Source organism: Halomonas litopenaei (assembly GCF_017303055.1).
In the GTDB taxonomy this organism is placed as follows: domain Bacteria; phylum Pseudomonadota; class Gammaproteobacteria; order Pseudomonadales; family Halomonadaceae; genus Halomonas; species Halomonas litopenaei_A.
The window spans coordinates 1-230,686 of the sequence record NZ_JAEKJT010000004.1; the positions used below are offsets into that span (position 1 = coordinate 1).

Here is a 230,686-nt window from a genome sequence, read left to right on the forward strand (position 1 = left end):
TGCACCACCAGGGAGGTGGAGCCAAACACTTCCGCCTGCAGGGCGTCATCCTTGAGGAAGTCCTGGGCGTCGGCCACGAACAGCCCTGCCTGACACTGGTTGGGACCGTCGCCTGCCGGGCCGCGCGCCACTTCCCGGGCACTCTGGCTATCCGCCAGGGTCTTCACGCCCTGGGTGTAGGCGTCATGAATGCCGGGGGTCAGCATGGTCTGGGCGGAGGCCGACCGGATCGTCTCGGCGGCGGCCTCGACGAAGCCGTCCAGCGCCGGGCCCTTGACCGCGATGACCAGGCCTGGATTGGTGCAGAACTGGCCGGCGCCCATGGTCAGTGAACCGATAAAGGCCTCGCCCAGCTCCCGGCCACGGGCCTTGAGGGCCTCGGGCAGCAGGAACACCGGGTTGATCGAGCTCATCTCGGCGTAGACGGGAATCGGCTCGGGGCGTGCCTGCGCGGTCTGCATCAGCGCGGTACCGCCACTGCGGGAACCGGTGAAGCCCACGGCCTTGATCCGCGGATCGCTGACCAGGCCCTGACCCACTTCACGACCGGAGCCATAGAGCAGCGAGAACACGCCTTCGGGCAGCTCGCAGCGGGCCACCGCCTTTTGCACCGCGCGACCAACCAGCTCGGAAGTGCCGGGGTGGGCCGAGTGGGCCTTGACGATGACCGGGCAGCCAGCGGCCAGGGCCGAGGCGGTATCACCACCGGCCACCGAGAAGGCCAGCGGGAAGTTGGAGGCGCCGAATACCGCCACCGGCCCCAGCGGGATCTGGCGTTGACGCAGGTCGATCCGGGGCAGCGGCTGACGCTCGGGCAGGGCCGGATCATGGCGCACGTCCAGCCATTCGCCGGCACGCACGACGGAGGCGAACAGCCTGAGCTGGCCGCAGGTGCGTCCGCGCTCGCCGTTCAGGCGGGCCTGGGGCAGGCCGGACTCCTGCATGGCGCGTTCGATCAGGGCATCGCCGAGGGCTTCGATTTCATCGGCGACGGTCTCGAGGAAGGTCGCACGGGTCTCGAGGCTGGTCTCGCGATAGCGATCGAAGGCGGCCCAGGCCAGCTCGCAGGCCTGGTCGACTTCGGCCTTCGAGCCGGCGGCGTAGCCGGGCTCCAGGGTCTCGCCGGTAGCCGGATTGATGGCATGGATGGCCTTGCCGCTGGCCGCCACAGCCTGGCTGCCAATGAGTTGCTTGCCTTGCAGAGTCATGAAAAGGTCTCCTGTGATGGGTCGCGTGCGCGCTGACAGCGGACTATCAACGCGCTGTCAGCGGACTATCAGCGCGCTATCAACGCACTATCAGCGGACTAAGGCCGGGCGCTTGGGATCAAACTCCCAGCCGTCGATCAGATACTGCATGGCCATGGCATCGTTACGGCTGGTGACATCCAGACGCTGGTACTTTTGGTGGGCTTCCATCAGCTTGTCATCATCAATCTCGACGCCAAGGCCTGGGGTGGTCGGGACCTTCAGCTTGCCGCCCTCGATCTTGAACGGGTGCTTGGTGATACGCTGCCCGTCCTGCCAGATCCAGTGTGTATCAATGGCCGTGATGTTGCCGGGGCACGCCGCCGCAACGTGGGTCATCATGGCCAGCGAGACATCGAAATGGTTGTTGCTGTGGGAGCCCCAGGTCATGCCCCACTCATGGCACAGCTCACCCACCGCTACCGCTCCCTGCATGGTCCAGAAGTGGCAGTCCGCCAGCGGAATGTCGACCGCGTTAAGCTGCACCGCCAGCTTCAATTGGCGATAGTCGGTGGCGATCATGTTGGTCGCGGTGGCAAGACCGGTACGACGCTTGAACTCGGCCATGGTCTCGCGCCCGGAGTAGCTGCCTTCCTGACCGCAGGGGTCTTCAGCATAGCTCAGGATATCCTTGATCGGCTCAAGCACGCGTACCGCCTCCTCCAGCGACCAGGCGCCGTTGGGGTCCAGGGTCAGACGTGCGTCAGGGAAGGCCTCGTGCAGGGCTCGGATGCAGTCGGCCTCTTCTTCGCCGCGCAGCACCCCGCCCTTCAGCTTGAAGTCCTTGAAGCCGTAGCGGTCGTAAGCCGCCTTGGCCAGATTCGCCACCGCCTCAGGGGTCATCGCCTTCTGGTAGCGCACCTCATCCCAGGCGTCTACCGGGTCAGCCACCTTGGGATAGGGCAAGTCGGTCTTGTCTGGGTCCCCCAGCAGGAACAGATAGCCCAGTGCCTCGACCTCATCACGCTGGCGCCCGTACTGGCCCAGCAGATCCGCCACCGGCATCCCGAGTGCCTGACCGAACAGGTCATAGAGCGCCGACTCGATGGCGGTGATCACGTGCACTGCCACCCGCAGGTCGAAGGTCTGACGACCGCGCTCTTCCGGGCCATTGCGAGACAGCACCTGGCGAGCCTGGCTCAGTACCTGCTTGACCTCATTGACTCGGGCCCCTTCCACCAGGGAGCGACACTGCTCGAGCCCCTTGAGGATACCGTCGCTGGAGGGAATCTCCCCCACCCCGCGATTGCCTGAGGCGTCTTCCAGCACCAGCACGCAGCGAATGAACCAGGGCGCATGTCCGCCGCTCAGGTTCAGCAAAAAACCGTCTTTACCGGCAACCGGCACGATGTTCATCTTGGTGATCTTGGGGAACATGACTACATGGCCTCTTGGTCGTTCGAATCGAAAAGGATGAAGCGCTCAGGTCACCGGCGCAGGGTTGAACAGCACCAGGTCGTTGTAGAGTCCCAGGCGGTCAGCGGCGACCTGGTGGCGTCCGCTGGCGACCTCGAGGATCAACTCGAACAGCTCCCAGCCGATGTCCTCGATGCTGGCCTCGCCGGTGGCAATGCGCCCGGCATCCAGGTCAATCAGGTCGTGCCAGCGCCGTCCCAGCGTGGAGTTGGTGGACACCTTGATCACCGGCGTCATCGCCAGGTTGTAGGGCGTTCCACGCCCGGTGGTGAACACCTGAAGATTCATGCCTGCCGCCGCCTGCAGGGTGCCGCAGATAAAATCGCTGGCGGGAGTGGCGGCAAAGGTCAGGCCGCGCTTGCGCAGGCGCTCGCCAGGGCCGATGACGTCCACAATGGGGGAGTTTCCGGACTTGATCACCGACCCCAGCGCCTTCTCGACGATGTTACTGAGCCCACCTTTCTTGTTGCCCGGTGATGGGTTGGCGCTGCGGTCTGCCTGGCCTTGGGCGAGATAGTCGTCGTACCACGCCATCTGGTCGATCAGCGCCTGACCAACCTGGCGGTCGACGGCTCTCGGCGTCAACAGGTGGATGGCATCACGCACCTCGGTCACTTCGGAGAACATCACACTACCGCCGGCCCTTACGATAAGGTCCGTGGCAAAGCCTACCGCCGGATTGGCGGTCACCCCGGAAAACGCATCACTGCCGCCACACTGCATGCCCACCGTCAGCTCGGACACCGGGCAGGTTTCGCGACGACGCCGGTTCAGGCGTTCAAGGTGACGCTCGGCCATTTCCATGATGCCTTCGACCATCTCGCCGAAGCCCTCGAAGGACTCGTGCTGCAGGCTAAGCACGTTGGCATCGTCGTTGGTCTCGTCGTGCGTCAAGGCATCGGCGCTGCGCTCGAAGATCTTGACCGGCGCATCGTCGATCAGGGTCGAGGGCTGAAGCTTCTCGCAGCCCAGGCCGATGACCATCACCTCGCCACCAAAATTGGGGTTGCGCGCCAGGTTCTTGAGCGTGCGAATCGGCACTATCGCGGCAGGCGCGCCGATGGCAACGCCACAGCCGTAGCTGTGGTTAAGCCCGACCACGTCATCGACATGGGGAAAGCGCGGCAACAGTTCGCGCTTGATCCTGGCCACCACGTGATCCACCGTTCCCGCCACGCACTGCACGCTGGTGGTGATTCCCAGCACATTGCGTGTGCCGACGCTGCCATCGGGATTGCGAAACCCTTCGAAGGTATAGCCTTCCAGTGGCTCCACGGGGGGCGCTTCACGGGTCGCCAGCGGCAGTTCATCAAGGGTTGGCGGGATCGGCAGGCGGACGTTGTTCTCGTTGACATGGCCACCACGAGCAATGGCTGACAGCGCCGTGCCGATGACCTCGTTGTAGCGAATGATCCGCTCGCCCTCGCCGATGTCGGTCAGCGCCACCTTGTGGCCCTGGGGGATATCCACCCCCAGCACCACTCCGTCGTCCAGTCGCGTACCGGCAGGCAAGCCGCCCTGGCCGACCACAATCGCCACGTTATCGCTGGGATGGACGCGGATGACACGGCTTTGATTCACCTGGTTGTTAGCCGTCATGGCGATCTCCTTGCTGGGTGCTGCCGGTGACCTGGCTCAGCTCCATCTTCTGGCGCGCACGACTCTTCAGTCCGAGCACGATGGAGAAGCCAATCGACGCCGCGATCAACAGCCACAGCACGACCGCAATGGGGCTCTTGGTAAAGAAGATGGAGTAGGTGCCGAAGGACTCGAGGCTCTTGACGAAGTAGACCTCGGCGGAGCTACCCAGGATAAAGCCGATGATCAGCGGCGCGACCTCCAGTCCAATCTTCTCGATCAGATAGCCAAAGATGCCGAAGATCAGCAGCGTCCAGACATCGAACATGATGCCGTAGTTGATCGCGTAAGCGCCCACCACACACATCATCACGATAATGGGATACAGGATGTACTTGGGCACCAGTACCACCCTGGCGATGTACTTGATGGCGTAGAACATCAGGAAAAACATGACGACGTTGGCAAACACCAGCGCGATCATCATCACCGTCCAGGTATCCTGGTTTTCAGGAATGAACAGCGGCCCGACCTGGATCCCCTGAAGGGTGAAGGCACCAATCAGCACCGCCGTAGTGGAGTCGCCGGGAATCCCCAGGGACAACAGCGGTATCAGTGCGCCACCGGTGAGTGCATTGTTGGCCGACTCCGAGGCAATCAACCCCTGGGGAGCGCCCTTGCCCATCTCGCTCGAGTCCCGAGACAGGTTCTTTTCCTGGGTGTAGGCCAGTACCGAAGCAGCGCTGCCGCCGACTCCCGGCAGCATGCCAACGAAGGTGCCGATAAACGAGGAGCGTGTCAGGTTGGTAAGGCGCCCCTTGAACAGCCCAAGGGAAAAACCACCGCCTTTACCCATGTCGAGCTTGGCGCCGGACAGGCCGCTTTTCACGCCCTTTTCCGCTTCCAGCAGGATCGTCGAGATACCAAAGATCCCGATCAATACCGGCAGCAGCGAGAAGCCATCCACCAGGTAGGGCTCAAGAGCATCAAACATCAAGCGGGTCTTGCCGTTGCCGCCATCAGACAGGCTGTAGGTACCGATCAGACTGAGCCAGATACCGATAACGCCGCTGAAGATGCCAATCAGCATGTTGCTCGACATCGACGCAATCACCGTCAGCGCCAGCAAGATAATCAGAAACTTCTCGACATAGGAGAACTTGATCGAGAATTCCGCCAGCAGCGGGGCAAAGAAGAACAGTACCATTGCACTGATCAGCCCCCCCACCAGGGAAGACACCACGCAGACGCGCAGCGCCATTTCCCCCAGCCCCTTCTGGGCCATGGGATAACCATCGAATGTCGTGGTGATGGAGGACGGCGTTCCCGGAATATTGAGCAGCACGGCAGGTACCATGCCGCCGGAAATGCCGCCGACATAGAGACCAAGCAACAGCGCCAGGCCGTGCTCCAGTCCGAGGGCATAGGTCAGCGGCAGGCACACCGCCACCGCCATGGTCGCGGTCATGCCGGGTATGGCGCCGAAGATGATACCAATCAGCGTGCCGATCGATGCCAGCAAGAAAAAGGTGATATCGAGGTAGGACAGGATTTCCATGGGTCAACGCTCCCCTACGGCAAGGTGATGTAGAACAGCTTGGCGAAGATCAGCCAGGCCAGGGATGGCGCCACCACGGCATTGATGGCGGCGGTGATCACCTTGCGGCGGGTTCGGGTATGCATGTACATCATCGACATCAGAAACAGAAAGACGATGGACACGAACAAGAAGCCATAGCCGGTGTAGGGAAACAGGTTGCCCACCACTGACATCAGCGCGAAATAGCCGACAATCAGCACCAGCGTGCCGAAGAAACGAACTCCATCCATGCACTCGCCGATGATCGGCAGCGTCTTTTCTCCGCGCTTGACCGCGGCGAGAAAGGGCACAAGACGAAACACCACGACCAGGGCAAACAGCAGTGCCAGCGCCCAATGAATGATCGTGGGAAAAAACAGATGAGACGAGTCGAAGTCGATCGACACACTCAGCGGGGAGGTTTCCATAGCGGCTCCTTGAAGGCCTGTCGGGAGAGCCTTGCAAGATGAGGTGACAGTGAAGGCGCCGGCGACGGGTCGCCGCCGGCCCTTCTCGATCGGTCAGCAGATCACGGCTTGATGCTGTCGATGATCTCGGCGTAACGATCTGCCTTTTCGCGCAGGTGAGCCTGGGCTTCGTCGGACGGCATGAAGTCGGGGATAAAGAACGACTGCTTTTGGGTTTCCTGGATCTCGCCCTCGGCGTAGATCTCGGCCAGGGTGGCGTCGATCTGCTCGACGATTTCGGGATTCATGTCCTTGTTGTAAAGGAAGAAGAATTCCTTATCGAAGGCGAAGTTCCCGGCGTCGCCCATAGTCACCTCGACGTTGGGCTCGACGAACTGAAGCAGGGTCTCGCGATCGGTCTGACCCAGTCCCTCTTCATGGGCTTGCTGCAGCGTGTCGTGACGCGCCGTCAGCCAGACAAAGCGCATCGCCTTCTGGTCATCTTCTGGCAGGCGGGTGTACTGCTCGTTGGCCTGCACCGAGCCATTGATCAGGTCAGCCTGGTCATCAAACAACAGCTGGTTCTTATCTGCCTGGGAGCCGGTGTTCACCGCTACCAGGTTCTCCTCACTACCAGGGTGCTCGATGCGAATCGCATTCTTCAGCGCGGTGTAGCCGATCTCCGAGACGCCACCCGGTTGAATGGCCACACGTACCGTCTCGCCGCTGCCTACCGCCTCGATGATGTCGTCCAGGCTTTGGTACGGCGAGTCCTTCGGTACCAGGTAGGCGTTGCCGGGATTGATGGCGATGGTCGGCCCGATGATGTAGTTCTCGAACGGATCCTTGTAGCCCTCGACCCCATACTGATGTCCCAGATAGGCCTGATCGTGGAAGATCATCAGGGTATTGCCACGGGGGTCACGATCCAGGGCTCGATAGGCGGCACTGACACCCACCGCGTCAACCTTCATGTTCAGGTCCAGCGCCTCGGACAGCTGGTCGACCACGATGGCGGAATTCTGGTAGGTATCGCCCCCGGTGGAGCTCGAGCCGATGACCACGCGAATGTTGCCGCGCAGCGGGCCGTCAGCGGCCAGTGCCACGCTGCTCGACAGGGCCATGGAGGCCGCCAGAGCGGTGGTGGCCAGGGTAATGGAGAGTCTTGGCATGCTCATGGAGTCACCTGATTGAAATGGTTGTGGGTGGCTTCGTGCTTGGCCCTGCAAGCAGGGCCGGGGGCGGATATTCCGCCAGGAGAATCAGAAGGAACGGGCGCGCTCGATCAGCTGTTCGAGCTGCTTGCGCTCGTCCGCCGTCGGCATCTCGAGCGGCGCACGCACAGAGCCGGACGAACGGCCGATCAGGTCGGTGCCGGCCTTGATCAGGCTGACCGCGTAGCCAGCCTTGTTGTCACGCAGGGCAACGAATGGCAGGAAGAACTCGCGGGAGATCTTGCGCACAGTGTCGGTATCACCGCCGCGCAGTGCCTTGTAGAAGGTCACCGCCATGTCCGGCACGAAGTTGAACACCGCACTGGAATAGGTATTCACCCCCATGGCCAGGTAAGACTCGGCGATGATCTCGGCAGTCGGCACTCCGCCCACGTAGGCCAGGCGTTCGCCGACGGTCTTGATCACCCGGTTGAGCGCCTGCATGTCGCCCTTGCCGTCCTTGAGCCCTACCAGATTGGGATGGGCATCGGCCAGACGCTTCACCGACTGAGGGTTCAGCACCCCATTGCCACGGTTGTAGTAGATCACGCTGATGCTGGTAGACGCACAAATCTGTCCGGCATACTCCACCAGGCCGTCCTGGGGACACTCGGTCAGGTAAGGAGGCATCAGCAGAATGCCGTCGGCTCCCTCTTCTTCTGCAATGCGGGCGAATTCACTCCCGGTCGCCACGCTGAGGCCTGCGCTGGCAATCACCGGCAGCTTGCCGTCAACCACTTCCACTGCCAGCCGCACAATCTCACGAAACTCCTGGATCGAGAGATTGAAGAACTCTCCCGTGCCGCCAGCCACGAATACCGCCGAAATCTCGTGGCTGATAAACCACTCAAGGCGCTGACGATAGCTGTCGGCGTCAAAGCGGCCCTGGTCATCAAAATCGGTGACGGGAAATGACAGCAGACCATCGCTGATCGCCTGCTTGACCTGTGCATGGGTAAATTTCACCGGGACGTCCTCCTGTCTTCATGTCGTTGCGTCTTCGCAACACCTGTCGCATCACACTTCACATGGCGAGACGTGAGGGTCTCGACGCCCTCAAGTCATACATCATACAAAGTACAAGCTAGACACTTGCGTCCTGACTGACAAGAGGCGTTATGGTAGATTGAGACCAAAGTTCAAGGCGCGCACCCAGCTCCGTCGTGGGACATCTCATGGACGAATCAGCGCCTGACACGGAGGCTTTCAAGCGCACCCATGACCCTGCTCGACGTCTTTGTCTCGACGCTGAACATCAGCCTGCCGGTATTCGCCATGGTGTTTATCGGTATCGGCCTGAAGCGCCTGGGCTGGATCGACCAGTCCTTCGTCAACACCGCCTCTCGGCTGGTCTTCCGCGGCACCCTGCCGGTCATGCTGTTCCTCAGCCTGATTCATACCGACATCGCCCAGACCCTCAACCCCTGGATGCTGCTCTATTTCGGCCTGGCCACCTTGGCGAGCTTCATCCTCAGCTGGGGCTATGCCGCGCTCAGGGTCAAGCGCCATCGGCGTGGCGTCTACGTGCAAGGCGCCTTCCGCGGCAACTGCGGGGTGGTGGGGCTCGCGCTTGCCGCCGGCATGTACGGTGATGTCGGGCTGTCGTTGGGCAGCTTGCTGCTGAGCGTGGTGATCTTGAGCTACAACATCCTGTCGGTCGTGGTACTGGCTGCCTACCAGCTGGATGAGCATGGCGAGCGTCGGGCCATCGACTGGAAGAGCATTCTCCGCCACATCCTGACCAACCCACTGATCCTGGCCGTGGTGGCGGCATTACCGCTGGCGGCCCTGGGCATTCAATTGCCCGCCTGGCTCGAAACCAGCGGTGACTACTTTGCTTCCTTGACGCTGCCCCTGGCCCTGATCTGTATCGGCGCCACCATCTCGACCCGAGCGCTGAAAAACAGTTACCGTACCGCCGTCAGCGCGAGCCTGGCGAAGATGGTGGTGATTCCCCTCCTGGCAACCCTGGGGGCCATGGCGGCAGGGTTTCGCGGGCCAGAGCTCGGCGTGCTGTTTCTGTACTTCGCCAGCCCCACCGCCGCCGCCGCCTTCGTCATGGCCAAGGCCATGGGCGGCGACGAGACGCTGACCGCCAACATCATTGCCTTGACCACCCTGATGGCCAGCATCAGCGTGACGCTAGGCGTGTTTATCCTGCGGATCAATGGGCTGATTTAATTCAGGAGCTGGCTCAGGGGCTGGCTCAGGAGCTGGCTCAGGAGCTGGCTTAGCGGCTGGCCTGCGTGCCCTCGACCACCTCGAACTGCTCGATGCCTCCGCCCTCGCGGGTCGCTTCTGCGGGCAGCGGATTGGCGTGGGCGCGCTTGAAGTCATCGCTGCCGACCCAGGCACGAAAGGCGGCCTGGCTTTCCCACTCGGTTTCCACCACGTATGGCGCCTGGTTACCGAGTGGGCGCAGCACACGCATGGCAATGAAGCCTGGCTGCGCGTCGATCTCACCGGCTCGACGGCGAAAGCGCTCTTCAAACTCCGCCTCGAAACCCTCGTTGACATAGATACGATTGTTGACGATAAAACTCATGGTCATTCCTGTGGCGAGAAAGTGAGCCGCCCAAGGCGGCAGACGTACGCAAGGACATCAGGCAAGCGAAGCCGGGTGGGTCATGGACACCAAGCGCGCACAGCCCGCGGCATAGATATCCGCCTCCAGCTCCGCTATCGCGGCAGTGGCAAAGCCCACTCCGGCCTGCTCTCGACCCTCGACCAGCAGCCCCGTCAGGCATGCCACCAGCGGCATATGGCTGACCAGCAACAGCGGCGCCTCACCGGCGTTGAGGGTCAGCCAGTCCACCGCTGCCTCGGGCGGGTCATCCGGCGTGATGATCTCCAGGGTATCCATGCTGATGTTGCCCGGTAGCATCTCCATCACCAGCGCCGCCGTCTGCTGGGCGCGGACGAACGGGCTCACCAGGACCCGCAGGTTCGCCACATCGATATCGCTGCGGTCAGCCAGCCAGCGACCCATGGCACGTGCCTCATCTTCTCCGCGCTCGGTCAGACGTCGCTCGTGATCAGGATAGCCAGGGGCGGCCTCACCGTGACGCATGATCAACAGCTCAGCCATGACGAGCCTCCGTGTCACGACGGTCCTGCTTGACGTCTTCCCGCGGAAGCACAAACTCGACGTCGCTGCTCTGCTCGTTGCGCATCAAGAGCTTGGCCATGTCTCTGGCCGGAACACCGCGGAACAACACCTGATACAGGCCCTCCGCCAACGGCATGTAGACCCCTTCGGCATCGGCCTTGTCACGTACCAGCTTCACGGTATTGACGCCTTCGGCCACCTGGCCAAGGGATGCCACCGCATCATCGAGGGACTGCCCCTTGCCCAGGGCAAAGCCAACGCGATAGTTGCGCGACAGCTCCGATGAACAGGTCACGATCAGGTCACCCACTCCAGCGAGCCCCAGGAACGTCATGGGATTGGCCCCCTGAGACACCGCGAAGCGGCTCATCTCGGCCAGCGCCCGGGTCATCAGCATGCTGCGGGTGTTTTCCCCCATGCCCAGCGCCGCGGCCATGCCGGCGGCGATGGCATAGATGTTTTTCAGCGCGCCGCCAAGCTCCACGCCATAGCGATCATTGCTGGCATAGACACGGAAATAGTCGCAGCCAAGCACCGCTTGAACACGGGCACGGGTCTCGGCGTCGTGGCTGGCAATCACGGTGGCGGTCAGCTGTTTCTGAGCCACCTCCGATGCCAGATTGGGTCCAGACAGGACGCCTACATGGGTAAAGCCGGTCTCATCCTCGAGAATCTGGCTCATCAGCTTGAAGCCTTCTTCCTGGATGCCCTTGGTGGTGCTGACCAGGATCTGCTCCGGCGTCAGAAAGGCACGAGCTTGTCTCACGACATCGGCAAACGCCTTGGAAGGAATCGCTACCAGCACCAGGGAGGCCCCCTCCAGCACCCACTCAAGCTGCGTGGACGCCTCTACCCGAGGATTGATGGCATAGTCGGGCAAGTAGCGGGGATTGCGATGATCGCGGTTGATGCTGTCTACCAGCGAGGCATCCCTGAGCCACTGGCGCACCTGACAGCCGTTATCGGCCGCGATACTGGCCAGCGCCGTGCCAAAACTGCCCCCTCCCAGCACCGCTACCCGGGTGTCCTTGTCGGTCATGCTCGCTCCGCAGTCGATGAGTCCACAAGGATTGTACCGAATAATAGACCCGCAGCGAGACGCATCATCCAGACCTTGCCTACCCCATACCGAAAAACGACAACGCCCCTTCAACAGGGGCGTCGGCGGGCCCCTCAAACAAAGAGGGGCGTCGGCGGGCCCCTCAAACAAACAGGGGCGTCGGCGGGCCCCTCAAACAAACAGGGGCGTCGGCGGGCCCCTCAAACAAACAGGGGCGGCAGCGGGCCTCTCAAACAAAGAGGGGCGTCGGCGGGCCCCTCAAACAAAGAGGGGCGTCGGCGGGCCCCTCAAACAAAGAGGGGCAGCAGCGGGCCCCTTAAGCAACAGGGGCGTCGGCGGACCCCTGAAGCAGCAGGGGCCTCTCAGATCAATCGATCAACGGTACCAGCGAATCAATGCTGGCTCGTGCATCGCCGTAGAACATCCGCGTGTTTTCCTTGTAGAACAGCGGATTCTCGATACCGGAATAGCCGGTACCCTGGCCACGCTTGCACACGAACACCTGCTTGGCTTCCCACACCCTGAGTACCGGCATGCCGGCAATGGGGCTATTGGGATCTTCCTGAGCCGCCGGGTTCACGATGTCGTTGGAGCCAATGATGATCACCACATCGGTAGAAGCGAAGTCATCATTGATTTCGTCCATCTCCAGCACGATGTCGTAAGGCACCTTGGCCTCAGCCAGCAGCACGTTCATGTGGCCAGGCAGACGTCCGGCTACCGGGTGGATGCCAAAGCGCACTTCCTTGCCGGCAGCACGCAGCTTGCGTACCAGCTCGCTGACGGCATTCTGCGCCTGGGCCACCGCCATGCCGTAGCCCGGCACGATGATGACGCTGTCGGCATCATTGAGGGCACTACCCACGCCGCCCGCATCAATGGCGATCTGCTCGCCCTCGATCTCCTGAGCCGGCCCCTGAGTGCCACCGAAGCCCCCCAGGATGACGCTGACGAAGTTGCGGTTCATCGCCTTGCACATGATGTACGAGAGGATGGCACCGGAAGAGCCGACCAGGGCACCGGTAACGATCAGCAGATCATTGGACAGGGTGAAGCCGATGGCGGCCGCGGCCCAGCCCGAGTAGCTGTTGAGCATCGACACCACCACCGGCATGTCCGCACCGCCGATCCCGAGGATCAGGTGCCAGCCGATGAAGAACGCCAGGGCAGCGATCAGCAGCAGCGTCCAGAAGCCCGCACCATTGAGGTAGGCAATGGCCAGTACCAGCGAGAGTGCAGCAGCACCGGCGTTAAGCGCATGGCCGCCGGGATACTTCTTGGGCTTGCCGTCGATCTTGCCGGACAGCTTGCCAAAGGCGATCACCGAGCCGGTAAAGGTTACCGCACCGATAAACACCCCCAGCACCACCTCGACCTGGAGAAAGGTCAGCTCCGCCGCGGTCTTGTGGGCCAGGGTGGCAGCAAAGGCGGACAGACCGTCGAGGGACTCGCCTGCGGCCTTGAGATCCAGCACTCGGGCGCGCTCCATTTCGGCGTTCCAGCCGACGAACACCGCCGCCAGACCGACGAAGGAGTGAAGAGCCGCCACCAGCTGCGGCATCTGTGTCATCTCGACCCGCTTGGCCACCAGCGTGCCGACGACGGCACCGATGATCATCATCGGAATCATCAGCCAATAGTTGCCGATGTTCGGGCCCAGCATGACCGAAAACACGGCCAGCGCCATGCCGACGATGCCATACCACACCGCGCGCTTGGCCTTCTCCTGGTTGCTGAGTCCCCCCAGCGAAAGGATAAACAGCACACTCGCCGCGATCGCCGCGGCGGTTACGAATTGTTGTCCTAGCATTTCGTCTCTCCGCGGTTCAGGACTTCTGGAACATGGCCAGCATCCGGCGTGTCACCAGAAAGCCACCCACGACGTTGATGGAAGCGATCAATACCGAGATGGCTGCCAGCAGGGCGACCAGCCAGCTGCCGGATCCCACCTGAAGCACGGCGCCGAGAATGATGATCCCGGAGATCGCGTTGGTCACCGCCATCAGCGGCGTGTGCAGAGAATGACTGACGTTCCAGATCACCTGGAAACCGACGAAACACGACAGCGCGAAGACGATGAAGTGCTGCATGAAAGAGGCCGGTGCCACCAGACCCAGCAAGCCCATGATGACGCCGCCGACCACCAGCATGGCGACCTGGCTCTTGGTCTGCTTCATGAAGGCAGCGTGCTCAGCAGCCTTGCGCTCTTCCGGAGTCGGCTCCTTTTCCTTCGGCTTGGGCTTGGCCGCAGCAATCGCCTTGACCTTGGGCGGCGGCGGCGGAAAGGTGACCTCGCCCTGGTGGGTCACGGTGGCCCCACGGATGACATCATCTTCCATGTCATGAACGATCTGCCCGTCCTTCTCCGGGGTCAGGTCGGTCAGCATGTGGCGGATGTTGGTGGCATACAGCAGCGATGACTGGGTGGCCATGCGCGACGGGAAGTCGGTATAACCAACCACGATAACGCCGTTATCGGTGACAACGCGCTCGTCGGCCACGGTCAGGTCACAGTTGCCCCCCTTCTCGGCGGCCAGATCGACCACCACCGAGCCGGGCTTCATGGCCTTGACCATATCCTCGAGCCACAGCTTGGGCGCTGGGCGTCCAGGAATCAGGGCGGTGGTGATGACGATGTCCACCTCGGGTGCCTGCGCCCGGAACAGCTCCAGCTGCTTCTCGCGGAACTCGGGGCTCGAGGGGGCAGCGTAGCCACCGCTTTCGGAGCCATCCTGGGAGTCCTCGAAGTCGAGAAACAGGAATTCCGCGCCCATGGACTCGATCTGCTCGGACACTTCCGGACGGACGTCGAACGCTCGCACCACGGCACCCAGGCTGGTGGCGGTACCGATGGCAGCAAGACCCGCGACACCGGCACCGATGATCAGCACCTTGGCCGGCGGCACTTTGCCGGCGGCGGTCACCTGGCCGGTAAAGAAGCGGCCAAACTGATTGCCCGCCTCGATCACGGCGCGATAACCCGCAATGTTGGCCGTGGAAGACAGGGCATCCATCTTCTGGGCGCGGGAAATCCGCGGCACCATGTCCATGGCAATGACGCTGGCGCCCTTGTCCTTGCAGGTGTTCAGCATGTCTTCGTTCTGGGCCGGCCAGAAGAAGCTGATCAGCGTCTGGCCAGAGCGCAGCAGATCGGATTCCTGCTGCTGAGGCTCCCTCACCTTGACGACCACATCGGCCTGCTCGAACACCGCCTCCATGCTGTCGACGATGGTGACGCCAGCCGCTTCATAGGCCGCATCATTGAATCCGGCCGGCTCACCCGCGCCTGTCTCGATCAGGCATTCGTGCCCCAGCTTCTGAATGTGTCCGGCGCTTTCGGGCGTCAGCGCTACCCGCGCCTCGCCCTTGTGCCGTTCCCTCGGTGCTCCAATCTTCACAATGGATCTCCCATGTGGCCAACGTTATAGCGATTGCTTGTTATGGGTTCTTGTTATTGTCGTTTGCACCAGTGTTACCTCTACTGGCCGGTCTGCACAAGAGGGCAACGACAGTAAATTGTGCAGTGCAGCGTTAAAGCAAGCACCTGAATCCATTAAGAGAACCGGCGGCATGCGGGGTGTAAGCTTATGCCCTGCCGAGCGTCGAAGCCCGCCCTGTTCGGCGGCGTGGCGTGATCACACCACCTCTTGCGACAGTGCCTGCTACCCCGCGGGAGGTACCCTCATCACCACGATGCGACTTTCGTCGCACACCCCGCACCGAGTCGGAGCGGCTCAGGGGTGCAGGATGATCTTGGCGGCACCGGTGCGTCCATTGGCCAGTGCATGGAAGGCGTCGCCCCCCTCGCTGAGGGACCGATGCTCCACCCAGCTCAGCTCTCCCAGCGCCGACGCGTCCAACAGCGCTACCGCAGCATGCAGATCCTCGAGGCTGTAGGTGTAGGCCCCCAGAAAGCTGAGCTCCTTCAGGGTGATGGCACGGGTGTCGGTGACGCCTGCATTATCCTGAAGCCCCAGGTGCATGATCGCTCCGCCAGGACGGGTACAGGCCACCGCCATCTGGCGAGTCGGCCCCGCCCCCACGCAGTCGAAGACGGCCTCCACGGAGTTTTCGCCTGGCGCGGCTGAGAGTGGATCCAGCGCCTCGAGTCCCGCTCTTTCCGCCGTCTCGCGCCGCAGTGGGTTGAGGTCAGCGATGCGCAGGGAGCGCACCCCACGTCCGCGCAGTACCAGTGCGGTGATCAGCCCGATGGCTCCGGCACCGATGACCAGTACGCTGGACTCGGCCAACGGCCGATCGAGCACTCGCTCAAGACGGTGAATGCCGTGCAATGCCGTTGCCACGGGCTCGGTCATGGCCGCTACCTCGGCACTCAAGGTGGCAGGCAGCTCGATCAGGCTGCTGTCGGCGATAGTGACCGACTCGGCAAAGCTTCCCGGCCGGTTCATGCCAATCATGCTGCGGTTCTCGCACAGATTCTGGCGCCCAGAGCGACAGTAGCGACAATGTCCGCACACGATCAGCGGATTCATGGTGACTCGTCGCCCCTTCCAGGCACCTTCGACCACCCTTCCGGCCGCCTCGTGGCCCAGAATCATCGGCGGAACACGGCGCGGATCATGGCCATGATAAGCATGCAGGTCCGACCCGCAGATACCGGTTGCTTCAACCTGCACCCGTGACTCGCCCGGCGCCAGGGGCTGAAGTTCCGCCTGCTGCAGCGCCATGCGCTCATGCCCGGTATAGAACAAGGCTTGCATCCTGTTTCTCCTGGTTTACTTGGCGGTGAAACCGCCATCGACATGCAAGATCTGCCCGGTGACATAGGCCGATGCCGGTGATGCCAGAAAGACTGCCGGCCCCGCGATGTCCTCGAGCCGCCCGTTGCGTCCAATGGCGGTCTGGCGTGCCAACGCCTCGGATCGTTCAGCGTCGCCGAATACCGGCGAGGTGAGTTCGGTGGGGAAGAAGCCAGGCGCCAGCGCGTTGGCGTTGACCCCATGCCGCGACCAGGCCTCCGCCATGGCGCGCGTCAGCTGGGCAATTCCCCCCTTGGCCGCGCCATAGGGGGCGCTGTCGGGAAAGGCGCGACTCGACTGCAACGAGGCCAGGTTGATGATGCGGCCGTAGCCTGCCCGGCGCATGCCAGGCACCAGGGCTCGGGACAGGAAGAACGGGGTTCCCAGGTGCAACTGCAGCGTCAGTTCCCAGGCGGCAAGATCGACCTCGCCCATCGGCTGGCGCAGGTTGACCCCTGCCGCATTGACCAGAATGGTGGGCTCGCCGAAGGGTTCAGCGGCACGCCGCGCCACCTCGTCAAGCCCATGCGGGTCGGCCAGATCGGCAGCAAGAGCGGCCGCCTGGCCGCCCTCCCGACAGATCACATCAACGCCGTCGGCCAACGCCTCTGCTCGCCTGGCCGTCAACACGACCCGAGCACCACTCGCCGCCAGTGCTTCACCGATGGCGCGCCCCAGACCACTACTGCCCCCAGTGACCAGCGCCACCCGACCGGCTAGATGGAAGTCAGGACGCATGCTCATACCTCGTCTTCTACCGCCAGCTGGAAGGTTTCGTCGGGATAGTACTTGGCCAGACGGATGTCGCCGGTACGCGCGTGCCCCTCCATGCCCTCACAGCGGGAAAGTCGCGCGGCGGTGGCGGCAACGGTACGCGTGGCCTCACGGCTCTGACGCTGGTAGGTCACGATCTTGAGGAACTTCTGGGCGCACAGCCCGCCGGTGTAGCGCGCAGCACCCTTGGTCGGCAGGATGTGGTTGGTGCCAGAACACTTGTCACCAAAGGCCACCGACGCTTCCTCCCCCACGAACAGCGACCCGTAGCTGTTCAATCTCGCCATCCACCAGTCCAGGTCCTCGACCTGCAGCTCCAGGTGCTCGGAGGCATAGCGATCGCTGACCTCGACCGCCTCTTCACGGCTGTCGCATATGATGATTTCGCCGTAGTCGCGCCAGGCGGCATCCGCAGCCTTGCGCTGGGTGTCAGGCAACGCATCGATACGTGTCTGGATCCGCGCATCCACCGCTTCGGCCAGACGTCGGGACGTCGTGAACAGCCAGGCGGGGGAATCCGGGCCATGCTCTGCCTGGCCCACCAGGTCCTCCACCACGATGTCGGGGTCGGCGCTGTCATCGGCAATGATGCCGATCTCGGTAGGCCCGGCAAACATGTCGATGCCACAGCGGCCAAACAGCTGGCGCTTGGACTCTGCCACGAAGCGATTGCCGGGACCGACAAGGATGTCGGCAGGCTTGCCGGTGAACAGACCAAAGGCCATGGAGGCAATGCCTTGAACGCCACCCATCTGCAGAATGACGTCCGCTCCGGCCAGATCCATGGCATACAGGATCGCCGGATGAATGCCGTTCTCGTCACGGGGCACCGAACAGGCCACCACATTCTTGACGCCAGCCACCTTGGCCGTCGCCACGCTCATGATCGCCGAGGCGATATGGGCGTAACGTCCCCCTGGTACGTAGCAACCGGCCGTTTCCATGGGAATCAGCTTCTGGCCGGCAAACAAGCCGGGCGACAACTCGGTCTCGAACCCTTGAATGCTGTCACGCTGGGCAGCGGCGAAGCGGCTGACTCGCTCGTAGGCGAAGTGAATATCCTGCTTGAGCTGTTCTGGCACCTTTTCCTTGGCCGCTTCGATCTGGTCACGGCCGACGATCACATCACCGCTCCAACCATCGAGTTCGCGACAGTACTCCCGCGCCTTGTCCTCTCCTCCCGCTTCAATCTCGGCGAGCATGCGCGACACCACCTCGCGGGTCTGGTCGTCGTTGCTGGAGGCATTCTTGTCGGCTTGCTTGTAGTAATGAATTGCCATGATGTTTCTCCTAGAGGTGATCGGCCAATGTGGATCACCGCGCCTGCCTGGGCATGCGCAGCTCCAAGTAGGTGCCACCGGCTCGGCCGTCTAAGCCAGTGGCGTTGCTCACGTTGTGACGCATCAAGTCGTTGCGCTGCGGTACGTCGCATCCAATGTAAGCGCTTACAAATGACGCCTTAAAAGAGGGAGGCACAGGCGTCCTCCCTCGTCCATGTCGCTGTACCGTTATCCCAGCGCCCAGGTGGACAGCCACGGCAGATAGGCAATCATCAACACGACGATCAACATGCCGAGCACGAAGGGCACCGCGTAACGGGCAATCGCCAGCACCGAGCAGCGGGTCAGTCCTGACACCACGAACAGGTTGAGCCCCAGCGGTGGCGTGATAAAGCCAAGCCCCAGGGTGGTGACCATCAAGATGGCAAAGTGGAAGTCGTTCATGCCGGCCTCCTGAGCGACCGGCAACAGCAGCGGCGCCAGGATGACGATGTTGGGGGTGGTCTCCATGACACATCCCGCCAGTACCAGAATGCCGATCATCAGCAGGATCATCAGCCATGGTGCATCGGTGAGTCCGCTGATGCCGCTTACCAGCGTCTGGGGAATATCGAGACTGGCCAGGCTCTGCGCCAGCGGCAGCGATACCGCGATGATGGGCACGATGACGCCGCACACCCTGGCCGAGCTTTCCAGCATGCGCGGGATATCTCCCAGCGTCAGCCGCCCCTGGCGCAGACCGATGATGACCACTACCACCACGGCCACTGCGGCCGCTTCGGTAGGGGTGAAGATACCGGTATAGATGCCGCCCAGGATGACCACCGGCACAAACAGTGCCCAACGGGCATCCCATACGGTGTCGAGCCAGCGCTTCCAGGAAAATCGCTCTCGATCGCCTTCGAAGCCATAGCGCCGATTGAGCACCATATTGGTCGCCATGACCGAGATCATGACCATGACCCCGGGAATGGCCGCAGCCAGAAACAGCGTCGACGCCGACATGCCAAGTACCAGCCCCATGACGATGTAGGCAATCGAGGGAGGAATCAAAATGCCGGTACAGGCTCCCGAGGCGACCAGCGCACAGGCCGCCGGGAGCGGGTAGCCCCGCTCCACCAGGCGAGGAATGGTCATGCGGCCAACCGCCGCCGCGCCTGCCGCATCGGAGCCTGAGATACAGGCGAAAAAGCCGCAGCCCAGGGTGGTGGAGTTGCCAAGGCCCGTCTTGAGCCCTCCGACACTGGCCTCCGCCACATCGAGCAGTTTGCCGGACAGCCCTGAGCGCACCAAGGCGTCACCGGTGAGGATAAACAGCGGCACCGCAATCAGCGCGAAGGCATTGATCCCCTCGAACAGTGACTCACCGAAGACGGACAGTGGCAATGCCTCGGTGAAGGTCAACATGCCAAGCGTCCCGAGCCCTATGGCCACCCAGATGGGCACGCCAACCAGAATCATCACGACCAGGGCGGTCAGCGGCGCGTAGAAGGTCCAGTCAAGCGAGGCCGCAGCCTGCTGAAGTTCCATGAATTCCATGACGCATCACCTCAGTCGAAGAGCTTCTGGCCATCGAACACGGGATCACCGCGCTGCATCCGACGGACATCGGCCAGCATGCACTGGATCACCCGCCAGGCGATCAGCAGGAAGCCCATGGGAATGGCGGCGAGAAACAGCGCCTGGGACACCCGCAGGCCCGGCGTCACCGATCCGAACTGGATGGACGTCAGGACCGGTGCGACAGACAGGTAGAGCGCCCATACGGCCAGTACCAGCGTGCACACGTCGGTGATCCACCATCCCAATCGCTTCATCCTTGGGCCGCCCAGATTGATCAAGACGTCGATGCGAATATGGGCACGGTCACGCACCGCCGCCGCTGCGGCCAGCCAAGCAAGATAGATGAAGGCATAGCGGGCCAGCTCTTCGCCCCACACCGAGGAGTAGTTGAGGACAAAGCGGCGGATGACTTCCACCGCGATAGTCAGGATGATCAGCGCATAAAAGGTCAGCAGCAGCCAGCGCTCGGTGCGCCGATCAACGGCATCCCAGCGCAGTCTGAGCGCGTGCCAGCGGTTGTCCTTAGGCGTTGCTGTCGACGTAATAGCCATTTGACACCTCCGCAGCTTCCAGCAATGAATCAAAGGCCTCCAGTGAACCGGCCAGCTCGCGCTTGGTCGCATCCCAGGCCGCCAGCTGGTGGCCACACTTCTCCTTCCACTGGCTGCGCTCATCCTCATCCGGGATATAGACCTCCACTCCCGCCTGGCGCATCTGGTCGTAGGCATAGGCTCGCGCCGCCGGCACCTTGGCCAGATTCTCGCGGAAGGTCACATCGGCTGCCGCCAGCACGCTTTCCTGCAGTGCCGCATCCAGCCCATCGAACCAGGCCTTGTTGCAGGTATAGACCTGGGCGTCGGGTACCGACTGGATAGTGGAGATGCTCGACAGCACATCGGTAAACCCGAATACCAGCAATGCCTGCACGCTGGGATCCAGGGCATCGGCCACGCCCTGCTTGATGGCAGAGGAGGTTTCGCCCCAGGCCACCGGCGTGGGGTTGGCACCGGCCAGACGATAGACCTGCTGAAGAATCTGGGAAGACGGCACGCGGAACTTGATACCGGCAATGTCGTCGGGTACGCGCACGGGACCGTCGAGCAAGCCCTCACGCACGGCAACGGTGCGCGGGTCGATACAGATGTACGACAGCACCTTGAAACCGCGCTCCTCCACCTTGTGATGGACCACCTCACGCCATGCATCAGAAGTGACCAGGTTGACCAGCCGCTGGTTGTCACCGCACCAGTAGGGGATATTGATCAGGTCGACCTCGGGGGCAAAGGCTGAGAGGTTGGACAGCGAATGCTGGGCCATGGCGATGGTGCCATTCTGGACCTTGGTGATCAGACCTCCCCCGGCGCCCAGCTGACCACCGGGCGCCAACTTCACGTACAGGCGACCGCCGGAGAAGTTCTGCAGGTTCTCCTTGAAGTTGAGTTGCATGATGGGATACGCCCGGGATGCCCCCAGCGTGTAGCCGGTGGCCATGACCAGGGTCATCTCCGCGGCAGATTCCCGCTCGGACTCTTCCTTGGCGGTGGCCGCCATGGCGCGCTCGGAGAACAGTGTTCCTCCCACCGCGCCGATAATGGCAGCAGTGAAGCCGAAACGCGCAACGCTGCCCAGGAAGTGGCGTCGTTCCGGCTGGCTGGGCGCTCCGTCGGCCGTGGTGTCGAAGTGGCGTGCAAGCATGATTATTGTCCTTGTTGTTGTGCGGTAGACGTCGCCTCCGCCTCCGCCTTCATGCCAGCCTCGAACTTGAGGCAGGCCGATACGAAGGTGGCGGTGGCAGCAGCGAGCAGAATGCCCTCCTCCGCCGCCCCCATGGTCCATAGGCCCGGCAGATAGCGTTGGATGGCAACGTTGATGAAGAACGCGGCGAATAAAAGAATGGCTAGCCAAAGCAGTGGCTTGGCAGCAGATGACGACCTGGACATAAGAGGCGGCTCCGGTCTTTCGTTGGCGTTGTGTCGAGTGTTGGCCAGCGCTCCAAACGACGTCAGCAGCCATGGACACTCGGTGCTACACTTTGGTCAGATTATTTTTGTAAGCGCTTACAAAGCGTACTACTCAAGGTAGATTCCTCTATAGGACCTGTCCAGCAAAAAGTCCTCTATAGGACTAAAGGCCAAACCGGCTATACCACCGAGCGAGGACACCAGATGAGTGAGCGCCAGCGAAGAACCCTACTGGAAGACGTCGCCCGGGAAGCCGGCGTGTCCACCGCGTCGGTATCGCGCGTGCTCAACCAGGCCCCCCACGTCAGCGAGCGACTCAAGGCCAAGGTCGAGTCTGCAGTGGCTCGGCTGGGTTACGTGCCGGATGGCTCGGCCCGGGCACTGGCATCGCGGCGCATAGGGGCAATCGGCGCGCTGGTGCCCACGCTCGACAACCCGATCTTCGGCACCATGGCCGACAACCTCGAGCGCCAGCTCAAGGGACATGACTGTCGCCTTTTGCTGGCGACCTATCGTTACGACCTGGATGACGAGCTGCAGGCACTGCGCACGCTGGTCCAGCATGGGGTCGACGGTATCGTGCTGATTGGCCACGAGCATCACGATCAGACATATGCACTGCTACAGCAACGACAACTGCCCTTCGTGACCTCCTGGCAGACCTCTACCACGGCCCAGGGGCCATGTATCGGCTTCGATAATGCCGCAGCCGCCCGCCAGCTGGTCCAGCATCTGCTTGGCCTGGGCCACCGACGCTTTGGCATTATCACGGCCCCCTTCGGCCAGAACGACCGCGCCAGGGCACGTCTTCAGGGGTTTACCGACACCCTGACCGCTGCGGGATGCCCGGCACCTCAGATAGAGGTCGTGGACTATGGCATTGCTGAGGGCGCGGCGGCCTGCGCGCGTCTGCTGACGTCCGACCGCCCACCCAGCGCTCTGCTGTGTGGCAATGACACCCTGGCGTTAGGGGCCTTGCTGGAAGCACAGCGCCGTGGTGTCAGGGTGCCCGATGCCCTCTCCATCACCGGCTTTGATGACCTGCCCCAGGCGGCGTTCATGACGCCCGCCTTGACCACCGTCTCGGTTCCCGCCAAGGACATCGGCATCCAGGCGGCCGATGCGCTGATGGGGTGGATACGCCACGGACATCGACCAGCGGATATCACCCTGGAGGCGCAGGTGAAGCTGCGCCAATCGACGGGGCCTGTTCCTGACTAGTACATCCCTAGCCCCCGGAGAAGCTCCTGGCGATGTCTGAAAGCTCTGCCACCAACCCGGCGGGCAAGGAAATGCGGTCTCCACCCTGCTGCCGAAGCTGGCGGCGGCGGTCACCTGGCAAGCGCACCCCCGGCTGGTCGAGCATCGCCGCAAACAGGGTTTCACAACGCGACAGCACGTTGGGCGCAAAGCGAGCCGCATCGAACAGCAGAATCAGGTGGCCCACTTCGGGGGGCTCACCTTCGGCTTCAAAGAACGACCCCGCCTCAAACCCGAAGCGACTGCCGGAAAGGCCCGCGCAGAGCAGTTCGACCATCATCGCCAGCGCTGCACCCTTGGCATCTCCGGCGGGCACCATGCTGCCCTGAATGGCCAGGTCCGGGTCCGTGGTCGGCAGGCCATCGGGCCCGACCGCCCAGCCCTCGGGGATAGGTTGCCCGGCCTTGCGGGCCAGCATGACCTTGCCTCTGGCCACCTTGGACAGGGACAGGTCGAGCACCATCGGTGGGCCAGAGCATCGCGGACAGGCGAAGGCGATCGGGTTGGTGCCAAACAGTGGCTTGTGACCGCCCCAGGGCGCCATGGCCGAAGGTGCGTTGCTGAAGGCCAGTGCCATGAAGCCGTCCATGGCAGCGCTCTCCACCGGAGCGCCAGCGACACCGAAATGGTGTGAGCGTCCAACGGAGACAGCGCAGACACCCAACTCGGCAGCCACCTTCTGGCCTTCTTCAAGGCCGCGAGCCACCGCAGGAAAGGCGAGCCCCTGATCAGCATCTACCCGCACGACGGCCCCGTCTCGCGTCACCCGGGGCACCGCCCTGGCGTTGACCTTGCCGGTGGCGGCTTGATCGAGATAGAACGGCAGTCGCGACAGGCCGTGAGACGGCAAGCCGTCGCGCTCGGCGTCCAGCAATGCTGTTACCGTCAGCGTCGCCTCGCGCTCGGCAAAGCCTCTGGCCAGCATTGCCTGCATGGCGAGGTGGCCGGCCTGCTCCCGGCTCAGCGCGGTGGTCTGCGGCAGCGCTCCCTCGCTGGGTTGTTCAGCTTGCTTCATGACACCTCCTCAGACGTCAGCATGATGGCCACGTTCTCTGCCGTCATCTGACTGATACGCTGATTGGATTCCTCCGTCACTCCGGCAATGTGCGGTGTCAGGATCAGGTTGGGCGCCCCCTCCAGCACCGACCCCGCCGCCAGAGGTTCCTGTTCGAAGACGTCCAGCATGGCGCCCGCCAGATGACCGCTCGTCAGCGCTTCCGCCAGGGCAGCTTCGTCGACCACGCCACCCCGCGCCGCATTGATCAGCACGGACTGGGGTTTCATGCAGAAAAGCCGCTCGCGATCCAGCAGGTGGCGCGTCTGATCCACCAGCGGTACATGCAGACTGAGCACATCGGCACGCCCGAGCAGATCGTTCAGCGTTTCGCACCGATCTATCGTCTGCCACACGGGGTCACTGGCCGGCACATGCGGATCGTAAGCCTGTACCTGCATGCCCAATCCCATGGCGAGTCGAGCGGTCGCCCGGGCAATCACTCCAAGCCCGACCAACCCCATGACTGCGCCCTTCACCTCGCAGCCCATCAGTGCCTGACGGGGCCACTGGCCTTGCAGCATCGCCTCAGTGGACGCGTACGCCCGGCGTCTCAACATCAAGGCGCCGGTCACCACGTACTCGGCCACCGAATCGGCGTTTCCGCCCTGAGCGGGCTTGACCTCGATCCCGCGCCTTGCGCACTCGTCCAGGGCGATGTTGTCGAGTCCCACCCCGAGGCGTCCCACCACCTTGAGATGGGGGGCTGCCGCCAGCAGCGCACTATCCACCTGGGTGCGGTTGCGAACGATCAGCGCCTCGCACTGGCTGACGGCTTCCCGCAGTTGCTCGGGCTGATCCACCAGCTGAGGGTCCATCACCACGTCATGCTGTTGAGCGAGCCAGGCCACCGCCCGCTCGTCCATGAACTCCGAAATCACGATCCTGGCCATGACGATCTTCTCCTTGTTGCCTGCCCCCCCCTGCTGCGGACATCTCGCCCGCCACAGGGGACGACAGGGTGTGGGTGGGGTCATGCCGCAAGCCAGCGTCCCGTAGGTAGCGGCACGTTGAGTACCACGGCGAAGAGCACGTAGAAGAACGCCACCAGCAGACAGCCGGCCAACAGGTGTCCGGCCAAGCGCTTGCGCGTCCATTGCTGATACTGCGCTACCGCCATCAAGGCCACGAAGCTGCCAAGGCCGGTCAGCACAAACCCGAGCCATGGCAGAGCCAGGGCCCACACCGACATGACCCCGACCAGCGCCAGGCGTCGAGGCCTGGAACCTCCCCCCGCCGGGCTTCCCGCGATCACCCCGCGCAGCAGTAGCTGCGCCAGCCGCAGTGCTGCGGCTACCATCACCCCTGCGGAGATGACCGCAGGAAACACTGCGCCCAACTGGCTCATCTGGCGGGTTTCCCACAGGCAAAGGCCAGCGCCCACCATAAACAGCACGGGCAACAGCACCTCACTGGCGCGAGAGCGGGCGGCCGGTACGGCACGCATCGACTTGTCAGCCGTCATGACGACACCTCCTCGTTAAGGCTGTTGTTGCCTTGCCGCTTGGCGACGCGGCGCGCCTTGACCAACGGGTAGAAGACGCTCAACAGCGATAGCGCGATGATGGTCAGGCTGATCGGCCCTCCGAAGAAGGTGCCGACCACGGAGCCGCTGGCACGTCCCATCAAAAACCCCTGGACAAATCCCTGCTCGGCGATGGGGCCCAGAATCAGTCCCAGCACAATGGGTGAGGGCCGAAAGCCATAGCGGTTCAGCACCCACCCCACCACGCCCAGGCAAAGCATGATCATGACGTCGCTGGCGCTGTTGCGTATGGCGTAGGTCCCGATCACCGTCATGAAGGCAATGGTGGGTACCAGCAGCGCCTTGGGAATGGCGATGATCGACTTGAAGGCGTAGCGCCCGATCAACAGGCCCAATGGCAGCAACAGGCAGGTCGCCAGGAACAGCCCCGCCACAAAGGTGTAGGTGATGCCGGCGTTGGTGGTGAACAGCTCCGGCCCGGTACGAAATCCCTGCACCAGCAAGGCCCCCAGGATCACCGCATCCGGCGGCGTGCCGGGAATGCCCAGAACCAGCGTAGGAATGAACCCTCCGCCCACGGTGGCATTGTTGGCAGACTCGGTCGCCAGCACGCCCTGTGGGTTGCCCTTGCCGAAGGAGCCTGGGTCCTTGGCCACGCGACGCGCCTCGGAGTAGGACACCAGACTGGCGATGGAGCCACCGGCACCAGGCAGGATCGCCACGCCGGTGCCGATGGTCGCAGAGCGCAGCAGGTTCCACTTGCCCCTGATCGCCTCACCCAGGCCCTCGCGGAAGCGTACGCCGCGGGATGCGTCGTCGACTTTGAGGTGAGCCGCTGGGGTCGCCACCAGGTCGATCAGTACCGGAATACAGTAGAGTCCGATCAGCGCCGACACGGTCTCGATGCCGCCGAGCAACACCGGCATCCCGTAGGTGTAGCGGATATCACCACCAATCACCGCGACGCCGACCGTGGACAGCAATAGTCCCAGGCCAGCCCCCATGAAGCCCTTCAGGGTCGAGTCCTCGGACAGCGCAGAGATCAGGGTGAGCCCGAAGATCGCCAGCCAGAAATACTCGACCGGGCCAAAGCTGAGAGCCACCTGGGCCAGCAAGGGGGCCAGCAGCAATAGCGCCAGCACCCCCACCAGCCCCCCCACCACCGAGGCAATGGTCGACAGCGTGACGGCCAGATCACCATCACCCCGCTGCGCCATGGGGTAGCCGTCGAAAGTGGTGGCAATCGCCGAGGGTGTCCCAGGCGTGTTCACCAGAATGGCGGAATAGGAGCCGCCGTAGATGGCGCCGGTATAGATGGCACCCAGCATGATCAGCGCGGACTCAGGTGCCATGCCGAAGGTGACAGGGACCAGCACGGCCACCGCCATGGTGGCAGATAGCCCCGGCAGCGCGCCGATCACGATGCCGGCGGTGACGCCCAGCAAGGCCAGCGCAAGATTCAGCGGCGACAGCGCGCCGAGAGCATGAGTGATGAGCTCCATGATCGTAACCTCAATCGATCAAGCCGAGTTCTCGTGCACTGGTCTCGTACTGGGCGCTCTGTTCCACCAGAAAATCCGCTACCTCATCATTGCCGACGTCCAGCAGGACGAACCCCAGATCCTCCATTTCCTGGCGGAACTGCGGGTTCTGATTGATCTCGCCGAAGATCTGCGACAGCTTGGCCGTGACCGCGTCGGGGGTGCCAGCAGGCACCGCCATGCCACGATAGGCACCGCCTACCATGTCGTAGCCCAGTTCCTGAAAGGTCGGAACATCGGGGAACAGCGGATGCCGCTCGTCGGCCGCGACCGCCAGCATGCGCACCTTGTCCTGATGATTGGCGGCGACCGTGGTGTAGCCCCATTCCGCCTGCACCTGGCCACCGAGCAGCGCGGTGACCGCAGCGCCGGTGCCCTTGAAGGGAATATAGGTGGTGGTCACGTCCGCCAGCTGCTGAAAACGCGTATTGGCCACGTCATTGGCGCTGTAGGTGCCGCTGCCCGAAAAGGTCACGGCGCCAGGGGCCTGGCGCGCCGCTTCGACCAGCTCTTCAAGGGTCTGATAAGGGCTGTCGGCATTGACCAGAATGGCATCCGGCGAATAGTGGAAGAAGGTGAAGTTATGGATGTCCTGGGTAGCGAATCCAGCATCCTTGCCCATGGGTTTGAGCACAATATGGGGCAGGTTGGTCCCCATGATGGTATAGCCATCGGCAGACATGTCATTGAGCTGCGACCAGCCGACCGCTCCGCCGCCTCCGGGCATGTACTGGATGACCAGTTGCTCGCCGGTCAGCTCCTGAAAGTACTTTTGCTGCAGGCGGGCGCTGATATCGGACTCGCCCCCGGGACCAAAGGGAATGACATACTGGATATCCTTCGACGGAAAGTCCTCGGCTTCCGCCATCGCCAGCGGAGCGACAAGGGAGGATGCTGCCAGCATCGCAGTCAGTGTGAAGGTAGTGGAAAGGCGCATGACGTGACTCCTGATATTGTCGTTATGGGGTGGTCAGGATCTAAGTGGCGAGCCCACATCGCTCGCCGTTCTTGCACAACTTTCTTTTCCAAACGCGTCGAACCTCCCGACTACTGCCGGGAGGACCTTGCACTAGCAGTGTCGCGGTCTCAGGCGCTTTCGTAGAGACGCGTCAACACGAACTCCCGATGACCCAGCGCTTCGGCGGCGGTATGTCGGCCGTTGGCCGTGCGCACCATCATCTCGAGCAGCTGATCACCCGCTTCTTCCATGTTGATCTCGCGCTTGAGGATGGAGGACACATCCACGTCGATATGCTCGCTCATGGTGCGCACCGTGCGCGGGTTGGCGCAGATCTTGACGACCGGCAGGATGGGATTGCCGATCACGTTGCCCTGGCCGGTCGGGAAGAAGTGAACAACGTAACCAGCAGCCGCGCACAGCGTGACCATTTCGGCGGCCGCGGACGAAGAATCCATGAACCATAGCCCCGGCTTGTCCGGGGTCTCGGCCTTGTCGAGCACACCATCGACCTTGCAGCGACGACCGATCTTCTGAATGTTGCCCAGCGCCTTCTCTTCGATAGTGGTCAGGCCGCCCTCGATGTTGCCCTTGGTCGGCTGGGACTCAGACAGGTCACTGGTCTTGTGACGATCAATCATGGCGCTGTAGCGATCGAACATGGCCTGGAACTGCTGGCGTACTTCCGGCGTTGCGCAGCGCTCGGCCACCAGGTGTTCACCACCAGTCAGCTCTGACGTTTCACCGAACACCAAGGTGCAGCCCGCGTCATACAGCTTGTCGAACGCATCACCGACGGTAGGGTTGGCACCGCAGCCGGAGGTGGTGTCCGATTCGCCGCACTTGGTGGACACCCACAGCTCGCTGATGTCGCACTCTTCACGCTGGATCTCGCTGGCGTACTGGACGAATTCCTTGGCCTTCTTGGAGGCGGCGCAGATGGTGTTGTGATCGCCATTCTGCTCGATCCAGAAGCCCTCGACCGGCTTGCCGGTGGTCTTGATGCCATCCACCACCTTGTTGGTCCAGCCCGGCTCGATGCCGATGACGATCACCGCTGCCACGTTGGGGTTGCAGCCTGTACCAATCAGCGTGCGAAAGTGGAGATCCAGGTCAGCACCGAACTGCAGTCGGCCATAAGGGTGCGGCAGCGCCAGCGCGCCCTTGATGTTATTGGCCACGGCCTCGGCGGCAGCGTTGGAAATATCATCCACCGGCAGCACGATCACGTGGTTACGTACGCCCACCCGGCCATTCTCGCGACGATATCCCTGAAACTTGCGTCCCTTGATTTCCATGCTTACCACCTCTTGGTTTTGACGTTGTGGACGTGAAGGTGCTCACCCTGCTTGATCGGCTTGACCACCCGACCGATGTCCACCCCGTACTTGATCACGGTGTCGCCCTCGGCCAGATCTCGCGTGGCCAGCTTGTGGCCAATTGGAATGTCATTGCTGACGGCAAAGGTCACGGTCTGGTCCTGGTGCATCACCCAGCCGGTCAGGGTTTGCCCTGCCTTGATTCCCTCCACCACCACGACCCCGACGCTGTCGTCGGCATCGTGAACCACAAAATCGATGCTCATGCTGTGCTCTCCTGAACGAATGTTATTGACGTTGTGATATCGCCAGCTGACCGGACGGCCTGATCATGGCCGGGTGGTCTCGGGCGACGCTTGCCGCCCTCACAACTCATGTATAGGACATAGGATATAGTACAGTCAAGTATCATCTACAGGTGGCCACCGCTATACTGTCCAGCAAGCACCGGACCTCGCGGAACGAAGAAAGGACATCCGATGGAACAACCCAACCTCAGCTATCGCCCGCTCTATCAGCAGATCAAGGACGTCCTGCTGCAACGCATCGTGTCCGGCGAATGGGCGCCCGGCACGTTTATTCCCAGCGAATCCGCGCTCGCCAACGAGTACAAGGTCAGCGTGGGCACACTACGCAAGGCACTGGACTCCCTGGCCAGCGACAATGTGGTCATTCGCTATCAGGGCAAGGGAACCGTGGTCGCCACCCACGATCAGGACAGCTCGCTATTTCGCTTCTTCCACCTCACACGACTGGACGGCACACGATCCCTACCGACGTCGCGAATCCTGATCAGAACGAAGCGCCAGGCAAGCGAACAAGAACGTGAGGCACTGGCACTCGCCCATGGCGCTGAGGTCATTCACATTCAACGGGTACGAGAGCTCGAAGGCACCCCCGCACTGCTTGAGGATGTGGTGGTATGTGCCGAGCGATTTGCCACGCTGGACAGCCATCCGGAAACCCTGCCCAACACGCTGTACCAGCTGTATCAGCAGCGCTTTGGCAGCAACGTAAGCCACGCCGAGGAGCGCCTGTTTGCGGTGGCGGCAAGCAAGGATGAGCAGACCCATCTGGGCATTGCGGAAGGAACACCGATTCTGGAGATTCGGCGCATTGCCAAGGATATTCAGGACCAGGCACTGGAATACCGCGTATCCCGTTGCGAGACACGCCATCACTGTTACTTCAATGAGTTGTAGAGTGGCTAACGGCAGCTAATGGGCGGGTCAGAAACAAAAAAAGGCCGGCATCATTGCCGGCCTTTTACGGTCTTGCTGCTTATGCCCCGAAAGGATTACGCAGGACGATGGTCTCGTTGCGATCCGGGCCGGTGGAGATGATGTCGATAGAGGTACCGACCTGCTCCTCGAGGAAGCTGATGTAAGCACGAGCAGCACTGGGCAGGTCTTCGACGCGCTTGACGCCGAGGGTGGACTCGCTCCAGCCGGGCAGGTCCTGGTAGACCGGTTCGACGGCCTCGTAGCCCTCGGAGTCCACCGGGTTATCGAGCACGTCGCCGTCCTTGCTGCGGTAGCCGACGCAGACACGGATGTTCTCGAGGCCATCGAGCACGTCCAGCTTGGTCAGGCAGATGCCGGAGACGGAGTTGATCTGTACCGCATGGCGCAGGGCCACGGCGTCAAACCAGCCGCAACGACGGGCACGACCGGTGGTCGCACCAAACTCGTGGCCCTTCTCGGCCAGGTGACGGCCATGCTCATCGAACAGCTCGGTCGGGAAAGGACCGGAACCCACGCGAGTCGTGTAGGCCTTGGTAATACCCAGCACGTAGTCCAGGTACAGCGGACCAACGCCGGAGCCGGTGGCCGTTCCACCCGCGGTGGTGTTGGAGCTGGTGACGTAGGGGTAGGTGCCGTGGTCGATGTCCAGCAGCGAGCCCTGGGCGCCCTCGAACAGGATGTTTTCGCCATCCTTGCGCAGGTCGTGAACCAGGCTGACGGTGTCGGCCACCATCGGACGCAGCTCTTCAGCCATCTGCATGGCGCTCTCGAGCGTCGCCTGGAAGTCCACCGGCTCTTCACCGTGATACTTGGTCAGCACGAAGTTGTGATAGTCCAGCACTTCGCCCAGCTTGGAGGCGAATCGCTCGCGGTGCAGCATATCACCCAGGCGCAGGCCGCGACGGGCAACCTTGTCTTCGTAGGCCGGACCAATGCCGCGACCGGTGGTGCCGATCTTGGCAATGCCGCGCGCTTTCTCGCGGGCCTGGTCAAGGCGCACATGGTAGTCGAGGATCAGCGGACAGGCTGGCGACAGGCGCAGACGCTCGCGCACGGGCACGCCCTTGCTCTCGAGCTCACGGATTTCCTTGATCAGCGCTTCAGGAGACAGCACCACGCCGTTGCCGATGACGCAGGTCTTGTCTTCGCGCAGAACGCCGGACGGAATCAGGTGGAGGACCGTTTTCTCACCGTCGATCACCAGCGTATGGCCGGCATTGTGACCGCCTTGAAAACGCACCACGGCGGAGGCAGATTCGGTCAGCAGGTCAACGACCTTGCCCTTGCCCTCATCGCCCCATTGGGTACCCAGTACGACTACGTTCTTGCCCATTGCTCTTCTCGTCTCTCTTGGTTGCGCCTTGGGGAAACACTGCACAGCTCGCGAATCGCGACTGGAGACAGCGTTTGCGTGGCGCCACTGTCGGTGTCAGCGCCAGACCCCGGCGCCCCGATTCGGCCTTCGTGAGAAGGCATCACCTTACTCTGGCGTTACGTGGTGAGGGGTTCTAGCACCCACTCCTGTCCTCTAGCGACCAGCTGCTCGCTGCAGTCGTGCCCTGGAGCACGCTGTCCCGGCAGGCCCTGGATCACACGGCGGCCCTGTCGCCTAAGCGTCTGTACCGCCTCGTCGAGCCCTGGAGCGCCCTCATCAGCAGGCGCCCACACGCTGTCTCCGGCCGGATCCTTGGTGGCCAGGGTAGCCAGCAGCTTGAGGTCCATGGAGAAGCCTGTCGCCGGACGGGCGCGGCCAAAGGCACGACCGGTATCGTCATAGCGACCGCCCTTGGCCAGTGCCTGACCATATCCCGGCACATACGCGGCAAACATCATGCCCGTGTGGTACTGATAGCCACGCAGCTCAGCCAGATCAAAGTAGCAGTCTACCTCGGGATGCTCGCGCTGCACGCCCTGGTACAGGTCATAGAGCTTGTCGAGGGCATCGTTGACGGCCTGCGGCGCCTCGGCAAAGGCTTCGCGGGCCTGATCGAGGACCTCGGGGCCGCCGTGCAGTTCGCCGAGGGTACGAAACATGGTGGCCAGCGCCGGATCGCTGACGGTGCGCGCGACCTCGGCTTCCAGCTGACCGGGTGACTTGAGCGCCAGGGCCGCGGAAATCGCATACTCCGCCTCCGCATCCAAGCCAGCCACTTCCACTAGATTACGGTAGATACCCACATGGCCCAGCGCCAGGTGAACTTCACCGGCACCCGAGGCCTCCAGGCTTTCCAGCGCCAGGCGCAGAATCTCGAGGTCAGCGGCCAGGCTGGCACTGCCGAACAGCTCGACACCAACCTGCACCGGGCTACGTCCGCCCTGATGCTTGTCGGCCTTGGCGCGCAGCACATTGGTGCAATAGCAAAGGCGTACCGGCCCCTCGCGTTTCAGCGAGTGCGCGTCGATCCGCGCGACCTGTGGCGTGACGTCCGCCGTCACCCCCATCATGCGGCCGGTGAGCTGGTCGGTAAGCTTGAAGGTCTGGAGATCCAGGTCCGTGCCGGTACCCGTCAACAGGGAGTCGAGAAACTCCACGGGAGGCGGCATCACCTGGTCGTAGCCCCAGAGATGAAAGAGGTCGAGCAGCGCCCGGCGCAGCTCCTCCATCCGGCTGGCCTGAGGAGGAAGCACCTCGTCCATGCCGTCGGGCAGAAGCCAGCGGTCAGCGATGGTCATGTCGATATCCTGCCTGGTCGATATCTTGCTGTGACGTTTTGCCTGTCCCGCACGCACGCCAAACCTCGCGCACAGATGAATTCCGGTGATTCGTCTTGGAACAAGAATCAAGGACTTCGGCGTGCAGGCGAACGCGTTGAACTCGGCGATGTCGGGGAATGTCGGCCACAAAAAAACCGGGCCACGCCCGGTTGACGGATTCTATCACGTTTGGCCGCCAGTTGAACCCCGCAGGGGCGTCTTTCGCCCCTGCGAGTCGCAGCCATCTGATCTAGTTCACCACCCGAGGCGTACTGCCAGCATCGGGATTGGCGCTTTTCAGGTAACGGAAGAAGTCACTGGACGGGTCCAGCACCATCATGTTGCCGTCACCTTCCGCGAAGGAATCACGGTAGGCATTGAGGCTGCGCCAGAAGCGGTAGAACTCGGTGTCGCCCTGATATGCCTGGGAGTAGATCGCGGCGGCTTCAGCGTCACCTTCACCGCGCAGTGTCTCGGCACGCTCGTTGGCCTGGGCCAGCAGCACCTGACGGCGACGATCGGCGTTGGCGCGAATGCGCTCGGACTCTTCCTGACCCTGAGCGCGCCATTCCCGCGCCTCGCGCTCACGCTCGGAGCGCATACGGTCGTACACCGCGGAAGACACATCCTCCGGCAGATCGATACGCTTCACGCGAACGTCGAGAATGGCGACACCCAGCTCGTCCTGCATCAGGGTATCGAGCTCTTCGGTGGGGCCAGACATCAGCTCATCACGCTTTTCAGAGATGATCTGCTGCAGATTCAGCTGACCGAATTCGTTACGCAGGCTCTCGTCGACACGGGGCTGGATCAGGCGCACCGCCATCAGCTCATCCCCTGCCGTCGCCTCGTAGTAGCGGGTGGGGTTGACCACCTGCCACTTCACGTAGGAATCCACGATCACCGCCTTCTGTTCCTGGGTCAGATAACGGCTGGCATCCGTATCCAGCGTCAGCACCCGGGTATCGAACTTGCGGATGGTCTGGGTGATCGGCACCTTGAAGTGCAGACCCGGCTGAATGTTTTCCTCGATGACTTCACCGAAGCGCAGCTTGACCGCACGTTCGGTCTCGTCGACCACGTACAGGCTGTTGCTGGCTAGCCAGGCCACGGCGGCCAGGCCACCGACGATGAGCAGGGATCGGTTATTGATCATTTAGCGACCCTCCCGCTGAATACCACTGTCGCGGCCGCTGCGACTGGAACTTGAATTGGCGCTCGAAGAGCCGCTCTCGGCGCGAAGGCGCTCCAGCACCTGCGGATCGAGCGAGCTGGCGCTTTCGGATGAGGACTGGCTGCTGCCGCCACGACCAAGGCGGTCCATCGGCAGTACCATCAACGGACTGTTCTGATCGACGTCCACCAGTACCTTGCTGGTCTGGCCGAGCACCTCGGAGATGGTGTCGAGGTACAGGCGCTCACGCATGACCTCAGGCGCATCACGATATTGGGTCAGCAACGCCGTGAAGCGGTTGGCCTGACCGCGGGCCTCGGCAACCACCGACTCACGATAGCCCTGGCCCTGCTCAACGATACGCTGCGCCTGACCCTGTGCTTCCGGGATGATGGCATTGGCGTAGGCCATGGCCTGGTTGATCGTACGCTGACGATCCTCACGCGCCCGGATGACGTCATCGAAGGCATCTTGCACCGCATCGGGGGGCGAGGTGGACTCGACGTTCAAGGTCACCAGACGGATACCCGTGCCATAGTTGTCCAGGTAGGTCTGCAGACGACTGGCCACGGCGCTGCCGAGAATCTCACGACCGGAGGTCAGGATGTCGATCATGTCGGTGCCGCCGACCACATGGCGCAGGGCCGAGTCGAGGGCATTTTCCAGCGACAGCTCCGGATCACGCACGTTCAGCACGTAATCGCGGGGATCTGCGACCTGGTACTGGGCCGACATTTCCACGGACACGATGTTTTCGTCTTGTGTCAGCATGGACTGGGTCTGGCTGACAGAGCGCACGCGGGTCACGTTGACCATGCGCACATCGTCGATCAACGGCGGATTCCACTGCAGACCCGGCGTCACGACTTCCTGGAACTTGCCGAAGCGCAGAACCACGCCACGCTCGGACTGGTCTACCAGATAGAAGCCACTGGCCGCCCAGACAGCCAGACCGATAACGATCAGCAGGCCCGGCAGCGCAAAGGTGTTGCGCGGACGATTGCCGCCGCCCTTGCCACCGCTGCCACCGCCACGCTTGCCGCCTCGGCCACCCAGCATGCCATTGAGCTTGTCCTGAAACTTCTTCAGGGCTTCATCCAGATCAGGTGGTCCCTGGTTATCGCCGCCACGGTTGTCACCGCCGCGGTTACCGCCACCATTGCCGCCTCGACGCCCCCCGCCACTCCAGGGATCGTGCTGGTTGCCGTTGCCGCCACCAGGCTCATTCCAGGCCATACGTCGTCTCCACTCTGTGCCCCCGCGTCACGAGGCGCATCGATTGCGATCCTTGGGTCACGCTGCACAGACCTCTGCGCTCGACGTCCATCCAGCGTTTCCCTTGTGGCGTCGCCATCCGGGCGACGCTCTAGCCGACCCGTCTGACGGATCGGTTCACGCTTCCCAGACGTCACGCTCCTTGAGTGCGTCGGGAAGGTAATCATTAACACGCTCACCCAGGCGAGCCATCAACTGATTGAAATCGCGCCGCGGCAAGCGAATCTCCAGCTGAGTCCTGCCCTGTTCATCGAAGGACTCTTCCCGCACCGCGTTCACCTCGTGCAAGGCGGCGCGCAGCTTGCCCTGCTCCGGCGTCAGGGTCAGGGAAAAGTCGATGATGTCCTCAGCCAATCGCTCGGTCAGGGCCTGCGTCAACAGGTCCAGCCCCAACCCCTTCTGGGCAGACAGCCATACGGTCTGAGGCACACCATGCTCATCACGCTCGATGCGCGGCGAGCTGTCGAACAGGTCAATCTTGTTCATCACCTTCAGTGACGGCACATCCAGCGCACCAATCTCGTCGAGCACGGCGTCCACCTGGGTGACGTTGAGCTCGCGATCCGGGTCCGCCGAGTCGATGACATGCACCAGCAGGCTGGCCTCGGCGGCCTCCTGCAGGGTGGCCTGGAAGGCTTCCACCAGCTTGTGCGGCAGGTGCCGGATAAAGCCGACCGTGTCCGCCAGTACCACCGGCCCCACGTCCTCGACGTTCAAGCGCCGCAGCGTAGGGTCGAGAGTAGCGAACAGCTGATCCGCCGCATAGACCTCAGACGCCGTCAAGCTGTTGAAAAGCGTTGATTTACCGGCGTTGGTATAACCCACAAGCGAGACGCTCGGGATTTCCGCACGAGAACGTGCCCGCCGATTTTGCGTGCGCTGACTGCGCACCTTGTCCAGCCGCTTGTGAATCGACTTGATCCGTGCCCGCAACAGGCGACGGTCAGTCTCGAGCTGGGTCTCACCCGGGCCACGCAGGCCGATACCCCCTTTCTGACGCTCAAGGTGCGTCCAGCCTCGCACCAGCCGCGTGGACATGTACTCCAGCTGGGCCAGCTCCACCTGCAGCTTGCCTTCGTGGGTACGTGCGCGCTGAGCGAAGATATCAAGGATCAGGCCCGTGCGATCGAGCACCCGGCACTTGAGTGCCTGCTCGACGTTACGCTCCTGAGAGGGGCTGAGCGCGTGATTGAAGATCACCAGTTCCGCCTTGTGCACTGCCAAGGCCTCGCCGATCTCCTCCAGCTTGCCCGACCCCACGAAACTCTTGGGGTCAGGACGCTTCCGCGAGCCGGTGACGAGCGTCGCGGGCTCGGCACCCGCAGACCTCACCAGCTCGTGGAACTCACCGGGATCTTCGCGCTCCTTCTCGTCCTGAAAATCAATGTGGACGAGTACCGCCGTTTCACCGGCGTCGGGACGTTCAAAAAACAATCAATACCTCACGAAATATCAGCTCTCCGGCTGCGCCGCAGGATCCTGGGCCGGCAGACGCACGTTGCGTGACGGCACCACCGTGGAGATAGCGTGCTTGTACACCATCTGGCTGACGGTGTTGCGCAGCAGGATGACAAATTGGTCAAAGGATTCGATCTGGCCCTGGAGCTTGATGCCGTTGACCAGGAAAATCGATACCGGAATGCGCTCCTTGCGCAGAATGTTCAGGTACGGGTCTTGAAGGGACTGCCCTTTGGACATGTTGCTCTCCCTGAAGGTGTCTTAGGGTTTTAGGTTATGGTGGCGCCCGCTCCTGCCTTCAAGGCGACGGACATCACAGTATTCTGCGGGACCCTGAAAGCGGCCACACGAAATCGTTATCTTACGCTAAGTCCCAGCGCTGCGCACGAGTTTCAGGAGCCGCTCGGCGGGCTTGCCCGCCAGCGGATCCACCCATGTCAGTTCAGGCCAACTCCGCAGCCAGGTCAATTGACGCTTGGCCAATTGACGGGTGGCGACGACGCCCCGGTGGACGAAGGTGTCACGATCAAATTCGCCGTCCAGGTACTGCCAGGCCTGACGGTAGCCGACGCTCTTCATCGAAGGCATCGACAGCGACAGGTCTCCTCGTGCCTTCAAGGCGGCGACTTCGTCGAGGAAACCCGCATCCAGCATGAGCGAAAAACGGCGCTCGATTCGCTGGTGCAGCACCGAACGGTCGGCAGGAGCGAGACCTATGGACAACAGCCGAAAAGGAAAGGTTTCACGGCGCTGTTCACGCCACAGCTCACTCATTGGCCGACCCGCCAACGCGTAGACCTCCAGGGCACGCATCAAACGCTGGGGGTCGTTGGGATGGATCCGCGCCGCCGAGGCCGGGTCCACCTCTGCCAGACGCCGATGCAACGCCTCCAGCCCCTCACGCTCAGCGTCTTGCTGCAGCTGGCGTCGCACATCGTCGTCCGCCGCCGGCAAGTTGGCCACGCCCTCGACCAGGCGCTTGTAATACATCATGGTGCCCCCCACCAGCAGCGGCAGCTTGCCGTGGGCCGCGATATCGTGCATTTCGGCCAGGGCATCGTCGCGAAACTGCGCCGCGGAGTAAGACTCGGCAGGGTCACAGATGTCGATCAGGCGGTGGGGCGCCCGCGCCAGCTCCTGCGCAGACGGCTTGGCCGACCCGATATCCATGTCGCGGTAGATCATGGCCGAATCGACGCTGATGATCTCTCCGTCGAGACGCTCGCGAATATCGATGGCCAGGTCGGTCTTGCCCGCCGCGGTGGGGCCCATCAGCAGCACTGCCAGCGGCCGCTGGTCCACTGTCGCGGCCGCTTCTGCGGCCATGTCATTGCTCATCATTGGCCTCGCAGGAACAGCTTGTCCAGATCCTTGAGGCTCATCTGGGTCCAGGTGGGACGGCCGTGATTGCACTGACCGCTGCGCTCAGTGCGCTCCATGTCCCGCAGCAGCGCATTCATCTCGGCGACGGTGAGCTGACGATTGGCGCGCACGCTACCGTGGCAGGCCATGGTCGACAGCATTTCGTTGATATGCGCCTCGATCCTGTCCGAGCGGCCATAGCGCTCCAGGTCAGACAGCATTTCACGCACCAGCGGCTCGACATCCGCATCGGCCAGCAGCGCCGGCACCTGGCGTACCAGCAGGGTCTCAGGACCGGCGGCATCCAGCTCCACCCCCAGCCGCACAAAGGCGTCACGCTCTCGCTCCGCGGTCTCCGCCTCGGCCCCGCTGACCGCCAGTGACACCGGCACCAGCAGCGGCTGGGCATCCAGCGCCCCACCGTGTACCTGGGTCTTCATGCGTTCGTAGACAATCCGCTCATGGGCGGCGTGCATGTCCACCAGCACCAGACCCTGGGCGTTCTGCGCCAGAATGTAGATACCGTGCAGCTGCGCCATGGCATAGCCCAGCGGCGGCGCCTGGGTGGCGTCTTCCTCGGGCATCTGCGGGGCGTTCATCCCATGCTGTCCGGCGACCTGGCCATCGCGAGGCATGCTGATCGGTTCAGGCCTGCGTCTTTCGGCCAGCGCTGTCTCGGCGGCCATCCCCCCTGCGCCTGGGGCACCAGGCTGCGGGTTCAACAGGCTCTCTTCATGCTCGGGATGGAGCTTGCGATAACCGTCCATGAACGCCCGCACCCGATCCGGGGTCACGTTCGACTCTCCCTCTTCCCTGCGCGGGTGCAGCGCCATGGGCTGCTGCTGCCAGGAGGGCGACGACGCCTCGGCTGACCTGGCCTGGGAGGATGCTGCAGCTGGTTCGCGAATCTCGCCGGTCTCCGGGTCAACGTCCAGGCCATCATCGCGTTTGGCGTAGCCCTGGTCGTGTCCCTCGGCGCCTCCATCGCGCTGGCCAGCACGAGCTTCTCCCAGCGCGCGATGCAAGCTCGAGAACAGAAAATCGTGCACCATGCGACCGTCGCGAAAACGCACTTCGTGCTTGGTCGGGTGAACATTGACGTCCACCACGGTCGGGTCGACGTCGAGATACAGCACGAACACCGGATGACGGCCATTGAACAGCACGTCGCGGTAGGCCTGGCGAATGGCGTGAGCCACCAGACGGTCTCGCACCACACGTCCATTGACGAAGAAGTACTGCTGATCCGCCTGGGCCCGCGAATGGGTCGGCAAGCCAACCCAGCCCCACAGCCTGAGACTGCCGGTGGCAATATCAAGCGTCAGGGCGTTGTCCAGGAAGTTCTTGCCCAATAGCGAGGACAGGCGTCGCTCCACCGAGTGATCGTCCCGTGCCACCGGCAACTGGTGGATCGTCTTCTGGTTGTGGCGAAGCGTCCAGCCGATATCAAAGCGCGATAACGCCTGACGCCGAAACGCCTCTTCCACATGATTGAATTCGGTTTTCTCGGTGCGCAGGAACTTGCGCCGGGCCGGCGTATTGAAGAACAGATCCCGCACCGCGACCGATGTCCCCCTGGGGTGCGGCGCCGGTGTCACGCGGGGTTCCATGCGGCGGCCCTCAGCCACCACACGCCAGCCACCCTGGGGGTCGTCCTGTACATTCGAGGTCAGCTCGAGCCGTGACACCGAGCTGATCGATGCCAGCGCCTCCCCACGGAATCCCAGGCTGGCCACGCCTTCCAGCTCTTCCAGCGAAAGAATCTTGCTGGTGGCATGCCGCGACAGCGCCAGCGGCAGATCGTCCTCCCCGATGCCGGACCCATTGTCGCGAATGCGGATCAGCCGCGCACCGCCCGACTCGATATCCACTTCGATGCGGGAGCTTCCCGCATCGATGGCGTTCTCGATCAGTTCCTTGACCACGGACGCTGGCCGCTCGACCACCTCACCGGCGGCAATCTGGTTCGCCAGGCGCGGATCGAGGATCTGGATACGCCGGCGGGCATCCTGCTGTGCCTCCGGGTCGCTCAAGCGATGCCCAGCGCCCGGGGTCTCGTCCTGGGCACCACGGCGACCGCCATCGTTGCTGGATACGTGCTGGGGATCATTCATGAACTGGGAATCCTCAATACCTGCCCCACACGAATCACGTCGCCAGACAGCTCATTGACCTGCTTGAGCGCATTCAACGCCACGCCATGACGCGAGGCGATGGCCGACAGAGTGTCGCCGGGCTGAATACGGTACTCGTTGGACGCCGTCGAGCGCCCCTGGTCACGCTGCCAGGCCAGCAGGCTGGCCGGCGGCGGGTTACGCTCGAAGTGCGCGCGGATCCCGCCGAAGACAGCGCTCATCATGCGCTGCTGGTAGGCGCCATCCCGCAGTCGCCGCTCTTCTTCCGGGTTGGAGATGAAGCCTGTCTCCACCAGCAGCGAGGGAATGTCCGGCGACTTCAGCACCACGAAGCCAGCCTGCTCGACGCGGGGCTTGTGAAGGTCGTTGATGCGACCAATACGGCTCAGCACCTCATCGCCGATCGTCAGCGAATCATTCAGCGTCGCTGTCATGGTCAGGTCCAGCAGCACCCCGCGCAGCACCTGGTCCTTGTCATCCAGCGACAGGCTGCCATCGACACCGCCGATGAGGTCGGAACGGTTCTCGGCAGCGGCCAGCCACTTCGCCGTCTCCGACGTCGCGCCACTCTGGGACAGCGCAAACACCGAGCTGCCATGGGGCCTGGGGCTATTGAAGGCATCGGCATGAATCGACACAAAGAAGTCCGCTTTCTGCTCCCGGGCGATCAAGGTGCGCTGGCGCAGCCCGACGTAGTAATCGCCGTCACGAATCATCACCGCCTTGAAGCCGGGAGTGTCGTTGAACTGGCGGGCCAGGCGATCCGCCATCTGCAACACGACATCCTTCTCGCGGGTGCCACTGGGGCCCATCGCGCCAGGATCCTCGCCGCCGTGGCCTGCGTCCACCGCGATGATAATGTCACGCTTGGGGTGCGGCTGGGCGGCATCCACCACCGGCGCAGCGGCCACCGGATCGCGCCCTTCCGCCACCGCTACGGTCTTGGCACGTTCCGCGGCGATTTCCTGCTCACGGATCATCGACTCGATCGGGTCGATGGGGTCTTCCACCGCACTTTCGCCCGGATATTCGAGATCCACCACCAGGCGGTGGCCATACTGATTGTTCGGCGCCAGCGAGAAGTGACGCGGCTCGATGGCACGGCTCAATTCAAGCACCACGCGCAGATCGTTGCCTTCGCGCACGCCGGTGCGTACAGCGCTGATCGCGCTGTTCGACAGGTCCATGCTGTTGGGATCGGCCGCCAGGCTGGTATCCCCCAGGTCGATGACCAGCCGGCGCGGGTTGTCGAGCTCGAATACATTGGCGGTGGCCGCGGCAGACAGGTCAAACACCAGACGCGAATGGTCCGGCGCCGCCCATAGACGCATGTTATCGACGCTGGCGGCATGGGTCGCCGCGCAGACCACGGCAAGCCCCAGCCCCCCGACCAGAGTCAACAGCTGACGCATCATGCCTTGCCCCCTGCCAACCGCACGTCACCACTGATCTGCTGCGCCAGGCGTTCGAGCACCTCGCTGCCATAGGCGGTCAGCGCGCTGATGTGGGCCCGTCGCCCCCGGGGCTCCGCGTGGCTCAACGCCACCTCCAGGTCCGGCGGGGTCAGCCAGCCTTCACCGCGCTCGGCCCATTCGACCAGGCACAGGTTGCCCTCGGCGAACAGGTCCCTGCCACCAATGAATTCCAGCTCTTCAGGATCGCCAAGGCGATACAGATCGAAGTGATAGAGGGTAAGAGGCTCCTCCCCGAGCGCCAGCTCGTAGGGTTCTACCAGCGTGTAGGTCGGACTCTTCACCGCGCCTTGATGGCCGTAGGCGCGCAGCACGCCACGTGCCAGCGTGGTCTTGCCGGCGCCAAGCTCTCCCGACAGGTGGACACGCCCACGCCCATCCAGGGCTCGTCCCAGGCATTCCCCCAGTGCGACCTGGCGGTCTTCATCATCGAGTCGCAGCTGCATCTTCCTCGCCCATCGTCGGATTGACTAATTTTCGTGCACAGGATGCCAGATCGCTGGCCAACAGACCACGCTCGCCGCCCTCTCGCGCTGCCATATCCCCGGCCAGGGCATGCACCAGCACTCCCACTCTCGCGGCACGCTCGAGTGACCAATGGAGCGAGGGACCCTGGGCAACCAGGCCAGCAATGATGCCGGTCAGCGTGTCGCCCATGCCACCACTGGCCATGCCGGGGTTGCCGAAGGGACACAGCGCGAGTCCCTGGGGACCAGCGATCAGGGTGCCGGCCCCCTTGAGCACTACCACCCCGCCCCAGCGTTCACGCAGGGCCCGTGCGGCGCCCGGGCGATCCGCTTCAATCTCGGCCACGCTGCACCCGAGCAGGCGTGCTGCCTCCCCCGGATGCGGCGTCAATATCCAGTCATCGCGGCGCTGACCGGAGAAGCGCGAGACCAGCAGATTAAGCGCATCGGCATCCAGGACCAGCGGAATGGAGCGCCCCAGCGCGGTCTGCAGCACCGACTGGCCCCAGCTGCCCTGGCCAAGCCCCGGACCTACCGCCAGCACCGTCAAGCGCTCCAACAGTTCGTCCAGTTCACTGGCATGGGTCACACCCCGCGCCATCACCTCAGGACAGCGCACCAGACTGGCACCGACATGCTCGGGAGCTGTCGCCAGCAGCACTCTGCCCGCTCCGACACGGGCACAGCACTGTGCCGCCAGTAGCGCAGCACCGCCCAGGCCGGGCGCACCGCCGAAGATGCCGGCGAAGCCCGCAGCGCCCTTGTGCATGTCACGCTCTCTCGGCGGCAGCGCCGACTCGATCAGGCTGGACTGCAGTCGCCAGGCGGTCGGCTCTATGTCGTCATGAGCCAGCGCATCGACACCAAGGGGCTCCACGACCACCTCGCCGGCCAACGCCGCGCCGCGGCCAGTGTGCAGGCCCAGCTTGTCGCCGATAAAGGTCACGGTCATCACTGCCTTGACGGCGAGACTCGGCTCGGCACCACCATCGGCGGTAATTCCCGATGGAATATCCACCGCCAGCACCGGCCGCCCACTGGCATTGATCGAGGCAATGCAAGCGGCGTAGTCGGCCCTGAGCTGTCCGGTAAAGCCGGTGCCCAACAGCGCATCGACCACTACCTCACCGTCCACCAAGAGCTCGTCACTCCATTCAACAAAGGCCACGCCGGCATCATCTGCCATTTGCGCCGCACGCAAGGCGTCTCCTTTCAGCTGCCCACGTGGACACATCGACACCCGCTGCACCTGGCGCCCCTCGGTGGCCGCCAAGGCTGCCAGTACATGACCATCGCCACCGTTGTTACCGCCGCCACACAGCACGCTCAGCGACTTGGTGGCTGGCCAGCGCGCCTTCAACCAGCGCCAGGCGACACCGGAGGCGCGATGCATCAAGGCAAAGCCGTCCGTTTCTCCGGCAATCGCACGCCGGTCGAGCTCACGTACCTGTTCGGCGGTGTACAGCGGCGTCTGACCTGGCTCAGGCGTGCCGACGTCGACGTTATCCATGCGGTTCTCCCTACGATCCGGATGCTTTACCATGGCGACCCTTCTTCCAGTCTAAGCGGTTCCCGTGCTGAGCAAAGCTCGGTGGCCCGCCGCTACGCCATCTTGCCAGGGTTGTCCTCATTCATGTCCGCATCGTCTCCGCGCGCCGACGTCGATTTTCACGAGCTGGCAGCCCGCATCCGCACCTGGGGGCGCGAGCTGGGATTTCAGCAGCTCGGTATCACCGATGTGGACCTCAGCGAAGACGAGGCCTATCTGGAGCGCTGGCTGGCGGCTGGCTACCACGGCGAAATGGGCTTCATGGCCAAACACGGTACCAAGCGTACCCGGCCTGCGGAACTGGAGCCCGGAACCATCCGCGTTATAAGTGTACGCCTGGACTACCTGCCGCCGGAGGTCGAGACCACCAAGGTGCTTGGCCAGCCTGACCGGGCCTACGTGTCACGCTATGCGACTGGGCGCGACTACCACAAGCTGATGCGCAAGCGCCTGCAGCGCCTGGCGAAGATGATCGAAGCAGAAGTCGGCACCTTCGGTTATCGCGCCTTTGTCGACTCAGCCCCGGTGATGGAGCGTGCCCTGGCCCGCAAGGCAGGTCTGGGCTGGTTCGGCAAGAACGCCATGCTGCTCAACCCCAAGGCGGGGTCGATGTTCTTTCTGGGCGAGCTGTATACCGACCTGCCGCTACCGCTGGATGCGCCCTTCGAGCAGGAGCACTGTGGCAGCTGCAGCGCCTGCCGTAGCGCCTGTCCCACTGGCGCCATCGTCGACGACAAGGTGGTCGACGCCCGAGCCTGTATTTCCTACCTGACCATCGAGCTCCACGGTGCCATTCCTGAACGCTTTCGGGCCGATATGGGCAACCGGGTGTTTGGCTGCGATGACTGCCAGCTGGTCTGTCCGTTCACCCGCTTCACCCGAGTCAGCCGCGAAGCAGACTTCGCCCCGCGCCATGACCTCGACAGGGTCTCGCTACTGAGCCTGTTCGGCTGGAGCGAGGAGCAGTTTCTCGAGCGTACCGCCGGCAGCCCGATTCGCCGCATCGGCTACGAACGCTGGCTGCGCAACCTGGCCGTGGGGCTTGGCAATGCGCCATGGAGTTCCGCCATCGAAAGTGCGCTACTGGTGCGCCTGTCCTACCCCTCCGAGCTGGTGCGCGAGCATGTGCGCTGGGCGCTGGATCGTCAGCGCCGTCAACGCCCAGCGCTGATTCCGACCCAGTAACCCGTGCCGCTGGCACGCCCTTGTGGTTGGCCGAGCACACCAGCGAATCACGCCGGCGTCGTCAAAGCCCCCTGAGCGGTTCAGTCGTTGATGTTCGCCTTGAGGAAGGTCTTGCGATAGTGCGCAAGCTCCGCGATGGATTCCTTGATGTCATCCATGGCCAGGTGCACGTTGCGCTTGGAGAATCCTTCAAGGGCCTCGGGGTTCCAGCGCTTGGCCAGTTCCTTGAGGGTCGAGACATCCAGATTGCGGTAGTGGAAAAAGGCCCAGAGTTCGGGCATTTCACGCTCCAGAAATCGCCGATCCTGGTGGATCGAATTGCCGCACATGGGCGAGCTGCCCGGGGCGACATGGGCCGCCAGAAAGGCCAGCGTCTGGCGTTCGGCCTCGGCGGTGTCGACGGTGCTCTTGCGCACGCGCTCCACCAGCCCGGACTCACCGTGGGTGCGGGTATTCCACTCGTCCATGCCGGCCAGCAGCGCCTCACTCTGGTTGACCGCGATGACAGGCCCCTCAGCGATGACATTGAGATCGCCATCGGTGATCAGCGTCGCCACCTCGATGATCCGCTCTCGCTGCGGATCCAATCCGGTCATTTCCAGGTCAATCCAGATCAGCAGATCGCTTCGCGGTGTGGTGGGAGCCTGTGCGGCAGATGCATCAGCCATGATCGTTTCCTTGCGTCGTAGGGCGCCCGCTGTCGGGACAGGGGGCGTCCGGGTAGGTACAATGCCGCCCATTGTACCGACCATCAGGTGCTCATGAGCAAACGCAAGTTGAGCCGTCAGCAACGCTGGCGCATCGAGAAGATCCAGGCCGAACGTGCCGAGCGAGCCGCCAAGAAGGCTGGGCGGGACGACGAGAAGTTGGCGGCTGGCGAATACGGCGCGGAACGCGACGGCCGAGTGATTGCTCACTTCGGACGCACGCTGGATGTCGCTGAGCGGGCCGGTGATACCCCGACTCGCTGCCATCTGCGAGCCAACCTCGAGGGGTTGGTCACCGGAGACCGTGTCATCTGGCGCGCCGGCGAGGACGGTAGCGGTGTGGTGGTCGCCAGGGGCGAGCGCGACAATGTGCTTGAGCGCCCGGACATGCGCGGGCTGCTGAAGCCGGTGGCCGCCAACATCGACCAGATCCTGATCGTCTTCGCGGTAGAGCCCGAGCCCCACGCCGGACTCATCGACCGCTACCTGGTCGCCGCCGAAGCCACCGGCATTACGCCGGTGCTGGTTCTCAACAAGACCGATCTGCTGCCCGAGCAAGGCGGTGAGCTACGCGCACTGCTCGACCGCTACCGCCATATTGGTTATCAGGTGGTCGCCACGACCACCGCTCACGCGGGTGGACTGGACGATCTGTATGCTCAGCTCGCCGACCGCACCTCCGTATTTGTCGGGCAAAGCGGGGTTGGCAAGTCCTCGCTGATCGATCGGCTGCTACCGGATGAGGAGCTGCGTATCGGCGCCCTCTCCGAGGACTCTCGCAAGGGCCGGCACACCACCACAACGGCCCAGCTCTATCGCCTTCCGCCACCCAGCGACAGCCTTGCCGCGGGAGAGCTGATCGACTCCCCCGGTATACGCGAGTTTGGCTTGACGCACCTGGACGAGCGCCAAGTGACCGAGGGCTTTATCGAGTTCGCACCCTACCTCGGCCTGTGTCGCTTCCGCGATTGTCGCCACCGGCAGGAACCGGGCTGTGCGCTGCTCGATGCTGTCGATGCTGGCGCTATTCACCCCGATCGCTTTGCCAGTTATCGTCGCATCGTCGATAGTCTGGATAGCCCGACCTAAATCCGCCGCCGCTATCGTCCGGATGATCCAGAAGGAGACCCCCATGAGCTCAGAAGACAATCTGCTGCCCCTGATCGCCGAGCCAGAGGACCTGGCGAGCGTGCTGGATCACGAGGATATTCTGGTGATCGACGTGCCGCTCAAGGCCGACAGCTACGCCCAGGGCCATGTCCCAGGGGCGATCTTCCTGGACCACCGCCGACTGCTGAAAGGCAGTGGCGACGTGCCCAACGACGTACCCGACGTTGAGGCCTTGTCAGCCCTGTTCTCGTCGCTCGGGCTGACCCGCGACACCCACGTGGTGGCTTACGACGACGAAGGGGGTGGCTGGGCCGGGCGCCTGCTGTGGACGCTTGAGCTGATCGGCCATCGCCGCTACTCCTATCTCAATGGCGGGATTCATGCCTGGCGGGCCGAGGGGCTGCCCCAGTCCACCGAGGAGCACGCCGCCACCGCCTCCGACTACCAGGCCGAGATCCTTAACCCCGAGGTCGCCATTGACCGGCTCGAACTGCAGGAGCGACTGGGCAGCGACCACTTCGCTATCTGGGATGCCCGCTCCGTGGGCGAGTTCGAGGGCACCAAAGGCGACAACAAGCGCCGTGGTCACCTGCCCGGTGCGGTCAACATGGAGTGGACGGATGCCATGGATCGTGAGCGTTCACTTCGTCTGCGCGACTATGCGGAGCTGATCACCGAGTTGGACGCCATGGGCATCACGCCAGACATGGAAGTGGTCACTCACTGTCAGAGCCATCACCGCAGCGGCTTTACCTGGCTGGTGGCCAAGGCACTGGGCTTCGAGCGCATCCGCGCCTATCCCGGCTCATGGAAGGAATGGGGCAACCGCGACGATACGCCGATCGAGGGCTGACGCCGCCGCCTCATTGCGCCAGAGCCACCCGCACGTCTCACACGCTCAGGCTCACCGCCACGGTGGCCTGAGCCTGTTCCAACCCGTTTATCCGGAGCCGTCATTTCGTGACCCTCGCCAAGCTGTTTGCCCTGATCCAGTACCCGATCCCCCAACACCTGCTGTCCAGGCTGGTGGGTCGTCTCGCCGACTGCCGTATCGGCTGGCTCAAGAACCTGTTGATCCGTGCCTTCATCAAGCGCTTCAACGTCGACATGAGCCAGGCCGTCGAGAGCGATCCTGGTGTCTACCCAAGCTTCAACGCCTTCTTCACCCGAGCGCTGACCGCCGACGCTCGCCCGCTGGAGGACGGACTGCTGTGTCCCGCCGACGGCACGCTGTCACAGTGGGGCGCCATTGATCGTGGTCGCCTGGTGCAGGCCAAGGGGCATCGCTTCAGCGTCTCCGAGCTGCTGGGGGGCGATCCGCTGTCCGCAGCGCGCTATCAGGACGGTAGCTTCGCCACCGTGTATCTGTCTCCCAAGGACTACCATCGCGTGCACATGCCGCTGGCGGGCACCCTGACCGAGATGGTCTACGTCCCTGGACGGCTGTTCTCGGTCAATGACGCTACCACCCGCCACGTGCCTGGCCTGTTTGCACGCAACGAGCGCCTGGTTTGTCATTTCGATACCGAGCAGGGGCCGATGGTGATGGTCCTGGTCGGGGCGATGATCGTCGCCGCCATCGAGACCGTCTGGGCAGGCCAGGTTACGCCTCAGTCCGGCCGAGTCGAACGCATACGCTTCGACCGCCCGGTACATCTGGAAAAAGGTGCGGAAATGGGGCGTTTCAAGCTGGGCTCCACGGTGGTGATGGCCTTTGCCGAAAAGGTCGACTTCGACGCCCTGAGCGGCAAAGGGGGCAACGCCGTACCGGTTCGCATGGGTCAGCGCCTGGGGGCACACCCCGGTCAGCAGGCAACTCCAGCACCGCAAGACGCCAGCGAGGCGAAGGCAGAGGACCAGCCCGGCGCGGCAACAGACGGCGCTGAATGATACTAAGGGAAGTGGCAGTGGCCCCGGTCAGCACCGGGGCGTGGCAAAGGCCATGACCTCATCAATACGCGACTTGCCGAGCGCCAGCTGAATCAGCCGGTCGAGGCCCAGGGCTACACCGCTGCCCTCGGGCATACCGGCCTCCAGGGCCGCCAACAGGCGCTGGTCGACATCCACCTCCGGCAAGCCCGCCTGGGCTCGAGCGCGATTGTCTTCGGCAAAGCGCGCTCGCTGCTCCTGAGCATCAGTCAGCTCATCGTAGCCGTTGGCCAGTTCGAGTCCCTGCAGGTACACCTCGAAGCGTGAGGCGACCCAGGCGCCATCCTCGGGATCCCGATGGCGCCTGGCCAGGGCTGCCTGGCTCGCCGGATAGTCCAGCACTACATCGATGCCGTCGCGGCCAAGCGTCGGCTCGATGACCAGGCTCATCAGCAGGTCCAGGCAGTCATCGCGCTCCGCCGTGCTCATGTCCAGTCCGCCGGTCGCGGAGGCCAGCCTGCGCAGTGCATCCAGCTCGACCACGAAGGGATCGATCGACAGCTCACGTGCAAACAGCGCTCGGTATCGATGACGCTGGGTAGGGCCAGGATCGTCTGGCAGCAGGGTGCGAATCAGCTGCTGGGTCTCCTCGATCAGTTGATCCAGTGACCAGCCAGGGCGATACCACTCGAGCATGCTGAATTCGATGTTATGACGCCGCCCGACTTCACCATCACGGAAGCTGCGGGCAATCTGAAAGACAGGGCCTGCCCCTGCCGCCAGCAAACGCTTCATATGGAATTCTGGTGATGTCTGCAGCCACAGCGTTTCAGCACCCGCGGGAGTGCGGGCCTGGCAGGACAACGAGGCCAGGTGCACATCGGTACTGCCAGCATGCCCCAGGATAGGCGTCTCCACTTCCAGCACATCACGCTCGGTAAAGAACGCACGCACCCTTGCCAGCAGAGCCGCACGGCGCCGCAGCGTGTCTAGCGTGGCGGAAGGTTGCCAATCGTTCATGCTTGCCTACCTTGGGTAAAAGACGAAGGGCCACGCGATCGCGTGGCCCTCGTTTAGCTATCGATCACTGCAATCGATCACTGCAATCGATCGCTGCAATCGATCGCTGCTGTCGATCGACGGCGTTCGCCCCGCCTCAGGCGCGGGAGACGTACTCGCCCTTGCGGGTATCGATCTTCAGCACTTCGCCCTGGTTGATGAACAGCGGCACGCGGACCACCGCACCAGAGGACAGCGTCGCCGGCTTGGAACCGCCCTGGGCCGTATCGCCCTTCAGGCCCGGATCGGTCTCGACCACTTCCAGCTCGATGAAGTTGGGCGGGGTAACGGAGATGGCGTTGTCGTTCCACAGGGTAATGGTGTAAACCACCTGCTCCTTGAGCCACTTGTCGCTGTCACCCAGTGCCTTCTTCTCCACCGCATACTGCTCGAAGGAACCATCGGTCTTCATGAAGTGCCACATGTCACCGTCGGTGTACAGGTACTCCATGTCCAGATCCATGACATCGGCGCTTTCCAGGGAGTCGCCGGACTTGAAGGTACGCTCCCACACGCGGCCAGTCATCAGATTGCGCAGCTTGACGCGGTTGAAGGCCTGGCCCTTGCCGGGCTTCACGTATTCGTTCTCGACGATGGCGCAGGGGTCGCCGTCGAGCATCACCTTCAGACCGCCCTTGAATTCGTTGGTAGAATAGTTCGCCATGAAATCTGTTCCCTTTTGGTGCCCGTCCCGGCCATCGGCCCCGGTCGGCACACGACTGACATTCCACGAGGGCCAGCCCCTCGCGCCTATCGATGGATGGCCCGCATGATAACCCGAAGCCCGTCGCTTTTGCATTGCTCTGCCCCGGATGAGCCGGACCTTCCCGCCCCCGGTGGCTGGCAGCGCCAGCTGGCCGGAGCCATTCGCGACCCTGCCGAGCTATGCCGCCGCCTTGGCCTGGATGCCAGCCTGGTGCCTGGCGCCGAGGCCGGCCACGCCCTGTTCGAGGTGCGCGTTCCCGAGGCCTTTGCCGCCAGAATGCGTCACGCTGACCCGCAGGACCCCCTGTTGCGCCAGGTACTGCCCCTGTCCGACGAACAGTCGACGCCATCAGGCTACGTCACGGACCCGCTGCAGGAGGCGCAGCACACCGCCAGACGCGGACTGATCCACAAGTACGCTGGCCGGGTACTGCTCATCACCAGTCCCGCCTGCGCGGTCAACTGCCGCTACTGCTTCCGTCGCCATTTTCCCTATCAGGACAATGCGCCTTCACGCTCTCAGTGGGACGATACCCTCGACTACCTGCGCGACGATGTCAGCCTGCGAGAGGCCATTCTGTCCGGCGGCGATCCCCTGGCCGCCAGTGACCGCCAACTGTCCTGGCTGGTCGAACGGCTGGACGCCATCAGCCATCTCAAGCGCCTCCGGATGCACACCCGGCTGCCGGTAGTGATCCCCGATCGGGTCGACGGACCGCTGCTCGACTGGCTTGGCAAGACGCGCCTGCAGAAGGTAATGGTGCTGCATATCAACCACGCCAACGAGATCGACGACGCGGTGATTCGCGCCTGCCAGCGACTGGCTCGAAGCGGCGTCACCCTGCTCAACCAGAGCGTGATCCTGAAGGGCGTGAACGACTCGGTCGATGCCCTGGAGGCCTTGTCAGAACGGCTGTTCGAGGCGGGTATCCTGCCCTACTACCTGCATGCCTTCGATCCCGTGGTCGGCGCCGCCCATTTCGATGTCAGTGACCCGCGGGCCGATGCCCTGGTCGATGAGCTACGCACTCGACTCCCCGGCTTCCTCATGCCAACGCTGGTGCGTGAGATACCCGGCGAGGCCAGCAAGACACCGCTGTAATAACAAGAGAAAAAGCGAACGGAAAGGAAAGCGAGGAAAGCGAGGAAAGCGAGAAGGGAGAAGAGCAAGGAACGGGGATCGGTGACACCCGGGCGCCAGTGCCCGGGCCAAGGAAAAGGCCCCCGCCGCAGGGAAGCTGCGGCGGGGGCCTCGTCATCGCGCCTGGCGGCGCTTAGGCTTAGGCCACGCTATCGGCGGTGACGTTGGGTGCCACCTCCTCGGTAGACAGGCAGCGGTTCACCGCACTCATCACCCCCTTGATCGAGGCACTGGTGATGCTCTCGTCGGTACCTACCCCAAACACGGCTTCTCCCTTCACCCGCACTTCAACGTAGGCGATGGCTTCTGCGTCGGCGCCCTGGCCACGGGAGTGCTCGTGATAATCGATGATTTCGATGTCATGGCCCTCACCGCGCAATGCCTTGACGAAGGCCGCCAGGGGGCCATTGCCCTCACCGCTGATGGTGTGGCGCTGACCGTCCTTGGCAATGCAGGCCTCAAGCATCACCGTCGGACTGTCCGGCTCGGACGACAGACGGTGACTGACCAGGCTGTAGGGCTCGGTCTTGGCCAGGTACTCGTCGACGAAGGTCTGGTAGATCATCGCCGAGGTAATCTCCTTGCCGACCCGATCGGCCACCTCCTGCACCACCAGGCTGAACTCCATGGACAGCCGGCGCGGCAGTTCGATGCCGTGCTCCTGCTCGAGCAGGTAGCTGACGCCGCCCTTGCCGGACTGGCTGTTGACGCGGATCACCGCTTCGTAGCTGCGGCCCACGTCCAACGGGTCGATGGGCAGGTAGGGCACTTCCCAGACGCTGTCAGGGTTTTCCTTGCGCAGCGCCATGCCTTTCTTGATGGCGTCCTGGTGAGAGCCGGAGAAGGCCGTGAACACCAGATCACCCACGTAGGGGTGGCGCGGATGCACCGGCAGCTGGTTGCAGTGCTCGACCTCGCGCATGATCGGGGTGATGTTCGAGAAATCGAGCCCCGGATGCACACCCTGGGTGTAGAGGTTCATCGCCAGGGTGACGATGTCGACATTACCGGTACGCTCGCCGTTGCCGAACAGGGTGCCTTCGACCCGGTCGGCGCCAGCCATCACCGTCAGTTCAGCGGCAGCCACGCCGGTTCCCCGGTCATTGTGGGGATGCACGCTGACGATCAGGTGATCACGGTGCTCGACATTGCGGCAGAACCACTCGATCTGATCGGCATAGTTATTGGGGGTCGCGCACTCTACCGTCGCCGGCAGGTTGACGATCATCTTGTTGTCGGCGCTTGCACCGTAGGTCTCGCGCACCGCATTGACGACTTCAACAGCAAAGTCCATCTCGGTGGTGGTGAACAGCTCCGGTGAATACTGGAAGGTCCACTGGGTGTCGGGCGCCGCCTTCATCAGGTCGCGAATCTGGGTGGTGGCGTCAACCGCAATCTGGATGCACTCGGCCTTGTTGACGTTGAACACCACACGACGGAATACCGGATCCGTGGCGTTGTACACGTGCACGATAGCCTTCTTGGCGCCCTTCAGGGCCTCGAAGGTGCGCTCGATCAAGTGCGGACGTGCCTGAGTCAGCACCTGAATGGTCACATCGTCCGGCACCTTGTTGTCTTCGATCAGGCTGCGCACGAAGTCGAAGTCAGTCTGGGACGCTGACGGGAAACCCACTTCGATTTCCTTGAAGCCAATCTTCAGCAGCAGGTCAAAGAAACGCTGCTTGCGTTCCTGGTCCATCGGATCGATCAAGGCCTGATTACCGTCGCGCAGGTCGACGCTGCACCACTTCGGCGCGGCCTCGATACGCTGGTTGGGCCACTGCCGATCAGGCAGGTCCACGGCGACGAAGGGACGGTACTTGCTGGAAGGATCGTTGAGCATCATGGCGAATTCTCCGGATACGGGCTGTGTCTAGCGATCGTTGGTACGATCTTGCTCGCGGTATTGTCGAGCTATTGTTGGCAGGCCTGACGTGCGCCTTATGGGCTGTGGCCAGGCATAAACGGCGACGCCCCGCTCACCAAAGGAGAGCGGGGCGTCATAAGTCGTAGCGCAGTGACATCAATATCGGCACCCACACATACCGTGACGATCCTCGGCTCATGACGAGCACAGGCACCTGAGCGAGCAGGGGCATGCTGATCCATCACAGGACGATCCATACCAACGCTATCGAGGGCTGGGCGGTCGGTGCCGGGGCGATTCGTGGAGGGGTAAGAGACACTGACTAACATGGTTCAACCTCGATTCGACTAACTCTTGGCAACAAGCTCCAGGCGATGAAGGCGGCTCGGGAAGAGCCAGGGCAGGCGCCATCGCCACGCGCATTTACACGCGTAGTAGTAGTCGTAGGTCGAGGAGTCGAAGTGTCATGTTCATGCACCTAGAAAATCAGTCTTGGCTGCCCTTGTCAACCATTCGCCTGAATGACCCTGCCTGCAACGCAGCGGCCAAGCCCCCTGCCATCCCTCGCAGAAGCGGCGCCAGCGGTACGCGCGAACGACGCTTTTCTGCTGATTTGCTGCCCTATCTCACTGTCACGCATTTGTCCTCTACGGCGTCTAGAGTAGGTGTTAGGTCACAGGTCCCGATAGGCCCGCAAGCCACGGACAAGGCGGCACGCCACCGGTTGTCTCCCGGCCGCGGCTTTACGGTCCCTACACCCTATCTGGACGATTTCGGGACGCCACGCCTCGCACCCAAGGCCATTCAATCCCCCACGTCATTCCTACACTGCTGGAGACACAAGATGGTTGCGCTGAACCACAGCACCCCACTTGCTATTACGCGATATCGCACACCAACCGCCCCCCAGGACCGCAGTCCCCACAGGCCCCGTCACGCCGTTCTGAGCACAGCCCTGTGCTTGAGCGTTGGCATCAGCCTGCTGACGATGGCCCTGTCTTCCTCGGCGGTGGCAGCATCCGACTCCACCAGCGCATCGACCTCTCTACCGGTCAGCGTCGGCCCGCGGCCCTACTTCCTGATCGACGACATGGATGAGGACAACGCTCAGTCCGCCGAGCTCAAGGCCACACTTCAGCAGTGTGCGTCGTCCCTGGACCAGCTTGAGCCCAGCGACTTTTCGATTGGCCATCGCGGTGCGCCTCTCATGTTCCCGGAGCACACGAAAGAGTCCTACCTGGCGGCGGCAAGAATGGGTGCAGGGGTGCTCGAGTGTGACGTGGCCTTCACCGAAGACAAGGAGCTGGTGTGCCGCCACTCCCAGTGTGACCTGCATGGCACCACCAACATTCTGGAAACCGAACTGGCCAGCCAGTGCAGCGTGCCGCCAGCCTTCAATGCCGATGGCACCCTGAGCAACGCCAGCGATATCCAGTGTTGTACCAGCGATATCACCCTGGCCGAGTTCAAGACCCTGGAAGGACGCATGGATGGCGTCGACACCAGTGCCGACACCCTGGAAGCCTATCTGGCTGGCAACCCCCGCTGGCGCACAGAGCTCTACGCCGATCGCGGCACCCTGATGAGCCATGCCGAAAGCATCGCGCTGTTCCAGCAGCTCGGGGTCAAGATGACGCCGGAGCTGAAGACGCCTAGCGTGGAGATGCCCTTCGACGGCATGAGCCAGCAGGACTACGCGCAGAAGCTGCTCGATGAGTACGCCGAGGCAGGCGTGGCGCCAGCCGACGTCTTTCCGCAGTCATTCCTGCTGGACGACGTGCGCTACTGGGTCGATAACACCGAGTTTGGAGATACCGCCGTCTATCTGGACGACCGCTATGACGTGGAAGGCTTTGACGTGACCGACCCCAGCACCTGGCAACCGTCCATGCAGGAGCTGGCGGATATGGGCGTCAAGATTCTGGCCCCGCCGATGTGGATGCTGCTGGCCGCCGGCGACGACCCTGACAAGCCCATCGTGCCATCGGTCTACGCCGAAGAGGCCAAGCAGGCGGGACTTGAACTGGTCGCCTGGTCCTTTGAGCGCTCGGCACCCTTGACCCGGGATGGCGCCTGGTACCACCAGACCATTGATGACGTGGTAGACAACGATGGCGACAAGATGGTCGCGCTGGACGTCATGGCCAGGGATATCGGCGTCAAGGCAGTGTTCTCGGACTGGCCCGCGGCGGTCACCCTGTACGCCAACTGCATGGCGGACGAGCTGGCGCCCTAGGCTCTCGGCAAGAAGATTAGCGCCCACCACGTAAAAACGGCCGGGTGGCAAGCCACCCGGCCAGAACGCCTTCCGTGGCGTTGGCGCCCCTAACGCCATTCCGAGGGTTCCATCCTAACGACCCTGCCTGGCTGCGGCGCTCCCCCATCGGCGGTACCCAGCCCCCCTCAGACGAGGGGACCACCAGCGGCACTGCCATCTCGCCAAGTCCGTCACCAGCCAGGGGCACTCCCTTGCGGCAAGCCATTCAGGCGAAGGACAAGCCCTGCGCCTCAGCAGTAATGCGGGTGCCGGCACGTCCCGCCACGATGGCCTCGATATCAGCGAGTGCTCCGATCACCGCCGTCTTGCCGCTGGCTCGCACAAACTCACAGGCCGCCTGCACCTTGGGGCCCATGGACCCGCTAGCGAAGTCGAGCGCTTCCAGGCTGTCAGGATCGGCCTCCGCCACCCGCCGGCTCTGGGGCGTTCCCCAATCCAGATAGACACCGTCAACATCCGTGGCGATGATCAGCAGATCACTGGCGAGCTCTCGAGACAGCAGCGACGAGCACATGTCCTTGTCGATGACGGCCTCGATGCCCTGAAGCTTGCCGTCCTCAGCGTACACGGTGGGAATCCCACCGCCGCCGGCACAGATCACCACCGTGCCCCGCTCGAGAAGCCAGCGCAGTGGGCGAATCTCGAAGATCCTTTTGGGCCTGGGACTCGGCACCACCCGGCGATAATGATCACCGTCCTTGGCCATGGCCCAGCCCTTGAGCTCCGCCAGACGGCTGGCCTCTTCCTTCGAGTAGATGGGACCGATCGGCTTGGTAGGATGAGCAAAGGCCGGGTCAGCGGCATCGACTTCCACCTGAGTCAACAGCGAGGCGAACGGCACGTCGCCAGGCAACAGATTGCCCAGCTCCTGCTCGATCATGTAGCCGATCATGCCCTCGGTCTCGGCCCCCAGCACATCCAGCGGGAAGGCATTGTCCTCGTCATAGGCCGCCCCCTGCAGGGCCAGCAGCCCGACCTGAGGGCCGTTGCCGTGGGCAATGATCAACTCGTTGCCCGGCGCCACCCGTGCGATCTGCTCACAGGCGATACGAATGTTGGCGCGCTGGGCGTCCCCATTCATGACTTCGCCTCGTCGCAGCAGTGCATTACCGCCAAGCGCTATGGTGATACGCATACGCTACTCTCCCGGTTCAGGTTGGCGAGCGGCACCAGGCCACTCGCCAGGTTCAGCCCAACATCGACGCCAGCGACTCACACATCTCCCAGCGTCGACACCATTACCGCCTTGATGGTGTGCATGCGGTTTTCCGCCTGCTCGAAGGCAATGCAGGCCGGGGATTCGAACACCTCCTCGGTGACTTCAATACCGTTCTTAAGGACCGGATACTGCTCGGCGACCTGACGCCCCACCTTGGTGTCGCAGTTGTGGAAGGCGGGCAGACAGTGCATGAACTTGACCCGGGGGTTGCCCGACGCCGCCAGCAAGGCCTGGTTGACCTGATAGGGCAGCAGCTGGTCGATGCGCTCGGCCCAGGCCTCCACCGGCTCACCCATGGAGACCCACACATCGGTGTGTATGAAGTCGACGCCCTTGACCGCTTCCTGAGGATCTTCGGTCAGGCAGAGTCGTGCCCCACTCTGCTCGGCAAAGCGACGACAGTTGGCCAGGTGCTCTTCATCCGGCCAGAGCGCCCTTGGCGCGGCGATACGCACGTCCATGCCCAGCTTGGCGCCGATCAGCAGCAGCGAGTTGCCCATGTTGTTGCGCGCATCCCCCAGATAGGCGAAGGAGATCTCGTGCAGCGGCTTCTCCGCGTGCTCACGCATGGTCAGCACGTCAGCGATCATCTGGGTCGGGTGGTACTCATCGGTCAGCCCGTTGTAGACCGGCACCCCAGAGAAGGCCGCCAGCTCCTCCACCACCTCCTGGCTGAAGCCGCGATACTCGATGGCGTCATACATGCGTCCCAGGACCCGAGCGGTATCACGCATGGACTCCTTGTGACCGATCTGGGACGAGGTCGGGTCGATGTAGGTCACATTGGCGCCCTGGTCATAGGCGGCCACTTCAAACGCACAGCGGGTACGGGTGGAGGTCTTCTCGAAGATCAGCGCAATGTTCTTGCCCTTCAGCCGCTGGGTCTCGCAGCCGCTGTACTTGGCGCGCTTGAGATCACGAGACAGGTCCAGCAGGTAGCGCAGCTCGCGCTCGGAGTGATGCATCAGTGACAGCAGGTGACGATGGTGGATGTTGAACGCCATGAGTGTCTCCTTGACGGCTGCCTGGCAGCCGTCGATGGGAAGCCAAAAGAGAAAAAGACGGTTCCGCTGACGTCAGCGGTCGACGTCACAAGCCGGTATCAGTAGTCGACGGCATCGCGGGAAATGGGGCAGGTCATGCAGTGACCGCCACCACGTCCGCGCCCCAGTTCGCTGGCACTGATGGTGATGACCTCGACGCCCGCCTTGCGCAGCAAGGTGTTGGTGTAGGTATTACGGTCATAGCCGACCACCACACCGGGCTCGAGGGCGACCACATTGTTGCCGTCATCCCACTGCTCGCGCTCGGCCTCGTAGCTGTCGCCGCCGGTCTCCACCACACGCAGCTTGGGCAGACCAAGGGCCTCGGCCACGACCTCGATGAAGCCTTGATTCTCGCGTCGCACGTCGATGCCACTGGGCTTGCTCTCGTCCGGGCGCAGGCTGAACGGCACGATATCCTTGACCACCTCCGGGAAGACCGTGACCAGATCGCGATCACAGAAGCTGAACACCGTATCCAGATGCATCGCGGCACGAGAACGCGGCAAGCCCGCCACGATGACCCGTTCGGCTTCACCCGCCCGGAACAAGGCGCTGGCCACCTGGCCGATAGCCTGATGCGAGGTACGCTCCCCCATACCGATCAACACGACGCCGTTGCCCACCGGCATGACATCGCCACCTTCCAGCGTTGCAGCACCGTGGTCCTGATCAGGGTTGCCGTACCACACCTTGAAGTCGGCGCCGACAAACCTCGGGTTGAAGCGATAGATGGCTGACGTCAGCAAGGTTTCCTGGCGCCTGGCTGGCCAGTACATGGGGTTGAGGGTGACGCCACCGTAAATCCAGCAGGTGGTATCGCGAGTGAACAGGGTGTTGGGCAACGGCGGCAGCACAAAGCTCGAGCGCCCCAGGTAGTCACGGAAGGTCTTGAGGGTCTCGCCACCATGACTCTCGGTGATATCGGCCCAGGACACCCCGCCGATCAGAAAGTCGGCTAGACGCCGAGGCTCAAGGTCGGTCAGCCAGGCGCGAACTTCATCCGCAAGCCCATGGCCGACCAGGTTGGAGGTGATCTTGCGGTCCAGAACCCAGCGCACCGCGTCACGATTTTCCAGTGTTTCGGTCAGCAGATTGTGCATCTCGAGCACTTCGACATCACGCTCACGCATCTTGGTCACGAAGTCGAAATGATCACGCTTCGCCTGATTGGTCCAGAGCACATCATCGAATAACAGCTCGTCGCAATTACTGGGCGTCAGCCTGAGGTGAGCAAGCCCCGGTGAACACACCATGACCTTGCGAAGCTTACCCACTTCCGAGTACACACCCAATCGATAACCGCCTGTCTTCATCGCTTTTCTCCTTCCCCTATAAACAAGGGAATTCGTATCAGAAAGTCACTCTCCAGAACCTCTTTCACCTACTCTATTCGACTCCCCCTAGAGGCTTAACCACCCCTGATAAAGACCTGCTACTGCCAAGGCAAAAGCACCGACAGTCGCCATAAAAATGATCATCTCGTAGCGCTTGAAGACGGCCTCACCGCGCTCACGCTTAGCCCAGATAAACAGGATCGCGCCTGGCGTGTAGAGAAGCGCCGAGAGCAGCAGATACTGGATACCTCCCGCATACAGAAGCCAAAGGGCATACAGCGTGGCCAAGCCACTGATGAAAGCATCCTTCAGGCGATCTTCCGGGGAGCCCTCGTACCCCTCGCCCTTCAACGTCAGCATGAGGGCATAGGCAGCGGACCATAGGTAAGGCACCAGAATCATCGAGCTGGCGAGATACAAGAGACTGAGATAGGTCGACTCGCTGAGCAGCGTGAGCAGAAGAAACACCTGGATCAGGCCATTGGATAGCCATAGCGCTTTGACCGGCACCTTGTTGACGTTTTCCCTGCTCAAGGCCGCGGGCATGGTGCCGTCACTGGAAGCGGCACGAAGTATCTCGGCGCACAGTAGCGTCCACGACAGCAAGGCTCCCAATAGCGAGATCGCCAAGCCTGCGCTGATCAGGTATCCCCCCCAGGGACCCACCACATGGCTGAGTACCAGCGCCATGGAAGGGTTCTTAAGACCCGCGAGTTCAGGCTGGGACATGATGCCCATGGACAGGACGTTGACCATGACCAACAGCAGCAGTACACCGAGAAAGCCGAGCACAGTGGCCCGCCCCACATCGCGACGTTCCCGAGCCTTCGAGGAATAGATGCTCGCGCCCTCGACGCCGATGAACACCCACACCGTCACCAGCATCATGTTGCGCACCTGATCCATCACGTTGCCAAGATCAGGGTTGGCCTGCCCCCAGATATCCAGAGTAAAGACGTCCAGCCGAAACCCAATCGACGCCAGCACGATGAACATCACCAGCGGAACCACCTTGGCGACGGTGGTCACGATATTGATATATGCCGCCTGCTGAATGCCCCTCGAGACAAGCCAGTGAACGCTCCATAGCAGCATTGAGGCGCACAGCACCGCGAGCGGCGTATTGCCATCACCGAAAGCGGGAAAGAAGAAACCGAGGGTACTGAAAAGAAGAACGAAATAACTGACATTTCCGAGCCAGGCGCTGATCCAGTAGCCCCAGGCAGAAGAGAAACCAAGGTAGTCACCGAACCCCGCCTTGGCGTAGGCATAGATACCGGCATCCAGTTCCGGCTTTCGATTGGCCAGCGTCTGAAAGACGAACACCAGCGCCAACATGCCGACCGCCGTAATACTCCATCCGATCAGCATCGCTCCAGGAGATGCACTTGCCGCCATGTTTTGCGGCAGTGAAAAGATTCCTCCACCAATCATCGAACCAACGACCAGCGCAAGCAGTGCACAAAGCCCGAGCTTATGTCTGGGTGTTTCCATCGAGGCTTCCTCGCAGGAAAAAAGTTTGCCGATTCAGCCTACGCTCTTTTTTCTCCGCGATAACGCCCCAAACCGAGGTATTCCCTTCTTCGGTGACTCGTATCAACAGCGTGAAGTAAGACGAATTTATTCGACATCGATCATGAAATGCGGCTCCGCAACCCATCATTGATCTGCATGCCTGGACGGCAACGATAGCCACCTCATGTGACCACCACTTGGGTCAAGTATTGAGCACTTTCACGAACGTCCACTCCTCTGCCTCAGGACGCCATAAAAAGAGACACCTGCACCAGAAAGCCGCCCAAAAGAAGTCGTAAACAGAACAACACACAGCATGAGAGAACGCGCAGAGCATACGAGAACGCACCGAGACACGGCGAACACGCAGGGAGAAAGCACAGGAAAAACGAAAAAGAGGAGTCCGAAGACTCCCCTTTCGAGTGTGCTGGCATGGTGCCCCATCCAGCGTGATGTCCTTTCCGGTCAGTCTTGGCCGATCAGTCTTGGCCGGTCAGTCTTGGCCGGTCAGTCTTGGCCGGTCAGTCTTGCTCCAAATCCGCCTGGCGATAGCCGATCAGGTACAGCACGGCATCAAGACCAAGGGTCGAGATACTCTGTCTCGCCTGGGCTCTGACCATGGGCTTGGCCCTGAAGGCAATTCCCAGGCCGGCTGCCGCCAGCATCTTGAGATCGTTGGCACCATCTCCCACGGCGATGGTCTGCTCCATGGAGATGCCCTCGCGCTGGGCGATCTCGCGCAGCAACAGCGCCTTGCGATCGGCGTCCACAATCGGCTCACGCACCTCACCGGTGACCTTGCCGTTCTCGATGACCAGCTCATTGGCGTGGATTTCATCGAAGCCTAGGCGTTGCTGGAGATAGCGCGCGAAGTAGGTAAAGCCACCGGACAGGATAGCGGTGCGATAGCCCAAGCGCTTAAGCTGAGCCATCAGTGTCTCGACGCCGTCCATTAACGGCAGCTCAGCGGCGATCTCGGCCAGCACGGACTCATCCAGCCCCTTGAGCTTGGACATGCGTTCGCGGAAGCTCTCCTGGAAGTCCAGCTCACCGCGCATGGCCCGCTCGGTGACCTCCGCCACTTCGTCATAGACACCGTGACGCCTGGCCAGCTCATCGATGACCTCGGCCTTGATCAGGGTCGAATCCATGTCGAAACACACCAGACGACGGTGAGTACGCCAGATCGAGTCTTCCTGCAGCGCGATATCCACCCCGTGGGCCGCGCCCAGGGCCAGGGCCTTCTCGCGCAGCGACTCGAGATCGATCTGTTCGCCGCGCAGCCAGCATTCGACGCAGCTGCCCTGGGCCGGTGCCTCGCCGTCCAGCGGCTCGCGTCCGGACAGGCGATGCATCAACTCCACCGTCAGGCCATGCTCTGCCGTCAGCGCCCCCACTTCGGCCAGGATGCCGGCAGGCAGTCGCGGCGCCAGCAAGGTCATGATCCAGCGCGGCTGACCCGCGGTCTGGCTCCAGCGATGGTACTCCTCGGCGCTGATCTGGATTGCCTGCACATCGAGCCCGAGCTCGTCGCCGGTGTGGGCCAGCGCACCTTCCAGGTCCGCCTCGTGATCCAGCGCCACCAGGGCCTCCAGCGAGACGATGCCAAAGGTCACGCTTTGGTTGATATCGAGAAGTCTTGCCCCGCTGCGGGCCAGCGCCTTGCCAAGTCCGGCCAGCTGGCCAGGACGAGCCTGGCCGGTGGCACGCATCAAGATTCTTCTGGTCATGTAGTCTGTCCTGTAACCTCACCGCCTTGTATGGGGTGGCGACAACGTGAACCCCCACCGAGGATCAGGCCTCGACGCGCTCCAGCCGATCAACCTTCTGCAGACCGCGCGGCAGCTTGCTGCCCCGACGCCCGCGTTCGCCGCGATAGTAGTCGAGTTCGCCATTCTTGAGCGATAGCTTACGTTTGCCAGCATGGACCACCAGGGTATCTCCTGGGGCCAACACGACCAGTCCACGCACGAATTCTTCACGCCGGGCGGCCCGGGCGCCAGGAATGTCGAGCATCTTGTTGCCCTTGCCCTTGGACATCTCCGGCAACTGCTCCAGCGGGAACAGCAGCAGCCGCCCCTCGTTGGATACCGTGGCCACGGTCAGCTCTTCGGCCGCCGGCAGCTCCACCGGGGGCAGCACGTTGCAGCCCTTGGGCAGTGACAGCACCGCCTTGCCGGAGCGATTCTTGCCGGTCAGGTCCTCGAGTCGCGCAACAAAGCCATAGCCGCCGTCGGAGGCCAGCAGGTAGCGGGAGTCGCCGGGTGCCAGCATGACCCCGGCCATATGCGCACCGGCCACCACGTTGACCTTGCCGGTCACCGGTTCGCCCTGGCCACGGGCGCTGGGCAACTGATGGGCCGGTAAGGTGTAGGCACGGCCGGTATCGTCCAGCAGTACCAGCGGCTGGTTGGTCTTGCCCCGGGCGGCGAGATGGAAGGCATCTCCCGCCTTGTAGGACAAGCTAGCCGGATCGATATCGTGGCCCTTGGCCGCGCGAATCCAGCCCTTCTCGGACAGCACCACGGTGACCGGGTCGGCACCGACCAGCTCGACTTCGGACAGCGCCTTGGCTTCGCCACGCTCGACGATGGGCGAGCGACGCTCATCGCCGTGTTCTTCCGCCGCCTGTCTGAGCTCCTGCTCGATCAGATCGGTCATGGCCTCGTCGCTGCCCAGCAGCTCCTCGAGCCGCTTGCGCTCCGCCTCGAGCTCACTCTGCTCGGTGCGGATCTTCATTTCCTCCAGCTTGGCCAGATGACGCAGGCGCAGCTCCAGGATGGCCTCGGCCTGACGGTCGCTGAGACCGAAGGCCTCGATCAGGGCGCTCTTGGGCTCATCCTCTTCACGGATGATCCGGATCACCTCATCGATATTGAGGTAGGCGATCAACAGACCTTCCAGCAGGTGCAGGCGATCGTTCACCTTGCCCAGCCGATGCTCCAACCGCCGGCGTACCGTGGTACGGCGGAAATCGAGCCATTCGCCCAAAAGCTCCGGCAGTGGCATCACCCGCGGACGGCCGTCGAGACCGATCACGTTGAGGTTGACCCTGACGTTCTTCTCGAGGTCGGTGGTGGCAAACAGGTGCGCCATCATCGCCTCGATGTCGACCCGATTGGAGCGGGGCTCGATCACCAGACGGGTCGGCTCCTCATGGGTGGACTCATCGCGCAGGTCGGCCACCATCGGCAGCTTCTTGGCCTGCATCTGGGCAGCGATCTGCTCGAGCACCTTGGCCCCGCTGACCTGATACGGCAGCGCGTTGATGATGACCTGGCTTTCTTCCTTGTCGAACTCGTAGCGGGCGCGCATCTTGACGCTGCCACGGCCACTTTCATAGATCTTTCTGAGATCGGCGCGGGGAGTGATGATCTCCGCCTGGGTGGGAAAGTCCGGTCCCGGCAAGTGCGCCATCAGATCCGCCGTCGTCACCGAGGGGTTACGCAGCACCTGGCAGGTGGCCTCGACCACCTCGCGCACGTTATGGGGCGGAATATCCGTGGCCATACCCACGGCAATCCCGGTGCCGCCATTGAGCAGCACGTGAGGCAGCCGTGCCGGGAGCACCACTGGCTCATTCATGGTGCCATCGAAGTTGGGCGCCCAGTCCACGGTGCCCTGACCCAGCTCACTGAGCAGGACCTCGGCAAACTTCGACAGCCTGGCTTCGGTGTAGCGCATCGCCGCGAAGGACTTGGGATCGTCGGGGCTGCCCCAGTTGCCCTGGCCATCGACCAGCGGATAGCGATAGCTGAACGGCTGCGCCATCAGCACCATGGCTTCATAGCAGGCGCTATCGCCATGGGGATGAAACTTACCCAGCACGTCACCGACGGTACGCGCAGACTTCTTGTACTTGGCATTGGCGTTCAGCGACAGTTCACGCATGGCGTAGACGATGCGCCGCTGTACCGGCTTCATGCCGTCGCCAATATGGGGCAATGCCCGGTCGAGAATGACGTACATCGAATAGTCGAGGTAGGCCTTCTCGGTGTATTCGCGCAGGGACAGTCGCTCGACGTCGCCCTCCGCCACCTCAATGTCCAGAGTCATGTTCCCTCGTTCTCATCCTGGTCGCCGCAAGCGACGACATGGTATTCCCAGGCGCAACCGGCGCCGCCCGCTCTGCCTCGGCCGGATCAGACGTCGATATCGGCCAGGTTGCCGTAGTCTTCAAGCCAGCTCTTGCGGTCCGAGGCGCGCTTCTTGGCCAGCAGCATGTCCATCATCTCCAGCGTGCCGTCGCCATCTTCCCGGGTCAGCTGCACCAGGCGGCGCGTCTCTGGCGCCATGGTCGTCTCGCGCAGCTGCAGCGGACTCATCTCACCCAGGCCCTTGAAGCGCTGAACATTGGGTGTCCCGCGCTTGCCTTCCAGAGAACGCAGAATGGCGGCCTTCTCGCTCTCGTCCAGGGCGTAGAAGACCTCCTTGCCCAGATCGATGCGGTACAGCGGCGGCATGGCGACAAACACATGGCCGGCGTCGACCAGCGAGGGGAAGTGGCGCACGAACAGCGCGCACAGCAGCGTGGCGATGTGCAGCCCGTCAGAGTCAGCGTCGGCGAGGATGCAGATCTTGTGATAGCGCAGCTTGGACAGGTCGGCGCTGGCCGGGTCGGCACCGATGGCCACGGCAATGTCGTGGACCTCCTGGGAGCCGTAGATATCATGGGAGTCGACCTCCCAGGTATTAAGGATCTTGCCGCGCAGCGGCAGGATCGCCTGGGTCTCGCGGTTGCGTGCCTGCTTGGCGCTGCCGCCGGCGCTGTCGCCCTCGACCAGGAACAGCTCGCTCATGGCGGGGTCCTGACCGCTGCAGTCGGCCAGCTTCCCGGGCAGTGCAGGACCAGAGGTCACCTTCTTGCGGGCCACCTTCTTGGAGCTCTTCTGGCGCCGCTGAGCCGCGCTGATGACCAGCTCCGCCAAGGCCTCTGCCTGATCCACATGGTGGTTGAGCCACAGCGAGAAGGCGTCCTTGACCACCCCGGACACGAAGCCCGCCACGGTGCGCGACGACAGCCGCTCCTTGGTCTGTCCGGCGAACTGCGGATCCAGCATCTTCACCGACAGCACGTAGGCGACGCGCTCCCACAGGTCTTCGGCGGTCAGCTTGACGCCACGGGGCAGCAGGCTGCGGTACTCGCAGAATTCCTTGAGCGCGTCGAGCAGGCCGGAGCGCAACCCATTCACATGGGTGCCACCCTGGGCGGTGGGGATCAGGTTGACGTAGCTTTCCATCAACGAGTCGCCGCCCTCGGGAAGCCACTGGATCGCCCAGTCCACCGCCTGCTCGTCGTCGGCAAAGTGACCGACGAAGGGCGAGCTTGGCAGGACCTCGTAGCCGTCCGTGGTCTGGGCCAGGTAGTCGCGCAGACCGTCCTCGAATTGCCAGGTGGTGGCGGTGCCATCGGCCTCGACCAGCTCCACCTTGAGCCCGGGGCACAGCACTGCCTTGGCGCGCAGCAGGTGCTTGAGTCGGCCCACGGCCAGATTGGGACTATCGAAATAGCTGACGTCCGGCCAGAATCGCACCACCGTGCCCTTGGCCCGCTTGGCCGCAGTACCGATGACGTGTAGATCCTCGACCTTGTCGCCGTGCTCGAAGGCCATGGCGTGGCGCTCGCCATCGCGCAGCACTTCCACTTCCAGGCGCCTGGACAGGGCGTTGACCACGGATACCCCGACACCGTGAAGACCGCCGGAAAAGCGATAGCTCGATGAGGAGAACTTACCGCCTGCGTGCAGGCGCGTCATGATCAGCTCGATCCCCGACACTCCGTGCTCGGGGTGCACGTCGATGGGCATGCCACGACCGTTGTCCGACACCTCGATACCGCCATCATCGCGCACCACCACGCGAATCTCGTTGGCGTGCTCGGCGAGGGCCTCGTCGACACTGTTGTCGATGACCTCCTGCACCAGGTGATTCGGGCGGGAGGTGTCGGTGTACATGCCGGGGCGCTTGCGAACGGGCTCCAGCCCGGAAAGCACCTCGATCGAACTGGCACTGTATTGGGTCATGCGTGGTCCATCATCAGGATGACTGGAATCGTCTCTTTTCTGCCTTGGCGCCAGTCGCGAGGGCCTGCGCCTAGTCCATCACCGGCGCCATCACGCCTGGTTCAAGGCGATGCCCGGCGTGGGCGAACACCGCTGGCAGGTAATCGGCCAGGGCATTGAAGCCGTGCTCCCCTCCGGGATGCAGCACCGCTCTGGCGCCGCGATAGGCCTCGAACGCATCGTGACTGTTCAATGTCTCGTCCTGGGTCACCAGCAGCAGCAGGTAACGCCACGGGGTCACGCTCTCGGGCGTCAGCTGGGCCACCTGGTCACGATGCCCCTGCTCGACCACGAAGCGTTCTCCGGTATAGGCGTTCACAAAGCTCTGGCCCAGCATAGTATCGACCAGCCGCGCCGGGCGCACCGCCGGATTGACCAATACCGCCTTGAGCCCGTGTCGCTCGGCCAATACCGTGGCCAGAAAGCCACCCATGGAACTGCCCATGACCAGCGGCTGCGGCCCGAGACGCGACGTCAAGGACTCGCCCAGCGCCAGCGCATCGACGGCGCGCGACGGCAGATCCGGGGTCTCGCAGGGCAGGTCCAGTGCGTCGCAGGCGGCCTTGACCAGGCGTGCCTTTGGCGACGCCCCGGCGCTATTGAACCCGTGCAGGTACAAGATGCCGGTGGCGACTGGCGACGTCTGAGGCGTCATGGGGCTCAGCATAACGGAAAACCTGTATAAATGGCCAGTTTGCTGACAGGACCGCCCCGCTGACCCACTGCGGGAGGCAGGGAGCCAGCGGGAACTGTGATCGCTTCAGCGCTCCCGCGAGGCCTGCCAGGTTGCCTCGATCAGGCCTCGGGTGGAATCGTCCATATCATCAAGACCCTGACGGCCTTCAATGATGTCACGGGTCTCGTTGGCGATCTTCTTGCCCAGTTCAACGCCCCACTGGTCGAAGGGATTGATGCCCCAGATGGTCGCCTGCACAAACACCTTGTGCTCGTACAGCGCAATCAAGGCGCCCAGGGTTTCCGGCGTCAACCGCTCCAGCAGCAAGGTGGTGGAGGGCTGATTGCCACGATAACGCTTGTGCTCGGGCCGTGGGCCGTCCTCGGCGATGGCGTCATCACCCAGCATCAACACGCGCGACTGGGCAAAGCAGTTGGCCAGAGTCAGGCGGTGCTGACCCATCAGGTGCTCACGGGTGGCCGGATCCTCGACATCCTCGTAGCGCGCCAGGGGCGCAATGAAGTCACACTCCACCGCCTGGGTGCCCTGGTGCAGCAACTGGTAGAACGCATGCTGGGCGTTGGGACCGAGCTGTCCCCACAGCACCGGGCAGGTGGAATAGTCCACCGTGTCACCGTCATTGGTGACCGACTTGCCGTTGGACTCCATCTCAAGCTGTTCGAGATAGGCGGCGAAGTACTCCAGTCGGCCGTCGTAGGGCAAGATCGAGTGGGCTCGGATGTCCAGGAAGTTGTTGTTCCAGATACCGGCCAGGGCCAGCAGCACCGGCAGATTGTCGGCCAAGGGCGCCTTCTGGAAATGCACGTCCATGGTATGGGCACCGGCCAACAGGGCACGGAAGCCCTCCATCCCGATCACCAGTGCGATGGGCAGACCAATGCCCCCCCACAGCGAGTAGCGCCCACCGACCCACTCCCAGAATTCGAGCTGGTGATCACAGGCGATGCCCCACTCGGCCATCTTCTCGGGACTGGCGGATACGCCGATGAAGTGCTGACGCAGTACCAGCTCATGGTCGACGCCTTCCTGGCGCGAGCCCACCAGCCGGGACAGCAGCCAGTCCCGCGCCGTATTAGCGTTGGACAGGGTGTCGATCGTGGTGAACGATTTTGACGACAGCACGAATAGCGTGGTTTCAGGATCGAAGCGCGTCAGGTAGTCGACCAGCTGCGAGCCGTCCATGGTCGAGGCGAAATGGACCTCCACCGGATGAGTCCCCTGAGGACGATAGTCGGCCAGGGCGTGGGTCACCATCAGCGGCCCGAGGTCGGAGCCGCCCACCCCCAGGTTGACCACATCACGAATCGGCTTGCCGGTAGCGCCGCGCCACTGCCCCGAGTGGAAGCGCTCGACCATGGTGGCCATCTTGTCCAGGGTGGCATGCACCGCCGGCACCAGGTCTTCCCCCTCGACCACCAGCGTCGCATCGGCGGGCAGACGCAAGGCGGTATGCAAGGCAGGCCGATCCTCGCTGATATTGACCTTCTCGCCGGCCAGCAGACGCTGAGTGGCTGCCGGCACCCCTGCCTCCTCGGCAAGGCGCAGCAAATCCGCGAGGGTGTCCTGATCCCAACGCTGCTTCGACAGGTCCAGCTTGAGGCCAGCCGCTTCCCGGCTGAAGGTGGCGAAACGCCCCTGGTCCTGACGGAACATGTCGCACAGGTGGCGCTGTCCTACCTGTTGGGCCTTGTCCTGCAGGGACCGCCAGGCCTGGGTTTGGTCGATCGTCGGCATCTATCCTCTCCTTGGGCATAGTCTGGGGAGCGGCAGCCTTGGCTGCATCCATGTCACGTCTGCGACGGTTCCCCAGGTCAAAGGTGTGACGGGTCAGCGACGGCAGCTGCCTCATCGTGCAGCACGGGCCCAGGACGCGTACAATCACAGCCCCCGAGCCCGACAACACTGGCAATCCATGAGTGACGCATCTTACCGTGACGCCATCTTTTCCACACCCCTGGACAAGGTAGCGCGCTTTTCGTTCGACGAGCGTGTCGTCGCCTGCTTCCCCGACATGATCCGCAGGTCCGTTCCCGGCTACGGCCAGATCCTTGGCATGCTGGGCGTGCTGGCCGAGCGCCATCTACGCCACGGCGCCCACGTCTACGACCTTGGCTGCTCGCTGGGCGCCGTAGGCCTGGCGCTGGCCGGCCAGCTTCCGCGGGACGCCTTCACCCTGACCGGCATCGACCTGTCCCCGGCCATGGTGGAACGGGCACGTCAGACCCTGGCAGAGGAGTGTCCCGAGCACGCCATCGAGGTCATCGAAGGGGACATCCGTCACATCGATTACCGCCCCAGCGGCATGATCGTGCTCAATTTCACGCTGCAGTTCCTGGCACCGGAAGATCGCAACGACCTGCTGGCACGGCTGTATCAGGCGCTGGAGCCCGGCGGCGTGCTGGTGCTGTCGGAGAAGATCAAGTCCGGCGACGAGCAGGACAACGCCTGGCTGGTGGAGCGCTACCATGATTTCAAGCGGGCCAACGGCTACAGCGACATGGAAATCAGCCAGAAACGCAACGCCCTCGAGAACGTGCTGATTCCCGATACCCTTGAGCAGCATCATCAGCGCCTGGCAGATGCTGGCTTCGGCCGCTCGCTGACCTGGTTTCAGTACCTGAACTTCGCCTCCATGATTGCCTTCAAGGAGGCTTGAGTGATCCCCGAGCATCAGCGTGACCTGTATCGCGCCTTCCTTGAACACTCCTTTCGCCACGCCGGCATGGGCACCTGGCTTGCCAGACTGCCCGAACAGTTTGCCAGCGGTCTGGACCGTCAGCGTCATGGTGACCTTCCCGCCTGGGAAAAGGCCGTGGCCAAGCTCCCGGCGCTACCCGACAAACGCCAGGTCCACCTTGACCAGGACACCGTCGAGGTATCACTTGAGCTGGATGAGAGCCGTCAGCGTCAAAGCGAGAACCTGCTTCGGGCGCTGATCCCTTGGCGCAAGGGGCCCTACCGGCTGGCTGGCATCACCATTGATACCGAATGGCGCTCGGACTGGAAATGGCAGCGCCTGGCGCCGTACCTGGCGCCGCTGCGGGGCCGCAAGGTGCTCGACGTCGGTGGAGGCAATGGCTACCACGCCTGGCGCATGGCCGGGGCCGGGGCCGACTTCGTGCTGGTCATTGATCCATCGCCGCGCTTCTACTGGCAGTTCCAGGCCGTCAAGCACTTCGTCGGCGAGGCCGATGGCGGACGCACCCATTTCCTGCCGGTCGGTATCGAAGACGTCCCTGATCGGCTCGGCTTCTTCGACACGGTGTTTTCCATGGGCGTGCTCTACCACCGTCCATCACCGCTGGAACACTTGATACAGCTACGGGACGCCCTGCGTCGCGGTGGCGAGCTGGTGCTGGAAACCCTGGTGGTCGAGGGCGATGAAACCCGCGTGCTGGTGCCGGGAGACCGCTACGCCGCGATGCCCAACGTCTACTTCCTGCCGTCGTCCAAGGCCTTGGTTGGCTGGCTTGAAAAGGTCGGATTCTGTGACGTGCGCGTTGTCGATGAAGGCCCCACCAGCCTGGACGAACAGCGCGCGACGGACTGGATGACCTTTCAATCACTGAATGATTTTCTTGATCCAGAGAACCCCCAACTCACCCGAGAGGGACATCCGGCACCACGGCGTGCGGTGATCATCGCCACCCGGCCAGCATGACCGACGGCAAGACGCCCTGCCGAGTCTATCGGCAGGGCGTCGTCATTCAGCACGCCATCGCGACTGCAGGTGTCAGACGAAGTCCAGCACCATGAAGTGAGGGTTGTCGACCAGCACCTCCATGCGGGTGATGTCATTGAGCACCACCAGCCGGTCACCTCCTTCGGTGCGTAGCGACAAGCACTCCTCATGGTCCTCGTTGAACGAGGTGTCTACCGCTTCCCCCTGTTTTTCGACCCCACCCTTCAAGGAAAGCTTGACCGGAAAATGGTACAAGCAAGCAAGTTCAATATTATCGTAGAGATGGCAAGCCACCATGCTCATGCCCTCCCCTGTTAATCAACTCACTCAGGTGTTCACTCACCTAGGTAACAACTCACCTAGCTATCAACTCGCCTAAGTATTAACTCACCAGTGTCGAGATCTGTGGATCACGTTGAGATTGCCGATATGCGTCGCCCTGTCGATGCCGTGACATGTGACATATCTCACATGCGAGGCATCCTGCCTTTGGTCTAGCCCAGATACCAGCGCGGCACCATTTGGCTGCACAAACCGCGTTAGTTTCACCGAAAAGCACGAGCCTTGCCGCTCAGAAAGAGCGCTGGTATTGCGCCAATTCGAGCTACCATTCCTGATCCAGCGGATGCTTCCATCGGCTATCCAGAACGGCCATCCCCGCACATAACAAAGGCTCCTGCGTCAGCACGCAGGAGCCTTGTTCGCACTGCCTTGACGGCGTCAGCGGTTCAGCAGGTCACGTACATCCTTGGCTTCCCAGTGGGGAAAGTACTTGCGAACCAGGGCGTTGAGCTCCAGCTCGAAACCTGCCCAGTCGACTTCCCCGACAGACGCGCCCTCGGCACTGGCGGCACCCCGAATCATGCCGGCGCCGACGGTGACGTTGGTCAGACGATCGATGACGATAAAGCTGCCGGTGCCGGCAATCTTCGCATAGTCGTCGATCGGCACTTCGGCTGTCAGCGCTACCCGGCAGCGAGCGATGGCATTGAGCTCAAGCTGCTGCGCCTGGTGACGCTCCAGGGTGTTGACGTCGACCTGGTAGTGAATCGCCTCGACCTGTCCGGACACGGCACGCCCGGCCATGCGGATATCGTATTGGCGACCAGGCACCAGCGCGTCGTCATGCATCCACACGATATCGGCGTCGAAGGCACTCGACAGGGTGATGTCGGCATCGGCTGCCACCAGCCAGTCGCCGCGAGAGATGTCGATCTCGTCTTCCAGGGTCACGGTGATCGCCTGCCCCGGATAAGCGTCATCCAGGTCGCCGTCGAAGGTCACGATGCGCTCGACCTTGCTGAGCTTGTTGGACGGCAACACCTTGACCGACTGGCCAGGGCGAAGGATGCCCGCCTCCAGGGTGCCTGCATACCCCCGGAAATCGAGGTTCGGACGATTGACGTACTGCACCGGGAAACGCAGGTCACTGAGGTTCTGGTCGCGGCTGACTTCCACCGTTTCCAGCAGCTCGAGCAGGGCCGGGCCCTGGTACCAGTTCAGGTTGTCGCCGCGCTCGACCACGTTGTCGCCCTTGAGGGCAGACAGCGGTACGAAACGAATGTCCGACGCCGACAGCTGCTCGGCAAAGGCCCGATACTCGGCGACGATCTCGTCGAAGCGCTCCTCGGCGTAGTCGACCAGGTCCATCTTGTTGACCGCGATGACCAGGTGCTGAATGCCCAGCAGGTCAGCGATAAAGCTGTGACGACGGGTCTGGGTCTGCACGCCGTAACGGGCGTCGATCAGAATCACCGCCAGGCCCGCGGTGGAGGCACCGGTGGCCATGTTGCGGGTGTACTGCTCGTGCCCCGGGGTGTCGGCGATGATGAACTTGCGCTTGTCGGTGGAGAAGAAGCGATAGGCCACATCGATGGTGATGCCCTGCTCGCGCTCCGACTGCAGACCATCGACCAGCAGCGCCAGATCCACCTCCTCGCCGGTGGTGCCCTTGGTCTTGGAGGCCTGGGTGATGGCCGCCAACTGGTCATCGAAGATCATTTTGGAATCGTGCAGCAGGCGACCGATCAGGGTCGACTTGCCGTCATCGACGCTCCCGCAGGTGATGAACCTGAGCAGGTCCTTGTTTTCGTGCTCGTGCAGATACTGCTCGATGTTGTCAGCAATCAGACTGGACTGGTGAGACATGCTGTACCCCTATGGGTGACCCGACGTCGCGCTGGACGTCCGGCCCTTGATCTGTCATCTGCGTCCTTGTCCCCGGTCACTGTCGGCCGGGGCAAGGCGCGTGGCTGAGTGCGGTCGGTGCCGTCGTCAGAAGTAGCCTTCGCGCTTCTTCTTCTCCATGGAGCCGGCCTGATCGTGGTCGATGGCGCGGCCGGAGCGCTCGCTGGTACGGGTCAGCAGCATCTCCTGGATGATCTCAGGCAGGGTCTGGGCCTTCGACTCCACCGCACCGGTCAGCGGGTAGCAGCCCAGGGTCCTGAAGCGCACCCACTTTTCCTCGGGCTGCTCGCCCTCGGCCAGGGGCATGCGCTCGTCGTCGACCATGATCTGCATGCCGTCACGCTCGACCACCGGACGCGGGGCCGAAAAGTACAGCGGCACGATGTCGATGTTTTCGAGATAGATGTACTGCCAGATGTCCAGCTCGGTCCAGTTGGACAGCGGGAAAGCGCGAATCGACTCGCCCTTGTTGATGCGAGCGTTGTACAGGTTCCAGAGCTCGGGGCGCTGATTCTTAGGGTCCCAGCGGTGATGCTTGTCACGGAACGAGAACACGCGCTCCTTGGCCCGGCTGGCCTCTTCATCACGGCGGGCACCACCGAAGGCAGCGTCGAACCCGTACTTGTCCAGCGCCTGCTTCAGCGCCTGGGTCTTCATCACGTCGGTGTAACCGCTGGACCCATGGTCGAACGGGTTGATCCCGGCAGCCTTGCCTTCCTGGTTGGTATGGACGATCAGCTCCATGCCCGCCTCTTCGGCCATACGGTCGCGGAAGGCGATCATCTCGCGGAACTTCCAGGTGGTGTCCACGTGCATCAACGGGAACGGCGGCGGCCCCGGATAGAAGGCCTTGCGCGCCAGGTGCAGCATCACCGAAGAATCCTTGCCGATCGAGTACAGCATCACCGGGTTGGAAAACTCGGCGGCCACCTCACGGATAATGTGGATGGACTCGGCCTCAAGCTGCTTGAGGTGAGTCAGTCGCTTCGGCGTAAGAGAAGCCTGAGCGGCTCTCTCGCGGGCTGGTGCGGAAAGGCTGGTCATGACCGGGACACCTCGCATGACGGAAATAAGGAAGATGCCAGCGAGGATACTGCGAAGGGAATAATAACGTAAAAGAATTAATAACTATCTTTTTAGAACCATAAGAACTTTTGCCCAAGCGCACACAACGACCAACTACGTCCAACGACCCTCCGCGCCCAACAACCATCAGTGCCCAAGCAAGGGGCACCGGACGTGGGCGCAGGTATGTCAGCAGCGCTTGGCTACAGCTCGACCCGTTCCACCCAGGTCAGCCACTCCCCCCCTCGCTTCAGGTCCACCACGCGATAGCCTGGCCGGGACGCCTCATCCACGGCGAACTCATCGCTGCCAGGCAGAAACTGATCCGAGGTAGCCGGACAGGCATACACCTCTACCTGACCATCAGGCAGTGCCCTGGTGCCATGGAAGGCCTGGTGCACATGACCGCACAGGACCATCTTTACCTGCGGATATCGTCCCACCACGTCCCAGAAGTCATCGGCATCCTCAAGCCCCAGGGCGTCGATCCAGGCACTGCCCACGACCATGGGGGGATGGTGCATGACGATCACGGTGGGACGAAGCTCCTGGCCTAGCCGCTGGTCGAGCGCAGCCAGGGCATCCTCGCCCACCCGGCCGCTGGCCTCGCCCGGTATCTGGGTATTGAGCTTGAGCACTCGCCAGGCTCCCGCGTCGACCTCTGCCAGCACCTCTCGCTCTGCACTCATCAGCGCCAGGTCATCATGATTGCCGGGCAGCCAGAACCACGGACAGTCCAGCGCTGCCAGACGCTCTGTGGCCAGGCGGTACGCGCCTTCGGATTCATCCTGGGCGATGTCACCGGTCACCATCACCAGGTCTGGCCGGTCCAGATCCACCGCGGCGATGACCGCCTCGAGCTGGCGAGCGGGCAGGCCCCGTCGGGAGCGAGCCATGGGATCGGCATACAGGTGGCAATCGCTAAGCTGGATCAAACGCATGGCAATGTCTCGACAGCCCAAACCAAGGAAAGCCCTCCGCCAGGAGGGCCAGCGCAGGGTCAGGGTATCGCAGACAGCGTCGAGCGCAAGCGATCGAGATCAGAGGTTGGGCCCGGAGCTGAGGTCAGGGCAGCTGAGGAAGGTCCAGGGAGTGGCCATGGGCCAAGCCGTGATCCAGCCATTCGCCGAGGAAGCGATTGATCTGCAGCTTTTCATCCGGCTGATGCATGTGCGCGTTGGGATAGCGATAGCGCCCATCGAAATGCCGCCGACGCTGAAAGTCGGTGACTTCTGCCATGCGCACGTCGTGGTACAGGTGCACTCGCATGCGCGGGCTGTCGATGACGCTGTCGAGAACGCCTTCCTGGGTCACGCGAACAATGGTGGTGTAAGGAGCCAACTCTTCGACGTGCAGACGCAGCGCGCCCAGGCGCCGCTCACCATTGCGCAGCTCGACGTCGCGAATCTCGCCCTCCTCCAGGTCACCCAGAAGCCGAGACAGACGGATGTAATTGGCGGTGCACTCGCTTTGCAGGGTGCGCAAGTCCGTTACATAAGCGCTGCGATGGGTCACGTTACCTCCTTGCTCTCAACGATGCGCGTTCGGCAGCCAACCAATGGAAACCGATCAGGCACATGGCGTTATCGAGTCGTCCCTGGCCGAGAAGTTCCCAGGCCCGCTGGAAGGGCAACACATGCACGCGAATATCTTCATGCTCTTCATCAAGGCCATGCACCCCGCCCAGCCCACGGGTGTCGACCAGCCCGCAGAACAGCGTCACGCGTTCGTCGCAGGCACCAGGACTAGGATAGTAGCTATGCAGCAGGATGAGGTCACCGACCTCGCAGCCCGCCTCTTCCAACGCTTCGCGACGAGCCACATCTTCCAGCGACTCATCCTTGTCAACCAGCCCGGCCACGCATTCCAGCTTCCACGGGGTATGGGGGTCTTGCAGCGCTCCCGCGCGAATCTGCTCCACCAGCACGACGCTGTCGCGCTCGGGATCATAAAGCATGACGCCCACCGCATCGTGACGACTGTGGACTTCCCTCACCACGGGCTCGCTCCAGCCGCCTTCGAACTTGCGATGGCGGTAGGTCAGCTTGTCCAGGCGAAAGAATCCCTGGTACAGGCAGTCCCGTGACACCAGCTCGACATCCTGAACGGTGAAGGGGGCATCAATGTGGCTCGTTTCCGGCATGGGGGCCTCCGCTGACAGATCGGACCATTATCCGGATCGGTCATGGGCCCCACAAGGCGAGTCCAGGTGGGGCCTCCTGTCAAGGCGGAAAACAACAGGGAAGTCGGCGGGGGTCAGAGCTCGTTGAGCAGTGCGCGCGCCTCGGCCTTGAGCGCCTGGTCCGAGGCCTCGCGACCGGCGCGAACCGCGCCATTGATGGCCTTCTCCGCGTGCTGGCGGGCCTCGGCGTCGCGGCCTTCATCGGCCAGGTAAGCGGCATAGTAGTAGTTGACGTCCACCCCACCCGGGCGAATCGCCAGCGCGCGCTTGAACATCTCCTCGGCCTTGTCGTCATCGCCAAAGGCGACCGGCCAGCCCGGCGCGCGGTCGTACAGTGCTCCCAGGGTCACGTAGGCCGAGCCTTCGAGGCCGTTGGCATCCAGTGCGATGGCCCGCTCCAGCGCGCGGCGCGCTGCCTTGGCGTTGTCCAGCGCGCCGAGTCCGCCCTTGGCCTTGGCCAGCGACGCCTCGATGATGCCCTCCCACACCAGCAGTTCGCTGACGTTGGGATTGGCCGAACTCAACGCCCGGGCCTCGGCGGCCAGCGCCGTCAACGGGGCTTCCTGGGCCGACAGGGCGCTCGAGGTGGTAACGCTCTCCCAGCGATTCTTAATCTGGTCGAGCTCACCCTGCCAGGCCAGCGCCACACCACTGGCGAGGCAAGCGGACAGGGTGACAAGCGTCAGCGCCGTTGTGGCCAGCAGCCGACGCGGACGTTGGCGCAAGGACACGGATGGAACATCAGGCGAGGTGGAAAACAGAGTTCGTGACATTTGGCGGCTCCGGATACTGTTATTGTGATGCACCCTGATGCTGGGTGGTCATGGTGGGCGGCCGAACTGAGCGATCAGGCCCAGCATTCAGACCCAGCAATCAGGCCAAGCAATCAGGCCAAGCAATGCCGGGTACTGACCGGCCGGGGTGTAGCCCGATACGAGAAACCACATCGCGTTCTGGCGCCCTCCTCGAAATGTAACGAACGTTTGATTTATTCGCCAGTCGCATTCTGGCTGAACGATCACTGCATCGCTCCCCCGGCCTTTCCCCCACCACCCAAGGCGCTTGCGCAGCGGCCCAAGTCGCGGCACCCTCGTGGACCTTGTCTGTTTCAACGACTCACCGAGGATCGCCATGAAAGGCCGCAACATGACACGTTGGCGTGACCCGGCCAAGGACCCGCGCCAGGAACCCAAGAGCAACCTGATCACTCAGGAAGGCGCTGATCGCCTCAGGGGAATCCTTGACCACCTCAGCCGGGTCAAGCGACCACAGCTGTCGGCCAAGGTGGGGGAAGCGGCAGCGCTGGGGGACCGCAGCGAAAACGCCGACTACACCTATAACAAGAAGGAGTTGAACCGCGTCATCGGGCGCATTCGCTACCTGACCAAGCGCCTGGACGAGCTGCAGGTCATCGACCGACTTCCCGCCGACACCGACCGAGTGTTCTTCGGTGCCTTCGTCACCCTGGAGGACGAAGACGGCGAAGAGATGTCGCTGCGCATCGTCGGCCACGACGAGACCGATACCAGCAAGCGCTGGATCAGCGTAGATGCGCCCTTGGCCAAGGCCCTGCTGGGCAAGTCACTGGATGACGAGGTGACGGTGGCCGCGCCGGGCGGCGAGACCACCTGGTTGATCACCGAGATTCACTACCGCACGCCAGGCAAGACCGCAGGCCGCTGAGCGAAGCTCACAGGCGCTTCAGCGACGCACCGCGCGGTACACGCGAAAACGCCCGTTGTCGGCCAGGATCTCGAAGCTACCGAAGGCCCGCTCAAGAGGGTCGGCATAGGGCAAGAAGGCGTTGGCCACGAGGATTAGCTGGCCGCCAGCATCGAGATGGTCCGGCGCCTGCTGAATCAACCGGGCCGCCGGGCCGTAGTCGATGGACCGTTCCTGGTGAAAGGGCGGGTTACTGACAATCGCTGTGAAGCGCTGGCCGTCCAGCGCCGAATAGACATCGCTTTCCAGCACCTCCCCCGTCAGCCCGTTGGCCTTGAGCGTGCGCCGCGTGGCTTCTGCCGCAAAGGCGCTGACATCCACCGCCGTGACATCACGCCCCAGCTGCGCCATCCAGGCCGCCAGAATGCCGTCACCGCAGCCCATGTCCAGCACCTTGCCCTGGGGTAGCTGCTGCTCCAGCTGTTCGATCAGCAGTTGCGTGCCCTCATCGAACTTGCCGTGGCCAAACACCCCCGGATGACTCGACAGCTGCAGGCCCGCCGCCTCGAACGAGGTCCAGACTGCTTCAGGATCCAGCGCCAGTGCGCTGGTGCGCGTCTCGAACAGCGAACAGCGGCGTGCGCTGTCGAGCTTGCGACAGCCCATGCCCAGCGCCGCCAGGACCTTGAGCACTCGCTTGATGCCCCCCTGGTGCTCCCCCACCAGCTGCAGCGGCGTGCCCTCGGGCAGGGTCTGGCACAACCACAGCAGCCACCATTCCCCCAAGGCGTGCGCCTTCGGCCAGAACAGTACCGCCCCCGGGGGTGACGCAGGCTCCGTACTGAAGGGCGACAGCGCCGAACGCTGGCGCGCTTCCCAGGCAGCCCGTACCGAGACGTCAGCGCTGACCAGACAGCCCTCCCCGGCCTCCAGCCAGCTATCTCGCGGCGGCGCGACCCACCACCAGCCACGATAGTCCGCGTCTTGACGCTCAAGCAGCTGGCATACAGCGGTGTCGGCACTCATGGTGTTATCTCCTGACGCTTGGCGTCTGCCGGCAAGGGGCGGCGAAAGGTGTAAAGCAGATAGCGCCCCAGGCGCCAGTGTGGATCCATCTGGCAATAGCGGTGTTCCAGCGCCACCAGCTTTTCCAACTCTCGATCGTCCTGCGGGGGGCGACGTAGATAGTCGTGGAACACCCGGATACCGGCCACGTCCTGACAGACAAGCCCTTCCTGCTCGGCCCATTCGGTGACCTGCGCATGGGGCAGGGGAGAAATCGGCGTCAGCCGCTGGCGTTGGCCCTTACCTTCCAGGCGATCTTCCAGCGCCTTGTCTAGGTTGCCCTTGACCACATTGGACAGCCTCAGCGCGTCGCGATTGAACACCATCAGTGACAGCTGGCCGCCAGGGGCTAACAACGAGGCCAGGTGAGAGATCGCCTCGCGAGGGTTGCCCAACCATTCCAGCACCGCGTGACATACCACCAGGGGCCAGGGACCCGGCACCTCGCTGACCAGCTCCTGCAGCGGCAGCGGCAGATAGCTCGCCTTGTCGGCCGCCAGCTCGCGACCGGCTGCGGCCTGCTCGATTCCCGCCTGGGCCCGCTCCAACATCTCGGCAGAGGGCTCAGCCAGCGTTACCTGATGGCCCCGTTGCAGGAACCACTGCGCCTGCTGGCCAAGGCCAGCCCCGACGTCTAGCACCGGCTGCTGCGCCAACTCGAGCATCTCGGGCAGCAGACGATCCAGCAGGGACAGGCGAAGCTCACCGCGCAGGTGGCCGTAAAGTGAGGCCGAGAACTTGTCGGCCAGACCATCGAAATGGCGGTCGCCACGGGGCGACAGCGAAGAGGACGCTGCGGGCGTATCGACCGCTGGCGACGAGCAGGTCGCCTCGGAAAGCGAAGCAGCGGGGCCGTGTGACGGTTGGGACATCGACAGAAACCAGTGAGATCGCACAAAAGGCGCATTCTACCGAGCATGGCAGGCGCTGGCACCCACCCACGCCCTTCACCGGGCAACTGCGGGTTTATCTTGTGGAGTCAGCCGCTTATAATGCCGCCCCAACGCCCTCTTAGCTCAGCAGGATAGAGCAGCCGCCTCCTAAGCGGCAGGTCGCAGGTTCGAATCCTGCAGAGGGCGCCATCACTGCATCACGCGCCCCCGCTCCTTCCTCGCAAATTCTCGTACCGCCTCGCTCCGTCTGAACTTATCCTGCAAGCCAAGCCAGCACCCAACGCTCCTACACCGTCGAGTCTTGTACGGTCACATGTAGGGTGACTGCTCTCCATACATAGAAGCTGAACGTGGACGCCATACATAGCCAACTTATATAAAGCGCTACGCTACCGGGCGCTATGACCTAAAGGTATCTGAAAGAGCTGGAGGCAACTCTGGAAAGCGCATCAGCCTAGCGGCAGTTACTACACGCTTCCTACCCATCAACCCCGCCATACGGCGGGATTGATCCCTTGTGAGCCCTATCAAACACGCTGCTATCGGCGTCCTTGAGTAAAGCGCTCTCCTGGCTCACCAGCGCCCAGTTGCCACCGCCCCCCTCCCCTCCTGTGCGCCACTTTGGCGCGCTGTCGACACCCCGCCCCGCCTGCGCGCTAAACCCGTCGGTTTTAATGCACTCATGCGCTGGCTGCCAATACACACCAGTACTGGGCTCTGCCGGTGGTAGAGGGTCACCAAAGATCATGCGAAATCATGCGAATTTATGGCCAGTATGCAACGCGTTAGAGTAGCGTGAGTGGCAGCATGAAAATTTCTATGCCAAATTCAGTGTGATTTATTCCTAAGAGCCCTTGGTGCGCCCTTTGATGTCTTGATTCATAGATTTCCGCAGCACGTTGGCTAGAGGGGTGACAGTAGCACCATATTTCTGTGAATTCCTCTTCCTTTGGGCAGTGTGGGGCCAGTGAAAAAGCAAATGGCACGATAGTACAGGTTATCTCCTGAAGAACAGACTACCGAAAAGCCGCTTTTATCAAGCCGCACGGATGAATTAATATGATCACTGGCGACATGAGAAAGCAGCTCAGCTACTGGGCGAAGGAAACAATCTTCTCAAAAAAAGCTCAGATTTATGAATACCGAACTTCATTAATTCACTATTAAAACTAAAATCGCAAACAGCCACTTAAAAGAACACACCACCCAATCAAAATCATTTAATTGACAACCAACAATTATTCACAAGCGACGAAAAAATGAAAGAAATATATTTAAAACACCTGTCAGAGTCTAATGATATACACAACCATAATGATAGGCTGTCTTACTTAACTGCGACGTTGAGATCTTTGCTCCAACTTGCAGTAATCTCAACTTTTGAAATAACAAAACAAAAAACACCAAGCGATGAAGTAGGACTTTCTGAGCTGACTACTAGGTTTTGTAAACCATCCGATGGTGTGCCATTACAAATAATTGATATCCTCACACCAAAAATCCGAGGATATTTAGACAACCAATATCTACAAGGGTGGTTTGAGGCCACAAAGTCCATTGAAAAACCATTGTCGAAGCAGCTTATAGAGTGGGTGGAATTTAGGAACAAAAGGCAAGGCCATGGAGTTATAGACACTCAACTTTCACAGGAATGGGCAGAAAAAACCAAAGAAATACTTCTAGACTGCCTAGAAGTATTTTCTCCCATCATACCGACAGTTGATCACAATGATGACCTAATACTTTCGAAAAAATTCGGAAGTCTAAAATTAGAAACACCTTTGACCTACAAAAAAAAGGCCATCGTAATCTTATCAATAACCGCGAGAAAAGGTATCTGGAAATTAAAAGGACAGGTATTATCGAGGAATAACGCTCATGAGTTCACACTAACTCTTGATGATGAAAATGTATTCAACTCAAGCGGCATTTCATCGGGCAGCAAATACGAGCTGGCCGAAGTCATTGTTAACGATAACAGCCATACCTTTTTTCACAACATACCTGTGCGCCAAACAGATACTTTTGAAGGCAGAGTGGACGAGATCAATGATCTAAAAGAATGGTTTGATGATGAAGACTCCAGATACTGCTTAGTATATGGAGATGGAGGTTATGGAAAGACTACATTAGTCTTGGAAATGCTGAATCGCTTATTGGAAAATGAGTATGATTTCAACCGAACTCCACCCATTATTTTCAGTTATCATACTGCCAAGATGACTCGATGGACAGAAGGTGGGTTGACTTATCTAACAAGTATATCGCCAATCATGGACGAGTGCCTCCGAGAACTAATGAGGCTATTTCACCCCGTTCTATCAAAAGATTGGTATACTGCATCTGGTCGTGAACTTATTGACAAAGTAAAAACCAACTTGCAATCCCAAAAATTTACGCGAGATGATGTACTGCTAATCATTGATAATACAGAGACCCTTGCCACTGACTCGAATGAAGCAAGAGATCTTGGGGCCTTTTTCAAAGCAGTTGGCAAATCGATAGGCCGTGTAATTATAACCTCAAGAAGACGAGAGTTTATAGAAGCCACGCCAATAGTCGTAGGCGGACTCTCAGAAGTAGAAAGCGTAAACCTTATGAGGAGACTAGCAGAAGAGTTTCATGCAAAGCCAATTTTACAAGCGGGAGAATCGACTCTACGGAAAGTTTCGTGTCAACTGATGCAAAAGCCGATTCTGCTAGAAGCACTAGTTAAGTATATTTCTCGAACCGATGTAGGTATTGATGCAGCGATTAGTAACGTTTTCAAAAAATCCAGCGAGGAGCTTTTGGAGTTCTTATATGAGGATGCGTGGGCACGCATGACACAACTTCAAAGCGATGTTTTTCTTTGTCTGATACATCTTTCAAGCCCGATGGATCAAAGTACGATTGGAAAAGTATGCCAAGAAATAGGAATTCAGCATACTGAATTTCAGTCGAGCCTAGAAGAAACTCATTTTTCAATAATGTCTGACTATGGTCGTACATACTCTATCGAGCTTGTTAGCTTGGCTCGAAGGTTCTTTTTGAATCAATTTTCAAAGTTGGATGACACCGAAAAAACCCGTATCAAGGAAATTGCCGGGAGAGTTGATGAGTATGCAATCGAAAGAGAAAAAATCGAAAAAGAATACAAACGAGATCGAGTTGCTGAAGCCTTTAGGAGTGATTATGCCAAAGCAGCTAAGATAGCTGCAGAAAAAGGAGAGATACGCAATGCCATCGAGTTTTATGAAATGGCGGTAGAGGATGATCCGGTTAACTCTGCATTACATGATAGATTTTCATGGTTCCTTTTAAACAAAGCCAATGATTATGAGTATGCAAGAAGAGTTTCAGAAAAATCGGTACACCTTGATGAGAACAACTGTGATGCAGTAGTAGGTCTAGCACTTGTTTACTATAGGCTAGGAGATATCAAACGGGGGGATGCACGTATCGACCAGGCAGGTAAACTGGGGCGAGCAGAGTCTTTCTGTCTTCTTAGAAAGGCTATAGCTAGATATTACACGTTTAGAAACGAAATCGATTATGAAACAAAGTATTCTCGCTTGTTACAAGCTAACGAACTTCTCGATAAAGCTGAAAAAAGAAACAGCCGAACTCACAAAGGTTACGATGCTAAAAACCTCAGAGACATTAGAAAGTACAAAGACATGGTCAGTAGAGGACTATCTAGTCTTCGTTCACAAGCAAATAGAGCCAAAACTCATCATTTTGATTTAAAGAGCTAGGGGTTAACATATAAGACGCTATTATTAATTCTCATCTTCATCGGCTATAGTCGTTCCCTCATGGCGTGACAGTCGGATCTCAGATACTCGCTTTGTAACCCACGGGGAGCGCTATGGTCACTTTGAAGAGCCCACCTCCAGACCTCGACAGGCCATAGTGCAGCCGCTAAGAAGACAGAATGAGTGACGAAAACACGATCAAGCGATGGGCTGCAAGGCGCAAATCCGCCGAGGTCATGGACATCTTCAAGGCAAGACTCAAGTGGATGAGGTGGCACGCCAGAATGATCTCAGCGTTTCCGAGGTTGAGCGCTGGATCGATGAGGCGCATCTACAGATATATGCGCTAAAATTGTTTCGCCGCCTGTCCGACGCGGACGAGAGCCCGTAGTGTCTCTGTAAGCGGAACAGGCCCAAGAGGGTTATGTGGTATCACTCGTCAAGCTATGCCAGAGGCAGGGCCCCTCACACAAGTCTATTTACTATCGGCCCCAGCCTCGACATCGGGTGGTCAAGGCAGTTCTGGCCGTACGTGTGAAGCTGGCCCTTGAGCGGTTTCCGTCTTATGGCTATCGCCGCCTGGTGAGCGTGCTGGGTGAGAACCGCAAACCGAACCAGCGCATCCAGCGGCTCAAAGGCTGAGAGGCGGGCAAGCGGTGCCAGGGCTTCCGGCCGCTGGCCCGGAGCCTGGCGGTGATCATCGACTGTTGCACGCAGGAGATTATTTGCTGGCGATGATAGGACAACGGCAGCAGCAAGACGGCTGAAGCGGCGCTAGAAGAGGCGCTGGTACATCGCTTCGGCGTACTGGGAAGGATTCATCAACCGCTGGCCCTACGCTCTGACAATGGCCTCGTTTTCAGCAGTCGGCACTATACGGCGACGGTGAAGGCCTACGGGCCCACACAAGGGCTCACGACGCCCTCCACCCCGGAGCAAAACGGCCTGGTCGAGCGCTTCTTCCGGCCCGTGCAGGAAGAATGCATCTGGCAGCATCGTTTCGAGTCGCTGGGCCAGGCCTGAGCGGTGATCAGCCGCTGGAATCGGTACTACAGCGAAGAGCGGCCGCATCAGTCTGTCGGCTATGTGGCACCCCAAGCACACCCGTCATTAGCTGCGTAGGACGTGCAGAAACCAGGGGGCACTACACGGCGTTAGCACTCTTGGGGAGATATGAATAAATTATGACTTATTGTGTTTACACTGACAGAGAAACAACAGACCCTAGCTCTGAGCATATACTTCCCTTGTCACTTGGTGGCCACGATGATTTTGTCATTGATGTTGACCGAAAGTTTAATAACGACATTGGTTCAAAAGTGGATGGCAAACTAGCGAATGACTTTCTCGTTTTGTTTGATCGAGACAAGGCGAGTGCTGTTGGGCACAGCAAAAAGCATCCAATTCCAACAGTAAAACATGCCAGGCTAATGGATGGCACGCCTGTTCAGGCTATGTTTGGTAAAGATGGACTTTCACTTTTTGATCTTCGAGAGAGGAAAAAAATAGAGCGTTCGGAGTCCCGAGCTCATCAAGTTCAATGCAAAAATATCAAAATAGATATTGATATCGATCTTATGTTTGTTGCTAAGGTAGCATTAGCTGCTGGGTACTATGCTTATGGCAATGATTTCGTTCAAAGTGTGCAAACTGATGAGTTCAGGAAAATCATGAATTTGGACAAGAAGAATTTACCAACAGATTCTCTTGCACGAGTCTATTCCCGATTTCATACGCCTGAGGAAGGTGATGATATATTTCATATTCTGAAGATGATGACTGAAATTGGAGACTGTTCCTCTGTAATACTTGTACCGTCTAGTGAAACCTTTGGTGTAGCAGTATCTATTCTTGGTAAATTCTTAGGTTTTGTCAGTGCTCCTTGTCAGTCTAGTGGTTTGGTAAATCATGGGGACTACAAATATGGCCATTGTATCTATATTCAGAACGAGCAGGTCAAAAGGTTTTCATTCGATTATATAAGATTGAAGCTACTTGATAAACTTGGCAAATAGTGCTAACTAGGACAAGCCGGCTTCGCCTGCAATTGGTAGCAGTGCATGTTCGCTGTCGTTGATATCAGCGAGGTATCAACGTCCGCTTCTGGCCAAAAGTGGGCAGGGGGCGCGCCCTTCGCTGTGAGGGCATAGATGCACAGCGGTGTGTTGGGAAAAGATGGTGTAGCGAATGGCATAATAAAAATCTAAAAAACCATAAAAAATCATATACAAAAAATGGTTAACAGGTCTAATCGAATCCTGCAGAGGGCGCCATCTACGCATCCCACACCATCGCCTACTTCTTGAACAACCAGCATCACTTCACGGCCCACGCTCACTCGTGATACTCCTATCACGTGCTGATGTTTCGCCAACCACACTGCGCGGACTATTGTGCTCTGGGCTGTCATACGGCATTCGAGGGATCTGTGCCATGTCAGAGACAGCTAACTTGATGTGCTATCGCCTTCATCATGACCATAATGCTGAGGTCTATAGAGTAGTCTTGCGTCACGTCCTGCTACGGCGAGCATTGCCCCCACCTTCAACCCTCTGTTTTCATATGAAAGCGCTCTCGATAGACCCCAGGGCTAAGTCCTACGCGTTGGCGAAACAGCCTCGTAAATGAGCTCACGTCGCTATAGCCAACCTGAACCACAATTTCCTCAACACTATGGGAGCTGCTGTCGAGGAGCGCACGGGCTGTTTCCAGCCGCAACTCCTGCAGGTAGACCAGCGGTGTCTGATTCATGACGGCGCGAAAGCGCCTGATCAGGGTTCTATCGCTGACAGCAAGTGCTTTTGCAAGATCCGTCATCCGCACACGTTTCGACATATGGCGTTGCAGCCACTGCTGGGCCCGGCTTACCAGAGCATCTGAGTGCTGCTTCCTCGCCAGCAAGGGGAGGTAGGGAATCTGACTCACCTGACTCACATCTATCAGCATGGTCTTCGCACATTGCGATGCGATAACAGGTCCGGCACAGCGCTCGATAACACGTATCGTCTGAATCAAGTACGACGCTGAGGCGCCTGCGCACATCAGGCGATCATCTTCCGTCACTACGGACTGAAGCCGAAGGTCCACCTCTGGGAACCTCTCACGAAACTGGCGCTCAAGCCACCATGTGGTAGTGGCCACTCGCTCATTCAGCAGGCCTGTTTGTGCAAGAACAAACGTACCGGTGCAATTGGCTGCCACCCAGGCCCCTGCTTTCCATTGCTGCAACAGCCACTCACTTGCCCCCGCTTGCTGTGCGAGGAAGTGATCGAACTCACGCGAGCCGCCGTAAAAAACGCTAGGCACGAACACCAGATCATAATGCTGTCGTGTGTCCAGCGGATGCGTTTGCAAAGGAAGGCCATTGCTCGCGGTGACGGGGCCTCCCGCGGCTGAGACAAAGTCCCAGTGAAAGTAAGCCGACACCGGCGCCTGAGCAAGACGCAGATGGGAATTTGCCACATTCAGGATGTCGGCAAAGCCCGCCGCAGTCGATGCATAGCACTGATCAAGAGTGAGAATGGCTGCGTGGGGCATAGGATGTCGTAAATCGCATACTTTATGTCATTTTACACACTGTATGTGGATGCCATAGGCCTGTCCAATGTCGATGACCACCGTCGTATCCCATCTACCGGAACAGGACCCTTCCTCATGGAGCGAAGCGAAGCCATTCAGTGCAGTGTCCAAGACAGCATCATGCACATACGTATTGACCGGCCTGAAAAACGCAATGCGATCACCATGCCGATGTTCACTTCACTTACCGCAGCCCTGAAGGATGCCGAACAACGGGATGATGTGCTCTGCATTGTGGTAACAGGCAATGGTGAGAGCTTCTGCGCAGGTCATGACCTGAAAGCCTTCGAGGAGTGGCCCCAACAGCCCGAAGACCCGGTGCCATGTTTTTTGCATGCCATCGCCAACGTGCGCAAGCCGCTAGTCATCGCTGCGCATGGCTCTGCTGCGGGCATAGGCGTCACCTGGCTTCTGCATGCTGACTGGGTCGTCACAAGCGCTGAAACGACGTTCAAGCTACCCTTTGTCGCCCTGGGCATCGCTCCCGAGGCGGCAAGCTCTATGCTGCTTCAGCGCGCCATAGGGCTTCCGCGGGCCAAGCGCTTGATCTTCGGTGGAGAGGCCTTCACAGGTGAAGAGGCATATCAGTGGGGGCTCGTCGCAGAGCTATCACCGCCTGAAGAGCTGCAAGAACGGGCATTTGAGCGCGCAAGAGACTTCGCATCAAAGGACCCCATCATACTTCGGCGCATAAAGGACTGGTTGCATCCCGGCGATGAGTATCACCAGCGCATTGACCAGGAAGTGGAAGAAATCAATGCGGCGGTGGTGCGCAGGAGGGCATCCAAAGAGCATTAGGGAATCAGACACCCAACACTGAGGCGAACAATCCCCTCCCCTGGGCTATCTCTTCGATATGGGAAGAATACGGGGCCAAGGATGAAAGGGACACCTGGCAGTCAATCGAGCGGGACTACCGTCGAGATAACTCCCGCACTACGTCCAAGCAAACGATAAAGGCGCGCCCCTCGGCACGCCTTTCACTGCAATTCTTCTTCGAATTCAGTTGATCAACGCTTAGCGCAAATCAGCCTTCACAGCTTTCGCCCAACCAGCGGCCTTCCTGATGGATGGTGACCTGCTGGCCGTTATCCATGTCGATCACGCTGGCGAAGTGCTCATCGCTGTGGAGGGTGATGTCCGCATCGAAGCTGGTGCTGCGTGCACCAGCGGTGCAAGAGGCCTGGGCGTCGATGGCGTTGCCATCACGGTCGATGGTGATGCCCTCACAGCCAGATTCGGTCCAGTCCTTGCGCATGGTGGCGGCCAGGTCATCGGATTCTTCTGCGGTCATGCACTGGGTAGTGGTTCTTTCTTCGGTCATCTCGGCGGGCAGCTGTGCGCCTTCCATGCTCTGGGTGATCTCCCACTGGCCCGGCTTGAGATCTGCAGCCAGGGCGGCGGATGATACGGCAACGAGCAGTGTCGCAAGCAGAAGGTGACGTGACATGGATCCATCCTGTCGATAAGTGAAGCTCAGTATCCTATCAACGCCAAGGACACACTGCATAACTTACGACGCTCGACATCTCGACTGCTGGCGGTGCTCAAGATCCTTATTTTACCGCATATAAACTCCGGTCTTTCCGCTCCGGCAGCGACCGACCTGACATCGCTCGAAACATGTATTCAGCGTTTCCCTAAGACACTGTGAACACCGTGTTCGGCAGATCACACGGCTAGCTCGACAGCGCCTTCTCTGGGCCTTCTCTGGGCCTTCTCTGGGCCTTCTCTGGGCCTTCTCAGGGGCTGCTCAGGGGCTACTCAGGGCCTGCTTATGCCAGGCTGACTGCGGCAGCACCTGCTGGAGTGATGACGTGGCTCAGCATGGAGGCCACCTTGGCGGTGTGGGACTGCGCCATGCGTGTCGCGGTTTCCTCGACGTAGGGTCCCATCTCGTGCGGGTCCAGCGCGCGCTGCACCATTCCCAGGTACTCGGCCTGATCGGCACCATAGTCACGGTTGCCCAGGGCTACCTGGCCGACGCCGTAGTCACGGCCGAAGGCGCCGAGATAGATCGATGCCAATGAGTCACGCGCGTCACTCTGTTGGAGGCCCGCCATGGCGGTTTCCATCGGCATGAAGCGGGCTTTGCCTCGGGCGGCGATACAACTGTCACAGGCCATGGCCAGCTCGTGACCACCGTAACGGGCAATCCCTTCTACCCGGGCGATGGTCACCTGGGGCAGTTGACCAATACGGGTCAACAGTGCCTTGAAGTCCTGATAGGCGTCTTCATTGCGGACGTTGAACTTTCCATCCAGCTGCTGACAGCTGCTGCCACCAATCTGGGCGTTGAAGATATCGGGATGACGCGACTGAAACACCACGACGCTGATAGTGACGTCCAGCTCCAGCTGCTGTACCACTGTGGTCAACTCTTCCAGCGCCAGCTCACTGGAGTGTTCGGTGGGCGCGTCGCTGAAGCTGATCCAGGCGATGGCGTCGTCGATCTGAACATCTAGGGTGGCAAGCTTCTGGTAGCGCATGGGGTGTCTCCGCTGGCATGGTCGCTTGGCGATGTTGGCTTAGCGATACTGTTCTGTTGTCGTCGTTGTCTAAGCCAACTTAGCGCGCCGTTGGTCCAAGCAGAATAGCTACTTTCCGCTTTCAGAATTTAGATTTTCTATATAATGCCAGAGCACTTGATGTAAACGCTTGAAGCCGCGAGATAATACCCTCCCCTCATCTTTCAGGAGTCAGCGCATGGATACCGACGGCTTGCGCCTGTTTGTCCTGGCGGCAGAAACGCTGAATATCAGCGCAGCCGGACGTCAGCTGGGAATCGCCCCCGCCGTAGCCAGTGCTCGACTGTCGAAGCTGGAAACCCAGGTGGGGGCCGACCTGCTGCACCGCTCGACCCGCAAGGTCTCGCTCTCACCGGAAGGTGCCGCCTTTCTGCCTTTTGCCAGGGAAATGCTGGCCCAGGCAGATGCCGGGCTTGCGGTGCTTGGCAAGGACAGCGAAGACGTGGTCGGCCGACTGCGTTTTGCCGCATCCAGCACCTTCGCCCAGCAGTACATTGCTCCTATCCTCCCGGAGTTTCTGGAACGTTATCCGGGCATCAGCGTCGATCTCCGGCTCTCCGATACCCAGATGAACCTGATCGAGGGCGGTTATGACCTGGCCCTGCGCAACTACCCCATCGAGGACAGCAGTCTCAAGGCGCGCAAGCTGGCCGACGATCGCCGTATTCTGTGCGCCTCCCCCGGTTATCTGGAGCGCTACGGGATTCCCACGTCCCCCCAGCAACTGGCCGAACATAGCCTGTTGGTGTTCCAGGACGGGGCGCCCCGCGCGCTGGCCAAGCATGGCGTCAGAACCCCTCACACCTTTCCCCCCGCCGGGATCAAGCCGCGGGTGTACTGCGATGACGGCGCCAGCATGAGATACGCCGCGGTGGCGGGAGTCGGCATCACCATGCATGCGCTCTGGAGCGTTCGCCACAACCTCGACCAGGGCAACCTCATTCGCGTGCTGCCGGACTACGAAGTGGACGATCGATCGGCCATCTGGCTGGTCTACCCAAAGTCCAGCGTGGTCACGGCCAAGGTCCGGGTGTTTATCGATTTTCTGCTGGAAAAGATCGGCGACCCGCCAGTCTGGGAGCGCTAACGACGGCGCGGGCTATGTCGTAACGGGCCAGCTTCGCGAAATGGAAGAAACTGATTCCGGCCTCATGGCGTTTTTCTGCCGTGGCGATTCGGACATCCTGAGCAGCAACTCAACCCCTGACTCAGGAGTCGCACCATGCCCGCAACTACTCTCTCCGCCAGCACCCTCTCCGCCAGCACCATGCACGCCATGGTCCTCAACAGCTACGGCCCCGACGCACCCTTTGAGCCGGCGACCCTGCCGCGCCCCACGGTGACACCGGGTCACGTGCTGGTGCGCGTCAGCGCCACCAGCGTCAACACTATCGACACCATGATCCGGCAGCTCGGCCAGGAAGAGCTGCCCATCGCGCCGGCCCTTCCCGCCGTGCTCGGCATGGACTTCGCCGGTACCGTGGTCGAGGTCGGCGAAGGCGTCACCGACGTTGCACCGGGGGATGAGGTCTACGGCTGCGCTGGCGGCCTGGGTGATCTGCAAGGCACCCTGGCGGACTACATGCTGGCAGATGCTCGGCTGATTGCCCGCAAGCCTGATCGCCTGTCCATGCGCCAGGCAGCAGCACTGCCATTGGTGGCGATCACAGCTTACGAGGGTCTGACGCGGTCAGGCGCAGGTAACGGCCACAAGGTGCTGGTCCATGGCGGCGCCGGTGGCGTTGGGCATGTGGCAGTGCAACTGGCCAAGCACTTCGGCTGCGAGGTCTTCGCCACCGGGTCTGGCGCCGCCCAGCTGGCCCAGATCGAGGCCTTCGGCGCGACCGCCATCGACTTCAAGGAACAGTCCGTCGAGGACTACGTGCAGCGTTACACCGACGGCGCCGGTTTCGATGTCATCTTCGATACTGTCGGGGGGAGCAACCTGCTCAACTCCTTCAATGCCGTAGCGCTGAATGGCCAGGTGACCACTACCCTGTCTCTGGCAGAACTGGACATGTCGGCGGCACACTTCAAGGGCGCATCGCTGCACGTGATCTTCATGCTGATTCCGATGATTCACAATGTCGGCCGCGAGGTTCATGGCACGATCCTGGCGCGCCTGGCCGAGATCATCGATGCCGGTGCACTGACCCCATTGGTCGATGACCACCGCTTTGGCCTTGGCGATGTCGGCCAGGCGTATGCTCATCTCACCTCCGGCAAGGCCGTGGGCAAGGTGGTGGTAGAGCTGGACGCTGAAAGCGACGCCTGATCGCCTCGCCAGGTGCCCCGGCCATCCATGCCTGGCCACGGCGCGATCATCGCGTCCTGAAAGACAAAGGGCTCGCCTGATGGCGAGCCCTTTGTCTATGGCAAACGCGAGTGGCGACCTGTACAGCATACGCAGGGGCCAACCCCGGCTCCTGTCCTGTCACCGCTCCACTCTCTTGCTCTAGGAAAACCACCGCGCCAGCTTGACCCGCGCCAGTTGTCGATGCTCTTCCTTGACGTAGGAGGCCACGGTGATCAGCGCCACCGCCAGCATGCCCATGTCGTCGGTGTAGCCAATCAGCGGGGTCAGATCCGGCAGCGCGTCGATGGGAGAAATAAAGTAGCCAAGCGCCCCATAGATGGTGGTCTTGGCCCACACTGGAGTGTCCTTGTCGCGAGCGGCGTAGTACAGCGTCAGCGCCCGTGACAGGGTGACCTCGCCAGCGGCCTTGGCATAACGGCTGACCTTGGCCCAGAAGCGTTCGTCCGAATAGTGTTCCGCGTGATCTGGTTCATCGGCCAGAATCACTTCTTGCCTGGTGTTGTCATTCATCTCATCAACCTCCTGATCAGCTACCGGCAGCCTGGCCTCATTCCGTGAGCCAAGCCAGCACTGCGTCAATGCCTGCCTGGACGAGTCGCTGGATGGCGCGCCATTGCATGCCTTACCAGTACCGCATGGGCTGCGGGGTCTGCCCCTCGGGCGCAGGGCACCGCTCGGCTGAGCTATGCAGCGCTTGCTTAGTGAAGCAGGACTCCCGCGGCGACTTCAATGGGTCTGCTGGGCGGGCACTGGCATCGATCTGCGTCCGCCCAGGGCTCATCCATTACCTGGGGTCCAGTATGACGCCAGCATAGCGCGATCTTCCTTAACTCCGGATAGATTGTTGTCGCAAACGAAAAAGTGTTTCGGCCCCAGGTGCCTTTTTCCCGTCAGCTTGCGACAGCACACTCGTGCCATGACCCTTCTGTTGATGCCTTACATAAGGCAGGAGCCACAATGAGCTTGCAACGTTTGACCCAGGGGCCTCTCACCATTGGTCTTGAGCTCCCCCTGGATAACGACTGGAGCCAGCCGGGCGAGGCGTCGAGACGACGGGACGATCGCCCCTTCGGCGTACCGGATCTGAGCGCTCACCTGGAGCGCGCCCAGCTGGCGGACCAACTTGGCTTTCGCGCGCTGTGGCTGCGCGATGTTCCGCTCTACGACCCCAGTTTCGGTGACGCCGGCCAGGTGTTCGAGCTGTTCACGTACCTGGGGTATCTCGCGGCATCTACCCGGCAGACCCTGCTGGGTACCGCGGCAGCCGTGTTGCCGCTGCGCACGCCGTGGCTGGTAAGGAAGGCCGCCGCCAGCGTGCAACACCTCAGCCACAACCGCCTGCTGCTGGGCGTCGCCAGCGGAGACCGCCCGGTGGAATATCCCTTGTTCGGTGTGCCGTTCGAGCAGCGAGGTGAGGCCTTTCGCGATGCGGTAGCGGTGCTCAAGGGCGACGCCGACCAGCGCCTTGACGCGGGACAGGCCCTGCTGCCGGAGGCAGAGCAGCCACCATTGCTGGTCGCCGGTCTGGCTCAGCAGCGCCCCGACTGGGTCGGGCAGCACATGGACGGCTGGCTGGCCTACCCAGGCACCCCCGACGACCACGTTCGAAGAGTCGACCTGTGGCGCAGGGTGGCCGGCGACAAGCCCTACGTCAGCTTCATCCACCTGGACCTGGCCGAGAACCCTGAGGAACCGCCACGCCGACATCGCTTCGGCCTGCGGGTCGGCAGCCAGGGCCTGATTCAGGAGCTGACGGCCATGCAGGCTGCAGGTGTCAACCACATCGGGCTTAACCTGCGGCGCACCCAGGCCCCGATCGAGGATACCCTGCAGCGCCTGGCTGCCGAGGTACTGCCCACCTTTCACCACGACGCTGAGGCGTCGTCGTCTTCTACAACGCAACAGGATGTTACCCATGCCCCAGCATGACACCTTCAAGGCCTGGACTTGGCACGAGCCGGGGGAGCCGCGGTCCCTCACCCTGGAAGATCACGAGATGCGCCCCGCCGAGGCCGGTGAGGTCATCGTCGATACCAGGGCCATCGGCCTGAACCCGGTCGACTGGAAATTCATCGCCATGGAAAGTCGCCTGTGGCAGCCCGGTCAGATTCCCGGTGTCGATGCGGCCGGCGTGGTGATTGACGCCGGCCCTGGCGTCGACCACCTGGCACCCGGCGACCGTATTGCGGTACACACCTCGCTGGCCGGACCCGGCACCTTTGCCACCCGACTCAGGCTGCCCGCCCGTGCGGTCATGCGGCTTCCGGATGGTATCGACTTCATCACCGCGGCGGCGTTCCCGTGCCCGGTGTTGACCGCCTGGCAGGCCATCGAAAAGCTGCCCGTCACGACCGGTGCGCACCTGCTGGTGTCCGGCGGCTCAGGTAGTGTGGGGCGTATCATCGTGCAGCTGGCCAAGGCGCGTGGCTTCCACGTGATCGCCATGTCCTCTCCCGAACGTCATGAACTGCTGTACGCCCTGGGGGCCGACGAGGCCATCAGCTCACCCCATCAGCTGACGGCACCGCTCTTCGCCGTCATCGATACCGTGAACGGCGAGCACGCCCGCCAACTGTCACAGCATCTGGGCGCCAATGGCCATGTCGTATGTGTACAGGACCGCTTGGACGGCCCAGTGGCGCCGCCGTTCGAGCGTGCCCTGTCCCAGCATGAGGTGGCGTTGGGCGCGTTGCACATGACCGGCACCGACCAGGACTGGCAGGCGCTGGTCAACGCTGGAGAGACACTGCTGAACCAGGTGGCCGAAGGCGCCCTGTCGCTGTCCGATGTGGCGGTGGATGAGTTTGATGCGCTGCCGACCCGCCTGAGCGAGCTCAAGCACGGCCCGCGGCAGGCAGGCAAGCTGGTCATCCGTGTAGACGGCTAGGCAGTAGACGGCTTAGCGGCGCAAGGGCTGGCGACAGAGCGTCGCCCGCCCCTTTCAGACGGTGCGGTCAGACGGAGCGGTCAGAGGGAACGTTCAGGCGGAGCGGTCCGCCACTGGGCCAAGGGGGCCGGCCGCCTTGCCGTACATCTCGGCAAAGCCTGGGATATGCGCCTCCCACTTGGGGGGCGTGCCGACCATCTCGCGCAGAATCTCGATAAACCGCCGGGTCCGCAGCGGCATCTCGCGATGGGGATACAGCAAGGTGATGATGCCAAAGGCCGGTAGCGGCAGGTCGGTCATCAGCGGCACGATCTTGCCCTCCTTGACCTCATCACTCATGGCAAAGGCTGGCAGCACGCCAATGCCCATCCCGGCCATCACGCCCCGTTTCACCACTTCCGCCTCACTGGTACGCATCTGGCTATTGAGCGGCAGCTTCTGCTCTCGTCCCTGGTCGTCCAGATAGGGCAGGTAGTCCACCTGAAACTCGAGGGAGCTGAAGGTCAGCGCGGGCAGCCGCGACAGTGTGGCGAGATCGCGGGGCTCTCCATGGCGCTCGATAAATTCCGGGCTTGCACCAATCAGCAGATGGTTCGGTGCCAGCGGCGAGGATACCAGCGTCGAGTCCTGAATATCCCCCACCCGCAGGACCAGGTCGTAGCCCTCCCCGATCACGTCGACCCGGCGCTCCTCCAGCTGCAGATCCACTTCGACGTCGGGATAGTGTTCGCGAAAGCGACGCATGGCCTCGAAGCCCAGGCAGCGACCAAGAATGCCGGGAGCACTGATCTTCAACCTGCCGCTGGGTGCCTGCTGCAGGTTCTCTGCCAGCGCCTGAGTGTTATACATCCATTCCCGCAGCTCGCGGCCCTGCTGAACCATGGCGAAGCCTGCCTGGGTCAACGACAGCGAGCGGGTAGAACGATTGAGCAGGCGGACGCCCAGCTCCTGCTCGAGCCTCGCGATATGCTTGGACACGACGGACCGATCCAGCTCACGCCGCTTTGCCGCCTCAGAGAAACTGCCAAGTTCCGCTACGTCTACCAGCAGCAGCAGTCGGCTGGGTTGGTCCATCGTGTCTTTCCTCGTGTGGGGGTTGGGAGCAGGGATCTCGGGGCTGAGGTCCCGGCGCTGAGATCTCGGCCTGAGAATGTGGGGGCGATTGATTCAGCATAAAACCGTGCATATGTGGCAACAATAATGTGCGACCAACCGGTCTAATACAACCCCCAATCAACGATTACACTGGCCAACCTTTTTTCGAGGAGTCGCCAGATGTCACATCTCAGCCCCCCGCGCGACCCCCAGGTGGCGTCGCAATCTCCCTCTCGCACCCTGCCCAGTGCCAGCATTCCCTCTGCTGGCCGTCTGCTTCTCGGGGTGCTGGGGATGGCCAGCCTTGGCCTGTTGCTGGCGGCTTGCCAGCCCAGCGAGGGCCAGTCGAACCAGAATGCCTCAGGCGCGGCCAGCGAGGCCCCCGCCGTCGAGGTCGTCGAGGCCGTGCGCCAGCCGGTCTCGAACTGGTATCGCTACACCACGCGCCTCGAGGCACCGGAGCGGGTCACCCTGCGTCCCCGGGTGACCGGCCAGGTCGCCGACATTCTGTTCGAGGAAGGCAGCCTGGTCGAACAGGGACAGCCCTTGGTGCGCCTGGACCTGGCCCCCTTCGAGGCACGTGTGCGTGAGCTGGAAGCCCAGCTCGCCCGAGGCAAGGCAGAGCAGGCCCGGGCCAACGGCGAGGCCAATCGCGCCAATCAGCTGGTTGGCCGCAACCTGATGGCCCGCGAGGAAGCCGAAGCACGCCGGGCAGGCGCCCAGGCTCAGGGTGCACAGGTCGCATCCCTGCAGGCCCAGCTCGACAGCGCGCGCCTGGACCTGGCACACGCCGAGGTCACCGCGCCGATCAGTGGGCGCGTCTCGCGTGCCGACCTGACCGTGGGCAACGTGGTCAGCGCCGGGCAAAGCGTGTTGACCACGATTGTCAGCACCGACCAGGTCGACGCTTACTTCGATATCGATGAACGTACCTGGAATCGCGACTTCGCGGCGGTGACAGCCGACCAGGGCTGGCCGGTGGAGCTGCAGCTCGCTGGCCAGGATGAGTTTGCCTTCGAGGGCCAGCTCGACTTCATCGACAACCAGGTGGATGAAGCCACCGGCACCCTGCGAGTGCGTGCCCGCTTCGATGCGGCGCATCCGTCCCTGCGTCCCGGTGCCTTTGCCAGGGTGAGACTCGCCGCTGCACGTGACCGCGAGGGTGTGCTGGTGCCCGACCGTGCCATCGGCACCGACCTGGACGCCAACTTTGTGCTGGTGGCTGGCGATGACGGCACCCTTGCCTATCGCAAGGTGACCACCGGTGCGCGTTTCGGCGCCTGGCGCGAGATCACCGAAGGCCTGGAGGGTGGCGAGCCGGTGGTCGCGGCAGGACCGTCGAAGTTTGGCCCCGGCATGGCGGTGTCTCCCCAGGTCATCGACGGGCCGGACCGCTCCACGCTGGAACAGCTGCGCCAGCGCACCGAGCGCCTGGCCCAGCGGCTGGGCGGTTCGTCCGGCGAGATTGCGGACACACAGCCAGCGCCGAGCGACGAGGGCCCTGCTGACGCGCTTGCCGCGGACAGTGCCGCGGGCGGCGACGAAGCACAGGAGCGTTCATGAATCTGTCGAGTTTCTTCATTCGCCGTCCGGTGTTCGCGGCGGTCCTGTCGATACTGATCGTGGTGGCGGGAAGCCTGGCGCTGGTCAAGCTGCCGATCTCGGAGTATCCCGAGGTGGTGCCGCCCACGGTCGTGGTCAAGGCCAACTATCCAGGCGCCAACCCTGAAGTCATCGCCAAGACCGTGGCGACGCCCCTGGAGCAGGAGATCACCGGGGTGGAGGGAATGCTGTACATGGATTCCCAGTCCACCGCCGATGGCAACCTGACGCTGACCGTGACCTTCGCTCTCGGCACCGACCTGGACCAGGCCCAGGTCAACGTCCAGAACCGTGTTGCCCGTGCAACACCCCGCCTGCCCCAGGAGGTTCAGGCCCTGGGCGTGACGACCGAGAAGTCGTCTCCCAACCTGACGATGGTGGTCCACCTGACCTCACCCGACGGTCGCTACGATCAGCTGTGGCTGTCGAACTTCGCGCGGCTGAACCTGCAGGACGATATCGCTCGCCTCGATGGTGTCGGTGATGTGCAGCTGTTCGGTGCCGGCGAATATGCCATGCGGGTGTGGCTGGATCCTGACGCGGTGGCTTCCCGTGGCCTCAGCGCCAGCGATGTGGTGGCCGCCCTGCGCGAGCAGAACCAGCAGGTCGCGGCGGGTAGCCTGGGCGCACAACCGGCGCCCAGCGAGAGCCAGTTCCAGCGCCTGCTCAACGTCAAGGGACGGCTGTCGTCACCGGAGGAATTTCGCGACATCGTGATCCGCGTGGACGACGATGGCCGCATTACGCGCCTGGGTGACGTGGCGCGGGTCGAGCTGGGGGCTGACCAGTATGCCCTGCGCGCTCAGCTCGATGGCAAGGACGCGGTCGCCATGCCGGTCTTCCAGCGCCCCGGCTCCAATGCCATAGCGCTGTCCGACGGCGTGCGCGACTACATGTCCGAGGCGGCCAAGGCCTTCCCCGATGGCGTGGGTTACGACATCGTCTATGACCCCACCGTCTTCGTGCGCGGCTCCATCGAGGCGGTGGTCCACACCCTGCTCGAGGCGGTGCTGCTGGTGGTAGTCGTGGTCGTGCTGTTCCTGCAGACCTGGCGCGCCTCCCTGATCCCGTTGATCGCGGTACCGGTCTCGCTGATCGGCACCTTTGCGGTGATGCAGTTGATCGGGGTATCGATCAACACCCTGTCGCTGTTCGGACTGGTGCTTGCCATCGGCATCGTGGTGGATGACGCCATCGTCGTGGTGGAGAACGTGGAGCGTAACATCGAGCTCGGCCACTCCCCCTACGAGGCGACCCAGATCGCCATGCGTGAAGTGACCGGTCCGATCATTGCCATCGCCCTGGTACTGACCGCCGTGTTCGTGCCGACCGCGTTCATCAGTGGACTGACGGGCCAGTTCTACCAGCAGTTCGCCCTGACCATCACCATCTCGACGCTGATCTCGGCCTTCAACTCGTTGACCCTGTCACCGGCGCTGTCGGCCCTGTTGCTCAAGCCGCATGGGGCGAAGCCGGACTGGCTGACCCGGGTGATCGATGGCCTGTTCGGACGCTGGCTGTTCGCCCCGTTCAACCGTGCCTTTGCCGCCATGTCGCGGGGCTATACAGGTCTGATTCGCCGCCTGCTGCGCTTCGGTCTGATCGTCGGCCTCGGTTATCTGGCGCTGCTCGGTCTGACCGGCAAACTGTTCCAGGAAGTGCCGGGCGGCTTTATCCCCTCCCAGGACAAGCAGTATCTGGTGGCGATGGCCCAGCTGCCTGACGCGGCAAGCCTTGAGCGCACCAGTGAGGTCATCAGCGAAATGCAGGAGATTGCGCTGTCGACCCCGGGTGTCGCCCATACCGTGGCCTTCCCTGGGCTATCGGTGAACGGCTTCGTCAATGCCTCGAATTCAGGCATCGTGTTCACCCCGCTGGATGCGTTCGAGGATCGCCAGTCGCCGGAGCTGTCTGCCAGCGCCATTGCGGCTCGCTTGAACGCCCAGTTCAGCCAGATCGACGAGGCCTATGTGGCGGTCTTCCCGCCGCCGCCGATTCTGGGACTTGGCACCACAGGTGGCTTCAAGTTGCAGCTGCAGGACCGCGGCAACGTGGGGTTCACCGGCCTGTTCGACGCTACCCAGGCGGTCGTGGCAGCGGCCAACCAGGATCCGCGCTTGGCCGGCGTGTACTCCAGCTATCGGATACAGGTACCGCAATTTGACGTGGAGGTGGACCGCGAGCAGGCGCTGGTGATGAATGTCTCGCTGGATGCGGTATTCGACACCCTGCAGATCTATCTGGGCTCGCTCTACGTCAATGACATCAACCGCTTTGGCCGCACCTATCAGGTACGCGCCCAGGCCGATGCCGAATATCGCCTGGATGCCGAGGCCATTCGTCAGCTCAAGGTGCGCAGCAACGACGGTCGGATGATCCCGCTTGGCAGCTTCGTCGACGTCAGCCCCACCACGGGACCTGACCGGGTAATGCACTACAACACCCTTGTCAGCGCTGATATCAACGGCTCACCCGCGCCCGGCATGTCCAGCGACCAGGCCAAGCAGGCCATCGAGGAAGTGCTGGCCGACACCTTGCCTTCCGGTGTGGACTATGAGTGGACCGAGGTGACCTATCAGCAGGTGCTGGCAGGTAACACCATGATCTACGTCTTCCCGCTGGTGGTGCTGCTGGTGTTCCTGGTGCTGGCGGCCCAGTACGAGAGCTGGTCACTGCCCTTCTCGATCATCCTGATCGTGCCGATGACACTGCTGTCTGCTATGGCCGGGGTGTGGCTGACCGGGGGAGACAACAACATCTTCACCCGTATCGGACTCATCGTGCTGGTGGCGCTGGCCTGCAAGAACGCGATTTTGCTGGTGGAGTTTGCCAGGGAACAGCAGGACCAGGGGCAGTCGCGCCTCGACGCCGTGCTGACCGCTTGCCGCCTGCGCCTTCGTCCGATCCTGATGACCTCGGTGGCCTTCACCGCGGGTGTTATCCCGCTGATGCTGGCTAGCGGCGCCGGCAGCGAGATGCGTCAGGCCATGGGCGTGGCGGTGTTCTACGGGATGATTGGCGTCACCGTCTTCGGCCTGCTGCTGACCCCGCTGTTCTACGTTGGCGTGCGCCGCATGGTGGAACGCAAGCGCGCCAACGCTAGCCCCAGCGCTCCCGCACTGGAGGGCGATGCCCCTCATCAGTGACCGCGCGCAGTGCGCGAGCACTGCAACGAGTTCCAATGCTGTTTCGATGACAGCCCTCTTGCCCCGGCCTACCCCAGCCGGGGCTTTTTTGGTCCATCGCCGACAACGGTAAACAGGTAAGGCTTGGGACAAGGGGAACACAGAACTGGCGGCGCGCCCACGAAAGCCCATGCCGGCCACCTCGGCGAGGCGGCCCACAAAGGATGAATCAGCAAGGATGTATGAGGAAGACCGGCTCAGGAAGACTGAATCAGGAAGGATAGATCAGTGCGGACGATCCTGGCGCAGGGCTTCAATGGCATCGGCCATATCCTCGGCGAGGGCGTGCACCGCAGCGCTGTCGACATCACGCTGAGCAAAGGCCCGCAGTCCCATCACTTCGGCCTGCATCCGGCGGCCGAGGCGCACCGGATCTGCCCCAGCGGGAAGCTCCTGGGCATCACGCGCTGCTTCAAAACGTTCGACAAAGCGCTGCTCCATCGCCACCAGCAGGGTCTCCGCCTTGGACAACGCCACCTGTTCACGCTCGCCCAGCTCCAGCAGACTCTTCATCAACATGCAGGCGCGGCTGGGCACTTCGCTGTCACGCAGGCCTCCCAGCTTGCGCAAATAGGCGGCAAGCCCGGACAGCGGTGACGGGTGCTCGGCCATGATCCGTTCCAGCTCTACCAGGGCCAGACGGGCATAGCGTTCAAGGGCTTCCTGAAAAAGCGCATCCTTGCTGCCAAAGGTGGCGTAGATGCTGCCAGGACGCATGTCGAGCACCCGTTCCAGATCCTTGAGCGAAGTCGCATGAAAGCCTTTCTGCCAGAACAGGTGCAGCGCTCGTTCCAGTGAGTCCTGGCGATTATGCAGTGTGGCTCGCGGCATGGTGAATCCGATGTTCCCGGTCAGTGGCTGACCTTCAGAAAATTGAGTGTTCGCTCAAATTTTATCTTGAGTGATCGCTCAGGTATAGCTAGAGTATGCCGGAACGGCTTTCAGCACGGTTTGCTGGCGGCCAATCTTGAGCAATCGCTCAACAAAACGGACTCAATGGCGCGTGCAACGCTTTAGGCTGCCACGGCCTGCGCCCTGACCACAGACGCCATCACACAGGAGGCAACATGACTCGCTTCACTCTCCATGACAAGCAAAGTGCCCCAGCCGACAGCCAGGCACTGCTCGACAACTCCGTCAAGGCGTTCGGCATGGTCCCCAACCTGCATGCGGTCATGGCCGAGGCACCGGGCCTGCTGGAAGGCTACCAGCAGCTGCACCAGCTGTTCCTGGACTCCAGTTTCGATGCGGACGAAACCACCGTGGTGTGGCAAACCATCAACGTGGAGCACAACTGCCACTACTGTGTGCCGGCGCACACCGCCATCGCCAAGCAAATGGGCGTGGACGACGCGGTCAGCGATGCCCTGCGCAACGAGACCCCGCTGCCCAACGAGCGCCTCGAAGCCCTGCGCACCTTCACCCTGAGCATGGTACGCGAGCGCGGTTTCGTGGATGCCGATGCGGTCCAGGCCTTCCTGGATGCCGGCTACACTAAGCGCCAGGTACTCGAGGTCGTGCTGGCACTGTCACAGAAGGTGATGAGCAACTACACCAACCACCTGGCCGACACTCCGGTAGACGAACCCTTCGCCAAGTTTGACTGGCACAAGGCAAAGTAAGTCGTGACTGGGCAACGGACCACCCTGCAATGCTACCTTGGCCCGTTGCCCATCACACTGCCCTCCTCGCCATCTGTGCTGCTCTCAAGCACCGATCGTCCATGATGCAGATCGCGCCTGGAACCGATAGCTTAGGTACGAGACAGCTGAGGAATAGCGAGTCAAGGCAAGCTCGTCCATTGCAAGGAGGTGATATGAGTGATCACGCAATTCCCAAGGTGCTGGTCTTCGACGTCAACGAGACGCTGCTCGACCTGACCCACCTTGAGCCACTGTTCGAGCGGCTGTTCGACGACCCTGGAATGCTGAGGGAGTGGTTTGCCCAGTTGATCCTTTACTCACAGACCATGACCCTGTCGGGGCTCTACACCCCGTTTGGACAGCTCGGCGCTGGCGCGCTGCGGATGACAGCCGATATCCATGACATCGCCCTTGAGCAAAGCGATATCGATGAGCTGGCATCTCGCATCGGCTCCATGCCCGCACATCCGGATGTGGCCCCAGCGCTTGAACGGCTGAAGGCAGCAGGCTTCCGCCTGGTGACCCTGACCAACTCTGCCCCGGGCGCCTCACCGTCGCCACTAGAAAGGGCCGGGCTGAGCGACTATTTCGAGCGCAGCTTCAGTGTCGAGCCGGTCAGGCAATTCAAGCCCGCCGCATCCACCTATGCTCAAGTCGCCCAGGAGATGCAGGCCGAAGGGCATGAACTGTGCCTGATTGCGTGCCATTTGTGGGACACCATTGGCGCCCAGGCATGCGGCTGGCAAGGGGCACTGGTCCTGCGTCCCTACAACGCTCTGCTACCGGCGCAGAACGTCCCGATGCCTGACTATGTCACCGATAACCTGTCACAACTGGCAGATCAATTGATTACTTAACCCTATGTTATATCTTGGTTTTTAAATTCCAAGCAGTAACAGGACAGGGCGGTCTCAATGAGTAAGTGCAATAGTGACTACACCGACGATTTGCTCCACCGCACGTTACGCGAACGATGCATCTGTAGCTGAAAAGACTTAAGGGTTTGCGCTGGCGTCGCCCGACGACTTCAGCGCTTCTCTTATTCAGCGCTTCTCTTATTCAGCGCTTCTCTCATTCAGCGCTTCTCTAGGCACCAGCGATAATCTGGCGAATTGATAGACGGCTATCGACAGGTGGCTATCAACAGAGCGGTCAGGCCATATGTGACAATTGTCACCTCAAGATACCGAGACTGACTTTTTCTTTTGCCTGGTCTTGCCAGATCTTCACGCTTTTCATCTCTCTCGTTTTTTCTTGCGCTGTTGCCCCCTCTTTCTATCTCCCCTCTTTCTCTCCCGTGACGCCTCTTACAGCGCCTCGCTTCTCCGACATCTGGTCTCCAAGATGCAGGTGTCCTTAGGGGCATTAGGAGCATTCGGAGCATTCGGAGCATTCGGAGCATTCGGAGCATTAGCAGCATTTACAATAAACCTACAAAGTGACAATGCCGTCGATCTCGTCAGTAAATGCCGGGAAATAATAGGGCTAATCAACGAATCGGAGTCATTCTCACCTGTGGCCATAGCGGAGATCTGGCTCAGCCGAGGTTTTCAGCACATAAAATCAGCGAACGTTATCTATACTCGGCCTGGGAACAAATAAGAACCCATCGCTAGATTTTGTGATTCAGAGCAAGCGCTATCGTCAGGGAGACGTCAAGGTGTTCAAAAATCCTAAATTGCCAACAGGCTCGGCCCACTGGTGCCACTGGCTGACAGCCAGTCTGGCGCTGTCCATGTCGGCCTCTGCCCTCGCCCAGGACGACAGTGCGTCACAGGAACAGGACTCCGAGAGTTCGGGCAAGCCGAACATTCTGGTGCTGTGGGGTGACGACATTGGCCAGTCCAACATTTCCGCCTTTACCCACGGACTGGTGGGCTACCAGACCCCCAACATCGACCGCATTGCCGACGAAGGCATGATGTTTACCGACTACTACGGTGAGCAGTCCTGTACCGCCGGCCGCTCCTCGTTCATCACCGGGCAAAGTGTGTTCCGCACGGGTCTGTCCAAAGTGGGCCTGCCGGGTGCCGAACAGGGTATCAGCGAAGAAGATCCGACCATCGCTGCCATGCTCAAGGCAGAAGGCTATGCCACCGGTCAGTTCGGCAAGAACCACCTGGGTGATCGCGACGAGCACCTGCCCACCAACCACGGCTTTGATGAGTTCTTCGGCAACCTCTACCACCTGAATGCCGAGGAAGAGCCGGAACATCCCGACTATCCTGGCGATCTGGAAATGGCAGACGGTCGCACCTTCCGTGAGACCTATGGTCCCCGCGGCGTGATCAAGTCCACCGCCGATGGTCAGATCGAAGACACTGGTCCGCTGACCAAAGAGCGTATGGAAACCGTCGACGACGAGACCTCCGCTGCGGCACTGGACTTCATCGAGCGCAAGACCGCTGAAGGCACCCCGTGGTTCGTCTGGTGGAATGCCACGCGCATGCACTTCCGTACCCACGTCAAGGACGAGCTGCGCGGCGTCTCCGGCCAGAACGAATACGCCGACGGCATGGTCGAGCACGACATGCATATCGGCCAGTTCCTCGAAAAACTGGACGAGCTGGACATCGCCGACAACACCATCGTGTTCTACTCCACCGACAACGGGCCGCACATGAACACCTGGCCTGACGCGGGCATGACCCCGTTCCGTGGTGAGAAGAACACCAACTGGGAAGGCGGCTGGCGTGTTCCGGCCATGGTGCGCTGGCCGGGCCACATCGAGGAAGGCGCGATTTCCAATGAAATCATGCATCACATGGACTGGATGCCCACCCTGCTGGCGGCGGTCGGCAACGACACCGTCAAGGAAGACCTGATGGAAGGTGGCGTCGAAGCCATCGGCCGGGAGTACAACGTTCACCTGGACGGCTACAACTTCCTGCCGCTGCTGACCGGCGAGACAGAAGAAGGTCCACGCAACGAGGTGTTCTACTTCTCGGACGACGGTGACCTGACCGCCCTGCGCTACGACGACTGGAAGCTGGTGTTCATGGAGCAGCGTGTTGAGGGCACCTTCGAAGTCTGGGCCAACCCCTTCACACCGCTGCGCGTGCCGCTGATGTTCAACCTGCGCCGCGATCCCTATGAGCGTTCACAGCTGACGTCCAACACCTACTATGACTGGCTGCTGGAGCACTCCTTCCTGCTGGTGCCGGCCCAGGCCTACGTGGGTACCTTCCTCGAGACCTTCAAGGACTTCCCGCCCCGCATGAAGGCGGCAAGCTTCAGTCTCGACCAGGTCATGGAGGCCCTCGAGCAACCCGCCAGCGTTCAGTAACGCTGCATTGCCAGGATACAGGCCGCTCCCCAGGGAGCGGCCTGTTGCGTCATGACAACCGATCGCACCAGCGACCTGCCCTTCATCGAGGATGCTTCGCCATGAAAACCTTCATTACCACACGCGTGCTGCCTGCCTTGCTGGTGGCCGCCCTTCCGGCACTGGCTCAGGCGGATCCGCTGCCGTCCTGGAATGCGGGTCACAACAAGAGCGCTATCGTCGACTTTGTCGAGGCCGTCAGCGACCCCACCAGCGACGACTTCGTGCCGCAACAGCAGCGCATCGCGGTATTCGATAACGACGGCACCCTATGGGGCGAACAGCCCGCCTACTTTCAGCTGATGTACGCGCTGGATCGCGCCAGCGAGGCAGAGCCGGAGCAGCTGACCAGCGAGCTGCACCAGGCCGCAGCCGAGGGCGATATCGAGACCGTTCTGGAAGCCGGCGAAGAAGGCATTCAAGCGCTGCTGTCCTTGTCCCACCAAGACGTCTCCCTCGACGAGTTCGAGGAAGATGTGTCCGACTGGCTGGCCAACGCCACCCACCCGGACACCGGTCGCTTCTACGCCGACATGATCTACCAGCCCATGCTGGAACTGTTGAGCTACCTGCGTGACAGCGGCTTCTCCACCTATATCGTCTCCGGCGGCGGACTCCACTTCATCCGCACCTTCGCCGAAGACGTCTACGGCGTTCCCCCGCAGAATGTCATCGGCAGCACAGGGGGCCTGGAAGTCAAGGATCTGGACAGCGACCCCAGCCTGTACAAGCAAGAGGGTGATACCTGGATCAACGATGGTCCTCTGAAAATCGTGTCGATCGAGCGTCATATCGGCCAGCGTCCGATCATGGCGGTGGGCAACTCCGACGGCGACGTGCCGATGCTGATCTGGACGACCCAGGGAGATGGTCCGCGTATGGGCGTGCTGGTCCACCACACCGACGCCGAGCGCGAAGTGGCCTACGACAGGGACAGCCATATCGGTCGCCTGGCCGACGGCCTGGACCAGGCTGAAGACCGCGACTGGCAGGTCATCGACATGGCCAGCGACTGGCAGCGGGTCTATCCGCAAGCGCCCTGAACGCCAGTTCCACGATTAAACACGTCATCCGTCGGTTCAACCAAACGACGGATGACGTGATGCACAGTCCGTATGTCTTGCGCCCTCGACCACTTTGCTCTAACATGCGCCCCCTCTTGACGTCACCGCTCGTGTGACGACTGTGCGCCCGTAGCTCAGCTGGATAGAGTACCTGACTACGAATCAGGTGGTCGGAGGTTCGAATCCTCCCGGGCGCGCCACTTTTTTACTTCTCACTTATTTACTGCTCCCTTATCCCTCCTGCCATCTGCTCCGTCCCCTGCGTCTTTTCTCCTGCACCTTTTCCCGAACCGTTCTCCTGCACCTTTCTCTTAACCGTTATCCTGCTTCTGTCTCATGCCCCAACGGGAACCGAGACAACACCGAGAGAAAGCTGAGAAAACTCGGAAACGTCGCGCCAATATTGATGTACATCATTTGAGCCTCTAGCTCGGCCCGTGGCAGCAAGAAAACTTACATTTTGCTACCAAAAAAGACATTCCCATTATTTACCGCTATCGAAGATAACCACGGCGAACGTGTCGATAAACATGCGACAACGTGCGACATGTCGAAAACTCCCTCAGCAAGAGCCACGGATATCTCTCCCCTCTGACGTAATGACCTCAGCTCGGACCCTCTTATACTGCGACAGGCAGTCGACAGGATATGACGCGTCATAGTAGTTACCAGGGTAAATATAGTCCCGACAATAGTCCCGACACGAGGCATACTGAATCATTCTTCAGGTCGCGATGCTTCGCTCACCGGGATCAATAACGACGATAAAACGAGATGTTAGCGACACACCTGAACAGTAGCCTCAAGCTCGCTGATAACGCACTTTCTGACGTGCGGTAATCATCGCCACGCGAGGCCAAGCGGTGTCGGCATCCACGGTGGCCATATCGATGTGGTCGCGGAACGTGACCACTGTCTCAAGGATACGAGCACATGGGCGCAGCCAGTTACCTGCGGCAGGACCCTCTTCATACAAGCGCAGACGGTGATATCGCCTGCGCTCGGCAAAGCCTGTTCGGGCATCGCTACAACATGGTCTCGACGAGGCCGCTGCACGCCATTGGCAAGTGGTCGACACGGCCACGGACTGGCAAACCATCTACCCGGAGGTTCCATGAGTCTGCTTGAGGATATTCGGGGGCTCGAAGCCGCCGTGGGAGAGTCCATCGTTGGCCAGCGCGAGGTGATCCGACGCCTGCTGATCGGTCTGCTGGCGGGGGGCAACCTGCTGATCGAGGGACTGCCAGGCCTGGCCAAGACCCGCGCGGTCAAGGCCATGGCACGCAACCTGGAGGCTGACTTCAGCCGTATTCAGTTCACGCCAGACCTGTTGCCCTCCGACGTGACCGGCAGCGAGATCTATCACCAGAGCGAGCAGGGCTCGGTGTTCCGCTTTCAGCCGGGGCCATTGTTCGCCAACCTGGTGCTGGCCGATGAGATCAACCGGGCCCCAGCCAAGGTGCAGTCCGCCCTGCTGGAAGCCATGGAAGAACGGCAGGTGACGGTGGCGGGCAAGACGCACCTGATGCCGGAGCTGTTCATGGTGCTGGCGACCCAGAACCCCATCGAACAGGAAGGCACCTACCCGCTGCCCGAAGCGCAGATGGATCGCTTCATGATGCACGTGCGGGTGGACTACCCGAGCCGCGAGGAGGAAGTCGACGTCATCCGGCTGGTGCGCCAGGAAGAGCAGGCCAAAGCCGGCAGGGATGCCGCAGCGGAAGGGGATCGCCCCGTGGCGGCGACTCCGGCGCCGCTGGCCCAGTCCGCCATCTTCGCCGCGCGCCGCGAGATCGCCATGCTGCATGTGGCCGAGGCCATGGAGCAGTACATGGCGACGCTGGTAGATGCCACCCGCCATCCCGCCGATTTCAGCGAGGAGTTGGGCCGCGCCATTGAACTGGGTGCGAGTCCCCGCGCGTCACTTGCCCTCGATCGCTGCGCGCGCACCCACGCCTGGCTCGAGGGGCGCGACTATGTGGATCCCCAGGACGTGCAGCAGGTGGCTCCCGATGTGCTGCGCCATCGAATTGCACTGAGCTTCGAGGCGCAAGGACAGGGCATGACCAGCGATGACGCCATCGCCACCCTGCTAGGCTGCGTCGCGCTGCCCTGAACCGTCCAAGGAAGGTCACCATGCGCAACCCACACACCGCCAGGAAGGCTGACCCTCGCCCCGGCTCTGACCGGCGCGTGCACGTCGACCTGCAGCATCTGGCAGGCCTGGAGCCCCACGGCAACCGTCTGGCACTGCTGCCGCGGCAACCCGCGCGCAGTGTGCTCAATGGCCGCCATGGCTCACGCCTGCGCGGTCGCGGCCTGGACTTCCTCGAGCTGCGTGACTACCAGCCGTCAGACGACGTGCGCAGCATCGACTGGCGCGTCACCGCTCGCACCGGTTCCCCCTACGTGCGGGTGTTTACCGAGGAGCGTGACCGTCCCGCCCTGCTGGTGGTGGATCAGCGCATGTCGATGTTCTTCGGCAGCCGCCATGCGATGAAGTCGGTGGTCGCCGCCGAAGCCGCCGCTCTGCTCAGCTTCGCGGTGCTGCATCAGGGAGATCGACTGGGAGGCATCGTGGTGACCGATGACGGTGTCGAGGAGTTCAGGCCGCGCCGCTCGCGTGCTCAGGTCATGCGCTTCTTGACCTCTTTGGCGAGTGCCAACCAGCGCCTGGAAGCCCGTCGTCCGGCCCCCTCGCCCACTTCTCTCGATCAGGTGCTGGTCTCGGCGTCACGCCTGGCGAGTCGCGATCACCTGGTCATTGTATTGAGCGACTTTGACGTGCCAGGGCCGCGCACCGAGGCCATGCTCAGCGCGCTGCGGCGCCATAACGATGTCATCCTGGTCGCGGTCAGCGACCCGCTGGCCGATGCCCTGCCAGACGACATGAGCTGTCTGGCCACCGACGGGCGCCAGCACGCGCGCCTGGACACCGCAGAAGCGGCCCAGCGTGAGGCGCTGGAAGGTGTCGCCCACAGGCGCCGAGCCGCACTGGACGCCTGGTCGCGCAAGTTCGCCATCAGCCTGGTGTCACTGTCCGCCGGTGCGCCGACGCTGCCCCAACTACGCCGCCTGTTGGGGCTCGCTCCGACCCAGGACGACAGCCAGACCTCGGGCAAGGAGAGGCGGACATGACGCCGAGCGCTGACGTAAACGACATTACCCTGCTGTCGGATTTGATCGATCAGCTGTCACCGGCGCCGGAACCGGCGCCGATTGCCTGGGTCCCTCAGACCTGGGGCTGGGCTTTGCTGGCCGTGCTGCTGCTGGCCCTGCTGCTGTTTATCGGAGTGCGCAAGTGGCGTCACTGGCAGGCCAATGCCTATCGCCGAGACGCGCTGCGGGAGCTGGATCTTCGCCTCCCCCAGGAAGGCACCTCCGTCTTGGCGGAGGTGCTCAAGCGAACCGCCCTGAGCGCCTATCCCCGGGAGCGGGTCGCCGGGCTCAGCGGGGCCCGCTGGTGGCAGTTCCTGGACCAGACGCTGCCGACGACGCCCTCGCCCGCCTCTCGGCGTTTTGATGGTCCGCTGGGGCAGGAGCTGTCGGCAGGAGCCTATCGCGACAGCGCCGCTTCGCCGTCCGCGGCACTGACGCAGCTTGCCCGTCAATGGATACGCAAGCACCGCACGGATGCCCCGACGCCGCATGACGACCAGGGAGCCGACCAATGATGGAGCTGGCCAATCCCTGGGCCTTCGCCCTGCTGCCCCTGCTATGGCTGGTCCGCTGGTTACCCGCCTATCGCCGCCCCTTGGCCGCCCTGCGGCTGCCCTTCTTTGATCAGCTGGTGGAGGCGGCGGGCAGCACGAAGGCGGGCGAACAGCGTCGCTCTCCCTTGAGCCGCCTTTTGCAGCTCACGATCTGGGTGCTGATCGTGGTGGCGCTGGCGCGCCCGGAAAAACTCAGCGAGCCCATTGTCTGGCAAAGCGCCGCCCGCGACCTGATTCTGGCGGTGGATATCTCCGGCAGCATGGACGAACGTGACCTGGTCGACAGTGAAGACCAGCCGCGCCAGCGCCTGGCGGCGGTCAAGGACGTCATCCGCGACTTTGTTGCTGACCGCGAGGGCGAGCGTCTGGCGCTGATCGTGTTCGGCACCCGCGCCTACGTTCAGGCCCCGCTGACCGAGGATCTTGACACCCTCACGGCACTGCTCGACCAGACCGAGGTGGGCATGGCCGGCCCCCACACCGCCTTGGGCGATGCCATGGGTCTGGCGATTCGGCAATTCGAGGCCAGCGAGGTGGAACAGCGCCTGTTGGTGCTGCTCTCTGATGGTGCCGACACCGGCAGCAGGATGAGCCCGATCAATGCCGCCAACATCGCCGCCCAGCGTGACGTTCATGTGGTCACCATTGCGATCGGTGACCCTGACGGCAGTGGCGAAAATCGGGTCGATACCGACACCCTCAAGGCCATCGCCGACACCACCGATGGTGCCTTCTTCACCGCCGCGGACCAGCAGGCCCTGGCCGCGGTGTACCAGCGCATCGATGAACTGGCGCCGCGCAAGGTGGCGACCCATAGCTACCGCGAACACCGCTCGCTCAGTCACTGGCCGCTGGCGCTTGCCGGCCTGCTGGCGCTGCTGATGCTGACCCTGGATCGTCGTTCGCACGCGCCTGCTACGCCCCCGCAACCCGCGTCGGCAAGACCAGAGGAGGACGCCGCATGAGCGATTGGATGGCGGGTCTCGCTGACTTCCACCTGCTGCGCCCGCTGTGGTGTCTGCTGTTGCCGGTGGTCGCCGCGCTGTGGTGGTGGCGCCGTCGCATACCGGCCGAACAGCTGGGTGGAGGCCATGTTGCACCACACCTGGCCGACGCGCTGCGCACCGACGGTAACCGCCGCAAGCGCCTGTCACCGGTGGATACCCTGGCACTGCTGGCCTGCCTGCTGATCCTGGCGGCCGCGGGTCCTTCCTGGACCCGCCTGCCAAATCCGCTGGTGGCCCATAGCGCTCCCCTGGTGGTGGTGCTGAAGGTGACGTCGAGCATGGAGGCCACCGATGTACCGCCCAGCCGCCTGGAGCGCGCCAAGCACAAGATTCAGGACCTGCTGAAGCGCAGGGATGGTGCCCGCACTGCCCTGGTGGCCTACGCAGGCAGCGTCCATCAGGTCGTGCCCTTGACCGACGACCCCACCTTGATGGCGCCCTACCTGGAAGGACTATCGACGGATGTCATGCCGAGTGGTGGCGGCGATGCGGGCGCTGATGCATTGGCCCTTGCCAGTGATATCCTCGCCAAGGCACAGCAGAGCGACGGCAGCGTGGCGGGTTCGGTGTTGCTGGTGACCGATGCGCTTCCTGACGCGCCCAGCGCGGGCACGTCCACGCCTTCGCCAGACTCGCTGAACCAACTGATCACCCTCGCCGTTCAGCCTAGCGGTGCGCCGTCCCTTGGCGACATGGCGCCGGGCCCGCTGTTCGCCGATGTGCAAAGCGTCAACCTGAGCACCGACGACAGCGACCTGGACCAGATCGTGGCCAGCCTGGATGCGACCTACCAGCAGGCGCTCAACAATGACGAGCGACTGTCCTGGGAAGATCGCGGCGTGTGGCTGGCCTGGCCGGCGGCACTGCTGGCCTTGCTCGGGTTCAGGCGTGGCTGGCACCTGACGCTGGCCGGCCTGGTGCTACTGCCGAGCCTGTGGCTGGGTCCCGTCCCGCAGGCCTTCGCCCAGGAGGCCTCCCGCGCGGTGGACCAGCATGTGGCGACGCCGCTGGAGCGCGCGGCGCAATCTGTCGCCAATGCGTTGCTGACGCCGGACCAGCAGGGCCGCTGGTGGGCAGATCGTGGCGACTACGGCCGCGCCGCCGAGCACTTCAAGGATCCCGCATGGAAGGGCTATGCGCTCTATCGCGACGGCCAGTACGACGCTGCTGCCGAGTGGCTGGGACGCCAGGACAGCGCCGACGCCGCTTTCACCCAGGGTCTTGCGCTGATCAAGAATCGTCAGTATCGCCCCGCCATCACCGCCTTCGAGACCGTGCTCGAACGAGATCCCGACTACCCAGAGGGTGAGCGCAACCTGGCCCTCGCCCGGGAAATTCTCGAGTACGTCGAAAAGACCCGGGAACAGTCCGACACCGGCGAGGATCAGGGAATCGGCGCTGACGACGTGGTCTTCGACAACAAGGAAGCCCGCGGTGAAGAAACCGAGACGCCCGTCGATGAGCCCAGCGGCCAGATCAGTGCCGAGCAGTGGATCGAGACTCTCGACAGCGACACCAGCGACTACCTGCGCCAGCGCTTCGCTATTGAGGCGTTGCAGGATGGCCAGGCGATGATGTCGAGCGATACTCCCTTTCTGGACCTGGCAAGGACGACGCCATGACTGCCACGCAACGCTCAAGCGTGTCCTCCGCCCTGCTGCTGACGCTACTGCTCACCGCCGGCAGCCTGGCCACGACCGCCCTGGCAGAGCCTGAGTCTTCTGCAGACCCAGCGGCGGCATCAGCGAGCCCTGACGCCGCAGCGGGCAGCGCGAACGCCAACCAGACAGCCGCTGCACAGCCCCGCGTTGAGGCGAGTCTGTCCGAGGACAGCCTCGCCCCCGGGGAAGATTCAGCGGCGGCATCAGCGAGCCCTGACGCCGCAGCGGACGGCGCGGACGCCAGCCAGACAGCCGCTACACAGCCCCGCGTTGAGGCGAGCCTGTCCGAGGACAGCCTCGCCCCCGGGGAAAGCAGCGAGCTGCGCATTACCGTGCTGGTGCCCACCTGGATGCCAACACCGGTCGAATTCCCCACCCTCGACCAGCCTGGCCTGAGGGTGACCCTGGGCGAGCGCTCGACCACGCCCGTCAGCCAACAGGTCGACGGCAAGACCTGGTCTGGCGTTTCGCGCCGCTATCAACTGACGCCGCTGAGTGCGGGACGCTTTGAGCTCGGCGGTGGCACGCTGGATGTCAGCGTTGCCACCCCAGGCAGCCAGCAGGCCAAGGTTCAGCAGATGGTCCTGCCGCCTATCAGCCTCACCGCAAGCCTGCCCGAGGCCGCCCGTGGGCTGGAGCCCTACCTGGCGGCGACGCGCATCGACCTGGAGCAATCCCTCGAGATCACCCGTGCCGATGGCGATAGCGAGACGCTGGATGAGATTGATCCGGACAGACCCCTTGAGCTTGCCCCCGGGGACAGCATCCGCCGCACGGTAAGCGCCACCCTGGAAGGGGGCAGCGCCCTGTTGTTGCCCACGCTGCTGGAGGCACCAGACAGCAATGATTCAGCCAGCTTCGCTAACCTGGGCGTCTATCCCCAGGCGCCGCGCCTGGAAGAAAGCCGAGGCGGCGGTCGCCGCACCGACACCCTGACCTATGTCGCCGAAGCCGGGGGACAGACAGAGCTGCCGGGCGTCACGCTTCGCTGGTATAACCCGATAGAGCAAGAGCTCGATAGCACCAGCCTGGAGTCGGTCCCGGTGAGCGTTTCGGGTTCCGCCGCGATCGGCAGCCAGCTCAAGAACCGTGCCCCCCTGCTGGTCGGCCTGAGCCTGCTGGCAGCGGTGCTGCTTGGACTTGCCGTCTGGCTCTATAGTCGTCTGGGGCCCCGCGGACGCCTCTTGCTGGAGCAGCGCCGTCGCCGTCAGCAGGCACACAGGGAAGCCAACGGTCATGCAGACCGTGAACGACTCAAGCAGGCCATCGCTGGCCGCGACCTGGTCGCCTGCCGGCGCCACTGGCAAGCCCTTGGCAGCAAGTTGCCGATCGACAGTCGCGCCCACCAGCAGGTGAATGATGCGCTGGATCGCCTGTGCAGACGAAAGCTGGGCCCGGATACCACGGCGTCGTCAGACCCTGACCCAGGCGTGGCTAAGGACTGGCAACGTCTTGAGCAGGCGCTCCCTCCCGTGCGCGAGCTTGCACGGCACACGCAGGGAGCCTCCCCCTTTTCCCCTGCTTCCATGAAGCCCTTGAACCCGATGGCAGAAGTGACTCGACGTAATGCATAGACCCCGTGGCTATTTCTCGACGCGCCCGCCCCTCATTGTCGCTCTGCTCGGCTGGAAACAGCGCTCTATCGGCCTGCTGGTGGGGCTGACGGTACTGGTGGCAATGTCAGGACTGGGATTTCCCCCCACGGCTGCGGCCAGTCAACCCCAGGGGACCTTGCCCACCCTCGCCAGTGCCACCCAGGGCTATGCCCCCGAAGGCAGCTGCGCCTCCTGTCACGAGGCCGAGACCCAGGCGTGGCAGGACTCGGACCACGGTTGGGCCATGCGCGAGGCCACTCCGGCCAATGTGCTTGGCGACTTTGATGATGCGGTATTCGAGGATGGCGAGGTAAAAGCCCGCTTTACACGTGACGGCGAGACCTTTCTGGCGACCCTGGAAGGTCCCGGTGATCCCGCCGAGACCTTCGAGATTCTCTACACCTTTGGCTTCTCCCCACTGCAACAGTACCTGGTGGCTCAACCGGGAGGACGCTTGCAGGGGCTGACCATCGCCTGGGACTCACGCCCCGAGAGCGAAGGCGGGCAGCGCTGGTTCTCGCTCTACCCCGGCCAGGCCTTCACCCCGGACGACCCACTGCACTGGCGCGGGCGCTATCAGAACTGGAATGCCATGTGCGCCGACTGCCATTCCACCAACCTGGAAAAGCACTACGATCTGGAGAGCGACAGCTTCGCCACCACCTGGCACGAGCAGAGTGTGGGCTGCCAGAGCTGCCATGGGCCCGCCCAGTCACACCTGGATTGGGCCGAGCAGTGGAGCGCGGAGGACAACGCACTGGATGCAGCTCAAGCATCGGCTAATAACGGCGACAAGGGCCTGCCGCTATCACTGAGTGAGATGCCTGGGCCTGAGCTGGTCGAGCAATGCGCACGCTGCCACAGCCGTCGCCAGATGCTCGGCGCCGGGCCGGTTCACGGGGCTCCGCTGACCGATGCCGCTCTGCCCAGCCTGCTGAGCGACGGCATGTACCACGCCGATGGCCAGATCGAGGGAGAGGTCTATGTCTACGGCTCCTTCACCCAAAGCCGTATGTATCAGGAAGGGGTCAGCTGCGTCGACTGCCATGACCCACACACCAACAAGGTCAGGGTCGAGGGCAACGGTCTGTGCATGCAGTGCCACAACCCGTCACCCCCGCCGCGCTTTCCGACGATGAAGGCCGCTCACTACGATACGCCGGAGCATCACCATCACGAGCCCGGCAGCCCCGGCGCTCAGTGCGTCAGCTGCCACATGCCGGAAACCACCTACATGGTGGTGGACCCCAGGCGCGATCACAGCTTCCGCGTACCGCGCCCGGACCTGGCCGCCGCCACGGACAGTCCCGATGCCTGTACCCGCTGCCATGAGGACCTTTCCCCGGAACAGGCAGCCGACCAGATTCGCGACTGGTTCGATGACCAGCGTCGGGCCGCCAGCGAATCCCACTATGGCGTGGCGCTGCAATCGGCCCGCCAGGGGCGTCCCGAAGCCCCGGACTACCTCAAGGCGCTGATAGATGACAGCGATACCCCTGACATTGTCAGGGCCACCGCCGTCGACGAACTGGCGCCATTTGCCAGCGAAGCGCTGCCCACCCTTGAACAAGCACTCAGCGATGACAGTGCTCAGGTCCGGGCTGCCGCCATCCCGGTCTTCGCCCAGGCGCCAGAACATGCTCGGGTCGAACTGCTGCTGCCGCTGGTCGACGACCCCCGCCTGGCGGTTCGCGATGAAGCCGTCAAGGCCCTGGCAGGGACCTCGTTGATGGTCATGCCCGAAGACCGGCGCGACGCCTTCCTCGAGGCGCGACGGGACTATGAGCGACGCCTGCGCGAAAACGCGGACCTGCCCGGCAATCGCCTCAACCTGGCGGTGCTGCTGGCACGTACCGCCCGTGAAGACGAGGCCGAAGCGCAGTATCGGGCGGCGCTGGAGATGGACCCCTACTTCCTGCCGGCCCGTGCCAATCTGGTGACTCAGCTCAGCGCTGAGGGCCGGCGAGAGGACGCCCAGGCGGTGCTGCGCGATGGCATCGATAGAGACGCCATGCCCGCGCCGGACCGTGGTCATCTGGCCTACCTGCTGGCCCTGTCGTTGTCGGAGAGCGGCAATATGGAAGAGGCGGTGGAGTGGCTGGAGAAAGCCGCCGAATGGCGCCCGGGACACGCCAGAACCCACTACAACCGCGGCCTTATGCTGGACCGTCTGGGCAGGAAGGACGAGGCCCGGGATGCGCTGATGCAAGGGCTTCGCCAGGCTCCCGGCGATGCCGACCTGCTGTACGCGCTGGTCTACGTCAACGCTACCAGCGGCCGAATCCCCGAGGCCTTGGCCGCACTGGCGGAGTTGCGAAGGCTGCGACCTGACGACCCCCGGCTTGGCCAGCTGGAGCGCCAGCTAAGGGCCAACTGACGGTCAGGCGTCGACAGACCTCATGAGCGAACAAAGCGAGCGAACAGGGTGAGCGAAAAAGGCGAGCGGAGACGACATACTCCGCCGCCTTGGCACGCGCCTCAGGCGCTGCTGGCATCGACCACCAGTCGGTTGCGGCCTTCCCGCTTGGCGGTATAGCTGGCCGCATCGGCTCGCTCGACCAGCGCCGCGACATCGACATCACCAGGGCGAAACTCGGTGATACCGAGACTGGACGTCACCCGATACTCGTGGCCTTCATGCACCACACAGGTCCCGTGAATGGCAGAAAGGATAGCCTCGCCGATGCGTCTGGCCTGAGCCAGGGAACAGCTTGGCAGAAGCACCGCGAACTCGTCTCCCCCCTGACGGGCAACATGATCACTGCTGCGCACACAGCCCGACACTTCCCTGGCGATACGCTTGAGCATCTCGTCGCCCAGGGGGTGGCCGCCTTCATCGTTGATCGGCTTGAAGCGATCCAGGTCGAACAGGATCAGCGCAGAGGGCGTCGACGTCTTGCGCCAGTCCACCATGGCCTCCTCCAGGCGCCGCTCGAAGCCACGCCGATTGAGTAGTCCGGTCAGCGGGTCATGCTCGGCCTCCCATTGACTCATGGCCTCCTGCTGGCGGCGAGCCGTGATGTCCTTGACGGTACCCACGAAACCGAAGATATCGTCGTCAATCGCCACCTGGCTGGCATGCACCTCAAGCCACAGCAGTTCTCCGTCTTCACGCCAGTAGCGATACTGACGCAGGAAGGTCTGACCAGACATCAGGCTGTAGCGCCACAGCTCGATGGCGGACTCGCGATCTTCTGCATGGATGGCCTGAACCCAGGCCGAACGGTCCATGTCATCCGGCGAACGCCCGGTCAGCTGCACCAGGGCATCGTTCACATAGGTGATACGGCCCTGGGTATCCGTCACGAACATGCCGATGGGGGAAGACGCCAATACCCCGTCCAGAAAGGCTTCACGACCGCGCAGGTCGGCCAGCGCCTTTTCGCGTTCCACCTCGACGGCATTGAAGGCCGAGGCCAGCTGGACCAGTTCCTTCATCTGGGTATCCAGCACCACGCGACCGCGGGTGCCCTTGCCCACCTGGGCGATCTGCGACTGCAACTGGTACAGCGGTCGCAGCAGCAGCCAGACCATCCATCCCAGCAACGGCAGCAGCAGCAAGGCAATCCCGATGCCCACCGCTCCCAAGCGCTCGAGTAGTCCTCGTAGCGGCGCGAGTACCTGGTTTTCCGGCAGGAAGACTCCCACCACCCAGTTGGCAGGCCACACCTGACGATAGGACTGGAAGGTCATCTCACCACTGAATGCGGGACCATAGCGCTCTCCCTGCCAACCATACAGAGCAAGGTCGAGGGCCGGATTATGATTGAGCTCACCCTCGCGCCCCAATTCCCCCATTACCTGGCGTTGGTCCGGATGGTAGAGCACCTGACCGGCGGCGGAAAATACCGCAGCGTAGCCGTCATTGCCGATTCTGACTCGACTCAGGCGGCGAAAGATGCCTCCGGCGTTGACTTCCACCACCCCCGCCAGAGCGCCCTCGAAACGCCCCTCGTCGGACACCAGCGGTACCATGAGCAGAACCAGCGGCAGTCCGATGACGCGTCCATAGATGGGCTCACTGACGTAGGGGCGGCGCACCTCGCGCATAAAGCTGAAGTACTCCCGGTCACTGATATCAAGGCCCTGGCGCCCTGGCGTAGGCGGCCAGTCGGCGGCTACCTTGCCGGTTGCGTCCATCACGACCAGAGCATCGAACAGCTCGAGCAGGGCCCCACTATCGCGAAGGGCCTCACTGGAGGCGTCCAGCAGAGCCCGGTTATCACGCAGCGCTGCCAGTCGACCGAGCATATCGAGCCGGGTATCAATTTCCTCGGTCACCTCATCGGCGATCAGTCGGGTTTCGTAACGCAGGTGGGAAAAGTTGACCTCGCGAACCAGATCCTTCCCGGTGTACCAGCCCCAGACCAGCAGAATCGTGATCACTACCAGCCAGGTGGCTGCTAGACCGATCAACATTCTCACTTGTAGTGACAGCGTTGCCACGACACTGAACAGCTTGGCCACGAAGGTTGGTCCTCAGGATATGTCAGCGAGTTATCACATCCGTCGTGAATAACATAAATACTACTCCTAAACACTCATTTCCTATAACCGAAATAGAAAGGAATCATTGTTCCCATGAGACATCAGTCTCTATCTTTAAGACGTAGACCGTGATCAGTGAACAATGGAGACGCCTCATGACCCGCAAGACCATGACCACCAGCGCCGGAGCCCCCATCGGCGACAACCAGAACAGCCTGACGGCCGGTCCGCGTGGGCCCTTGCTGCTTGAGGACTACCAACTGCTGGAGAAGCTCGCCCACCAGAACCGCGAGCGCATCCCCGAGCGTACCGTGCACGCCAAGGGCTGGGGCGCCCACGGCACCCTGACCATTACCGGTGACATCACTCGCTATTCCAAGGCCAAGGTCTTCACTCCGGGCAGCCAGACGCCGATGCTGGCGCGTTTCTCGACCGTTGCCGGTGAGCAAGGCGCAGCTGATGCCGAGCGCGACGTGCGCGGCTTTGCGCTCAAGTTCTACACCGAGGAAGGCAACTGGGACCTGGTCGGTAACAATACGCCGGTCTTCTTTATCCGCGACCCGTACAAGTTCCCGGACTTCATCCACACCCAGAAGCGCCATCCCCGCACCAACATGCGCTCCGCCACGGCAGCCTGGGACTTCTGGTCACTGTCGCCTGAGTCACTTCATCAGGTCACCATGCTGATGTCGGACCGCGGTCTGCCCACCGATGTGCGTCATATCAATGGTTACGGCTCGCACACCTATTCATTGATTAATGCTGACGGCGAGCGCGTGTGGTGCAAGTTCCATTTCCGCACCGCCCAGGGACACCAGCACTTTACCGATGCCGAGGCGGAGGAAGTGGTCGGCAAGAGCCGTGAAACGACTCAGGAAGATCTCTACAACGCACTCGAGAACGGTGATTACCCGCGCTGGAACGTCTTCATTCAGGTGATGACAGAAGACGAGGCCAAGCGCTGCCCCTTCAACCCGTTCGACCTGACCAAGGTATGGCCCCACGGCGACTATCCGCTGATCGAGGTGGGTCACTTCGAGCTCAACCGCAACGCCGATAACTACTTCGCCGAAATCGAGCAGGCCGCCTTCTCACCGTCCAACAAGGTGCCGGGCATCGGCTTCTCACCGGACAAGATGCTGCAGGCCAGGGTCTTCTCCTATGCAGACGCCCATCGCTACCGTCTCGGCACTCACTACGAGGCACTGCCGGTGAACCAGCCGAAATGCCCGGTCCACCACTATCACAAGGATGGCCCGATGCGCTTCTTCGCCAACGGCGAGGCAAACGGCGACGCTTACTACGAGCCCAATTCCTTTGGTGGGCCGCAGGAAGACCCCAGCGTGGTGGAGCCGCCGCTGCCGCTGGAGGGTGACGCCTGGCGCTATGACCACCGCGAAGGCAACGACGACTACAGCCAGCCGCGGGCCCTGTTCGAGCTGATGAGCGACGACCAGAGGCAGCGCCTGTTTGGCAACATCGCCCGTCATATGCAGGGGGTTCCAAGCGAGATCAAGGAGCGTCAGCTGGGCCACTTCGAGAAGTGTCACCCGGAGTACGCTGCTGGCGTACGCGAGGCTATTGCCCGAGTCGGAGATTGATCACCAGAACTGACGACGCATTCACCACTAAAAAACGGGCCCCGAGGGGCCCGTTTTTTACTCTTTGCCACAACCGGCCCATCGGGGCTCAGTTGTCGAGCACAACCTTTAGCTCATAGTTGTTGGGGCCGTCCATCGAACTACCGAACTTCTGTCCAGTAACGCGGATGTGGTAGGTGCCCGGGTCCAGCTGGGTGGACAGGTCCACGTTACCGTTAAAGCCTTCACCAGCGCCTTCGGCAACAATGCGACCGGAGCCATCCGCCACTTCCATGGTCAGACGATAGGTGTCCTCATCCCCCGGCGGGAAAGTGGAGGTAGTGATGCGCACCTGGCTAGGCTCGGCCACGTTGAAGGACAGCACCTCACCGCGAGCACGAATCTTGACATCGGTCTTGACGCTCTGTACCTGACGTTCATCAGGGTTATTGCTGCGTGCTTCACTGCCGCTGACGCTTTCGGAGGCCCCGGCCCCGGCCGCTGCCGCTGCACCGGCCACCGCAGCACCGCCTGCCGCTGCACTGGTCGCTCCAGCACTGGAGGCAGCCGCACTGGAAGCCGTCGCGCTTGACGATGCAGCAGACGCACCGCTAGCCGTCGCCGAAGCAGAAGTCGCAGCGGCAGACTGGCCACCCAGGGTCACGACGGCGTCACGGCTAGTGACAAAGGCGCTCTGATTGCCGTCACGATCAGACCCCACGAACTGCAGCCCGACTCCATCATCGACTTCGATCCGGTTACCCTGGCTATCCAGTCCCACCACGGCAATGCTGTAGCCATCGCCTGCGCGGCCGCGACGGCCAAAGCGAGTGCCCTTGACCTGCAGCTCATACTTGCCAGGGGTCAGGCGGCTTTCGAGCTGCAGCCCGCCTTCCTGACCATAGCCCTGTCCGCGAGCGATGACATTACCGGCATCGTCTTGCAGTACGGCTTCAATCTGGTAGGTATCCTCGTAGCCGGCGCTGACGCGGCTTTCGAAACGATAGACACCCTCTTCCTCTACCTCGAAATCATGCGCGTGAGGAGTTCCGAACAGAAAGGTCTGGCTGCGCGCGTCGCTTTCCGGCTTGAAGAAGCCGGTCAGGTCGAGCTGACGATTCTCCTCGCGGAAGCGCTCGGTCATGACGCTATCGGATGCCTGGACGGTGGAGCTGGCCAGAGCAACGCCAAGCGCCAGCAGCGCCGCGGGTAGGGTGACGTCTTTCATGGATCCTCACATGCTTGCGGTAGAGTGCAGAAAAAAAGCCGATCCCGGAGGATCGGCTTTCGTTTATAGCGTCACAACGCTAGGGGGTCAAACCTGTTGGATTAGAACAGGTAGGTCAGACCCACGGCGTAGCCGTCACCCTGGTCGTTGTCACGGTCACGCCAGGCGCCTTCCACGTAGGTGTACATGGCGTCGGAGATGTTGTAAGTCACGCCGCCGACCACTTCGTTGAAGTTGTCGTCGTCGTTCTCGTCATCGTTGGCGCTGGCCAGGTCGCTGAAGCCGCTGCCGCCGAAGTCGATGTACTGGTAGGCGCCGTAGACGTCGCCCATGCCGTTGCCGTAGCCGTAGCGGGCACCGATGGCGTAGTAGTCAGCGTCCTTCAGGAAGTCGTTGTCAGACTCGAAACGCTCGTACTTGAGGGCAACGCGCAGGCTGTCCCACTGGTACTGCATGGTCACACCGTACTGGTCGCCCAGATCTTCGTCATCGATGGTGACAGTGTTCTGAGTGGTAGTGACGGTGTTGTCAGTCGCATCAACAGTAGTAGTGTTGTAGGTGACGGTCTGGTCTTCGATGTCGTAGATGCCCAGATCGTCGTACACACCAGCGATAGAGAAGCCACCGTAGGTGTACTTCAGACCACCGAAGAAGGAAGCTTCGCCGCCGTCAGACAGGTTTTCGTTCTCGGCGTCGCCCTTGTACTGGCTACCGACCGCGAACTGGAAGCCACCCCAGACCGGAGAGGTGTAGGTGATCTTGTCGCCTTCGGGATCGCCAGCAACAACGTCGGCGTCGTCAGCATCTTCACCCGGAGCACCCTTGAAGGTGTTGGAGTCAGAAGCGTCGAAGTATTCGTTGTTGGTGATCGGATCCTGGATCCAGTCATCCAGCAGGGAGTCGTAGGAACCGACGCGAGCGTCACCGAAGTTGCCCTTCAAGCCGATGTAGGCGGTGTCGCCTGCATCACGGCCAGCAACTTTCATTTCGTCGGCCTTGAAGTCGTCGATTTCGATCTTGGCGTAACCGATCAGACCGTTGTAGATGACGTGCTCAGCGGCGAAACCGAAGGTAGAACCGTTGTCGGCGATTTCGTCACGAGTCTCGCCGTCTTCGTCTTTAACGCCGGCGTAAACCAGCTGGACGTTACCGTAGATGTCGAGCTTGGTGCCGTCTTGGTTGTAGACGGTAGCAGCCTGGGCGCCAACGGCGGTGAAGGCAGCAGCACCAGCGATGGCAGTCGCTAACAGTGTCTTTTTCATTGCTGAGTTCCTTTTGACTAGCTTGCTGTTTCGATCGTTGCTGCGCTTGGCAGCCTTGGCTTGCCGGTCATTGCCGGCTCGTATTTCTGTCCTGACGGGTTCCTGGCAGGGAACCTGAACAGCGAGCCTGACAGCGGCGAAGCCTTGTTATAGTCCAATGCTCGCAAGGGCAACCATATACCGGGTTTCTCAGGAGCGCAACAAGAAAAAAACACTGTTTTCGTTCCAGCTGCCCATCGCTTCGACACCGATCCCTGCGAAAATGCTACCCGAGCAGAAACTGCAAAAGGCAGTTAACGAACAATGTTCGCCAACTGCTTACCGATTCTGCATAGAAAGCTGCATCGGGCGTAGCGCTAACATCATGCCCCGCTGATGTGACGCTTTCAAGTCAATGAGAGAGCAAACGGGTTGAACAGCCGCTCCTGCTATCAACGGCATTGGGCTACCATCGCAGCGACGCCAGCACCGGCGCGTCACCGCGTTGCGTTGTGTTGTGCTGTGTTAGTGCTTCACGGATAGGCTGGTGCTGGGCGGCAGGGGTCAGGCATTGCTTGACGGCTGACGTCAGCGCTTTTTTAGCGGCTGCTGTTGTGACGCGCCAGCAGTTCATCCAGCTTTCGCTGAAGACGCGATTCCTCGCCATCACCCTGAGGGTCCGAGGTGGCGGCGGAAGTCACGCTTTCCGCAGGGCGAGCGGGCTTCGCGCTCACACTGCCAGTGTCCCGGTGGCCAGCGTGAGTTGACGCCTTGGCTGATGCGGAGGTGTCGCTATTGCCGGTGCCTGAAGGCTTGCCGGAATCGGAACGCTTGTCGGAGTCTGAGTGGTTGTCGGCGCCTGAGGATTTGTCGTTGCCGTGTCCCTTGTTGCGCCGACGGCGCGACATTGTGCCGCGCCCACGCTGCTCCGCCTGCAGTCGGTCCAGCTTGCGTTTGGCATGCTCCGCCGCCTGGGCATCGACCTGGCCGACCAGTTCGCCGTCCAGGCCAATCCGCTCCGCCCCTTCACGCACGGATTTGAGGTAGCGAGGCAGGTTGACGTAGCAGGCCAAGGCGCGGCGGACGAGCTTTTCCGGCCAGGGTTCCCGGGCGGCCAGCTCCTCGTGGATGCCCACCTTAAGCGGTCGGGTGTGGCCCTTGAAGAAGGTCTGGTCATAACGACGATACCAATCACCCAGCAGCGCCTGGGGAGACGGCGCCTTGTCAAAGGCGAGGTCGCCCTGCACTCCTACCTCTGTATCAGGCTTTTCCGCAACCTGGTCATCGCTGTGACTGGACAGCGCAGCCGTGTCGGCCGTCGCCGTTGGGGGGGTCTCGGTAGCAGTCACCTTGGCAGCAGTCAGCTCAGCAGGAGTCGACTCCTGTGCCCTTTCCTCTTTCACCGGCTCGCTGCCATGGCCCGAAGAGGCCGGGCTGTCCTGGCCGGGCTGTGACGCGATCGTCGGCGCGCTGGACGAAGCGCCCTGCTCTCCTTCATCGCTGGCAGGGCTATCGATAACAGGGCTATCGATAACAGGGCTATCGCTGACAGGACGTGGACGATGCTGCATCAGGGCAGCCAACCCCTGGGCTCGGCGCTGGGGGGGACGGAAGGCAGTAATGTCAGGTTCGTGATCCGGGTGCTCGACGCGGTCACGCAGTCGGGCATTGTGCGCCTCAAGCTCGCGATTCTGCTCATCGAGTTCGCGGTTTTCTTCCTTGAGCTCGCTATTTTCCTCGAACAGCGCGGTGCGCTCCTGGATCAACGACGTGCGTTCCTCAATCAGCGACGCGCGCTCCTCGATCAACGACGTGCGTTCCTCAAGCAGCGACTCACGCTGGGACGCCAGGGCACGATGCTCGGTTTCCAGGGTCTGCTGCGCTTGCCGCAGGGCGTCGAGCTGTGCTTCCAGATCACCCAGGCGCTCCCGTGCAGCGTTCAATTCGCTGGCCAGGCGCTGCTTGTCACCCAGCAGCTGGCGCTGGTCGCTGGACAGCTGCCGCTCGCGCAGGCGACCTTCACGCAGTCCGTCCAACAGCGACGCCGTTCGTTGCTCAAGCGCCTCCAACGGGTGTTCTGCGCGTGTCTCGCTCACGTCGACTCCTCCAGGCTCACCAGGTTACTGCGATGACGGGGCCGCTGATGTCAGCGCCCGCTATTGTCGGGATTATCGACACAGTCTGTGCCAGGCCCGGCGATGTGGCAATTGTCGCCTGTCTGCGACGATCGGCACCCACTCTATTTACCGGGCGTTCAGGCTGACATGCCGTCTTGCGAGCGGGACCGCTCGTAGCGCACAAAACGATAGTGGGGCTGGCCTTCGGCGGGCGTACCGGCGTCACTTGCCTGTTCGGTCCAATCGTCATCAAGAGCCGGGAAGAAGGCATCCCCCTCGATCTCGATATCGACCTCGGTCAGATACAGTCGCGACGCCAGCGGCATGGCCTGGGCATAAATCTGAGCGCCCCCCATCACCATGATTTCCTCAGCGGCTTCGATGGTGGCCTGCTGGTCTGCCAAGGCAATGGCGCTGGCCAGATCGTGACATACCCTGACGCCGTCATGGGCGAAGGTCTTGTCCCGCGTCACCACGATGTTGAGGCGATTGGGCAGCGGACGGCCAATGGACTCGAAGGTCTTGCGCCCCATCACCAGGGGCTTGGCCTGAGTCATGCGCTTGAAGAACTTGAGATCCTCCGGCAGGTACCAGGGCAGCTGGTTATCCACACCGATCACTCGGTTGCGCGACATGGCGGCGATCATGGCCACCGGCACAAAGGTGTCGAGCTCCGCGATCCGCTGGGCATCACTGTCAGGATGAGACTGTTCCGTCGTCGGCGCCTGGGTCATACCGCCACCTCTGCCTTGATATGGGGATGTGGTTCATAGTCTTCGATGGCAATGTGTTCGAAGCGGAAATCGAACAGGTTGTCGACGCTCGGGTCCAGCACCAGCCTGGGTGCGGACGTCGGCTGACGACTCAGCTGCAGCTCGGCCTGCTCCAGATGATTGAGGTAAAGGTGGGCATCTCCCAGGGTATGCACAAAGTCGCCGGGCTTGAGCCCAACCACCTGGGCAATCATCTGCGTCAGTAGTGCATAGCTGGCGATATTGAACGGCACGCCCAGAAAGATATCGGCGCTGCGCTGGTAGAGCTGGCACGACAGCTTGCCGTCAGCCACATAGAACTGGAACAGGCAGTGGCAAGGAGGCAGCGCCATCTCATCCACCAGGGCAGGGTTCCAGGCAGAGACAATCAGGCGACGGGATCCGGGATTCGTGGCGATCTGTTCCAACAGCGTTTCGATCTGGTCCACATGGCCGCCCCGCGGGTCGGGCCAGCTGCGCCACTGATAGCCATACACAGGCCCGAGGTCGCCATCCTCATCCGCCCACTCATCCCAGATACGGACACCGTGTTCCTTCAGGTAGGCAATATTGGTATCCCCCTTCAGAAACCACAGCAGCTCGTGAATGATCGAGCGCAGGTGAAGTTTCTTGGTCGTCACCAGCGGAAAACCACGGGACAGGTCAAAACGCATCTGGTGACCAAAGATCGAGCGGGTGCCCACGCCGGTGCGGTCTTCCCGCTCGACGCCGTTGTCCAGCACAGCGCGCATCAGATCCAGGTACGGCTGTTCCAAGGCGGGCAGAGAGGCGGTTTCAGGGGCGACGACAGACATGGGCAATCACTCGTTGGAACGTTTCAAGACGAAGCTGGCCGGTCATTCTACTGACCGGCCAGCCGTGATACCAGAAGCGGCAGCGCTCGTCCCGCAAGCGATTTGTCAGCGCCGATCGTCAAGCAACAGGCGCGCCCTCATCCGGCGCTCGGGCTAAGCCTGGCATCCACTGGCTGCCGACGGGACCAGGCCACCAGCAGCACGCCAAAAACGATCATCGGCAGACTGAGCAGCATGCCCATGGTGACCCAGTCGAAGGCAATGAAGCCTAGCTGGGGGTCGGGTCTGCGCACGAACTCCACCGAGAAGCGGAAGGCGCCGTAGCCCAGCAGGAACAGACCCGATACCAGGCCCCGACGTCTGGGCGTGGCCGACACCCACCACAGCACCACAAACAGCACCACGCCTTCCAACAAGGCTTCGTACAGCGACGATGGATGGCGCGGTTCAGGGCCATAGCCGGGAAACGGCATGCCCCAGGGCAGGTCAGTGACGCGCCCCGGCAGCTCGTGATTGATGAAGTTACCGATACGTCCTGCCCCAAGGCCGATCGGTACCAGCGGCGCGACGAAGTCGGTCAGCGTGAAAAACGCCAGCTGCTTGCGGCGGGCGAACAGCAAGGCTGCCAGCAGCACCCCGATCAGGCCGCCGTGGAAGCTCATGCCGCCATCCCACACCTTGACGATCCACAGTGGATCCGCCAGCCACTGGTCCAGTCCGTAAAACAGCGCGTACCCCAGTCGTCCCCCTGCCACGACACCGATGGCGGCGTAGAACAGCAGGTCGCCCACATCGTCACGGGTCAAACCGATCCGATGCGCTCGGCGACAGCCCAGCCACCATGCCGCGACAAAGCCGACGACATACATCAGTCCATACCAGTGGACCTTGAAGGGACCCAGCGCGATGGCCACCGGGTCGATTTGAGGGTATGACAGCATGCTCGGTTATGTCCCTGATCAGTAAGAGAGTGAAATCGATATGGCGGAAGACTCATGTGACCGCGAAACCCTGCTCGGGTTCGCTACAGCAGGAAGCCGAGTCCGACTACCGTCAGCAGCAGCGCGAATGACAGCTTGAGCACCCGTGCCGGCAGCCGGTGGGCCAGGCGCACACCCAGCCTGGCGCAGGGGACGCTGGTCAGGGCAATGCCGAACAGGGCAGGCAGCATGAGAAAGCCTACCGCCCCCTGGGGTAGCCGAGGATCGCCCCAGCCCACCGCGACAAAGGTCAGGGCCCCGACCAGCGCAATCGGCAGGCCACAGGCAGCCGAGGTGCCCACCGCCTGGGTCATGGTGGCGCCACACCGAATCAGCCAGGGTACGCTCAGAGTGCCCCCGCCGATACCGAACAGTGCAGAAATCCCCCCGATGACGCCGCCAGCGACGATCATGCTGCGCCGCCCCGGAGCGCTGCTGCCGGCCTTGGGTGAGCGCCCCAGTACCAGCTTCAGCGCGACCAGCAGCAGGAACACCCCAAACAGCGTGCCCAGCATGCCGCCGGACAGGGCTCCCGCCACGAAGACTCCGGCGATGGCCCCCAGTACCAGCCCTGGAAGCAGGGCTACCAGCCAGTCGCGGCGAATGCTGCCGCGCCGATAGTGTCCCAGGGCCGAGGAAGAACCGGTGATGACGATACTTGCCAGGGAGGTGCCTACGGCCAGGTGCATGGAAATCTCCACAGGCACTTGCTGCAGTGCAAACACGGCCATCAGGCTGGGAACGATGATCAGTCCTCCGCCCACGCCATACAAGCCGGCAAGCGCCCCAGCGACCGCCCCGAGCGCCAGATAGGACATGATGGCCATGAGCATCAGGACAGCCTCGCGGATTGAGGCAGCCAGGTGTCGAGCAATTCGAGCAATGCCTGGGGACGATACGGCTTGGCCAGGAAGGCATCCATGCCGACCTCCTTGAAGCGCTGTTGGTCTTCATCGCTGGCATTGGCCGTCAGCGCGATCACTACCGCACGAGGGCGTTCCGGGTGAGCGGCCTCGACAGCGCGCAAGCGACGAGAAGTCTCGATACCGTCGATATCAGGCAGCACGATATCCATCAGCACCAGGTCCACCACATGGGCATCTAGCCACTCCAGGGCCTCTTCGCCGCGGGTTGCGGTAACCACGTCCACCCCACGCCGTTCCAGCACTTCGCGTGCCAGCATCAAATTGACCGGGCCATCGTCGACGATCAGAACTTTCGGTGCCTGGTGTCGCGGGGATGAATCCCGAGCGGCGCTTCTCTCTTCCTCGTCGCCCGCCTCCAGGTTGTCCAGCAGCAGGCGTATATCGCCCAAGCGGCGCAGCAGCTCGCCGGAGGGCCTTGCCACACCATCGACGGTCTCAGTGTCGGCTGCCCGACGGCTTTCCTGCTGACTGTCGGCCTGCGGTGAAGGGCTGCCATCTGCTTGCATCAGTGATTCCAGCTCGACCACCAGCGGCGCCAATGCCTTGCTCAGGTGGCTCAGATAGCTCGACTTCAAGCGCGATTCCTCGCGAGCACGGGATAGTGCAGCTTCCAGCCGGCGGCTTTCCTGCTGCCAATTGCTGACTTGATCGGCATGAATGATCGGCCCCAGGCCAACCATAGGGGGCGGAGCTTCCGCCACGGGAGGAGCGCTGGACTCGAAGGCGTCCAGCAGCGTTTCGACTCGGTCAACCGGAGCGCCGGCAGCCTCAGCGGGCTTTCCTGTCCTCGTCTTGAGTACCTGATGCAGGCATGCCTCGACTCTGTCGAGCAGCCCGCCAAGATCCCGCTCCACTTCGGCTAGTCGGTGCTTGAGCAGCACCAGGAACACCATGATATTGAGCGCGGTGCCCACCAGCAGCCCCGTGATCATCCACAGCGTCGTGCTCCAGCTGGATGCCGCCGGCATCAGCCAGTGCAGCGATAGCGCCAGCACCAGGCATAGCGCCAGCAGTACCCCCTGGGCAGCTGCCACTGGCCACAGGATGGGAATGACCAGCCTGCGCCACAAGCGTTCCTTGCCGTCGTCGCCTAGCATCATCCCTACCGTTATGTGAAGGAACCACGAGTTTACGTCGCCAGCTGCCGACTGTCATGGTGGCACAGGCGACGACATAAACGCTGTCCTCGCGGATTCCCATCGGCGACATATGCCGCTACCCTGCATCGATGTGTCTTATCGCCCTGCACCACGCCCCAGCTGACAGCGTCCCCGACAGTCGGCACGCTGTTGTTCTCATCGCCAATCGCGATGAGCTACACGCTCGCCCGACCGCCCCGCTGGCGGCCTGGGACGATGCTCCCGGCCTGGTCGCAGGACGTGATCTCGAGGCCGGAGGCACCTGGCTTGGGGTGCACCGCCGCGGGCGCTTTGCCGCCATCACCAACGTCCGCGACCCCGACTTTGTCCCCGAGCCTCCGGTGGCGAGCCGCGGGCTACTGGTGCGACAAGCACTGGAAACCGACGACCTAGAACACTGGCTGCACCGTCAACAGTGCGACCATGCCCTGGCATATGCCGGTTTCAACCTGCTGGTCGGTGATGGGGAACATCTCTGGCATCTGCGCCGGGATCGTCATGGCACCACCCTTGACCGGGTCACACCAGGTACCCACGGGCTGTCCAATGCGTCACTGGATACACCATGGCCAAAACTCGAGAAAGTGACGCAGGCCCTGACTGACGATGTCATCCACCAACGGGTCGAGACACTTCCTCAGGCCCGTCGAGGGTTCAGTGACCAGCGGCGCCCGGAGGACGAGCGCCTGCCCGACACCGGCGTCGGGCTCGACCTTGAGCGCTTCCTGTCACCTGCCTTTATCGTCGGCGATGACTACGGCACCAGGGCGACCACCAGCGTGGTGCTCGTGCGGGGCGATGTGAACAACGGCGTCGATGAGCACTTTGTCATCCACGAACAACGTTTTGGCCCTGGTGGCAGCTTCCTCGGGGAAACGCGGCTGACATTGCCCATCAGCCGCCGCTAACCCAGCGCAAGCCAGCAGGTACCTGGCACTGCGCCTGAGCATCTCGATCCCATGGAGGCCTCAATCCCGTGGCGGCAGCAGATGGGCCAGCTGCCAATCTTCCATTCGCTGCGTCAGGTGGGCACGCACCTGGGCCGGGGTATCCAAGGCCAGCGTCTGCGTGACCAGCTCTGCCGCGTCCTGACGGGTCACGCGACGGATGGCAGCACGCACCCTGGGCAGGTTCGGGCCGTTCATGGACAGCACCCTGAATCCCATTCCCATCAGCAGCAGTGCTCCCGCAGGATCACCGGCCAACTCGCCGCACACCGATGTTGGCACACCCAGCTCGTCACTTTCTGCTGCCAGACGATACAGTGCCGACAGCACCGCCGGATGGCAGGAGTCATAGAGGTCCGCCACGCGTGGATTGTTGCGATCCACCGCCAGCAGGTACTGGGTCAGGTCGTTGCTGCCCACCGAGAAGAAGTCGACCCGAGCTGCCAGTGCCTTGAGCTGATAAAGGGTCGCCGGCACTTCCAGCATCACCCCCAGGCGCGGACGACGCACATCGACGCCTTCCTCGCCCAGCTCGACGATGGCGCGCTCGATCAACCTCAGGGTGTCGTCCACCTCGTTGACGTTGGTCACCATCGGCAGCAGCAGCTCCAAGTTGTCGAGGCCCTGTGAGGCTCTCAACATGGCCCGCAGCTGCACCATCAACACTTCGGGGTGATCCAGGGTCACGCGGATACCGCGCCAGCCCAGGAACGGATTGGCTTCCTCGATCGGGAAATAGGGCAGATCCTTGTCGCCACCGATGTCCAGCGTGCGCATGACCACGGGCAGAGGGGAAAAGCTCTCCAACTGCTCGCGGTAGAGGCGTGTCTGTTCCTGTTCGCCGGGGAAGCGCTCGGTGATCATGAAAGGCACTTCCGTGCGATACAGCCCCACCCCGCCGATGCGCGTCTTCAATGACGCCACGGTATCGACCGTCAGGCCGGTGTTGACCATCAGGGTCATGGCGTGGGCATCCGGCGTCACGCTGGGCAGGTCCTGCTCGTGCTCGAGCATAGCCGCCAGGGCCTTCTCCTCATTGATCAGGCTCTGATAATGGGCCACCAGCTCTGGCCCGGGCCGCACGAATACGCGCCCGCGGTGGCCGTCCATGACCAAGGGGGCACCGTCCAGGCGAGGCAGCGGCAAGTCGACCATCCCCGACACCAGCGGAATGCCCATTGCACGGGCAATGATGGCCACATGGGAGTTGCTGGAACCCCGCACCGAAATCAACCCACCGAGGCGCTCCCGCGGGACCTCGCCCAGCAGGGCAACGCTGATCTCGTCACCGATAAGAATGGCGCCCTTGGGATAGTGCTCCGGCAGGCGTGGGGATTCCTCCTGGAGGTGCGCCAGCACGCGCCGCCCCAGGTCACGCACGTCCGCCGCGCGCTCCCGCAGGTAGTCGTCATCCACGCGCTCCAGGTACTGCACGTGACGGCGGACCACGTCGGCCAGCGCCCCGGGCGCCCATTGCCCCTCTCGGATGCGCTTTTCGACTTCCTGGGATAGCGCCGCCTCTCCCAGCATCTGCTGGTACACATCGAACAGCGCCAGCTCCTGGGTAGAGATACGATTGGCGAGGCGCTCGCCTGCCGCGCGAATCTCGTCACGCACCCGCGCGATGGCCTCCTTGAGGCGAGCGATCTCGTACTCCACATCGGTGGGAATCAGGTCAGGCACGCTATCCAGATCCGCCGGGGGTGACAGCACCACCGCTTCACCGATGGCCATTCCCGGGGATGCCGCCACCCCGACAAAGGTTGCCTGGACACCGGGAAAGGCCGGACAGGTCAGACCACCGGTGGCCAGCGCATGGGCCAGCACACCCGCCAGCTGAGCGCCCATGGTGACCAGAAAGGCCTCATCGGATTCGTCATAGCGTCGTCGTTCGGTCTGCTGCACCACCAGTACGCCGAGCATGCGCCGCTGGTGAATGATGGGAACACCAAGAAAACTGGAATAGCGCTCTTCGCCGGTGGCCTCGAAATAGCGGAAGCTGGGATGCGCCTGGGCATCTTCCAGGTTGAGAGGCTCTTCCCTGCGTGCAACGGTACCCACCAGCCCCTCGCCCACCGGAAGCGCCACCTGGCCCACGGCCTGGGTACGCAGGCCGATGGTCTCCATCAGGACCAGGGCTTCACGTTCGCTGTCGTAGAGATAGAACGAGCAGACGTCGGTCTGCATCGCCTTGCGCGTGCGCCGAACGAGGGTCGCCAGCGCAGCGTCCAGGCTGCGCGCGCTGTTGACCTCTTGAATGATGCGTTGAAGGACCTTGAGCATGAAAGGCCTCACCCCTGTTCTTGTACTGGTCCGGTCAAGGGGCGACCGAACAATGATTGGGGACCATCTTGCCAGGTCAGCGAGCTCGCCGGACAAGATCGCCACACGCGCCGGATCATCCTTTCTCCAGCACCAGGCTCTGGGCACGGGGCAACAGTTCCCGTAACGCCCTGCGGTAGACCTCCCTCTTGAACGGCACTACCTGTCCTAGCGGATACCAGTAGCTGACCCAACGCCAGCCGTCGAACTCCGGCTTGGCGGTGCCATCTACACAGATGCGGTTTTCCTGACAGCGGATACGCAACAGGAACCACTTCTGCTTCTGTCCAATGCACACTGGGCGCGAGTGTGTGCGAACCATGCGTCGCGGCAGGCGGTAGCGCAGCCACCCCCTGGTGCAGGCCAGAATCTCCACGTCCTCGGCGGTCAGGCCGATCTCTTCATGAAGCTCTCTGAACAAGGCCTGCTGTGGCGTCTCATCAGACTTGATGCCTCCCTGGGGAAATTGCCACGCGTTCTGCCCTACCCGACGCGCCCAAAGCAGCTGCCCCAGGTCGTTGACGATGATGATGCCAACGTTGGGGCGAAAGCCGTCTGCGTCGATCACGGGCTTCACCTTTTTAATCGGTATTAACTGCATTCTTCCACAATGGCTTGAAGCGCATCAATACGACATCTCGAACCCCTGGCGACCTTCTGACATAATCGCCCCTTTTGCGGCCTCCCCAAACCACACGGCCATGGGTCCCTTGAGCGCTATCGTCGCGGGCGGATCCACCCACAATGCCGGGGCAGGAGGCCATGTCACGCATGCGCTGGGAGACACCGAGTGAGTCTGGCGATCTTCGATTTGGATAATACCCTGCTGTCGATCGACAGCGATCATGCCTGGGGCGAGTTTCTGCTCGAACAGGGCGCCGTAGACCCGGTGGCTTACCGCGAGGCAAATGATCGCTTCAAGGCGGACTACGATGCCGGACGCCTGGACATGATGGCGTTTCTCGAGGTGGCCCTGAAGCCACTGGCGGACAATTCCATGGAGCAGCTGGCCGCCTGGCATCAGCAGTTCATGGTCAGCAAGATCGAGCCCAACATCCTGCCCCTGGCGGAAGAGCTGATCGCCCGTCATCGCACCCGCGGTGACACTCTGTTGATCATCACCGCCACCAATCGCTTCATTACGGCTCCCATCGCCGAGCGCCTTGGCATCGACGAGCTGATCGCCGTCGAGCCGGAAATACAGGATGGCCGCTACACCGGTCGGGTCAGCGGCACGCCCAGCTTTCAGCAAGGCAAGGTCACCCGGTTGCAGCAGTGGCTCGATACCCGCGACGACACCCTGGACGGTGCCTGGTTCTACAGCGACTCCCACAATGACCTGCCGCTGCTGGAAATGATCGACCATCCTGTGGCGGTGGACCCGGACCCGGCCCTGCGCGAAGTCGCCGAGGCCCGCGGCTGGAAGATCATCAGCCTGAGAGACTGAGCCGACCGGGCCTTTATCTCAGGGGGGCTGTCTCAGGGGGGCTGTCTCAGGGGGGCTGTCTCAGGGGCCCTGTCTCCGCCCCCTGCCGCTCTGGTTTCTGGTTTCCGCCGACAGGCACGCCCTACAGGCAAAAAAAGCCCCATCGCGATGCGATGGGGCTTTTGCGTATCAGACAGTGCATCCAAGACAGTGCATGGCTGACGGGCACCGCCTGGGGCTGATCAGCCCAGCAGGTGCTCGACGGCAGCACGCTCTTCGCGCAGCTCGTCTTCGGTAGCCTTCATCTTGCCACGGCTGAACTCGTCGACTTCCAGACCCTGGACGATCTCGTACTTGCCGTCCTTGCACACCACCGGGTAGGAATACATGATGCCCGGCTCGACGCCGTAGCTGCCGTCAGCGGGGATACCCATGCTGACGATGCCGTCGCTGCCCAGCGCCCAGTCGCGCATATGGTCGATGGCGGCAGACGCTGCAGAGGCAGCAGAAGACGCGCCACGGGCCTTGATGATGGCCGCACCGCGCTGCTGTACGGTGGGGATGAAGTCGTTCTCGTACCAGTCACGCTCGACCAGATCGAACGCCGGCTTGCCGTCCACCTTGCAGTGGGACAGGTCGGGGTACTGAGTGGCGCTGTGGTTGCCCCACACGATCATGCTGTCGACGTCGGTGACGTGCTTGCCCGCTTTCTGGGCCAGCTGGGTCTTGGCACGGTTGTGGTCAAGACGCATCATCGCGGTGAACTGACCCGGATCGAGGTCCGGTGCGTTGCAGGATGCGATCAGTGCGTTGGTATTGGCCGGGTTGCCCACCACCAGCACACGGATGTCACGGCTGGCGCTGTCATTGATGGCCTTGCCCTGGGCAGAGAAGATGGCCGCGTTGGCTTCGAGCAGATCCTTGCGCTCCATGCCCGGTCCGCGCGGACGAGCGCCGACCAGCAGAGCAAAATCAGCGTCCTTGAAGGCCACGTTGGCATCGTCGGTGGCAACGATGTCCTGAACCAGCGGGAAGGCACAGTCATTGAGCTCCATCACGACGCCATTCAGCGCTTCCATGGCCGGGGTGATCTCGAGCAGCTGCAGGATGACCGGCTGATCCGGGCCGAGCATGTCGCCGGCGGCAATACGGAAAGCGAGAGAGTAGCTGATCTGACCGGCGGCGCCGGTGATGGCAATACGGACGGGGTCTTTCATTTTGGCTCCTTGGGATTGTCGCCGTGGAAGGCCCGGGATCGGCAGGGACATCCTCGGCCGTCACCGGCGGCAAAGGCTGCTGACGGTCACTGCGATAGATGCCCTGACTGCCCAGGCGGCGTTCAGGACGCGGAAAATCTTATGCCTGCAGTGCACAAAACTCAATCGACCCGGTACGAATGGACCACAAACACCCCGACTTGACCGGCAGCATGACGCCGCCAATGGCAGCGGGGCGTGACCGGCGGCCACGCCATGGCCACGCTTCATGGGGTCAGGAAACACCCTCGGCAGGCGCGTGAGCGTCGTGCAGGCGCGATATCAACTGATCTTCCAGGCCAAAGCGCTCGGACAGGCCCTTCTTCAGGCGCTCGAGCCAGGCCGGCAGGCGCGGCAGGAACCGCTGACAGCGCACCGGGGTAGAGTAATCCTCGTCAAACGACAGCACCAGTTCGGTGGACATTTCGAGCCGTTCCAGCAGACGATCCGCGAGATTGAGGGCAGCGGTGTCATCGAAGGCACGGGCCTCTTCCCGCAACTGCGGATAGACCTCGAAATGCCCCGCGCTGATGTAGTCCATCAACGTCTCGCTGAAACTGTCGATACGCTCCTTGGTGATGGTCTCGAGATCTGCATCACAGGACTGTTCGAGCTCGCTCAGCACCTCCAGCAGATGCTCGCGCTGCTCAAGCCAGCGATCGATCAGCTGATGGACTCCTCCCCAGCGTTCGCTGGCAGACTTGCAATCTTCCAACATGGCGGCCTCCCTAGCGCTGCCTCACCACGAAAATGCGCGGATCAACAGACTCACTCCAGAAGACCGCCCTGTCAACGCATGCATGCCAAGTACCTGATTGGCCGTTGCCGACTCCCCCTGCTCGGCACAACAGCGCCGCTCAACTTGTCCGCTAGGGGACCGGGCGGCGAGCGCTGTCAACCGTTCCAGCGATAGCCGGTAGAGCTTCGGCGAAGGGTCGTCAGCATGGCAATCGGCACCACCAGCAATACGACAAAGCCGATCAGCGTCCAACCGGGCAGCGACAAGCCCAGCAGCCGCCCACCCACTTCAGCGCACTCACCAGAACCGGTCAGGACCATGGACACCACCTGGGAAAGCGGCAGGATATCCACCATGTAATCGAGGCCAGGCCCACAGCTGGGCACCTGGTCAGCGGGCAACGATTGCAGCCACAGATGGCGCATGGCCAGCCCCGCCCCCGACAGTACCGCGATGGCCGCCACGATGCTGTAGACAGCCCCAGCAAGACGCCCCTCGGGCCCATGCAGCGCAGCAATGGCAAACACGACCCCCGCCGCGATGACCGCCACTCGCTGGAACACACACAGCGGACACGGCTCGAGTCCCACCACGTGCTCCAGCACCAGCGCTACCGCCATCATCATCACGCAGAACCCCAGCCCCACAAGGCTCCACTGCCGCAGACTCCATTCGCTCATTTAAGACGTTCTCCAGTCGGTGGCGTCATGTCCATCGGGGTCAGGGCACGGGTTTCTCGTGCCCGTGCAAAGTAATCTTCCAGAAAATCGGCAAAGGCCGTGCTGTCGTCCGCCTCGATGTCACGCTGCTGCTGATGCGAGGTCTCGACCAGCTCGTCCAGCATTCCCTGGCGCGAGCGATTGAGCGGTGTGCTCGCCAGCGTCTCGGCCTGCTCTCGAGCGATCGCCAGCATGGCATCGACGAACTCCTCGCCGGTCTCTTCCAGACGCGCCAGCAGACGCGCTGACGGCGTCAGCGAAGGGTCGTCAATGCGCGGCGCGAAGGCATCGACGGCATCCAGGTGAGGACTGCCCTCCTCCAGCTGGTCGAGCAGCCTGGCGACCTCACGCATGTCGGCGATGATCCCATGGCTCCACTCGGCCATTTCTCGGACCTGCCCTCGGTCATTGAGTTCAAGTCCCGGCTTGCGCCCCTGCTCCACCACCAGACGACGATTGTCGTCCAGATGATCGCACTCCTCATCTGAAATCCACGGGCTGTCCGACAGCAGGCACCAGACCAGGAAGGTATCGAGGAAGCGCGTCTGCTGCGCATCGATTCCCAGGGTCGCGAAGGGATCGATATCCAGGCAGCGCACCTCGATGTACTCGACGCCCCTGGCCTCGAGCGCCTGGCTCGGGGTTTCGTCGTGGCGCGTCACCCGCTTGGGCCGGATATCGCTGTAGTACTCGTTTTCGATCTGCAGGATATTGGCGTTCAGCTGGTTCCAGCGTTCCCCGTCACGGACACCAAGGGCGGCGTAGTCTGGCCAGGCGGTGGAGATCGCGTGGCGCAGCGTGTTGACGTAGTTCGACAGCGAGTTGAAGCAGATCTTCAGCTGATCCTGGACCTTGTTCTGATAGCCCAGATCCGACATCCGCAGGCTGGTGGCATAGCGCGATACCAGGGTGTTCTCACCCAGTCGCTCCAGACCTTTCGGCACGCTGCCATCGGGCAGGAAACTGGTATCGAGCGCCGGCGAGGCCCCAAACAGGTACAACAGCAACCAGCTATGGCGGCGGAAATTACGAATCAGACCGAAATAGCGCGCCGAACGGTACTCGCCCATCGACATGGCTTCCTGCTCGTCCAGCGTCTTGAGCAGAGTCCACAGGTCATCCGGCAGGGACACATTGTAGTGAATCCCGGCGATCGACTGCATGATGCGTCCATAGCGGGCGTCCAGGCCACGCCGGTAGACGTGCTTCATGGTGCCGACATTGGACGTGCCGTAGTCCGCGATCGGCACGCTGTCATTGCCCTCCAGCCGGGACGGCATGCTGGCAGGCCAGATCCACTCCCCATCGAGCTGGCGATAGGTATAGCGATGGAGGTCGGCCAGAAATTCCAGGGCCTCATCCGGACGGCTATAGACCGGTGTGATGTACTCCAGCAGCGATTCGGAGTAGTCCGTGGTGATATGCGGATGGGTCAGTTTCGAACCCAGCGCCCGTGGGTGAAAGGTCGCCGCGATACGACCGCGGTCATCGACCCTTAGCCCCTCTTTTTCGATGCCTCGGCGCAGACGGCCGAAGCGTCGCGCAGCCGCGGGGCCGCGCAGTCGTTCGAGGAGCGAGGAAAGCTGAGTGGACAAGGTGAACACCCCGTGTCATGGAAGGGCCCGGGGGCCTGCTTCGTGTGGCGGCGACGGCAGCGGGCGCTACTGCGCCCGCCCTTGTGGTCGCCAGATTATGGCGATCCGTCGACAGGATTCAAGAACGCCCCTGCTTGGCCTTGAGCAAGGCGGCCCCCAGTGCGCCCATCGGCGCAGCGGAAGCGTCCTCCTTGCCGCCACCGTTGCCCCGCTGGCGGCGCCCCTGTCCAGGCTGGCTCTTGCCACCGCCTTCGCGACGACGAGGTGCCTGCCTGGAGTCGCCTGCCTCGGCGTCTGGGGTGTCATCCAGGCGCATCGACAGTCCAATGCGAGCGCGCGGCAGGTCGACGTTCATCACCTTGACCTTGACGATATCCCCGGCCTTGACCACGCTGCGGGGATCTTCGACGAAGCGGTCGGACAGTGCCGAAATGTGCACAAGGCCGTCCTGGTGGACGCCGATGTCGACAAAGGCCCCGAAGTGGGTGACGTTGGTCACGGTGCCTTCCAGCACCATGCCTGGCTCCAGATCCTTCAGCGTTTCGACGCCTTCACGGAACTGCGCTGCACGAAACTCCGGACGCGGGTCGCGACCCGGCTTGTCGAGTTCCGAGATGATGTCGCTGACGGTGGGAACACCGAAGCGCTCATCGGCGTAGTCGGCGGGTTTCAACGACTTCAGCGTCGCACTGTCACCGATCAGTCCAGCCACCTCTCGACCACTGCCAGCGGCAATGCGTTCAACCAGCGGATAGGCTTCCGGGTGAACCGCGCTGGCATCCAGCGGATTGCTGCCGTTCATGATGCGCAGAAAGCCGGCACACTGCTCGAAGGTCTTGGGCCCAAGCCGGGACACCTCCAGCAGATCGCGACGATCGCGGAAGACACCCTTGGCATTTCGCTGCAGCACGATGTTCTCGGCCAGCCCCGGATTGAGGCCCGCCACCCGTGACAGCAGCGCCGACGACGCGGTATTGAGGTCCACCCCGACCGCGTTGACACAGTCTTCGATAACCGCTTCCAGACTGCGGGACAGCTGCACCTGGGACACGTCATGCTGGTACTGGCCGACACCGATGGACTTCGGCTCAATCTTGACCAGCTCCGCCAGCGGATCCTGCAGACGACGGGCAATCGACACCGCACCACGAATGGTCACATCGAGATCCGGGAGCTCTCGGGCGGCGTATTCCGAAGCGGAATAGACCGAAGCCCCGGCCTCGGACACCATCACCTTGGACAGGCCAGGATCCTTCATCGCCTTCAGCAGATCGCCGGCCAGGCGGTCGGTCTCCCGGCTGGCGGTGCCATTACCTACTGCGATCAACGCCACATCGTGCTTCTTGACCAGCTTTGCCAGTTCGGCCAGAGAGGCGTCCCACTGATTGCGCGGTGCATGAGGGAAGATGGTCGCCTGCTCGAGGAACTGCCCCGTCGCATCGACCACCGCCACCTTGCAGCCGGTACGCAGACCCGGATCGATGGCCAGGGTCGACTTGGGCCCCGCCGGCGCGGCCAGCAGCAGGTCCTTCAGATTGGCGGCAAAGACATCGATGGCCTCGCCTTCGGCACGTTCGCGCAGGCGCCCCATCAGCTCTGTCTCGAGGTGGGTATACAGCTTCACTCGCCACGTCCAGCGCACGACTTCGGCAAGCCAGCGATCCGCCTTGCGGCCCTCATCGGTGATGCTGACATGCTTGGCGATGGCCACCTGCGCAGGATGCACCGGTGCCTCGTCCTCTCCTGGCAGGCGCAAGGACAGCGCCAGCACGCCCTCGTTGCGGCCGCGGAACATGGCCAGGGCCCGGTGAGAAGGCACCTTGGCCAGGGCTTCATCATGCTCGAAGTAATCGGAGAACTTCGCGCCTTCCTGCTCCTTGCCGGCAATCACCCTGCTGGACAGCTCGCCTTCGCTCCACAGGCGCTCACGCAGGCGACCCACCAGTTCCGGGTCCTCGGCAAAGCGCTCCATCAGGATCTGCTTGGCGCCATCCAGGGCTGCCTTGGCATCCTCGATGGCGGGCGTCTCGCCTTCCGCTGGACGCAGGTAGGCCTGAGCCTCGTGCTCGGGGTCCAGGGTAGGATCCGCCAGCAGGGCGTCAGCCAGTGGCTCAAGGCCAGCCTCACGGGCAATCTGGGCCTTGGTCCGACGCTTCTTGCGATAGGGAAGGTACAAATCTTCCAGGCGCTGCTTGGTGTCGGCCGAGCGAATGCTGGCGGCCAGCGCGTCGGTCAGCTTGCCCTGCTCGTCGATGGCGGCGAGCACCGCTTCCCGGCGCTCCTCGAGCTCACGCAGGTAACCTAGCCGTTCTTCCAGCGTGCGCAGCTGAGTGTCGTCCAGTCCGCCGGTGACTTCCTTGCGGTAACGTGCGATGAAAGGCACCGTCGCGCCGCCATCCAGCAGCTCGACGGTAGCAGAGATCTGAGATGCCTTGACCGCGAGCTCTTCGGCCAGGCGGGCAATGATCTTGGCGTTAGCGTCCATGAAATCCTTGGCAATACGACGTCAATGATCCCGCCAAGGTATCACAAAGCGACTGTCGACGCCGCCGCTACCCACTGCCGAGGATCAAGGACAGAAACCCTGATGAAACGGGCGCCGGGGCATGCCGCCAATGGCTATCCGGTACACCCCGGCAGCCTCCCTGGCATGCGCCCAGTCGCCTCGATGGGAGGTCAGGCGGGCACGAACTTCAGCGCGACGCCATTGTTGCACCAGCGCAGACCGGTGGGATCCGGGCCGTCCTCAAAGACGTGACCATGATGACTACCACAGCGGGCACAGTGATATTCGGTGCGCGGCCAGAGAATCTTGTAGTCCGCGCTGGTCAGCAAATGCCCCGGCACATGGTCAAAGAAGCTTGGCCAGCCGGTACCGGAGTCATACTTCATCGCGCTGGTGAACAGCAGCAGGTCGCAGCCGGCACAGCGGAACTCTCCCTCACGCTTCTCATTGTCCAGAGGGCTTGAGCCTGCAGGTTCAGTGCCCTCCTCGCGCATCACGTCGAATTGTGCAGGTGTCAGGCGCTCGCGCCATTCGTCCTCGCTCAGCTCCAGCGGCTCGATATCCGGGCTACGCGTCAAATCCAGCTCAGGGCGAGCGTTAGCCACGGCTGGCACCATACTGGCCAGGCCGCCAAGCCCGATAAGCGCCAAGAAGTTGCGTCGTTTCATTGTGCTATCTCCTGCGTCAGGGTCGCTGCTCAGTCGCACCGATATCACTCGACCTTACAGCCGCACGGCCATGCCGTTGTCATTATCGACTCACAAAAAAAGGAGAAGGCTTTCGCCTTCTCCTCTCTCGACCGCGCCGCTTACCCAAGGTTCCTCTCTGGCAAGGTTCCCGCTGGCAGCGCCGGTGCGGCGTCTAGACCAGGCTCGGCCCGGCCTTGACGATGGCATCGCTGACGCCGTCGAACTTCTTGAAGTTCTCGACAAACTTGGCCGCCAGCTCGTCGCGCTTGCGGTCGTAGGCCGCGAGGTCTTCCCAGGTCTGACGGGGATCCAGCAGACGCGACTCGACGCCGGGCACCGCCGTAGGTACAGACAGGTTGAGGCCGTCGATCTGGCGAGTTTCGACGTCGCGCAGTACGCCGGATTGAATGGCGTGGATGATGGCGCGTGTCGTGGGAATGGAGAAACGTGAACCGCCTTCACCATAGGCACCACCGGTCCAGCCGGTGTTGACCAGGTAGACCTGGGCATCCTTCTCTTCGACGCGCTTGATCAGAAGGTCGGCATACTCGCGCGCAGGGCGCGGGAAGAACGGCGCACCGAAGCAGGTGGAGAACGTTGCTTCAAGGCCGCTGGAAGAGCCCATTTCGGTCGAACCCACCTTGGCGGTATAGCCGGACAGAAAGTGATAGGCAGCAGCTTCCTTGGACAGCACGGACACCGGCGGCAGGACGCCGCTCATGTCGCAGGTCAGGAAGACGATGGCGCTTGGCTCGCCGGCACGGTTTTCCGCCACACGCTTTTCCACGTGCTCCAGCGGATACGCCGCCCGGGAATTCTGGGTCAGGCTGTCGTCGGCGTAGTTGGGCTCACGACGGTCGTTGAGCACCACGTTTTCCAGCACGGTGCCGAACTTGATGGCATTCCAGATGACCGGCTCATTCTTCTCGGACAGGTCGATGCACTTGGCGTAGCACCCGCCTTCAAAGTTGAACACGGTACCTACGCCCCAACCATGCTCGTCGTCACCGATCAGGAAACGACCCGGATCCGCCGACAGGGTGGTCTTGCCGGTGCCGGACAGACCGAAGAACAACGTGGTCTCACCGTCCTCGCCAACGTTGGCGCTGCAGTGCATCGGCAGCACGTCGAGCTCGGGCAGCAGGAAGTTCTGCACCGAGAACATGGCCTTCTTCATTTCACCGGCGTAACGCATGCCGGCGATCAACACCCGGCGCTTGGCGAAGTTGATGATCACGCAGCCGTCGGAGTTGGTGCCGTCACGGCTTGGGTCACACACAAAGTGCGGTGCGTTGAGAATGGCCCACTCGTCCTTGCGCGAAGGGTTATAGGCCTCGGGACGCACGAACATGGTACGGCCGAACAGGTTGTGCCATGCCGTCTCCGTGGTCACCCGCACCGGCAGGTAGTGAGTCGGGTCGCTGCCCACGTGCAGCTCGCTGACGTAGCTGTCCTGCTCACCCAGATAGCCTTCCACTCGCGTCCACAGGGCATCGAAGCGCTCGGCGTCGAAGGGACGGTTGACGTTGCCCCAGTCGATCTTGGCGCTGGTGGACGGCTCATCGACGATAAAGCGGTCCTTGGGCGAGCGACCAGTGCGTTCGCCGGTCTTGACCACGAGGGCTCCGTGGGAGGCCAGACGGCCCTCGCCATTGGCCACCGCGCGCTCGATGAGCTCGGCAGTACTGAGGTTGACGTGAACGACGGGAGACTGCTGGGTGGTGGTCATAGGATTCCTGGGCCTTCGGCTTCTCTCTCGTGGACTGGCACCGCCTGGTCAAAGGAGCGATGCGTTGGATCCGGCGCGTCGGCTACGCGGTTAAACCGTCTTCTGCGATGACGTGGCATCGTCCGAGCAACGACACGGGCAGGATCGGCGGCGATTATGACAAAAAACTTCAGCGCAGGAAATGCCCATTTTTCAAGACGTTATTGTAGTTTAACTACAACATCATGAAGGTTTTCGGGCATTTCCTGTCATTTGACTACACGCCCTATTTCGCTACGAGCAGCCGTGCCCGGTGCCGCCCCCCCCAAGGCCACAGCCTCAGTGCACCGTGGCGGTATCCGCGTCGGGGTTCTCCAGCAGCGACTCCACATCGGCGGCAGTGAACACGTACCGAGTGTGACAGAAGTGACATTGGGTCTCGATGTCGCCCTGCTCCGCGACGACGTGTCGCAACTCGTCCTCCCCAAGGGACAGCAGCCCCCCGGCAATACGTGCCCTTGAGCAGGTACAGCCGAAGCGCAACGCCTTGGCGTCGAAGACGCGCAGAGATTCCTCATGGAACAGCCGTGTCAGCAGCGTCGATGCCTCCAGGGACAGCAGTTCCTCGTCCTTGAGCGTCTCGCCCAGATGGCAGGCGCGATCCCAGGCGTCATCATCCTGATTCAATGATTCATCGGGCAACCGCTGCAGCAGCATACCGCCGGCGTTGACCCCGTCCGCTGCCAGCCACAAACGGGTAGGCAGCTGCTCCGACTGGGTGAAGTAGGCTTCCAGGCATCCCGCCAGGCTGGCGTGCTCAATGCCGACGATGCCCTGATAGCGGCGCCCCTCACGAGGGTCCAGGGTGATCACGATCTGGCCGTCGCCTACCAGCGAACGAAAGCCCTCCTGGTCTCCAGGCAGGGCCGCCCCCTCTGCCAGGCGAGCGATGGCCCGAAGCTCACCGCCGGGGTTGGACTCGGCCATGAGCAGGGAAACGTCACCGCTGCCACGCACTTCGATGGTCATGGTGCCGTCGAGCTTGACGGTGTCGGTCAACAGCGCGACCGCGGCCAGCAGCTCGCCGAGCTGACGATTGATGGCAGCGGGATACTCGTGCCGTGCCAGTACATCGGCGTAAGCCTGTTCCAGGCGAGTCACCTCGCCCCGCACATTGGTGTTATCGATGATGAATCGCTGAATCTGATCAATCATGTAAAGCGTCTCGGTAGGCGCGCCTCACAGGACGCGCTTAGAAAAAGAAGGATGGACCGTGGGTTCGGACATTTCGAGCTGACGCTCGACGGGGGAGGCTCAGGACCCGCCTTCACGCTGAAAGCGCTTGATGTCTCTGCGGGCGCGCTTGTCCGGCCGCTTGTGGGGATGCTGAAAGACCTCGTTGGCCTGACGGCGCTGCTCGGCCTCGCGCTCTCTGCGCTCACGGCTCTGCTCGGTCTCCTGATACAACAGCCTGGCCTCGGGTGCGCCACGACGCTGCTCACTGACCTGAACCACCTCGACCTCCCAGACATCCCACCCCTGGGGCGCACGAATGCGCATCCCGGGACTCACCAGTTTGCTGGTCTTGGCCTTGGCCCCATCGACTTCCACCTTGCCGCCCTCGATGGCCTTCTTGGCCAGCGCGCGGGTCTTGAAGAAGCGTGCAGCCCACAGCCATTTGTCGAGTCGAACGCTATCCACGAGAACCGCCTCCCGGGACCTCAGGCATGATCTCGGCAAAACGACCAAGCGCCACGAAATCCTTGAGCGTCTTCTCGGGCCGGCGGCTGTTCGGTTGACGAATCCCCAGCAGATGACGGATGCCGTACTCACGTGCACTTTCCAACACGTGAGCGTTGTCGTCGATAAACAGCGTGCGTTGACGGTCGAAGGGTTCGATCTCGTTCAGCGCATGCCAGAAGGCTTGCTCTTCCTTGGGTTCGCCAATATCGGCAGACGACACGATGGCATCAAGATACTCGTCGAGGCCAGTCAGCGGCAGCTTGAGCGCCAGACTCTCGCGGTCTGCATTGGTGGCCAGCACCACCCGCGGGTGGGCACTCTTGAGCCAGCCAAGAAAATCCAGCGCATCGCCACGCAGGCCAATGAGATGCTGAACCTCTCGCTTGAGCGCGACGATATCCACGTCAAGCTCGCGACTCCAGTAAGACAGGCTGTACCAGTTGAGCGTGCCCTGCTCGCGGATGATGCGCTCGCGCACGACGTCCTGAGTCGCTTCATCCAGCTTGTGCAGTTCCACATAACGACGCGGCAGGTGCTCGAGCCAGAAATGGCTGTCGAAATGCAGGTCCAGCAGGGTGCCGTCCATATCCAGCAATACGGTATCGATGGTGTCCCAATCGATCATTACGTCTCTCCAGCTCGTGTGCCGCCCGGTTGCCGTGACCCGGCCGATACCGCCAGGCAAAAGGCTTCCCGGAAGACCGTCAGCGTAACGTGTTAGTGTACCTCAAAGGCATTCGGGCTCGCATGCGCTCCGGCGCAGGCCGGACCCTGTGGCCAAGGCCAGGACGATCGACTCGGCCAGCACGAGCGCCCCCGCCTTCCCATTGACGCCAGGAGAAGCCATGGAAGACCGTACCCGGGAGAAACCCCACATTCTGTCGCGCAAGACCGTCGCCGAAAGCCGCCTGTTTCGCGTGGAGGAGCTCGACCTGCGCTTTTCCAATGGCGCCGAACGACGCTTCGAACGACTGCTGGGTAATGGACAGGGGATTGGCGCGGTGATGATCGTGGCCATGCCCGACCCTGAACATGTCCTGCTGATTCACGAGTACGCCGCAGGGTTCGAGGACTACGTGCTGACCCTGCCCAAAGGCGTCGTCGACCCCGGTGAGGACATCGTCACCGCGGCCAATCGGGAGCTGATGGAGGAGTGCGGCGTCGGCGCGAGACGCATCGAACCGCTGATCGAACTGTCACTGTCACCCAACTACATGCGACAGCGCATCCAGGTCATGCTGGCCAGCGACCTCTACCCCCAGCGCCTCGAGGGAGACGAACCGGAGCCGCTGGTTGTCGAAACCCATGCCCTGGACAGTCTTCCCGCCCTGCTGGCCCGGGAAGACTTCCATGAGGCGCGTGCCATCGCCGCACTCTACATTGCACGGGACCGGCTGCGCGGCGACCAGCCTGACAACCGGCTCTGGTGAACGCTGCTGGAGGCAACCTCAGCGCCTGGCGTGCAGACGCCTCAAGTTGCTGTTGCCCTCTTTCAGACGTACCCAGCGTCCTTGACGATAGCTGTCGAGCCCCGCCTCAAGCAGCGTCATGACATCCACCGCCTGCTCTCCGGTGACGGGGGGCGGGTCGCCATGCAGCAGGGTCTGAGCAATACCGGCGTAGAAAGCAGGGTAGTTGCCGGGCACCGACGGACAGGATTCGCTGATCAACTCAGGCTCCTCGGCACTGCCGCGGTTCAGCGTCAGCTGACCCGGAGAGTCGTCGACACCCCAGTTGTCGCTTGGCGCCATCCCCTGCTTCAGCCAGCCCTCCTGGGGATCCAGCCCGTAGACCGAATAGCTGCCCTCGGTGCCGTGCACCACGAAGCGCGGGCTCGCCTCGGCCACCAGGGAGCTGGCCTGCAGCGTCACCCTCAAGCGGTCGTACTCGAGCAGCGCAAGAAAGTCATCATCGACCTCTGCTCCCTCTCGCGCCGTCGCCAGCTCCAGCAGGATCGCACGAGGCATTCCGAACAGCTCCCTGGCCTGGTCCAGCAGGTGGGGGCCAAGGTCGTACCAGATGCCGCCTCCCGGCTTGTGATGATCGCGCCAGCGGTTGGACACCGCCGGGCGATAGCGATCAAAGCGGGACGTGAACGACGTCACCCGCCCAAGCCGTCCTTCCTCCAGCAACTGACGCACCGTCAGAAAGTCACAGTCCCAGCGACGATTGTGAAAGACACTGAGCAGAAGTTCCGACCGGTCGGCCTGGGCCCGCAGCTGACGTGCTTCAGAAGCTGAAACGGTCACAGGCTTGTCCACTACCACGTGCTTGCCAGCCGCCAGCGCCGCCTTGGCCATGGCGTAATGTTGTTCATTGGGCGTCGCAATGACCACCAGGTCCACGTGGCGCACATCGAGCAACTCGCTGAGCTTGCCATGCACCGTGACATCCGGCAGGTCGTTCAACACCTTGGACGCATCGGAGCTCACCACCGCCGTCAACTCAAGTCCAGGCGCAGCCTGGATCAAGGGCGCATGGAACGTCCGTGACGCCATCCCGTACCCCACCAGCCCCACGTTAAGCGTCTGTGTCTTCATGTTCGGCCCCTGTGCCCGCGTTGCGCCCGTCTTGTCGAGGGCTTTATTGATCCGTCGATATCTATTGCTCCCAGCATGACCAAATCCTCGGAATTAATCGAGTTCCAGCACTCACGCTAGCCCCGGGCCAACGCAGGACGCCGGTCGCCACCCTCCAAGGCAGCCCACTGGGGTAGAAGGCTCAGTAACGTTGAAGGCCGGCATCAGCCGGCCTTCGATCACCTCGAATACTTGCCAGCGGCCTGGATCAGGCGTCCAGCTTCTCGAGGTCGCGAACCGCGCCCTTGTCGGCCGACGTCGCCAGCAGCGCGTAGGCCTTGAGTGCCGGTGTCACCTTGCGCAGTCGCGTGATACGAGGCGTCCAGGCCTCCTTGCCACGCTCATCCTGACGCTGGCGGCGGGCGGCAAGCTCCGCGTCATCCAGCAGCACGTTGATGGTACGGCTGGGAATGTCGATGCGGATCAAATCGCCATTTTCGACCAGACCGATCGCGCCACCTGCCGCCGCTTCTGGCGATACGTGGCCGATCGACAGTCCCGAAGTGCCCCCTGAGAAGCGGCCGTCCGTCAGCAAGGCACAGGCCTTGCCCAGCCCCTTGGACTTCAGGTACGAGGTCGGATACAGCATTTCCTGCATGCCGGGACCGCCCTTGGGTCCTTCGTAACGGATGACCACGACGTCGCCTTCCTTCACTTCACCGCCAAGGATGTGCTCGACCGCCTGATCCTGGGACTCCACGACGTGGGCCGGCCCTTCAAAGACCAGAATGCTGTCGTCGACACCGGCAGTCTTCACCACACAGCCGCTTTCGGCGATGTTTCCGTGCAGCACGGCCAGACCGCCTTCCTTGGAGAAGGCATGGGCGTAGTCACGAATACAGCCGGTAGCGCGGTCGCCATCGAGACTCGGCCAGCGCGCGCTCTGGGAGAATGCCGTCTGGGTCGGGATGCCGCCGGGCCCGGCCTTGAAGAAGTTGACCACTTCCGCCGAGGGATTGCGCATGATGTCCCACTCGTCCAGTGCCTCGAGCAGGCTGTCGCCATACACGGTGGGCACGGACGTATCGAGCACGCCAGCCCGGTCAAGCTCGCCGAGAATCGCCATGATACCGCCGGCACGATGGACGTCTTCGATGTGGTACTTCTGGGTGTTGGGCGCCACCTTGCACAACTGGGGCACTTCACGGCTCAGACGATCGATATCCGGCATGTTGAAGTCGACGCCTGCTTCCTGGGCCGCGGCCAGCAGGTGCAGAATGGTGTTGGTCGAGCCGCCCATGGCGATGTCCAGGGTCATGGCATTCTTGAACGCCGCCTTGGAGCCGATGGCACGGGGCAGCAGGTGCGCCTCGTCACCTTCGTAATAGCGCTTGGCCAATTCCACGATGCGCTCGCCTGCGGTCTCGAACAGACGACGGCGATCCGCGTGGGTTGCCAGCACCGTACCGTTGCCGGGCAGCGCAAGACCCAGCGCTTCTGTCAGGCAGTTCATGGAGTTGGCGGTGAACATGCCGGAGCAGCTGCCACAGGTGGGGCAGGCGCTGCGCTCGACCTCGTTCAGGGTTTCTTCGTCCACCGAGTCGTCGGCGGCCATGACCATGGCATCGACCAGGTCGAGACCGTGATCCAGCAGCTTGGTCTTGCCGGCTTCCATCGGACCGCCGGAAACAAAGATCACCGGGATGTTGAGGCGCATGGCGGCCATCAGCATTCCCGGGGTGATCTTGTCGCAGTTGGAGATGCACACCAGCGCATCGGCGCAGTGGGCATTGACCATATACTCGACACTGTCTGCGATCAGGTCACGGCTGGGCAGTGAATACAGCATGCCGTCGTGGCCCATGGCGATGCCATCATCCACGGCGATGGTGTTGAATTCCTTGGCCACGCCGCCGGCTTTCTCGATCTCGCGGGCGACTAGCTGCCCCATGTCCTTGAGGTGCACGTGGCCCGGGACGAACTGGGTGAACGAATTGGCCACAGCGATGATCGGCTTGTGAAAGTCGTCATCCTTCATGCCGGTGGCGCGCCACAGGGCGCGGGCGCCGGCCATGTTGCGACCGGCGGTAGTGGTTCGGGAGCGATACTCTGGCATGGAATCCTCGTCATTTTTTGTCCACCTGTGGGGCCCTTGGCCGCCAGGCGGTGTCTCGTGTCCAGACCATCGATTCTGTCACGCCGGGGCAGCACTGGAAAGCCTTGCGCGGATACAACGCGTCGCCCCCGGCAAGACACCGGGGGCGAGTAGACATGCTGGAAGCAGCAAAGTGATTGACGTGCCGTTGATCGTCCTCGACACCGGACAAGCGCTGGCTACGAAGGCGCTGGGGCCTGTCAGACAGAGCCCCAGCGTCCTCGCTCAGTCCATCAACCGAACACGACCTTGGCCACGTCCTGATAGCGGCCGGCAAAGTGTACGGTCATGCCCTCCTTCAGATAGTCGGGCAGCTCGTCATAATCACGCCGATTGGCCTCGGGCAGAATGACTTCGAAGATCTCGCTGCGTCGAGCGGCGATGACCTTCTCCCGAATACCCCCCACCGGTAGCACCTGCCCCGTCAGGGTCAGTTCACCGGTCATCGCCAGATTGCGGTCAATCGGCTGCTGGCGGGCCAGCGACAGCAGCGCGGTAGTCATGGTCACCCCAGCCGAGGGACCATCCTTCGGGGTCGCCCCCTCGGGCACGTGCATGTGCACGAAGCTGGCGTCAAAGAATCCGGCATCCGCACCGTATTCGCTCAGGTGCCCCTGCACGTAGCTGTAGGCAATGTTGGCGGACTCCTTCATCACGTCCCCAAGCTGGCCGGTCAGCTTGAAGCCGCGATCCAGCCCATGCACCTTGCCCGCTTCGATGGATAGAGTGGCGCCGCCCATGGACGTCCAGGCCAGTCCCGTCACAACGCCCTGCCCCTTCATCACCTTTTCCTTACGGAACAGCGGCGCACCGAGAAATTCCTCCAGGTTCTTGAGCGATACCTTGACGGTTTCCTGGTCATTCTCGAGCAGCTTTACCGCAGCCTTGCGCACAATGCGGTGAAGCTGCTTCTCCAGCTGGCGTACTCCCGCTTCACGGGCATAGCCCTCGACCACCTGGCGCAGCGCCGCCGCTGTCAGGTTGATGCGCTTCTTCGGGATGTTGTCCCGCTTCAGCAGCTTGGGCCACAGATGATGGCGGGCAATCGCCTGCTTTTCCTCAGCGATATAGCCAGACAGCCGAATCTGCTCCATCCGGTCCAGCAGCGCCGGCGGAATCGAATCCAGCGTATTCGCGGTACACACGAACAGCACCTTGGACAGGTCGAGGCGCACGTCCAGATAGTGATCGAGGAAGTCGACGTTCTGCTCAGGGTCCAGCACCTCCAGCAGTGCCGATGCAGGGTCACCCTGGAACGACTGACCCATCTTGTCGATCTCGTCGAGCATGATCACCGGGTTCTCGACCTCGACCTCCTTGAGTGCCTGTACCAGCTTGCCCGGCATGGCCCCCACGTAGGTCCGGCGATGGCCCTTGATCTCGGCCTCGTCACGCATCCCGCCGACCGAGAAGCGGTAGAACTCGCGACCGAGTGCCTCGGCGATGGAGCGCCCGATAGAGGTCTTGCCGACCCCGGGTGGGCCGACCAGCAGCACGATAGAGCCCCCGACATCGCCCTTGAACGTACCTTCGGCAAGAAACTCCACGATCCGCTCTTTCACGTCGGTCAGTCCGTCATGATCGCGGTCGAGGACCTTGCGGGCATGGGCCAGATCAAGCTGATCCTGGCTTTGCTGGCCCCAGGGCATGGCGGTCAGCCAGTCCAGATAGTTGCGCGTGGTGCCGTACTCGGGGGAGCCGGTTTCCAGCACCGACAGCTTGCCCAGTTCGTCATCGATACGCTCTTGAACCCGCTCCGGCACCTCGCGCCCTTCCAGGCGAGCCCGGAAGGTATCCACATCGTTCTCGCGATCGTCCTTGGAGATGCCCAGCTCGCGCTGGATCACCTTCAACTGCTCACGCAGGAAGAACTCACGCTGACGCTCCTGCATCTGGGCGTTGACCTGCTCACTGATCTCGCTCTGCAGTTGCGCGACTTCAATCTCCTTGCGCAACAGCGGCAGCACTTTTTGCATGCGCGGAACCACTGGCAGCGTCGCCAGCACGTCCTGCAGCTCCCCCCCCTGCGCCGAGGTGATGGCCGCCGCAAAGTCCGTCAGCGGTCCAGGCTCGTGGGGGCTGAAGCGATTGAGATAGTGCTTGAGCTCTTCGCCGTAGAGGGGATTGATCGGCAGCAGCTCCTTGATGCCATTGATCAATGCCATGGCGTAGGCACGGGTCTCGTCGTCCTCGGTATCCACCGGCTCGCGGGGATACGACACCTCGACCAGAAATGGCGGCTTGCGCGACAGCCAGCGCTCGATCTTGAAGCGCCGGACGCCCTGGGCGATGAACTGGATCTGCTGATCCTCACCCTGCAGCTTGTGCGCTTTCACCGCCGTGCCGATGGTAGGGAAGTCTTCGTAGGACAGCTCTTCCACGCCCGCTTCCCCGACAAACGCAAGGCCTACGGTGTCGTGGGGGGTATTGGCCACCCTCTCGATGGTCTCGGACCAGCGCTCGCGGTTGATCACCAACGGCTGAACCTGGGCCGGAAAGAAGGGACGATTATGGATCGGCAGCAGGTACAACCGCTCCGGCAGACTCGCACTTGCAGGAATCACCGCATGGCTTTCAAGCTGGGACTGACTGTCATCGTCATCGTTCTGACCGTCGTCAGCAGCACCGCCAAGGGGAATCCAGTCCAGCTCATCAGACCGGGAATCACGATCATCGCTCATGGTCACCTCATCCTGAAGTTGGGGCCTTGCCCATATGCTACTCAGGAATGTGGGCGATCGACGCCAAGTTCAAGGCGTGGGGTGACAACCAAGCGCGTTAGTGCGTGCCGGTGCGACAACGCGGGGAGCCATCATCTGGCGTCAGCGGCCCAGCAGCGGCGGCAGCGGGCGTCCATTGATGCGCAGCTGGCCCTTGACCACGTCGATGCCCAGCATCGACGTATCCAGCGGCAATCTCAGCCACAGCGCCACTACGGCAGGAGGTTCACGCCACTCGAAATCGCCGTCCAGGCGCTCCCGAAACTTGGCGCGCATCGAGGGATCATCCAGCGCCAGGGGACTCAACTGATCCAGCTCACGCGGATCAAACACGACAACGCCATCCCCATGCAGGCTCAGCCCGAGCATGGGGCTATCCAGGTTGACGTCGACCAGATCCAGTCGCGGGGAGTCCTTGAGCAGCTGAGCCAGCGCCCGATCCATGGCCGAATCCGCCGCGGCGTCGTCCAACGACACCGTGCCCAATGCCGTCTTGTGGCGCGCCAGCTCAACGACAGAGCGCAGCGCGTCGGCATTGATCCGGGACAGCTCGATGCTCAGCTCGCCATCCACCAGCATGTCGTTGCCGGAGCGAATTTCGCCAAGCGTCAGATTGCTCTTCAGCCTGAGTTCACTGTCATCCAACTGGGTGTCGGTCTGCAGCACGATCGAGGTGCCGTCCAGATTGACCTGCGGATGACGCAGGCTCAGCGCCTCGATGGTCAGACTGTCCTGCTGATTGAAGTGAAGCGCCCCTGGGGTGTAGGCATAGCGGCTCTGATACTGAAGCGGACCGACCTCGAGTCGGGCCTCACCATCACGCAACTGTACGGAATCGACGGTCATGCGGGTTCGCCAGTCACCGTAGATGCCATCGAAGGCGATCCGCGCACCCGAGAAATGCAGCGAGCGGGGGCCGCTGCGAGGGGGCGACTGGCTGACAATGAAGGGCGCCAGCGCCAGCTCACCCTGGAGGGTACCGCCCAGGGTGCGATAGTGGGCTTCCCAGCGCGGCGGGGCAGCGGGAATGGCATCGCCAAACAGCCGCTCGTCGGCCTCGCCGACATGCAGCTCCACAGTACCGATGACACTGGTATCGAGGACGCCGTGGCGCGCATCGTAGGGCAGCGACAGGTGCCAGGCGTGGCCGATGAGGGGGGCGATATGCAGTACGCCGGATGAGCTCAGCCAGCCTTGCCGGACATCGCTGCGCGAGATGCGCAGGTCGCCCCTGGCTTCCAGGTCGGCCAGCGCACGCGCAAGCTCACGCTCGAACAGCAGGCTGGCGAGGTACTGAGCCACGGCCCAGGCCACCGCCAGCACCACCACTACGGGTACGATCCATCGTTCCTTGCGCATGTTCCTTCCTCTCAGCCAGCGAACGTCTTCCTCTGACGCACCGCTCGCTCAGTGCAACCAGAACCACAGGTGCATGGTGCACCAGGAGTAGACCCCCGCCAAGACGTCATCGACCATGATGCCAAAACCGCCGGCAACACGCCGATCCGCCCAGCGAATCGGCCAGGGCTTGATGACGTCGAAGACCCGGAAGACAACAAAGCCCCACAGTGCCGCCTCCCATGAGAAGGGCACCGCCGCCATGGTCAACCAGTAGCCGACGAACTCATCCCAGACGATGCCGGAGTGGTCGTGGACACCCAGGTCGCGGGAGGTCTTGTCGCATAACCAGACGCCCCACACGAAGGTGATGGCGATCATCACCAGGTACCAACCGAGGGTCAGCTCTGACAACAGCCAGTAGAACGGAATGGCCGCCAGGGTGCCGAAGGTACCTGGAGCAAAGGGCGCCGCCCCACTGCCAAGCCCGAAGGCAAGAAAGTGGGTCGGCCGGTGCCAGACGCTAGCCGGTGCTTTGTTCACGATGTCCCTCCGTGGAAATGTTGCCAGCCAGCCCTGGATGGGATCTTCACGCCCTGTATGCCAGGCGTCTCGGTCAAATGACCGATCGGCGTCAGCTCGATGCCCAGAGCCAGCAGCTCAGCCTTCGCCTGGGCGACCCGTGACGGGGGCAAGGAGACCAGCAACTCATAGTCATCCCCGCCGCATAGCGCCGCCTCAATGGCGGCATCCTGGCCCAGCTCGGCGGCCAGCCCGTCGGCCAGAGGCAGCGAGGCGCTATCCAGGACAGCACCGACGCCTGAGGCGTTGAGCACGTGATCCAGGTCTGCCAGCAAGCCATCGGACACGTCGATGGCCGCATTCGCCAACCCGCGCAGGACTTCACCGGCCTGCCACCGCGCTTCGGGCAGCAGGTAACGCTTCAGCAGGGGCTGCTCCATATCTCGCGCTCCGCCCTGCCATGCGGCAAGACCGCCGGCGCCTCCGCCGAGGGCTCCGGTCACCGCCAGCACGTCACCGGCCTTGGCCCCATCACGGCGCAGTGCCTGTCCGGTCGGCACCTCGCCCATGACGGTGACACTGATGGCGCGCTGACCGCGGGTCACATCTCCGCCGACCAGCACCATACCGGCGCTATCGCACACAGCATGGAAGCCACGAGCGAATTCTGCCACCCAGTCGTCGTTGGCGTCAGGCAGGGTCAATGCCATCAGACACCAGCGTGGTCTGGCACCCATGGCCGCCAGATCACTGAGACTGACAGCCACGGCTCGATGCCCCAGCGCAGCGGCTGGCGCACCTGGCGGAAAGTGCTGCCCCTCGACCGACGTGTCGACGCTGACCACCAGCTCATGGCCCGGGGTGGGCTGCATCAGGCTGGCATCGTCACCGACGCCCAGGCTTACGCCGGACGCGTCAGCAGACCCGCGTCTCGCCGGTGCCAGCCAGCGCTGGATGAGTTCGAATTCTCCGTACATCAGCAGCGACCTTCAGCGGCGACGGGCACTGACCTCGGCACTTCTCAGCTTGATCGCCAGCTTGTCGAGAATGCTGTTGATGTACTTGTGCCCATCCGTCGCACCGAACGACTTGGCCAGCTCGACCCCTTCGTTGATGACCGCACGGTACGGCACTTCCAGGCGCCGCGACAGCTCGTAGGCACCGAGACGCAAGATGGCCAGCTCGATCGGATCGATGTCCTCGAGACGACGGTCGAGCAAGGGAGCGATGTCCGCGTCGAGCTCCTTGCGATAGCGAGCGACGTTGTGCAGCAGCTCATGGAACAGCGCCAGGTCGGCGATTTCCATCACCTTGAGCCAGTTCTCATGGGTTTCCAGGTCATCATCCGGCACCTGGCTGCGGAACTCGGCTTCCACCGCGCTGATCGATTTCTCGGTCATCTGCCACTGGTAGAGTCCCTGCACCGCCAGCTCGCGGGCGGCACGACGGGATTGCTGAGCCTTGGTCGGCGCACGCTGTTCACGGCTCATGCGGAGGTCTCCTCGCCATCGTCACCAAAGTGGCGCAACAGGGAGACCATTTCCATGGCGGCCATGGCCGCTTCGGTTCCCTTGTTGCCTGCCTTGGTACCGGCACGCTCGATGGCCTGCTCGATGGAGTTCACGGTCAGCACGCCATTCGCCACCGGCGTGTCAAAGTCGAGCTGAAGACGCGACAGGGCCGAGTTGCACTCGCCGGCCACGTGCTCGAAGTGAGGCGTGCCACCGCGGATGACGGCGCCCAGGGCGATCACCGCGTCGGGCTTGGCCACCTGCAACACCCGCTTGACGGCCAGAGGCAGTTCCCAGGCGCCAGGAACATGAACGATATCGATCATCTCCATGTCCACGCCATGGCGCACCAGGCTGTCCACAGCGCCTTCCACCAGAGAGTCCACCACATGGTGGTTGAAGCGGCCCACGACGATCACGTAGCGGCCCTGAACCTCGACAAAGCTGCCTTCGACTTGGGAGATAGGTTGCATCTTGAAATTTCCTGAATTCGCCGGCACCTGGCCGGCAGTCGGGGATAATCCCCTAATGGATAGCCGAATCCCCAGGTGATGCCTTGGGGCATCGCCTGGGAATCATCATGCGTCTAGATCAGTGGGCGACACGATGTCCACCACTTCCAGGTCAAAGCCTGACAGCGCCGAAAACTTCCAGGGGGAGCTAAGCAGGCGCATCTTGCCTACTCCAAGCTCGCGCAGGACCTGGGAGCCGGTGCCGATGGTCAGGTAGTTGCCCGACCCGTCCGACTCACTGCCGCGGGCAGTGCGGCGGCGCTCGAGAAAGACCTGTAGCAGGTCGTTGAGGTCCTGGCGGGAGCGCATGTCATCGAGTAGCACAAACACGCCGTGCTCGGCTCGCGCCACCTCTTCCAGCGCCTGATGCGCACGCCAGGATGCTTCTTCACCCTTGACCAGGCACATCAGGTCACGCATCTCGTTGGCCAGATGGACGCGCACCGTGGTCACGCCATCCGGTGTCGGGTGTCCCTTGACCAGCGCCAGATGGTGCACCTTGTGGATGCGGTCGGCAAAGACGTGGGCCGTCAGCTCGCCATAGGCAGTGCTGACCGGCAACCGCTCTACCTCCTCCACCGTCTGCTCGTTGTGGATGCGGTAGTGGATCAGGTCGGCGATGGTGCCCATCTTGATGCCATGGGTCTCGGCAAAGCGCTCGAGCTCCGGCCGGCGGGCCATGGTGCCATCTTCGTTCATGATTTCACAGATCACACCGCTGGGGTCGCACCCGGCAAGCGCCGCCAGATCACAGGCCGCCTCGGTGTGGCCGGCACGCCGCAGCACGCCACCCGGCTCCGCCATCAGCGGAAAGATATGGCCCGGCTGAACGATATCCTCGGGGCGCGCATTGCGAGCGCTGGCCGCCTGCACGGTGCGTGCGCGATCCGCTGCAGAGATGCCGGTGCTGACGCCCTCGGCGGCCTCGATGGACAGGGTGAACTTGGTGCCGTAACCAGAACCGTTATCCTGCACCATCAGCGGAAGCTTGAGCTGCTCGCAACGCTCGCGGGTCATCGGCATGCAGATCAGGCCGCGAGCGTGAACCGCCATGAAATTGATATGGCTGGCCTCCACCTTCTCGGCCGCCATGATGATGTCACCTTCGTTTTCCCGATCCTCATCATCCATCAAGATGACCATGCGGCCTTGACGGATATCCTCGACGAGTTCGGCAATAGGGGCCAGGCCCCCGCTGGAAGACTGCGACATGTGTGCTCCCTGGATCTGAAGTGGCCACACGGCGACGGCGGCCAGAAACGGCCGTCAGGGTACCGTGGGACGCGCCTGGGCGCCAGTGGCGGCGAATGAGAGGGTATGCGGAGAACCACGTATCCACGCGGGCACCTGCACCCGGCCCCGTATCAGGGCGCTAGAATAATCAGGGCTCTAGGTCATCAGGGCTCTAGGTTATCAGGGCTCTGTCATTACCAGGGCGTTAGCTCAGCGCCCTGTGCAGGCAGGCAGCGCGGGGCGAGCCAAAATTCGCCAGTCCTGGCCCAAGGCGCGAATATCGATGATCTCGAGCGGTCGCTGATGAGCCATCTGGTCAATCCCGCTCAACGACATCAGTCCACGAGCCTCGGGTCCAAGCAGCGTCGGCGCCATGTAGAGGCGCAGCTCATCCACCAGACAGGCATCCATCATGGCACCGGCAAGGGTCGCTCCGGTTTCGACCAGCAGCTCGTTGCATCCTTCTTCACGCCCCAGCCAGTCGAGCAGCGTCGGCAGATCTACGCGACCGTCCTCGCCGGCCGGCATTTCCAGTACTCGGGCCCCGCTGCGCTCCAGCGCTTCCCGGCGAGGAGATTCGACGCCTTCGACGCAGACCACCAGGGTCTGACCGGGCTCGCTCAGACAGGCAGCCGCCAACGGCATGCGCAGACGCGAATCGACCACCACGCGCAGCGGCTGGCGACGGGCAATGGTGTCAGCCTGATCGAGCCCCAGTTGCTCGGCTCGCACCGTCAGTCGCGAGTTATCGAAGATGATGGAGTCGACGCCAGTCAGAATCGCGCAGCTCTGGGCACGCAGGCGCTGCACATCGCGGCGTGCCGCAGGGCCGGTGATCCACTGGGACTCGCCGGAGGCCATGGCGGTACGCCCATCGAGGCTCATGGCCAGCTTCAGGCGCACCCGCGGGCGCCCCTTGGTCATGCGCGATACGAAGCCCGCATTCAAGGTCAGCGCATCGTCCTCAAGACAACCGACCAGCACCTCGATACCTGCCTCACGCAGCCTCTGGATGCCGCGCCCAGCGACCTGTGGGTTGGGGTCCTGCATGGCCACCACGACCCGGGCGACGCCCGCCTGGATCAAGGCATCGCAGCAGGGGCCGGTGCGACCATGATGAGAGCATGGCTCCAGCGTCACATAGGCGGTTGCGCCACGGGAGCGCTCACCGGCGCCGTTCAGCGCATGGATTTCCGCATGGGGCTCACCGGCACGCTCATGAAAGCCCTCGGCCAGCCACTCGCCATCCTTGACCAATACGCAACCGACACGCGGATTCGGCATGCTGGTGTAGCGGCCATGCTCAGCCAGGCGAAGCGCCCTCGCCATCCAGTGGGCATCATGGCCGGGGGCTGACGCCGGAGGTGCATCGTCGCGGCTCATGACGGCTCCTCATTGTCGGGGGTGAAGTTCGGCTCCTGAGCCAACCGGTCAATCTCGGCACGAAACTCGTCGATGTCCTGAAATCTGCGGTACACCGAGGCGAAGCGAATGTAAGCCACCTGGTCCAGGCGCTTGAGCGCGTTCATCACTTCCTCACCCACGACCCGCGCCTGGACCTCACGCTCCCCTCGGGCCCTCAGGTTCTGGCGTATGCGCTCCACCGCCGCTTCGATGGATTCCGCACTGACCGGGCGTTTTTCCAGAGCCCTCAGCATGCCCGCTCGCAGCTTGCTCTCGTCAAACACCTCACGGGAGCCATCGGCCTTGACGATCCGCGGCATCACCAGTTCGGCGGTCTCATAGGTAGTGAAGCGCTCCCCGCATCCCGCGCACTGCCGACGTCGACGCACCTGGTCGCCTTCGGCAACCAGCCGGGAATCGGTCACACGAGTCTCTTGAGCGCCACAGAAAGGGCAATGCATAGCGGGCAGTCCGGCAGGAGAAAATGTCGCCATAGTGTAACGGTTGCGGCCTTTTTCGCCCAGCGCAACCGTCCGCCAAGCCCTTTGCGCGATGCCAGTTGGCACGCCCTGTGCTTGATGTTGTGCATTATCCTGCCAATAAGACGTCGGGCACAGGCGCAACCTCCCGCCTCGCCCGCCCAAGGAGGACGCCATGGCCCCACCCCTCACAGCGATGGACGCAGACCGCTTCCAGCAGCATGCCAAAGCCTTGCTGACACCTCTGTATGGAGAACGTAGCGAGGAAGTGCTGCGCCGCCTGTTGCGCCTGATCGAAGCGCAGGGCGCCCGTCTTTCGCACCGTCATGGTGCAAGAAACGAACTGTGGAGTGAAAAGGATCAATGGTTGATTCTGTACGGTGATTCGCTGATCGATGAGCACGAATCACGCTCGGACAGCGGTCAGGAGACGTCGCCCAAACCTCCCCTGGCCGTGCTCGATGACTTTCTTCACAGCCGACTGGCTGGCGTGTTCAGCGGGGTGCACGTGCTGCCCTTCTTTCCCTGGAGCAGCGACGATGGCTTCTCGGTCATTCACTACCGCGAGGTCGACCCGGCCCTGGGCGAGTGGCGAGACATCAGGCGGCTGGCCAGCCGCCACGACCTGATGGTGGATCTGGTCTTGAATCATGTCTCAAGGGAGTCGCTGTGGTTTGCCGACTACCTGGGCGGCAACCTGCCCGGTCGTGACTACTTCATCGAGATGGACCCGGAAACGGATCTCAGCGACGTCGTCCGGCCACGCAGTTCTCCACTGCTGGTACCGGTCAGTACCCGTCGGGGGGTACGCCATCTGTGGGCCACCTTCTCGGAGGACCAGATCGACCTGAACTTTGCCAACCCCGACGTGCTGATCGAATTCATCGGCATACTGCTGTTCTATCTTCAGCAGGGCGCGCGGATCGTGCGCCTGGACGCCGTCGCCTTCCTGTGGAAACGGCCCGGCACCCGTTGCATTCACCTTCCCGAAACCCACGCCGTGGTGCGTCTGCTGCGCGCCATCGTCGATCATGTGGCTCCCGGCACCTTGATCATCACCGAGACCAACGTGCCTCACGCCGAGAACATCAGCTACTTTGGCCTGGAGCGTGAGCACACGCCACCGGATGAAGCCCATCTGGTCTATCAGTTCCCGCTGCCCCCACTGCTGCTGCATACCCTGACCAGCGGTGAGGCCGGCACCATCGCCCGCTGGCTGAACACGCTGCCCGAGCTTCCAGAGGGCTGCAGCTATCTCAACTTCACGGCCAGCCACGACGGCATCGGGGTACGACCGCTGGAAGGCTGGCTCGAGCAACACGAAATCGATGCTCTGGTTGGCTTGATGCAGCGCTTCGGTGGCTTTGTCAGCATGCGCCGCCAGAGCGACGGCAGTGACAGTCCCTACGAACTGAACATCACCTGGTTCGATGCCATGAGCGGCACCCGCCGAGGCCCCGACCCCTGGCAGGTCGAGCGCTTCTTGTTGAGTCAGCACCTGATGCTGGTCCTGAAGGGCATACCCGGGGTCTACATTCACTGTCTGACGGCTACCCAGAATGACCAAGATGGCGTCGAGCGCAGCGGGCGCCTGCGCTCCATCAACCGCAAGCGCTGGCAGCGCCAGGAACTGGGGATGCTGCTGGACAGCCGGCACACGCCGACCCGTGAGGTATTCGTCGCCCTCACGCGTCGCCTTGAACTGCGCCGTCGAGAGCCTTGCTTCCACCCCGACGCCGCTCAGACGGTGGTGCCAACCGCGCCACAATTGCTGGCCATTCAGCGTGGGCCGATTGCCAGCGGCCGTCGCCTGCTGGCGATCCATAATGTTACCGACCGCCCGCAACCTCTGGCCATGGCGGAACTCGAACGTCCTGGCTGGGAGGACCTGCTGGAGGGCGGCGAATGGCGCCATTGCGATACCCTGGCGCCCTATCGCTCACTATGGCTGGTACGTCATGATTGAGCGTTCAGGAAGCACTGCATCACTGCCTGCACCAACGATTCGCTGCGTTGCGCGCCCCTCGAACGCCTCACCTGTAGCGCAAAGGCTCCGGCGTCTGCGCTGCGGGCGCCTGGCGCCGCTCGGCTGATGACTGCAGCGTTTCCTTTATCCGTAACCCCACCAACCGGGCCGGCCACCGAACTGACCTCTCATCCTGTTGTCCCAGCTGTTGTCACAGCACTGGCCGCCCTACCACCGGGATGATCAGGTCACCTCTGCGCGCCCCTCCGACAACGACATGCGAGCCCGAACACCGATGAGTCAGGACACCCCCCGCCGCCCCGATGCCCCATCGCGCCCGCGTTACCCGCGATCCTTCATGACCCTTGCTGCGGTGGCCTTCGGCCTGCTGCCGCTATCCAGCGTCGAAGCCAAGGATTACCCCGCGCCTATCGAGGCCCTCGAGAAAGAAGGCCTGGAAGTGCATGGAGAATTTGATGCCCCTGGAGGCCTGGAGGGCTACGCTGCCAGCCACCGAGGCCAGCCCATGACAATCTTCGTGACTGCCGATGGCGAGCACGCCATTGTCGGCAACCTGATTGACGGTGAGGCCAACAACCTGTCGGAAGAGCCGCTGGAGCGACTGGTGCAAGGACCTCAGGATGAAGCGGTGTGGCAGGACCTGGCTGACAGCGCCTGGATCGCTGATGGCGACCCGGACGCGCCGCGCACGGTGTACGTCTTCACCGATCCCAACTGCCCATACTGCACCCGCCTGTGGCAGATGACCCGCCCCTTCGTGGAGAGCGGAGAGGTCCAGCTACGCCACGTCATGGTGGGCATACTGGATCCAGCGAGCCCACGCCAGGCGGTCACCATGCTGGCCGCGGACGACCCCTCTGCCGCCCTGGCCGCTCACGAAGGGGGTGATCCGATTACGCCGATGCGCCAGCTACCCCGCGACCTGGAACAGCGTCTACAGAGCAATCATGAGCTGTTCCGAGGCTTCGGTATGGTGGCCACCCCAGGCATGGTCTATCGCCATGATGGCAAGGTCGAAATGACTCAGGGACTGCCGGGACAGGCCCTGTTCGAGACCATCATGGGAAGCGCCAGCCCCTGAGGGGCTGGCACCACAGCGGATCAGCTCTGTCATCACAAGGGCCTTGCCATGGCGAGCCCCCGTGACAGGCACTCTCCCTCCTAGACATCTCCGGCGTTGTCGGCTTCCACCGCCTGATAAAGGCGCTGTGGAAGATCCGGCAGCGCCGCTCTTACCCTGTTCCAACTGGGAATGAAGGGCTTCTCCCGGGGGTTGTCGAGGAAAGCATTTCCCGCCTCGATCAGATTCGCCGCAAACAGCTCTACGGCCTGCTCTTCGGCGTGGCGATCGAGGCTCAGGCCATTCATGGTGGCATCGTGGTCGTAGGACTCGATCAAATCCAGAGCGAGTCGGTAGTAGGTCGCCTTCAGCGTGCGAAAACCCTCGGAGGAGAATCCCACCCCTTGCGTTGCCAGCTTGCGATACAGCGCCTTGGCAATATCCAGGCTCATGCGGTTGAGCCCCGCACTGGCATCATCGGCAGAGACCGGCTGATGCTTGTGATCGTAGACATCGGCAATGTCGACCTGACAGAGGCGGTTGGTCGAATGGTCACGGTGCACCTCGGACAGCACCCCGATCTCCAGTCCCCAGTCGGCGGGTATGCGCAGGTTGTCGAGCACCTCCGTGCGCATGGAAAACTCGCCTGACAGCGGGTAGCGATAGCTATCGAGATAGTCCAGATAAGGCAGCGGCCCGTGCATGGTCTTCAGCGCCCGCAGCAGCGGCGTGACCAATAGTCGAGACACCCGTCCGTTCAGCTTGCCTTCGGCGATGCGCGAGTAGTAGCCCTTGCAGAACGCGTAGTTGAAGCGTGGATGCGCCACGGGGTACATCAGTCTGGCCAGCAGCGAGCGGTCGTAGGTCAGAATATCGCAATCGTGCAGTCCCACCGCTGCCGTGCGCCCCGATGCCTGGACATAGCCCGCACAGAACCAGACGTTGCGCCCCTTGCCCGGCTGCTGTGGGGCAAGCCCCTCGGCAGACAGGTCGGCGTCGAGCTCGCGCAGGCGAGGTCCATCATTCCACAGGATGCGGTGGTGCTGGGGCAGGCGGGAGAAGAATTCTCGAGCACGCAGAAACTGATCGCGGTCGGCACGATCCAGGCCGATGACAATCTCGGACAAGTAGTCGGCACTCGACAAGGTCTCGACGATCGCATCCAGTGCCGGTCCTTCCAGTTCAGAATAGAGCGACGGCAGGATCAGCCCCAGCGGCCGCTGTCTGGAGAACTGCTCAAGGTCCGCCTCAAGCTCTTCGGCAGAACGACGGGTCAGGTTGTGAAAATCGGTAATGATGCCGTTCTGATGGAAATCGCTCATGCGTCGTCCTCTTTTCCGCCAAGATGGTGATGCTGATCGTCTGTCTGCGCGCCCTGGTCTTCCCTGGCCGCTGCCTCGAGGGCCTGAGGGTTCGCTCCCCAGCAATGGGCTACCCCTTCGGCCCAGCCCCGTGGCCCCATCCCTTCACTGCGGTAGAGGTTTGGCTGATCCGGCCGGACATCCAGACCATGCTGGCCGCGAATCACCACCGCGGCGTCGGTTGCCTCCAGCATGGCCACGTCATTGGGGCCGTCGCCCAGGGACAGGGTGGTCGGTCGCTTGCCCTTCAACGCTTCGTAGCGCGCACACAGCCAACGCACCGCCTGGCCCTTGTCTGTGTCCCCCAGCACATGCCAGAAGCGTCCGCCACGGGTCATGCGCAGGCCATCGCCTGCCAGACCTTCGCGAAAGCGTTGCAACAGCGCATCGTCGTCCTCCCACAGCAGCGGCTCGCTGCCTTCGCGCAGGCGCGCCAGGCGTGCCTCCTGTTCATCCAGGCCGGTGAACGCCACGACGTCCTCCAGCGCCATTTCACTCATGGTCAGAAAGCGCGCCGACAGACGCTCCCGCCAGATCGCCACGCGCCGACGAATCAGTCCGATATCGACACCCAGGGTGCGAATGACCAGGCCATCGGGGCCCACTGGACCCTCGCGCCTGGCATGGCACCAGCTCTCGGGCAGGGCGATGACCGCTCCGTTCTCGGCAATAAAGGGCTGATCAGCAAGTCCCAGCGCCTGGCGCAAGCCAAGCAGCTCACTGCGCGTCTTGCTGGTCACCGGAATCACCCCGACACCGGCCTTGCGCAGCGTCTCGAGCCACGGCTGGGCAGGCGCCCAGTCGTAGTCATGGTGGTCAAGTAGAGAGCCATCCAGGTCGGTAAACAGAAGGCGGGGTTCAGCGCTGTCGCCCAGGCAGGGCGTGGCAGTGGCGTGCATGGCAGGGCCTTCGCATCAAAAGAGTTCACCTTGACTCATAGCAAGGGGCACGCCACCGCGTTAAGGAAGATAAATAAAACAGTCACATGCAAAAACATGTGCACAACGAAGCATCCACCGAGGTCAGGACAGGTGCACACCCAGGCACCAACATGGTGCAGCAGCACCCGGCAGGCTTGGCCAGCCCCTGGATGAGCATGCCGCCAGCATGAAAATGCCCCCACGAGCAGGGCTCATGGGGGCATTCCGTCGTGCAGGCTACGTCATCAGGCTACGGTTCCTGATGGTGCTTACCCTGCCGCTATCAGGCGTAGACCGGAAGACGAGCGCAGACTGCCTCGACCTTGGCTTTCACGTCCGCTTCAACGGCTTCGCTGGACTCACCGCTGGCCATGACGTCGAGAATGTCGCAGATCCAGCCGGCCAGGTCGCCGCACTCGGCCTCGCCAAAGCCGCGAGTGGTCACCGCCGGGGTGCCGATACGCAGGCCAGAGGTCACGAACGGGCTCTGGGGATCGCCAGGCACGGCGTTCTTGTTGACCGTGATATGAGCGCGGCCCAGAGCGGCATCCGCATCCTTGCCGGTCAGGCCTTGCTTGATCAGGGAGAGCAGGAACAGGTGATCTTCGGTGCCACCGGACACCACATCGTAACCGCGCTCGATAAACACCTTGGCCATCACCTGGGCGTTCTTGACCACCTGCTGCTGGTAGGTCTTGAACTCGGGCGCCATGGCTTCCTTGAAGCAGATCGCCTTGGCCGCGATCACGTGCTCGAGCGGCCCACCCTGTCCACCAGGGAAGACGGCGGACTGCAGCTTCTTCTCGATGTCGGCATCGTTCTCGGCGGACAGGATCAGGCCACCGCGGGGTCCGCGCAGCGTCTTGTGGGTGGTCGTGGTGACCACATGGGCGTGGGGCAGCGGAGTCGGGTAGACACCCGCCGCCACCAGACCCGCCACGTGGGCCATGTCGACCAGCAGGTAGGCGCCCACTTCGTCAGCGATCTTGCGGAACTGAGCCCAGTCGATGATCTGGGAGTAGGCAGAGAAACCTGCAATGATCATCTTCGGCTGGTGCTCGCGGGCCAGACGTGCCACTTCTTCGTAGTCGATACGTCCGGACTCGTCGATGCCGTACTGGACGGCATTGTAATGCTTGCCGGAGAAGTTGGGACGTGCGCCGTGGGTCAGGTGGCCCCCAGCGTCCAGGCTCATGCCGAGGACGGTATCACCCGGCTTGACCAGCGCCTGGAAGACCGCGCCGTTGGCCTGGGAGCCGGAGTGCGGCTGAACGTTGGCGTAGCTGGCACCAAACAGCTCCTTGGCGTAGTCGATGGCCAGCTGCTCGACAATGTCGACGTACTCGCAGCCACCGTAGTAGCGCTTGCCGGGATAGCCTTCCGCGTACTTGTTGGTCAGCTGGCTACCCTGAGCCTCCATCACGCGGGGGCTGGCATAGTTCTCGGAGGCGATCAGTTCGATGTGGGCTTCCTGACGAGCCACTTCCTTTTGCATGGCATCGAACAGGGCATCATCGAAACCGGCAATCTGCATATCACGGCTGAACATCGGCGGCATAACCTCGCGGCAGGGGAAAGACGACAGAGAATCGTATAAATCGGGCCGCCATAATAGCGCAGCCCATGACCGCTTTCACATGAAAGACCGTCATGAGCTGTTCCATGATTTCTCATCTTGGGGTTAGTTTTACTGAACCACGCCTGAACAGGCCGGTTATTTTGGACGCCGACGACGTGGCCGCCGTCGGCGCAGCGACTCATCCTTCCCTTGCGATGCGCCGCTTTACCGCGATTACTCCACCGTGACCTGCATCGACAGCGCGTCCGGCAGACCCATCGGGTCTTCCTTGGCCAGTTTCTGAATATGCTGGCTGGGCGGAAGCTCGGTGGTGATCTGCATGCTGCTGGCTTCGCCCGCCATCATCTTGACGATACCGCTGAGCACCGCCCCGATCTGGGGCCCCATCATGATGCCGAAGCCTTCCGCCTGGGTCCGGAACTGCTCAAGCAGCGCGTCCTCCGAGACTCCCTGGGTCGCCGCGATCACCGGGGCAATCCGTCCGAAGACGCCGAGATCGCCGATATCGAGCGACACATCGCCTCCCTGCAGATCCAGCTCGGTCCAGTCGTTCAGGCCCGCGAAATAGGTCGCGGGGTCCTGGCCCTTGGGAAGATTGACGGGCAGGTCGCTATCGAAACCGATACGCAGGGCGTCACGGGCCGTCATGGTAAAGCGACTGGCCACCTGGCCATTGGATCCCTGTGCTTCCCAAGTGCCGTCCATGTCGGCATCCAGGGTCAACTGCCCGGTGCCTCCGGTCAACACATTGGCGACCATGCGCAGCTGGGTGCGCTCATCCGCCGGCGCCAGCTCGATCATCTTCGCCAGGTCCAGGGCCAGTCCTTCCATGCGACCGCTGTAGGCCCCATCCGTCATGTCGCCATCCGCCACCAGGCTGGCCAAGGAGGCCACCACACGATCGGAATCCAGCGAGAAGTCGGACAGCTCAAGCGCGTCGACGGTCGGCGAATCGCCTTCCATTCCCTTCAAGCCGGTCAGGCTCAGCGACGGCAGGGCAAAGGTCCCGGTGCCCAGGTCTTCGTCCCCCTGGAACGCCCCCGTCAGGCCCGACAGCACCAGACTACCGATGGCATCCTGGCTGAGCTCAGTCGCTTCCAGACTGTCGATATTGATCTGTCCGGGAAACTCGCCCCAGGGCAGGTCCGCGCCCACCGATCCTTCGCTCTGGTCCATGACCAGGCCTTCCAGACGTAGCCCCGCCAGGGGATTGTCCTGGCCCCAGGGCAGTTCACGCAGGTCCAGAACCGCCTGACCGGGCTCCTCGAAGCTCAACCGGGTGAGGGTCATGCTCGCGCCACGGTCAATCAGTTCCACCTCTTCCAGCACGACTTCGTCGGGCGACTCGTAGTCACCTTCGACCAGATAGCGAGCAACACTGAGCCGCTCTCCATCAGGGCCCGTCAACACCAGATCCTCGGCGCTGGTGGTGCTGCCGAAGAGTTCATCGGACACGTCACCGATCTCCAGCGTGCCCTCGCCTCCCAGCATCGTCTTGAGGTCCGCCTCAAGACGTTCGGCATCGGCCTGCGCCATACCGGACCCCAGCGCCAGCAGCAGCGCAAGTGGCGCCCCATGGCGCGGTTGAATCAGATACTTCATCGAGGTTCACCTCCCCTGTGAATTCGGTTATCAGCCTTTCAGCCATCTCAACAATTGGCTGTCGCAACGTCTGTGTCGTCCGACCGGTCCATCCGTCCGGTCGCTAGCAAGATGGGCCTGAGTGAATCACTGTAGCCTGTCGTCATGACCGCCGACAGCCTTGTTATGACGCCAGCCCTGACGCCACACTGCTATCACACCACTCTTACACCTCTCGACGACACCTCTCGACCGACTCAGGCACCGTCGCTGTGGTACCCGGTAGACCCGAAGGGATAATCATGCCAAGGGCAGCCTGGCGGCAAGCCGCCGACTGACTTCCTGGATCACCTCCAGCCGCGCCCTGCGCTTGTCATTGGCGTCGATCAGCGTCCACTCGGCACCGGGCACATGAGTCTGGCTGAACATCTCGTCGATCGCCTGCTGGTAATCGTCCCACCGCTCGCGGTTACGCCAGTCCTCATCGGTCAACTTGTGGCGCTTGTGGGGCGTGGCGGCGCGAGCCTCGAAGCGGGCCAGTTGCTCATCCTTGTCGATGGCAAGGAACAGCTTGACCACTACCGCCCCATGCTCCAGCAGACGCGCCTCGAACTGGCGTATTTCTTCGTAGCCTCTACGCCAGTCATCTTCCACGGCCAGGCTCTCCACCCGCTCGACCAGCACGCGGCCGTACCAGGAGCGGTCGAACACCGCGACCCTGCCATCCCTGGGGAGTCGCTGCCAGAAGCGCCATTGCCAGGGATGCAGCAACTCTTCCTCGGTCGGTGCCGCGATCTGGTGCACCTGATAGAGCCGGGCATCCAGGGCAGACGTCAGGCGGTGAATGCCACCGCCCTTGCCCGCCGCATCGTGGCCTTCAAACATGACCACCAGCGGGACTCGCTGGCGCGCGGCGCTGCGGGCCAGTTCCGCCAGGCGGGCCTGAGACTCGGACAGGCGTTCAACATAGTCGCGCTTCTTTAGCCGCTCAGGTGCTTCTCGCTGCACCAGCGCCGCCAGGGAGGGAGGCTGAACCGCCTCCAGCGCCTGTGACGACTCCGCTTCCAGGGCGGGAGGAGGCGTTGTCATGACGTTCTCGAGAAGCTTTGCCACCTGGGGCAGCAGCGAGTCGCCAGAACTGGCGTCCAGCTCAATCCAGGGACTGTGGCGGCGGTGGGTGCGCTTGCGCAGGTCCCGCGCCAATTCATCCAGCAGCCCGTGCTGAGCGTGCCGCCGCCACTTGTCTTCGGTGACCTGCCAGCGAGTCGCCGGGTCTGCCGCCAGCATCTCGAGCCGTCGGCGTTGACTCTCGGCGTCGATCTGCAGCCACAGCTTGACCAGCTGCACCCCATCGGCCGCGAGCTCGGCTTCGAACTGGCGCATCTGCTCGATACGGTCACTGTAAGCGCCTTCGCCCAGCGCCCTGGAAGCCCGCGCGAGGACCGCGTCGCCAACCCAGCCGTGCACGAACACTCCCAGCCGTCCGCGCGTCGGCAGGCGATGCCAGAAGCGCCACCAGTAGGGACGACAGCGCTCCTCGTCTCCTGGCGCCAGGGCGTGCACCTCCGTCAGCCGGTTCTCCAGCCAGTGGTTGAGCTGATTGATCAGCTCGCCCTTGCCGGTCGCCGCATGTCCCGCGACCAGTACCAACACCGCCCGATCCGCCTGCTGAGCCAGGGTCAGTTGCGCAGACAGCAGGCCGAAGCGCAGCCGCTCTTCGGCCGACATCTTGTTGCTGCCCTGTCGTTTGTCCGGCTTGGCGCGCTTGCGCTTTACGCTCGCCCCTGAAGCGCTCTGCGCACCATCGCCACTGGCTCCCTTCTCGGTCGTTCCCTGCGCAGACTTGCCCATGTTCACTCCTTCGCGGCGGTCGCGACCGCTGCGCTGATGTCGCTTGCCCAGGAACCACTGTGCGCCCTGCCCTGCTCGACAGCTACTCAGCGCTTCCCAACAGCCCAAGGCTTGCCGCAGGCGCTTGGCGCCGCAGGCCTCGAGACAACAGGTGCCCTACCGCCCCCAGGATCAACGCGCCGGACAACGGCACCACCAACCAGATCCATAGATGAAAGCGGGGAGGAAGGTCCAACCACAGCAGGTATAACGCCGCAGTGGCGACCTCGGCCAGCAGTGCGGCCATCAGTCCACTGGCCAAGCCCAGAACGGCAAACTCGGACCACTGCACGCGGTCCAGCAGCCGTCGTCCCGCGCCAAACACGCGCAGTAGTCCACTTTCGTGGGCCCTTACCGGCTGACTGGCAATCAGAGCGGCATAGAGCACGCTAACCCCCGCCAGCAGCACGAACGCCAATACCACCTCGACGGCGCGAGTCACCTGTCCCAGCACGTCGCGCACCTGGCCCAGCAGCGCATCCACATCCAGCAAGGTCACGCCGGGAAAGGACGCCACCAGCTGCCCCAGGTCAGCCTTGCGATCCGCCTCCAGATAGAAGGCGGTGATGAAGCTGTGTCCGAAACGCTCGAGCACTCCCGGCGGGAAGATCACATAGAAGTTGGGCTTGAAGCTGTCCCAATCGAGATCACGAAGGCTGGTGATTTCTCCGACCAGGGTGTCGGCCCCGATACTGAAACTGAGTCGATCCCCAAGCGTTAGTCCCAGTCTCTCTGCCAGCTCACGTTCCACAGAAATGGGGGCTGTCACTGTCTCGGGAGACGACGCGGCTGGCTCAGCGTCCACCTGCGACAGCCAGTCATCTGCGTTGGCTGACGCGGCGAACCACTCACCAGCCACCAGCCGATTGCCGCTCGGCAGCGACGCTCGCCAGGTCAGGTTAAGCTCCCGGCGCAGCGCATTCTCTCCCTGAGCGTCGGCGGGGACGGCCTGCCGCGGGGGCTCGCCATTGATCGCCGTGATTCTTCCTCTGACCATGGGATAAAGGTCACTGGTGGTCTGGGCAATATCACCAAGCTGTCGTTCGAAGGCATCTCGCTCGGTCGGCTGGATATTGATCGCAAAGTGGTTGGGCGTGTCGTCGGGCAGTTGAGCCTGCCAGGTGGTCAGCAGATCCCCTCGCACCAGAGCAATCATGGTCATGGCAAAGAAGGTGACCGCGAAGGCGAGCATCTGTCCAAGGCTCGCGGTACGGCGACGGGCCAGCTGGCGGGCGCCAAGACGCAGGGCATTGGCGACGCTGTCAGGTCGGCCATGTTGCCACCGGGAGACGAGCTTCAGCACTCCGTCAAGTATCAGCCCGGCCAGCCCCCACAGCAGCGCCAGTGCCAGCATTCCTCCCACCAGCAGTCCTGCCGCCAGTCCCAGGCTGCCAGAATACAGCCACAGCAATCCGCCAAAGGCCAGCGCTGCCGCCCCCAGCAGGGTCCAGCCGGAGGCCGGCAAGGGGTCAAGTTCACGCCGCAGGACCTTGAGTGCACTGACACGCTTCAATCGCAGCAGCGTCGGCCCGGCGAAGCCCGCCAGCACCGCGACGGCGGTCAAGATGCCAAGCCATAGCGGCAAGATGCCGGGAGGCGGCAGCTCCAGCGGCAGAAAGCGTTGCATCAAGGCGAGCAGCGCCGCCTGGCCTGCCAACCCTAATGCTGCTCCCAACGTACTGGCGACAACAGCCAAGCCCGCCAGCTGCAGCGCAAAGACACGGGTCAGGTCCTGCTGCGACGCGCCGAAGCAGCGCAGCAACGCGGCGGTATCCAGGTGTCGGTCCACATAGCGACGGGTGGCCATGGCAACCGCGACGCCAGCCAGCAGGACAGCAGCAAGGCCGGCCAGGCTAAGGTAGGTCTCCGCCCGCTCCAGGGCCGAGCCAAGACGCGGTCGATCCACCCGCACATCGCGCACCTCGACACCTTCGGCGCGAAGCTGCGCCAGCCAACCGGACAGGGAGGCCACTGCATCAGGCGAACCGGCCGCCAGAATTTCGTACTCGATACGTGAGCCTGGCTGAATCAGGCCGGTGGACTCGACGTCATCGACGTGCATCATCACCCGGGGATTGAAACTGCCGAACCCGGCGGACTGGTCGGCCTCGCGTTCGATCCAGCCAGATACGCGAAAGCTCCCCTGCCCCAGGTCCAGCTGGTCGCCAAGTTCGATATCGAGAAGGGTTTCAAGCCTGGGGGCCAGCCACACCTCACCCGGAGCCGGGCCTGTGGTCAGTTCCTCGGTACCCTGCCCCTGGTCGACCCGTGACGCCCCGTAGAGGGGGTAATCCTGATCAACGGCCTTGATACTGACGGGCTGAAAGGCACCGTCACGACTGGCCATGGAGACCAGGTCGACCTGGTCACTCAGCGTCATTCCTGCCGTTTCGAGGCGCTGACGCACCTCAGCGGTAAAGGGATCGGACTGCTCAAGCACCACGTCCCCGCCCATCATCTGGCTGGCCTGGCGGGTCAGGCCTCGCTCGAGACGATCGAGAAAGAAGCCCATCATGGTGGAGGCCGCCACCGCCAGGGTGAGTGCCACCAGCAGCGCGCGCACGTCCCCGGCCCGCAGATCACGCCGCAGCGAGCGCAGTGCCATCAGACACTGCCGCATGAACACCCGGGCATGACGGCTTCCCATCCCCTTGGCGGCTGACGCCGATGCTGTGCTGCTTGGCTGGTGGGAGCCTGCGCTCATGACGACACCTCCGCGGCGGGACCCAGCTGCGACAGGGGCATGTCGACCAGCTTGCCGGAGGCCAGCTGCAGGCAGCGATCGCAGCGCCGTGCCAGGGCATGGTCATGGGTGACCAGCACCAGCGTGGTTCGCTCGGAACGGTTGAGCTCAAACAGGGTCTGAATGATGCGCTCCCCGGTCTCGGGGTCCAGATTTCCCGTGGGCTCGTCCGCAAAGACCAGCTCGGGCCCAGTCACAAAGGCGCGCGCCAGGGCGACACGCTGCTGCTCGCCACCGGACAGCTGCTTGGGCAGGTGAGCAAGCCGCTCACCCAGGCCAACCCGCTCGAGCCACTGGCGGGCACGCTGCTCGGGGCGATCCAGCGGGGTAAGCTCGGTAGGCAGCAACACGTTTTCCAGCGCGGTCAGGGTAGGCAACAGCTGAAAGTTCTGGAACACGAAACCGACCCGGCCATTGCGCAGCGCCGCTCGGCCGTCCTCATCGAGCGCGGTCAGTGACGTACCGAACATGTCGAGCTCGCCAGCACTGGGCGTATCGAGACCGGCGAGCAGCGCCAGCAGCGTCGACTTGCCGGCACCGCTTTGCCCGAGAATGGCCAGGCTTTCCCCGGGCTGTACCTCAAGCTCCAGGTCGCGCAGGATAGTCAGTTCGCGACTGCCGCTGGTGACATGCTTGGACAGGCCACGCGCCAGAAGGACCGGAGCAGCAGCAGAGTTGACGGATTCACACGTGGGAGACAGCGACATGGTGATAGCAATTCCTCGGACGATGGCAAGAATAGGAGCGTCGTTCGCCGGCTCTTGCGTGAGGGCCACCAGGCGCAGGTGGCTGCCGGTCTTGTCGGGACTTGTGCTGGCGCTGCCCCTGTCGGGGGCACTATGGGCCCAGTCTGACACAGCACCACCGACTCTGCTGGTGGTCGGCGACAGCCTTAGCGCCGCCTACGGCATAGAGCGCGAAGAAGGCTGGGTGGCCTTGCTGGCACAACGCCTCGATCAACGCGCCGATGTCGTCAATGCCAGTATCAGCGGCGAGACCACCAGCGGTGGCGCCACGCGTCTGCCCGAACTTCTGCGACAGCATGACCCGGATTTGGTTCTGCTGGAGCTGGGCGGCAACGACGGCCTCCGAGGCCTGCCCCCGGCCCAGATGTCCGCCAATCTCGAGAGCATGATTGAACGTAGCCAACAGTCTGGGGCCGAGGTCCTGCTGCTGGGTATCGACATTCCCCCCAACTACGGTGATGCCTATCGTGAGGCCTTTACCGGTGTGTTCAGGGAGCTGTCGCAGCGTCATCAGGTGCCTCTGGTCCCATTCCTGCTCGAGGGGGTGGCGCTGACACCGGAACTGATGCAGGACGACGGCATTCACCCCACCGCAGAGGCGCAGCCCATCATGCTCGACAACGTCTGGCCGGCCCTGTCACCGTTGCTGGATGGCGCCGCCACGACCAGCGAAGCGGGAGACCCGGCGTCAGCGGAGACCTCATAGGCCAGCCCGGCATCAACGCCAGCGCAGGCGAATCGCTGCCTTGCCTCACTCGCTGTCTTGCCTCACTCGCTGTCTTGCCTCACTCGCTGTCTTGCCTCACTCGCTGGCAGTGGCGACCGCTGGCGCCTTCTGCCACTGCTGCAGGCCGAGCCCTCCCAGAATCAGCACCAGCCCCAACAGGGTCGACGCCTGGATAGGCTCTCCGACCACCAGGTACAGCAGCATCAGCGATACCGGCGGCGATAGAAAGATCAAGTTGGACACCTTGGCCGTGCGCGAGACCCGCTGTATGGCCGCCTGCCACAGGACGAAGGCAATCCCCATCTCGAACAGGCCCACGTAGATGCCGGCGGCGAAGGACACCGTGCCATGCCATTGCATCCCTGGCCCCAGCACCAGCAGCACGGTCAGCACCGGCACCCCAACACTGAAGTTCTGCCATTGCGCCACCAGCGGAGGACGCTGATCGCGAGCATTGAGCAGCCAGTAAAGGGCCCAGATCAGGGTTGAGGCCAGCGCCAGCGCGACCCCCAGGGGGTCGGCAAAATCCACATTGAAGACCTGGCCGCGGGTGGCAATCACCCACACGCCGGCGTAGGCCACGAGTCCGGCTACCATGTCCATGCGGGTCAGGCGCTGCTTGAGGATCGGCACCGCCAGCAGCGCCATGGCCAGCGCCCAGGTGTAGTTGAGTGCCATGGCTTCCTGGCCGGGCAGTCGGTCATAGGCGGCGAACAGCACCAAGTAATAGGCCACCGGGTTCATCAGTCCTGCCCAAAGCGCCGTCTTCCAGCCCCTCTTCAGCGCGTGGCGAAGCTGACCGCGATAGATCACCAGCCCCCCCATCAGCGCCCAGGACACCAGCGCCGCCAGCCACATCAATTCCAGCGGGCTCATGTGCGTCAGGGCCAGCTTGAAGGCAGTGGCCACGGTGGACCACAGCGCTACGGCGCCCAGCCCAAAGGCCATCGCCTGTCGATCAGAAGTCATTGCAGTTCCTTGCATCATGGCGCAGCAGTGGCAGCGACAGCGGGGCTACGCAAGACCACACGCGAGACCACATGCGAGACCACGCTGATCGCACTGCATTCACAGCAGCAGGCCGGTTTCCCATGGCCTTCGGTGATTAGGCGGGGGCGCACCCGCGCCCCCCTGCTAGCGGTCGATATGTCCCAGGTCGCGCCCTGGGGCGATGGCATCCCGAACACGCTGTTTCAGCGACTTGATATCCGGGAAGCCGCCATCTTGCTTGCGCTCCCAGATTACCTCGTCATCAACATGGATCTCGAACTGCCCCCCATGAGACGGCACCAGGGTGACTTCTGCCAACTCCTCGCCAAAGGTGGACAGCAACTCCTGAGCGTACCAGCCGCTACGCAAAAGCCACTGACATTGCGTACAGTAGATAATTCGGATTCGTGCCAAGTTCAGTCTCCCTGTTCAAGCACGTGGATACCTTCAGCATCTTATCAGCCAGGAACCCTCACATGGCCATAGGCGAGACCCAGACCCGACTCTACGAATGGCTGACCGGCGACGAGGACAGCCGGCTGTGCAAGGACATCCCCGACAGCGCCTGCAACGAACAGCCCCGCAACTTCTTCCTGCACCTGTTCGCCGCTCTCGGCAACAAGCTGGCCGACGAGCTGTCCAGCGCACGTCTGGTACTGCCCTGGCTGCTGGGCGCGATTGGCGCGCCGACCTGGATGGTCGGCCTGCTGGTGCCCATCCGCGAAGCGGGCGCCCTGCTGCCCCAACTGTTTGTGGCTGGCTTCATTCGCCTCAAGCCCCAGCGCAAATGGGTGTGGGTGGTCGGGGGCTTGCTGCAGGCGATCGCCGCCGCCGTCCTCGCGGGACTGGCACTGTGGGGGTCCGGCAGCCTGGGCGGCAGTCTGGTGCTGCTGACCCTGATCGTGCTGTCGCTGGCCAGGGGGCTCTCCTCCATCGCTACCAAGGATGTGCTGGGCAAGACCATTTCCAAGCAGCGGCGCGGCACGTTGATGGGCTGGAGCGGCAGCGTAGCGGGCGCAGTGACACTGGCAGCGGGTGCGGTGCTGGTCCTGTTCGATGACCGGCCAGGTCAGCTGGCCCTGGCCATTCTGCTCAGCGTCGCTGCACTTGGCTGGACGCTCAACGCCTTGTGCGCGGCGGCCATCGAGGAAGCCGAAGGGGCCACCGACGGCGGCGACAGCGTCTGGCACTCGATCAAGACCGGGGTAGCGCTGATGCGTGACGACGTCGCCTTCCGGCACTTCAACCTGACTCGGGCATTGCTGCTGTCCAGCGCCCTGGCACTGCCCTATGTCGCGCTCATGGCCCAGAACAATGGCAGCGCCGAGCTGGGTGGCCTGGGCCTGCTGATCCTGGTATCCGGTGTCGCCGGCATGGTCGCGAGCCCCATCTGGGGCAAGCGATCCGACGCTTCCAGCAGAACCGTCATGCGCGATGGCGCCATCGGCACCACACTCTGCTGTCTGCTGGGCGCGGGGCTGGCCTGGGCACCGGCGGCCGTTGCCGCCAGTACCTGGCCCTATGCCCTGGTCTACGGACTGCTGGTCATCGTCCACTCCGGTATTCGGCTCGGCCGCAAGACCTACGTGGTAGACATGGCTGGCGCCGATGACCGGGCACTGTACGTGGCACTCTCCAACACCATCACCGGTGTTCTGATGCTGGCCGTCGGTGCGTTCATCGGCGGCCTGGCCCAGTGGCTCGGCACGGGGCCATTGATGCTGGTACTGGCAGCCACGGCAGGCCTTGCGGCGTTAAGTGCACGCAGGCTCCCTGAAGTCGAGGAGTGACGAGGGGTTGCTTTGCTCTGGGTGACCCACAAGATGTCTTCGACAGACATTGATTTAAATGACATGCATCCCCATGCTAGGGACCCAACTATGCTGAAAGTGACACCACTTCCCTCGGCCTTCCGGGTGAAGCCCCCGTGCAGCCTTTAACAGGACGTCCCATGAAACGACCCAGCATGATCGACCCGGAACTGCTTGAACGCATCATCAATGCCTCTGAGGACGGGATCGTGGTGGCCGAAAAGGAAGGCGACGAACACATCCTGATCTACGTCAATCAGGGCTTTGAGCGTCTTACCGGCTACAGCGCAGACGAGATTCTCTACCGCGACTGCCGCTTCCTGCAGAATGACGATACCGACCAGCCTGGCCTCGATGCGGTCCGCGAGGCGCTGCGCGAGCTGCGCCCCTGCCGGGAAGTCCTGCGCAACTACAAGAAGGATGGCACCCTCTTCTATAACGAACTCTCATTGACGCCCGTCTTCGATGAAAGCGACGAACTGGTCTACTTCATCGGGGTCCAGAAGGACGTCTCGGAGCGCGTTGCAGATCACGAGGAGCTGGGACGCCTACGTTCAGCCGCCAGCGGCGCCTGACAGCCCATTGCTCTTCCCCTCTTGCACTTTTCTCGATTCGCGCTTATATAGCCAACAGAATCCAAGGATTCTGTTGGCGCTTTCCGGGTACCGGAAGCATGGAGTGATATGACGCGCCCCGGCGCTCTGGCCATGGGAGACTCCACATGAGCCGCGATTCCCTTCTCGATGATGCCTATCTCGACCTGTCCGATCAGGACGCGGTCAACGACGAAGACTACTCACGCAGTCGATCCTCAAGCCGCAGTGATACCCTGCGCGCCAGGCGACGAGTCGAAGCCCTGCTGGAAGAACGCCGATTGCGCCAGGCCATCGACGATGACTGGGACTACGACGAGGAAGAATAGGGCAAGCCTCTGACGCGCAAGTTGCCAAACGAGCCACCGAGGCCATAGGGATGCCGATCGGGCTTGCGCGTACTGCTCTTGCGTCTCTCTCGGTGGGGCTTGCTTAAGCCCTTCCGCTGCCGGCAGGCGGTGAATCTTGGTTGGTGGCTGGCGTTCGCTGTGCTCCGGCTCTATCATCTGTGGCCAGCATTTTTTCCGCGAACCCAACTGAGGAAGCCGGACAACATGAGCGCTGACGACGTCCAGGTACGCCGACAGCCCTGCATGGCACCGCTTCCCAACTTTAGCGAGTTCCCATGGCGCAATACGTCTACACCATGAACCGGGTGGGCAAGGTCGTGCCCCCCAAGAAGCAGATCCTCAAGGACATCTCTCTGTCCTTCTTCCCGGGGGCAAAGATCGGCGTGCTCGGCCTGAACGGTGCCGGTAAATCCACCCTGCTGCGCATCATGGCCGGCGTGGATACCGAGATCGAAGGCGAGGCTCGTCCGATGCCCGGCCTCAACGTTGGCTATCTGCCGCAGGAACCCGAGCTCGACGACAGCAAGAACGTGCGCGAGACCGTCGAAGAGGCACTGGGCGAGATCAAGGACGCTCAGACTAAACTGGACGCCGTCTACGCTGCCTATGCTGAACCGGATGCCGACTTCGACGCTCTGGCCGCCGAGCAGGCCAAGCTGGAAAACCTGATCGAAGCCGCCGACGCCCACAACCTCGAGCGCAAGCTGGAAGTGGCCGCCGACGCTCTCAGGCTTCCACCCTGGGAGGCCAACGTCGGGCACCTGTCTGGAGGTGAACGCCGCCGCGTAGCGCTGTGTCGCCTTCTGCTGTCAAGCCCAGACATGCTGCTGCTGGATGAGCCGACCAACCACCTGGATGCTGAATCCGTGGCCTGGCTGGAGCGCTTTCTCCACGACTATTCCGGCACCGTGGTGGCCATCACCCACGACCGTTACTTCCTCGACAACGTGGCCGGCTGGATCCTCGAGCTGGATCGTGGCCAGGGCATCCCCTTCGAAGGCAACTACTCCCAGTGGCTGGAAGCCAAGGAAAAGCGCCTCGAACAGGAAGCCAAGGCCGAGGCCTCTCGCCAGAAGGCGATCAAGCACGAGCTCGAGTGGGTGCGCTCCAATGCCAAAGGCCGCCAGGCCAAGAGCAAGGCGCGTCTTAACCGTTTCGAGGAAATGCAGTCTGGCGATTTCCAGAAGCGCAACGAGACCAACGAGATCTATATTCCGCCTGGCCCGCGCCTCGGCGACAAGGTCATCGAATTCCACAATGTGACCAAGCGCTTCGACGACAAGCTGCTCTACGAAGACCTGAGCTTCACCATTCCCCAGGGTGCCATCGTCGGTATCGTCGGCGGCAACGGTGCCGGCAAGTCCACCCTGTTCAAGCTGATTCAGGGCAGCGAGTCACCGGACGCTGGCGAAGTGGTCAAGGGTGACACCGTCGATATCGCCTACGTCGAGCAGATGCGTGATGCCCTCGACGACAAGCAGACCGTGTGGGAGGCGGTGTCCGACGGACAGGACATCCTCAACATCAACGGTTACGAGGTGTCTTCTCGCGCCTACGTCGGTCGCTTCAACTTCAAGGGCAACGATCAGCAGAAGTTCCTGCGTGACCTGTCCGGCGGTGAGCGTGGCCGTCTGCAGCTGGCGCAGACACTCAAGCAGGGCGCCAACGTGCTGCTGCTTGACGAACCGTCCAACGACCTGGATATCGAGACCCTTCGCGCCCTGGAAGAAGCCCTGCTGGCCTTCCCTGGCTGCGCCATGGTGATCTCGCACGATCGCTGGTTCCTGGACCGCATCGCGACGCATATCCTGGCCTTCGAGGGCGACTCGCACGTTGAATTCTTCGATGGCAACTACACCGAGTACGAGGCGGACCACAAGAAGCGTGTCGGCGACGACACCCCGCACCGCATGAAGTACAAGCGCATCGACGCTTGATCTGACAGGTTGTTGACCTGACACCTCGACGCCACCGGTAGCTCCGGTGGCGTCGCTGTTTGTGACCGGCTCACGGCCTCAGCAACGCCCCCTGCCTTGAGCGCTCACTCCCCCTGAGACAGATAGCGCTTGCCAGCTCACCCCTTCCGGCGCCATAAACGTCAGTGTAAATGCATCATTGCCTCGTCCTGACGCCGAGGTGATACCAAGGATCCGCCGGGACGCTTCCATGTCATCTGTCAGTCTGAATCCGGTGCGCCTGTTGCGTGCCTTCTACACCAGCATCGCCTATCTGCCGACACTATCTGCCTTGATCTATGGCGCACTCGGCCTGCTGGCATTGATGCCGCCCATCAGCGATACCTCCTTGCCCGACGTCATTCAGCGCTTGAGCCTGACCGCGCCAGGAAGTGCTCAGTCGCTGCTGGCTGCGCTGCTGGGGGGCATGATCTCGCTGATGGTGTTCAGTTTTTCGATGGTCATGTCCGTGCTCTCCCAGGCCGGCGGAAATTTCTCCCACAAGCTGGTCTTCGGCCTGGTGACGGAGCGCGCCAATCAGTGGGTGCTTGGCCACTATCTCGGCACCATCCTGTTCATCCTGATTCTGCTGATCGTCCCGGAGGTCGATGAAGGCGAGGCCGCCTGGCGATCACTGGCTCTGTACCTGGCCTGCGCCATGGTCCTGCATTGCCTGGCACTGTTCGTCTACTTCATCCATAACGCCTCGCAGTCGATCCAGGTCGACGCGGTGATCTCCGGCCTGCATGCCGCCACCCAGCGCAGCATGGAGCGCAAGCGTCAGACCGAAGCCTCAGACCCCTGGCGGTATCTGCCCGCCAGCGCCCCCGCTCAGGGGTCGTGGCATCCCCTCAGGGCCCAGATGACCGGCTACGTGCAGAACGCCAATCTCGAGCGCCTGGCAGCGCTGGCGGAGAGCATCGGTGGCACCCTGCACCTCGATTTTCGCTTTGGCGACTACGTGGTGGAAGGCACGCCGATCATGATTCTGGAATGCGACGATGCGCCCAACGAGGAGTGGTGCAGCGAGGTGCTTGCCACGCTGACCTACCTCGACGGCGAATCCATTGATGAGCACTTCGTGCACGGCATGACCCAGATGATGGAGGTCGCCATCAAGGCGCTGTCACCGGGTATCAATGACCCTGGGACCGCCAGGCTCTGCCTGCATAGGATGACGGATCTGCTATGCCGCTACATGTCCTGGCAACCCGCCAACACCTTGGTCGATGCCCAGGGCAGGCGCAGGGTCTGCTGGCCGGTGGAACGCTTCGATAGCCTGCTGCATCGCCTCTTCGTGCCCCTGCTGCACTACGGAGCAAACGACCAGAGCATTCTCCTGGGGCTGCTCAAGTCATTGAAGTCGCTATCGCTGTTTGCAGAACCTCATCATCTCGAGACCCTGCAACTGATGACACAAAGAGTTGGCCAGGCGCTGGCTCATGACAGCGCCCACCGCATGGACCTGACGTTCGTTCTCGAGCGGCTGGATCAAGGGGCCCACCGCCTCGACATGGCCCCGGTTCGGGACCAGCTGACGGCGCGACTGCATGAGATTGCGTGAGGCGAGGGCTGCCGGCCAGGGGCACTGTCCTGGCTAGCCTGCCTAGGGCTTCTACGAAAAGTGCCTGCGCTTGGTGATCCGGCGTTAAAAATCGCATCAAAATGCTCATTTACACCTCGTAAACTGCGCTTTCTCACCGATTTTTGCCTTGTCTAACCTTCGCTCGTCGACTTTTCGGACAAAGCCTATCGAATCAGTAGATCTTGGCCTCGCCCCTGGGCCTGGTCTTGAAACGTCGATGCATCCACAGATATTGCTCCGGGTGACGGCGAATCGCCTGTTCGATCACCTGATTGATCCGGGCCGCATCGGCAACTTCATCTCCGCTGGGAAAGTTATCCAGCGGTGGCAGGTATTCCAGACTGTAGGTCCGGTCGTCGGGATTGCGATGGAAGATCAGCGGCATCACCGGCGCCCCGGTCATCTTGGCGATCTTGGCGGTCAACTTGATCGACGCCGCCTCGACGCCAAAGAAGGGAGCAAACACGCTGGCATCGCGGCCGAAATCCTGATCAGGGCTGTACCAGACGTGGTGTCCCGTCTTGATCCGACGCACCACGCCACGCAAGTCATGGCGGTCGATGGCCGTACCAAAGATGCCGTTGCGCGCCCGGGTCATGAAGCGTTCGAATACCGGGTTGTCATGGGGACGGTAGACCACATCGGCGGGGAAAAACAGCGAGTGCAGGGCACCGCCAAGATCCAGCGTGGAAAAGTGAATGCCGATGATCAGCGCGCCCTTCCCCGCCTCCTCGACCCGAGCCATATGCTGCTGGCCCTTGAACGTCACGCGGTGGCGCAGGTGCTCGGGATCGCGACACCAGCCCGTCGCGGTCTCGAAGATGCCGATACCGTTGGCCATGAAGCTGTCCTTGACCAGGCGGGCCTGGGCCGCCTCGTCCAGCTCGGGAAAGCACAGACGAATATTGGTCTCGGTGATCTGGCGACGGCGCTTGGCAAAGCGCCAGGCGGCAAGCCCCGTCAGGCGCCCAAGCCCGAGCTTGACCCGCCAAGGCAGCCAGGCACTGACACGCATGCCGGCAATCGCCAGGTAAGTCGGCCAGTAGCGGGGCTGGGTCCAGTAGCGTGGCTTGGTCGATGTGTCCTCTGACATGCGATCCCTCGTCGGTCGGTCCAGGCGACCAACGGAGGCAGGCCGTCAGTCGATATGGCCGCCATTGTAACGCCTGGGCACCCTGGGCAGCACCCCGGTCAGCAAGGTATAGCTGATGGTATCGCAGTAGGTCGCGACCTCATCCACGGAGAGCACAGTACCCGCCTGGCTGCGCCCCCACAGCACCACCTCGCTGCCGATATCGGCCTGAGGCATGTCGGTGAGGTCCACGGTCATCATGTCCATGGATACCTTGCCCGCCAGACGACAGCGTTGACCATCGACCAGCACAGGGGTGCCATCTACCGCGTGTCGGTCGTAGCCATCACCGTAGCCGCAGGCCACCACACCGATGCGAGTCGGCGCAGAAGTGACAAAGCGGCCGCCGTAGCCAACCGGTTCACCTGCGCCAAGTTCGCGCACCGCGATGATCTCGCTGCGCAGCGTCATGACCGGAGACAGCTGCTGGCTGGCGTCATTGGCCTGTTCGAGGGGATCGGAACCATACAGCATCACCCCCGGCCGGTTGATCGCCCCGTGGGCCTCGACGTGGGCCAGAATGCTGGGAGAGTTGGCCACGCACAGCGGAGCATCAAGCTGTTCCGCGAGCGCCATGATGATCTCTCGCTGCTGCGCGAAGTAGCGGTCGTCGCGACTGTCGGCGGTGGCAAAGTGGCTCATCAGATGCAGGTCCCTCACCACTTCAGGTGCCGCCTTGAGCGCCTTCCACACGGCGGCGGCGCGGTCGGGAGAAAAGCCGAGCCGATGCATGCCGGAGTCCACCTTCAGCCAGGTCATGACCGGCCTGGCCGGCCGCCAGGCCCGCACCGCTTCGAGCTGCCAGTCACTGTGAATGGCCATACCCAGCTCCAGCGACTCCACCAGCGCCAGCTCATCGGCGCTGAAGATTCCCTCGAGCAGCACGATAGGCTCGCGAATACCGGCCTCACGCAGTGCCATGGCCTCCTCGATCGCCGCCACAGCGAACATCGGCGCCAGGCCCGCCAGCGCCTTGGCACAGGTCACCGCCCCGTGACCATAGGCATCCGCCTTGAGCACCGCCACACTCAGGCTGTCGGGAGCAAGCCCGGCCGCCAAACGGTAGTTATGACGCAAGGCGTCCAGGTCGATATGGGCGATGAGCGGGCGGGACATGGGGGCTCCGATGACAGGATTCAGGGATGGTTCGCCACCACATTATGCTCGATACTCGGAGCCATTTCATGGCATTAAACGCCATTAAATCCTGTGTACCTAGCTGTTCTTTCTCAACAAATAGAGCTCTTTAGAAAAATCCCATAAAAAACGCCGGGAGTGCATCTGGAGTGATCCAGAGCAGCGCCCGGCGCTTGAACAAGTCGGTTGATGTTTCCACGCCGCACTGGCGTTCACTGAGCGATCTCTTCGCTCAACCGCCGTCCATCCGGCGGCGTCAAGCGACTCGGCTTACTCGAAGATGGCGTCCAGGGACAGGCCCTGCTTGTCGAGCATGCGACGCAGCTTCTTGAGTGCCTCGACCTGAATCTGGCGCACTCGCTCCCGGGTCAGGCCAATCTCTTCACCGACCTGCTCCAGGGTTGCCGCCTCGTGCCCGCGCAGGCCAAAGCGACGTACCACGACCTCGCACTGTTTCTCGGTCAGCTCGGCCAGCCAATGATCGACGTGGGCCTTGACGTCGCCATCCACCAGCGTCGACTCGGGCCCCTGATCGTTGTCATCGGTCAGGGTCTCGATCAAGGGCTTGTCGCTCTCGCCGCCCATCGGGTAGTCGACCGAGGATACGCGCTCGTTAAGCCCCATCATCTTCTTGACCGTATCCACCGGCTTGTCCAGATGCTCGGCGATCTCTTCGGCGGTCGCCTCGTGATCCAGCTTCTGGGTCAGCTCACGGGCCGCGCGCAGGTAGATATTGAGTTCCTTGACCACGTGGATGGGCAAGCGAATCGTGCGGGTCTGGTTCATCAGTGCCCGCTCGATGGTCTGGCGAATCCACCAGGTGGCATAGGTCGAGAAACGGAAGCCACGCTCGGGGTCAAACTTTTCGACAGCGCGAATCAGGCCGAGGTTGCCCTCTTCGATCAGGTCGAGCAGCGTCAGCCCACGGTTGAGGTAGCGGCGCGCGATCTTGACGACCAGGCGCAGGTTGGACTCGATCATGCGAGCCCGTCCCTGGGGGTCTCCCTTGCGCGCCAATCGCCCGAAATAGACCTCTTCTTCGGGCGTCAGCAGCGGGGAGAACCCGATCTCGTTCAGATAGATCTGGGTGGCATCCAGGCTCTGGCGCGCGTAGCGATCCTCACGGCCCAGAGCCTTCTCGAAGGCCTCGGAATCGTCATCGGCGTCCTCGATGTCATCGGCCTCGTCTGTCACATCCTCGACAGCGTCATCATCGGCCTCGTCTACGGTATCGAGGTTCACATCCTGAAGGTCCCGTTCAAGCATGCTCATCGTATAACTACCCCGTGGTTGCGACCCGGCGTTGTCGTGAACCTCCACGATCAACGCCAAAGATTATTATTGTGTGACGCTCATCCGGGAGAAACGTGGAGTTTCTCAACGGGAAGGAAGATATTTCGTCGGATCCTGTGGTTGGCCATCCTTGCGCACTTCAAAGTGCAGGCGAACATCCTCGGCGTCGCTGTCTCCCATCGTGGCGATCACCTGACCGGCCTCGACGACGTCATTCTCGCTGACCTTCAGGCTGTCGTTATGGGCGTAAGCACTGAGATATTCGTCGTTGTGCTTGAGCAGGATGAGCTTTCCATAGCCCCTTACACCGCTGCCCGCGTAGACCACCTTGCCTGGACCCGCCGCTCTGACAGGTTGCCCCTTTTGACCGCCGATATCAATGCCAGCGGTGATGCTGGAACTTTCGCCAAATTGGCTGACCACCTGGCCATCGGCAGGCCACTGCCAGGGCACCTCGTCCACTGGCGTGTAGGTACGCGTGGTGCTGGCTGAAGCGCTACCGGAGCCGCTGCTGGACGCTTCCTCGGAGGCGGCTTGAGCAGTGCTGGAATCCGCTTCACTGGCCGAGCCAGATTGTGCAGATTCGCTATTTTCAGACATCTCACGCGCCTCTTCATCGGCGGCGGCCACCACCGACTCCTCGGCCTCGCGTCTGGCCCGCTCGGCCTGGTCACTGTCGCTCAGGCCTTCGGCTCCGGGGCTGTCATAGTCATAAACAGGGCCCGGGCTGCCAGCGCTGGCTCCCGCCACACCGGCAGCGCCCTGCACGGCCGCTGACGATACCTGCTCAGCGCCATTGCTGACCGTTTCCGTGCTGCCGTCCGGCAACAGCCATTCGAGATCTTCACCGGAGGGCTGGCTGGTCGGAGTGGATTGGCCCAATGGCGTGGCCACGGCGCCCTCGTTGGCGCTGGCGACAGCACCGGTGGCCGCCATGCCTCCTGCCTGGGAGCCATCGGCGGACAGGCGCAGCGTCTGGCCGACGTCGATCCGATAGGGCGGTGTGATGTTATTGAGACGTGCCAGCTCACGGAAATCCATGTCATGCCGCCAGGCGATACCGTAGAGCGTGTCGCCGGACTGCACGGTGTACTGGGCCGGCACCTGGGCCGCTCTGGCCGAGGACAGGTCCTGGACCTGAACCGGTTGACTGGCACCCTGCTGATTGGCACAGCCTGCCAGGGCCAAAGCCAGGCTGGAGATGACGAAAATCTTGTGCATCGTGTGATGTCTCCTTGTCGGCAGTCCGCTAGTGGCGGCCGGCGATAGTGTCTTTGCGAGTGGCTGAGGTGTCTCCGACCCTGGCGACGATGATCACCAGCAGCATGCCGAAGATCGCCAGCGCGGTCACCCCCACCAACTGCGCGGAGTCTCCGGTAACCGCAGAATAATCCCAGGGCGCCAGATAGCGGTAGTCCAGCGGTATGACCTGGCCATCGGATCCCAGCTGATAGCGGGTCAGCTCGCGCCACGGCCACAGAATCGGCAGTGAACCCACGATAAATCCTACCAGCAGTTGCAGCGTGGCCGTGTGATGACGTTGCAGCAGCCAGGACAGGACCCGGGAAAAGGTGAACAGGCCAATCAGACAGCCCAATGCGAACAGTCCCAGCAGCGGAATGTCGAATCCGCGTATCCCCTGCATCACGACATCGTAGAGGCCCATGCTCAGCAGCAGGAAGCTGCCGGAAACCCCGGGTAACAGCATGGCGCTGATGGCGATGGCACCGCCCACGATCAGCACCAGCGCCGGCGTGCCCAAGGCATTGACCAGCGGCATCAGCGACGGCAGAGCCTGGGCCAACACCAGCCCGAGCGCCAGCGGCAAGATGTGCCACCAGCGCCAGTCGGCAGGGTGCTTGCCCACCACCAGCGCGGAGGCCGCGACCAAGCCAAAGAAGAAGCCATTAAGCAACAGCGGGTGCGCGTCCAGCAGCCATACCACCAGGTGGGCCACCGTGATCAGGCTGGCCAGGATGCCCGCCATCAGCGGAAGCAGGAAGCTCAGGTTGAGGTGAACCATCAACCCCTTGAGGCCACCGCTACGCAGCGCACCGAAAGCGCTCGGGCCGAAACGCTTGATCGTGTGGATCAGTTCTTCATAGATACCGGTGACGAAGGCAATCGTGCCCCCCGAGACTCCCGGTACGGCATCTGCCGCCCCCATTCCCGCCCCTCGCAGGAACAGGCCAAGCGAATGTTTCAACGAATCACTCCTTCCAATAAGGGCACGAAGCGCACCGGCTCCAACCGTTCGTATTCATAGCGTTCTCCATGGCGGCGCACCCGCGTCAGCCACTGCTGTCCGTCCTGCCCCTCCAACGGAGCGATCAGTACCCCCTGATCGACCAGCTGTGACAGCAAGGGCTCCGGCAATTCGCTGGCACAGGCGGTCAACAGGATGACATCAAAAGGGGCCGCTTCCGGCCAGCCATGACCACCGTCGGCCAACCGCAGCCTGGCGTTGTGGGCTTTCAGCAGGCGCAGCCGGGATGCCGCCACGCGATGCAGAGCATTGATCCTCTCCACCGACCAGAGTTCCTCGACAAGGCGCGCCAGGATCAAGGTCTGGTATCCCGATCCGGTACCTACCTCGAGCACCCGCCGGGGAGACTCCTGCAGCACCAGCTCGCTCATGCGCCCGACTATCCATGGCTGGGACAGGGTCTGACCGTGACCGATGGGCAGCGCCGTGTCCTCGTAGGCGCGGTGCGACAGCGCTTCATCAAGGAAAAGATGGCGCGGCTCGCTGGCCATCACCTCCAGCACCTGGGATGCACACACCCCTTGATCGCGAAGCCGCTGGACCATCCGGTCCCGCGTTCGCTGGGAGGTCATGCCGACGCCTTTGAGATCAGGTGAGCGCATCAAGCCAATCCTGCACATCGTTGCGCGCGGCGTGGCGCGTCAGGTCGGTCTGCAGCGGGGTAATGGACACGTAGCCCTGCGCCACGGCAGCAAAGTCGGTGTCATCGGCATCGTCTGCGTTGTCCCCGACAGGAGCAATCCAGTAGCGCACGCGGCCGCGGGGGTCTCGCGCCTCGATGGGACGCTCGGCGGGTCCACGATAGCCCATGCGGGTTACCCGGAAGCCCTTGATCTCCTCCCAAGGAAGATCAGGCACATTGACATTCAACAAGCTGCGCGGCGGCAGAGACAGCTGCTCGAGCCCTCCCACCAGACTCGCCGCGACCCTTCCCGCAGTGGCAAAGTGGTGCTCGCCGACCAGTGACATGGCGATCGCCGTCATGCCGAGGTTTCTGCCTTCCATGGCGGCGGCCACCGTGCCCGAGTAGAGCACGTCATCGCCAAGGTTTCCGCCATGATTGATACCGGAAATGACCAGATCCGGCGTCTCGTCCCACACCCCATTGGCGCCAAGATAGACGCAGTCGGCGGGGGTCCCATCGACGCTGTAGAACCCATCATGGGTCGGGGTCAGCGACAGCGGCCGCGACAGCGTCAGCGAGTTGCTGGCTCCACTGCGATCACGGTCAGGGGCCACGACCCTGAGCCTGGCGTAGGGCACCAGCGCGTCATGCAGCGCCTTCAGGCCCGGCGCGTGGACGCCGTCATCGTTCGATAGCAGCAGTCGCCTCATGGGGTATCTCCTTGTTCGTCAGCGATGTTCCGCCCACCTGTGGTGACCTCTGACGCAGTGCGAAACTGCAGGCTCGGATGGGTCATCAACTCGCGCAACACGGCGGTGGCAAAGGCACCGGCGGGTAGCCGAAAGCTCAACCACACGGCCTCCCCTTCCCGCACCAGGCTGGCCTCACCAAGCATCACCCGCAAGGCCCTGCGCGATGCCTGCACACCCGCCTTCTCCAGGCCCTGACACAGTGCGGGGGCGGCGCCAAGCACGTCCTTCTCCCACGCGCCGGCATCGGCCCGGGCGCGGCTTCCGCCGCGGCCCCACAGCACTGCAGTAGGATGAATATCACCCTGGGCGAGCCGCAGGGACAGGTCATCATCCGCCGGCCTCTCGCCACTACCTGAGTCGGCGCTCGCGGCGTGGCTGCCTGCTGGCACGCTATCTGCTGACGTGGCTGCGAGCGCCTCGCTGGCGCCGACCTCGAACAGACTGCGGCTGCCTTCCAGCATCATCACGTCACCCGAGAGAACCTGACGCCACTCTCCCCGGCGCAGTCGTTCGGCGAGTTGGGCGTTGAACAGGTAGCTGCGCGCGGCGGACAGCAGCATGCCATCGCGATCATCACGCTTGCGCCAGCCTCGCGCCAGCACCGCCACGGCGCGGCTGAGGTTACGTCCCTCTGGACCAAAGCGCTGCGGGCCAAAGTAGTTGGGCACGCCATCCTGGATGACCGCGTCAAAGCGCGCCGCCAGCTGTGTATCCTGCACCACCGGCCCCGTCACCTTCAGTCGAAACCGGTTGCCGCGATGCACGCCACGCTTGAGCTTGCGCGGGTGGCGGGCGCGCGCTTCCACCTGGTAGCCCTCGGCGGCCAGGCGCGCTTCCAGGTCGGCGGGAGCCTCCTTGCCGGGCAGGTGCACCGAGAACCACTGGCGCGTCACCGCCACCCGGTCCTTCATGCCGGCATACCCCACGTCACGACGAGTGACGCCGCATAGATGGGCCAGGGACGAGGCGACCCGGGAGGTGGTGGCATCACGCTTGGCGATCCACAGCCAGAGATGTTCCCCCTGCCCTTCCGGCGCAAAGCCCAGGTCCTCCTCGACCAGGAAGTCGTCCGGCGTCTGCCGGTACTCACCCGGCAGGGGTGCACCCAGGCGATCATCCAGATAACGAGGCCACTCTGGCGGCCAGACAATGGCGTCGGTCATGGACGCTCCTGTCCCTGAGCCCGCTCCCGTTCTCCCTGCTGGTCGATACCGACCGCCTCGATCGCGGACAGCAGCACCACCGCCTCGGCGGCGATGCCCTCGCCCCGGCCGGTAAAGCCAAGGCGCTCTGTCGTGGTGGCCTTGACGTTGACGGCGGCGAGATCGATTCCCAGGTCTTCCGCCAAGTGCCCCCGCATGGCCAGGAGATGAGGCGCCATCTTGGGCGCCTGAGCCATCAAGGTGGCATCCAGGTTGGCCACCTGATATCCCGCTGCGGTCACTTCCTGCATCACGCGCCGAAGCAGGTCGCGACTGTCGGCGCCCTTCCAGGCCGGATCGGTATCGGGAAACAGGTGGCCAATATCTCCCAGCGCACAGGCTCCGAGCAGCGCATCACTGACGGCATGGAGCAGCACGTCCCCATCGGAGTGAGCGACAAAGCCGTGGGCAAACGGCAGGCGCACACCTCCGATCATCAGATGGTCGCCGTCGCCAAAGCGATGTACGTCAAATCCGTGGCCTATCCGCAAAGGCAGTAGCATAGTCGATGAGTCTCTTACGTTTCCCGCGGCGTGCCCGCGCTGGAGAGCAACAGCTCTGCCAGACGCAGGTCCTCGGGATGGGTGATCTTGATGTTGTCGCGGCGTCCTGACACCAGCCGGGGCGAGAGGCCCAGCGCTTCCACCGCAGAGGCCTCATCGGTGATGCGCGCAACGCCGATGCCATCGGCGGACAGCGCCTGCCCCAGCGCGCGCTGCAACAGCGCAAAACGAAAGGCCTGCGGCGTCTGGGCTTGCCACAGGCCGCGACGGTCTTCGGTGCAGGCGATGTGTCCCTGACCGTTGTCACGCTTGATGGTATCCGCCACCGGCGAGGCCAGCAGGGCACCCTCCATAGCCTCCAGTGCCGCCTGATACAGAAGCTGAAGGTCCTCGTTACTGACACAGGGGCGGGCCACGTCATGCACCATGACCAGGTCATCCGGCTGGCACTGGGTCTGGATCGCTGTCAGCGCATTGACCACGCTGTGCACCCGTTCAGCACCGCCAGGAACACGCTGCCAGTGTGGAAACGGCACCAGCGCTGGGTCGAACCAGGCATCCTCCGGCGACAGGCAAAGACACAGGTGGGCATCGGGAAAGGCCTGATACAGGCGTTCAAGGGTATGCGCCATGACCGGACGCCCGGCCACCTCCCGGTATTGCTTGGGCATATCGCCCCCGACTCGGCGCCCGACGCCGGCGGCTGGCACGATCAACCACAGTCGTGGACCAGCAGCACTCATTGGCTACTCGCTCCCTGCCCGCTGCCTGGCTCAGGCTGGGGAGACGGCGCGACGTCCGTCTCGACCCCGGGCACCCAGAAGAACTGCTCGTCGGTGCGCACCATCCCGACATCGCTGCGCGCACGCTCCTCGATGGCATCCAGACCGGTCTTGAGGTCCACCACCTCGGCGCTCAGCCGCGAGTTACGGTCACGCAGCGGCTGATTCTGGGCTTCCAGTGCTTCCACACGCCCGCTGACTTCATTCATTTCCATGACACCACCCTGGCCCAGCCACAGTCGATACTGAAGCAGGGCGAGCAGTGCCAGCAGCACTATCGCCAAGGTCTTGAGCATGAGGGTACCGTCGACATTCGATTCGGCGCCTAGTATGCCATCGCCCGCCCATCCGGGGCGAGCCGCAGGGCCATCCGGAGCGTGCGGCGGCTATCCCAGGCTCGATGTCGCCACAACACACCGCGGCCACAACCGCTCGCTACCGCAGTGGACGGATATGACAGGGAGTCGATATGCCAGGGTGCCGATATGCCAGGGAGCCGATACGACAGCGGCCGCCATATCATGGCGGCCGCTGGGTCACGCATCCGACTAATGCTGCATCCGACTACCGTTACAGCTGGAACGGCATGCGGAAGGTCAAGCTGATGTCCGAGGCGTCATCGGTCATGCCGATGCCCAGGTTGGTGACCACCGAGGTGGAGTCGGACATGGCGTAGGTACCACCAATATTGAACACACCGATGTTGGCATCACTGCCGATGACGTCGGTCTTGCGACCGCCATCCGGAGTGATCTCGGTCTTGCGGATGTACTCATGTGAATACGACAGCGCAAGGCTCAAGCGCTCGTTCAAGGCAAACGCCGTACCAAAGCCCGCGCTGATGCTGTCCCCCAGGTCCACTTCGGCCTTCTGGTCTCCCTCGCCTGCCGAAATGTCGTCGAACTCTTCCTCGATATTGTAGGTGTACCCCAGGTTGGCAAAGACGATGGCAGGATCCAGGGTCTTCAACACCGAGACCCCAGCCGTCACGCCCCAGACCCCATTACCGGTAGGCAACTCCTTGGGCACCGAGAGGTTACCCGCCGAGTCGACCTGCTCGATCTCGATCCCGTAGGGGTCCTTGCCGGTCGGTGCGCGCACGCCGAGACTCACTACCACGTCGGGCCGCTCCGTGGTCTCGGGCAGCAGGCGATAGGACAGACTCGCCGAGATGTCACCCAATCCGGCCTCGTCGACATCCTCCTCGACATTCTGTTCGGTGGAAAACTCGCCACCGATGGACTGGATGGTGGTCGTCCGATAGACGAAGGGCACGTTGATGCTGGCCTCCAGCCTGTCGGTCAAACCATAGCGGGTGTTGATATCCAGCGTGGTGATATGGGTCTCGACATTATCCAGATTGAGCTCGCCGAGGAAGATCGCATCGAGGGCCAGAAAGCCACGCAGGGCCAGGCTGTCGCGATCGGAGTAGGTATAGGTGATGCCCGGCTCGATGGTCAGTCGGTCCGAGAACAGCGCATGTTCCTCACGGAAGATATCCTGCACGCTGCGCGAGGCTTCCTGAGACTCCAGCGCCTGCTGCTGCTCGGCACCCACGGTCTGCTGGGCGAAAACCGGTGTCGCGGCACCGGCAAGCAAAAGGCCCGCCAGGGGCGGGCAGAGCGTCCTGTTGATGACGATATTCACGTCGTTCTCCTTGTCCCCGAAATGGTCGCTTGTCGTTCTTCACTCTTTCTCGAGGGGCTACCTGCAACCGGTCGTCTGGCGCGCCCGTCAGGGGGAGGCCTGGCCCACCTGCATGCCAGTACCAGCGTGCCTCCCGTGCTCCTCTCCCGGCAGGAGTTCCCTGTCACCCCTGCTCAAGCGTAGTTAATGTGTACGTTAAAAGAGTCTTAAATACCGCGATTCGGGCATTTATTGTCAACGCAAGGCGGCTGCCGCCTTGATTCCACTCAGCATGCCGGGCGTCGCACGGTCCCCCACGCCGGACTGATTGCCCATATACAGCTGCAGCCGGGTGAGGTTGCGCACCTGCTGCAGACTGCTGGACAGCTGAATTGCCTGACTAAGTCCACTGCCAGGCACGATGGCCTGACGAATGTTGCCCATGCCCGGCATGTCGATGGACACGCTCATGTCGTTGCCCACCGCGGACACTGCGATAGTGCTGCCAGCGACCTGGCGGATTCGGGTACCTCCCCCACTCGCGCTGCTGGTGCTGAAGCTGGAGGCATCCAGCACATCGATCACCAGGTCATTGGCGGCCACGTTGAAGTCACCGCCGGCCTGGATCGACTGCACGACCCCGGAGGCATTGGCGGTCCCCTGGTCGACCACCCGGGCGCCATTGCCAAGTCGCGCCAGACCCGCTCGGCTTTCCACGACGGTGATCGTGGGTTCAAAGCTGACGCGGGGCTGCTGCCGGCTGAGATCCCCCAACATGCGAGCGCCCGCGGCCAGCTGGTCACCGGCGGCGGTGCGCCACTCACTGACCATCTGCACGCCAAAGAACATCAGCCGCCCCTTGTCGGCAAAACGGCCTCGCTGCACGCCAAGCTCGTTATCCGAAAGCTGGCGTGCACTGGCGAAGCCTTCAAAGGTGGTGAAATCGGTGGTGGCGGCCTGTGCCGCCGGTATCGACAGGGACAACGCCAGCGCCAACAGCATGGCGCCCCTACCTGCCCCTGTTCCCTTGTCCTGTCCCATCATGTTCGTGCCCCCTGATCGACGGCGCCTCACCACGCCGCAGAGCCTTGCCGCTTTGTGATCGTTGTTGTCAGAACAGCTCGGCGTGACGGAAACCGAAGTCGATCATCTGTTCGCGTGATACGGGAGAAAACACGTCCTTCATACGATGCGCCGTCAACGGCTGGCGCGGATCCAGCAAGGCGGTATAGCGGTCGAAACCGTCTCCCACCACCGCGAAAATGATGTTGTTCCAGGCGGCCAGGAAGTCGTCACGGGTCATTACCCGGTTGCCCAACGCCGGATCGCCGATGTAGACGCGATCCCCGCTGGCCTTCTTCATGACCACGAAGTGTCTGTATCCGTTGAGGTCCAAAAGGACGATCACCGGTATCGATACCTGGTCCAGGGTGTCGCCATCGACTTCATAGCCGCGGCCCCTGAGACCCAGCGTCTCGACATAGTTCTTGAGATCCAGCAGAGAGAAGCCCTGCTGCTGCACCAGCTCCAGATCAGCCACCTCGAGCATGCCCGCCAGGACATCGTGCTCGGTGGTATCGGACATCTGGTAGGCGTACTTGAGAAGCGTGGCCAGTGACGCGGCACCACAGGAAAAGTCGGTGCGCTGCTCCACCAGGTTCTCATAGCGACGTTCACGGATGGACTGGACGTCCTTGTTGATCACCGTCCCCGGCACAATGCCGCCCAGGCGGATGGTGGCGGCGTGCCCGTCGAGGGCGGGCAGTGCCAGGCCAAGGGCGATTGCCGTGGCCAGCGACCAGCGTGGCAGCGTCATGGTCGGTCTCCCTTCGTGCTGAACGTCGTGGTGAAAGAACCCCGGCCCGCAAGGGCCGGGGAGTGTCACACTAGCGAAGCTGGCTTATTCGACGCCCATACTGGAGGCAATGGACAGCGAGTTGCGCTGCATGTTGCCGCCACCTGCGGCGATGTTGACGCCGATGTTGCCGGTGGCCCCGGCCAGGGCGTTGGTGCCGAGCGAGGCGTTGTTTTCCTGGTAGACCAGGCGCTGGCGTGTATCGATGCTGAAGCCAGCGGAGACGCCACCCAGGCTGATCCGGCCGCGCTCGCGGAAGCTCAGGGAGCCGCCTTCCTCACCCTTGAACTTGCCTTCGTTCTTCAGGCCGCCAACGGTCGGACCATTGTCGTCGAAGTCGATGTGGCCCCACAGCACCTCGCCACCAGAGTGTCCAGCGCCGCCCTGCCAGATTTCCGGATAGACGTCGTTGGTCTGAGCCCACTCACCTTCGTAGGAGCCGCGACCGCCACCCACATAGCCACCGCGCAGTGCGGTCTTCTCGAGATAGGCAGAGGTGTTGGTCAGGGTCACGACCTCGCCGCCAGTCATAGAAGTGTTGCCGTAGCTGGCCTGGACGCCGCCAGTGGTGGCATCGGCGCTGCCGCTGGCAGTGTTGACCGACGCGGCCAGACTGTTGTGCTGGGCGTTGCCGATACCGGCGGCCACGTTGACACCCACATTACCGCTGGCGTTACGCAGCGCGTTGGTACCCATGCGGGCATTGTTCGGGCTGCCGCTGATGCCGGTGGCGTTGTTGGAGGCGGACTGGAAGGAGAACGACGCAGACTGACCGAACACGGTGGCGGCGTCAGAAGATGACAGCGCCGCGTCGTTGGCCTGCTGGTTGTTGTCACCGGCCGCCACGTTGACGCCGACGTTGCCCGAAGCGCCCTGGAGGGCACCGCTGCCCAGGGTGGCATTGTTCTTGGTCAGGGTCTGAGACGCCTCATTGCTGTCGCTGAACTGCTTGCTGTCCACGGTCGCGCCAGAGTAGTTGGGATCATAGAAGATCGACCCACCCACGGCGCCCAGGCGCTTGTAAGTGTGGGAGTCGTTCTTGATATGAACGTCATAGCGGTTGTTGACGTCGGAATCCATGTAGGAATCGGTGTCAAAGGTGTTGTCCGCCATTGCCGCGGGCGCGGCCAGAAGTGCAGAGATGGCCAGAGCGAGCGGAGCTTTTTGGAAAGTTTTCATGGTCGTTCTCCTGAATGAACCGTACTGCCTATTCACTGCTGTTATTGACGTCACCCTTTGCTTCGTATCTTGACGCTATTGGTTGAAGCGAAAGCTGAAGCTATTGCGAGTGGCGTTCCCCGTGCCGGCTGACTGGTTGACTTGAATCACTCCTCTGGCCCCCGCAAAACTGCTCTCGTCAATGTCGAGATTGCGGGTCACGCCGTTGGAGTCACTGCCGTCCCCCCCGTTCAGCCCCTGCCTTGGAGCCAGCACCTGTTGCAGACTGTCGTCGCTCAGGCCGCTGACCGTGCTCCCCAGAGCCATGCCGAAGCTGTTGCTCTGAAGGTTGCCTACTCCCGCCGTCTGGTTGACGGACATCCATCCGGAAGATTGCCCAAAGGCGCCTTCTCTTATGGCCGTCCCTACCTCCATGTCGGCGAGTCGCTCGTCGATGCGCACCTGCTGCACCAGACGATTGTTGATCGTGGCAGCGTCACCGGTTGCCAGTGAGCCGCTGCTGGATTGAAGATTCTGACTACCGGCGGCCAGATTGGCCGACGTCACACCGCTGACACCGCTGAGCGCCTGTCCACTGATGACGCTGCTGTTTCTCAGCACCCCCAGGTCTTGCCCCCTGGCCGAATCCGGGCTGACCATCACCAGCCCCAGGGCCGTGGCGAACATCACCACCCGTGTCAGCCGCAGCGGTATGGAGGACAACGCTGACATCTCGGCTGAGGCGTCCATCTCAGGCTTTAGTTGTTGAGTCAGCATGCTCAGCGCCTCCCGCCGGTCAGGGGCGCCAGCGCCCCGGTCACGGTGTTGGCGATACCTGAGGTGGCTCCGATCACGCTGCCACCGGTGGATCCGCCGCCCACGGATGTCGCCACTCGATTGCTCGAGCCGACGCCACCACTGCCAAGATGGGTGCCGGTGCCGAGGGCGCGGTGCATCTGGTTCATGCCTTGCCCGACGCCGGCACTGATGCTCGCGGCCCGGGTATCGTCGAGAACGATGGCGGTGACGCCTCCCATACGGCTGTGGACGCTACCGGTCGCGCTGCGCGCCATATTGCTGCTGCGCATCAGGTCAGCCCGCGCTCGGATAGGGCCGCTCTCGCGATTGACGTATCCGAAGGGTGCTGTCTCGACTTCTCGCAGCACGATGATTTCACCCGGCTGGACCCCAGGGCGTAGCTCGGCAGCCTGACTCTGACCGGTCCCCACACCGGTCAGAGCCGCCACTGCTGCAGCTGCCAGCATCAGACGCCACTGGCAGGCCACGACCACGCCGCCCCCTTGCCCTGCTTCCATCCCCTGCCCTTCGTTGATTTTCAGGTGTCCCATGGTGATCACCAGTCCCGTTGCGTAGTGACGGTGGCGCTCTGCCGGTTGTTCAGGCCGTTGGCGACACGATGGCTGCTATCGCCGCCACCGCCCCCTGCGCCGCGCCCTGGACGCTCGTCCCAAAGAATGACGCCGTCAGCGTCTATTGCTGTGTCGGGAACAAAGCGTCCGCGAATCTGGTCCAGCGCTCCGTCATTGACGATGTGCTGTTCTATCGGCGTGGCGAATACCTGGGTCGCATCCGTCAGCGAGTTGTCGGACTGGGCCTGACCTGCCGCGGCTAGCGCAGCGGTCGCAATGATCGCGCTGGCTACGCAGCGAAACTGAATTCGGCCTTTCGCGATCATCTGGTTCATGTCGGCATCTCCTGCGGATGTTGATCCCTGCGCCCCTTTGCTCCTCGCCAAGTACAGAGCAAACGGCGTGCCAACTTTTAAACCATTGATATTTAATAACTTTTATTTTCCACGCTGTCGGAAACTGTTAACTGGCTGATACAACGAGCCGAGACACCACCTGAAGGACCTGCACAAAATGAGATTTAATCCATTGTTTTTAAATGGATTTAAAGGATAAGTAACAGGACTGGTACAGCCTTGGGCGCGACCGAGCTCGCCGAGGCCAAACGCCAGGAGCTGAAAAGGAAGGGAGTGCACGCGAACCCGCACAAATCGTAGGTTTCAGCGCACAGGAAAAAAAATCGACACACCGGTGAACAGGCTGTTGGCATGCGTTACGCCAACGTCGCCCCCGAGTCAGCAAGGACGTACCCATGGGCAGCCGATATGCTGACCAATGCCTTCCGAGAACCAAAAGCCATCGGCAAGCAACTGTTTTTATTGGATGAAAAAAGAATCGAAGGACATGAGGCGGGATGCAATTATGCTGTTTCACTCACGATACAGTTTCTGTTTCGAGCCCCTTCAGGCTCACTTCAGCTCACTGCATGGCTTTCACTACCTGGTTTTCACTAGCAGGTTTTCACTACCTGGCTTTCACGACATGGCCGCCATTGGACGGCCTTCATTTCGCGACCTCCATCGGGGGGGCGGTATCAGCAGGTCAACCTCGGGAGAAAGTGGCTTGCCAGACACGCAAAGGCCCCGCCATCGCGGGGCCTTGCAGGGTATCGGCCCTGAGCCAGTGCCACCCTTGAACGCCGAGACAGTCATGTCGGCGCGGGGCATGGGAAAAAGGCTAGAGAGCGCTTGTTTGGCCTCACTGTCCACCGACATGGGGTTGAGCAGGCCTCAAGGAATCGACAGCTTCAGGCGAGAAAAGGGGCACCGCCTCCCTAAGAGAAGGCGGCCTCCTGGGGCGGGGTTCGGGAAATACCGTGCTTGTCGAGCAGGCGATAGATCGTCACTCGGGAGACTCCCAGCTCCTTGGCCGCGGCATTGACCCGGTACTTGTTGCGCCCCAGCGCCGAGAGCAGGGCATCCCGCTCGGCTTCTTCACGCACCTCTTCCAGGGTCATCTGGTGCCTGTTCAGGCCGCGACGCTCGATCCCGAGATCTTCCGGCTGAATCAGCCGGTTTTCACACATCACCATGGCCCGCCGCACCCGGTTGATCAGCTCACGCACATTGCCCGGCCAGTGGTAGCGCTGCATCACCGACAGCGCCTCGCGGGAAAAGCCTTTCAGACAGGAGGCCTTTTCGCTGGAAAAGCGTTCGAAGAAGAACCGCGCCAGGATCTCGATATCTTCGGAGTGCTCCCGCAGCGCAGGCACCTTGACCTGGAGCACGTTAAGACGGTGGTAGAGGTCCTCGCGAAAGCGCCCCTCCTTGACCGCCAGGTCCAGATTGACATGGGTCGCCGCTACGATGCGCACATCCACGGGGATATCGTCGAGTCCCCCGACACGCTGGATGCAACGCATCTCCAGAAATCTCAACAAGTTGACCTGCAGCTCCAAGGGCAAGTCGCCAATCTCATCGAGAAACAGGGTGCCCCCGTCAGCGGCCTCGATGCGTCCAATCTTGCGCTGGGTGGCCCCCGTGAAGGCGCCCTTTTCGTGACCGAACAGCTCAGACTGAATCAAATGCTCGGGCAGGGCTCCACAATTGATCGCATGGAACGCTTCTCGTGACCTGGCCGAGCGCTCGTGGATGGCCTGGGCGGTCAGCTCCTTGCCGGTGCCGGATTCCCCGCTGATAAAGACAGGCGCATCGACCACCGCGACCTTGCGGATGGTCTTGAACAGATTCCACATGACCGGGGTCGTGCCGACAAACTCGTATTCGGAATCTTCTGCGCTGGTCGACATGCTCTGCTCTTCTCGATCGCGCTGCTGCAGGCGCGCCAACTCGGACGCATGCTCCAGAAGAATCGACAGACGCAAGATATCGACCTGGGGTGACACCAGCGAATGGCTAAGATGGGCCATGATACGGCGCTTGTCGGCATCGCCTATCTGTTCTTCCGAGCCCACCGCAATCCAGGGCCTTTCGCTCTTGAGAATCAGCGGCTCCAGGTGCCTGAGATCATGGCTGGACAGATCCCCCAGCACCATCACCCCTACCTGGCAAGGGTCATCTACCTGTAACCGGCAATCGGACAAGGGGGTGATCAGGGGATGCATCTGCCATCCACTGCTCTGCAAGCCTTTCAGCAGATGACCGGCGTCCCCCTCTGGATTGCCGATCCACCAACTGCACCGCGGCATCACATCCATCGTGTGTCCCCTGAACCCGACGCCTCGCCCAGCAGGCCATGATCACGGCAATCGCGCGATCCATGGCCCAATCGGCACAACCTTGACACGCTGCGCCGGCACCAGCCCCATGGACATCACGCTCGTTACCTTGCGACATCACGCCGGGTCGGTACTGCCGTCCGGTAAGTGACGGCCAAGATGGCCACTGGGTTGCCTGGATACGCTTCGTCGGTATGTCGTCGTTGTCTTACATTCTTATCGGTTGAATCATAGCACCGTATCACTCGCTGCCTCGAAACGGTAATCCACGCTCGGCAGCCTTGACGTAGCCGTCCACATGCAGGGCCTCTTCTCGACAAAAGCGCTGCACCGCGTCAGCAAGGCGCGGGTCGGCGATGTGATGCAGGGAGGTCAAACGCCTGGGGGCGAAGCCGCGAGCCACCTTGTGCTCGCCCTGGGTACCGGGATCGAAACACGTCAGACCTTGCTCCAGGCAATGTTCGATCCCCTGGTAGTAGCAGGTCTCAAAGTGCAGGCAGTCTGCCATGACCTCACTGCCCCAGTAGCGGCCATACAAGGTGTTGCCACCTTGCAGGCACAGCGCTGCGGCGACCGGGCGTTCGTCAACCAGCGCCTGAATCAACACCAAGCTGTCCGGCATATTGCGCCGTAGCTGCTGGAAGAAGGGTTCACTGAGATAACCGGCGCTGCCTCGCTCCAGATAGGTGATGCGGTAGCAGCGATAGAAATGGTGCATCGCGGTCTCATCGATGTCGCGACCCTGAAGCCGGCGCATGCGTATGCCCTGATCGGCGACCCGACGCCGTTCTCGCCGCACTTCCTTGCGGCGCCTTGAGGTCATGGCAGCAAGATAGCCATCGAAGTCGCCAAATCCCCGGTCGCGCCATTGAAACTGCTGTCCCTTCCTCGGGATGAGCTCAGGGCAGGCCTGTTGCCAATGAGCGATTTCATCGTCTTCGGCGAACAGCAGATGCCAGCTTGATAGGCTATCGTCGGCCTCCCACTGGCTGGCCAACAGCCTTATGGCGGCACCAGGGTCTTCGCCTTCGGCCAGGGCTAGTCTCGGCCCAGGAGCTGGGGTGAAAGGTATGGCGCTGATCGCTTTCGGATAGTAGCGACCTCCTGCTCGCTCCCAGGCATCGGCCCAGGCCCAGTCGAACACATACTCGCCCCAGGAATGCTCCTTGTAATACCAGGGCAACGCCCCGACGAGACGATCTCCTCGCCACAGGGTCAGGTGCGCGGGCAGCCACCCCGTTCCCTCTCCCACCGCCGCAGTCGCCTCCAGCGCATGCAGAAACTCATGGCGCGCAAAGGGATAGTCCGGCCCGACGACGGCGTTCCAGCGGTGGGCCGGTATCTCCGCCATGGCCGTCAGTCGGCGCAGCTCCAGCGCCGGTTCCTGATCGTTGCTGTTGGCCAGAGGGGGTATTGGCATCACAACTGCCTCCTAGCGCTTTGCGATTGCGCCACAGAGTGCCAGACTTTACGGCAGGACGCCGCTGCTCACCGGTAAAGGTGAGAAACCCACCCTTCACTCCCGTAAAATAACTACATATTCGACCAAAGCATTCGGTTAAAAGGGAGGAATGCGGTCAAATGTTTGGTAAAGTTACATACCTGACCCGCATCAACACGTCTGAGGTTGACCATGGCTAGCCAGCAAGCTTCTTCGCTCGATCCCACTGTTGCCCGCGTTACCGAACGCATCCGCGAACGCTCTCGTGAGAGGCGTGCGCTCTACGTGGAGCGCATGGAGGCCCAGCATCGTCGCGGAGTTCATCGTGCGGAACTGTCCTGCGGCAACCTTGCTCATGGCTTCGCGGCCTGCGGTAGCGAGGACAAGAATCAGCTGAAACTGATGAACAGCGCCAACCTGGGAATCATTTCGTCCTACAACGACATGCTGTCCGCCCACCAGCCGTTCGAAACCTTTCCCGAGACCATTCGGGAGAGCGCTCGCCAGATGGGGTCCACCGCACAATTCGCCGGCGGCGTGCCCGCCATGTGCGACGGGGTCACGCAAGGCCAGCCAGGCATGGAGCTATCACTGTTCTCCCGTGACGTGATTGCCATGGCGGCCGCCGTAGGCCTGTCCCACAACATGTTCGATGCCGCACTCTACCTCGGGGTGTGTGACAAGATCGTGCCGGGCCTGTTTATCGGCGCTGCGCGCTTCGGCCATCTGCCCACCACCTTCGTTCCCGCCGGCCCCATGCCAAGTGGCCTGCCCAACAAGGAAAAGGCGCGGGTCCGCCAGCTGTACGCCGAGGGCAAGGTGGGTCGCGACGAACTGCTGGAGGCCGAGTCCGAGAGCTATCACAGTCCGGGCACCTGCACGTTCTATGGCACCGCCAACTCCAACCAGCTGATGATGGAATTCATGGGGCTGCACCTGCCCGGGGCTTCCTTCGTCAACCCCGGCACCCAGATGCGCGAGGCGCTGACGCGGTTTGCCACCGAACAGACCATCCGTAACACCGAGCCCGGCGGCAACTACCGCCCCTTCTATCGGCAGATCGATGAACGCGCCATCGTCAATGCGATGGTCGGGCTACTGGCTTCCGGTGGCTCCACCAACCACACCATGCACCTGGTCGCCATGGCGGCTGCCGCTGGCATCACGATCACCTGGGACGACTTCTCGGAGCTGTCCTCGGCGGTACCCAGCCTGACGCGGGTCTACCCCAACGGCCAGGCCGACATCAACCACTTCCAGGCCGCAGGCGGCATGAGTCTGTTGATTCGCGAGCTGCTTGGCGCGGGCCTGATCCACGGCGACATTCCCACCGTGTTCGGCGACGACCTCACCGCCTACACCCAGGAACCCTTCCTGGAAGACGGCAAGCTGGTATGGCGTGAAGGCCCATTGGAAAGCCTCGACACGGATGTGCTGCGTCCGGTGGCCAATGCCTTTGCCCCGACGGGAGGTCTAAATGTGCTGCAGGGCAACCTGGGCCGCGGCGTCATCAAGGTCTCGGCAGTGGAGCCCCAGCACCGCATCGTGGAAGCCCCGGTCAAGGTCTTCGAGGAGCAGAATGACCTGAAGGCGGCCTTCGATGCGGGGGAGCTGGACCGGGACGTGATCGTGGTGGTGCGCTTCCAGGGGCCAAAGGCCAACGGCATGCCCGAGCTGCACAAGCTGACCCCCTACCTCGGCGTGCTCCAGGACCGCGGCTACAAAGTGGCACTGGTCACCGATGGCCGTATGTCGGGTGCGTCAGGTAAAGTGCCGGCAGCGATTCACATGACACCGGAAGCGCTGGACGGTGGCCCCCTGGCGAAACTGCGCGATGGCGATATCGTCCGCCTTGACGCTGACAAGGGCGAACTGTCCGTGCAGCTCGATAATGCCGAGTGGCAGGATCGTCCGAAGCGCGTGGCCGAACTGGACCACTATCATGTGGGCCTGGGACGTGAACTGTTCGGCGGTTTCCGTCATCTGGCCATGGGCGCAGAGGAAGGTGCTGGCGTATTTGGCGGTTTCGAGGCCGACGACCTGGTGCGCCAGCAGCAACAGATTCACGACGAGGACGCCTGACCACGCCATGACACGTCAAGCGCTGATCGGGGATATCGGCGGCACCAACGCGCGCTTTGCGCTGGTGTCGCCGGACCACCCTGCCCCCCACCACATCATGACGCTTCCCTGCGCCGACTATCCGGGAGTGGTCGAGGCCGTTCAGGACTACCTGAGCCAAGCAGGTGCCAGCGGCCAGGATGCGCCGAAGGAAGCCTGTCTGGCCTTCGCCTGTCCGGTACACGCCGAACGGGTCAGCATGTCGAACAATCACTGGGATTTTCTCAAGAGTGATGTACGACGCGAGCTGGGGCTCGATAACTTCAAGGTCATCAACGACTTCATGGCACAGGCCCTGGGCGTCCCCCATGTCGCTGCCGATGAGCTGGTCAGCATTCAGACGGGTGACGAGGTCGAGCATGCCGCGCGCCTGGTGATCGGCCCGGGCACTGGCCTTGGCATGGCGGGCGTGTTCCCGGCGCGGCGTGCCTGGGTGCCCTTGCCCAATGAGGGCGGACACGCAAGCTTTGCCCCCACGGATGAGCTTGAGCTGGACATCTATCGCCACTTTCACCGCCGCTACGGGCGGGTCAGCGTGGAGCGCATCCTGTGCGGCCAGGGTCTGCTGGACCTGTACCGCGTGCTGGCCGACATGGACGGCCAGCCGGCACTGGCGTCATCTCCGGCGGAGGTGACCAGCGCGGCCAACAGCGGTGACCCTCTGGGGCGTGATACCATCCTGCGCTTTCTCAAGATCCTCGGTGATGTGTCAGGCGATGCCGCCCTGACCCTGGGAGCCAGAGGGGGCGTCTATCTGTGCGGAGGTATCGTGCCGAGACTGGTGGACTGGCTACCCCACAGTGGTTTTCTCAGCGCTTTCAGCAGCAAGGGCCGTATGCGCCCCTACAACGAAGCCATCTCCATCCAGGTGGTCAAGGCCCCCTGGACGGGCTTGCTGGGCGCCGCCGAGGCGCTCCACAACGAGGAGGTCGAATGATTCCGGCAACGCTGCAGAGTTTGATCAATGACGTGCAAGGCCAGGGCCGTATCCACTGGGCCGGTCGTGAGGTCTGGGTGGCCAACGAGTCCTGGGGGCAGCTGGCGATCTCGCTCCAGGGGGCCCAGGTACTGCACTATCTACCCGCGCCCGACCCCGCGCGAGCCGCAGGCGCTTCTTCTTCCGCGTCCGACCCCACGCGAGCCGCAGGCGCTTCTTCTTCCGCGTCCAACCCCGCGCGAGCCGCAGGCGCTTCTTCTTCCGCGTCCGGCCCCGCGTCAGCCGCTGACGGCGGTGTCGATAGCGGTGCGGATGACCCGCTGGTGCCCGGAGGTTGGCTGTGGGTAACGCCGACGCCCCAGCAGGTGCCGGGTGCCATCCGCGGCGGGATTCCGCTGTGCTGGCCATGGTTTGCCGACGAGAACACGGCGGACGAGTCTGCCGATCGTTCTGGGCCGATGCACGGTCCGGCGCGCAAGGCTGACTGGCAGCTGGATGCGGTGGATGAGCACGAGGACGGCGTCGAGGTGCATCTGTCGCTGCCTCAGCGACTGCACAGCCAGCTTCATCCCCGCGCCGTGGTCCAGGCCAACGCCCAGCGCCTGCATGTCGAGCTGATCACCGAGCACCTGGGGGAAACCCCGGTCAAGATGACTGCCGCGCTGCATAGCTATCTGGCCGTGGATCAGGTCTTTGCCTGCCGCGTCGAAGGACTGGCTGGCGCCCGCTACCTGGACAAGCTCAAGGGCTTTGCCGAGAGCGAGCAGATCGGCGAGTTAGGCGTGCGCGAGGGCATTGACCGGATCTACCACTCCAACGCCGAGGTGGTGCTGGATGACGGCCACCGGCGCCTGCGCATCGCTCGTCAGAACAGCGACTCCGTGGTGGTGTGGAACCCGGGCGAGTCTCCCAACCCGGACACTCCCCTCGACGCCGCACGTCGCTTCCTGTGTGTGGAATCCGCCAACACCCGCCTTGACCCGGTGTGGCTGGTACCTGGAGCCCAGCACATGCTCGGCACCACCCTATCATTGGCCAACGACTGATCGCCGAGGAGCCTCCCATGACCCCTGTGATCGCCTTCGGAGAAGCGCTCGTGGATATGCTGTCCAGCCGGCTGGGCAGCAGCACGCAAGGTCCAGAGACCTTCACGCCCTACGCCGGTGGCGCACCGGCCAACGTCTCGGTGGCCTGCGCCCGCCTGGGTCTCACCAGTCGTTTTCTGGGCATGCTGGGAGACGACCACTTCGGTGACTTCATCGCTGCCGAGCTTCAGCACCACGGTGTCGATATCAGCGGCGTTGCGCGCACGAAAGAGGCCCGCACCGCCCTGGCCTTCGTCTCACGTGATGACCAGGGTGAGCGCACCTTCGACTTCTATCGGCCGCCTGCCGCTGACCTGCTCTACCGCACGGAACACCTGCCCCAGGGCGTCTTTGCAGAGCCCGCCATCGTGCACCTCTGCAGCAACAGCCTGACGGATGAGGACATCGCCGAGACCTCGCTGGCCATCACCGAGATGGCCGCGCGAGCAGGCTGCCTGGTCAGTGTGGACGCCAACCTGCGCCATAATCTGTGGCCAGATCATCAGATCGACATCGGCCTGGTCACCCGCCTGCTGGACCAGGCGGACCTGATCAAGCTGTCGACCGACGAACTCGACGCCCTGCGTGGCGATCACCCCCGGGAAGACTGGTTGGCCGAACGACTGGCGGCCGGAGCACGTCTGATCGTGATCACTGATGGTCCCGGCTCGGTGGCAGCCCATACGATTCGCGGCGTGACTCACATGACACCGCCAGCGGTGACGGCGGTTGACACCACCGCTGGCGGCGATGCCTTTATCGGCGGCCTGCTGGCGGCCCTTGCCGACCACGACTGGCAGCAGCCCGACTGGGCCCAGGACGGCGCCTTTCTTGAGCGCGCCCTGACCCTGGCATGTCGCTGCGGCGCCCATGCCGTGACGCGTCCCGGTGCGTACTCGGCGCTGCCCCGGCGAGAAGATGTGATCGACTGAAGCGATCCGCTACGGTGACTGCCCGACTCCGGGGCCGTCGCCTGATGTTCCATGCGCGCAGCGTAGTGTCACGTCAGCGCATGGATGCAGATGCAGTGTTTGCTCAGGCCAGATCCCTGGCCTCGACAAGGTGACGCCCAGCCGGGGCCAGGACGGCACCGTCGACCAGCGCCTGGGCAATCCTTGATACCGGACTCGGGCGCCACTGCCTGGGCAGCAGCGGCCGCAGCAGACGCGACGCGGCCAGGCCCAGGCGCTCGCCGCGACGTACCTCGAGGCGCTGGCCATCGATCAAGCCAGGCCGCACTATCGTCAGGCTATTGAAGTCGAGTCCCCCTAGCGCGTCTTCCAGCTCACCCTTGACCCGGGAATAGAAGAAGCGTGAGTGGGGGCTGGCGCCCAACGCCGAATTCAGAGAGAAACGCTGGGCCCCTCCAGCTCGCGCCTGGCGGGCGAACCACAGCGGTAGTTCCAGATCGACCCAGCGAAAGGCGTCGCGAGATCCTGCCGCCTTGAGGGTGGTACCCAGGGCGCAGATGACGGCGTCGACGTGCCACCGTTCACCGCCTTGTTCGAGCTGGGCAAAGTCCACGACAGGACTCGTCAGGCAGGAGTGCTCGCGCTGCAGCGGTCTACGCACCGGCGCCACCACGGCACTGACCTGCGGATGATCCAGCAGCCTGCTCAGCACCTCCTGCCCCACCAGTCCCGTCGCTCCCAGTAACAGCACCTTCATGTCGCCGCCTCCGCCGCGTTGAGAATGCCCTGCATCTTGCCATGCCGGGACGATATCCGAAGCCATATCCGTGGCTATAGCGACATTGTGTGGACGAGCTCACGACGAAGCAAAAAAAATCCGGCCAGAGGCCGGATCAAGGACAGCACCAGCTGTCGAGAGAGAGCACATGGATCATCATCCAGTGCAGAGAGCTCAGTGGTGGAAGCGGTCAGCGGCTTCCTTGGCCAGGGCGCGAATGGCATCCCAGTCACCGGCATCGACCAGCGACTTCGGCGTCAGCCAGGAACCGCCAACGCACATCACATTCGGCAGTGCCAGATACTCGGAGGCATTGCCCAGATTGATGCCGCCGGTAGGACAGAAGCGCGCTTCGCCGATCGGGCCACCGAAGGCCTTGAGCGCCTTGACGCCTCCGCTGGCCTCCGCCGGAAAGAACTTGAAACGACGGTAGCCATACTGCCAGCCGGTCATCAGCTCGGAGATGGTGGCGACACCGGGCAGCATGGGCACCGGGCTTTCCACGCCATAGCGATACAGTGCATCCGTGGCGCCGGGGGTGACCACAAAATCCGCACCGGCCTGCTCGACCTGACGATACTGGGCCGGGGTCAACACCGTTCCGGCGGCGATGCTGGCCTGAGGCAGTGCCTTCTTGAGGCGCGCGATGGCCTCGATGGCGCAATCCGTGCGCAGGGTGACTTCCAGCACGCTGAGACCACCTTCCACCAACGCACGCCCCATCGGCACAGCATCCTCGATGCGGTCGATGACGATGACGGGAATGACCTCTGCCTTGAGGCAGATGCTGTCCAGTTCAGTGGTACGAGTGGAGGGAAGCTGTTTTTCAATGGTCATGAGTGACTCCAGAATTCAGGGTGCCCAGTAGACGGCCAGCGGGCAGCTCAGGAAGGCGCGGATGGGCAGTTCCCGCACGTCGTCTCCGGCCATGGCGGAGGCCAGCACCGAACGCTTGTCGTCGCCGGTAAGATGCAGCACGTGGCGACGTGCATGGTGCAGTCGCTCGGCACTGAGGGTGATGCGAGCCTGAGGCTGACTGGGGGTGCGCACCGCCACGGTCAGCGCATCGGTGCTCAGGGCCAGGTCCAGCTCGCGGCTATCGGGGAACAGCGACGCGGTGTGCCCATCACCGCCCATGCCGAGGATGACCACCGACGCCGGCCAGGACAGACCGGCCAGCCGCTCGGCCACCTCTTCAGCGCCCTGCTCCGGGGTGGCATGGTCTGTCGTCAGCGGCACGAAGTTGGCGCTTTGAGCGTGATTGACCAGCAGATGTTCACGCACCAGACGGGCATTGGCGTCATCTGCATCAGCTGCGACCCAACGTTCATCAGCCAGCGTCACGTCCACTCGTTGCCACTCCAGCGACTGTCGCGACAGCGCATGAAAGAAGGGCACCGGAGTCGAGCCCCCGGAGACCACCAGCAGAGCCCGCTGCTGCACCGCCAGGTCTTCACGCAACGCCGCCGCCACACTTTCGGCCAGCTGATGGGCCAGTTGCTCGCGCGGCGACAACTCGGAACCTTGTGCACTCATATCAGTAGTCCTCGTACCAGCTGCGACCATCCTGGGTGATCATGGCGATCGAGGCCACCGGCCCCCAGGAGCCCGCAGGATAGCGACGCGGCGGTTCATTGCGGTCTTCCCAGGTGGCGATCAGCTCGTCGCACCAGCGCCAGGCATGCTCGACTTCGTCACGCCGCACGAACAGGTACTGCTGCCCCTTCATCACCTCGAGCAACAGCCGCTCGTAAGCATCCGGAATACGGGCCTTGGGGAAGGCGCTGTTGAAATCCAGATGCAGGGGCCCCCGGCGCAAGCGCATGCCCTTGTCGAGGCCGCTGTCCTTGGTCAGCACCTCCAGGCGAATGCCTTCCTCGGGCTGCAGCCGGATGATCAGCTTGTTGGCGGCGATCGCGCGCTGATCCGGGTCAAAGATGTAGTGCGGCTGCTGACGGAAGTGGATCACGATCTGCGACAGCTTCTCCGGCATGCGCTTCCCGGTGCGCAGATAGAAGGGCACGCCCGCCCAGCGCCAGTTGGCCACTTCGGTCTTCATGGCCACGAAGGTCTCGGTGTAGCTTTGGGTATTGGCGCCCTCTTCCTCGAGATACCCCGGCACACCCTGGCCGTTGCTGGTGCCCGCCGTGTACTGGCCCCGCACCACGTCGCGACCAATCATGTCATCGGTAAACGGCTTCAATGCCTTGAGTACCTTGACCTTCTCGTCGCGAATGGCATCCGCGTCCAGGTTGGCTGGCGGGTCCATGGCGATCAGGCAGACCAGCTGCAGCAGGTGGTTCTGGACCATGTCGCGGAGCTGTCCGGCCTGGTCGAAATAGCCCCAGCGCCCTTCGATCCCGACCTTCTCGGCCACGGTAATCTCGACGTGAGAAATATGGTTCTGGTTCCACTGGGTACCGAACAACGGGTTGGCAAAGCGCAGTGCAATCAGGTTCTGCACGGTCTCCTTGCCGAGGTAGTGATCGATTCGGTAGATGCGCGACTCCGGGAATACCGCTCCCACCGCATCATTGACCTCACAGGAGGACTCCAGGTCGTAGCCGATGGGCTTTTCCACCACCACGCGGCTCTCGTCATCCAGGCTGCCACTGGCCTCGAGATGTCGACAGATATCTCCGTACAGGCTGGCACCCACGGCAAGATAGACCACCAGCGGGCGCTGCTGGGCCTGCTGCTTGCGCCAGTCGGCAATCGCCGTGTAGCCCTCCACCGTGGTGAAGTCGACGGTCAAGAAGGACAGGCGGTCCAGGAAGCGCGACACCACCTTGTCATCCAGCTCGCTGGCCTTGACGTACTCCTTGAGCGACGCATGGATGCGCTCCCGGAAGGCGTCGAGATCGATATCCTGGCGTGCCAGTCCCAGCAGCCGGGTATCCGGATGCAGCAGACCTTCACGATCGAGCTGGTAGAGCGCGGGAAACAGCTTGCGGCGAGACAGGTCGCCCAAGGCGCCAAACAGCGCCAGATCAATGTCGGTGCGCTCGGCGTCACTGGAGCGGGAGTGTCGTGTCATAACCGTCCTCGTGTGCTGGTAGACTCCTGACGGGCGGGGCCAAGGCATCTAATGGCTGAGTGACTCGCCGCAGGGATATCTAAGTTTACAAAAAAATAGTCGAAATTCCGCGGCGAGTACACACAATATTTTGTAAACTTACACAAAATTTGAGCTCGCTGCGCTTATACATTCGGTGTACATTGCGGGGACATCGAATGTGGATTGGATGTCGTCGGCGAGACAGCTAGGATAGCTGGCATTGTGTAGTTAAATCACCACATCCCCTGAGGGAGTCGCCCTGGCTACCCCTTCACCCCACCGTCCCATTCACCCACGCCGCTACGGAGCCACTGCCGACCATGGTTCGCCACGATCTTATCGAACGCATCCGCGCCCGCCTGGACGAGCTGAATCGCTCCGAACGCAAGGTCGCCGATGTCATTCTGGCCGACCCTGCCGCCGCGACCGGCATGAGTATCGCCAGTTTGGCTCAAGCCGCATCGGTCAGCGAGCCTACCGTCAATCGCTTCTGTCGCAACTTCGACGCCAAGGGCTACCCGGACTTCAAGATTCAGCTGGCCCAGAGTCTGGCAGGGGGCACCCCCTATGTCAGCCAGGCAGTGGAACCCGATGACAGCGCCGAGGCCTACACCGGCAAGATTTTCGGTGCCACCATCGCCGCACTCGATCTCGCCAGCCGCGAGGTCTCGCCCGAACGTATCGACCGCATGGTCGACTATCTGATCCAGGCCAAGCAAATCCATTTCTTCGGCCTTGGCGCCTCCGGGGCCGTCGCCCAGGATGCTCAGCACAAGTTCTTCCGCTTCAACCTCCCGGTCAGCGCCTACGTCGATGTGCTGATGCAGCGTATGGTGGCCTCGGCCTGCCACACCGGGGACGTCGTGGTGGTACTGTCCTACACGGGACGAACGCGAGAACTGGTCGATATCGCCGCCATCGCGCGGGAACATGGTGCCGTGGTGCTGGGCATCACCGCCCCGGATTCTCCCCTGGCTCGTCAGTGCACCGAAACCCTGACGGTCAGCGCCCCGGAAGACACCGATCATTACATGCCCATGACGTCGAGGATGGTGCAGCTCGCCCTGATCGACGTCCTCGCCACCGGGGTCACACTGCGACGCGGCGAGGACTTCCTTCACCACCTCAAGAAGATCAAGGACAGTCTGCGCAGCACTCGCTACAGCGTGGACGACTGAGTCGAGCCGCTGTCGCGGCATGCAGCTTGCCTCAAAGGGGTATTGGCACAACAATAGGCGCCCTGCCCCGCGGGAATGCCCTCGCGATGGCTGACCATGCACCTCATTGCTCAAAGGCTGCCCCATGCGCTCACTTGCTTCGCTGACGTCGTTGCTGGCTATCGCCACCGCCGGCCTGATTGGCCTGCCCTCCGTCGCCGCCGCGGACACCTTCCGCTTTACCGCCATTCCCGACGAAGACGAGTCGCGCCTGGTTGAGCGTTTTTCCAAGGTAGCCGACTATCTCTCCGACACCCTTGAGGTGGACGTGGAGTATGTGCCCGTCAAGTCCTACGGCGCCGCCGTCACGGCCTTCCGCAACGATCAGGTGCAGCTGGCCTGGTTCGGCGGACTTTCCGGGGTACAGGCACGACGCCTGGTACCTGGCTCCCAGGCCCTGGCCCAGGGCGTCGAAGACGCGGCCTTCGAAACCTATTTTCTGGCCCACGCCAGCACCGGCCTGGAACCCGCTGATACGCTCCCGGACAGCATCGAAGGCAAGACCTTCACCTTCGGCGCCAAGACGTCCACGTCAGGCCGCCTGATGCCCGAGCACTACCTGCGCGAGCGCTTTGATGCCGCCCCGGAAGAGCTGTTTACCCGGGTAGGCTTCTCCGGTGACCATTCGCGCACGATTGCGCTGGTAGAAGCTGGCACCTACGACATCGGTGCGGTCAACTTCAAGGTCTGGGACGCGGCGCTGGCCAACGGCGACGTGGATACGGACAAGGTCGACGTGATCTGGTCCACACCCAGCTACCCGGACTACCAGTGGACCCTGCGCGGCGACGCCGATGAGACGTTTGGCGCAGGCTTCACCGACAGAGTGCGCCAGGCACTGCTGAGCATGGATGATCCTGAGCTGCTCGAGAGTTTCCCGCGCTCAGGCTTTATTCCTGCCGACAACGACATGTACGCCCCCATCGAGAGCGTCGCCGAGAACCTCGGCCTGCTGCGCTGATGTCACAAGGCCCCAAAGACACTGCCTCGATGTCCGAGGCAGTGGACTTCACTGGCCTGAGCCTTGACGGCGAGGATCTCGGTCACGGACAGCAGATCGTGTTAAGGGATGTCCGGCTGCGATTGGAGCCAGGCCAACGAGTGGCGCTGCTCGGGGAGAGCGGCGCCGGCAAGTCCACCCTGCTGGCCACCTTGCGTCAGCGTCTGGGAGCGCACGCTGCCTGGTGTCCACAACACCATGGTCTGGTGCCCCAGCTCTCGGTCTACCACAACGTCTATATGGGACGACTGGAGCACCACTCGGCGCTGGCGAACCTGTGGAACCTGGTGCGGCCACTGGCCAGCTGCTGGAAGGACATCACCGCGCTGTGCCAAGCGCTAGGCCTCGACGGACTCGCCCGACGACCGGTGGGCCGCCTTTCCGGCGGCCAGCGCCAGCGCGTGGCCATCGCCCGGGCCCTCTACCAGCAGCGGCCGGTGTTCATTGGTGACGAGCCCGTCGCCAGCGTCGACCCTCATCAAGCCATGTCCCTGCTGGACCGGATTGACGCCCAGCACACCACGACGGTCATGGCGCTGCACCAGCGGGAACTGGCCCTGAGCCACTTTGACCGGGTCTGGGGCTTGGCTGACGGGCGACTTGTGCTGGATGCCCCCAGCCATAACCTGAGCCTTGCCGACCTGGACGCACTGTATCCCAGTGCGACGGCTGCGCCTGACGCGTCCGCCATCACCAGTGAGTCAGCGATCCCATGATGGCCAGCGGTGACTCCCGTCCCGGTCTGCTGGCCGGCGACGGCATCGGCGCTCGGCTGGCCCGGCATAGCCTGTGGCTGATCGCGCTGGCACTGATCGCCATTCCGCTGGCGGACCTCGAGATTCTCAGCCGTGACCCCTGGGCGGAGCTGGGACGCATGGCGCTGGGCCTGGCGCTGCCGGATCTCGGTGCCATCGAAACGCCGCTCCAGGCCATCGGCCTGACCGTCGCGGTGGCGTTCTGGGGAACCTTGAGCGGTGTCGTGCTCGGCTTGCCACTGGCATTGGTCTACTCGCGCTCGCGCTGGGTGCGCGCTGCCTCGGCGGGTGTGCGCGCGGTACATGAGTTGTTCTGGGCCCTGCTGTTCCTGCAGGTGTTTGGCCTGTCGGCGCTGACCGCCCTGGCGGCACTGGCGATCCCCTATGCCGGCATCTTCGCCAAGGTCTACGCGGAGATTCTGGAGCAGACCCCGCGGGCCGCCCAGGAGGCCCTGCCGGAGGGCACAAGCCGGCTGGCCAGGCTGGCCTATACCGAACTGCCGCTGGCATTCGCCCAGTTGGCCGCCTATACCCGCTACCGCTTCGAGTGCGCGCTGCGTGCCAGTGTTCTACTGGGCTTCGTCGGCTTGCCGACGCTTGGCTATCAGCTAGAGAGTGCCTTTCGCGAAGGCCGGTATCACGAGGCAGGGGCCCTGCTGTGGCTGTTCTACGCCTTGATCGCCACCTTGCCCTGGTGGGCCCATCGCCGCCTGCTGCTGCCGCTGGGTATCGCCAGTGTCACCCTGCTGGGACCGTGGCCGGAGATCGATGGAGGGCTGCTGTGGCGCTTCGTCAGCCAGGATATCTGGCCTCGTGCCCTGCTGACGGGCGATATCAGCGGCCTTGTCGACTGGCTGATGGGCTTGCCTGCCCTGGTGACAGCGGTCGCCAATACCCTGCTGCTGGGCTTGCTCGGCACGGTGGGCGCTCTGCTGATCGCACTGGCGCTGTGGCCGCTGGCTTCACGTCACTTCGGCAACCCGCTGACACGGGGCGCAGGACGGGGCATTCTGATCCTGCTGCGCTCTACCCCAGAGCTGATGCTGGCCTTCATCTTTTTGCTGCTGCTGGGTCCGTCGTTGCTGCCCGCCTGGCTGGCACTGGCACTGCACAATGGCGCATTGATTGCCTTTCTGGTCAGCCGCCACGCCCATGCCATCGAGCCCGGCATGGCAGGGCTGCCGGCATCAGGACGGCTGGCCTACGAGCTACTGCCCCGGGTCTACCCAGGCATGCTGGCCCTGGTCTACTACCGGGCCGAAGTGATTCTGCGGGAGAGCGCGCTGCTGGGCATGCTCGGGGTGGCCACCCTGGGTGACATCATCGACGATGCCTTCCAGATGCTGATGTTCGACGTGGCCTTCGCCCTGCTGGTGGTGACGGCACTGCTCAATATCCTGGTCGACGCCCTGGCGAGGCGTCTGCGTCCCTGCGAGCCGCCCATCGACGATCCCTGCCTGCGCTGACCTCATGCTGGAAACGACGACGCCGACCCAAGGGTCGGCGTCGTGGCTCACGACCTGCTGCACAACGGGCTGAACCAGTGTCGAGCTCAGCCGTTCACCGCAGGATGGCTCACCCCTTGATGGCAGCGGTCACGGTAATCTCGACCTTCAACTCGCCCGCCGGCATCGGCGCACAGACGCAGGTGCGAGCCGGAGCGTGACCTTCCGGTATCCAGGCGTCCCAGACCGCATTCATGGCCGCGAAATCCTCGCCTTCTTTCAGGTAGATGGTCGCGGTCAGCAGGTGCTCGCGATCACTGCCGACTTCGGCCAGCAGCTCGTCCACGCGCTCGAGCATGCTGGTGGTCTGGGCGGTGATATCGCCCTCACGCGCTTCGGGGCCGGCTACCTGGCCACACAGGTAGGCCACTCCCTGATGAATGACACCACGGCTCATGCGGGTCTTGGTGTCATGACGCTGAATGCTCATCGCGCTCTCCAAAAAAGTGATATCGACTGTAAATTAGCAACAAGGAAGATGTTTCATCCGAGGTCTTCCCGGTAGTCTCGCCGGCTGCCTTGGGCCGGCGTTCAATATAGCCAACTTTCGCCTGCGCGAGATAGCCCGATCGGGCGTTTTTGGCAGCACAACAGTGTCAGGTCTCTCTCATGAGGACGACTGAGTGATGACAGCCCGGCTGTCACCTTGTCTAAAACATGAGGGTTTACCAATGAAGCGTTCCATCATGATGGCAGCAGTGCTGTCGACCGCCATGGCACAAGCAGGAGTGATCGCTACCGCCCAGGCCGCCGACGGCGACATGGAAAAGTGCTACGGCATCTCACTGGCAGGCGAAAACGACTGCAAGGCAGGCCCAGGAACCACCTGTGCGGGCACCTCTACCGTCGACTACCAGGGCAATGCCTGGACGCTGGTTCCCGAGGGGACCTGTACCGGCATCGAGACCCCCCACGGCAATGGCAGCCTGAGCGAAGTCGAACGCCCCTGACGTCGAGTCAGACCTTCGACCACCGCGGGGCCAGGCGGACATGACCCCGCGGACTTCTTCCGCTTGAGGCCAGAAGCCCCGTGGCTGAAGACCTCAGCTCGCCGTAAGGTGCCGACCGTCGTCGACAGCTGGCGCCATGCAGGCGGCAAACGCCGCCAACGCGGAGTTCATCATGACGACACCCTCCACGCCCCCCGCCAAGACATCCTCGCTCACAGACTCGGTGTCGTCGGCCTGGACGCCGCCAGGGTCGTCCCGGGCGACGGCACTGGCCGCCAAGGCGAGCGCGCCAGCGGCGACCACCGGATTGCCGCTGCCACTGGCTGCCATGGGCATCGGCCTGAAGTTTCAGCATCTACAGGAACTTGCCGCGCTGGAGAGCGGGCCTGACTTTCTCGAGCTCCACGCAGAAAACTACATGAATGCGGGAGGCCCGGTACAGGAACAGCTGGCGGTGCTGTCGCGTCGCTATCCGCTATCGGTGCATGGTGTGGGGTTATCCCTCGGAAGCGCTGAAGGCATCGATCCGGAGCACCTCAAGCGCCTGACGACGCTGGTCGACCAGCTCAAACCGGCACTGGTATCCGAGCACCTGGCCTGGAGCCGCCTGGATGGGCACAGTTACAACGATCTACTGCCCGTGCCTCTGAACCAGGAGTCTCTCAGGGTGATGTGCGACAACGTGGCACGCACCCAGGACAGCCTGGGGCGCCAGCTGCTGGTAGAGAATCCGAGTCTGTATGTCAGGCTGGATCAGACCATGAGCGAGACACAGTTTCTGCAGGCCCTGGTGGAGGCGACTGGCTGCGGGCTGTTGTTCGACGTCAACAATGCCTTTATCAGCGCCGCCAACCTGAATCGTGACCTGGACAGCTATCTGCAGGAAGTGCCCTGGCACGCGGTAGGTGAATGGCACCTGGCCGGCCATACCCAGGACGGCACCAGCGACCTCTATATCGACGACCACGGCAGCCCGGTGGCAGATCCGGTATGGCAACGTTATCGGCAGGTGGCCCGCCTGCGCCCGGAACTTCCCACCCTGGTGGAATGGGACAACAGAGTGCCACCGCTATCTCGTTGGCTGGAAGAAGTGGCCCTGGCACGACGCCATCATGCCAGCGCCCAGGATGCTCTACCCTCGCAACAGGCGAGGCCTTTACCCGCTAGCGGAGCCTTGCCATGAGCCGCCTACAGGACTGGCAGCGCCACTTCATCGACGCTGTGCGCCAACCCCACCGCCCTTCCTCGCCGATAGCCGATACCCCAGGCCTCGATGTCTATCGCAATAACATTCGCTCGAGTCTGATCGAGGCGCTCAAGGACACCTTTCCCCACACACTGACCCTGCTGGGAGAGCGCTGCTTCGTCGGAGAGGCCTCACGCTTCGTCGCCCGTCATCCACCCAGGGACCCTCGTCTGGCCCACTACGGCGGTGACTTCGTTACTGCGCTCAGGCAGTCGCCTGACGTGTCGCGCTATCGCTTCGTTGCCGATATCGCGGGTCTTGAGCATGCCCGACTCAGGGTCAGCCATGCCGCCGACAGTATCCCACTGGAAGCCTGTGAACTGGGCGCCTGTCTCGACAGCGACAGCTGTCTGGTACAGGCCTTGCCCGCCAGTCGGTGCGTCTCTTGCGAGCACGATGTGGAAGGGCTGTGGCAGGCCCTGGAAAGAGGAGAAGGCAGCGCTCCGCTAGGGTCACAGGGACCCAAACATTGGCTGCTGGTGCGCCACGGCCAACGCGTCCAGATGACCCCCATCGATTACGTGACCGCAAACCTCCACCGGCGGCTTGATGGGACGACGTCACTGGCTCAGGCCCTCGGCGAGATGGAGCAGGAGCTGGCCGGGGGGCTACGTGCCAGCGACTCACTGGACGACCTGCTGGGGCGTGCCCTCGGCACACTGGTGGGTCAGGGGGCGCTATGCAAGCCCGCCGAGGCGTTTCATCAACCCGTTGAGGCTTTTCATAAAACCGCTGAGGCTCTTCATAAAACCGCTGCGGCTCTTCATAAAACCGCTGAGGCTCTACCACCCAAGGAAGCGTCACGCAACGCCGGTGAAACACCGCCACCCGTCTGAGCCAGCCGACGTTCAGGTGTCGCTGACAGCGTCTTTCTCGACCGCCAATGAGGATCGCCATGAGCATTCATACCAACCTGCTGACCACCTACGGACAGGCCTCGCGATGGCTGGACCATCGTTCGCTGGATCTTGTTTTGGTCCTCATGCGACTGGTTGTCGGCACCGTCTTCTTTCAGTCCGCCTTGACCAAGGTGGACGGCGTTGGCCTTGCCGACAGCACGTTCTTCCTGTTCGAGCACGAATACGCGCTGCCACTGATCTCTCCCGTGCTGGCCGCCTATCTGGCGACACTGGCAGAGTTTTCCCTGTCGCTGCTGCTATGGGCGGGACTTGCTACGCGGCTTGCGGCCACGGGACTGCTGATCATGACGCTGGTCATCCAGACCTTCGTCTACCCAGAAGCCTGGGTCACTCACGGGCTATGGGCTGCCAGTCTGGCCACCCTGGTGCTACGCGGGGCGGGACGACTCTCGCTGGATACGCTGCTGTGCCGACAATTGTGCAAGCGGCCAGAAAGCGGGCAGCCGTAGTGTCAGGCACTGATGCCAAAAAGACGGGGCGGCAGGAGACAGGCTGGAAGGAGACAGAACGGAGGGAGACGGCAAGACGAACGACGGGAGCAGCCTTCAACCACAAGACCGCTCCCGGCTTCCTTCTGGGAACTTCTCTAGATACGTAGCGGCCTAGCGCAGCAATAGCACCGGCAGGGTGGTGCGCCTTAGTACGCTGGTCGTGGTGCTGCCCACCAGCAGGTGCCGAATACGCGAGTGGCCGTAGGCACCCATCACCACCATGTCGATAGCATGTTGCTGCTGGTAGTCGCACAGGGCCTCTTCAACGTCGCCCGCGTAGATGCCACCTTCGGCCACATGACCGGCCTCTCGCAGGGTCGTCAAGGCCCACTCCAGCTGGCTGCGATGGTCGCCGGTATCGGCTCCCACCATCACCACATGGCAGTCAATGCCATTGAACAGCGGGCTACGCGCCAGCAACTCAACCCCCTTGCGGGTGGTGTTGCTGCCGTCGAAGGCGATCATCACTCGCTTGGGCACGCTGAACGACTCAGGCACCATCAGGATCGGCCGGTGCAGTCCGCGAACTACCCGCTCCAGGTTCGACCCAAGGTGTTCGCTGGCCTGTTGGGCGCTCTCGCCGCGCTTGCCAATCACCAGCAGACGAATGTCATTCTCGAGCTCGAGCACTGTCTCGACCAGGGTGCCATTACGCTGGCGACAGTTTGGCTCGGAGATGCCGGCCGCCATGACGCGATCCTTGGCCGCCTTCAGCATCAGCCGGCCATGCTCCTGGGCAACCTTGGCACGCCGCTCGTCCAGGCTCGCCAACTCTTCCAGCAGGTGTTCGCGGGCACCCAACCCCAGATTTCCAGACAGGTCTGCCTCTGCTGTCTGGGGGTGATTGTCCACCACATGAAGGAAGGTCAGCGGCGCACCCAGGGCCTGACTGGCCCAGGCGGCTACGTCGCACACGCTTTCGGCAAACTGCGACCCATCGATGGCAGCCATCACCTGTTCTGTCATGATTCTCATCCTGCCTGGCGTTGATGGATAAAGGGCCCCGAAAGACGGCGAGGCGCCCCGATGTCCTTGCATGATGCCGCGTGGCAGCGCGACCCGTCTCGTCACTCTCTCATGCCACACGTCCTTGTGTCTCGGTGCTCCACCTATCGTGCAGCACCTGTCACCGTGATCAGTGTCCGCCCATCAGCTTTTCCACCGCTGCGGGATTATCGTGGATGGCATAGCGATCAACGATGGTCGCGCTGGCTTCATTGAGACCGATCAACTCCACCTCGGTGCCCTCACGACGGAACTTGATGACCACCATATCCAATGCCTGCACCGCCGTGATATCCCAGAAGTGAGCGCGAGATAGATCAATCACCACTTTCTCGACACTTTCCTTGAAGTCGAAGGCAGCGGAGAAGCGCTGGGAAGAGGCGAAGAAGACCTGTCCAATGACCCGGTAACGGCGCCCCTGACGCTCGTCACCTTCGAGTTCCTCACTGGCAACGTAGAGGAAGTTGCCCACCTTGTTGGCGAAGTTGAGCGCAGCGATCAACACCCCTACGAAGACCCCAATGGCCAGGTTGTGGGTCCACACCACCACGGCCACTGTCGCGATCATGACAACATTGGTCGACATGGGGTGTTTCTTGAGGTCGCGCAGAGAACTCCAGCTGAAGGTACCGATGGACACCATGATCATGACAGCGACCAGGGCGGCCATGGGGATACGCGACACCCAGTCGGACAGGAACACCACCATCAGCAGCAGGAAGATGCCTGCCAGAAAGGTCGACAGGCGACCGCGACCGCCTGACTTGATGTTGATGACCGACTGGCCGATCATCGCGCAGCCTGCCATGCCACCCAACAGGCCTGTGCCGATGTTTGCCATGCCCTGGCCCTTGCACTCACGATTCTTGTCGCTGGGGGTGTCGGTCAAATCATCGACGATGGTGGCGGTCATCATCGACTCGAGCAGGCCCACCACGGTCAGCATGATCGCGTAGGGGAAGATGATGCCCAGGGTCTCCAGGTTCAGCGGTACGTCTGGCCACAGGAACACCGGCAAGGTATCCGGTAACTCGCCCATGTCGCCGACCGTGCGGATATCCATGCCGCTGAGCAGATACACGGCGGTCAGTACCAGAATGCATACCAGCGGAGACGGCAGCAGCTTGCCGATGCGCGGAACGTAAGGAAACAGGTAAATGATGCCGAGCCCCGCTGCCGTCATCGCGTAGACATGCCAGGTGACGTTGGTCAGCTCGGGCAGTTGCGCCATGAAGATGAGAATGGCCAGGGCGTTGACGAAGCCGGTGACCACAGAGCGCGACACAAAGCGCATCAAGTCAGCCAGTCGCAGGTAGCCCGCCACGATCTGCAGTACCCCGGTCAGCAGAGTGGCCGCCAGCAGATATTGCAGGCCATGCTCTTTCACCAGGGTCACCATCAGCAGCGCCATCGCGCCGGTCGCCGCGGAAATCATGCCCGGCCGACCGCCGGCAAAGGCAATGATGACGGCCATGGAGAAGGAAGCATACAGGCCGATCTTGGGATCGACGCCAGCGATGATGGAAAAGGCGATGGCTTCGGGAATCAGCGCCAGCGCGACGACGATGCCGGACAGCACGTCGCCCCGAATATTGGAGAACCAGTCTTGTGTGATCGATCGCATCATGAGGCGGTCCAGGGGATGAGTGTGAAATGAGGCCGCGGTCAGCCTGCGCCAGCCGCTTCTCCACGAGGAAGCAGCGCTCTAGGCATGGTGCCTGGCGCTCGCTGATCGTGTCTGACGGGAAGTGGCGCAGTCTACCAGAAGCACACCCGCAAGGCGACGCCAGGCACGCTGCAAGGCCTGACCTGCACGGCATCGCCCATTGGCCAGCGGCGAAAAAAACCTGTAAGGATCGAGCAGGTGGTTCGACTTATGACAAAACGTCCAAGGAACGCGACATGGAAAAGTGTGCTCCGCCCAAGCCTAGCGAGCGTGATGGCCCTCCCCTGGCTGCGCTCAAGCAGAGCTTGTCGAGGCACGGTTGGCCCCTGCCCCAGCCCCCTGCATGCACGGACTCACTGCTGCAACCGCTAGCCGATACCGGTCTGGCACATTGGCACGTTCGGCTGCCCCACGGCAGCGAAGACGGCGCCTGGCTGGCACGACTGCCCAAGCAGAGTCAGCTGGGTCTGGATGCCGCCAGCAACCTCAACTACCAGGTGGCCTGCTTCACCCGGGCGCAAGCCAGTGGCCATACCCCAAGACTCAACGACTGGCTACCCTGCGACGAGCTGTTGCCCAGGGGTGGCCTGGTAGTGGAAGCCATTGACGGCCGTTCGGCCAGGTTACCCAGCGACCTGCCCGCCATGACCACCGCCCTGGCCAGCTTGCACAGCCTGCCGCTGCCTGCCCTTGAGCAACGATCACCGTTGCTATCACCTGCCGACCCCTGGCGGGATATGCTCGATGATGTGCGGGCCCAAGCCCGGCACCTGCCCGACGCCAACCTGAGCCGCCACAGCCTGCCGCTGATCGAAAAGGCTCTGTCACAGCTGCCCTCGCAACTCCCCGTCGCCAATGCCGCCGTGAGCCTCATCAGCTTCGACGCCCACCCCGGCAATTTCCTGATCACGCCAGAGGGCCGGGCAGTGCTGGTGGATCTGGAAAAATGCCGCTACTCACTGCCCGGATTCGACCTCGCGCACATGAGTCTGTATACCTCTACCACCTGGGACCTGCACAGTCGCGCGGTGCTGTTCATAGAAGATCTGGTGGCGCTCTACCAGCGCTGGCGGGCGCGCATGACCGAAAGCGGGCGCGACACGCATTGGCGCAACCTGATGGCCTGTCGCCATGCCATGTGGCTGTGGTCACTGACCTGGTGTGCCAAGTGGCGCGCGCAGCAGCATCAGCAGATAGATCGTCGCCATCGCGGTGAAGACTGGTCCGCTCAGCTCAGCCAAGCCGCGCTGGTCGATCACGTGGCCGACCGCGTGGATCACTACCTGTCCGCCCCCATCATCCAACGAGTCACCGACGAGCTGGCGGAGCTGGCCGATGCGGGCTGACTCGACTCCAGCATTTTCGCCTGCTCATTGCACAAGGATGCGATCATGACCCGCTTTGCGTCACGCACACCCCTATCCGCCGTTGTCCGTCGACTCGCCGTCACCATGCTGGCGCTGGCTCCGGTCCAGGCCACTCTGGCCCAAGAGACTCAAGCACCAGGCACTCTTGCCCAGAGCTCACCGCCACCCCACCCGCTGCTCCAGCAAGACTGGAGCGACGTCGAGCAGCAGGCTGAGGGTCAGACCGTCTACTTCAACGCCTGGGGAGGCGATCCCAACGTCAATGGCTATCTCGATTGGGTGGCAGGTCAACTCGATCAGCGATACGACGTGGAGCTGGTGCACGTCAAGCTGGAGGACACTGCCGCCGCCGTATCCCGCGTGTTGGCGGAAAAGTCCGCAGGCAACGTCGACCAGGGAGCCATTGACCTCATCTGGATCAATGGCGAGAACTTTTCTGCCATGAAGGAAAATGGGCTACTGCTGGGCCCCTTTGCCCAGCGCCTGCCCAACTTTGCGCTGACCTCCCCCGACGCGAATCCCGAAATGACCACGGATTTCACCGTGCCGACTGACGGCTACGAGTCGCCTTGGGGAAAAGCACAACTGACGTTCTACTACGACAGTGACCGTGTCGACTCCCCCCCGCAGTCTCTTGATGCACTGCTGCAATGGAGTCATCAACATCCAGGCCGCTTCACCTATCCGCTGGTCCCGGATTTCCATGGTTCCACGTTCCTCAAGCAGGCGCTTCTCGCATTGGTCGACGATCCCGCCGTGCTCTCCCGCCCAGCCAGCGAGGTTGATGCCGAGGCGGTCATGACGCCACTGTGGGACTATCTCGATGCCTTGCACCCGCAGCTGTGGCGTCAGGGACGTGACTTCCCCGCCTCCGGGCCTGCCATGCGCAGCCTGATGGGTGATGGCGAGCTGTCACTGGCTTTCACCTTCAACCCGGCGGAACCCGCGGCGGCGGTCAGCTCCTACCAGCTGCCCCCTTCGATCCGCAGCTACGTGCTGGAAGGGGGCACCATTGGCAACGTTCATTTCGTGACGATTCCGTTCAACGCCAGCCATGTGGCCGGCGCCATGGTCACCGCCAACTTCCTGCTGTCCCCGGAAGCTCAGGCGCGCAAGCAACAGCTGGATGTGTGGGGCGACCCCACGGTCCTCGACCTCGAGCGTCTGGACAGCGACCAGCGGGATGCCCTGACGCCCATGGATGACCAGCCTGCGCGCCTGCCCGTTACTGAACTGCAAAACACCTTGCCTGAACCCCATCCGAGCTGGATGGAAGCCGTCGAGGCCGGCTGGCTGGAGCGATATGGCACGCGTTGACCAGCGTATCCTGGCCGCCGACTCCTGGTTTGTGAGATTGACACGCTGGGCGCCTTTGCTCACCGTGTTACTGCTTGTCGTGCCGGTCATGGTGGGCGTTGCTGGCGTCACGGCGCCAGCCTTTGGCTGGCTGCCTGCGCTGGGCGGGGAAAGCCTCAGCCTGGCGCCCTGGGTCGCGCTGTGGCACACCCCAGGCCTGGGCGAGATGATCACGATGAGCCTTTCCACGGGCTTGATCAGCACGGCGGTGGCGCTGGTCATCGTCATCCTGTTTCTCGGGGCCTTCGCCGACAGCGCGGCCTTTGTCTGGCTCAAGCGCCTGCTATCACCACTGCTGGCCGTGCCTCACGCGGCAGCGGCCATTGGCCTGGCCTTTCTGCTCGCCCCATCGGGACTGGCCATGCGGCTCGTTTCGCCCGGTCTGAGCGGTCAAAAGGTACCGCCGGACTACCTGTTCCCCGGTGATCCTCACGGCATTGCCCTGATCGCTGGGCTGGTGGTCAAGGAAGTCCCCTTCCTGCTGCTGATGAGCCTGGCGGCGTTGCCTCAATGCCAGGCCCATCACCGCCGCCATCTGGCCCTGTCGCTGGGCTACTCTCCCGTCACCGCTTTTCTCAAGGGCGTCTTGCCGAGCCTGTATCCATTGATCCGGTTGCCGGTCTATGCGGTGATCGCCTTTGCTTCGTCCAACGTCGATGTCGCCATGATTCTGGGCCCTTCGACTCCGCCACCCCTGGCCGTCAGCGTTGTCCGCTGGCTAGGGGACCCGGACCTTTCCATGCGTTTCATGGCATCCGCGGCAGCGCTCACCCAGCTGGCGGTCACGCTGATGGCGCTCGGCATATGGTGGTGCATCGAGCACGCTATTCGCCTGCTGGCCACACCCTGCTTGACCGATGGTCAGCGCCACCTTGGCCAGCGTTTGGGAGTGGTGCTTGGCGGTGGACTGACCTGGCTCAGTGCGGGCCTGCTGTGTGCCAGCTTGCTGGGGCTGGTGCTGTGGTCTCTGGCCGCCTACTGGCCGTTTCCTGCCAGCTGGCCAACCCCGCTGACCCTGGCCAACTGGCGCGCTGCACTGCCGGGACTCCTGCCCGCTGCAGGTACTACGCTGGCCCTGGCAGTGGCTGCAACCCTACTGTCGACGATACTGGTCGTTGGCTGCCTCGAAAGCGAATCCCTGCATCAGCGCAGCATGGGCAAGGGCGCCACCCTGGTGCTCTACCTGCCACTGCTGGTACCGCCCGTGGCCTTTCTCTACGGCCTCGTTCAGCTCCAGGCTCAGCTGTTTCTGATGCCAGGATTTGTCCTGGTCGTGGTCGGCCACAGCCTGTTCGTATTGCCATATGTGTTTCTGTCCCTGGCCGAGAGCTACCGCCGCCTGGATCCCCGCTGGAGCCAGGTCGCTGCCAGCCTTGGCAAGAGCCACGCCAGCATCTTCCTGAGGGTACGCTTGCCCCTGCTGCTCGCGCCGATGGCGACCGCCATGGCGGTGGGTCTGGCCGTCAGCATCGGCCAGTACCTGCCGACCTTGCTGTTGGGCGCGGGCAGACTGACCACGCTGACCACGGAGGCGGTTTCTCTGGCGTCCGGCGGCGACCGCCGGCTGACCGCTATCTATGCCCTGGCTCAATTGGCACTACCCGCCATTGGCTTTGCCTTGGCCATTGGCCTGCCTCGTCTGTTGCATCGACGGCGGCGAGCCCTGTTGACCTGACTCCACACAACCCGCGAGACCGCTATGCCCGAACTACGAGACACCGCTGGTACGTCGCGCCGCCCGTTGATCTTTGACGGCGTCAGCATCAGCCTGCAGGAGACACCGCTCGTCTCTCTGTCGGCGCGCATCGACGCCGGAGAGGTCGTCAGCGTGATGGGGCCTTCTGGTGTGGGAAAGTCCACCCTGCTGGCGTTTGCCGCGGGCTTCCTCGCTCCGGCCTTTCACGCCAGCGGGGACGTTCGCCTGGGCGATCAGTCGATCACGTCACTGCCGACGTCCGCTCGTCGACTTGGCTTGCTGTTTCAGGATGCCCTGCTCTTTCCCCACCTTAGCGTTGCTGGCAATCTCGCCTTTGGCATGCCTCCGTCTCGACATCGCCGCCAGCGCCGAGAGGTCATCGATCAAGCCCTGTCGGACATCGGCCTGGAAGGTTTCGGCGAGCGCGACCCCGCCACCCTCTCGGGGGGCCAGCGTGCTCGCGTCGCCCTGATGCGTACGCTGCTGTCGCGCCCCCAGGCCATGCTACTGGACGAGCCATTCTCGAAGCTGGATGCCACCCTGCGCCAGGAGATGCGCGAACTGGTCTTTGGCCGCATACGGGAATACGGACTGCCTGCACTGCTGGTCACCCACGACCGGGCCGACGCCGAGGCCGCCGCAGGACCGATCATTGAGCTGTCGAGTGCCAGCACGGGACAGACCACCAGCACATGGCGGAGCGCACAGCATGCCCGACGCTGAGGCACTTGCCACGACGCCGCAACTCACCGTCATCATCCCCACCCTGAATGAGGCCAACATCATCACCGCTAGCCTTGACCGACTGGATGGCTGGCGCCGCGCAGGGGCCGAGATCATCGTCGTCGATGGTGGCAGCAGCGATGGCACCTGTGCGCTGGCGACATCACGTGCAGACCGGGTGATCTCCGCCGCTGCGGGGCGAGCCCGGCAGATGAACGCAGGCGCCGCCTCGGCTCGCTCGCCGGTACTTCTGTTTCTCCACGCGGACACTCAATTGCCGCCCGACGCCATGCCAGCGGTGTTGAAGGCCGTTGAAGCCCGTGTCTGGGGGCGCTTTGACGTTCGCATACGCGGCCACTCGTCGATGCTGCCGATAGTGGCCGCCTGCATGAACCTGCGCTCGCGACTGACGGGCATCGCCACCGGAGATCAGGCCCTGTTCATGCAACGCGCCACCTTTGTCGACCTGGGCGGCTTCCCGGACCAGCCCCTCATGGAAGACATCGAAATGTCCAGGCGACTCAAGCGTTCCTCTCGTCCCGCTTGCCTCAGGCTAAAAGCCACCACCGACGGGCGTCGCTGGGAAAAAAGAGGCCTCGCTGCGACGATCTGGCTGATGTGGCGGCTGCGCTTTCGCTACTGGCGTGGTGCCAGTGCTGTAGATCTCGCCAAGGAGTATCACCATGTGCGATGACAGCGCGCACTGTCAGGGGCCGGGCACCACCGATGGCGACCTGCCTGTCATCTCGATTCTGGCCAAGGCCCCACTGGCAGGACTGGCCAAGACACGCATGATCCCTGCACTAGGCCCAGAGGGGGCGGCGCGCCTCCAGCATCGATTGATCGAGCACACGTTGAAAGTGGCACTGGAGGCGACTTCTGCAAGTCGGATTACCCTATGGACAGCACTGGATCATCAACATCCCTGCTTTTTGCAGGCGCAGGATCGCTACGGTGTTCGCCTTGCCCGCCAGCCCGACGGCGACCTGGGAGCGAGGATGTATGCGGCACTGGCCGCGACTGACGCCCCAAGCCTATTAATCGGCACAGATTGCCCGTTAATGGATAAGAAATTACTGAAAACTTGTCAGAAACGACTCAAACAGGTAGACAGCGTCTTTCTTCCCGCGGAGGACGGCGGCTATGCTCTGGTTGGAGTTCGCCGACATGACCCACGGCTCTTTGAGGGAGTCGACTGGGGCACGTCCGGGGTCATGTCCCAGACGCGTGCACGTCTGGCGGAGCTTTCTTGGACATTTGAGTGTCCAAGCACGGTCTGGGATCTGGATACCCCCCAGGACCTGGCTCGACTAGCCGACATGGAAGCCCTCTCGCTGGAGATTATGCCGTGACCGAAGACACCCTCACTGACCGCCACAAGAAGCTTGCCGCGGTTCGCCCTCGCTTGCTGTCCTTTGCACGCATGCACCTGCGCGACCATGCCGCCGCCGAGGATGCGGTGCAGGAAGCGATGATTGCCGCCATCGAGAAAAACGACAGCTTTTCAGGTCGCTCCGGCTATGAGACCTGGGTCTTCGGCATCCTCAAGTACAAGCTGCTGGATCAGATGCGCCAGCAGAAACGTCACGGTCGCTGGGAACCCTTTGACGAAGAAACGACGGATGATGCCATTGATCGCATGTTCCAGCAGGACGGGCATTGGACTCACGAGGCCAAGCCCCAGGCTTGGGACACCCCAGAGCAGGCATTCGAAAACGAACATTTCTGGAAAGTATTTGACGCCTGTATGCTGGGCCTTCCTGACAACGTGGCACGGGTATTCACTCTGCGCGAATTAATGGGCCTTTCTACCGAAGATATCTGTAAGGAAGTGGGCATCAAAGAAAACAACGCATGGGTGATCCTGCACCGGGCTCGCCTCAAGCTTCGCGCTTGTATTGAAAAAGGTTGGAAGGAGGATGCGGCATGATGATGTGCAAGGCCGCTACCAAGCTGATGTCAAAGCAGCTGGATGCGCCCCTGACGACGCGAGAGAAGCTCTCGCTTCGTTTTCACCTGATGCTCTGCTCGGTCTGCCGTCGATGTGACAAGCAATTCGAGATGTTAAGAAAGGCGGGACGAGCCTATGGGGGGGCCTCCGCTGACAAGGCTGAACACCACTGCATGGCTAGCGAAGAGGACATGAAGAAGGTTCAGGAAGCGATTGCCCAGGCGGAAGAACGCCGCCAGGGATAAACGCCAGCCTATCCCCCGGCGGATCGCGTAGCGCTCGAGCTTCGACGGCTACAGCGAAAGCTTCGATGAACTACAGCAGAAGCTTCGACGACTACGGTATCAGCCCCGTTTGTCACACTCTTGTGAACCCCGCCTACAGGCTATCTCTCCTACCTGCTACCGAGACAGCCTGACGGCGGTATTCCGCATCACGCGTGCCTCCAGCAACCAACCGCACGGATCTGCGCGCCGGCGACTGCTGGCTAGTCACCCGCCGCTTCCTGTGCCAGTCCCGACAAGGCTTCTGCGATCTGGTCGATGGGCAGTTCACAGTCACCTAGCCCATGCCGCTTTGCCAGGTAATGCGGGTCATTCCACTCGAGCACCAGGTGGTCGTCCTGCTGGCGAACCACCATTTTCTGGGGCAGATCCAGTGCCGTGCTGCCGTGACACTGCATCAGGCGTGTCCCTACCTCGGGCTTACCGAAGATGTAAGTGCGCGTCGGCGGCAGTTCAAGGCCTACACCCTCCGCATTGGCCTGGTGGTCTACCATCGCCATCAAGCCCATGCCACGCTTCTCCAGACCCTGCCTGAAGCGCGCATCGACCTCTTCTACGCTGTCCTGTGACGTCAGGCTGGCCACACCCGACTCATCGATCTGGGGCTCTGCCGCTACACTTCCTGATCCGGCCAATACCAGACCCATGATCAGGCCCCCGACCCACTTCCTGCTGTAGTGACGCTGCCTCATACGATGGTTTCCTTGTTCAACGAGTGACACTGTGAGCTTGCCCATTGCCAGCGTGGACGACGCAAGCTTGAACAACGCAAGCATGGACGAGGTAAGCATGGA

General features: G+C 62.5%; 199 protein-coding genes, 2 tRNA genes and 1 pseudogene. 67 read left to right on the forward strand and 135 right to left on the reverse strand.

Annotation, left to right across the window (positions count from 1 at the left end; translation table 11 throughout):
- From JF545_RS07420 to kdgD, 7 genes are all read right to left on the reverse strand, one after another.
- The coding region (locus JF545_RS07420) for an aldehyde dehydrogenase (NADP(+)) (RefSeq protein ID WP_206940889.1) at positions 1-1,208 on the reverse strand (1,208 nt) is incomplete at its 3' end.
- A 90-nt stretch (positions 1,209-1,298) separates the two neighbouring features.
- Positions 1,299-2,624, reverse strand: a complete 1,326-nt coding sequence (locus JF545_RS07425) for an enolase C-terminal domain-like protein (RefSeq protein ID WP_206940891.1) — start codon at positions 2,622-2,624, stop codon at positions 1,299-1,301.
- A 45-nt stretch (positions 2,625-2,669) separates the two neighbouring features.
- Positions 2,670-4,262, reverse strand: a complete 1,593-nt coding sequence (gene garD, locus JF545_RS07430) for a galactarate dehydratase (protein WP_206940893.1) — start codon at positions 4,260-4,262, stop codon at positions 2,670-2,672.
- On the reverse strand, positions 4,252-5,799 hold the full coding sequence (locus tag JF545_RS07435) for a tripartite tricarboxylate transporter permease (protein ID WP_206940895.1): 1,548 nt from the start codon (positions 5,797-5,799) through the stop codon (positions 4,252-4,254). Before JF545_RS07435 ends, garD begins: the two co-directional genes overlap by 11 nt.
- A gap of 14 nt (positions 5,800-5,813) precedes the next feature.
- Positions 5,814-6,248, reverse strand: a complete 435-nt coding sequence (locus JF545_RS07440; RefSeq protein WP_206940897.1) for a tripartite tricarboxylate transporter TctB family protein — start codon at positions 6,246-6,248, stop codon at positions 5,814-5,816.
- Between the two features lie 101 nt (positions 6,249-6,349).
- Positions 6,350-7,405: an ABC transporter substrate-binding protein gene (locus tag JF545_RS07445; RefSeq protein ID WP_206940899.1), complete on the reverse strand. Its 1,056-nt coding sequence runs from the start codon at positions 7,403-7,405 to the stop codon at positions 6,350-6,352.
- A gap of 84 nt (positions 7,406-7,489) precedes the next feature.
- On the reverse strand, positions 7,490-8,407 hold the full coding sequence (kdgD, locus tag JF545_RS07450; RefSeq protein WP_206940901.1) for a 5-dehydro-4-deoxyglucarate dehydratase: 918 nt from the start codon (positions 8,405-8,407) through the stop codon (positions 7,490-7,492).
- A 252-nt stretch (positions 8,408-8,659) separates the two neighbouring features.
- Between kdgD and JF545_RS07455 the strand changes: the two genes are divergently transcribed.
- Positions 8,660-9,622: an AEC family transporter gene (locus tag JF545_RS07455; RefSeq protein ID WP_206940903.1), complete on the forward strand. Its 963-nt coding sequence runs from the start codon at positions 8,660-8,662 to the stop codon at positions 9,620-9,622.
- Positions 9,623-9,671: 49 nt separating this feature from the next.
- Here the strand turns inward: JF545_RS07455 and JF545_RS07460 are convergent, their stop codons facing one another.
- The 12 genes from JF545_RS07460 to JF545_RS07515 form a co-directional block, all read right to left on the reverse strand.
- Positions 9,672-9,986 (reverse strand): antibiotic biosynthesis monooxygenase family protein, encoded by a 315-nt coding sequence (locus JF545_RS07460; protein ID WP_206940905.1) that lies wholly within the window; start codon positions 9,984-9,986, stop codon positions 9,672-9,674.
- 57 nt (positions 9,987-10,043) lie between these two features.
- Complete coding sequence (gene sixA, locus JF545_RS07465; protein ID WP_206940907.1) at positions 10,044-10,529, reverse strand: phosphohistidine phosphatase SixA; 486 nt, start codon at positions 10,527-10,529, stop codon at positions 10,044-10,046.
- Positions 10,522-11,589 carry an NAD(P)H-dependent glycerol-3-phosphate dehydrogenase gene (locus JF545_RS07470; RefSeq protein WP_206940909.1) on the reverse strand — a complete coding sequence of 356 codons (1,068 nt, stop codon included), beginning with the start codon at positions 11,587-11,589 and terminating at the stop codon, positions 10,522-10,524. The genes sixA and JF545_RS07470 overlap by 8 nt, the downstream gene beginning before the upstream one ends.
- 388 nt (positions 11,590-11,977) lie before the next feature.
- Complete coding sequence (locus JF545_RS07475; protein WP_206940911.1) at positions 11,978-13,420, reverse strand: NAD(P)(+) transhydrogenase (Re/Si-specific) subunit beta; 1,443 nt, start codon at positions 13,418-13,420, stop codon at positions 11,978-11,980.
- Positions 13,421-13,436: 16 nt separating this feature from the next.
- Positions 13,437-15,008, reverse strand: a complete 1,572-nt coding sequence (locus JF545_RS07480) for a Re/Si-specific NAD(P)(+) transhydrogenase subunit alpha (RefSeq protein WP_206940913.1) — start codon at positions 15,006-15,008, stop codon at positions 13,437-13,439.
- Positions 15,009-15,344: 336 nt separating this feature from the next.
- Positions 15,345-16,331: an alcohol dehydrogenase catalytic domain-containing protein gene (locus JF545_RS07485; protein ID WP_206940915.1), complete on the reverse strand. Its 987-nt coding sequence runs from the start codon at positions 16,329-16,331 to the stop codon at positions 15,345-15,347.
- Between the two features lie 15 nt (positions 16,332-16,346).
- Positions 16,347-17,114, reverse strand: a complete 768-nt coding sequence (locus JF545_RS07490) for an SDR family NAD(P)-dependent oxidoreductase (RefSeq protein ID WP_206940917.1) — start codon at positions 17,112-17,114, stop codon at positions 16,347-16,349.
- A complete protein-coding gene (gene hisD, locus JF545_RS07495; RefSeq protein WP_206940920.1) occupies positions 17,111-18,424 on the reverse strand; it encodes a histidinol dehydrogenase in 1,314 nt (437 codons plus the stop codon). The genes JF545_RS07490 and hisD overlap by 4 nt, the downstream gene beginning before the upstream one ends.
- 228 nt (positions 18,425-18,652) lie before the next feature.
- Positions 18,653-19,963, reverse strand: coding sequence for a TRAP transporter large permease (locus tag JF545_RS07500; RefSeq protein WP_206940921.1), 1,311 nt, complete (start codon positions 19,961-19,963; stop codon positions 18,653-18,655).
- An 11-nt stretch (positions 19,964-19,974) separates the two neighbouring features.
- Positions 19,975-20,538, reverse strand: a complete 564-nt coding sequence (locus tag JF545_RS07505; RefSeq protein WP_206940923.1) for a TRAP transporter small permease — start codon at positions 20,536-20,538, stop codon at positions 19,975-19,977.
- The gene (locus tag JF545_RS07510) at positions 20,510-21,682 is read right to left on the reverse strand and encodes a TRAP transporter substrate-binding protein (protein ID WP_206940924.1); all 1,173 of its coding nucleotides are present in this window, start codon (positions 21,680-21,682) and stop codon (positions 20,510-20,512) included. The genes JF545_RS07505 and JF545_RS07510 overlap by 29 nt, the downstream gene beginning before the upstream one ends.
- A gap of 2 nt (positions 21,683-21,684) precedes the next feature.
- On the reverse strand, positions 21,685-21,927 hold the full coding sequence (locus tag JF545_RS07515; protein ID WP_206940926.1) for a hypothetical protein: 243 nt from the start codon (positions 21,925-21,927) through the stop codon (positions 21,685-21,687).
- 225 nt (positions 21,928-22,152) lie between these two features.
- On the opposite strand from JF545_RS07515, the gene JF545_RS07520 reads away from it, so the two are divergent.
- The gene (locus JF545_RS07520; protein WP_206940928.1) at positions 22,153-23,169 is read left to right on the forward strand and encodes a LacI family DNA-binding transcriptional regulator; all 1,017 of its coding nucleotides are present in this window, start codon (positions 22,153-22,155) and stop codon (positions 23,167-23,169) included.
- A gap of 7 nt (positions 23,170-23,176) precedes the next feature.
- Here the strand turns inward: JF545_RS07520 and JF545_RS07525 are convergent, their stop codons facing one another.
- The 7 genes from JF545_RS07525 to JF545_RS07555 form a co-directional block, all read right to left on the reverse strand.
- Positions 23,177-24,223 (reverse strand): Ldh family oxidoreductase, encoded by a 1,047-nt coding sequence (locus JF545_RS07525; protein ID WP_206940930.1) that lies wholly within the window; start codon positions 24,221-24,223, stop codon positions 23,177-23,179.
- Positions 24,220-25,155: a hydroxyacid dehydrogenase gene (locus JF545_RS07530; protein ID WP_206940932.1), complete on the reverse strand. Its 936-nt coding sequence runs from the start codon at positions 25,153-25,155 to the stop codon at positions 24,220-24,222. The genes JF545_RS07525 and JF545_RS07530 overlap by 4 nt, the downstream gene beginning before the upstream one ends.
- Before the next feature lie 80 nt (positions 25,156-25,235).
- Entirely contained in the window at positions 25,236-25,727 is a 492-nt protein-coding gene (locus JF545_RS07535) for a tripartite tricarboxylate transporter TctB family protein (RefSeq protein WP_206940934.1), read from the reverse strand.
- The gene (locus JF545_RS07540; RefSeq protein ID WP_206940936.1) at positions 25,724-27,250 is read right to left on the reverse strand and encodes a tripartite tricarboxylate transporter permease; all 1,527 of its coding nucleotides are present in this window, start codon (positions 27,248-27,250) and stop codon (positions 25,724-25,726) included. Before JF545_RS07540 ends, JF545_RS07535 begins: the two co-directional genes overlap by 4 nt.
- Positions 27,251-27,260: 10 nt before the next feature.
- Complete coding sequence (locus JF545_RS07545) at positions 27,261-28,226, reverse strand: tripartite tricarboxylate transporter substrate binding protein (protein WP_206940938.1); 966 nt, start codon at positions 28,224-28,226, stop codon at positions 27,261-27,263.
- A gap of 149 nt (positions 28,227-28,375) precedes the next feature.
- Positions 28,376-29,545, reverse strand: a complete 1,170-nt coding sequence (locus JF545_RS07550; RefSeq protein ID WP_206940942.1) for a UxaA family hydrolase — start codon at positions 29,543-29,545, stop codon at positions 28,376-28,378.
- Between the two features lie 2 nt (positions 29,546-29,547).
- The gene (locus JF545_RS07555) at positions 29,548-29,832 is read right to left on the reverse strand and encodes a UxaA family hydrolase (protein ID WP_206940944.1); all 285 of its coding nucleotides are present in this window, start codon (positions 29,830-29,832) and stop codon (positions 29,548-29,550) included.
- A 213-nt stretch (positions 29,833-30,045) separates the two neighbouring features.
- On the opposite strand from JF545_RS07555, the gene JF545_RS07560 reads away from it, so the two are divergent.
- Positions 30,046-30,768 carry a GntR family transcriptional regulator gene (locus JF545_RS07560; RefSeq protein WP_206940946.1) on the forward strand — a complete coding sequence of 241 codons (723 nt, stop codon included), beginning with the start codon at positions 30,046-30,048 and terminating at the stop codon, positions 30,766-30,768.
- Between the two features lie 79 nt (positions 30,769-30,847).
- Here the strand turns inward: JF545_RS07560 and JF545_RS07565 are convergent, their stop codons facing one another.
- The 11 genes from JF545_RS07565 to JF545_RS07615 form a co-directional block, all read right to left on the reverse strand.
- Positions 30,848-32,143 (reverse strand): adenylosuccinate synthase, encoded by a 1,296-nt coding sequence (locus JF545_RS07565; protein WP_206940948.1) that lies wholly within the window; start codon positions 32,141-32,143, stop codon positions 30,848-30,850.
- A gap of 158 nt (positions 32,144-32,301) precedes the next feature.
- Positions 32,302-33,483, reverse strand: coding sequence for an ATP phosphoribosyltransferase regulatory subunit (locus JF545_RS07570; RefSeq protein WP_206940950.1), 1,182 nt, complete (start codon positions 33,481-33,483; stop codon positions 32,302-32,304).
- Positions 33,484-33,754: 271 nt separating this feature from the next.
- Positions 33,755-34,660: a protease modulator HflC gene (gene hflC, locus JF545_RS07575; RefSeq protein WP_206940952.1), complete on the reverse strand. Its 906-nt coding sequence runs from the start codon at positions 34,658-34,660 to the stop codon at positions 33,755-33,757.
- Positions 34,661-35,914: an FtsH protease activity modulator HflK gene (gene hflK / locus JF545_RS07580; RefSeq protein ID WP_206940954.1), complete on the reverse strand. Its 1,254-nt coding sequence runs from the start codon at positions 35,912-35,914 to the stop codon at positions 34,661-34,663.
- 156 nt (positions 35,915-36,070) lie between these two features.
- Positions 36,071-37,387: a ribosome rescue GTPase HflX gene (gene hflX / locus JF545_RS07585; protein WP_206940964.1), complete on the reverse strand. Its 1,317-nt coding sequence runs from the start codon at positions 37,385-37,387 to the stop codon at positions 36,071-36,073.
- Between the two features lie 18 nt (positions 37,388-37,405).
- Positions 37,406-37,651 (reverse strand): RNA chaperone Hfq, encoded by a 246-nt coding sequence (hfq, locus tag JF545_RS07590; RefSeq protein ID WP_045993095.1) that lies wholly within the window; start codon positions 37,649-37,651, stop codon positions 37,406-37,408.
- A 126-nt stretch (positions 37,652-37,777) separates the two neighbouring features.
- Complete coding sequence (gene miaA, locus JF545_RS07595; protein ID WP_206940966.1) at positions 37,778-38,737, reverse strand: tRNA (adenosine(37)-N6)-dimethylallyltransferase MiaA; 960 nt, start codon at positions 38,735-38,737, stop codon at positions 37,778-37,780.
- A gap of 11 nt (positions 38,738-38,748) precedes the next feature.
- Positions 38,749-40,887, reverse strand: coding sequence for a DNA mismatch repair endonuclease MutL (gene mutL / locus JF545_RS07600; protein ID WP_206940968.1), 2,139 nt, complete (start codon positions 40,885-40,887; stop codon positions 38,749-38,751).
- Positions 40,884-42,320 (reverse strand): N-acetylmuramoyl-L-alanine amidase, encoded by a 1,437-nt coding sequence (locus JF545_RS07605; protein WP_409995516.1) that lies wholly within the window; start codon positions 42,318-42,320, stop codon positions 40,884-40,886. Before JF545_RS07605 ends, mutL begins: the two co-directional genes overlap by 4 nt.
- Complete coding sequence (gene tsaE, locus JF545_RS07610; protein WP_206940981.1) at positions 42,320-42,826, reverse strand: tRNA (adenosine(37)-N6)-threonylcarbamoyltransferase complex ATPase subunit type 1 TsaE; 507 nt, start codon at positions 42,824-42,826, stop codon at positions 42,320-42,322. Before tsaE ends, JF545_RS07605 begins: the two co-directional genes overlap by 1 nt.
- Positions 42,807-44,357 (reverse strand): NAD(P)H-hydrate dehydratase, encoded by a 1,551-nt coding sequence (locus JF545_RS07615; RefSeq protein ID WP_206940983.1) that lies wholly within the window; start codon positions 44,355-44,357, stop codon positions 42,807-42,809. The genes tsaE and JF545_RS07615 overlap by 20 nt, the downstream gene beginning before the upstream one ends.
- A gap of 123 nt (positions 44,358-44,480) precedes the next feature.
- On the opposite strand from JF545_RS07615, the gene queG reads away from it, so the two are divergent.
- Positions 44,481-45,581, forward strand: coding sequence for a tRNA epoxyqueuosine(34) reductase QueG (queG, locus tag JF545_RS07620; protein WP_206940986.1), 1,101 nt, complete (start codon positions 44,481-44,483; stop codon positions 45,579-45,581).
- Between the two features lie 80 nt (positions 45,582-45,661).
- Here the strand turns inward: queG and orn are convergent, their stop codons facing one another.
- Positions 45,662-46,249, reverse strand: a complete 588-nt coding sequence (gene orn / locus JF545_RS07625; protein WP_206940988.1) for an oligoribonuclease — start codon at positions 46,247-46,249, stop codon at positions 45,662-45,664.
- A gap of 93 nt (positions 46,250-46,342) precedes the next feature.
- Between orn and rsgA the strand changes: the two genes are divergently transcribed.
- The 3 genes from rsgA (at position 46,343) to asd (ending at position 49,288) form a co-directional block, all read left to right on the forward strand.
- Positions 46,343-47,377, forward strand: coding sequence for a small ribosomal subunit biogenesis GTPase RsgA (rsgA, locus tag JF545_RS07630; RefSeq protein WP_206940990.1), 1,035 nt, complete (start codon positions 46,343-46,345; stop codon positions 47,375-47,377).
- Positions 47,378-47,420: 43 nt separating this feature from the next.
- Positions 47,421-48,251 (forward strand): sulfurtransferase, encoded by an 831-nt coding sequence (locus tag JF545_RS07635; RefSeq protein ID WP_206940992.1) that lies wholly within the window; start codon positions 47,421-47,423, stop codon positions 48,249-48,251.
- Positions 48,252-48,358: 107 nt separating this feature from the next.
- Positions 48,359-49,288 carry an archaetidylserine decarboxylase gene (gene asd / locus JF545_RS07640; protein ID WP_206940994.1) on the forward strand — a complete coding sequence of 310 codons (930 nt, stop codon included), beginning with the start codon at positions 48,359-48,361 and terminating at the stop codon, positions 49,286-49,288.
- A gap of 27 nt (positions 49,289-49,315) precedes the next feature.
- Here the strand turns inward: asd and epmA are convergent, their stop codons facing one another.
- Both epmA and efp read right to left on the reverse strand, forming a co-directional pair.
- Positions 49,316-50,287, reverse strand: coding sequence for an EF-P lysine aminoacylase EpmA (gene epmA / locus JF545_RS07645; RefSeq protein ID WP_206940996.1), 972 nt, complete (start codon positions 50,285-50,287; stop codon positions 49,316-49,318).
- Between the two features lie 136 nt (positions 50,288-50,423).
- On the reverse strand, positions 50,424-50,990 hold the full coding sequence (gene efp / locus JF545_RS07650; protein ID WP_206940998.1) for an elongation factor P: 567 nt from the start codon (positions 50,988-50,990) through the stop codon (positions 50,424-50,426).
- Between the two features lie 105 nt (positions 50,991-51,095).
- On the opposite strand from efp, the gene epmB reads away from it, so the two are divergent.
- Complete coding sequence (gene epmB, locus JF545_RS07655) at positions 51,096-52,133, forward strand: EF-P beta-lysylation protein EpmB (RefSeq protein WP_206941000.1); 1,038 nt, start codon at positions 51,096-51,098, stop codon at positions 52,131-52,133.
- A gap of 178 nt (positions 52,134-52,311) precedes the next feature.
- Here the strand turns inward: epmB and leuA are convergent, their stop codons facing one another.
- Positions 52,312-54,018, reverse strand: a complete 1,707-nt coding sequence (leuA, locus tag JF545_RS07660) for a 2-isopropylmalate synthase (protein ID WP_206941002.1) — start codon at positions 54,016-54,018, stop codon at positions 52,312-52,314.
- A 982-nt stretch (positions 54,019-55,000) separates the two neighbouring features.
- On the opposite strand from leuA, the gene JF545_RS07665 reads away from it, so the two are divergent.
- On the forward strand, positions 55,001-56,275 hold the full coding sequence (locus tag JF545_RS07665; RefSeq protein ID WP_242520745.1) for a glycerophosphodiester phosphodiesterase family protein: 1,275 nt from the start codon (positions 55,001-55,003) through the stop codon (positions 56,273-56,275).
- A 247-nt stretch (positions 56,276-56,522) separates the two neighbouring features.
- Here the strand turns inward: JF545_RS07665 and arcC are convergent, their stop codons facing one another.
- The 9 genes from arcC to pgi all read right to left on the reverse strand — a co-directional run bounded on the left by arcC (position 56,523) and on the right by pgi (position 69,924).
- Positions 56,523-57,452, reverse strand: coding sequence for a carbamate kinase (gene arcC, locus JF545_RS07670; protein ID WP_206941004.1), 930 nt, complete (start codon positions 57,450-57,452; stop codon positions 56,523-56,525).
- Between the two features lie 77 nt (positions 57,453-57,529).
- A complete protein-coding gene (locus JF545_RS07675; RefSeq protein ID WP_206941006.1) occupies positions 57,530-58,540 on the reverse strand; it encodes an ornithine carbamoyltransferase in 1,011 nt (336 codons plus the stop codon).
- A gap of 98 nt (positions 58,541-58,638) precedes the next feature.
- Positions 58,639-59,895 carry an arginine deiminase gene (arcA, locus tag JF545_RS07680; protein ID WP_206941008.1) on the reverse strand — a complete coding sequence of 419 codons (1,257 nt, stop codon included), beginning with the start codon at positions 59,893-59,895 and terminating at the stop codon, positions 58,639-58,641.
- 87 nt (positions 59,896-59,982) lie between these two features.
- On the reverse strand, positions 59,983-61,410 hold the full coding sequence (arcD, locus tag JF545_RS07685) for an arginine-ornithine antiporter (protein WP_206941010.1): 1,428 nt from the start codon (positions 61,408-61,410) through the stop codon (positions 59,983-59,985).
- A gap of 542 nt (positions 61,411-61,952) precedes the next feature.
- Entirely contained in the window at positions 61,953-63,161 is a 1,209-nt protein-coding gene (gene serB / locus JF545_RS07690; protein ID WP_206941012.1) for a phosphoserine phosphatase SerB, read from the reverse strand.
- A gap of 64 nt (positions 63,162-63,225) precedes the next feature.
- Complete coding sequence (parC, locus tag JF545_RS07695; protein ID WP_206941014.1) at positions 63,226-65,487, reverse strand: DNA topoisomerase IV subunit A; 2,262 nt, start codon at positions 65,485-65,487, stop codon at positions 63,226-63,228.
- Positions 65,488-65,573: 86 nt separating this feature from the next.
- Positions 65,574-67,454, reverse strand: coding sequence for a DNA topoisomerase IV subunit B (gene parE / locus JF545_RS07700; protein ID WP_206941016.1), 1,881 nt, complete (start codon positions 67,452-67,454; stop codon positions 65,574-65,576).
- Positions 67,455-67,524: 70 nt separating this feature from the next.
- Positions 67,525-68,160 carry a YqiA/YcfP family alpha/beta fold hydrolase gene (locus JF545_RS07705; protein ID WP_206941018.1) on the reverse strand — a complete coding sequence of 212 codons (636 nt, stop codon included), beginning with the start codon at positions 68,158-68,160 and terminating at the stop codon, positions 67,525-67,527.
- Positions 68,161-68,253: 93 nt separating this feature from the next.
- Positions 68,254-69,924 (reverse strand): glucose-6-phosphate isomerase, encoded by a 1,671-nt coding sequence (gene pgi, locus JF545_RS07710; RefSeq protein WP_206941020.1) that lies wholly within the window; start codon positions 69,922-69,924, stop codon positions 68,254-68,256.
- Positions 69,925-70,102: 178 nt separating this feature from the next.
- Between pgi and cmoA the strand changes: the two genes are divergently transcribed.
- Together cmoA and cmoB are read left to right on the forward strand one after the other, a co-directional pair.
- Positions 70,103-70,846, forward strand: a complete 744-nt coding sequence (gene cmoA, locus JF545_RS07715) for a carboxy-S-adenosyl-L-methionine synthase CmoA (protein ID WP_206941022.1) — start codon at positions 70,103-70,105, stop codon at positions 70,844-70,846.
- Positions 70,847-71,851 carry a tRNA 5-methoxyuridine(34)/uridine 5-oxyacetic acid(34) synthase CmoB gene (cmoB, locus tag JF545_RS07720; RefSeq protein WP_315899939.1) on the forward strand — a complete coding sequence of 335 codons (1,005 nt, stop codon included), beginning with the start codon at positions 70,847-70,849 and terminating at the stop codon, positions 71,849-71,851.
- A gap of 72 nt (positions 71,852-71,923) precedes the next feature.
- Here cmoB and JF545_RS07725 read toward each other — a convergent pair whose 3' ends face one another.
- The 7 genes from JF545_RS07725 to JF545_RS07755 form a co-directional block, all read right to left on the reverse strand.
- Positions 71,924-72,175, reverse strand: coding sequence for a Rho-binding antiterminator (locus JF545_RS07725; protein ID WP_206941024.1), 252 nt, complete (start codon positions 72,173-72,175; stop codon positions 71,924-71,926).
- A gap of 417 nt (positions 72,176-72,592) precedes the next feature.
- Positions 72,593-74,020, reverse strand: coding sequence for a sulfate adenylyltransferase subunit CysN (gene cysN, locus JF545_RS07730; RefSeq protein WP_206941025.1), 1,428 nt, complete (start codon positions 74,018-74,020; stop codon positions 72,593-72,595).
- Between the two features lie 126 nt (positions 74,021-74,146).
- A complete protein-coding gene (gene cysD / locus JF545_RS07735; RefSeq protein ID WP_206941027.1) occupies positions 74,147-75,103 on the reverse strand; it encodes a sulfate adenylyltransferase subunit CysD in 957 nt (318 codons plus the stop codon).
- A gap of 224 nt (positions 75,104-75,327) precedes the next feature.
- The gene (locus tag JF545_RS07740; protein ID WP_206941029.1) at positions 75,328-76,065 is read right to left on the reverse strand and encodes a metallophosphoesterase; all 738 of its coding nucleotides are present in this window, start codon (positions 76,063-76,065) and stop codon (positions 75,328-75,330) included.
- A 124-nt stretch (positions 76,066-76,189) separates the two neighbouring features.
- Positions 76,190-76,639: a DUF1249 domain-containing protein gene (locus tag JF545_RS07745; RefSeq protein ID WP_206941031.1), complete on the reverse strand. Its 450-nt coding sequence runs from the start codon at positions 76,637-76,639 to the stop codon at positions 76,190-76,192.
- Position 76,640: 1 nt separating this feature from the next.
- A complete protein-coding gene (locus JF545_RS07750; RefSeq protein ID WP_206941033.1) occupies positions 76,641-77,267 on the reverse strand; it encodes an NUDIX domain-containing protein in 627 nt (208 codons plus the stop codon).
- A gap of 113 nt (positions 77,268-77,380) precedes the next feature.
- A complete protein-coding gene (locus tag JF545_RS07755) occupies positions 77,381-78,079 on the reverse strand; it encodes a hypothetical protein (RefSeq protein ID WP_224851995.1) in 699 nt (232 codons plus the stop codon).
- 358 nt (positions 78,080-78,437) lie between these two features.
- Here JF545_RS07755 and greB point away from each other — a divergent pair, with 358 nt between their 5' ends.
- Positions 78,438-78,989: a transcription elongation factor GreB gene (greB, locus tag JF545_RS07760; RefSeq protein ID WP_206941035.1), complete on the forward strand. Its 552-nt coding sequence runs from the start codon at positions 78,438-78,440 to the stop codon at positions 78,987-78,989.
- An 18-nt stretch (positions 78,990-79,007) separates the two neighbouring features.
- Here greB and JF545_RS07765 read toward each other — a convergent pair whose 3' ends face one another.
- The gene (locus tag JF545_RS07765) at positions 79,008-79,994 is read right to left on the reverse strand and encodes a methyltransferase (protein WP_206941037.1); all 987 of its coding nucleotides are present in this window, start codon (positions 79,992-79,994) and stop codon (positions 79,008-79,010) included.
- The gene (locus JF545_RS07770) at positions 79,991-80,905 is read right to left on the reverse strand and encodes a methyltransferase domain-containing protein (RefSeq protein ID WP_206941039.1); all 915 of its coding nucleotides are present in this window, start codon (positions 80,903-80,905) and stop codon (positions 79,991-79,993) included. The genes JF545_RS07765 and JF545_RS07770 overlap by 4 nt, the downstream gene beginning before the upstream one ends.
- A gap of 133 nt (positions 80,906-81,038) precedes the next feature.
- Between JF545_RS07770 and JF545_RS07775 the strand changes: the two genes are divergently transcribed.
- The 4 genes and pseudogenes from JF545_RS07775 (at position 81,039) to JF545_RS07790 (ending at position 86,678) form a co-directional block, all read left to right on the forward strand.
- Positions 81,039-81,115, forward strand: a tRNA-Arg gene (locus JF545_RS07775).
- A 1,070-nt stretch (positions 81,116-82,185) separates the two neighbouring features.
- On the forward strand, positions 82,186-84,663 hold the full coding sequence (locus JF545_RS07780; RefSeq protein WP_206941041.1) for a hypothetical protein: 2,478 nt from the start codon (positions 82,186-82,188) through the stop codon (positions 84,661-84,663).
- Positions 84,664-85,548: 885 nt separating this feature from the next.
- A pseudogene (locus tag JF545_RS20215) lies at positions 85,549-85,785 on the forward strand (integrase core domain-containing protein).
- A 62-nt stretch (positions 85,786-85,847) separates the two neighbouring features.
- Positions 85,848-86,678, forward strand: coding sequence for a hypothetical protein (locus JF545_RS07790; protein ID WP_206941044.1), 831 nt, complete (start codon positions 85,848-85,850; stop codon positions 86,676-86,678).
- Between the two features lie 529 nt (positions 86,679-87,207).
- Here JF545_RS07790 and JF545_RS07795 read toward each other — a convergent pair.
- Positions 87,208-88,200, reverse strand: a complete 993-nt coding sequence (locus JF545_RS07795; protein WP_206941046.1) for a GlxA family transcriptional regulator — start codon at positions 88,198-88,200, stop codon at positions 87,208-87,210.
- Positions 88,201-88,317: 117 nt separating this feature from the next.
- Between JF545_RS07795 and JF545_RS07800 the strand changes: the two genes are divergently transcribed.
- Positions 88,318-89,040, forward strand: a complete 723-nt coding sequence (locus tag JF545_RS07800) for an enoyl-CoA hydratase/isomerase family protein (protein WP_206941048.1) — start codon at positions 88,318-88,320, stop codon at positions 89,038-89,040.
- Between the two features lie 229 nt (positions 89,041-89,269).
- Here JF545_RS07800 and JF545_RS07805 read toward each other — a convergent pair whose 3' ends face one another.
- Both JF545_RS07805 and JF545_RS07810 read right to left on the reverse strand, forming a co-directional pair.
- Positions 89,270-89,692: a DUF3617 domain-containing protein gene (locus JF545_RS07805; protein WP_206941049.1), complete on the reverse strand. Its 423-nt coding sequence runs from the start codon at positions 89,690-89,692 to the stop codon at positions 89,270-89,272.
- Positions 89,693-90,017: 325 nt separating this feature from the next.
- The gene (locus JF545_RS07810; RefSeq protein WP_206941051.1) at positions 90,018-90,731 is read right to left on the reverse strand and encodes an enoyl-CoA hydratase/isomerase family protein; all 714 of its coding nucleotides are present in this window, start codon (positions 90,729-90,731) and stop codon (positions 90,018-90,020) included.
- Between the two features lie 217 nt (positions 90,732-90,948).
- Between JF545_RS07810 and JF545_RS07815 the strand changes: the two genes are divergently transcribed.
- Positions 90,949-91,857 (forward strand): LysR family transcriptional regulator, encoded by a 909-nt coding sequence (locus JF545_RS07815; RefSeq protein WP_206941053.1) that lies wholly within the window; start codon positions 90,949-90,951, stop codon positions 91,855-91,857.
- A gap of 135 nt (positions 91,858-91,992) precedes the next feature.
- Positions 91,993-93,045, forward strand: a complete 1,053-nt coding sequence (locus tag JF545_RS07820; RefSeq protein WP_242520746.1) for a zinc-dependent alcohol dehydrogenase family protein — start codon at positions 91,993-91,995, stop codon at positions 93,043-93,045.
- Positions 93,046-93,225: 180 nt separating this feature from the next.
- Here the strand turns inward: JF545_RS07820 and JF545_RS07825 are convergent, their stop codons facing one another.
- Positions 93,226-93,597, reverse strand: coding sequence for a YkvA family protein (locus JF545_RS07825; RefSeq protein WP_206941055.1), 372 nt, complete (start codon positions 93,595-93,597; stop codon positions 93,226-93,228).
- A 447-nt stretch (positions 93,598-94,044) separates the two neighbouring features.
- On the opposite strand from JF545_RS07825, the gene JF545_RS07830 reads away from it, so the two are divergent.
- On the forward strand, positions 94,045-95,016 hold the full coding sequence (locus tag JF545_RS07830; protein ID WP_206941057.1) for a TIGR03571 family LLM class oxidoreductase: 972 nt from the start codon (positions 94,045-94,047) through the stop codon (positions 95,014-95,016).
- Positions 95,003-95,974 carry an alcohol dehydrogenase catalytic domain-containing protein gene (locus JF545_RS07835; RefSeq protein ID WP_206941059.1) on the forward strand — a complete coding sequence of 324 codons (972 nt, stop codon included), beginning with the start codon at positions 95,003-95,005 and terminating at the stop codon, positions 95,972-95,974. Before JF545_RS07830 ends, JF545_RS07835 begins: the two co-directional genes overlap by 14 nt.
- A gap of 93 nt (positions 95,975-96,067) precedes the next feature.
- Here JF545_RS07835 and JF545_RS07840 read toward each other — a convergent pair whose 3' ends face one another.
- Positions 96,068-97,048 (reverse strand): LysR family transcriptional regulator, encoded by a 981-nt coding sequence (locus JF545_RS07840; RefSeq protein ID WP_206941060.1) that lies wholly within the window; start codon positions 97,046-97,048, stop codon positions 96,068-96,070.
- A gap of 201 nt (positions 97,049-97,249) precedes the next feature.
- Between JF545_RS07840 and JF545_RS07845 the strand changes: the two genes are divergently transcribed.
- Both JF545_RS07845 and JF545_RS07850 read left to right on the forward strand, forming a co-directional pair.
- Positions 97,250-98,632: an efflux RND transporter periplasmic adaptor subunit gene (locus JF545_RS07845; RefSeq protein WP_206941063.1), complete on the forward strand. Its 1,383-nt coding sequence runs from the start codon at positions 97,250-97,252 to the stop codon at positions 98,630-98,632.
- Positions 98,629-101,817: an efflux RND transporter permease subunit gene (locus JF545_RS07850; RefSeq protein WP_206941065.1), complete on the forward strand. Its 3,189-nt coding sequence runs from the start codon at positions 98,629-98,631 to the stop codon at positions 101,815-101,817. Before JF545_RS07845 ends, JF545_RS07850 begins: the two co-directional genes overlap by 4 nt.
- Before the next feature lie 264 nt (positions 101,818-102,081).
- On the opposite strand, the gene JF545_RS07855 is transcribed toward JF545_RS07850, so the two are convergent.
- The gene (locus JF545_RS07855; protein ID WP_206941066.1) at positions 102,082-102,687 is read right to left on the reverse strand and encodes a TetR/AcrR family transcriptional regulator; all 606 of its coding nucleotides are present in this window, start codon (positions 102,685-102,687) and stop codon (positions 102,082-102,084) included.
- A 236-nt stretch (positions 102,688-102,923) separates the two neighbouring features.
- Between JF545_RS07855 and JF545_RS07860 the strand changes: the two genes are divergently transcribed.
- The 12 genes from JF545_RS07860 (at position 102,924) to JF545_RS07915 (ending at position 118,241) form a co-directional block, all read left to right on the forward strand.
- Complete coding sequence (locus JF545_RS07860; protein ID WP_206941068.1) at positions 102,924-103,478, forward strand: carboxymuconolactone decarboxylase family protein; 555 nt, start codon at positions 102,924-102,926, stop codon at positions 103,476-103,478.
- Between the two features lie 194 nt (positions 103,479-103,672).
- Entirely contained in the window at positions 103,673-104,356 is a 684-nt protein-coding gene (locus JF545_RS07865; RefSeq protein ID WP_206941070.1) for a haloacid dehalogenase type II, read from the forward strand.
- An 878-nt stretch (positions 104,357-105,234) separates the two neighbouring features.
- Positions 105,235-106,785: an arylsulfatase gene (locus JF545_RS07870; protein ID WP_206941072.1), complete on the forward strand. Its 1,551-nt coding sequence runs from the start codon at positions 105,235-105,237 to the stop codon at positions 106,783-106,785.
- 101 nt (positions 106,786-106,886) lie between these two features.
- Positions 106,887-107,867, forward strand: a complete 981-nt coding sequence (locus tag JF545_RS07875) for an HAD family hydrolase (protein ID WP_206941074.1) — start codon at positions 106,887-106,889, stop codon at positions 107,865-107,867.
- A 144-nt stretch (positions 107,868-108,011) separates the two neighbouring features.
- A tRNA-Arg gene (locus tag JF545_RS07880) sits at positions 108,012-108,088 on the forward strand.
- Positions 108,089-109,002: 914 nt separating this feature from the next.
- The gene (locus JF545_RS07885) at positions 109,003-110,004 is read left to right on the forward strand and encodes an AAA family ATPase (protein ID WP_206941075.1); all 1,002 of its coding nucleotides are present in this window, start codon (positions 109,003-109,005) and stop codon (positions 110,002-110,004) included.
- 20 nt (positions 110,005-110,024) lie between these two features.
- Positions 110,025-111,026, forward strand: coding sequence for a DUF58 domain-containing protein (locus JF545_RS07890; RefSeq protein WP_206941077.1), 1,002 nt, complete (start codon positions 110,025-110,027; stop codon positions 111,024-111,026).
- Positions 111,023-111,562 (forward strand): DUF4381 domain-containing protein, encoded by a 540-nt coding sequence (locus JF545_RS07895; protein ID WP_206941079.1) that lies wholly within the window; start codon positions 111,023-111,025, stop codon positions 111,560-111,562. The genes JF545_RS07890 and JF545_RS07895 overlap by 4 nt, the downstream gene beginning before the upstream one ends.
- Complete coding sequence (locus JF545_RS07900) at positions 111,559-112,566, forward strand: vWA domain-containing protein (protein ID WP_206941081.1); 1,008 nt, start codon at positions 111,559-111,561, stop codon at positions 112,564-112,566. The genes JF545_RS07895 and JF545_RS07900 overlap by 4 nt, the downstream gene beginning before the upstream one ends.
- The gene (locus JF545_RS07905; protein ID WP_206941083.1) at positions 112,563-114,230 is read left to right on the forward strand and encodes a VWA domain-containing protein; all 1,668 of its coding nucleotides are present in this window, start codon (positions 112,563-112,565) and stop codon (positions 114,228-114,230) included. Before JF545_RS07900 ends, JF545_RS07905 begins: the two co-directional genes overlap by 4 nt.
- Positions 114,227-115,843: a BatD family protein gene (locus tag JF545_RS07910; RefSeq protein WP_206941086.1), complete on the forward strand. Its 1,617-nt coding sequence runs from the start codon at positions 114,227-114,229 to the stop codon at positions 115,841-115,843. The genes JF545_RS07905 and JF545_RS07910 overlap by 4 nt, the downstream gene beginning before the upstream one ends.
- Positions 115,836-118,241 carry a tetratricopeptide repeat protein gene (locus JF545_RS07915; RefSeq protein WP_206941088.1) on the forward strand — a complete coding sequence of 802 codons (2,406 nt, stop codon included), beginning with the start codon at positions 115,836-115,838 and terminating at the stop codon, positions 118,239-118,241. The genes JF545_RS07910 and JF545_RS07915 overlap by 8 nt, the downstream gene beginning before the upstream one ends.
- 101 nt (positions 118,242-118,342) lie before the next feature.
- Here JF545_RS07915 and JF545_RS07920 read toward each other — a convergent pair whose 3' ends face one another.
- Complete coding sequence (locus JF545_RS07920) at positions 118,343-120,331, reverse strand: sensor domain-containing diguanylate cyclase (RefSeq protein WP_315857848.1); 1,989 nt, start codon at positions 120,329-120,331, stop codon at positions 118,343-118,345.
- Between the two features lie 176 nt (positions 120,332-120,507).
- Here JF545_RS07920 and JF545_RS07925 point away from each other — a divergent pair, with 176 nt between their 5' ends.
- Positions 120,508-121,953, forward strand: coding sequence for a catalase (locus tag JF545_RS07925; RefSeq protein WP_206941090.1), 1,446 nt, complete (start codon positions 120,508-120,510; stop codon positions 121,951-121,953).
- 88 nt (positions 121,954-122,041) lie between these two features.
- Here the strand turns inward: JF545_RS07925 and JF545_RS07930 are convergent, their stop codons facing one another.
- The 8 genes from JF545_RS07930 to JF545_RS07965 form a co-directional block, all read right to left on the reverse strand.
- Complete coding sequence (locus tag JF545_RS07930; RefSeq protein ID WP_206941092.1) at positions 122,042-123,160, reverse strand: hypothetical protein; 1,119 nt, start codon at positions 123,158-123,160, stop codon at positions 122,042-122,044.
- Between the two features lie 101 nt (positions 123,161-123,261).
- Positions 123,262-124,422: a porin gene (locus JF545_RS07935; protein WP_206941093.1), complete on the reverse strand. Its 1,161-nt coding sequence runs from the start codon at positions 124,420-124,422 to the stop codon at positions 123,262-123,264.
- A gap of 578 nt (positions 124,423-125,000) precedes the next feature.
- The gene (locus tag JF545_RS20135; RefSeq protein ID WP_347401319.1) at positions 125,001-126,497 is read right to left on the reverse strand and encodes a ProQ/FINO family protein; all 1,497 of its coding nucleotides are present in this window, start codon (positions 126,495-126,497) and stop codon (positions 125,001-125,003) included.
- 158 nt (positions 126,498-126,655) lie between these two features.
- Positions 126,656-127,165, reverse strand: coding sequence for a dihydrofolate reductase (locus JF545_RS07945; protein WP_224852007.1), 510 nt, complete (start codon positions 127,163-127,165; stop codon positions 126,656-126,658).
- 83 nt (positions 127,166-127,248) lie between these two features.
- Complete coding sequence (locus JF545_RS07950; protein WP_206941097.1) at positions 127,249-128,085, reverse strand: thymidylate synthase; 837 nt, start codon at positions 128,083-128,085, stop codon at positions 127,249-127,251.
- A gap of 137 nt (positions 128,086-128,222) precedes the next feature.
- Positions 128,223-129,026, reverse strand: coding sequence for a prolipoprotein diacylglyceryl transferase (lgt, locus tag JF545_RS07955; protein ID WP_206941099.1), 804 nt, complete (start codon positions 129,024-129,026; stop codon positions 128,223-128,225).
- A gap of 83 nt (positions 129,027-129,109) precedes the next feature.
- Positions 129,110-129,898 (reverse strand): sulfite exporter TauE/SafE family protein, encoded by a 789-nt coding sequence (locus tag JF545_RS07960; protein ID WP_206941101.1) that lies wholly within the window; start codon positions 129,896-129,898, stop codon positions 129,110-129,112.
- A complete protein-coding gene (locus JF545_RS07965) occupies positions 129,898-131,088 on the reverse strand; it encodes a response regulator (RefSeq protein ID WP_206941103.1) in 1,191 nt (396 codons plus the stop codon). The genes JF545_RS07960 and JF545_RS07965 overlap by 1 nt, the downstream gene beginning before the upstream one ends.
- 131 nt (positions 131,089-131,219) lie before the next feature.
- On the opposite strand from JF545_RS07965, the gene JF545_RS07970 reads away from it, so the two are divergent.
- Positions 131,220-132,038, forward strand: coding sequence for an NRDE family protein (locus JF545_RS07970; RefSeq protein ID WP_206941112.1), 819 nt, complete (start codon positions 131,220-131,222; stop codon positions 132,036-132,038).
- A gap of 60 nt (positions 132,039-132,098) precedes the next feature.
- Here JF545_RS07970 and ptsP read toward each other — a convergent pair whose 3' ends face one another.
- Together ptsP and JF545_RS07980 are read right to left on the reverse strand one after the other, a co-directional pair.
- Positions 132,099-134,360 (reverse strand): phosphoenolpyruvate--protein phosphotransferase, encoded by a 2,262-nt coding sequence (gene ptsP, locus JF545_RS07975; protein ID WP_206941114.1) that lies wholly within the window; start codon positions 134,358-134,360, stop codon positions 132,099-132,101.
- A 115-nt stretch (positions 134,361-134,475) separates the two neighbouring features.
- Positions 134,476-134,967, reverse strand: a complete 492-nt coding sequence (locus tag JF545_RS07980) for an RNA pyrophosphohydrolase (protein WP_206941116.1) — start codon at positions 134,965-134,967, stop codon at positions 134,476-134,478.
- Between the two features lie 222 nt (positions 134,968-135,189).
- Here JF545_RS07980 and JF545_RS07985 point away from each other — a divergent pair, with 222 nt between their 5' ends.
- Positions 135,190-135,846: an HAD family hydrolase gene (locus JF545_RS07985; protein WP_206941118.1), complete on the forward strand. Its 657-nt coding sequence runs from the start codon at positions 135,190-135,192 to the stop codon at positions 135,844-135,846.
- Between the two features lie 221 nt (positions 135,847-136,067).
- On the opposite strand, the gene JF545_RS07990 is transcribed toward JF545_RS07985, so the two are convergent.
- The 10 genes from JF545_RS07990 to yrfG form a co-directional block, all read right to left on the reverse strand.
- Positions 136,068-137,042, reverse strand: coding sequence for a malate dehydrogenase (locus tag JF545_RS07990; RefSeq protein ID WP_206941120.1), 975 nt, complete (start codon positions 137,040-137,042; stop codon positions 136,068-136,070).
- A gap of 274 nt (positions 137,043-137,316) precedes the next feature.
- Positions 137,317-137,799, reverse strand: coding sequence for a sigma D regulator (rsd, locus tag JF545_RS07995; protein ID WP_206941122.1), 483 nt, complete (start codon positions 137,797-137,799; stop codon positions 137,317-137,319).
- A gap of 176 nt (positions 137,800-137,975) precedes the next feature.
- The gene (locus JF545_RS08000; RefSeq protein ID WP_206941125.1) at positions 137,976-138,500 is read right to left on the reverse strand and encodes a disulfide bond formation protein B; all 525 of its coding nucleotides are present in this window, start codon (positions 138,498-138,500) and stop codon (positions 137,976-137,978) included.
- Positions 138,497-140,143 (reverse strand): glutamate--cysteine ligase, encoded by a 1,647-nt coding sequence (gene gshA / locus JF545_RS08005; protein WP_409995513.1) that lies wholly within the window; start codon positions 140,141-140,143, stop codon positions 138,497-138,499. Before gshA ends, JF545_RS08000 begins: the two co-directional genes overlap by 4 nt.
- Before the next feature lie 109 nt (positions 140,144-140,252).
- Positions 140,253-142,619: a Tex family protein gene (locus JF545_RS08010; protein WP_206941129.1), complete on the reverse strand. Its 2,367-nt coding sequence runs from the start codon at positions 142,617-142,619 to the stop codon at positions 140,253-140,255.
- Between the two features lie 191 nt (positions 142,620-142,810).
- The gene (gene msrB / locus JF545_RS08015) at positions 142,811-143,308 is read right to left on the reverse strand and encodes a peptide-methionine (R)-S-oxide reductase MsrB (protein WP_206941131.1); all 498 of its coding nucleotides are present in this window, start codon (positions 143,306-143,308) and stop codon (positions 142,811-142,813) included.
- A 193-nt stretch (positions 143,309-143,501) separates the two neighbouring features.
- The gene (locus tag JF545_RS08020; RefSeq protein WP_206941133.1) at positions 143,502-145,058 is read right to left on the reverse strand and encodes a phosphoenolpyruvate carboxykinase; all 1,557 of its coding nucleotides are present in this window, start codon (positions 145,056-145,058) and stop codon (positions 143,502-143,504) included.
- A 318-nt stretch (positions 145,059-145,376) separates the two neighbouring features.
- The gene (hslO, locus tag JF545_RS08025) at positions 145,377-146,252 is read right to left on the reverse strand and encodes an Hsp33 family molecular chaperone HslO (RefSeq protein ID WP_206941135.1); all 876 of its coding nucleotides are present in this window, start codon (positions 146,250-146,252) and stop codon (positions 145,377-145,379) included.
- 99 nt (positions 146,253-146,351) lie between these two features.
- Positions 146,352-146,738 carry an RNA-binding S4 domain-containing protein gene (locus JF545_RS08030; protein ID WP_206941138.1) on the reverse strand — a complete coding sequence of 129 codons (387 nt, stop codon included), beginning with the start codon at positions 146,736-146,738 and terminating at the stop codon, positions 146,352-146,354.
- Positions 146,731-147,405, reverse strand: coding sequence for a GMP/IMP nucleotidase (yrfG, locus tag JF545_RS08035; RefSeq protein WP_206941140.1), 675 nt, complete (start codon positions 147,403-147,405; stop codon positions 146,731-146,733). The genes JF545_RS08030 and yrfG overlap by 8 nt, the downstream gene beginning before the upstream one ends.
- Before the next feature lie 220 nt (positions 147,406-147,625).
- Here yrfG and nudE point away from each other — a divergent pair, with 220 nt between their 5' ends.
- A complete protein-coding gene (gene nudE / locus JF545_RS08040) occupies positions 147,626-148,210 on the forward strand; it encodes an ADP compounds hydrolase NudE (protein ID WP_206941141.1) in 585 nt (194 codons plus the stop codon).
- An 18-nt stretch (positions 148,211-148,228) separates the two neighbouring features.
- Here nudE and JF545_RS08045 read toward each other — a convergent pair whose 3' ends face one another.
- The 11 genes from JF545_RS08045 to nrdR all read right to left on the reverse strand — a co-directional run bounded on the left by JF545_RS08045 (position 148,229) and on the right by nrdR (position 161,155).
- Positions 148,229-149,320 carry an oxidoreductase gene (locus JF545_RS08045; protein ID WP_206941144.1) on the reverse strand — a complete coding sequence of 364 codons (1,092 nt, stop codon included), beginning with the start codon at positions 149,318-149,320 and terminating at the stop codon, positions 148,229-148,231.
- 247 nt (positions 149,321-149,567) lie between these two features.
- On the reverse strand, positions 149,568-151,415 hold the full coding sequence (gene ilvD, locus JF545_RS08050; RefSeq protein WP_206941146.1) for a dihydroxy-acid dehydratase: 1,848 nt from the start codon (positions 151,413-151,415) through the stop codon (positions 149,568-149,570).
- Positions 151,416-151,687: 272 nt separating this feature from the next.
- Positions 151,688-154,135, reverse strand: a complete 2,448-nt coding sequence (gene lon / locus JF545_RS08055; protein WP_206941148.1) for an endopeptidase La — start codon at positions 154,133-154,135, stop codon at positions 151,688-151,690.
- A 141-nt stretch (positions 154,136-154,276) separates the two neighbouring features.
- Positions 154,277-155,533, reverse strand: coding sequence for a DUF945 family protein (locus JF545_RS08060; RefSeq protein WP_206941150.1), 1,257 nt, complete (start codon positions 155,531-155,533; stop codon positions 154,277-154,279).
- A gap of 48 nt (positions 155,534-155,581) precedes the next feature.
- Positions 155,582-156,055 (reverse strand): phosphatidylglycerophosphatase A family protein, encoded by a 474-nt coding sequence (locus JF545_RS08065; RefSeq protein WP_206941153.1) that lies wholly within the window; start codon positions 156,053-156,055, stop codon positions 155,582-155,584.
- Complete coding sequence (gene thiL / locus JF545_RS08070; protein ID WP_206941155.1) at positions 156,052-157,011, reverse strand: thiamine-phosphate kinase; 960 nt, start codon at positions 157,009-157,011, stop codon at positions 156,052-156,054. The genes JF545_RS08065 and thiL overlap by 4 nt, the downstream gene beginning before the upstream one ends.
- A gap of 12 nt (positions 157,012-157,023) precedes the next feature.
- The gene (gene nusB, locus JF545_RS08075; RefSeq protein ID WP_206941158.1) at positions 157,024-157,524 is read right to left on the reverse strand and encodes a transcription antitermination factor NusB; all 501 of its coding nucleotides are present in this window, start codon (positions 157,522-157,524) and stop codon (positions 157,024-157,026) included.
- A complete protein-coding gene (ribH, locus tag JF545_RS08080) occupies positions 157,521-158,018 on the reverse strand; it encodes a 6,7-dimethyl-8-ribityllumazine synthase (RefSeq protein ID WP_206941160.1) in 498 nt (165 codons plus the stop codon). Before ribH ends, nusB begins: the two co-directional genes overlap by 4 nt.
- A gap of 105 nt (positions 158,019-158,123) precedes the next feature.
- Positions 158,124-159,269 (reverse strand): bifunctional 3,4-dihydroxy-2-butanone-4-phosphate synthase/GTP cyclohydrolase II, encoded by a 1,146-nt coding sequence (ribBA, locus tag JF545_RS08085; RefSeq protein ID WP_206941162.1) that lies wholly within the window; start codon positions 159,267-159,269, stop codon positions 158,124-158,126.
- 231 nt (positions 159,270-159,500) lie between these two features.
- Entirely contained in the window at positions 159,501-160,673 is a 1,173-nt protein-coding gene (gene ribD, locus JF545_RS08090; protein ID WP_206941164.1) for a bifunctional diaminohydroxyphosphoribosylaminopyrimidine deaminase/5-amino-6-(5-phosphoribosylamino)uracil reductase RibD, read from the reverse strand.
- Positions 160,670-161,155 carry a transcriptional regulator NrdR gene (nrdR, locus tag JF545_RS08095; RefSeq protein ID WP_206941173.1) on the reverse strand — a complete coding sequence of 162 codons (486 nt, stop codon included), beginning with the start codon at positions 161,153-161,155 and terminating at the stop codon, positions 160,670-160,672. Before nrdR ends, ribD begins: the two co-directional genes overlap by 4 nt.
- Before the next feature lie 193 nt (positions 161,156-161,348).
- On the opposite strand from nrdR, the gene JF545_RS08100 reads away from it, so the two are divergent.
- Complete coding sequence (locus JF545_RS08100) at positions 161,349-163,139, forward strand: sugar phosphorylase (protein WP_242520748.1); 1,791 nt, start codon at positions 161,349-161,351, stop codon at positions 163,137-163,139.
- Between the two features lie 196 nt (positions 163,140-163,335).
- Positions 163,336-164,241 carry a thiol:disulfide interchange protein DsbG gene (gene dsbG, locus JF545_RS08105; protein WP_224908411.1) on the forward strand — a complete coding sequence of 302 codons (906 nt, stop codon included), beginning with the start codon at positions 163,336-163,338 and terminating at the stop codon, positions 164,239-164,241.
- Between the two features lie 80 nt (positions 164,242-164,321).
- On the opposite strand, the gene JF545_RS08110 is transcribed toward dsbG, so the two are convergent.
- The 8 genes from JF545_RS08110 to JF545_RS08140 all read right to left on the reverse strand — a co-directional run bounded on the left by JF545_RS08110 (position 164,322) and on the right by JF545_RS08140 (position 175,001).
- On the reverse strand, positions 164,322-165,542 hold the full coding sequence (locus JF545_RS08110; RefSeq protein ID WP_206941175.1) for a glycosyl transferase: 1,221 nt from the start codon (positions 165,540-165,542) through the stop codon (positions 164,322-164,324).
- Positions 165,539-166,480 (reverse strand): HAD-IIB family hydrolase, encoded by a 942-nt coding sequence (locus JF545_RS08115; RefSeq protein WP_206941177.1) that lies wholly within the window; start codon positions 166,478-166,480, stop codon positions 165,539-165,541. Before JF545_RS08115 ends, JF545_RS08110 begins: the two co-directional genes overlap by 4 nt.
- 304 nt (positions 166,481-166,784) lie before the next feature.
- The gene (gene glyA, locus JF545_RS08120; RefSeq protein ID WP_206941179.1) at positions 166,785-168,050 is read right to left on the reverse strand and encodes a serine hydroxymethyltransferase; all 1,266 of its coding nucleotides are present in this window, start codon (positions 168,048-168,050) and stop codon (positions 166,785-166,787) included.
- Entirely contained in the window at positions 168,037-168,165 is a 129-nt protein-coding gene (locus JF545_RS20065) for a hypothetical protein (protein WP_261315895.1), read from the reverse strand. Before JF545_RS20065 ends, glyA begins: the two co-directional genes overlap by 14 nt.
- A 128-nt stretch (positions 168,166-168,293) precedes the next feature.
- Positions 168,294-169,682: a hypothetical protein gene (locus tag JF545_RS08125; RefSeq protein ID WP_206941181.1), complete on the reverse strand. Its 1,389-nt coding sequence runs from the start codon at positions 169,680-169,682 to the stop codon at positions 168,294-168,296.
- Positions 169,683-169,961: 279 nt separating this feature from the next.
- Positions 169,962-171,512: a polyphosphate kinase gene (locus JF545_RS08130; RefSeq protein WP_206941183.1), complete on the reverse strand. Its 1,551-nt coding sequence runs from the start codon at positions 171,510-171,512 to the stop codon at positions 169,962-169,964.
- 82 nt (positions 171,513-171,594) lie between these two features.
- Positions 171,595-174,171 carry an ABC transporter permease gene (locus JF545_RS08135; protein ID WP_206941777.1) on the reverse strand — a complete coding sequence of 859 codons (2,577 nt, stop codon included), beginning with the start codon at positions 174,169-174,171 and terminating at the stop codon, positions 171,595-171,597.
- Positions 174,172-174,251: 80 nt separating this feature from the next.
- A complete protein-coding gene (locus JF545_RS08140; protein WP_206941185.1) occupies positions 174,252-175,001 on the reverse strand; it encodes an ABC transporter ATP-binding protein in 750 nt (249 codons plus the stop codon).
- Positions 175,002-175,092: 91 nt separating this feature from the next.
- Between JF545_RS08140 and JF545_RS08145 the strand changes: the two genes are divergently transcribed.
- Complete coding sequence (locus JF545_RS08145) at positions 175,093-175,746, forward strand: arylesterase (RefSeq protein ID WP_315900533.1); 654 nt, start codon at positions 175,093-175,095, stop codon at positions 175,744-175,746.
- 96 nt (positions 175,747-175,842) lie between these two features.
- On the opposite strand, the gene JF545_RS08150 is transcribed toward JF545_RS08145, so the two are convergent.
- Complete coding sequence (locus tag JF545_RS08150) at positions 175,843-176,736, reverse strand: DMT family transporter (RefSeq protein ID WP_206941187.1); 894 nt, start codon at positions 176,734-176,736, stop codon at positions 175,843-175,845.
- A 165-nt stretch (positions 176,737-176,901) separates the two neighbouring features.
- Complete coding sequence (locus tag JF545_RS08155; protein WP_206941189.1) at positions 176,902-177,171, reverse strand: SelT/SelW/SelH family protein; 270 nt, start codon at positions 177,169-177,171, stop codon at positions 176,902-176,904.
- Between the two features lie 62 nt (positions 177,172-177,233).
- On the opposite strand from JF545_RS08155, the gene JF545_RS08160 reads away from it, so the two are divergent.
- The 5 genes from JF545_RS08160 (at position 177,234) to JF545_RS08180 (ending at position 183,030) form a co-directional block, all read left to right on the forward strand.
- Positions 177,234-178,547 carry an MFS transporter gene (locus JF545_RS08160; protein WP_206941191.1) on the forward strand — a complete coding sequence of 438 codons (1,314 nt, stop codon included), beginning with the start codon at positions 177,234-177,236 and terminating at the stop codon, positions 178,545-178,547.
- A gap of 161 nt (positions 178,548-178,708) precedes the next feature.
- On the forward strand, positions 178,709-179,143 hold the full coding sequence (locus tag JF545_RS08165; protein ID WP_206941193.1) for a PAS domain-containing protein: 435 nt from the start codon (positions 178,709-178,711) through the stop codon (positions 179,141-179,143).
- Positions 179,144-179,289: 146 nt separating this feature from the next.
- Positions 179,290-179,490, forward strand: coding sequence for a PA3496 family putative envelope integrity protein (locus JF545_RS08170; protein ID WP_206941195.1), 201 nt, complete (start codon positions 179,290-179,292; stop codon positions 179,488-179,490).
- A 296-nt stretch (positions 179,491-179,786) separates the two neighbouring features.
- Positions 179,787-181,448 (forward strand): energy-dependent translational throttle protein EttA, encoded by a 1,662-nt coding sequence (gene ettA / locus JF545_RS08175; protein ID WP_206941197.1) that lies wholly within the window; start codon positions 179,787-179,789, stop codon positions 181,446-181,448.
- Between the two features lie 229 nt (positions 181,449-181,677).
- A complete protein-coding gene (locus JF545_RS08180) occupies positions 181,678-183,030 on the forward strand; it encodes a DUF2254 domain-containing protein (protein WP_206941199.1) in 1,353 nt (450 codons plus the stop codon).
- A 193-nt stretch (positions 183,031-183,223) separates the two neighbouring features.
- Here JF545_RS08180 and lpxL read toward each other — a convergent pair whose 3' ends face one another.
- From lpxL to JF545_RS08280, 20 genes are all read right to left on the reverse strand, one after another.
- Entirely contained in the window at positions 183,224-184,144 is a 921-nt protein-coding gene (gene lpxL, locus JF545_RS08185) for an LpxL/LpxP family Kdo(2)-lipid IV(A) lauroyl/palmitoleoyl acyltransferase (protein WP_206941201.1), read from the reverse strand.
- A gap of 45 nt (positions 184,145-184,189) precedes the next feature.
- On the reverse strand, positions 184,190-185,299 hold the full coding sequence (gene alr / locus JF545_RS08190) for an alanine racemase (RefSeq protein ID WP_206941203.1): 1,110 nt from the start codon (positions 185,297-185,299) through the stop codon (positions 184,190-184,192).
- A 291-nt stretch (positions 185,300-185,590) separates the two neighbouring features.
- Positions 185,591-186,586 (reverse strand): RNA polymerase sigma factor RpoS, encoded by a 996-nt coding sequence (rpoS, locus tag JF545_RS08195; protein WP_206941780.1) that lies wholly within the window; start codon positions 186,584-186,586, stop codon positions 185,591-185,593.
- Positions 186,587-186,697: 111 nt separating this feature from the next.
- Positions 186,698-187,834: a peptidoglycan DD-metalloendopeptidase family protein gene (locus JF545_RS08200; protein WP_206941205.1), complete on the reverse strand. Its 1,137-nt coding sequence runs from the start codon at positions 187,832-187,834 to the stop codon at positions 186,698-186,700.
- Between the two features lie 28 nt (positions 187,835-187,862).
- Positions 187,863-188,780 carry a DUF368 domain-containing protein gene (locus JF545_RS08205; RefSeq protein WP_206941781.1) on the reverse strand — a complete coding sequence of 306 codons (918 nt, stop codon included), beginning with the start codon at positions 188,778-188,780 and terminating at the stop codon, positions 187,863-187,865.
- Between the two features lie 35 nt (positions 188,781-188,815).
- On the reverse strand, positions 188,816-189,481 hold the full coding sequence (locus tag JF545_RS08210) for a protein-L-isoaspartate(D-aspartate) O-methyltransferase (RefSeq protein WP_206941207.1): 666 nt from the start codon (positions 189,479-189,481) through the stop codon (positions 188,816-188,818).
- Positions 189,468-190,214: a 5'/3'-nucleotidase SurE gene (gene surE, locus JF545_RS08215; protein ID WP_206941209.1), complete on the reverse strand. Its 747-nt coding sequence runs from the start codon at positions 190,212-190,214 to the stop codon at positions 189,468-189,470. Before surE ends, JF545_RS08210 begins: the two co-directional genes overlap by 14 nt.
- Positions 190,211-191,419, reverse strand: a complete 1,209-nt coding sequence (gene truD / locus JF545_RS08220; RefSeq protein WP_206941211.1) for a tRNA pseudouridine(13) synthase TruD — start codon at positions 191,417-191,419, stop codon at positions 190,211-190,213. Before truD ends, surE begins: the two co-directional genes overlap by 4 nt.
- Positions 191,416-191,949, reverse strand: coding sequence for a 2-C-methyl-D-erythritol 2,4-cyclodiphosphate synthase (gene ispF / locus JF545_RS08225; protein WP_277987379.1), 534 nt, complete (start codon positions 191,947-191,949; stop codon positions 191,416-191,418). The genes truD and ispF overlap by 4 nt, the downstream gene beginning before the upstream one ends.
- Before the next feature lie 26 nt (positions 191,950-191,975).
- Positions 191,976-192,704 (reverse strand): 2-C-methyl-D-erythritol 4-phosphate cytidylyltransferase, encoded by a 729-nt coding sequence (gene ispD / locus JF545_RS08230; RefSeq protein WP_206941215.1) that lies wholly within the window; start codon positions 192,702-192,704, stop codon positions 191,976-191,978.
- Positions 192,701-193,039 (reverse strand): cell division protein FtsB, encoded by a 339-nt coding sequence (ftsB, locus tag JF545_RS08235; protein WP_206941219.1) that lies wholly within the window; start codon positions 193,037-193,039, stop codon positions 192,701-192,703. Before ftsB ends, ispD begins: the two co-directional genes overlap by 4 nt.
- A 274-nt stretch (positions 193,040-193,313) precedes the next feature.
- Positions 193,314-194,390 (reverse strand): transporter, encoded by a 1,077-nt coding sequence (locus tag JF545_RS08240; protein WP_224851990.1) that lies wholly within the window; start codon positions 194,388-194,390, stop codon positions 193,314-193,316.
- 234 nt (positions 194,391-194,624) lie between these two features.
- Positions 194,625-195,413 (reverse strand): hypothetical protein, encoded by a 789-nt coding sequence (locus tag JF545_RS08245; RefSeq protein ID WP_206941221.1) that lies wholly within the window; start codon positions 195,411-195,413, stop codon positions 194,625-194,627.
- A 67-nt stretch (positions 195,414-195,480) separates the two neighbouring features.
- Entirely contained in the window at positions 195,481-196,185 is a 705-nt protein-coding gene (locus JF545_RS08250; protein ID WP_206941223.1) for a C39 family peptidase, read from the reverse strand.
- Between the two features lie 84 nt (positions 196,186-196,269).
- Entirely contained in the window at positions 196,270-197,403 is a 1,134-nt protein-coding gene (locus JF545_RS08255) for a hypothetical protein (protein ID WP_206941225.1), read from the reverse strand.
- Between the two features lie 75 nt (positions 197,404-197,478).
- Positions 197,479-198,159, reverse strand: coding sequence for a hypothetical protein (locus JF545_RS08260; RefSeq protein WP_206941227.1), 681 nt, complete (start codon positions 198,157-198,159; stop codon positions 197,479-197,481).
- A gap of 2 nt (positions 198,160-198,161) precedes the next feature.
- Positions 198,162-198,731, reverse strand: a complete 570-nt coding sequence (locus JF545_RS08265) for a hypothetical protein (protein ID WP_206941229.1) — start codon at positions 198,729-198,731, stop codon at positions 198,162-198,164.
- A gap of 5 nt (positions 198,732-198,736) precedes the next feature.
- On the reverse strand, positions 198,737-199,087 hold the full coding sequence (locus tag JF545_RS08270) for a hypothetical protein (RefSeq protein ID WP_206941231.1): 351 nt from the start codon (positions 199,085-199,087) through the stop codon (positions 198,737-198,739).
- A gap of 938 nt (positions 199,088-200,025) precedes the next feature.
- Positions 200,026-201,399, reverse strand: a complete 1,374-nt coding sequence (locus JF545_RS08275; RefSeq protein WP_224908422.1) for a sigma-54 interaction domain-containing protein — start codon at positions 201,397-201,399, stop codon at positions 200,026-200,028.
- 271 nt (positions 201,400-201,670) lie between these two features.
- On the reverse strand, positions 201,671-202,849 hold the full coding sequence (locus tag JF545_RS08280) for a GNAT family N-acetyltransferase (RefSeq protein ID WP_206941233.1): 1,179 nt from the start codon (positions 202,847-202,849) through the stop codon (positions 201,671-201,673).
- Between the two features lie 213 nt (positions 202,850-203,062).
- Here JF545_RS08280 and edd point away from each other — a divergent pair, with 213 nt between their 5' ends.
- The 4 genes from edd to JF545_RS08300 are packed head-to-tail and all read left to right on the forward strand — an operon-like array spanning position 203,063 to position 207,945.
- Positions 203,063-204,952, forward strand: coding sequence for a phosphogluconate dehydratase (gene edd / locus JF545_RS08285; protein WP_206941235.1), 1,890 nt, complete (start codon positions 203,063-203,065; stop codon positions 204,950-204,952).
- Positions 204,953-204,959: 7 nt separating this feature from the next.
- Positions 204,960-205,928 carry a glucokinase gene (gene glk, locus JF545_RS08290; RefSeq protein ID WP_206941237.1) on the forward strand — a complete coding sequence of 323 codons (969 nt, stop codon included), beginning with the start codon at positions 204,960-204,962 and terminating at the stop codon, positions 205,926-205,928.
- Positions 205,925-206,974 (forward strand): D-hexose-6-phosphate mutarotase, encoded by a 1,050-nt coding sequence (locus JF545_RS08295; protein WP_206941239.1) that lies wholly within the window; start codon positions 205,925-205,927, stop codon positions 206,972-206,974. The genes glk and JF545_RS08295 overlap by 4 nt, the downstream gene beginning before the upstream one ends.
- 17 nt (positions 206,975-206,991) lie before the next feature.
- Positions 206,992-207,945, forward strand: coding sequence for a carbohydrate kinase family protein (locus JF545_RS08300; protein WP_206941241.1), 954 nt, complete (start codon positions 206,992-206,994; stop codon positions 207,943-207,945).
- Between the two features lie 103 nt (positions 207,946-208,048).
- On the opposite strand, the gene JF545_RS08305 is transcribed toward JF545_RS08300, so the two are convergent.
- The 4 genes from JF545_RS08305 to zwf form a co-directional block, all read right to left on the reverse strand.
- Entirely contained in the window at positions 208,049-208,681 is a 633-nt protein-coding gene (locus tag JF545_RS08305) for an oxidoreductase (protein ID WP_206941243.1), read from the reverse strand.
- Between the two features lie 195 nt (positions 208,682-208,876).
- Positions 208,877-209,539 carry a bifunctional 4-hydroxy-2-oxoglutarate aldolase/2-dehydro-3-deoxy-phosphogluconate aldolase gene (locus tag JF545_RS08310; RefSeq protein WP_206941245.1) on the reverse strand — a complete coding sequence of 221 codons (663 nt, stop codon included), beginning with the start codon at positions 209,537-209,539 and terminating at the stop codon, positions 208,877-208,879.
- A 15-nt stretch (positions 209,540-209,554) separates the two neighbouring features.
- Positions 209,555-210,238, reverse strand: coding sequence for a 6-phosphogluconolactonase (gene pgl, locus JF545_RS08315; protein ID WP_206941247.1), 684 nt, complete (start codon positions 210,236-210,238; stop codon positions 209,555-209,557).
- A 1-nt stretch (position 210,239) separates the two neighbouring features.
- A complete protein-coding gene (gene zwf, locus JF545_RS08320; RefSeq protein WP_206941249.1) occupies positions 210,240-211,739 on the reverse strand; it encodes a glucose-6-phosphate dehydrogenase in 1,500 nt (499 codons plus the stop codon).
- Positions 211,740-212,080: 341 nt separating this feature from the next.
- Between zwf and JF545_RS08325 the strand changes: the two genes are divergently transcribed.
- From JF545_RS08325 to JF545_RS08340, 4 genes are all read left to right on the forward strand, one after another.
- Entirely contained in the window at positions 212,081-212,938 is an 858-nt protein-coding gene (locus JF545_RS08325) for a MurR/RpiR family transcriptional regulator (protein WP_206941251.1), read from the forward strand.
- A 124-nt stretch (positions 212,939-213,062) separates the two neighbouring features.
- Positions 213,063-213,938, forward strand: coding sequence for a putative selenate ABC transporter substrate-binding protein (locus JF545_RS08330; protein WP_206941253.1), 876 nt, complete (start codon positions 213,063-213,065; stop codon positions 213,936-213,938).
- 29 nt (positions 213,939-213,967) lie between these two features.
- A complete protein-coding gene (locus JF545_RS08335; protein WP_206941255.1) occupies positions 213,968-214,693 on the forward strand; it encodes an ATP-binding cassette domain-containing protein in 726 nt (241 codons plus the stop codon).
- Entirely contained in the window at positions 214,690-216,198 is a 1,509-nt protein-coding gene (locus JF545_RS08340; RefSeq protein WP_242520749.1) for a PhnE/PtxC family ABC transporter permease, read from the forward strand. Before JF545_RS08335 ends, JF545_RS08340 begins: the two co-directional genes overlap by 4 nt.
- A 109-nt stretch (positions 216,199-216,307) precedes the next feature.
- Here the strand turns inward: JF545_RS08340 and JF545_RS08345 are convergent, their stop codons facing one another.
- Complete coding sequence (locus JF545_RS08345; protein ID WP_206941257.1) at positions 216,308-216,667, reverse strand: RidA family protein; 360 nt, start codon at positions 216,665-216,667, stop codon at positions 216,308-216,310.
- Between the two features lie 241 nt (positions 216,668-216,908).
- Between JF545_RS08345 and JF545_RS08350 the strand changes: the two genes are divergently transcribed.
- The 4 genes from JF545_RS08350 to JF545_RS08365 all read left to right on the forward strand — a co-directional run bounded on the left by JF545_RS08350 (position 216,909) and on the right by JF545_RS08365 (position 219,802).
- Positions 216,909-217,187 (forward strand): BufA1 family periplasmic bufferin-type metallophore, encoded by a 279-nt coding sequence (locus tag JF545_RS08350; protein ID WP_206941259.1) that lies wholly within the window; start codon positions 216,909-216,911, stop codon positions 217,185-217,187.
- 172 nt (positions 217,188-217,359) lie between these two features.
- Positions 217,360-218,370, forward strand: coding sequence for an MNIO family bufferin maturase (gene bufB / locus JF545_RS08355; protein ID WP_242520750.1), 1,011 nt, complete (start codon positions 217,360-217,362; stop codon positions 218,368-218,370).
- On the forward strand, positions 218,367-219,269 hold the full coding sequence (locus tag JF545_RS08360) for an HvfC/BufC family peptide modification chaperone (protein ID WP_206941261.1): 903 nt from the start codon (positions 218,367-218,369) through the stop codon (positions 219,267-219,269). Before bufB ends, JF545_RS08360 begins: the two co-directional genes overlap by 4 nt.
- 59 nt (positions 219,270-219,328) lie before the next feature.
- Positions 219,329-219,802: a DoxX family protein gene (locus JF545_RS08365; RefSeq protein WP_206941263.1), complete on the forward strand. Its 474-nt coding sequence runs from the start codon at positions 219,329-219,331 to the stop codon at positions 219,800-219,802.
- A gap of 153 nt (positions 219,803-219,955) precedes the next feature.
- Here the strand turns inward: JF545_RS08365 and JF545_RS08370 are convergent, their stop codons facing one another.
- Positions 219,956-220,810 carry a universal stress protein gene (locus tag JF545_RS08370; protein WP_206941265.1) on the reverse strand — a complete coding sequence of 285 codons (855 nt, stop codon included), beginning with the start codon at positions 220,808-220,810 and terminating at the stop codon, positions 219,956-219,958.
- A gap of 169 nt (positions 220,811-220,979) precedes the next feature.
- Positions 220,980-222,476 (reverse strand): SulP family inorganic anion transporter, encoded by a 1,497-nt coding sequence (locus tag JF545_RS08375; protein WP_206941266.1) that lies wholly within the window; start codon positions 222,474-222,476, stop codon positions 220,980-220,982.
- A 275-nt stretch (positions 222,477-222,751) separates the two neighbouring features.
- On the opposite strand from JF545_RS08375, the gene JF545_RS08380 reads away from it, so the two are divergent.
- The 8 genes from JF545_RS08380 to JF545_RS08415 are packed head-to-tail and all read left to right on the forward strand — an operon-like array spanning position 222,752 to position 229,853.
- Entirely contained in the window at positions 222,752-223,861 is a 1,110-nt protein-coding gene (locus JF545_RS08380) for an aminoglycoside phosphotransferase family protein (RefSeq protein ID WP_206941267.1), read from the forward strand.
- Positions 223,862-223,906: 45 nt separating this feature from the next.
- Entirely contained in the window at positions 223,907-225,199 is a 1,293-nt protein-coding gene (locus JF545_RS08385) for an ABC transporter substrate-binding protein (protein ID WP_242520751.1), read from the forward strand.
- Positions 225,186-226,913: an ABC transporter permease gene (locus JF545_RS08390; RefSeq protein WP_206941268.1), complete on the forward strand. Its 1,728-nt coding sequence runs from the start codon at positions 225,186-225,188 to the stop codon at positions 226,911-226,913. Before JF545_RS08385 ends, JF545_RS08390 begins: the two co-directional genes overlap by 14 nt.
- A 24-nt stretch (positions 226,914-226,937) precedes the next feature.
- Complete coding sequence (locus JF545_RS08395; RefSeq protein WP_206941269.1) at positions 226,938-227,657, forward strand: ATP-binding cassette domain-containing protein; 720 nt, start codon at positions 226,938-226,940, stop codon at positions 227,655-227,657.
- On the forward strand, positions 227,644-228,351 hold the full coding sequence (locus JF545_RS08400) for a TIGR04283 family arsenosugar biosynthesis glycosyltransferase (protein ID WP_206941270.1): 708 nt from the start codon (positions 227,644-227,646) through the stop codon (positions 228,349-228,351). The genes JF545_RS08395 and JF545_RS08400 overlap by 14 nt, the downstream gene beginning before the upstream one ends.
- Positions 228,341-229,009, forward strand: a complete 669-nt coding sequence (locus JF545_RS08405; RefSeq protein ID WP_206941271.1) for a TIGR04282 family arsenosugar biosynthesis glycosyltransferase — start codon at positions 228,341-228,343, stop codon at positions 229,007-229,009. Before JF545_RS08400 ends, JF545_RS08405 begins: the two co-directional genes overlap by 11 nt.
- Positions 229,006-229,587: a sigma-70 family RNA polymerase sigma factor gene (locus JF545_RS08410; RefSeq protein ID WP_206941272.1), complete on the forward strand. Its 582-nt coding sequence runs from the start codon at positions 229,006-229,008 to the stop codon at positions 229,585-229,587. Before JF545_RS08405 ends, JF545_RS08410 begins: the two co-directional genes overlap by 4 nt.
- A complete protein-coding gene (locus JF545_RS08415; RefSeq protein WP_206941274.1) occupies positions 229,584-229,853 on the forward strand; it encodes a zf-HC2 domain-containing protein in 270 nt (89 codons plus the stop codon). The genes JF545_RS08410 and JF545_RS08415 overlap by 4 nt, the downstream gene beginning before the upstream one ends.
- A 242-nt stretch (positions 229,854-230,095) precedes the next feature.
- Here JF545_RS08415 and JF545_RS08420 read toward each other — a convergent pair whose 3' ends face one another.
- On the reverse strand, positions 230,096-230,584 hold the full coding sequence (locus JF545_RS08420) for a DUF302 domain-containing protein (protein ID WP_206941275.1): 489 nt from the start codon (positions 230,582-230,584) through the stop codon (positions 230,096-230,098).
- Positions 230,585-230,686 lie beyond the last annotated feature (102 nt).

Coding starts and splice junctions, on each gene's coding strand:
- edd (WP_206941235.1), top strand. CDS start 203,063: ATGGCTAGCCAGCAAGCTTCTTCGCTCGATCCCACTGTTGCCCGCGTT.
- JF545_RS07970 (WP_206941112.1), top strand. CDS start 131,220: ATGTGTCTTATCGCCCTGCACCACGCCCCAGCTGACAGCGTCCCCGAC.
- JF545_RS07990 (WP_206941120.1), bottom strand. CDS start 137,042: ATGAAAGACCCCGTCCGTATTGCCATCACCGGCGCCGCCGGTCAGATC.
- JF545_RS07425 (WP_206940891.1), bottom strand. CDS start 2,624: ATGTTCCCCAAGATCACCAAGATGAACATCGTGCCGGTTGCCGGTAAA.
- JF545_RS08045 (WP_206941144.1), bottom strand. CDS start 149,320: ATGAAGACACAGACGCTTAACGTGGGGCTGGTGGGGTACGGGATGGCG.
- JF545_RS07790 (WP_206941044.1), top strand. CDS start 85,848: ATGACTTATTGTGTTTACACTGACAGAGAAACAACAGACCCTAGCTCT.
- JF545_RS07850 (WP_206941065.1), top strand. CDS start 98,629: ATGAATCTGTCGAGTTTCTTCATTCGCCGTCCGGTGTTCGCGGCGGTC.
- JF545_RS07885 (WP_206941075.1), top strand. CDS start 109,003: ATGAGTCTGCTTGAGGATATTCGGGGGCTCGAAGCCGCCGTGGGAGAG.
- JF545_RS07865 (WP_206941070.1), top strand. CDS start 103,673: ATGAGTGATCACGCAATTCCCAAGGTGCTGGTCTTCGACGTCAACGAG.
- JF545_RS08350 (WP_206941259.1), top strand. CDS start 216,909: ATGAAGCGTTCCATCATGATGGCAGCAGTGCTGTCGACCGCCATGGCA.
- JF545_RS08305 (WP_206941243.1), bottom strand. CDS start 208,681: ATGAAGGTGCTGTTACTGGGAGCGACGGGACTGGTGGGGCAGGAGGTG.
- JF545_RS08310 (WP_206941245.1), bottom strand. CDS start 209,539: ATGACCATTGAAAAACAGCTTCCCTCCACTCGTACCACTGAACTGGAC.
- tsaE (WP_206940981.1), bottom strand. CDS start 42,826: ATGCAGCTGCGACTCGATGATGAAGACCGCCAGGTCGCACTGGGGGAA.
- JF545_RS08330 (WP_206941253.1), top strand. CDS start 213,063: ATGCGCTCACTTGCTTCGCTGACGTCGTTGCTGGCTATCGCCACCGCC.
- JF545_RS08385 (WP_242520751.1), top strand. CDS start 223,907: ATGACCCGCTTTGCGTCACGCACACCCCTATCCGCCGTTGTCCGTCGA.
- ispD (WP_206941215.1), bottom strand. CDS start 192,704: ATGAGTGCTGCTGGTCCACGACTGTGGTTGATCGTGCCAGCCGCCGGC.
- JF545_RS08160 (WP_206941191.1), top strand. CDS start 177,234: ATGGCCATAGGCGAGACCCAGACCCGACTCTACGAATGGCTGACCGGC.
- leuA (WP_206941002.1), bottom strand. CDS start 54,018: ATGATGCTCAACGATCCTTCCAGCAAGTACCGTCCCTTCGTCGCCGTG.
- JF545_RS08125 (WP_206941181.1), bottom strand. CDS start 169,682: ATGAAGTATCTGATTCAACCGCGCCATGGGGCGCCACTTGCGCTGCTG.
- JF545_RS07535 (WP_206940934.1), bottom strand. CDS start 25,727: ATGACGGCTGACAAGTCGATGCGTGCCGTACCGGCCGCCCGCTCTCGC.
- truD (WP_206941211.1), bottom strand. CDS start 191,419: ATGACCGACGCCATTGTCTGGCCGCCAGAGTGGCCTCGTTATCTGGAT.
- JF545_RS07525 (WP_206940930.1), bottom strand. CDS start 24,223: ATGAAGCAAGCTGAACAACCCAGCGAGGGAGCGCTGCCGCAGACCACC.
- JF545_RS07770 (WP_206941039.1), bottom strand. CDS start 80,905: ATGTCCCAACCGTCACACGGCCCCGCTGCTTCGCTTTCCGAGGCGACC.
- JF545_RS08345 (WP_206941257.1), bottom strand. CDS start 216,667: ATGAGCATTCAGCGTCATGACACCAAGACCCGCATGAGCCGTGGTGTC.
- JF545_RS08325 (WP_206941251.1), top strand. CDS start 212,081: ATGGTTCGCCACGATCTTATCGAACGCATCCGCGCCCGCCTGGACGAG.
- JF545_RS08380 (WP_206941267.1), top strand. CDS start 222,752: ATGGAAAAGTGTGCTCCGCCCAAGCCTAGCGAGCGTGATGGCCCTCCC.
- epmB (WP_206941000.1), top strand. CDS start 51,096: ATGATAACCCGAAGCCCGTCGCTTTTGCATTGCTCTGCCCCGGATGAG.
- arcC (WP_206941004.1), bottom strand. CDS start 57,452: ATGCGTATCACCATAGCGCTTGGCGGTAATGCACTGCTGCGACGAGGC.
- hflC (WP_206940952.1), bottom strand. CDS start 34,660: ATGATCAATAACCGATCCCTGCTCATCGTCGGTGGCCTGGCCGCCGTG.
- JF545_RS08210 (WP_206941207.1), bottom strand. CDS start 189,481: ATGCGCTCACCTGATCTCAAAGGCGTCGGCATGACCTCCCAGCGAACG.
- ribD (WP_206941164.1), bottom strand. CDS start 160,673: ATGAGCCGCGACGATGCACCTCCGGCGTCAGCCCCCGGCCATGATGCC.
- JF545_RS07800 (WP_206941048.1), top strand. CDS start 88,318: ATGGAGCGAAGCGAAGCCATTCAGTGCAGTGTCCAAGACAGCATCATG.
- ftsB (WP_206941219.1), bottom strand. CDS start 193,039: ATGCTCAAGACCTTGGCGATAGTGCTGCTGGCACTGCTCGCCCTGCTT.
- nudE (WP_206941141.1), top strand. CDS start 147,626: ATGGAAGACCGTACCCGGGAGAAACCCCACATTCTGTCGCGCAAGACC.
- garD (WP_206940893.1), bottom strand. CDS start 4,262: ATGACGGCTAACAACCAGGTGAATCAAAGCCGTGTCATCCGCGTCCAT.
- JF545_RS07475 (WP_206940911.1), bottom strand. CDS start 13,420: ATGCTAGGACAACAATTCGTAACCGCCGCGGCGATCGCGGCGAGTGTG.
- JF545_RS08100 (WP_242520748.1), top strand. CDS start 161,349: ATGGCCCCACCCCTCACAGCGATGGACGCAGACCGCTTCCAGCAGCAT.
- JF545_RS07780 (WP_206941041.1), top strand. CDS start 82,186: ATGAAAGAAATATATTTAAAACACCTGTCAGAGTCTAATGATATACAC.
- rsd (WP_206941122.1), bottom strand. CDS start 137,799: ATGTTGGAAGATTGCAAGTCTGCCAGCGAACGCTGGGGAGGAGTCCAT.
- msrB (WP_206941131.1), bottom strand. CDS start 143,308: ATGAAACGACGCAACTTCTTGGCGCTTATCGGGCTTGGCGGCCTGGCC.
- JF545_RS07705 (WP_206941018.1), bottom strand. CDS start 68,160: ATGCTGAGCCCCATGACGCCTCAGACGTCGCCAGTCGCCACCGGCATC.
- JF545_RS07615 (WP_206940983.1), bottom strand. CDS start 44,357: ATGGATAACGTCGACGTCGGCACGCCTGAGCCAGGTCAGACGCCGCTG.
- JF545_RS07750 (WP_206941033.1), bottom strand. CDS start 77,267: ATGCCGGAAACGAGCCACATTGATGCCCCCTTCACCGTTCAGGATGTC.
- JF545_RS08360 (WP_206941261.1), top strand. CDS start 218,367: ATGAGCCGCCTACAGGACTGGCAGCGCCACTTCATCGACGCTGTGCGC.
- JF545_RS08115 (WP_206941177.1), bottom strand. CDS start 166,480: ATGCACGCCACTGCCACGCCCTGCCTGGGCGACAGCGCTGAACCCCGC.
- JF545_RS07555 (WP_206940944.1), bottom strand. CDS start 29,832: ATGAGCATCGATTTTGTGGTTCACGATGCCGACGACAGCGTCGGGGTC.
- lon (WP_206941148.1), bottom strand. CDS start 154,135: ATGAGCGATGATCGTGATTCCCGGTCTGATGAGCTGGACTGGATTCCC.
- JF545_RS08060 (WP_206941150.1), bottom strand. CDS start 155,533: ATGCGCAAGGAACGATGGATCGTACCCGTAGTGGTGGTGCTGGCGGTG.
- queG (WP_206940986.1), top strand. CDS start 44,481: ATGTCCGCATCGTCTCCGCGCGCCGACGTCGATTTTCACGAGCTGGCA.
- JF545_RS07960 (WP_206941101.1), bottom strand. CDS start 129,898: ATGCTCATGGCCATCATGTCCTATCTGGCGCTCGGGGCGGTCGCTGGG.
- JF545_RS07930 (WP_206941092.1), bottom strand. CDS start 123,160: ATGAAAGACGTCACCCTACCCGCGGCGCTGCTGGCGCTTGGCGTTGCT.
- hslO (WP_206941135.1), bottom strand. CDS start 146,252: ATGATTGATCAGATTCAGCGATTCATCATCGATAACACCAATGTGCGG.
- JF545_RS07540 (WP_206940936.1), bottom strand. CDS start 27,250: ATGGAGCTCATCACTCATGCTCTCGGCGCGCTGTCGCCGCTGAATCTT.
- JF545_RS08260 (WP_206941227.1), bottom strand. CDS start 198,159: ATGCTGACTCAACAACTAAAGCCTGAGATGGACGCCTCAGCCGAGATG.
- JF545_RS08420 (WP_206941275.1), bottom strand. CDS start 230,584: ATGAGGCAGCGTCACTACAGCAGGAAGTGGGTCGGGGGCCTGATCATG.
- JF545_RS07840 (WP_206941060.1), bottom strand. CDS start 97,048: ATGGACCAACCCAGCCGACTGCTGCTGCTGGTAGACGTAGCGGAACTT.
- JF545_RS07765 (WP_206941037.1), bottom strand. CDS start 79,994: ATGAGTGCCGACACCGCTGTATGCCAGCTGCTTGAGCGTCAAGACGCG.
- JF545_RS08130 (WP_206941183.1), bottom strand. CDS start 171,512: ATGGGCAAGTCTGCGCAGGGAACGACCGAGAAGGGAGCCAGTGGCGAT.
- yrfG (WP_206941140.1), bottom strand. CDS start 147,405: ATGATCGATTGGGACACCATCGATACCGTATTGCTGGATATGGACGGC.
- cmoA (WP_206941022.1), top strand. CDS start 70,103: ATGAGTGACGCATCTTACCGTGACGCCATCTTTTCCACACCCCTGGAC.
- JF545_RS08275 (WP_224908422.1), bottom strand. CDS start 201,399: ATGCCGCGGTGCAGTTGGTGGATCGGCAATCCAGAGGGGGACGCCGGT.
- hflK (WP_206940954.1), bottom strand. CDS start 35,914: ATGGCCTGGAATGAGCCTGGTGGCGGCAACGGCAACCAGCACGATCCC.
- JF545_RS07965 (WP_206941103.1), bottom strand. CDS start 131,088: ATGCTAGGCGACGACGGCAAGGAACGCTTGTGGCGCAGGCTGGTCATT.
- arcA (WP_206941008.1), bottom strand. CDS start 59,895: ATGAAGACAGGCGGTTATCGATTGGGTGTGTACTCGGAAGTGGGTAAG.
- miaA (WP_206940966.1), bottom strand. CDS start 38,737: ATGGCCGCAGAAGCGGCCGCGACAGTGGACCAGCGGCCGCTGGCAGTG.
- JF545_RS08280 (WP_206941233.1), bottom strand. CDS start 202,849: ATGCCAATACCCCCTCTGGCCAACAGCAACGATCAGGAACCGGCGCTG.
- JF545_RS07905 (WP_206941083.1), top strand. CDS start 112,563: ATGAGCGATTGGATGGCGGGTCTCGCTGACTTCCACCTGCTGCGCCCG.
- JF545_RS07860 (WP_206941068.1), top strand. CDS start 102,924: ATGACTCGCTTCACTCTCCATGACAAGCAAAGTGCCCCAGCCGACAGC.
- JF545_RS07510 (WP_206940924.1), bottom strand. CDS start 21,682: ATGCTTGCACGCCACTTCGACACCACGGCCGACGGAGCGCCCAGCCAG.
- JF545_RS07875 (WP_206941074.1), top strand. CDS start 106,887: ATGAAAACCTTCATTACCACACGCGTGCTGCCTGCCTTGCTGGTGGCC.
- JF545_RS08255 (WP_206941225.1), bottom strand. CDS start 197,403: ATGAAAACTTTCCAAAAAGCTCCGCTCGCTCTGGCCATCTCTGCACTT.
- JF545_RS07550 (WP_206940942.1), bottom strand. CDS start 29,545: ATGGAAATCAAGGGACGCAAGTTTCAGGGATATCGTCGCGAGAATGGC.
- JF545_RS07830 (WP_206941057.1), top strand. CDS start 94,045: ATGAGCTTGCAACGTTTGACCCAGGGGCCTCTCACCATTGGTCTTGAG.
- JF545_RS07845 (WP_206941063.1), top strand. CDS start 97,250: ATGTCACATCTCAGCCCCCCGCGCGACCCCCAGGTGGCGTCGCAATCT.
- JF545_RS20065 (WP_261315895.1), bottom strand. CDS start 168,165: ATGGAACAGCTCATGACGGTCTTTCATGTGAAAGCGGTCATGGGCTGC.
- hfq (WP_045993095.1), bottom strand. CDS start 37,651: ATGTCCAAAGGGCAGTCCCTTCAAGACCCGTACCTGAACATTCTGCGC.
- JF545_RS08020 (WP_206941133.1), bottom strand. CDS start 145,058: ATGACCACCACCCAGCAGTCTCCCGTCGTTCACGTCAACCTCAGTACT.
- JF545_RS07635 (WP_206940992.1), top strand. CDS start 47,421: ATGAGCTCAGAAGACAATCTGCTGCCCCTGATCGCCGAGCCAGAGGAC.
- JF545_RS07810 (WP_206941051.1), bottom strand. CDS start 90,731: ATGCGCTACCAGAAGCTTGCCACCCTAGATGTTCAGATCGACGACGCC.
- JF545_RS08200 (WP_206941205.1), bottom strand. CDS start 187,834: ATGCACAAGATTTTCGTCATCTCCAGCCTGGCTTTGGCCCTGGCAGGC.
- JF545_RS07825 (WP_206941055.1), bottom strand. CDS start 93,597: ATGAATGACAACACCAGGCAAGAAGTGATTCTGGCCGATGAACCAGAT.
- JF545_RS08270 (WP_206941231.1), bottom strand. CDS start 199,087: ATGAACCAGATGATCGCGAAAGGCCGAATTCAGTTTCGCTGCGTAGCC.
- JF545_RS07740 (WP_206941029.1), bottom strand. CDS start 76,065: ATGCGTTTGATCCAGCTTAGCGATTGCCACCTGTATGCCGATCCCATG.
- pgi (WP_206941020.1), bottom strand. CDS start 69,924: ATGCCGACGATCGACCAAACCCAGGCCTGGCGGTCCCTGCAGGACAAG.
- greB (WP_206941035.1), top strand. CDS start 78,438: ATGAAAGGCCGCAACATGACACGTTGGCGTGACCCGGCCAAGGACCCG.
- JF545_RS08395 (WP_206941269.1), top strand. CDS start 226,938: ATGCCCGAACTACGAGACACCGCTGGTACGTCGCGCCGCCCGTTGATC.
- JF545_RS08365 (WP_206941263.1), top strand. CDS start 219,329: ATGAGCATTCATACCAACCTGCTGACCACCTACGGACAGGCCTCGCGA.
- rsgA (WP_206940990.1), top strand. CDS start 46,343: ATGAGCAAACGCAAGTTGAGCCGTCAGCAACGCTGGCGCATCGAGAAG.
- JF545_RS07835 (WP_206941059.1), top strand. CDS start 95,003: ATGCCCCAGCATGACACCTTCAAGGCCTGGACTTGGCACGAGCCGGGG.
- JF545_RS08180 (WP_206941199.1), top strand. CDS start 181,678: ATGTCATCTGTCAGTCTGAATCCGGTGCGCCTGTTGCGTGCCTTCTAC.
- JF545_RS07815 (WP_206941053.1), top strand. CDS start 90,949: ATGGATACCGACGGCTTGCGCCTGTTTGTCCTGGCGGCAGAAACGCTG.
- JF545_RS07945 (WP_224852007.1), bottom strand. CDS start 127,165: ATGATCGCCGCCATGTCGCGCAACCGAGTGATCGGTGTGGATAACCAG.
- JF545_RS07675 (WP_206941006.1), bottom strand. CDS start 58,540: ATGGCGTTCAACATCCACCATCGTCACCTGCTGTCACTGATGCATCAC.
- mutL (WP_206940968.1), bottom strand. CDS start 40,887: ATGAATGATCCCCAGCACGTATCCAGCAACGATGGCGGTCGCCGTGGT.
- JF545_RS07500 (WP_206940921.1), bottom strand. CDS start 19,963: ATGGAATTCATGGAACTTCAGCAGGCTGCGGCCTCGCTTGACTGGACC.
- JF545_RS07890 (WP_206941077.1), top strand. CDS start 110,025: ATGCGCAACCCACACACCGCCAGGAAGGCTGACCCTCGCCCCGGCTCT.
- JF545_RS07900 (WP_206941081.1), top strand. CDS start 111,559: ATGATGGAGCTGGCCAATCCCTGGGCCTTCGCCCTGCTGCCCCTGCTA.
- JF545_RS07570 (WP_206940950.1), bottom strand. CDS start 33,483: ATGACCATCGCTGACCGCTGGCTTCTGCCCGACGGCATGGACGAGGTG.
- JF545_RS08405 (WP_206941271.1), top strand. CDS start 228,341: ATGTGCGATGACAGCGCGCACTGTCAGGGGCCGGGCACCACCGATGGC.
- JF545_RS07895 (WP_206941079.1), top strand. CDS start 111,023: ATGACGCCGAGCGCTGACGTAAACGACATTACCCTGCTGTCGGATTTG.
- JF545_RS07725 (WP_206941024.1), bottom strand. CDS start 72,175: ATGAGCATGGTGGCTTGCCATCTCTACGATAATATTGAACTTGCTTGC.
- hisD (WP_206940920.1), bottom strand. CDS start 18,424: ATGGCAATTCATTACTACAAGCAAGCCGACAAGAATGCCTCCAGCAAC.
- JF545_RS07755 (WP_224851995.1), bottom strand. CDS start 78,079: ATGTCACGAACTCTGTTTTCCACCTCGCCTGATGTTCCATCCGTGTCC.
- rpoS (WP_206941780.1), bottom strand. CDS start 186,586: ATGCTTGAACGGGACCTTCAGGATGTGAACCTCGATACCGTAGACGAG.
- JF545_RS08370 (WP_206941265.1), bottom strand. CDS start 220,810: ATGACAGAACAGGTGATGGCTGCCATCGATGGGTCGCAGTTTGCCGAA.
- epmA (WP_206940996.1), bottom strand. CDS start 50,287: ATGAACGATTGGCAACCTTCCGCCACGCTAGACACGCTGCGGCGCCGT.
- thiL (WP_206941155.1), bottom strand. CDS start 157,011: ATGTACGGAGAATTCGAACTCATCCAGCGCTGGCTGGCACCGGCGAGA.
- JF545_RS07455 (WP_206940903.1), top strand. CDS start 8,660: ATGACCCTGCTCGACGTCTTTGTCTCGACGCTGAACATCAGCCTGCCG.
- JF545_RS07460 (WP_206940905.1), bottom strand. CDS start 9,986: ATGAGTTTTATCGTCAACAATCGTATCTATGTCAACGAGGGTTTCGAG.
- JF545_RS08110 (WP_206941175.1), bottom strand. CDS start 165,542: ATGAGCGATTTCCATCAGAACGGCATCATTACCGATTTTCACAACCTG.
- JF545_RS07565 (WP_206940948.1), bottom strand. CDS start 32,143: ATGGGCAAGAACGTAGTCGTACTGGGTACCCAATGGGGCGATGAGGGC.
- JF545_RS07950 (WP_206941097.1), bottom strand. CDS start 128,085: ATGTCTGTCGTCGCCCCTGAAACCGCCTCTCTGCCCGCCTTGGAACAG.
- JF545_RS08295 (WP_206941239.1), top strand. CDS start 205,925: ATGATTCCGGCAACGCTGCAGAGTTTGATCAATGACGTGCAAGGCCAG.
- JF545_RS08010 (WP_206941129.1), bottom strand. CDS start 142,619: ATGGACGCTAACGCCAAGATCATTGCCCGCCTGGCCGAAGAGCTCGCG.
- JF545_RS08400 (WP_206941270.1), top strand. CDS start 227,644: ATGCCCGACGCTGAGGCACTTGCCACGACGCCGCAACTCACCGTCATC.
- surE (WP_206941209.1), bottom strand. CDS start 190,214: ATGAGGCGACTGCTGCTATCGAACGATGACGGCGTCCACGCGCCGGGC.
- parE (WP_206941016.1), bottom strand. CDS start 67,454: ATGACCCAATACAGTGCCAGTTCGATCGAGGTGCTTTCCGGGCTGGAG.
- bufB (WP_242520750.1), top strand. CDS start 217,360: ATGACGACACCCTCCACGCCCCCCGCCAAGACATCCTCGCTCACAGAC.
- JF545_RS07935 (WP_206941093.1), bottom strand. CDS start 124,422: ATGAAAAAGACACTGTTAGCGACTGCCATCGCTGGTGCTGCTGCCTTC.
- JF545_RS07505 (WP_206940923.1), bottom strand. CDS start 20,538: ATGGCTATTACGTCGACAGCAACGCCTAAGGACAACCGCTGGCACGCG.
- ilvD (WP_206941146.1), bottom strand. CDS start 151,415: ATGCCAGAGTATCGCTCCCGAACCACTACCGCCGGTCGCAACATGGCC.
- orn (WP_206940988.1), bottom strand. CDS start 46,249: ATGGCTGATGCATCTGCCGCACAGGCTCCCACCACACCGCGAAGCGAT.
- lgt (WP_206941099.1), bottom strand. CDS start 129,026: ATGCTGTCATACCCTCAAATCGACCCGGTGGCCATCGCGCTGGGTCCC.
- sixA (WP_206940907.1), bottom strand. CDS start 10,529: ATGGCTGAGCTGTTGATCATGCGTCACGGTGAGGCCGCCCCTGGCTAT.
- JF545_RS07435 (WP_206940895.1), bottom strand. CDS start 5,799: ATGGAAATCCTGTCCTACCTCGATATCACCTTTTTCTTGCTGGCATCG.
- pgl (WP_206941247.1), bottom strand. CDS start 210,238: ATGAGTGCACAAGGTTCCGAGTTGTCGCCGCGCGAGCAACTGGCCCAT.
- JF545_RS08335 (WP_206941255.1), top strand. CDS start 213,968: ATGTCCGAGGCAGTGGACTTCACTGGCCTGAGCCTTGACGGCGAGGAT.
- JF545_RS08300 (WP_206941241.1), top strand. CDS start 206,992: ATGACCCCTGTGATCGCCTTCGGAGAAGCGCTCGTGGATATGCTGTCC.
- JF545_RS07515 (WP_206940926.1), bottom strand. CDS start 21,927: ATGTCCAGGTCGTCATCTGCTGCCAAGCCACTGCTTTGGCTAGCCATT.
- JF545_RS07520 (WP_206940928.1), top strand. CDS start 22,153: ATGAGTGAGCGCCAGCGAAGAACCCTACTGGAAGACGTCGCCCGGGAA.
- JF545_RS08390 (WP_206941268.1), top strand. CDS start 225,186: ATGGCACGCGTTGACCAGCGTATCCTGGCCGCCGACTCCTGGTTTGTG.
- lpxL (WP_206941201.1), bottom strand. CDS start 184,144: ATGTCAGAGGACACATCGACCAAGCCACGCTACTGGACCCAGCCCCGC.
- JF545_RS07440 (WP_206940897.1), bottom strand. CDS start 6,248: ATGGAAACCTCCCCGCTGAGTGTGTCGATCGACTTCGACTCGTCTCAT.
- JF545_RS07445 (WP_206940899.1), bottom strand. CDS start 7,405: ATGAGCATGCCAAGACTCTCCATTACCCTGGCCACCACCGCTCTGGCG.
- JF545_RS07805 (WP_206941049.1), bottom strand. CDS start 89,692: ATGTCACGTCACCTTCTGCTTGCGACACTGCTCGTTGCCGTATCATCC.
- JF545_RS08205 (WP_206941781.1), bottom strand. CDS start 188,780: ATGGGGGCGGCAGATGCCGTACCGGGAGTCTCGGGGGGCACGATTGCC.
- JF545_RS08150 (WP_206941187.1), bottom strand. CDS start 176,736: ATGACTTCTGATCGACAGGCGATGGCCTTTGGGCTGGGCGCCGTAGCG.
- arcD (WP_206941010.1), bottom strand. CDS start 61,410: ATGGAAACACCCAGACATAAGCTCGGGCTTTGTGCACTGCTTGCGCTG.
- JF545_RS08245 (WP_206941221.1), bottom strand. CDS start 195,413: ATGATGGGACAGGACAAGGGAACAGGGGCAGGTAGGGGCGCCATGCTG.
- zwf (WP_206941249.1), bottom strand. CDS start 211,739: ATGACACGACACTCCCGCTCCAGTGACGCCGAGCGCACCGACATTGAT.
- JF545_RS08000 (WP_206941125.1), bottom strand. CDS start 138,500: ATGAGCGAATGGAGTCTGCGGCAGTGGAGCCTTGTGGGGCTGGGGTTC.
- nrdR (WP_206941173.1), bottom strand. CDS start 161,155: ATGCATTGCCCTTTCTGTGGCGCTCAAGAGACTCGTGTGACCGATTCC.
- glyA (WP_206941179.1), bottom strand. CDS start 168,050: ATGTTCAGCCGTGATATGCAGATTGCCGGTTTCGATGATGCCCTGTTC.
- JF545_RS07545 (WP_206940938.1), bottom strand. CDS start 28,226: ATGCGCCTTTCCACTACCTTCACACTGACTGCGATGCTGGCAGCATCC.
- JF545_RS08250 (WP_206941223.1), bottom strand. CDS start 196,185: ATGACGCTGCCACGCTGGTCGCTGGCCACGGCAATCGCCCTTGGCCTG.
- JF545_RS07820 (WP_242520746.1), top strand. CDS start 91,993: ATGCCCGCAACTACTCTCTCCGCCAGCACCCTCTCCGCCAGCACCATG.
- JF545_RS07605 (WP_409995516.1), bottom strand. CDS start 42,320: ATGCGTCAGCTGTTGACTCTGGTCGGGGGGCTGGGGCTTGCCGTGGTC.
- cysN (WP_206941025.1), bottom strand. CDS start 74,020: ATGTCTCACCAGTCCAGTCTGATTGCTGACAACATCGAGCAGTATCTG.
- JF545_RS07855 (WP_206941066.1), bottom strand. CDS start 102,687: ATGCCGCGAGCCACACTGCATAATCGCCAGGACTCACTGGAACGAGCG.
- ptsP (WP_206941114.1), bottom strand. CDS start 134,360: ATGCTCAAGGTCCTTCAACGCATCATTCAAGAGGTCAACAGCGCGCGC.
- JF545_RS08165 (WP_206941193.1), top strand. CDS start 178,709: ATGAAACGACCCAGCATGATCGACCCGGAACTGCTTGAACGCATCATC.
- cysD (WP_206941027.1), bottom strand. CDS start 75,103: ATGACCAGCCTTTCCGCACCAGCCCGCGAGAGAGCCGCTCAGGCTTCT.
- JF545_RS08135 (WP_206941777.1), bottom strand. CDS start 174,171: ATGCGGCAGTGTCTGATGGCACTGCGCTCGCTGCGGCGTGATCTGCGG.
- ribH (WP_206941160.1), bottom strand. CDS start 158,018: ATGCAACCTATCTCCCAAGTCGAAGGCAGCTTTGTCGAGGTTCAGGGC.
- nusB (WP_206941158.1), bottom strand. CDS start 157,524: ATGAGCCGTGAACAGCGTGCGCCGACCAAGGCTCAGCAATCCCGTCGT.
- JF545_RS07485 (WP_206940915.1), bottom strand. CDS start 16,331: ATGCAAGCCTTGTTCTATACCGGGCATGAGCGCATGGCGCTGCAGCAG.
- glk (WP_206941237.1), top strand. CDS start 204,960: ATGACACGTCAAGCGCTGATCGGGGATATCGGCGGCACCAACGCGCGC.
- parC (WP_206941014.1), bottom strand. CDS start 65,487: ATGACTCTGGACATTGAGGTGGCGGAGGGCGACGTCGAGCGACTGTCC.
- JF545_RS07915 (WP_206941088.1), top strand. CDS start 115,836: ATGCATAGACCCCGTGGCTATTTCTCGACGCGCCCGCCCCTCATTGTC.
- JF545_RS07470 (WP_206940909.1), bottom strand. CDS start 11,589: ATGACCGACAAGGACACCCGGGTAGCGGTGCTGGGAGGGGGCAGTTTT.
- JF545_RS07530 (WP_206940932.1), bottom strand. CDS start 25,155: ATGGCCAGGATCGTGATTTCGGAGTTCATGGACGAGCGGGCGGTGGCC.
- JF545_RS07870 (WP_206941072.1), top strand. CDS start 105,235: ATGTCGGCCTCTGCCCTCGCCCAGGACGACAGTGCGTCACAGGAACAG.
- JF545_RS08340 (WP_242520749.1), top strand. CDS start 214,690: ATGATGGCCAGCGGTGACTCCCGTCCCGGTCTGCTGGCCGGCGACGGC.
- JF545_RS08170 (WP_206941195.1), top strand. CDS start 179,290: ATGAGCCGCGATTCCCTTCTCGATGATGCCTATCTCGACCTGTCCGAT.
- JF545_RS08140 (WP_206941185.1), bottom strand. CDS start 175,001: ATGTCGCTGTCTCCCACGTGTGAATCCGTCAACTCTGCTGCTGCTCCG.
- JF545_RS08375 (WP_206941266.1), bottom strand. CDS start 222,476: ATGATGCGATCGATCACACAAGACTGGTTCTCCAATATTCGGGGCGAC.
- ettA (WP_206941197.1), top strand. CDS start 179,787: ATGGCGCAATACGTCTACACCATGAACCGGGTGGGCAAGGTCGTGCCC.
- ribBA (WP_206941162.1), bottom strand. CDS start 159,269: ATGTCGCAGTCTTCCAGCGGGGGCCTGGCCCCTATTGCCGAACTCGTC.
- JF545_RS08415 (WP_206941274.1), top strand. CDS start 229,584: ATGATGATGTGCAAGGCCGCTACCAAGCTGATGTCAAAGCAGCTGGAT.
- JF545_RS07910 (WP_206941086.1), top strand. CDS start 114,227: ATGACTGCCACGCAACGCTCAAGCGTGTCCTCCGCCCTGCTGCTGACG.
- JF545_RS07925 (WP_206941090.1), top strand. CDS start 120,508: ATGACCCGCAAGACCATGACCACCAGCGCCGGAGCCCCCATCGGCGAC.
- JF545_RS07795 (WP_206941046.1), bottom strand. CDS start 88,200: ATGCCCCACGCAGCCATTCTCACTCTTGATCAGTGCTATGCATCGACT.
- JF545_RS07560 (WP_206940946.1), top strand. CDS start 30,046: ATGGAACAACCCAACCTCAGCTATCGCCCGCTCTATCAGCAGATCAAG.
- serB (WP_206941012.1), bottom strand. CDS start 63,161: ATGACCAGAAGAATCTTGATGCGTGCCACCGGCCAGGCTCGTCCTGGC.
- alr (WP_206941203.1), bottom strand. CDS start 185,299: ATGTCCCGCCCGCTCATCGCCCATATCGACCTGGACGCCTTGCGTCAT.
- efp (WP_206940998.1), bottom strand. CDS start 50,990: ATGGCGAACTATTCTACCAACGAATTCAAGGGCGGTCTGAAGGTGATG.
- JF545_RS07490 (WP_206940917.1), bottom strand. CDS start 17,114: ATGAGCATGCGTCCTGACTTCCATCTAGCCGGTCGGGTGGCGCTGGTC.
- JF545_RS08265 (WP_206941229.1), bottom strand. CDS start 198,731: ATGGGACACCTGAAAATCAACGAAGGGCAGGGGATGGAAGCAGGGCAA.